Source organism: Parabacteroides faecis (assembly GCF_014647375.1).
GTDB lineage: Bacteria > Bacteroidota > Bacteroidia > Bacteroidales > Tannerellaceae > Parabacteroides > Parabacteroides faecis.
On sequence record NZ_BMPB01000006.1, the window covers coordinates 173,014 to 403,699 of the forward strand.

A 230,686-nucleotide genomic window follows, 5' to 3' on the forward strand; every position below is an offset into this window, starting at 1 on the left:
ATGTTGTTTTCCGGAGTCACTTCCGGTGCTTTAGTTTCTTCCAATTTGCCAGTTTCTTCAGCCGGCAGATTAGTTTCATGAGTGTCCTTCATATTCAATCACATTTAAGAAAAGGATAAAAAACATTCCTATATCAAGTCACAAATTAAAGTATTTATTTTTGGATTACAGCATCTGAGGGCAATTTATTTATTAGAAAAGGTTAATAAATGCTCAAAAAGACCGAAATGAGTTACTTTAATCTTTATAAAATGTCGGAAGAGAGAGGTGAAAATGTTCCCAAACAAATAAACCGGACGCAGATAACGCTGAATTCGCAGATATACACAGATTTATTTTATTGATAATTAATAATGTCTGCGTTACTCTGCGAATTCAGCGTTATCTGCGTCCGGTAAATATTCGTTTAGACATACTGTCGTATGTTATCAGTTTTAACCTAAGAATGATATCAATACACCTGCCGCAACAGCCGAACCGATTACACCGGAGATGTTACTGGCCATACAATATTGAAGCACATGGTTTTTCGGATCGTATTTCAGGGCAATTTCGTTGGCTACACGCGAAGCCATCGGAACGGCACTTAATCCGGTTGCACCGATAAGCGGGTTGATCTTTTTCTTGGTGAATAAGTTGACCAGTTTCACAAAGAAAATACCTCCGGCGATAGACAAGGCAAACGCCAGGAAGCCACCGATCACGATACCGATCGTTGTCATATTCAGGAATGCCTCCGCTGTCATGGTTGCACCGACCGATAATCCGAGGAAGATCGTTGCCGCGTTCATGATGCTGTTTGATGCGGCATCGAACAGGCGGAATGTATTTGTTCCGATCTCTTTCACCAGGTTACCGAACATCAACATACCGATCAAAGGCACGGCACTCGGCACGAACAAGGCAACAACGGTCGTTACGACAATTGGGAAAATGATTTTCAGTACACGCAGATTCTTGATCTCTGTTGTGGACGGATATTTCTTTTCCTGTTCCTTCATGTTGATGCATAACTCTTTCTTGGAACATAGCGCTTTCACTACCAACGGTATGATTACTGGCACCAAAGCCATATAAGAGTAAGCTGCAATAGCGATCGGGCCTAATAGATGAGGAGCCAGCTTAATGGTCGTAAAGATCGCTGTAGGTCCGTCGGCACCACCGATAATACCCAGTGCAGCTGCTTCTTTAGGAGTGAATCCCATCAGGATAGCAACCAGTAATACAGTAAAAATACCCAGCTGTGCGGCCGCACCGAAAATAGACAGGCGAAGGTTACGGAGCATCGGACCGAAATCGGTCAGAGCACCCACACCCATAAAAATGATTGGCGGAAGAAACCCTGTTTTGATCAACATGTAATATATGAAGTTCATCAGTCCCAGTTCGTGCGCAATGTCGTGCAAAGGCATTTCCCAGATATTCTTCATTACTCCGTGTACGTTGATCAATCCGTTTTCATCTGCCTGGATCACACCCATTTCGCCTCCCGGAAAGTTGGCGAGCAACACTCCGAACGCAATAGGGACAAGCAGCAAAGGTTCATATTGTTTCTTGATACCCAAATAAAGCAATATGAATGCGATTGCATACATGATCAGGAACTGCGGTTCAGCAATAATGTTGCTGAACGCAGTCATTTCATACAGATTTTGAAATATCTCGTTCATTACTGTATCGTCATTAATACGTCATCTTCTGAAACCGTATCACCACCGGCATAATTGATGGAAGTGATCGTTCCGCTGAATTCGGAACGTACGGCATTGTATGTTTTCATTGCTTCCACATAGCAAAGAACATCGCCTTCTTTTACCACGTCACCCACTTTGAGCGGAGTTTCGGAAGCGTTCTTCACCAGGAAGAATTTACCTTCCAGCGGCGAAAGTATTTCGTTGCCTGCGCCAGCTGCCGGTGCGGGAGCTGCGGATGCGGCAGGTTGTGCAGCCTTTTCAGGGGCAGCCACCGGTGCGGCATTGGCAGAATCTCCGAAAGCTACGGTTACACGGTAAGGCTGTCCGTCGACGTCTACCGTCAATACTTGTGGCGTCGTAGGCAGGGCGGCAGCAGCGGCAACCGGTGCGGTCGGATGTTCCTTTTCCTGCTGGGCTTTTTTCTTCAGGGCAACATCCGCCAGGAATTCTACTTTCGCTTTTCCTGAACGGTAAGCCTCATACTGAGCCGGGTGCATGGCGTATTCGAACAGTTCTTCGTCGTCTTCACCTGTTTCCCATTGCTTTTCGTTCATCATCTTGCGGTATTTGTCGAGTGCGTCCGGGTAGTTATCCTGCGGATTACCGGTGAAGAACTCGCGTCCTTCGGCTTTTGCTTTCTCGATAATCTCCGGTGCAAGCGGACCAGGCAGTCTACCTGCTTTTCCGAGAATCATATCCCAGATATCGTCGGCGATCATGCTCCAGCGGGCTTTCCCTTTTTCCATCTGCATCACGTTCATCAACGCCAGGTTTTTCACGTACTGGCTGAACGGCGTTACCAATGGAGGATAACCTACACGCGGCCATACATAAGCCACTTCGTCGAACAGCTTGATAAGCAACTGGTCTTGCGACATCAACGGCTTGTTGTTCTTGATATTGCTCTTATTGATCGATTCCAGATTCTTTTCCAGGTCGGCCATCAGGCTACCCATCATACCGCCGGGAAGTCCCGGACCGATCAGCAGGGAGTTCATCAGACGGTTCTTCGGGCTGATATACAAGCCTAAGAAATCGTCCATAAATTCCTGGATCATACTGCGCACTTTCATATAGGCTTCCATATTGATCTCCGGCACTTTGTAACCGGCATCTTTCAGCATTGCCTGTACGGTCAGCAGGTCGGCATGTCCTGTACCCCATGAAAGCGGTTCCATACCTACGTCGATATAGTCGCAGCCGGCATTACAAACTTCCAGAATGGAAGCGACATTGAATCCGGGGCCTGCGTGACTATGATACTGGATAGGTATTTCAGGATGTTTGGCTTTGATATTGGCAACGATCTGTCCCAGCGAATAAGGACGACCGATACCGGCCATATCTTTGATACAGATCTCGTCTGCTCCCAGCTCGATCAGTTCCAGGGCCATCTTGGTGTAATATTCAACCGTATGGATGGGAGAGTGAGTGATGCAGAGTGAGCACTGGGAGATCATTCCGGCCTCTTTGGCATACTGGATGGAAGGGGCGATGTTGCGTACATCGTTCAGTCCGCAGAACGTACGGGTAATATCGGTTCCCTGTGCTTTTTTTACCTTGTAGAAAAGCTGGCGCACGTCAGCGGGCACCGGGCTCATACGAAGTCCGTTCAGGGCACGGTCTAACATATGTGTTTGAATACCTGCTTCATGGAATGGCTTCGTCCATTCGCGTACGGCTTTATTAGGATTTTCTCCGAATAGTAAATTAACTTGCTCAAAACCTCCTCCGTTGGTTTCAACGCGGGCGAAACAGCCCATCTCAACGATAGCGGGGGCAACTCTTGTTAGTTGGTCTACTCTAGGGACATATTTACCGGCAGATTGCCACATGTCTCTGAAAACCAAACTGAATTTGATTTCTCTTTTCATGATATTTTGTGTATAGCTAGTATTATATTTTCTCGATCTTTGTAACCTTGCCCTGTCCGCCTGTAACCATGCTGACTGCTGCTACGATTGCTGCTGTGGTCTTGCCTGATACATTTCCTGCCTGTGCTGCGGCGGCTTGTGTTACCGTTTGCTTTTTTACGATGACTTCTTCAGGTGCGTATTTGTTAACCAGTGTGATTAATCCTTTACCTAAATAAATAACGATCAAAAGAATAGCAAATACTGTGGTCATTCCTACGACCATTAATAATAGTCCAGTTTCTATGTTTTCCATATTTATATTTGTGTGCAATAAAAGTATCTAATATCTCTGAGAGAAGTAACTAAAACAATCTCCGCCAAGTTATAAATTGCATGCAAATATAATAAAATATCGTTAGTATGTCTTTTTTTGTGATATAAAAAATAGTAAAAGAATGAAATGTTTTGCGTTAGATAAGTTTTGTATTGTTAGGTTATTGTGTTTTTTTGTGATAAAAAGCAGGTTTTGTCATTTCGCTTATCTTGTATTCGTGTTCGATACCGGGGCATGACAGATGTCTGATGTTTTTACAAAGGTATCAAACTGACAAAATGCTATATTATGTGTCTTATAGGAGGATTATTCGGGGGAGGAATAGACTGTTTGTTTTTTATGCAGTTGTAGAGAAGATAGTCGTGTTTGAAATGCTGTTATTTCGATCGAATTGATATTATTTAGTCGTGTTTGTGAATGTAATGGCTTTTCTTTTGTTGTTGTTGGATGTGTTTTATGTAGTTTATGATATTTAATGTCTGTCTGGTTTCAGGATAGTTCCAGATGTGTGGAAGTGTTTTAAAACATGCGGATAGGCTTTTTTGTCATTCTTGAAGTAATATATTTCTCTTTAAATTAACACAAATTGATTTTAGCCGCAGCAAAATTTTTCTGTAATAAAAATAGAATTCGTTTTCAATAAAATTTAATCTCGTTTAAAACGAATTTTATCCCGTCTATAGGGGAGTGAAAAGGCATTTTTAGTTGGAAGATGTGTTAATAAATATGAAAATCATTTTTCTGTAAAGTGAATGATGCTGAATGTATGTGTCATTCATATCCCTGCTTTTTAGTCAATATGCTTGTGAATTTGGTCTTATATTAGTAAAATGATATTTCATGGGTAAAAGACAGGTGTGCCGATCTGTTGACTACAGCAAAGTTACAATAGATTATAATCTGAGGATCAGAATATTGTTTAATTACTATATTTTCATTGCAGAACTTAAATAATCCGGTATTTTTGTAAGATGAACTTAGCTCTATATATATTATGAATTTCTGCATCAAACAAATGATCGTACCCGCAGCCCTGTGTTGTACTGTAGGTTCTTTATACGCTCAATCCAAAGAGCGTCCGAATGTCTTGTTTATTATGGCGGATGATCTTCGTCCGGAATTGGGATGTTATGGCGTAAAAGCAATTAAAACTCCCCATATCGATCGTTTGGCAGAATCGTCTTTATTGTTTCAGAATGCCTATTGTAATGTTCCGGTGAGTGGTGCTTCGCGTGCCAGTCTGTTGACAGGAGTATTGCCTTATTATCCGGATAGATTCATCGGGTTTGATGCGTGGGCTTCACGTGACTGCCCTTCGGCGGTCCCTATTTCCAAATGGTTTACCGATCATGGTTATTATACGGTCTCCAACGGCAAAATATTTCATAATATAGAAGATCATGACGATAGCTGGAGTGAATATCCCTGGAGGGTTAATCCCGATGGATATGGCTCGGACTGGGCGGAGTATAATAAGTGGGAATTGTGGATGAATAAAGAATCAGGTAATTTTATCAACCCGAAAACAATGCGCGGTCCGTTCTGTGAATCAGCGGATGTGCCTGATACGGCTTATGACGATGGAAAAGGAGCTGTCAGGACAATGGAAGATTTGCGGCGTCTGAAAAAGATGAACAAACCGTTTTTTCTGGCCTGTGGATTCTGGCGTCCTCACCTGCCTTTCAATGCTCCGAAGAAATATTGGGATATGTATGAGCGCGACCGGATCCCTTTAGCGGATAATCCTTATCGACCTGACAATCTTCCGAAAGAGGTGACGCAATCGGGAGAACTGTTTTCTTATGCCCGTGTGAATGACCTGCAGGAGGAGGTTTTTCAAAGGGAGGCAAAACATGGATATTACGCTTGTGTCAGTTATATAGATGCCCAGATAGGAATGATATTGGAAGAGTTGAAAAAACTGGAACTGGATAAAAATACAATCGTTGTTCTGTTAGGCGATCATGGCTGGGCTTTGGGTGAACATACATTCTGGGGAAAACATACCCTGTTTGATCGGGCTACTCATGTCCCACTGATAGTCAAAGTTCCCGGAATGGAGACAGGAAAGACCGAATCTATGGTCAGTTTTGTCGATTTGTATCCTACGCTTTGCGATCTTTGCGGACTTCCTCAGCCGGAGGGACAGTTGCAGGGAAAGAGCTTCGTGCCTGTTCTGAAGGACCGGAAGACTAAGATACAGGATGAGGTTTTTATTCAATGGCAAGGCGGCGATAACCTGGTGAATAACCGCTATAGCTATACTGAATGGGTGAAAAAGGAAAAGACCTCACGTATGCTGTTTGATCATCGGGAGGATAAAGATGAAAATCATAATATTGCGGGCCAGTCGCGTTTTCAATCGTTGATGGATGGATTTTCAGCTATCATCAAAAAAATAAAGGCAAGTTTGTGAAAGGAAACGGGTTTGTTCTTAGTTGGTGTTAGATGCTAAAATAATTGTATATTTGCCCTCTCGAACATAAATATATAGCCATGGGAAATTTCTTTACATCTTTATTCTCTTCTTCAAAAAATGAGGATAGTGCAGAAGGGAAAGCAAAAAACGATCAGAAAAATTTTGACATATTAAAATATGACGGTATCCGTGCCCAAAAGATCGGACAAGTCGCTTATGCCATCAAATGTTTTACGGAAGCCCTGAATATTCAGGAGGATTTTGAAACAATGAATTACCTGGTGTCGGCTTACTCGATGGCTAACCAGACGGAAAAGGCATTGGAAACATTGAACCGGATGATAGAAATCGAATCGGATCATGTGCAGACCTTACTGACAAGAGTGAGTGTGCTCTTTATGCTGGATAAAGATGCAGAAGTGATCGCAGACTGCCTGCGGGTGATCGAACTGGAAGAATCCAATCATCTTGCCTGGTTCCTGATGGCTAAAGCCAAGAGAACGACCGGCGACCAGCTCGGAGCTATCGCCGACCTGACGAAAGCGATCGCTTTGAAAGATGATTTTACAGATGCATATTTACTTCGTGCGGAAGTTTTACTCGCTTTGAAGCAGGGAAAAGAGGCTTTGCCCGATATCGAAAAGGCCATCTCTTTGGCTCCCGAAGAGGAAACAACTTATTTGGTAAGAGGAAAAATACATGAATCGTTAGGGAATCTGGACGCTGCCGCTGACGATTATCAACAGGCTTTGGACTTGAATCCGTTCAATGAAGATGCCTGTATCCTGAAAGGAACGCTCCTGATCACAAAAGAATTGCTGGACGAAGCCATTGCTTTCTTTGACGAGGCGATCGAGATCCGTCCCGACTTTGCTAAGGCATATGCCGAACGGGGACGGGCGAAGAACCTGAAAGGTGATAAAGAAGGTGCTTTTGAAGACCTGAAAAAGTCCATCGAACTGAATCCGGAAGGTGAGGAAGCGAAGAAATTTGAAGGGCAGCATGCTAATTTTGAGAACAAAACATATATGCCATTTTAATGTTGGATAAACAGTAGGTGAATATTTGACACAGAATCCGGGCTGGAATTAAAAGAAAAAACTTTCAACTCTTTGTTTATTAAAAAAAAGCCTCTATCTTTGCAGCCCGAATTGATATGTAAGATAATAATAAATAAATATATAGAAAGATGAAAAGAACATTCCAACCTTCCAACAGAAAAAGAAAGAACAAGCATGGCTTCCGTTCTAGAATGGCTACTGCTAATGGCCGCAGAGTATTAGCATCTCGTCGTGCTAAAGGAAGAGCTAAATTAACTGTATCTGACGAATATAACGGATAATCTCCGTTAGAAGAAATTAGTATAAGAAAGTAGAGGTTTTTGCTAAAAAGCCTTTACTTTCTTTGTTTTAACGGCTTTGTTTTCTATTTTTGATCCCGCCTACAAAAACAAACAGAAATGAATAACTTTTTTGTTAAACTGATAAAGAATCCGTACGTCCTGAATCTCTTGCTGGCAGTGGTCGTTGCCTGTGCACTGATCTATGGTACGTTGGTATGGCTCGATAAGTATACGCGGCATAATGAAGCGGTTGTCGTACCGGATGTAAAAGGGCTGAAGATAGAAGAAGCGGCTGAATTCTTCAAAAATAACAACTTACGTTATAATGTGATCGACTCAGTGTTCTCCAAGGATGTAGATCCGGGGGCAATTGTCGAACTGGTGCCGTCGGCAGGTTCGAAGGTGAAAGAGGGACGTATCGTATTTATAACGGTGAATGCATTGACCTCGCAGATGGCGACGATTCCGGAAGTGGAAGACTTGTCGTTCCGCCAGGCGTATGCGCTATTAAAAGCCCGTGGATTTGAAAAAGTAGAGATTGAGTATGTCCCGGGTGATTTCAAAGATCTGGCTGTCTCTGTCGATTTACGCGGACGGACTCTGGCGAAAGGGGAGCATGTCCCGCTCACGGCGCCTTTGGTGCTGAAAGTGAGCAGTGGGGATGCAGAGCTTCCTACCGACTCTTTGTCTAATATGCCCGTTGAATCATTGGATAGTGAAGAAGAAAACTGGTTTTAACTATGGATGAATTTTTCGACGAAATGGATGATGAACAGGTTGATGACCTGTTAGAACAGAACGAGGATGGTACTCCCCGGCTGTATGAACATTTCCGCTTCGTTGCCGATCGCGGACAGTCCTTGTTGCGGGTAGATAAATTCCTGGTAGACCGGATGATGGGTGCGACCCGTAACCGGATACAGTTGGCTGCCGATGCCGGTTGTATCATGGCGAACGGAAAACCTGTAAAAAGTAATTACCGGGTGAAGCCGGAGGATGTGGTGACGATCATGATGTCCCGCCCCCGTCGTGACCTGGCTATTATTCCTGAAAATATTCCTATAAAGATCATTTATGAAGACGATGATTTGCTGGTTGTGGATAAACCGGCAGGTCTGGTCGTGCATCCGGGTCACGGTAATTATACCGGAACACTGGTGAATGCACTGGCATGGTATCTGAAAGATGATCCTACCTACGATCCGAATGATCCGGCATTGGGCTTGGTCCACCGTATCGACAAAGATACTTCCGGGCTGTTGGTCGTAGCTAAAAAGCCGGAAGCGAAAGCCCATCTGAGCCTTCAGTTTTTCAATAAAACGACCAAACGCGAGTATCGTGCTTTGGTTTGGGGAATCGTGAAGGAGGATGAAGGGCGTATCGAAGGTAATATCGGACGCGATCCGCGTGACCGGATGCAGATGACGGTTTTCCCGGAGGGTGACCAGGGCAAAACGGCTGTTACCCATTACTCCGTACTGGAGCGTCTGGGCTATGTCACTTTGGTGAAATGCCGTCTGGAGACCGGACGTACGCATCAGATCCGTGTACACATGAAATATATAGGCCATACGCTTTTTAACGATGAACGGTATGGCGGAAACGATGTTCTGAAAGGAACGACTTTTACAAGATATAAACAGTTTGTACAGAACTGTTTTGCCATTTGTCCCCGGCAGGCATTACATGCCAAAACGCTGGGTTTTGTCCATCCAACGACCGGCGAGGAAATGTTTTTTGATTCCGAAATACCAGCCGACATGACACAGTTGATAGATAAATGGCGGGTGTATGCAACTACTAAAGAGATATAAAAATGAAAAAGAACATTGCTATTGTAGCCGGAGGTGACTCCTCTGAAATTGTTGTTTCATTAAAAAGTGCAGAAGGAATCTACTCTTTTATTGATAAAGACAAATATAATTTATATATTGCCATCGTAAAGAAAGGCGAATGGGCGGTAAAACTTCCTGGAGGGGAATATACACCAATAGACAAAAATGATTTTAGTTTCTGTGAAGCAGGTGAGGTAAAGCATTTTGACTTTGCTTATATCACTATTCACGGTACTCCGGGTGAAGACGGACGATTACAAGGTTATTTCGATATGATAGGTATGCCTTATTCTTCATGTGGTCAGTTGGTGAGCGCTCTTACTTTTAATAAATTTGTTTGTAATAATTATTTGCGCAGTTTCGGTATCAGCATATCTGATTCTATCCGTTTGTTTAAAGGGCAGACGGTGACGGAAGAAGAAGCTGTCAGCCGTTTGGGATTGCCGATTTTTGTGAAGCCCAACGACGGGGGAAGCAGTTTCGGTGTGACCAAAGTGAAAGAAGCTTCGCAGTTGCAACCGGCTATTGCCAAGGCTTTTGCCGAAGGTGACGAGGTCCTGCTGGAAAGCTTTATTTCCGGAACAGAAGTGACTTGTGGTTGTTATAAGGTAGGTGGCGGTTCGGGTATCGCCCGGAAAGAGGTGATCTTTCCGCTTACCGAAGTAGTTACGAAGAATGAGTTTTTTGATTTCGATGCGAAGTATAACGGAGAGTCTGATGAGATTACTCCGGCCCGTATCTCTCCCGAACTGACGGAGAAGGTACAACGCGAAGCATCGAAAATTTATGATATACTGGGCGCCAAAGGACTTATCCGGGTTGATTTTATTATTGAAGCAGACGGTGAACCGAAAATGCTCGAGGTAAATACAACACCAGGTATGACAGCTACCAGCTTTATCCCGCAGCAGGTTCGGGCTGCCGGATTGGATATCAAAGATGTCATGACTGACATTATTGAGAACGAACTACAAAAGGCAGGTAAATAAAATTAGAAGATATGGATACAGAAGTTTCCTATAATTTTGACGACATTCGTCCGCTGAACAACGATGAGGTAAAGGATGCGATAGAAGCACTGGTTGCCAACGAGGATTTCGAGCGGGCTTTTCGGTATATCAAGCCGGATTTGAACTGGAATGAATTTTCTGAAACGATGCGCTCGTTTAAGACAAAAGAAGATTTTAAATCGAAACTGGCTTACGAGGCAGTGATGATGGTGGCAAACAAGACGACTTTCTCGCTGACGATCTCCGGACGTAGCCGCCTTCCGAAAGACAAACAACCTTGTACATTTATTTCCAACCACCGCGACATTGTATTGGATGCTTCCTTCCTGAATGTCATGTTGTATGATGTGGGCTACGGTATGACACAGGTTGCGATAGGTGATAACCTGATGATCCGTCCATGGATCGAGACATTAGTTCGTCTGAACAACAGCTTCATCGTAAAACGTGGGGTTTCTGTGCGTCAGATGTTGGATGTGAGCCGTACATTATCTGCTTATATCCGTCACACGATCAATGAAACAAAGGAATCTATCTGGATCGCACAGCGTGAAGGACGTGCTAAAGATTCGAATGACCGTACACAGGGTAGTGTGCTGAAGATGTTGAATATGAGCGGAGATAAGGATATCGTATCCAATTTGATGGAACTGAATATCTTCCCGGTTGCTATCTCATACGAATATGATCCGTGCGATTTCCTGAAAGCGAAAGAGTTCCAGATGAAACGCGATGATCCTGAATTTGTGAAGAGTCAGCGCGATGACCTGCTAAGTATGGAAACAGGTATCCTGAATAACAAGGGGCGTGTTCATTTCACGCTGACCCAGCCGATCAACGACCAGTTAGCTGCTTTGGACAAGGATATGGAAAAGAACGAGTTGGTGGCTGCCATCGCTTCTATTATCGATAAGGAAATCTATAAACATTACCGTTTCTATCCGTGTAATTATGTTGCTTATGATATGTTGACAGGAACGAAACGTTTCAGCGGTAATTACGGTCCGAGAGATAAGAAACATTTTGAAGAATATTTGCAGGGGCAGTTAGATAAGATTGTCTTACCTAACAAAGACGAGGCTTTCCTGCGTACCAAGATGTTGGAAATGTATACCAATCCTTTGAAGAACCACCTGGCAAATCAGGAGTAAGATATTAGTTTCTTAAACGAAAAGGGTAGTCTCGCATGCTGTTGAGACTACCCTTTTTTTGTGCAGGTTATCTATCTGTTTTCTTTGGCATATTTAGACGGACTCATGCCGAATTGTTTGATAAAGGCTGACCAGAAATAAGATTGAGAACTGAAACCTACCGCTTCCGAAATCTCATAAATCTTCATATTTCCTTGCAGCAGAAGTTCTGCGGCTTTCTTCAGACGGCTGATCTTGATCAGGTCGTTCGGGGTGAGGTCAGAGATGGCACGTATCTTACGGTATAGTGTCGGACGGCTCAGGTGCATCAGGTCGGCGATCATGTTCACGTCCAGATCGGAATTTCCGATATTTTCGTTGATGATCTCGTTCAGTTTTTCAAGGAAATTCTCATCGGCCTTTGTGTAGGCCATCGATTTCATATTGGCGATCGGAGAGTTGAAGTAGAACTTCCGGATATTATCCCGGTTCGATATCAGGTTCGATATTTGAACCATCAGCAAGCTGGTGGAGAATGGTTTGTCTATATAGGCATCGGCTCCGAGTTCCAGTCCTTCCAGGCGTGATTGCATGGTATTCTTTGCCGTTAGCAGGATGACAGGGATATGGCTGAATTCGATGTCACTCTTTACATGTTGTAATAAGGTGAAGCCATCCATGACGGGCATCATAACGTCGCTTATAATCAGTTGTACGCTTTGCTCTTTGAGTAAATCCAGTGCTTCCGAGCCGTTGGCTGCCAGCAGGACATTATAGTTTTCATTTACTTCGTCAGCAATAAAGGCACTCATTTCTTTGTTATCTTCGACGATCAGGATGGTTGGACGGCCTTCTTCCCTGATATAGGATATTTTGGGTACGGAGGTTTGTTGCTGAGGCTCTTCTTCCGTTGTTTTCACTGCTCCGGTTTGCTTGACAGGTAAGGTTATGCGGAACATTGTCTGGTTGTTTGAAAAGTCGATCAGTGCCAGTGTTCCATGATGCATTTCCGCCAATGAACGTGCCAGCGGAAGCCCGAGTCCGGTTCCCGGTTTATCCTCATTCCCTTTGATACGGTAGAAAGGCTCGAATATTTTATTCCTCATTTCCGTTGGTACCGGTACTCCGTCATTGATAAAATCGATCATGAATGTTTCGTAGTCGGTAGACAGGTGCAGGCGTACCACGATACTTTTTGCTGCATATTTGACGGCATTCGAAAACAGGTTACTCATGATCTTGGTGAGTGCCTCGCGGTCGACAAAAACATATAATTCCTGTACGGATAGATCCAGGTTCAGCAACAGGTTGTTTTCGGTCGCCATATCCTGAAAACGTTTGGCCGTTTCGGATAAGAGAGAAACGACTTCCGTGCGGACAAAATTAAGACGGTATCCTTCTATTTCTGTTTTCCTGAAATCCAATAACTGGTTTACCAGGGATAACAGGCGGGAGACATTCTTATCCATCAGTAGCAGTGAGTTATTCTCTTTTTCTCCGATCTTGTCCGATTTCAATAAACGCTCCAACGGGTTTTTGATCAGGGTTAGCGGGGTGCGTATTTCATGTGCGATATTAATGAAGAAGTCGATCTTTGCCTGATAAAGCTCTTTCTCCTTGTTGTTTTCGAATATTTGCATTTTGTACGTCATCTTTCTTCTTTCTTTTCTTCTCCAGTAAAAGATCAGATACACGATGATCATCATGATCAGGATGGCATAAATGACATAAGCCGTATTGGAAACCCACCAGGGAGGAAGAACATTGATATGCAGGCGGGTGATTTCGTGTCCCCAGCTATTGGATAGGTTGGCAGCCCTTACTTCAAAAGTATATTCACCGGGATGCAGGTCGGTGAAGTAGACGATGTTACGTTCACCCAATGCTATCCAGTCCCTGTCGAGATTCACCATCCGGTAAGCATATTGGATGGAACCGGGGGCGATGAAGTTGAGGGCGGAAAAGTTGATGTTGAAAGATGATTGGTCGTGATTTAGTGTGATATCCCGGACTTCGGAAACCGAAGAACTGTTAATGATTTTTCGTCCGCCCATCCCGTTCTGTATTTCCAGCGAACTGATACGGACGTCCATCTTTTCGGCTGCCGGACGTATATCGGTCGGCTTGAAATGGATAAAACCTTTTATGGAACCGAAATAGAGTGTACCGTCTTCATCCTTAAAAGCCGAGTTGTAGTTGAACTGGCGGGTGACTAAGCCGTGTGCCTCGGTATAGGTCATGATCTCTTCTGTCTGTGTGTTGAGGCAAACCAAACCATTTGCCGTGCTGATCCATAGACAGTTGTTGTCATCCGGTAAAATACGGAAAGCCACGTTGCTGGGCATACCGTTCTTAACTGTGTAATGAAGCGATTCTCCGGTCTGAAAATCATATTTGATAATACCTTCCACCGTTGCGAACCACATGTTCCCGGCTTTATCTTCGCAGGCATCGTTGACTGAATTATGGCGTTGGGTATTAAGCTTGTCATATTGGAGATACATGCCTGTGTTACTTGTTGTATTGAAATAATAGCTGCGGTTGAACATACCGAGCCATATTTTTCCGGAACGGTCTTCATACAGGCAGTTGACAGCGAACGGAGGAAACTGGGGGGCATAAACAAAGCGGTCGTTCAGATAGTCGTAGCGGAAGATGCCGTCTTCTGTCCCTACCAAAACTTCTCCTTCCCGTAAAACCTTGATACACCGTACTGTACTATTCTTTACTGTTTGTGCATCTTTCAACAGGTCATAGTGTTTGATGACTTTTCGTGTTCGTATATCCATCAGGTCGATGCCGTGTATCACATGTCCGATCCACAGATTATCTCCCGAAGCTGCCAATCCGCGGATATTGGTATGGGAAAGACTTTTTACACCGGGTATTGGCTGGTAATTGGTGAATGTGCCCGTTTTCTTTTCCAGGCAATTGATCCCGGCGTCTTCCGTACCTACCCATATATTTCCGTAAATATCTGTACAGATATCGCGTATCACTTCCCCTTTCAACGAATGAGTTTCGTTCCAGGGATAATATACATTGAAGGGGCGGAAAGGGGAGTAGTAGTTCACTCCGTTCTGGTGAAAACAGATCCAGACACCTTCTTCGCGGTCTTCAAACAGGGCGGAGACGAAATGGCTGGATAGTGCATACGGGTCCAGCGGGTCTTGCCGGATGCGTTTGCAGGTCCCGGCCTCCAGGTCATAGATGAACAGTCCTGAATCGGTCCCGATCCAAAGTTCTTTCTTGTCTTTTTCGAGGAAGCAGTTGATCAGGATCGTTAACTGGTTTTTCTCCTGGATATTCAGATCTTCGTAGGTTTTTGAAAGTACATTGAATATTTTTACATCGTCGTGTTCAAACGCGACATATATGGTCGGAGAAGAAGGTGAGGCATACAGCATGGATAATTTCCGGGAAGTGGTTTCCGGCGAATGGGTGAACAGGTCATGCGATTCGAGATTTCCGTCCTCCGGGTTCAGTTGTGAAATAAAACCTTCCGAATCACCCAGCCAGATGGAATTATCTGCCATGATACAGAAAGAGGTATAAATTTGTCCGTTATTACCGGCGAAAATCCGGAATTGCCCGTCAGAAACATTATACTGTATCAATGTTCCGTCCATCAGCAACCATAACTGGTTGTTTTTGTCGAACTGGAAGAGTTCAACCCCTTTGTTTTTAGTGAAAGGAACGTGCAGGAATGATTCTTTTGTTTCATTATATTGATATAATCCGGAAAGTGTGCCTACCCATAAGTTGCCGTCATGGTCGCAACCGAGATGCGTGATCCAGTTATTGCCGAGCGATTCCGCATCGTCAGGGTCGTTGCGGAATACTTTAAATGTATATCCGTCGAACCGGTTCAGTCCGTCGCGCGTACCGATCCATATATAGCCGCTTTTATCCTGCACGCAACAAGTCACCATGTTGTCGCTTAATCCGTTTTCCACCTGGTAATGACGGAATAGATAGTTGCTTTCTTCGGCAAAAAGGCAGAGAGAACAGAATAGGAAAAGTATAGATAAGATCAACTTCGGATGTCTCATAAATAAGTTTGTTGTTTGACACTGCAAGATATATAAAATTGTATTACCAGTTTTCATTTATCGTGTCATGGATTTTTAAAATTGTGTCAGACCAGGTGAGAATACCACAGAATGAGATAAATACGGGAATTAATGCAACCGGAACGAACAGATATATTTTGCATAAGGGAGTACTTTTGATCAACGATTTGAAAATGCTATAAGAAACCTTTTTGATTACTATCATGAATACACAACATTCTAATACAGGAATAGGAACGAAGATTCAGCTCTGTCTGATGATGTTTTTACAGTATATGTTAAGCGCAGTCTGGTGGGTGCCGCTGGCAGCTTATCTCTCACACACACTAAAGTTGGAGGTGTATCAGGTTTCCTTAGTATTAAGTGCAATGGCTATCGGAGCAATGGCCTCTTCGTTTATCGGAGCGATTGCCGACCGATATTTTGCCGCAGAAAAGATATTGGCAGTTTTGAATATATTAACGGGAGTTTTCTTGCTGCTGGCTGCTCAGCAGCAAGATTTTCCTCCTCTTATGTTCTTTGTCGTAATGGCGATGCTTTGTCACATGCCGACACAGAGTCTGACAAGTACGATCGCGATGAGCCACGCTCCTTCTGAACAGTTCCCGCGTATCCGTATGTTCGGTTCGGTAGGGTGGGTTGCTTCAGGAATATTCAGCCTGGTAGCTATTCATTTATTAGGAATGGAAGCGTTCGATGACACGAACTTACCGATGTACTGTGGTGCTGGTGTTTGTTTTATTGCCGCTTTTGCCAACCTGACGCTTCCGCATACTCCTCCGTCGGTGGCAAAGAGTTCAAAGATATCGGTAATGGATATTACGGGATTCTCCGCTTTCTCATTGATGAAAGATAAGAACTACCGGGTGTTTATGATCCTGACCTTCCTGTCGATCATTCCCTTTACACTTTATCATGTATATGGTTCCATGATTCTGGCGGACGAACAGGTGCGGAATATCACGGTGACGATGAACTTCGGACAGTTGGCCGAAATGCTCTTTCTGATCGTTACCACGACGATCCTGATCAAATCGGGTATCAAGAATACGCTGATCTTCGGTATGGCAGCCATGCTGGTCCGTTACGGAGCTTTTTTCTTCGGGGCTGAAACAGGGCAACAGTGGTTCTATTATATCGGTATTATCGTTCACGGTCTGATATTCGGTCTGTTCTATGTAGGCGGACAGGTCTATACGGATAATGTAGCGCCAAAGGATATGAAGGCACAGGCACAAGGTTTGCTTTTCTTCCTGGTATGGGGAATCGGTTTCCTGATCGGAACGTTATGGAACGGCTGGTTGATTGGAATGTTCCGTGATGGCGATAAATGTGACTGGCCGGTATTGTTCGCTATTTCATCGGCTTGTACACTGGTACTGTTGCTTTTGTTCATGTTCCTGTTCAAGCCGGTAAGCCTTAAAACATCAGATAAATAATACGCATTTAATTCTCAAGACTATATATATATCACGCCAAACATGAAAAAAAGGGGACGCGACGGTGTCCCTTTTTTATTTTAATAAGCTATTCTTCCTCCGGCAGGCTCTTTTTGCATCCTTTGTTTATCCGCTTTTCTCCTTCGTTTTAAGTAATTGTCTATTCAATTGTCTATCGCTATTTTAAGTATTCTCACACCTCTTTACATACCTTTACTTATCAGAATTTAATTATTTCGTTCAGTACTTGAAGAAGTCAGTCTCGACGACCGGGTATAGCAGCCGGAGTAAAACTGCTTGTCTGTTAAGATGCGATTATGAATATATCAGTTAAACTTAATAATGTGAATGCTTATGAACACTTTCAAACCAATTTTTGCAGCTTTGGTGTTATTCCTTTTTCAGGCAATCTTCCTGGCTTGCAGCGACGACAAAGAAGAGATAATTATTCCCCCGGAGAATAGCATACCCGGACAGGAATTTGGAATACGCCAGCTTACTGTGAAACTTCCGCGCCTGGGACGGCTCGAAATACTGTTCTCTAAAATTAACTGCCGTATTCATATAAAAGGAGTAGACGACCGGATTACTTATCCAGTCAACACCTTCCTCTCAGCTACGGCTGACTCCTTGATCATCGAAGCGGAAGACCCGATACTGAGCGAACTTCCCCACCAGATGTATCACTTGAACTATATTACTTTCCCGAAGAAAGACCTGGCCGTGAAAGCGGCTGAGGTGACTGCGGAGGCAGGCATACAGGATACCGTTTACCTGGGTGCCCGCCTGTCGGTCGAAGACCCGGACAATATCGTTTTCCGTTCGAGCTTCAACCTGGAGGCCGACCGTATAGGGGTGGGGAGTGCGGCAGACCCTATTGCTATTGCCTGCGGAAAAGACTTTTATGATATTATATGTAGCGAATTGAGTGTCGGCAATGATTTAGCAGACAAATGTTTCGAACTTACAGCGAATATCAATTTCCAAATGCCTGAAATAACCACCGATAAGGGGTGGCAACCTGCCGGAAGACATAATATCAACGGAAGTTCCACCTCCTTTAACGGCATGATAGACGGTAATGGGAATGCAATCGACTTGCTATCCAGCAGTTCTACGGAAGATTATGCAGGGCTCTTCTATAAATTAGGATCGCGAGCCCATGTGCATGATATCGAGTTTACCTCTGTTGCTTTAAATGGAAAAGACTATATAGGAGCGGTTGCTTGCTATTCGGAAGAAGGAGCACAGCTTGAAAATATAAGTTTGACCGGCTTTATAGATGGAGTTTCCAATATTGGCGGACTGGTAGGTTCGGGCGATGTCACGGTTACAAACTGTGTTTCCAGTCTTGCTGTAAAAGTAAAATCCGATAAATCAGCATCCAATATAGGCGGATTGATTGGGTTTACCACCTCTTCCGAGATTAAGAACTGTATCCTTACCGGACTGGTTACAGCTCCTAAGGGCAAGAATGTAGGAGGCATTACCGGAGCCGGAGGTTCGTTTACCAATTGCTACGTAGGTGGTTCTATTGAAGGTTATGACTATACAGGAGGGATCACCGGAATGGCTGGGGGCACCTTTGCCGGTTGCCGGGTCGGCGCAACGATGAGTTACAATTCATATGCCTTTCCCTGGGAAGTCTTTCTTTCTCAACCGTTGGTAACTCCTTTCTCAATCGGTATTATAGGTCGCAATTATGTGGGTGGTTTTGCCGGTGGCGGTTCCCTCACTCTGGAAGGAGAGAATATATTTATGCGTGAGTCGGGGACAACCGCTACCCTGACCGGAAACGACTATGTCGGCGGACTGGTCGGACACAGTAAATATCTGGAAGCCCGTGCTTCGGCCTCTTATACCTCTTACGCTCATATCAAAGCCCATGACTATAGTGGTGGGGTAGCCGGTCGTCTGGAAAATATGAATACCGATGCCATTTTCACCAACCGTGGATCCATTAATGCGACAGGCTACCACTGTGGCGGAATTGTGGGTTGGGGAACGGCTCTTGCATGTAAAGGTACCTGGACTAATGAAGCTACTATCGTAGGCGTGAGAGCGGTGGGAGGTATTATCGGTGATGTGGATAAAATGGATAGTCAATGCGAAATACATATGATCAATGACGGATCGGTGACAAGTACGAATTATTATCTCGGAGGTCTGGTCGGATACAGCAACAGTCAGCTTAACTTTGGTGAGAACAGCCGTGTCAGCCATGAAGGAGGTTCTATGAAAATCACAGGTGAATATTATGTAGGCGGTGTAATCGGAAGCCTTGAAATGGAAGTCGGTTCCAAGTCATACATCATAAACAAACAACCTGCCGTTCATGCAAATATATATGCTCGTTCGTATGTCGGTGGTATAAGTGGTTATATGAGGTTGCGAAATGCAACTGGAGTAACCGGAGTGATCAACGGCACTAATACGTGTAAGATTGTGATTACTTCTTCAAGTACAAGCGGTACTTGCGTAGGCGGAGCGATCGGTTTTATGCGTGCGGAAACCAATACGGATAACGTTGGGCAGATCAAACTCAGCGGGATTACCCAGTTGACCGGCAGTATTACTGCAGCCGGCGGAGCTGTCGGCGGCATTGTTGGACGGTTGGAAAACAATAAAAACAAGAGTGTCCTGATTGAGGATTGTAAGAACTTTGTCAACCTAACCTCTACGGCAACCAGCAATGTAGACGGTTTCGGTGGTATCGGCGGATTACGTGAAGAACTGGGATATGAGATCCGGATTTCTCGTTGTGCCAACTATGCCGATATATCCGGCAGGAATGTTTCCGCTGCAGGAGGCATCTTCGGTCAACAAGAAGAAAACGTCTATATCGATCAATGCTTCAATGTCGGTAAGGTCGATGCAAACAGTGCAGTGGGCGGTATCCTCGGCCGTGCCTTTGATGGAACGACTGTGGAAAACAGCTTCAATATGGGAGAAGTGCCCTGGGTATCGGGCAAGACGCTTCTGGCCGGTATCGTCGGACAGAAAGAAAACAAAAGTAAGAAAGACCTTCGGATCAAGAACTGCTATAATGTAGGCACCACTGGTTGGGGTATTATCGGCGGCGAAGACGACAAAAACGTGGATTGCCAGAACTGCTATTACCTCGACACCGCCTCCAACGGCGATATGAAAAAGAGCGGATCTGTATCGAAAAACGCCACTCAGATGCGTCAGAAGGGTACTTATTCCGGCTATTCTACCGACATCTGGACGTTCGGTACTGATGGGCTAGGGGCTCCTACGTTGAAGAATAATAAGATAGCTTCCGGTTATCCCAATCCATTATCCCAATAAATACATTTTATACATAGATATTATGAGAATACAGAAAAATCATACATTTTGTTTCAGCCGCTTTCTCCTGTTCCTTCTGGCAACATCTTTCCTGATGCTGACAGGCTGTAAGGATGACGAAAATCAAACACCTGTGCCCGGAGGGGAAGACTACGGGCAGGAGCGACGTATTGAACTGGTTGCCGATCTCAGCAGTCAGATTCCTACGGGTGAGATAAGTTTCCGCCTTATCTACAACAGGGATACCCCATTGGCTGTTAAGGCCATCCATTCGGTAGAGAATGGAAAATCAGTCTTCTATCTCGACTCTCGGCTCCGTGTTGGCCGCTATATTCTGGCTTCTATTATTCATAAGACGAGCGAAGAAATCTTCAGCGAAGCCAATGTTGGTTGTGCTCTCGATGTTTCAACCCGCTCCAATGCCGTTTCGCCTTCCACTTTCGATAAGCTGGCAGGTTATTTCGGTACCGGAACAGCCGATGATCCTTACCGCATCGCTTCGTCGACAGGTTTCGATGTCATGCGTAAGCTTATTGAAGACGGTAATAACTCGTTCGAAGGCAAATACTTCCTGCAAACAGCCGATATCAATATGGTCGGCTCCTACAATAAAGGTTTCCGTCCCATCGCCCACCAACAGGCTTTCCCGTTCAAAGGCTGTTATGACGGGGGAGGACATACTATTTCCTATTGTGCCATCCGTACCCTCGACTCGAAAGAGCAGAAGGTCGGGAGCGAGGTACATGCTTCGGGGTTGTTCGGCTATGCCTGCGGTGCTACTTTCCGCAATGTCACGATGGTAGACCCTGTCTCGATCGGTGCAAACTCGACAGGCAGCCTGGTCGGTGCCGTGCTGGGAACCTCGGGAGAAGTGGAAACTCCGACTTATCTGGATAATTGCCGCGTACGGAAAACGTCTTCTTCTGCCAGCGAAATATACGGTATCAGTTTCGTCGGTGGCCTGGTCGGTGGAGTCGATGCGCAAGCTGTATTGGTCATGCACCGCTGTGTGAACGAAAATCTGCCGGTAGGCAACCGTTCCGACGGCTCGTTTGTTGGTGGACTGGTAGGTGGAGGAACCATCAATGCCACCGCCATTATGGACAGTTGCGTGAACCAGTCGCCGGTCGTTGCAGCCGGTAGTCGTTGTACAGGCGGACTGATTGGCGGTATCGAAACCGCCAACATCACCAACTGCCTGAATAAAGGTAACGTCAGCGCCACCCACCGGTCGGCTCTCGGAACCGGAGGCATTGCCGGAGGGTTGGGCACTTCCACCCTTGCAGTCGTGCAAAACGAAGGCCGCATAAACGGTTACGAAGGAACAGGCGGAATCGTAGGCAGCACCGTAATCAGCAAAAGCGACGGCAGCTACAACGACCTTATCATCACCTCCGCGCACAATTACGGAGCCATTCTCGGAACCGACAACTCCGGCGGTATCGCCGGAGAAGCCCAAGCGATGATGACCGATTGCTATAACGAAGGTTCTGTCGAGGCAACAGGCGATTTTGCAGGTGGCTTGGCTGGGTATACGCCTACGGTCGTTATTAACAACAGTTACAACAACGGTGCGGTTGATGCCAACAAATTTGCCGGTGGATTACTGGCCCGTGCCGCCTATTACATTGTGACCAACAGCTCGAATCTCGGTCCCGTAACCGCCTCCCACGGGATGGCGGCAGGTATCCTGACACTGGGTGGTACGACCGGCATGATCAACTTCTGTACCAATTATGCCTCCGTGAGAGGTGCCGTGTACGTGGCAGGGATCATTGCCCATTCCGGCGAAACCAAGTCGTTTACCAAACGCGACTTTGCTTCCATCGTTGTTTCCACCGGAAAGGGAACTTTCAAGCTGATGAAGGCTCTACGAACCCCGCCTAAGAATGTATCCAGCCTGAAAGCCCTCTTCAAAGGCGGCAAGAAGGTCGTGAAGATCGCTTCTAATACCCTGGATCTGATCAGCGCCATCGCCACCCCACCCCTGATGCAGGACATAAGTATGTGGGACGATCTGTATAACCGTAAACTCGATGTGCGTAACGAAGAAATGATAGCTGGCATGCACGCCAAAGTCGCCGCTGCCCTGCCTACTACCAGAGGACCTTTGGCAGGTTCGGAGGTACTCCCCGGACTGGTCTACGAAAACTCGAAAGCCTTCTCCCGGAGTTTGGAAGGCGAGGGTGACGACCTTTATGGTGATGCCGTGCACAGCCGCCTGGCGGATATCAGCGAACAGGTTGCCAAAATGGAACAGAATCGTGAAATCGCGATTGCTGCCGTCAACTGCGTCCTGGCGGTAGCGGGAGCAATCTTTACAGGCGGGGCGGCTACGGCAGCCATCGTCGTCTGTTCAACAGCCGTCACGACCGTCGGTATCCTGACCGACCGCATGGATAACTGCATCGAAATATCTCAATGCTGTAACTTTGGAGACATCAATGCCGGGGAAAACGGCTATGGTATCATTGCCTTCCAGGGCGACCATCTCCGACTTCACAACTGTTTCTCTGCCGGTGCAGCCTCCGGTTATGGTGTGGCGGACACGGCTCTCGACGGTTTGGACGATGTCAAACCGCGTCGTATCATTTCTATCGGGACTATGAACCAGGATCCTTTCAAAAGCGGTGCTGCTGTAGCAAACCAGGGGCTTTTCTTCCTGGTAGACAATAAAGGTTCCCACGGATCGCGGATCGGATACTGTTTCGCCGACGACCTGGCCCGTAAGTCGACTTACACGGATACCGAAAGTCCTTTCGACTTCGATAATACCAGGGCATGGAGTTTCCAAAGCCCCATCGTGCCGCTGCCGTACAATAATTTGTATTACAGTTTCAGGTAAAAAACTTCGTAGGGCTACAAAACTGTCACTTCAACCGTGGCAAATCCTTTGTAGCCCTACAATATTTAGTATCTCTCCAGGTACCTGCGGGGCAACTATATCATCCGTAGTGTGTTTCTTAACATATCCCTTTCCGTGACATACTGTCACTCAAATCACTACCTTTGGGACAATGGCTGTATGAAACACTTACGGTCTGACAAAACAATTAAATTTGAAATAGTATGAGACCGGAAGATTACATCACCCGTGAGGGGAAGTTTGGTGCACACAACTATCATCCCCTGCCTGTCGTTCTCGAAAAAGGAGCAGGCGTATTTGTGTGGGACGTGGAAGGCAAACGTTATTTTGATTTCCTGTCCGGTTATTCCGCCCTGAGCCAGGGGCATTGCCATCCTAAAATCATTAAAGCACTGACGGATCAGGCGCAGAAGCTGACACTGGTATCGCGCGCTTTCCATTCGGACGTATTGGGCGAGTATATGGAGTTTGCCTGTAAGTTCTTCGGCTACGATAAATTACTGCCTATGAATACCGGAGCCGAAGCGGTAGAGACAGCCTTGAAACTGGCGCGTCGCTGGGGGTATCGTATCAAAGGCATTGCACCGGAAAAGGCGAAGATTATCGTATGCAGCGAGAATTTCCACGGACGTACCATCACGATCATCTCCATGAGCACGGATCCCAGTTCGTATGCGGACTTCGGGCCTTATACACCCGGTTTCATCAAAGTACAATATAATAATGTAGGAGAGTTGGAAGAAGCCCTGAAAGACCCCGACGTGGTCGGCTTCCTGTTGGAACCTATCCAGGGGGAAGCAGGCGTGGTTGTTCCCGACGAAGGTTATCTCCGCACTTGTTACGACTTATGCCATGCCCATCATGTGCTGTTCATTGCCGACGAGATACAGACCGGTATCGGACGTACCGGTAAACTGCTTGCCTGCGATTATGAGAATATTCATCCCGATATACTGATCCTGGGGAAAGCCCTCTCCGGTGGTGTCACTCCTGTTTCCGCCGTATTGGCGAGCGACGAGATTATGTTGACGATCGCTCCGGGCGAACATGGTTCCACGTATGGAGGAAACCCGTTGGCTGCCGCTGTCGGAATAGCTGCCCTTGAAGTGGTACGCGATGAACATCTCTCGGAGAATGCTTATGAGATGGGTGAATTGTTCCGCAGCGAAATGCAGAAGATAGATAATCCGATGATCAGGCAGGTACGTGGAAAAGGATTGCTGAATGCCGTCGTTACCGAACCTCGCGGAGGAAAGGTGGCCTGGGATATCTGTCTGGCACTGAAAGAAAACGGTTTGATAGCCAAACCGACACATGATCATATCATTCGTTTCACACCACCGCTGGTCATTACCCATGAACAGATGATGGAAGCAATCGGTATAATAAAGGAAACTTTTGAACTGTTCTAGGGATCGTAGGTTCCGGTAGTGAAGCATATGGCACATATAGTCCGGCCTGTCTGCCATGCCAGTGACAGACTTTTGCCATCACTGTGGCAAAGTTTTGCCAATAGCATGGCAAGGTCTTGCCACAGTAAGGGCAATACATGGCACATAGGACTGCTATATATTGCGTAGTAAGTGACTGACCTTTGTCTATGCGGTGACATGCCGGGACAGTAACAAGAGAGACTGTCTCTTATAGGTTCATAATTAAAATAGTATAGTATGAAAATAAACGTAATAGGAGTTCCTTTGAATCTGGGTTGCGATCGGGAAGGCGTAGAGCGTGCCCCGAATCATCTGCGCGAACGGGGATTGATGAAGGTGATACGGCAGAACGGGCATCGTGCCTTCGACCTTGGGAATCTATATGTCCCTCCCGTTTCGGAAACGGATAAATTTGCCCGGGGCAAAAGCATGAAGTATCTGGACGCTATTGTCGAGGTGAATAATAATCTGGCGGAGCTGGTGTATGATACCTTGCGTGGCGGGGCGTTCCCGCTTGTTATCGGTGGCGATCATTCACTTGGGCTGGGAAGTGCTTCCGGTGTAGGGAAATCTTTTGATGATTTCGGGATTATCTGGCTCGATGCGCATGGCGATATCAACACAAATGAAACATCTCCCAGCGGGAATATCCACGGAATGCCGTTGAGTGCCCTGATGGGGATGGGAAGTGAAGAACTTGTCAATATCTATGCCCCCGGAAATAAAGTGAATCCGCAAAATGTCTTTCTGGTAGGAACCCGCAGCCTGGATGAAGGCGAACAGGTACTGATCGAACGGGAGCGTCTGAGTGTTTACACCATGGATACGATCCATCTGAAGGGAATCGGTTTTGTGGCCGAAGATATTAAGCGGAAGCTGAAGGAAAGAAAAATACGTAATGTTCATTTCAGTATCGATGTGGACAGTATCGATCCGCGGTTTGCTCCGGGAACAGGAACACGGGTGAGTGAAGGACTTTTGCCGGATGAGTTTAAAGACTTTGTCGATCATATCCTTTCAACGAATCTGGTGAAGTCGATGGACCTGGTGGAACTCAATCCCGAATTAGATACGAATGACCTGACAACCAATCTCTGCCTGGATATTATCGATTATATAACAGCAAGGATTTAGAGTGGCATCCGAGATCCAGGAAACAAGAAGGGGGATATCATCACGACATCCCCCTTTCTTTTCTGTGTCTATCTGTAATACTTATTCTTGTCCTCCGCCTAATGCGTGATAGAGGTTAATAACACCTTGTATCTCATCGAAACGGTCGGCTACCTGCGAGAGTTCCGCCTGCAACAGGCCTTGCTGGGCAGTCAGTACCTCCAGGTAAGTGGTGTTTCCGTGTTGCATCAGTAACCGGGTACTTTTTACGGCCTTTTGTAAAGCCGTAATCTGCTGGCCAGCCAGTTGGATACGTCCGCGTGCCGTCTGCCATTGTGTCAAGGCGTTGTTTACTTCGCTTCCGGCATTCAATAGGCTCTGCTGGAAAGCCAGGGAGGCCTCTTCCTGTTGTGCCTTGGCTATTTTCAACTGGGCGATGTTGGCACCTTTGTTGAATAACGGTTGTGTCAGCGAGCCTATCGCTTGCAACAGCCAGCCGCCCGGGTTAGTGATGATCCCCGTTCCGTTATTAGTCCATCCGGCAACACCGCTGAGGGTGATGTTCGGATAGAAAGCACTGCGTGCTCCGTTTGTTGCATAGAATGCCTGTGCCAACGAATATTCTGCCTGCCGTACATCCGGACGGTTGCTTAACAGGGAGAGCGGAACGCCGGCGGATAGTGTCTGGGGAAATTCCTGTCGATCCAGTTCTCCCCGTTCCATCCGGTGAGGCACTTCTCCGAGCAGGTTGGAGAGGCTGTTTTCCATCTCGTTGATCTGCTGGCGTAAGGTCAGGAGGGAGGCTTCCACACTCAGGCTGTTCGCTTCCGACTGGGAAACGGCGGCTTCATCTGCCAGACCTGCTTTTTTTAATGCACGCATTGCCTGTATGTTCTCTTTCCAAAGAAAGGCCGTCCGTTCACTGATGACAAGTTGTTTGTCGAGCAATAATAAAGTGTAATAGGAATTGGCTACAGTGGCTATTAGCTGTGTCCGGACGGCCTGTTTGTATGATTTAGTCTGTTCGAGAGCTGCCTGTGCACTTCTTTTTGCATTGGTGAGTCTCCCGAATATATCGATTTCCCAACTGGCAGCTACCGCCAACTGATAACTTTTGGCGGCTTTCGAACCGTCGAAGCTGCTGATCGTTCCCTGCGGATTCAGATTCAGTGCCGGAAGGTAAGCCAGACGCGAAGTCATCAGGGCTGCTTCGGCTTCCTGTACCCGCAAATGGGCGGTGCGCATGTCGGTGTTATTCTCCAGTCCTTTTTCGATCAACGTCTGCAATTGCGGGTCTGTGAAGAGTTCCCGCCAGTCGAGACTGCCGATGCTGGTCGTATCCGTAGCCATCGCCTCGTCCCTGAACAGGTTGTCAGGAACGGAGGTCTCCGGTTTGTAGGATGTATAGATGCCGCACCCACTCAGTAACGAGAGGGTGGCGACGGATAATAGAATGATATTATTTTTCATCTGCTTGATTTCCTTTCTTTTTACTTTCGAGATAGTCTTTCCGCTCGGCGGTTACTTCTACCACTTCTTCCTGGATCTGCCAGTCGTGAGTCGGCTCGAACTGTATCGGGCGCACTTTTTCCTGCAGATACTGGAATACGATGAACAGGGAAGGCACGACGAACAGCAGTGCCAGTGTTCCGATCAACATACCGCCTACGGCACCTGTACCCAATGAGCTGTTACCGTTTGCACCGACACCTGTCGCTACTACCAACGGAAGCAGACCGAAGATCATGGTCAACGCCGTCATCAGGATCGGACGCAGACGTACTTTGGCGGCAGACAGTGCGGCAGATGTCAGGCTCATACCGGCGGCACGCCGTTCGGCTGCATATTCAGTCAATAGGATAGCTGTTTTAGCCAACAGACCGATCAGCATGATCAACCCGGTTTGCAGATAAATGTTGTTTTCCAGCCCCATGATCTTGGCGAACAGGAAGCTACCCATCAGACCGAACGGTACGGAAAGGATCACGGCAAACGGGATCAGGAAGCTTTCGTAAAGCGCACTCAGGATCAGGTAGATCATCAGGATACAGATGACGAAGATCACGGCTGTCGTATTGCTTTCCTGGTTCTCTTCGCGGGTGATACCGGCAAAGTCGTAACCATACCCTTTCGGCAGGCTGGTTGCCGCTACTTCTTTTACGGCATTGATAGCATCACCGGAACTATATCCTGGCGCTGGCATCGCATTAACCCCGATCGAGTTGTACATATTGAAACGGCTCAACGATTCGGCACCGTATACCTTTGTCAGGTTTACAAACTGGCTTAACGGAGCCATTTCGCCGTTTGCCATACGTACAAAAGTATTATCCAGTGAAGATTCATCCAGACGATAATCAGGAGAAGCCTGTATCATCACCTTATACACTTTCGAGAAGCGGTTGAAGTTCGATACATATTGTCCTCCGTAATAACCTGACAAAGTGCTCAGCACGGCATCCGGAGTGATACCGGCACGCTTACATTTAGCTGCATCTACCGTCACTTCCCACTGCGGGTAGTTGATAGAGAAGGTTGAATAGGCGGCTGCAATTTCCGGACGTTCGCGCAAGGCCCCCAGATATTGTTGTGTCGTATTGAAGAAATCAGTCAGATCGCCTCCCTTTTTATCCTGCATATACATTTCCAGTGCATTCCCCATACCGTAACCGGGGATCATACCTGGCGACATGGCGAAGATGTTTGCATCCTTGATGTCGGCAGTCCGTCCGTACACCTGGTTGATAACCGATTGTACGTGGTCTTCCTTATCTGTACGTTCATCCCACGGTTTCAGTTTGATGATGAACATACCGAATGAGTTTCCTTGTCCGGAGATCAGTCCGTAACCGGATACTTTGTTATAATCCTTGATCTGCGGTAGGTCTTTGATACGGTTCTCGATATTGGTCATCACGTCGTTGGTCGTTGCCAGTGAGTTACCGGCGGCCGTTGTTACGTTGACGAACAATACACCCTGGTCTTCATCCGGCACCAGACTGGTCTTCGTCGTTTTCATCAGGAAGAACAACAGGACAACCGAGCAAGCCAACATCGACCACATCAGCCATTTGCGTTTGATAAAGAAGAGTACACCCTTCTTGTATTTGGCAATTAGAGCATCGAAAGCAGTATTGAACGCTTTACGGAAGCGGGAGGCAAAGTTATTCTTTTGCGTACCGTCTTCATTGATATACGGTTTCAGTATCAGTGCGCATAATGCCGGACTCAGAGTCAATGCATTGATCGCTGAGATACCTACGGCAACTGCCATTGTCAGACCGAACTGTGTATAGAATGTACCTGAAGTTCCGCTCATGAACGATACCGGAATAAACACGGCCATAAACACCAGTGAAGAAGAGATAATGGCGGCACTGATCCCGTTCATGGCATCCATACTTGCCATGTACGAAGATTTATACCCGACGTCGAACCGGGCCTGTACCGCCTCGACGACGACGATGGCGTCATCGACCACCGTACCGATCACGAGAACGAGTGCAAACAAAGTAATCAGGTTGATACTGAATCCGGCAATCGACATGAATGCGAATGTACCGATCAACGACACGATGATACCTACCAGCGGGATCAGGGTTGAACGGATATCCTGCAGGAATATGTATACCACCAGGATAACCAGTAAGATCGCTTCGATTAATGTCTTTATCACCTCGTGGATGGAGGCGAACAGGAAGTCGTTCGAGCTCATCATCTGTACGATCTCAACTCCTTTCGGCAGGTCTTTACGTGCTTCGTCGAGGAAAGCGTCGATTTGCTGGTTTACCTCGGTCGCGTTGGAGCCGGCTGTCTGGAATACCATACAGGAAACGCCGACATGACCGGTCAGTTCACCGATGTAAGAGTAGTTTTCACGTCCCAGTTCTATTTCTGCTATATCTTTCAGTTTCAGTACTTCACCGTCTTCGGTCGAACGGATCACGATATCCCCGAATTCTTCCGGCTGTATTAAACGGCCTTTGTACTTCATCGTATATTGGTAGGTCTCTGTAGAGTTCTCACCGAATGCACCGGTTGCCGATTCTATATTCTGTTCGGCCAGTACGGCGGTCACATCCGAAGGGATCAGGTTATATTGCGCCATCACATCCGGTTTCATCCAGACACGCATACTGTAATCTCCCCCCATTACCATCAGTTCGCCGACACCTGAGATACGGAGGATTTCCGGCTTCAGGTTAATGCTCAGGTAGTTGGCAAGAAAGCCTTCGTCGTATGAATCGTCAGGACTGTAAATCGAGAAGATCTGCAACATACTGGTCTGACGTTTGGTAGTAGTGACCCCCACTTGGGTTACTTCTGCGGGTAACTGACCGGTGGCTTTGGACACACGGTTCTGTACGTTTACGGTTGCCATATCCGGATCGGTACCTTGTTTGAAGTAGACCATGATGGATACAGTTCCTGCATTGGTTGCCGTAGATGTCATGTAGGTCATGTCTTCTACACCGTTGATGGCCTCTTCCAGCGGGGCGATCACACTCTTTTGAAGGGTTTCTGCACTGGCACCGAAGTAGGTTGTACTCACCATAACGGTAGGCGGGGCAATATCGGGATATTGTTCGACGGGCAGACTGGTCAACCCGATGATACCCATAAATACTATCACGATAGAGATAACGGCTGATAGTACCGGGCGTTCTATAAAGGTTCTTAATTTCATATTCCGTTCTTCCTATTATTGTTTAACCTGGATCGGAGTTCCTTCGCGCAGCAAACCTACACCTTCGGCGACTATCACGTCACCGGCTTTCAGACCTTCGTTCACGATATATTCCTGGCCTCCGTTTACACGGGTGATATTGACCTGAGCCGATGTAGCTTTGCCATCTATGACTTTATAAACGTATACTTTATCCTGTATTTCGAATGTGGCTGTTTGCGGGATCACGATACTGCCCGATTTCTCTGTTGACAGGATAATGTTTCCGGAACTGCCGCTGTAAAGGATCTCTTCTTCGTTCGGGAATACGGCACGCAGGCTTACAGTACCTGTGTTGCGATCGATAACTCCACTGATCGTTTCGACTTTCCCTTTTGCCGGATAAACGGATTTATCATTCAGTTGCAATTCGACTTCCGGCATCATCTCCAAAGCCTTCTGTTTGGAACCGTATTGGCGGGTGAGGGCCAACAGTTGATTTTCCGTCAGGGAAAAGTAGACATACATGTTCGAATTATCTGAAACAGTTGTCAACGGTTTAGGCGAATTGGCGCTGACCAACGCTCCGACACGGTAGGGTAGTGTTCCGACAACTCCGTTGGACGGACTTTTTACCTCTGTATATGAAAGGTTGTTGCGGGCACTCAGTTCCTGTGCTTTCATCTGCGATAACTGTGCTTTGGCACTTAACCATGAGTTTTCAGCAGTTTGCAGGTCGAAAGCTGATACTACATTTTGTGCATGCAGTTCTTTTTTACTGTCGAACGTCAGCTTTGCCGTGTTCAGCGCAGCTTGTGCAGCTTCCACATTGGCAATTGCTGTTTGCAGGGCTGCCTGATAAGGGACCTGGTCGATGATGAACAACAACTGTCCTTTTCTGACAGCTTGTCCTTCTTCCACACATAACTGTGTGATAAATCCTGAGACCTGAGGATAGATGTCGATATCCTGTCGTCCGCGTATCGTGGCGGAATAAAGACTGCTCAGGGTTTTGTCGGTTGTGGACACTTTCAGTACTTTGTACTCATTGTTCACCTGCATAGCCGGTTGTTCCTTACAAGAGCTGGCTATAAGGCAAAGAAGCCCTACCCCGATGCCGCTCAGGCATCGGGCAAATAAATTTTTCTTCATTTTTTCGTAATTGTTTATTTAAAATCCCGGCAGCGGATTCTTCCAAAATCAAAACATCAATAGGGTGATATTCGAATGAGAATAGTTTGCTACTCTTTGATATTTACTGCCTTAACTAATAACCGGTGCAAATGTCCGACTTTTTAACAAAACAACGATGGTCGAAAAATGAATATATTTGTTCCAAATTTGAACAGCAGCGGGGAAGCTGCCTACTACCTTTTTTTCTTGGGGTCATTTAGCTTTTTAGCATCTTTCTTCAGACGTTTCTCTACCTTTTTTATATCTTCTCCGGCAGGAAATTGTTCGGGAAATATGCCTCTGCTAACCAACATATCTCTTACGGCCAGGTTGTTATCCACATGCTCGTTTTCGATGGAGGTTTGTCCGTATAAATCGTTCTGCTGCACATTGACGGAGGTCATTTCTGCTGCAAAGTCCTTGGCTTTTATACTGATTGTAGGCAGAAAATCTGCAAGAGGGCGGCTGTCGGGTACTCCTAATTTGCGTTTGAGTAGTTTGGTATCGATACGAAACAACGCTTTATCCCCTTTGGAACGTATGGTAGCAAAGCCTTTGCTGTCTATGCCTCTTTCGTATAAAACGCCGGAAAGTAGCTTTTCTGTTTCGGCTAGTTTGGTGCGTGCATTGATGCGTTCATAGTCTAATAGGCGTTGTTCTATAAGCTCTGCACGTCTGGTCTGTACGGCAAAATAGTTTTGTGCAAAAGCTATTTCAGGCTTCCGGGGATCGCCATTTTGTGCAATTAAGTAGCATGCGTAGCGGGTGAGTAGAGTGTTATCTACTTCTCTTTCAGCACCTTTGGCTAGGCTGATCATTTTGCGGACGTCCGCAAAATGATAGGTTATATCTTCGCCTGCATTTTTACATGCTATTCTGGCTTTTTCTATGGCTGGTAGGAAGTTACGCCATTGGGAATATCCCAATAAGGGATATAATTCTCTAGCACTCCAACACTCTACTCCATTGTAATCACAAACAATACTCTCAAATTGAGTAAATAACTCTTTAATTTCTTCTGTTTTCATAGTCTCCGTTTTTATTAAATTGTTACAAATATAAAAATAGATATTGAACAAAGCATGCATTTCTATATAATTATTTCTTATCAGTTGATTAATATGCTGTGCGATCATTTTGCTGACGTCCGCAAAATGATTGTATAAAACCAACCCGGAGTCGCTTTCGGATATATTTTCTATCTTTGCATCCTTATAAAATAGATATGGAAGAATCCTTTTTGCGGCTAAGTATTGCGGACTTGCTTCGTTTTAAAATGAATCTGAAGTCCTATCAGGATAAATTGGTTATTGTGAGAATGGATGGTAACAATCACAGGAATCCCGGATTCAAAGAAGATGTTTCTATTCGCCTGGATGCCTTTTCCATCTTTCTGGTTCGGCAAGGAGACATAGAGATTACTATAGATGATTTTACCTATCATTTATCTGATAATCTGTTGTTGAATATAATGGATATGCACTCGGTAAAGAATTTTCGTTTTTCTTCCGATTTCAGGGGCTACCATCTGATCATCGAACGCAATCTGTTTTCCGAGATTATGTTGAACAGCCGACGTATGCCTGCTGCTTATATCGCTTCCCTGCATACTCGTCCTATCCAACATCTGGACGAAGAGGAAGGGCTTTTGCTGGAGAATTGCCTCTGCCGTATCGAGCGGAATATCGACCGTACGGAACATGCGTGGCAACGCGATATTATCCTGAACGAACTACGCGGCTTTTTATTGGAGATGAACAACATTGTCTATCAGGCAAACCGTCATAAAGTGAATCCGAATCCACCGGCAAAAGATGTATTGCTTTTCCTGTTTATCCAGTTACTGAACAAACATTGCCGGACAGAACATTCCGTTTCTTTCTATGCGGGCGAATTGTGCATTACCCCCGAGTACCTGTCGCGTATAATGAAAAGTTTCAGTGGAAGGACTGTCAACCAATGGATCAGTGAAGCATTGATGCGCGAAGCCGAGATTCTTCTGCGGAATCCGGATTTATCCATTCAACAGATCGCCGACATGCTGAATTTTTCCGATCAATCATCCTTTGGGAAATTCTTTAAAAAGCACAGAGGAGTTTCACCGGTTGCTTTTAAACGGCAGTATACCGAGGAGAAATAACTATTCTTACTCCGGGACGTAGATGATCTCCCCGTTTTCCAACTCGTAGGCAATCCCGACTTTACGTCCTTTCTTCCCTTCCGATTCCTGGTTTTCGGAAGGTGTATATCGCTGGATTGTTTCTCCTTTTTTTGTGATGATCTCCATATTTTCCTTCCCGGGATTCTTTACCAGTGAAAAGTCTTCCTTAGAGAAAAGTTCGGTCATATTGAAGCGAGTTACAAGTGCCACCATCAATGCGACAGCGAAAACCATTGCCACATCAAACAGATTGGCAACCACTCCCATCGGGTCAGAATCCCCGTCTGAATGAAGCAACTTATTTCGCTGTCCCATGGTGCAGGTTTTTATAGATATATTCCAAATCATTGATGTCGCGTGCATACCAACGTTGCTTGACTTGCAAAGTGACGACCCCTATTGCGGCGATTACCATACCCACTACCGTCGTGGCGAATGCTACCTGCATATTATACGCCATTGAAGCAATATCACCCGTTGAAAGACCTACCAGTGCCGGCCCCATCGGGATCAATGTCCCCATCAGACCCAGCATCGGTCCCAGTTTAATAAAATTGCGCGAGCGTCCCAATTCCTTTTCTGCTTCCACTTCATAATTAGCCAGCAATCGTTCGCAATAAGCAGTATTCTCTTTGTGGCTGTATAGCTTCTGCATGCAGCGTAATAAAGGAATGTTTTTATTTTCAGGCAGTTTTTTGTAAAGTTCATCTGCATTGGCAGGTGTCATTTCCTCGAGCATATCGTTTATCTGTTGCTGCAGGCGCGTCTTTTGCCAGAACTCCCCGAAGAAACCGCCCGCCATCAGGATGGCTCGCAGGAAGAAAAGTAATAACAGTACGACTACCGGTATCAGCAGTCCGTTGGATATCCAGAATAAAGCATTTGAAATAGATGTCATATCCGTGTTTTTTTTATCATTTTCCATATAAATCCGATCAGTGCCCCTGTTACAAATATACCCAGTGTGACGAGGGTAGCATATATGTTGACGTTGGAGACACTCTCATAACTTGTTTTCCCGTTCTCCGTGGCAATGATCCCCGTCAGAATAATGAACAGGTTTGTGACGAACAACAGTTCCAGGCGGAGACTGCGATCCCCCAGGTACTTTTTGAGGAACCATCCGGCACCAACCACTCCGATGCCGCTGATTGCCGCAAAGCTCCATGCCATTCTGTGGAAACTTATCCCAGGGAAAGCAAAGATCGTTTGCGTAAGTGTATAGGCCAGTACCAACATGATCAGTAATCCCGGATAGTATTTCAGTATCCGTGTCAGGTTGCGTTTGAAGAAAGTATCATGCCGCCGGAAACCAGCAAAACAATCGAAGCAAAAAGCGATCATGACCGTCGATTCAATTGTGATCATGACGGCAGCATCTTGCATACGTGCCGGCGAAGCAAGGAAATCCGCAATCTGCGTTTTCGACTGTTCCGTAGCCCAGGGCCAGATTGCCAGGATAAAGAGACTGCATGCCACACCAGCCGCCAGTATACCGTAGAAAGATTCATAAAACCCGATCTTCAACAGAAAATTGAGAGCGATGAATCCGAGTAATATGCCTACTACATACTCCATTTTTTATTTTTTTCTCCGTTTCAGGACAAATACCAGCAGGAAGAACAGTGTAACGACAGAAACACCGATCAATATTCCATCCAACGTCTGGCTTTCTTTTTGCGGAACCTGATTCAACTGATCCTTTTTCAATACCACCTGCTGTCCAGTTTCCACCAGTGCTTCTTTTATTTCTGTGATATTCTGCCGGTACTCGCGTGCCTGTTGGTCAGGAATCCGGGATGCGATAAATTCTTTTAACTTGTCATTGTCGCAAACGAATCCGGTGCAGGCCGGTTTGAACTCTTTCACCAGGCTCGTATGCAACTCGGCTATCTGCTGTAACTGTTCGTCCGTAGCCTTCCAGTAGCCTTTACGAGCTGTTTCCAGCATGACGGCAGTCATCTCCTGTAGAGCGGCCGGGCTTGCGTTCTTAAAGAACTTATGAATGCCCAATTGTTGTTCGTCGAGTATGTACATTTTATACAGATCGTCCCAAAGTTCATGGTCGATGGTAGAAGGTTTCATTACATTCCACCCGTACGTATTACGGAATGTTTTTGAAAAATTCTCGGCAGTCGTTTCTCCCCCCTTCATCTTTTCCTTGATATATTCCGGATTGAGCAGGGTGGTACGGCTTTCTACTCCGATCGCTTCCCGCAGGTTTTGCATGCGCACGTTATGGCGGTTACGATAGTCGGACAGGTAAGCTTCCGGATCTTTTCCGGTGACATTTCGGACGGATAGGTTTAAACCACCCATAAATTCATACATGTGATCGAGGCTAAGTGCTCCCCATGTATTACTTTGGCGGGGCTGCATTACGATATCGGTATGTTGCAGGGCGACTTCGAACAGGTCTTTTACTACTGCTCCCCATTTATCCGGGTCACCGTAGATAGCTCCCATATTATTCAGATATGTGTCTGCAATCTGTGATTCTTCTTCCCAGGCATCCCCTTTTTCTACCAGACCGGTGATGCCGGTACCGTAGCCGCCGTTCACAGCCCCGAAGATACGCATGGTGGAGAGTTCTCGTGCTTCTCTGGGTGATATTCCTTTTTCTACCAGCAGTTTTTCCGATTCGACGGCACCTTCCGCCACATAATTTCCGTATGAGTCGCCTTCCGATCCGGCGGCCATACCAACCGCTTTGCTCAACATGGCCAGGCGGGAGGCGGCGAGGTCGCGGAGTTGTCCGGATGTCTGTACAACGATGTCGATACGCGGGCGCTTTAACTCTTCGGATGGGATCAACCGGATGTCGGTGACACGGCCCATGCCGTCACGTACCGGCTCGACTCCGAGCATGTAAAGGGCTTGGGCGAAAGTCGCGCCCTCGGTTTCTATAAATTCACCGGCCCAGAAAGTATAGCTGACCTTACGCGGCCAGTCCTCATGTTTCTTGAAATAAGTTTTCAGTGTCGTTTCTGCCAATAGCTTGCCATTATCCCAGGCACGTGTGCTCGGCGTCGCTTCGGCATTGATGGAAAACATATTCCGTCCGGTTGGCAGCGTATTGGGGGAAAGAATTACATCGCCGCCGGGACTGGGAGCAATATATCCGCCGTCCAGTGCATGCAGTATGCTCTGTAGTTCCGATTCGGGAGACGCTTCGAGCAATTGTTTGTAGTTGATTACATTTTTCAATGTACGTTCAATTTCCAATACGGCAAAAGAAAAGTCTTTTTCCTCTTGGGGTACTTCCGGCAAGACTGCCTGTTTTCCCTCTTTTTTTGCTTTCTTGCGTGCTTCGATCCGTTTCTTTACCCAATCCGGCATTTTACCTACTTTCGGCATTCCGGCAGGCATTTTCATCCCTCCGTTATCATCGGAATTATCTTTTCCAGAACTACCGTTATCTTCTCCTGCCGCCATTGCCATCATTTCGCTCATGGATAGCTGGCGGGGATTGACTGCCATATCCGTGGCGCGTGCTTTCATCAGGTCGGCACGGCTCAGACCCGCAAACTCCAGCATCAGCCGGTCCGGGTTTTGTTCGCGGGAGGCAAGCAGTTGTTTTAATCTGGCCTTGACCGGAGCCAGATAATGACGGGAGATATAAGTATTGTTCTCCAATTGTTTCCGGGTGATTTTATTATTCAATGCGTCTAAACGTGCAAGGCTGTATGCGAGCGGATCGGCCGACATGGCGATGACTGTCGATTCGATATCTTCCTTGCCGTATGGCTGTCCGAGCGTATAAAGGCGTCCGGTCATTTTTTCGTTGGAGATCTCTTCTGCGAAGTTTTCGATTCGCTCGATCTCTTCCGCTGTATAAGGTTTACCTGCTATGCTATCAAGTTGCAGGTCCCTTTGCAGTCCGAGTTTCAGAACGGCAGCTTTTATCCGTAATCCTATTTCCGGTTGTTTGTTTTCAGGGGCTTGGTACCAATCATCGATATCTTTGAACAAGCCGGAGAAACGATCCCGTGTGCGGCTTTCCATGAAAGGAGGTGTTAAGTGGGATAACATGGCGGCATGCGTACGGCGTTTAGCGATGATCGCTTCGCCCACATTGGCAATACTGTAATAATAGAAATGGGGGAGGCTGCCTATCAGGCAATCCGGCCAATCCCTATTGGATAACCCGGCTTGTTTACCCGGGGTGAATTCCAGGCTGCCGTGCGTGCCGAAATGGATGAGGGCGTCGGCCTTGAATTCATTCTGAACCCATAGATAAGGGGCGAGATAGGCATGTGGCGGGGCAACGCTGGCTCCGTGTACGATATGGAACTCATCGTTACCTTCAGCGGCATGCGGTTGAGGGAACAGGACTACATTTCCGAATTGCAGGCGGGCAATGGCCAGTGATTCTTCTCCGTCATGCGTTGCACTCAGATAGTCTCCCGGGGCTTCCCCGTATTTGTCGACTACTTCCTTGTATTTTTCCGGGACGAGCGTATGGGCGGCCCATTTTTCATAAGTGCTTTTGCTTACCCATAGCGGATTACCGTTTTTCATGAAATCATCCTGTGCCCCTTTGGCATAGGCTCCGAGTACAGCCCCCTGTTTCTTCAATAGTTGGCTGAAACCTTCAAAAGTATCGGGCAGTCCGTTTACCGTATATCCTTCCTGTTTCAGTCGTTTCAGCAGTTCATAAAGGGAAGGGGCCACTTCTAGTCCGGCTGCGACGAGCGATGCCTGGCCAGCCGCTTTGAAGTAGCAGATAGCCACCCGTTTATCTTTGTTCGGTTTCTTGCGCAGTTGCAGATAGTTCTTTACGTTTTGGGTGAAATTGTCCAGGCGTTCACTTTCCGCATCGAACATAAAATAGCCGTTCTCGTGCTGGTTCTGCGTGGAGATTACCAGCGGATCGATACCTCCGTCTATTTCCGGGAGTACGATACGGGCTGTCAGGTAACCGCCGGTTACCCCTTTGTTCTTATCATCGCTCAGCCATTCATCGCGGCTTAGCATGATAGAGAGCGGACAGAAAAGCGGAATATTGTTTTCTGTCAGCCATTGAACGGTTTTATCGCCTCCCAATCGTCCCATCGGCAGATAAATGACGGCATCCGGATGAACACTTTCCATCAATTGCTGCCGTTTGGCGGCTGATGCGATCGGGTACACATTGAAACCGGCATCTGTCAGGCGGGTGATCAGACTGTCGATATAGCTTCGGTTGCCTTCCAAGGGAGAGGTCATACCTGAAACAAAGGCAATGCGAGGGGCATCTTCCTTGTATATTTTCTTTTCACGCAGGTGGTTGGTCAGTTCGTCGGCAGTCCGGTAAAATACGCCGTCTTCCAGATGGAAGAAAATGTCGGATGGGATCAGTATCGGTTCGTCGGCTTTTGTTTGGAATAGTTTCCGGCTGTCGAAGGTGCTACGGATATAATGCAACATATTCCGGTAGTTCATACGGCTCCGGTTATTATAATAAATATCGAGTTGTTCCTGTTGCAGGCTGTCGACATTGTGATTGCTGATGGAGCCGGATGAAAAGACAAAGGTATATACAGCGGTTCCTTTTTTCCCGGCAGCATCGATATTTTCCGTCTGTTCTTCCGTCAGTCGCAAACCCGGACCGAACAGCAGGATCGCATCGTAGCCTTTGAGCGACGACGCATCTTCAGCCTTGACCTCTTTCACTTTTATCAAGCGGCTGTCGCTTGCCATTGCAATGTTGGAAACCTGGTAAGACGGGAAGTTTACCAATGCAATTTTAGTGGGGGATAACAGCAGGCTATAAAAAGCATACAAGCCGAGTACCAGCAAAAGTGCCAGCCCGGCTTTCCATCCCGCGGATTTGTGTTGACGGAGGAATTGAATAACAGACATATTATAAAAGAATAAGCAAAGGGAAGGGAGACTGGAAAGAGTGAATGTGTGTCTGATGTATCTCCCTTCCTTCGCATTGATTAACTAATTGTTATTTAAACGGATATACGTATTCGAAAGTAATGTGACCTGATTTGTCTTCATCATTCATAAATGTTTTCATGATCAATTTAGCATATTGGCCGTCTGCTGTGCGAATAATAAAAACGTTTTTGTTGTAACTCCATGTGCTAGTCATATAGTTATAGAATGCCCATCCTGTATTTTCTCCAACTTTAAACGCATCATTTCCTGTTGTTTCGTAATATGTAGGAGGCATACCACCAGAAGCCATTACTTTCATTTTACTATCAGTAATAAATCCTGTAGTTGGTATAGATGTGACTTTGCTAAAGTCAGTTTCCTTTGTATCAAGTGCAGCACCTTGTCCTTTGCCCGATTCTCCTCCATTTGTCCGGATGTTATAGCGTAAAAATGCTATATCCCAACTTGAATCGGTAGCATAGTTTTCTTGGTCTACTTTTATGATTTCACCTTTTTCAAAAGAAAAATAAGTCCATTCTGTAAAACTTTGGGCTTCAAATTTTACTTCTTTAGCTTTTGCTTCCGGCTCTGGTTTGTCTTTATTATCATCATCGCTACAAGCTGTAAAACTGATAGAAGACAGGATAATAGCTACGGCCAACGCCCCCTGCTTTAGGTAAGAACCCGATTGGAAAAAACTTTTTGTTGTCATAATAAAAAATTAATTTGTTGATTAAACGTATTACTTGAAAATCAGAATTTAAATAAGATAGAGCCAAACACACGAATTCCCGGATCGTAGGTTGTATAATGAGCCGGATCTTTATAGTTGAACATATTCTGTACACCCGCAGTTGTTACTAACGCCATATGGTTCAGTTTCCAAGGAGTGTATTGTGCTGTTAGTTTCCAGAGACTATATGCCGGTTGAGGATCAGTCGTGATGGTTTGGATGATTTCTCCGGTTTGTTCATCTTTTGTGACTTCTTCCTTATCGTTTATTTTCTTTGAACACCAATGGCCGGCAACAGATACAGAAGCCTCTTTTTTGCAAACGTTGAAACGATAAGAAGCGTTGCAGCTAATGGCGTGACGTGTATTGCCTTTAAGTTGTAATTCAGTATTCATATCTTTGGCATCAGTATAAGCATAACTACCATGCAGGTAAATTTGCCGGATGGGGTAATAGTCTACTGTGACTTCTGCACCACGTATACGGGCATCATCAACATTGCTATAGCGTAATTCGGTGGAAGTTATGCCATTTTCATCTGTAATATTGACGTAGGCTGATTGTATCTTGTTTTTAATGCTATTTTGATATATTTCAGCGCTAATATTTAGATTGGAATGTGTATATTCGGCTGAAAATGAGAAGTAATTGGACTTTTCTGCTTTTAGATCAGGATTACCTATATTGTGTGATACGCTACCCATCATAAAATCAGAATAAAGTTCCGTTGCGTCAGGAGCTTTAAACCCTTTACTATAACCTCCACGGAATTTCCAGTTTCCAGGATTGAACATTAGATTTACTTTAGGAGTATAAGCATCTCCAAAAGCAGAATGGTGGGTATAACGGAAACCTCCTATAACATTCAATAGAGGTAGAACTTGCCAGTCTGCTTGTACGAATCCGTTTATGTCATGTACTTTACGGGTTTTTATTTCTGTCCCGTATTGCATATCATTATAGTCTTTATTCCAGTTAAATTCCCCTCCAAATACCATTTGAAGGTTGTTAAGTGGAGTATATATATCTGTCAAACGTAGTGTTTGTACATTAGATGATGCATTTTTAGATATGGAGTCTAATTTTTCATATACTGTTTTACGGGTATAAAAGTCCCCATAATATACAAGTTTTAATTGATTATATTCTCCTAATTCTTGTTCCAGTGAGGCTCGGAATGTTTTATTAAGACTTTTATAATGTGTATTTTTAGTACTTAACGGAGGATTTTTAACATCATTCAGATAAAAAGTTCCAGACGCATTTATTTTTGTTTGTTTATGTGTCCATCCTAATTTTTCTTCAAATGTCATGTTTGACGATGGTTGTTTTGTGAAGGCTTCTGGTGTTTCAGGTGTCAGATCGTACCCATCAGTAGAGTTTCTGTTGAACAGAGTTTGTGATGTGAAGTCTTTATATGCAGTACCAAAGCTACCATCAAGCAATAGTTCATTGAAGCGAGAGTAACGGGCTTTAACCCAACCTTCTGCTAGGCGTTCTGGTGTTTTCGTTATGATATTAACAATCATACCGATTGCGCTTGAACCGTATAAAGCAGAAGCAGCTCCCTTTATTATTTCTATTTGTTTGATATTGGAGGTACTAAGACGTTCAAAGTCTATAGGACCTCCGGGTGTATTAGATAGACGTTCTCCGTCAACAAGGATCAGAACATATTTGTTTTCAAGTCCTTGAATACGAATATTATCTCCTCTCGGATCGCTATTGAATTGTAAACCAGGGATAGTAAACTCCAACGCATCCATGATGTTCTCAAAGTCGTTGCGTTGCAATTGTGCGGCAGGAATTAGTCGGGTAAGGACTGGTGTGTTAGAGATCGTTTTCTCTGTCCGTGTTCCGGTTACAACCACTTCATTCAGATCGAATATCCCGGCATTCATCTGGATATCCATTTCTTTTTGCGCTCCGTTGGCATTGAACTTGATGGTTTGTTCCATGTAGCCGGTCGAACGGACCAACAGGTTGTAACTTTTACCTTCGATCAATTCTATGCGGAAACGGCCGCCTGCGTCGCAGGCAGTACCGATTAATGTTCCGGGAACATTAATCGTAGCCATAGGTATACCTTCTCCTGTTTCGGAATCGATAATTCTACCGGTTAATACACAAATTCCGGTTTGTACCTGTTCTTTTTCCGGTGTATTGACAGTCTGACTCTCTGCAAAGCTGGTTGCAGGTGTAAACACGCACACCGAAAGTAAAGACATAGCAATACCTTTCAGTCTCATATAAGTAAGCATATAAAATGGAAGAATTTTGTATAGAAATTCTGCCTTGTTAATCTTCTGCCCTTTATCCCGAGAGCATCAATAAATTGATCAGGCAGGTTTTCTGACTTTCCCGGCTTTGCAAGGCCTTCCCGACGGTATAGTTGATAGTTGACATGTGACAGTTGACAGATAAAATGCGGACAGAAAAACTGTCAATTGTCAACTTTCCACTGTCAACTGAATCGTCAGTGGCATGGAGTTGCAAGCATTTCCGGCAAGTGCCGGAACGGGATTACAGCAACGGGCATTGTTCCGGATTTGCACCGGATTCCCTCTCATCACCAGCAGAATGCTTCGTGATTCACCTTAATCCGATGCAAAAGTAGTAAAGTATTTTTGAATATAAATACTATTTATTTATTAAAAAATCTTTTTGGTATTGTTTTGAAGTACAGGATAACTATTCTAAAATATTGTTTGCATGCAGGATGATTTGATCCAAGAATGTCAAAATGTTATTTTAGTAGATGTGTGGAACGATTGTGCCGGAAAGGTGATGGGATGGATGAGTTTTATAGGATTCTCAGAAGGTTTTAGTTTGTCAAAGAGAATGGGGTATTGCGGAATATGATATCGCGTAGAGAATATTTACTGGATTATTGTGTCTGTTTGTTTCTTGAAATAGATATTCCTGTTGTTTGTGCTATTTCATCTCTTGCCTGCTTTTTAGGTGTTCTGGAAGTGATAAACTGCTAAAAAACATCTAAATCAAGCCTGAAAAGGTATCGACTCCTCTTTTGTATAACTTATTTTAACGCTTTTTCCGTCTTAAATGGATCGTCACTTCATTTAAAACAAAAAAAAATTCGTTTTAAACGAAGTGGCAATTTCTTTAAAATAAGTTTTAGGAAATGATTTGTGGAGATATATGTTAATTATTGTAACTTAAAATCTCCTGGAAGTGTTATTTAGGAAAGCTCTGCTGTTATTCATTTTATTAAATATAAAACATATTAATATTAGAAAGATGAATTTTAGATCATTTTGTTATAATCTGTTTTCTGTAAATAGAATAACCTATCGCTAAATGATAAACGGATTGTAATTATAGAAAACTACTTTTTTCTCTTTCAGCGATTTCTTTACATCGATCAATCTCTGGTTGCTGCTGCCACGGAACAAAAGACTTTCGTCGTGCAGAGACTGTTTGAATTTTCCGTCTACCAATACGTCGATATATTGAAGCAGTTCGGCCTGTTTGGGGTTTTGTAATAATCTCTCAAATTGATAACCCGTATAGCACCAGATATTTTTCCGGCTCTTTTCTTTGATGGCACGTGCCAGCTTGGTAAAGCCTTCCGGTTGGAACATCGGATCGCCACCGCTGAAAGTAACGTCGGCGAAGTCGTCTGCCAGGACTTTTTCCAAAATCTCTTCCGTCGGGGTTGGCTTGCCTTTCTTTATATCCCATGATTCCGGATTGTGGCAGCCCGGGCATTGGTTCGGGCATCCGGCAGCGTAGATAGCAGTCCGGAATCCCGGACCGTCTACAGTTGTATCCTCTATTATGTCAATAATCGAAAGCATGGTTTAATGAATGTTCAATCATTTTTTAGTTATGTATAATACGATCATTTAGTTCCGCTAATTTGGCATTATTCCAGCGGTCGGTTGTCCCTACCAGGTAACCGGTGATGCGCTGTAACTTATCTAGGTGCTTGCTGCCGCACTTCGGACATTCTTCCATGTGAGCATCTGCATTTTCATAGCCGCATTCCAGGCAACGGTTACGGTTATGGTTTACCGAGCCGTATCCGATATTATATTTGTCCATCATGTCGACCACTTTCATGATCACTTCCGGGTTGTGGGTTGCATCGCCGTCTATTTCGACATAGAAGATATGACCGCCACCTGTTAATGCGTGGTAAGGAGCTTCTACTTCTGCTTTATGACGGGCACTGCATTTGTAATATACTGGGACATGGTTGGAGTTGGTATAATACTCACGGTCGGTTATGCCGGGTAATATACCGAATTTCTTGCGGTCGCGTGCCGTGAATTTGCCGGAAAGACCTTCGGCCGGAGTTGCCAGCACACTGTAATTATGCTGATATCGTTCCGAGAACTGATTTACGCGGTCGCGCATATAAGTGATAATTTTCAGACCTAGCTCCTGTGAAGCCGCGTCTTCGCCATGATGTTTACCGGTCAGGGCAACCAGACATTCAGCCAGTCCGATGAATCCGATACCCAGTGTTCCTTGGTTGATAACCGGAGCGATCGTATCTGTCGGTTTTAACTTCTCGCTACCCAGCCAAAGTGAAGTCATCAGCAACGGGAACTGTTTGGCATAAGCTGTTTTCTGGAATTCCATACGCTCATGCAACTGGCGTGCAGTAATTTCCAGCATTTCGTCCAGCTTGGCAAAGAAGCGTGCGGTGCGGAGTTCTTTATCTTCGATATCCATACATTCGATAGCCAGGCGTACGATGTTAATAGTCGAGAAAGAAATGTTTCCGCGTCCGATAGAAGTCTTCGGTCCAAAGCGATTCTCGAATACGCGGGTACGGCATCCCATTGTTGCTACCTCATACATATAACGTTGTGGGTCGTCCGCTTTCCAGTCTTCATGCTGGTTGAATGTAGCATCCAGGTTCAGGAAGTTCGGGAAGAAACGGCGGGCAGTCACTTTGCATGCCAGTTCGTACAAGTCATAGTTGCGGTCTTCCGGCAGATAGCTGACGCCACGTTTCTTTTTCCATATCTGGATCGGGAAGATAGCCGTTTCGCCGTTGCCGACACCACGATAAGTACTTTTCAATATCTCACGAATGATGCAACGCCCTTCGGCTGAAGTATCCGTACCGTAGTTGATAGAGCTGAACACCACCTGGTTGCCACCGCGTGAATGAATGGTGTTCATATTGTGAATGAAAGCTTCCATCGACTGATGGACACGGCTGACAGTTTTATTAATAGCATGCTGTATGATCCGTTTGTCACCGCTCAGGCCATCCAGCGGACGCGTTACATAGTCGTCCAGTTCTTTATTATACAGATGTGAGTAATCCACGCCGTTCAGGTCTTCCAGGTTCTTGATCTCTTCAATAAAGCTGTTGCGTACGTAAGGAGCCAGATAGAAGTCAAAAGCAGGAATAGCCTGTCCGCCGTGCATTTCGTTCTGAGCTGTTTCCAGGGAGATGCAGCCTAAGATACTAGCTGTCTCGATGCGTTTTGCCGGGCGTGATTCGCCATGTCCGGCAGAGAATCCATATTTAAGGATGCGGTCCAGCGGATGCTGAACGCATGTCAGGCTCTTGGTCGGGTAATAATCTTTATCATGAATGTGCAGGTAGTTGTTTGCAACGGCTTCTTTTACCTCTTCACTCAACAGGTAATCGTCGACGAACGGTTTGGTGGTTTCACTGGAGAATTTCATCATCATACCTGCAGGAGTATCTGCATTCATATTGGCATTTTCGCGCGTGATATCGTTCGATTTAATGTTGATAATCTCCAGGAACATATCGCGTGTTTTAGCTTTACGGGCAACACTGCGCTGGTTACGGTAAGCGATATATTTCTGTGCAACGTCCTTACGGCTACTGTTCATTAGTTCCAGTTCGACTGCATCCTGTATCGCTTCGACTGTCATTTGCGGTTCTCCTTTGAATGAAATATGATCCGTAATCTGGCGGATCAGCTGCAAATCCTCCCCATTTTCTGTATGCAGCATGGCTTTTCGTATCGCTGTTACTATCTTCTCCTCATTAAATCCGACGATACGTCCATCCCGTTTGATAACTGTTTGTATCATGATAAAATTGATAATATATTTATGTTGTTTTTACTCCAACAAAGGTATGCTTAAACTATATATGGTGTTCTTTTTGGAAAACTTTTAACGAGTTAAATTATGTCAATCTTCTGATTATTAGATATGAAATAAAGAAAAGTGGAAAACTTTTAGATTTTTTATGTTGAAAATGTTTCCCAAAAAGGATAGTCAAGTGTGAGTTCTCTTCTAACCATTGCATTATCAGCCTCTTATGTGTCCCGATAAAAAATATGCACAATCTGGAGTAAAATGTGTAATATTTTCTCTACATTTGCCGCCGAATCGGTTCTGTATTATCTGGTCGGGTGATACAGATTAAAAGGGAATCGGGTGTAAATCCCGGACAGTCCCGCTGCTGTGAAGCTCCGTTCAACATTCTGAAAACAACTAATGCCACTGACGATTCAGTTGACAGTGGAAAGTTGACAGTAGACAGTTTTTCTGTCCGTATTTATCTGTCAACTGTCACATGTCAACTATCAACTTTCCGTCGGGAAGGCTTCAGGATGGGAGTCAGTCAGAAGACCTGCCATTCATTAAAGGCTCATGTCCTCGTGGGTTAGGATACGGGTTCGAAAAGATTGTTTATTTCAAAAATTATCAGATTATGGAGAAAGATTGTCCGCGTTGTGGGGTCTCCTTTGTATGCCGGGTAGACGATATCTCTGCCTGTCATTGTGCACCTGTGAAATTGGATGAGCTCCAGCTTGCTTATGTAAAGATGCATTATCCGGGATGCTTATGCAATTCCTGTTTGAATGAGATAAAGAAATATTTCTATGCCTGCGAGGTGAATCCCCGCTATAAACATTTAAAGCATTGATATGATACGGAAAATATTGATCGCAAATCGTGGTGAGATCGCGGTGCGTGTGATGCGCTCCTGCCGGGAGATGGGAATACAGTCTGTGGCTGTATTTTCGGAAGCCGACCGGGCTGCCCGGCACGTGCTTTATGCCGATGAAGCTTGCCTGATAGGCCCTGCGGCCTCCAAAGAGAGTTATCTGGATATTGAAAAAATTATTCAGGCAGCCAAACTTCATAAGGCAGATGCTATTCACCCCGGTTATGGCTTTCTTTCGGAGAATGCCGCTTTTGCCCGGAGATGTAAGGAAGAAAGGATCATTTTTATCGGCCCGGCTCCTGAAACGATGGAAGCGATGGGAGATAAGATCTCTGCCCGCAAACGTATGATCGAAGCCGGCGTACCGGTAGTTCCCGGAACACAGCAGCCGTTGCAGAGTGCGGAAGAGGCAGTTCGGGTTTGTAAGGAGATCGGTTTTCCTGTGATGCTGAAAGCATCGATGGGCGGCGGTGGAAAAGGGATGCGGCTTATTTATAAAGAGGAAGAGGTGGTGGAAGCCTATAATTCCGCCCGTTCGGAATCTCTTTCTTCTTTTGGAGACGATACTGTTTATCTGGAGAAGTTTGTGGAAGAGCCTCATCATATCGAATTTCAGATTCTGGGCGATAATCACGGGAACGTGATCCATCTCTGCGAACGTGAATGTTCGGTACAACGGCGTAACCAGAAGATCGTAGAAGAAAGCCCGTCACCGTTTATTACGGCTGAATTGCGGAAAGATATGGGAGAGAAAGCTGTAGCTGCGGCAAAGGCCGTTCATTATTCCGGTGCAGGTACCATCGAATTTCTGGTGGACAAACATCGGAATTTTTATTTCCTGGAAATGAATACCCGCCTGCAGGTGGAGCATCCTATCACGGAAGAAGTATTGGGTGTCGACCTTGTAAAAGAACAGATCCGGGTGGCTAACGATGAGCCGCTCCATATCCGTCAGGAAGAGATAGCCCAGCGTGGCCATGCTATCGAATGCCGTATCTGTGCGGAAGATACCGAAGCCGGATTTATGCCGTCTCCCGGTGTGATCAGGCAACTGACGGAACCGAACGGTATCGGTGTCCGTGTGGACAGTTATGTGTACGAAGGATATGAGATACCGGTTTATTACGACCCGATGATCGGCAAACTGATCGTATGGGCGACCAACCGCCAGTATGCAATCGAACGTATGCGGCGTGTACTGCACGAATACAAGATCACCGGATTGAAAACCAATATCAGCTATCTGCGCCGGATCATGGATACGACTGATTTTGTACAGGGGAAATATGATACTTCTTTTATTGCGAAAAATGCGGAACAATTACAGCATCCGGTAAGTGAGAGTGGTACGGAAACCGAGAATGTGGCTATGATCGCTGCCTATATCGATTATCTGATCAACCTGGAGGAAAACAAGTCGGGGTTGGCGTCGGATAACCGTCCTATCAGCCGCTGGCGTGAGTTCGGTCTTCAGAAAGGCGTCTTGCGCATTTAATAATTGGCTCATTAGCATATTAGAAAATTATTCATTATGGAAATACATATAGGAAAAAGAGTGGCGGATGTATCGCTGGTCAGCAAGGAAGGGAATAAGGTGCAGTTGACGATAGACGGTGTCCCTTATGAAGTCGATATTATGATGGCCGAGAACGGTGCCTGCTCTATTTTGCACAACGGTAATTCGTATAATGCCGAACTGATCCGGGGAGAAGGAGGCAAAAGTTATACGGTGAATACACATTTCCTGTCTTATGCCGTCGATATTGTCGATACACAGATGAAATATCTGCGTATGCGTAAGAGCAGCGAAGAACGGCAGGATAACAAGATCGTTTCTCCTATGCCCGGAAAAGTCGTGAAGGTACTGGTGGAGAAAGGCGACCGTCTGGAAGCCGGAGATATCGTCGTCGTGATAGAGGCGATGAAGATGCAGAGTAATTATAAGGTAAGTTCAGCTTGTACGGTACGTGAAGTATTGGTCAAAGAAGGAGATTCGGTAGCAAGCAACCAGGTTCTTCTGTCGCTGGACGTAATAACAGATAAAGAAGAATAAAATGGGAAAGGAACAGTTGTATAAGACCTTTGAAGAACTGGATAAGACAGCTTCGCAGGGAGGTGGTATTACCCGTATCGAAAAGCAGCATGAATCCGGCCGGATGACAGCCCGCGAACGGATCGATATGTTGCTGGATAAAGGGACGTTCAACGAATTGGATAAATTTGTGGTTCACCGCTGTACGAATTTCGGCATGGATAAGAATAAAATCCCCGGCGACGGGATCGTATCTGGCTACGGTAAAGTAGACGGACGGCAAGTCTTTGTCTATGCCTACGACTTTACGACCTACGGAGGTACGTTGAGCGCGACGAATGCCGCCAAGATAGTGAAAGTTCAGCAACTGGCACTAAAAAGCGGTTCACCGGTCATTGCCCTGAACGATTCGGGAGGAGCCCGTATCCAGGAAGGTGTGAACAGCCTGGCCGGATATGCTTCTATTTTTTATCAGAATACGATGGCCTCGGGTGTCGTTCCTCAGATCTCGGCTATTCTGGGACCTTGTGCCGGTGGGGCCTGTTATTCTCCGGCATTGACTGATTTTATCTTTATGGTAAAGGATAAAAGCCACATGTTCATTACCGGACCGGATGTAGTCAAGGCGGTCACTCATGAGGAAGTGGGGAAGGAAGAACTGGGCGGTGCCTATACGCATAGCAGTAAGAGCGGTGTCACCCATTTTATGTGCGATACGGAAGAGGAAACATTGATGAGCATTCGTGAATTGTTGAGTTTCCTTCCTTCAAATAATATGGAGGATGCACCGGTCGTTTCCTGTTCCGACGATGTCCGGCGTGAAGATGAAGCTTTGCAGCAGGTGATCCCGGATGATCCGAATGTGCCTTACGATATCAAAGATATTATAGAACCAGTTGTCGATAATCATTATTTCTTCGAGGTAATGCCTCATTTTGCAAAGAATATCGTAGTCGGTTTCGCCCGCTTGGGCGGACGTTCGGTAGGTATCGTTGCCAATCAACCGGCATTTCTGGCGGGTGTGTTGGATATCGATGCTTCCGATAAGGCGGCACGCTTTATCCGCTTCTGTGATTGTTTCAACATCCCGTTGATCACATTTGAAGATGTTCCGGGATTTTTGCCCGGTTGCCAGCAGGAACATGACGGTATTATCCGCCACGGCGCCAAGATCGTGTATGCTTATGCGGAAGCGACCGTTCCCAAGATCACGCTGATTACCCGGAAAGCCTATGGCGGTGCTTATATCGTGATGTCGAGCAAACCGACCGGAGCCGATATAAACCTGGCCTATCCGATGGCTGAAATCGCCGTGATGGGAGCTGAAGGTGCTGTGAATATCCTGTACCGGAAAGCAACCGGCGAAGAAAAAGAACAGGCAATGAAAGAGTATACCGAGCAATTCTCCAATCCTTACCGGGCAGCCGAACAAGGATTTATCGATGAGATTATCATGCCGAGGCAAACTCGCTTCAAACTGATACAGGCGCTGGAGATGGCGAAGAACAAGAGCCAGAGCAATCCGCCGAAGAAACATGGCAATATGCCATTATAACGATTTGATTTTGTTGTTAGAATTTATGAATGGCAATCCCTGTCGACCGTGAGGCTGGCAGGGATTTTTTTATTGTAAAAAACTTATGATTAAATAGTTGTTATATCTTTTTATTTTGTAGTTTTGCCGTCGAATTGGTTCCGTATCGTCTGGTCGGATGATGTGGATTAAAAGGGAATCGGGTGTAAATCCCGGACAGTCCCGCTGCTGTGAAGCTCCGTTCAACATTCTGAAAACAACTAATGCCACTGACGATTCAGTTGACAGTGGAGAGTTGACAGTTGACAGTTTTTCTGTCAGTATTTTATCTGTCAACTGTTATCTGTCAACTGTCAACTATTGCGTCGGGAAGGCTTCAGGATGGGAGTCAGTCAGAAGACCTGCCGTTCATTAAAGGCTGTTTTTCTCGTGGGTTAGAAAAGTAGTTCGAAAAGAATATTTATCGTTTAAGGAGGTAACATTTATGGAGAAGCTTTGTGCGCGTTGTGGCGCGAAGTTATCAGGTTGTGACGGCTTTTCGCCGGAGGATCAGCATGTATTTACCGGTCTGGATCAATGCCAGCTGGTTTTTATCAGGGTCTATTATAAGGATTGCCTGTGCCCTTCATGTGTTCAGCATGTAAAGGATAATTTTTATGCTTTTGATATTTCATCTGCATATCTGAAAAATAAATAATTATGGAGTGGATAAGTGAACTGCTGTGGGGAGAGGGAATAGGGCATTCTATTCTTTTGTTATCGCTGGTGATCGCTGTGGGAATCCAGTTAGGCAAGATCAAAGTATTCGGTATCTCATTGGGTATAACCCTGGTGTTGTTTGTCGGTATCTTACTGGGACATTTCGGTTTTACCATTAATCCAGCCGTGATCCATTTCTTCAAGGAGTTCGGGTTGATCCTGTTCGTTTATTCTGTCGGTATGCAGGTCGGTCCCGGTTTTTTCTCTTCGTTCAAAAAGGGGGGATGACATTGAACGGGTTGGCTTGTGGAATTGTTTTCCTCGGCGTTGTAACGGCATTGGTCATTCATTTCATAACGGATATTCCCATGCCGACAATGGTCGGTATTTTGTCGGGAGCGGTAACAAATACGCCCGGTTTGGGTGCGGCCCAACAGGCTTTTACCGATATGACGGGTACATCGAATGAAACGATCGCACTGGGATATGCTGTCGCTTATCCGCTGGGGGTTGTCGGTATTATCCTTTCCATGTTGTTTGTCCGCTACATTTTTCATATCAGTTTTGAGAAAGAGACAGAACAACTGGAAGCGGAGAACGATGTGCATAACAGTGAAGCGACTCCCATATCGCTTGTCGTGAAGAATCCCGCACTTTTCGGACGGAAGGTGATGGAACTCGGCGCTTTTCTCGAACACCGGCAATATGTGATATCCCGTATCTGGCGGAAGAAGAGCAATAAAGTCGAGATCGTGACCGGCAATACGATTCTGGATGAGGATGATAAGATATTTGTGATCACAACAGAGCATGACGCAGAGACTATAAAAACTTTTGTCGGTCCCGAAATAGAAATGGACCGTAAACAGTGGATCCCTGCTGAAAGTGCTTTTGTGAGCCGTCGTATTCTGGTTACCAAACCGGAATTGACCGGTTCCCGTCTGGGTGATTTGCAGTTACGGCGTTTGCACGGTATCAATGTGACGCGTGTAAACCGTGCCGGAGTCGAACTGGTGGCTACCCAAGGGCTGCAATTGCAGGTGGGCGACCGCGTAACGGTGGTCGGTAGTGAACTGGCTGTCGATAAGGTGAGTACGATATTGGGTAATTCGATGAAGCGTTTGAATGAGCCTAACCTGATCCCTATTTTTATCGGCATCGCTTTGGGTATTATTCTGGGTAGTATCCCATTCACTGTCCCGGGAATCCCGCAACCGATCAAACTAGGTCTGGCGGGTGGTCCGCTGGTGGTTTCTATTCTATTGAGCCGCTTCGGATATCGTTACAAGTTGGTTACTTATACGACCCAGAGTGCCAACCTGATGCTGAGGGAGATCGGTATAACCATGTTCCTTGCTTGTGTCGGTTTGAGTGCCGGAGACGGATTCGTGGATACGATTGTCAATAAAGGGGGATTTGCCTGGATCGGTTACGGTTTTATTATAACGATGTTACCGCTGTTGATTATCGGTTTTGCCGGCAGGTATTTCTTCAAACTGAATTATTTTACGCTGATGGGATTGCTGGCCGGTAGTACGACCGACCCTCCTGCGTTGGCTTATGCGAATGCAACGGCAGGCAACGACGCTCCTGCAGTCGGATATGCGACGGTTTATCCGTTGACCATGTTCCTGCGCGTACTGACTGCCCAATTAATGATATTATTCTTCTGCTAAATTTAATAGATTTGGTTGTTAGAAAATTGTTCAATAATAATTTTAAAGCCGGAAGCCCCGCCGAAGTGATTCGCCGGGGCTTCAATCATTATAAGTAGAAGATTATTGACCACTCCCGCCCATAATATCCAGCAATTCGTTTGTGATTGCCTGCTGGCGGGTTTTATTGTATTGCAATGTCAGTTCCTGGATCAGGTCGTTGGCATTGTCGTTGGCCGTCTGCATGGCGAGCATGCGGGCGGCATGTTCAGCCGTGACGGTGTCGAGCAAAGTCGTGTAGATATGCAGGTGGAGAACTTTAGGCAACAGCAAAGCCAGTAGTTGCTCTGCCGACGGTTCCAGGATATAATTCAGCGATTCCTTTGCCGGGTCTGTCTCCGGTAAGGTGACCGGCAGGAACGTTTTTTCAGTCAGCACCTGCTCTGCCATATTCTTGAAATGATGGTAAAGCAGTTCTACCCGGTCTGCTTGCCCGGTAGTATATAAGTCCATCAATGCCGTAGCCAGCCGTGCCGCATCTTCGTAAACCGGTTTATCACCGATTGTCAGGAAGCTGTCGTCTGTTTGGTAACCTGCTTTATGCAGCTCGTCCGCTATTTTCTTTCCGACCGGATAAATGTGTACGGCGATACCGTCCGCCTCATATTGGTGGAGTCGGGCAGACAGCTCCTTCCATACGTTGGCGTTGAAAACACCGCATAATCCGGTATTGGATGAAAAAGCGACAATAGCGACCTGTTTCACCTTACGCACTGCTGTATAAGGTGAATTCAAATCATTCTCGGCAGACAAGGTCCCGCTCAGTATGGCGCTCAGCTTGTTCTCGTATACGAGCAAATGTTCGATAATCGTCTGCGTATGATGCAGCTTGGCAGAAGAAACCATCTTCATGGCTGAAGTGATCTTCTGCGTATTCCGGATCGACGCAAGGCGAACTTTTATTTCTTTCAGTGATGACATAGTTTTTGAGTTGACAGTTGATAGTTGACAGTTGACAGTTGGTGGTTGATAGTTGACAATTAACTGTCAATTGTCACTTGTCAACTGTCAACTGTTTTGCCGTTTCTTCCAGGATATTACGAACTTCATCGTTTATCACACCGGATTTCAATACATCCAGTACGTCTTTCTGATGATTGGTGATCAACGTCTGAAGGAATGCCTTCTCAAATTCGTGTACTTTATTCAACGGAACTTCCTTCAACAAGCCTTGTGTACCGCAGTACAGAATTGCAATTTGCTGTTCCACGGGCATCGGGTTGTATTGGGGCTGTATCAGCAGTTGTGTATTCTTTTGTCCTTTATCGATCGTGAAGGCCGTAACCGCATCCATCTCGCCGCCGAATTTAGTGAACGATTCCAGTTCGCGGAACTGTGCCTGGTCGATCTTCAGTGTTCCGGCCACCTTCTTCATCGCTTTCAACTGGGCGTTACCACCTACACGGGAAACGGAAATACCCACATTGATAGCCGGGCGGTTACCCTGGTTGAACAGGTCTGTTTCGAGGAATATCTGTCCGTCGGTGATAGAGATCACGTTCGTCGGGATATAGGCGGAAACGTCGCCGGCCTGTGTCTCGATGATCGGTAGGGCAGTCAGGGAGCCGCCACCTTTCACAAGATCTTTCATGCTTTCCGGCAGGTCATTCATTTCGCTTGCGACTTCCTGCTGGTTGATGATCTTGGCTGCACGTTCCAGCAAACGGGAGTGCAGATAGAAAATATCACCCGGATAGGCTTCACGTCCGGAAGGACGGCGAAGAATCAGAGATACTTCACGGTAAGCTACTGCCTGTTTGGACAAGTCGTCGTAAACGACCAGTGCATGGCGTCCGCTGTCGCGGAAGAACTCGCCGATAGCCGCTCCGGCGAAAGGAGCGAAGTACTGCATGGCAGCCGGGTCGGAAGCCGTAGCGCTGACCACGATCGTGTAGTCCATCGCTCCTTTTTCCTGTAATGTATTGACCAGGGAAGCCACGGTCGAACCTTTCTGTCCGATTGCAACGTATATACAATAAACGGGTTTCCCGACTTCGTAATTACTGCGCTGGTTGATGATCGCGTCGATGGCGATAGAGGTCTTTCCCGTCTGGCGGTCGCCGATGATCAACTCACGTTGTCCGCGTCCGATAGGGATCATGGCATCGACTGCCTTGATTCCGGTCTGCAACGGTTCGTTTACCGGCTGGCGGAAAATCACGCCCGGTGCTTTCCGTTCCAGAGGCATCTGGTATTTTTTACCGGTAATCTCCCCTTTTCCGTCGATCGGGTTTCCCAGCGGGTCGATTACACGTCCGATCATATTTTCGTTCACGTTGATGGATGCGATACGGCGAGTACGTTTTACGGTATCGCCTTCTTTCACCTGATCGGTCGGGCCGAGCAGTACGGCACCCACATTGTCTTCTTCCAGGTTCATGACGATAGCCTCCATACCGTTGTCGAACTGTAGCAATTCGTTGGCCTCGGCATTATCCAGTCCGTAGATACGCGCCACACCGTCGCTCACCTGGAGTACGGTACCTACCTCCTCCAGCTGGATACTGGTTTGAATACCTTCCAGCTGCTGGCGTAATATGGCGGAAACTTCACTTACTTTTATCTGGTCTGTCATACGTTTTACTTTTTAATTTTTTTCGATTAGCTGATTCCTGATCTCCCGGAGTTGCCGGGCATAGCTGGCATCTATCCGGTAGTTACCGATGCGTAGCACGAAACCTCCGATCAGTTCCGGTCTCGTCACTCCCATGAACTCGATGGTATTGCCGGTTTCCTTTTTCAGCCGTTCCTTCAAATGTTCCTGCGTAGCTTCGTCTACCGGAACGGGAGTTTTGAATAATACTCGGGTAATCTTTTTATCCTTCCGGTACATATGGATATAAATGTATGCCATAAGCGGTAGCAAGCTCTCTCTTTTGCGCTGAAGTACCAGGCGGATAAAGCGGATAAACAGCTCGCAGACTTCCAGTCCGGCAGCCGTTTTGAGCAACTTCACTTTTTCCTCTTCCGGAAAGATCGGGTTATCCAGTACGGCTTTCAGTCCCGGCTCCTGCTCGAAACTGACGGCCAGCATCTTCATATCATCATATACCCGGGTTTCTTGCTGCTTGTCTTTTGCCAGTGAAAAGAGTGCTTTGACGTACCGGGAAGAGATTGTACCTACATCCATATATTATGATTTACTAAACGAAACATTGTCGAGCAGTCCGTTGATGATCTTTTCCTGTTCATCCGTGCGGCTGATCTCCTCTTTCATTACTTTCTCTGCAATGGCAACGGACAGGTCGGCTATCTCGGTGCGGACTTCGCGGATCGCTTTGTCTTTTTCCTCCCGGATGCGCCGGGTAGCCTCTTCCAGTTGCATATGCGCTTCAGCCGAAGCCTTTTGCCGGGCTTCGCTGATAATCTGTTCTTTTTCGACCAGGGCTTCTTTCAGAATCGTATTCTGCTGCTCTCTTGCCTGGGCAAGAATCTTTTCTCCTTCGGCCTGGATGCCGGCAAGCTGTTCGTTTGCCTGGCGAGCCGATTCAAGGGAACGATCAATGTATTCTTTCCGTTGTTCCACGGCCTTGATAATGACCGGAAAGCCATACTTGGAAAGAATGACAAAGACGATTCCGAAAGAAAGGATCATCCAGAATAAAAGCCCTGCGTCTGGTGTGAGCAATGACATAGTTCGCTTTTATTTTATTGGAACAATCCTAAGAAACATACTACGATCGCAAACAGGGCGACACCTTCCACCAACGCACCCATGATAAGCATGGATGTACGGATATCACCGGCTGCCGACGGCTGGCGGCTGATTCCTTCAACTGCTCCTTTTCCAATCAGTCCGATACCGATACCTGCGCCGATAGCGGCTAATCCTGCACCTACGGTTGCTCCAAGTTTTGCGATGCCCATACCGGCTGTTGCTGCTTGTAATAAAATTGCTGATAACATAGTTTCAATCTTTTAAATGAATTAGTAACCTTGTTTTTAATAATATGTTTGTTTATTCCCGTACCTTGGCCAGTCCGATATAGTTGGCGGACAGTAAGGTGAATATATAGGCTTGCAAGCATGCCACCAACAGTTCGAGGCAGTTCATGAACACGGTGAACAATACGGAAACGACTGTCATCGTGCCGTTGATAGCTGTCCCCATCGAGGCGGTGATAAATATCAGGCAAGTCAGTGCCAGAATGATCGTATGCCCTGCCATGATATTGGCAAACAGACGGATCATCAGGGCAAACGGCTTTGTGAATACGCCGAAAAATTCCACGAAGGGCATGATCGGCAAAGGCAGTTTCAGGAAGATAGGGGCATTCGGCCAGAATATCTCTTTCCAGTACGCCTTGGTAGCAAACAAGTTTACTGCCAGGAAGGTACAAACTGCCAGTACGGCGGTGATCGTAATATTACCTGTGATGTTGGCACCTCCGGGGAATACCGGAATGATACCGATCAGGTTATTGATCAGGATAAAGAAGAACACCGTCAGCAGGTATGAGGAGAAAGGCTTGTATTCCTTACCGATCCCTTCCTTCACCACTCCTTCGTGGATGAACATGACCGCCATTTCCATCAATCCCGTAAATCCGCCCGGAGCTTCATTCGGATGCTTCTTATACCATCGGGCTGTCCTGAGGATGATGAAAAGCAGTATCCCGCAACTGAGCAACAGGCCGCAGACATTTTTGGTCAGCGACAGGTCCAGCGGTTTGACTTCTTCTCCTTTGCTGTTTTTCTCCACTACCTTCCCCGCATGATCGCCTTCTTCTGCAATATAGTAGTTGTGATGCACATTCCCATGATGCAGATGCGAGGAGAGGAACAGGTCCCATCCGCGCTCTTCACTTTTCAGCAGGATGGGAAGGGGTATGGATATTTCCTTTCCGTTCCATTCCGTGATATGCCAGGTATAAGCGTCTTTGATGTGAGAAAAAACGATATCCTGCACATCCACCTCACCCGGTTTGCTTTCAGCGGCAGCACTTGCCGGAAAGTAGATCCACGCCAGTAACAAGAAGGTAAACCATAACAGGCTATTGTTTTTTATTCTGCTCATCTTTTTCTTTCTTTTCACTTTTCATTCTCTTTTTCTCAAACAGATACAATGTATATGTTTCCAGCACAAGATAAATGAAATAGAACAACATCATCGTAAAGCCAAAGGCTTTCAGGTTTTGTCCGACCAATCTGGCATATAACCAGAGGAAAACCAAAGCGAGCGTGAACTTGCATAGCCGGACTACCATATAAGTAACCACCGTGACATCTCCGTGTTTCCGTTTTACATGATCCAGAAAAAAGATCATCAACATACTGCTTAACCAATAGAATACCGGTATTGACGGATACCACTCATAATAGTGCGAAGGCCAGATGGTGTATAACAGCCCCCCCAGAGAGACGCCGATAACTACATTAATAAAGGTAGTCAAGCCCATTAGCTTCATTCTTAATCTACCGCTCATGATCGTATTTTTTTATTCGATGCATACGGACAGGATATCGTCTTTTATCTCGACGAATCCGCTCTGTATTTTTATTTCCTGTTGTTCTTCTTTCCCATTTGCCTGGTACCGGATCGCCCCTGCTTCGAGGGCAGCTATCATCGGAGCGTGATGAGGCAGCACGTCGAACGAGCCTGCTGTACCCGGAAAGGATACATAATTCGTTTCTCCTTTGAATAAAATGCCGTCGGGGGATATGATTTCCAGTTCCATGCTTTATTAATTTGCTTGTTCTGCCAGTTTCTTTCCTTTTTCAATCACATCTTCAATCGTTCCTACATTCAGGAAGGCCTGTTCAGGGATATCGTCTGTCTCTCCGTCCATGATCATATTGAATCCGCGGATCGTATCTTCGATAGAGACCATTACACCCGGTACGCCGGTGAACTGTTCTGCCACGGCGAAAGGCTGCGACAGGAAGCGTTGTACGCGGCGGGCGCGGTTAACCGTCTGGCGGTCCTCGTCCGAAAGTTCCTCCATACCCAGGATTGAGATGATGTCCTGCAATTCCTTGTTACGCTGGAGGATCTGTTTTACACGCTGGGCTGTTTCGTAATGTTCCTTGCCGACAACCAGCGGGTCGAGGATACGGGAAGTCGATTCCAACGGGTCGACAGCCGGATAGATACCGAGCTCCGTGATCTTACGGCTCAACACGGTGGTTGCATCCAGGTGTGTAAAGGTGGTTGCCGGAGCCGGGTCTGTCAAGTCGTCGGCGGGCACATACACAGCTTGTACGGATGTGATGGAACCTTTCTTTGTCGAAGTGATGCGTTCCTGCATAGCACCCATTTCTGTAGCCAGGGTCGGTTGATAACCTACGGCAGACGGCATACGTCCCAACAGGGCGGATACTTCCGAACCGGCTTGCGTGAAACGGAAGATATTATCGATAAAGAACAGGATATCGCGTGTCTCGCCCTCCGGAGCCAGGTCGCGGAACGATTCGGCTATTGTTAAACCGGATAGGGCCACCGAAGAACGTGCTCCCGGGGGTTCGTTCATCTGCCCGAAAACCAGGGTAGCCTGCGATTTCGCCAGTTCTTCATGGTCTATCTTCGACAGGTCCCAATGACCGGCTTCCATACTTTCTTTAAATTCCTTACCATAACGGATCACGTTCGACTGGATCATCTCCCGCAGCAGGTCGTTACCTTCACGGGTACGTTCACCTACACCGGCGAAAACAGAGAATCCGTTGTTCTTTTTGGCAATGTTATTGATCAGTTCCATGATAAGAACTGTCTTACCTACGCCGGCACCACCGAAAAGTCCGATTTTACCACCCTTGGAATAAGGTTCCAGCAGATCGATCACTTTAATACCTGTGTAAAGGACGTCCTTACTGGTTGTTAAATCCTCAAACTTCGGTGGTTCACGATGGATGGGAAGAGCTCCTTTACGATCCAGTTCTTCCATCCCGTCGATCGAATCACCGGTCACATTCATCAAACGCCCTTTTACCTGGTCGCCAACAGGCATGGTAATGGGCGAACCGCATGATACGGCTTTCATTCCTCGCTGCAGTCCGTCCGTCGTGTCCATAGCCACTGTACGGACTGTGTTTTCCCCAATATGCTGCTGTACTTCAACAATCAGCACTTTTCCATTGGGGCGGGTTATCTCCATTGCATCGTGGATGCGTGGTAACACGATTTTCTCTTCTTTTTCATTATCGAAGTGAATATCCACTACCGGACCGATAACCTGCGAAACATAACCTTTTGTTTCTCCCATACAATTCTTTTTCTCCTCGTCTAATTATTTTTCAACGCTGCAATATTACGAAAACAACCCGCCGGAAACCCGAAGATATTACTTTTTTGGCTTTTTTGCACTTAGTTAAACTTTAAACTAATTTGTGTTGTGTTTTGAAATGAACCAACCATTTTGAAATATGGAACAATTCGGAGTGGTAAAGGCCCTTCCTATTTGTCAATAATGGGTTATTTTAGGGCTGAATGCAAAGTGAAGGGGAAATCGTTGTAGTGTTTCCCTTTGTTAAAAAAACAGTTTATTATAATCGTTTCTATATTAATATATGTAAGAGGCTACCTCAAAATTGTATGGGGTAGCCTCTTATTTTTTATATTAGGAATAATAAATTTTTACCATTCAAGGAATTTTCCACGTTGCCGGCGTTTCTCCAATTCTTCTTGTAGATGTCGCTGCCGGTCCTTGGCTATATATTGACGGGCAAAGATATTAGGAACAGCAACACCTAGCGATATACAGAGAATGATAAGAGCGGAATTGATACCGTTGAAGAAAGCGTTCGTTACCTCACCGATCACTCCGTGCAGATTGATAAATGCCAATAAAGAGCGGTACATCAGGACACCCGGGATCATGGGGATAACTGACGGGATCGTTAATACGTGATTAGGCACATGAAACCAGTGGACTGCTTTCACTGCGAGTACGCTGACAACGAAACTACCCATAAACGAACCGATCACAGGGCCGTAACCCAGTTCGAAGTTTACAAAGTTGCGGGTACATACGGCAATGATACCTCCAACGGCAACAACCCATAACAGACGGCGCTGGATATTGAATATCATAGAGAATCCGATAGCGGCAATAGCTGCAGCGATCGCATACACATAATACGGATCATGCGGAACCATACTTAACTCACTGAACTTATGGTCGATCGCAACGTCGTTCATGACAAGTATGCGCAATGCGAATGCAATACCGAACGTCATCGCGACTACCATCATAGCCGTGTTGGCAGCACGTGTCATCCCGACGAGCAGATGGTTATCGAGCATATCGTCCACGAAGTTGATCAAAGGGACTCCCGGTACAATGAACAGGGCACAGGCGAGTAGCGGATGATAAGGCGTCTCGGACAATCCCGAGAAGGAAGAAAGATACGCAGTGCAGGTCGCGGCAAAAGCGGCGAGTGCTATACTCATATATACATTTAATCCGGCTTCTATGCATCGGGCACGTACCCTGAAACCGATAAATGCGCAAATGGAAGCAAACAGAAAGGCGATCCAGTCGGAACCGAACAATTTACAGAAGCCGCCACAGGCGAATCCAGCACCGATAGCTACGATATAAGGTGTATAATTCCGGGGCTTTTTGGCTATCTTTTCCAATTCCTCTTCATATTTGTCCAATGAATAGTCCTCTTCGATAGCACACCATGAAAGATCGCTGATCTGCGAGATCGCAGTCATGTTGATACCATGTTTCTCACATTTCTGGAATTTGGAAAACGAGTTTCTTTCATCACTTACATTGACCATGATCATGGTCCACCGGATATCGATGTGTAATTTCTCTTCCGGAATACCCATAAATGCTGCTACTCGTTTCATGTTCCGTTCAATACGGTTGGTATCGGCAGCACTTTCCATCAATAATTTGCCTGTACGCAGCAAAAGGTCCAGTTTACGTCGTAATAACAATACTTCCTTGTCTGTCATCTTTTTGTTTAATTCTAAAATGTTACATCCTTATCCTAACCCACGAGGATATGAGTCCAAACGAACGGCAGGTCTTCTGACTGACTCCTATCCTAAAAGCCTTCCCGACGGAATAGTTGACAGTTGACATGTGACAGTTGACAGATAAAATACGGACAGAAAAACTGTCATTTGTCAACTTTCCACTGTCAACTGAATCGTCAGTGGCAAAAGTAGTATTAGGCTGTTAACGGAGCTTCACAGCAGCGGGACTGTCCAGGATTTACACCCGGTTCCCTTTTAATCCGTATTCCCGAACGGGAGCTACGAAACCAATTCGGGCGCAAAGGTACTGATTTTTTCATTACATTCATCTGTTCCCTTTTATTTGTGTATTCAGATTCGTAATATTTGAAAGTGACCGGTCTGGTAGTTGAGATTACCGATATATTTCGTACTTTTGCCATCGGATTATGGTGTAACGGTTTAGTTTTCGCTATCCGTTAGTAAAAGGGAATCCGGTGCAAGTCCGGAACTGTACCCGTAGCTGTAAGTTCTGTAACCCCGGCAATCTTGTTGCCACTGGGAATTTATGATTCCTGGGAAGGCGGCCGGTCATGGGAGAACAAGTCAGAAAACCTGCCATTATTTTATATGCGATACCTCGGGTATAGGTGTTGATAGACCTGGATATATGCGAATATTATATGTTAAAATGATTGTATGCCTGGCAGGCATATTTTTGTGCGTACCTACTATGTACGCACAGACAATTGATACGACAGCTTATCACCAGCTTTCCGGTGTTGAGGTGGTGGAAAAGGCACGTCCTTCCACAACCCGTGAAGCAACTCCCCTGCAAATAATGGACCGTTCCGGAATTGAACGCCTGGGAATACAGGATCTTTCGGAAGCAGTGAAGCGTTTCTCCGGTGCAACAGTGAAGGATTACGGTGGGATAGGGGGATTGAAGACGGTTTCCGTGCGTAGCCTGGGTGCACAGCATACGGCTGTCAGCTACGATGGAGTAACGATCACGGATGCCCAGAGCGGACAGGTGGATATCAGCCGCTTTTCACTGGACAATGTGGAGATGGTTTCACTTTCGATCGGGCAGACTGACGATATTTTCCAGACAGCGCGGATGTATGCATCGGCTGGGGCGTTGAGTGTGAAATCATTGCGTCCGGATTTCTTGACAAACCCGTTTCATTTGAAAGCTCAGGTAAAGACCGGTTCTTTCGGTATGGTAAATCCTTATATACTCTATGAACAAAAGCTCGGGCAGAAATGGGGGGCTTCTTTGAACGGAGATTATTTGAGGGCGGACGGAAATTATCCTTTTACATTGACGAACGTGTCGCAAGTAGAAAAACTGAAGCGGCACAACAGTGATATCGAGTCCTGGCGTGCGGAATTAAACCTTTGGGGAGATCTGGGACGCGGAGGAAGTTTGTCTGTCAAAGGATATTATTTTGATTCCGAGCGAGGATTACCTGGTTCAGTCGTTTTATACAATGATTATGCCGGTCAACGGTTATGGGATAAGAATGCTTTTGTTCAGGCTCATTATAAGAATCAGTTAAGCAGGAAATTCGCTTTACAGGCTCAGGCCAAATTTAATTATGCATGGAATCGCTTCAAAGATGTGAATAATAAATATGAAAATGGAGTACAGATCGACAATTACACGCAGCGGGAATATTATGCTTCGGTATCCGGATTGTATACATTGTCTGATCGTCTTTCTTTTTCGCTTATAGAAGATTTTTTTGTAAATACATTGGATAATACCTTGCCTAAATGCCCGTTTCCTACCCGTAATACCTCTTTAACTTATTTGGCAGGGCAGTATAAAGATAATCGGTTGACGGTGACAGCAAGTGTTTTAGGTACTTATATGACGGAGAATGTAGAATCCGGCGATCGTCCGGCTGACCGTAAACGGTTATCTCCGGCTGTAAGCGCATCCTGGCGTATTCTGCCGGAAGAAAATCTGCGTGTCCGCGTTTCCTATAAAGATATATTCCGTGTTCCTACTTTCAACGATCTGTATTATCTGCGGATGGGAAATACAAATCTGAAACCGGAAAAGGCGACGCAATACAATTTAGGGCTGACCTGGAGCGGTGATTTTTCTGTCTTTCGTTTCCTGAGTCTTTCAGCCGATGGGTATTATAACCAGGTAGATGATAAGATTGTAGCTATGCCTACTATGTTTGTCTGGAAGATGATGAACATGGGGAAAGTCTCTATTGGGGGAACAGATGTCAATTTCCTGGCTGAGATTCCATTGTTTGAAAAGATAGAGGCACAGATACAGGCTAATTATACATTCCAGAAAGCAATAGATGTAACAAAGGAAACGGCAAAGAATTATCGTCACCAGATTCCCTATACCCCTAAACACTCGGGTATGATCGCTTTGTCTTTACAAACTCCCTGGGTGAATGCCGGTTATTCGGCTACAATGGTGGGTGACAGGTATGCTTTGCCTCAAAATATTGAAGATAACCGAATTGACAGATATACTGAACATACGATCTCACTGAACCGTGAGCTTCAAGTCAGGAATTGTAAGTTTCGTTTGCAGGGAGAGATTGTGAACCTGACAAATAAAATGTACGATGTCATACAATATTATCCCATGCCAGGACGGTCATGGAGAATTACTCTGAGTATAAATTATTAATACTAAAAACAAGAAGAAAGATGAAAACAAGAAATTATCTTTTTCTGTCTGCACTATGTGCATTGATGTCTTTTTCTTTCGTCGCCTGTGATGACGACGATGATAACAAACAAGACGAAGGAGTCCCTACCGGTGTTGTAACCGATGTGAAATTTACTGATACCGATAAAAATGCCTCGAAGATTGGAGGAACGCTTAGTTGGACTGCTCCGACTTCTGTGGAGGATATTACAAAGTATGTACTTTATCTTTCTTCTGATGGAAATGGTAAAGATACGAAACTGGGAGAAACGGCAGTTGGAACAAACAGTTTCACGGTTCCCGATGATACGGATTTCGCTTCTTATATCCTTGTAATCGCGGCTAATGCCAAAGGCGAGTCGAATGCTATTGCCAAAGTACAAGTGACTGATTTCACAGAAGAACCCGTACCTGTTTTACCGGGAGTCTATTTCATGAACTCAGGAAAATGGCAATCTAATAATGCTACGTTAGATTATTATGATCCTAATACAAAAGAACTGAAAACAAAAGTATTTGCTTCTGTCAACGGTCGTGGATTAGGTGATACAGCCAATGATATTATGGTTTATGGCTCTAAAATGTACATAGCCGTAAGTGAGTCTAATACAATTGAGATTACAGATGCTACTGCTAAGTCATTGAAAACAATTTCACCGAAAGATGATAGCGGACAACCTCAGTCTCCCCGTTATCTGGCTGCTTATGAAGGAAAAGTATATGTAACGCTGTTTGACGGTCATTTGGCAGAGATTGATACAACTTCAATGGAGATCACAAAGAAAACGAAAGTAGGTCCTAATCCTTATCAGGTTCGCGAGGTAGGTGGAAAATTGTATGTTGCTAACTCTGGTGGATATAATCCTGTAAAGGACTCTACTTTATCGGTTGTCGACCCGGTTTCTTTCACCGAAGAAAAAAAGATCGTTGTAGGTTTAAACCCTATGTATATGAATGCTGACAGTGACGGGGAACTTTATGTGGTATGTGGTGGTAATTTTGCAGATGTGAAGGCTTCCCTTCGACGTGTTGATTTGAAGGCTGGAACATCAACTTCTCTTTATACAAACGATAATATTATGATGGGAATGGCTGCTGATAAACTATATGTCATCCAATCTGAAAATGATGCAAACTGGTTGCCTATCAATACACAGTTCGTTTCTTATGATGCGAAGAGCGATACGGAAACTTCAAAGAATTTTATTACCGACGGAACAGTTGTGGATGGTGCTTATAGCCTGAATGTAAATCCGGCTACCGGCGATATTTATATTGGTACTTCCGATTATGTAAGTACCGGAGATATGTTTATCTTCTCGGCTGAGGGTAAAAAGATCAATCAATTGGCAGTCTCCGGTCTTAACCCAATGGGAGTAGGCTTTCTTAAATAAGAAAAGAAGGTAAAGGTATAATGAAGCTTTATAAAGTTTTAATAGGTTTGATGCTTTGTTTCACATTCGGTTGTAATGTGAAACAAAGTTCATCTGACCGTCAATCCCTCTCTTCCGACACCATCCGGTATGCTCAGGGATTTACGATTCAATATTTCGATGACTATGCCTCTGTCGAGGTCCGTGATCCGTGGGATAGCACCCGTATTTTGCAACGGTATCTTCTGGTAGACCGTGAGCAATCGGTACCGGACAACTTGCCGAAAGGAACCGTTGTGCGTACCCCTATCCGGAATATAGTTGTCTATACGTCTGTCCATGCTGCCATTATCGACCAACTGGGAGAGGTGGATAAGATAATAGGTGTTTGTGAACCCCGTTATATGGATACTCCTGCTATTCAGGATGGTTTACGTGCCGGGAAAATAGCCGATCTGGGGGAGGCTACAGCGCCGAATATCGAAAAAATCATCGATATAGGGGCGGAGATCATTATCGCTTCCCCTTTTCAGAATGCAGGATATGGACCTGCCGAGAAACTGGGTATTCCTATCATTGAGGCTGCCGATTATATGGAGTCGTTGCCTTTAGGACGTACCGAATGGATACGTTTCTATGGATTGCTATTCGGTAAGGAAGCGATGGCCGATTCAATCTTCCGGGAAACGGAAGACCGGTATCTGAAGTTGAAGGAGCTGGTAAAGACAGTCACTAATCGCCCGACCGTTATCTCAGAGAAGAAATTCGGCTCTTCCTGGTACATGCCGGCGGGAGACAGCTACATAGCCCATCTGTATACCGATGCCGGTGCCGATTATACCTTTAAAGATCTTCCCGGAGCAGGCAGTACACCTCTGTCTTTCGAAACTGTGCTCGATAAAGCCATCCATGCCGATATATGGCTGATCAAATATAATCAGGCAAATGATATGACATACAAAGACCTGCGTACCGAGTATACTCCCTACGAGAACTTTGATGCCTTTAAGAATCGTCGGATCTATACCTGTAATACAGGTGTTGTTCCTTACTATGAGGAGTTCCCGATCCATCCGGACTATCTGTTGAAAGATCTGGTGTGGGTATTCCATCCCGAACTATTGCCCGGTTATACGCCGCGTTATTATCGGAAGATGGAATAACACAATTCTTCCTAAAAGTTTTTCGGATTTATTTGTTATTTGCAATAATAACTTGTAATATCCTGTTTCTTAGAATATAACGCCATTGCAAATACCTCTTTTGTTTGCAATGGCGTTTGTTATATACACAAAGTTTTCAAAAAGTATCTGCCATCTGTCACTTGATGGTGTAATATTCATGTTATCAAGTAATAAAGTGTTGCAGATGCTTCTTTTTATCTGCAACCTTATCTGTCATCTGTCACCTACATCATTGTGGAAAACTATGTGTAAGTAGGTAGGCAACTGCCTGTTAATATGGGAGATACTAGCAGAAAAGACCCGACCTATTAAAACTACCCCGTACAGGGTAGCCTGATAGAGTGTACAGATTGGCTTTGTGTGATGTACAGGGTAATTTACCCGGGTGTACAAGGTGGGAATAATATCTTAGATCTTAGCATTTAGTTCCTCCCGTCTTAATACATAAAAGCTGCTAGAGGGGCTTCTACTATCTCCTTGTTGGTATTACAATTTCTTACTTTTAGAAATAATTGAACTATCCGAGCAGGCGATCAGTCATACATAAAACATGCTTAGTTACAGGTTCATTTGCCGTTGGTTTTAACCAACGGATTAGTAAATGCTCTCTCTCTTTGGACTTTAGTCCCATTTAAGCAGTCTCTCTATTGAAGAGAAATGTGGCTGAAGCCAAAAAAGAGAGAAAACTTGTAAACCGTCAGTTAAAACTGACGGCAAATAGACCTGTAATAGCTAAGTCACTTTGATTATGGGATAGCTCAATTCTGATAATAATTGAATCTATTGCCAGCAAAATAACAAAATCCCCGGCCTCAAGGACTGAGCCGGGGATTTTCTGTAGTTTGGCATTTGAATTATAGGGAGTTGTTATTTTTGGTCCGTTACGCGTAACCATTCAGCATTCCGTAGAAATACATCGGTTTTAACATGTAAACTTTCAGTAACCAGGCCGCCCATTGTTCTTTTGATGTGTCCAGCATGCTGAACGGGAACGAGGTCTCCGGTTTTTTATCGTAATTGAACTCGCACAAAAGTACGTGTCCATAGTCTGTTACGATCGGGCAGGCAGCGTATCCGTCATATTTCTCAACGGGTTCTTTGCCTTCCATCAGCGAGATCAGGTTTTTAGCAGCTACCGGTACTTGTTTACGTACAGCGGCAGATGTCTTACTGGTCGGTATACCCGCCACATCTCCTAAGGAAACGATGTTCGGATATGTCTTGTGCACCAGTGTCGTTTTATCAACCATCACCCAGGCATCGGCAGCCAATTTGCCTTCTGTCCATCCCAGTCCGGCTTCGCGAACAAAATCCGGAGCCGACATAGGCGGTGTGAAGTGCAGGAAATCGTAATCTTCTATGAAAGGAGTGATCACTTTTTCTTCTCCGACTGTTTCCACCTTTTCAAAATGTACTTGTTTGGCTGACGTATCAACTCCTTTTACACGCACGTTGAGATTGATGGGAATATTACGTTCCTTATAAATCTCCAGTAAGCGGGGAGTATAAAAAGGAATATCATACAGCTCTTTCGCTGCCGTGAAGTAATCCAGTTTCATGTTATCCCGTGTACCCCGTTTGCGGTTGTAATCGTCTGTCAGCAAACAAATCTTTTTCGGTGCTCCTCCGCATTTATGCTTCGTGTAAGTATCTGTATAGATACCACGTCCGCCTGTCTTGGAGAATTCCTGAAACGCTTTCCAGGTTTTTTGTGCACCTTCGAAATCATATATACTATGAGCGTTGCCCACTCCTAAAGTATCGTGTGTAATACCTTCGACTTTTTCCCAGTTCGTTTGTACTCCCGGAGTCAATACCAAAAAGTCGTATGGTACTTTTCCGTTATTTTTAGTTGTTACCTGGTTCATCACCGGATCGACCGCAGCAACAGAATCTTTGATCCATTTTACTCCGCTGGGAATACAATCCTCTTGTTTCTTCCATACATCGTCCGGTTGATAAACCCCAGAGGCGATTAAAGTGAAACCCGGTTGGTAGAACTGTCGATCGCTCGGGTCGATTAATGTAATATCCGGACTATCCAGCCAGTGCATCAAACGTGCTGCCATGCTGATTCCGGCAGCCCCTCCGCCGATAACGACGATTTTTCCTTTCGCATTACTTGAGAATGCATGAACTTGTTGTGTACCCGCAGCAGTTATAACGCCTGCTGCTGTTAATATTTTGAGAAAATGACGACGACTGATACCGTGCCTTTCCAACTCTTCCAGCTGCTCTTCCACATCGTGTTTCATCATGTCTATAGAAATTAAGATTTAAATGCACTGGCAAAGGAAATACATTTGGAAATATTTTGGCGAAAAAGTACTACTACACTACTTGCGCAAATGTTTGGAGTAAGGGGAATGACTACATCAACGCTTTCTCATAGCTACTACAAGGTTACTTAGTAGTCTGTAATTTAGTTGTTTAGGTAAATACTAAATATAGAATAATATTTTTAGTAATTCATAAGGAAGTCTATCAGATTGGTGTCTCCGTCCAGTGACAGACGCTTTCTTAACCGGTAGCGTCGCAATTCTATCGCACGTACGGATACATTTAGCAGGGATGCGATTTCTTTTGTAGATAAATTCATACGAAGCAAACAGCAGATACGCAGGTCTCCGGTCGTTATATCATCATATTGCTGGCGTAAGCGGTCGATGAAATTACGATGTGCACTGTTGAAATGTGTCTCAAATAAAACCCAGTCCGCCTGATCGTTCAGTGACTCTTCCATCAGGCTTTTCATTCGGGCATAAAGTTTGTTGGGATAACGGTCGCCCAATATCTCTTTCTGGTGCTCCAGCTCATCCAACAGCTTTTGTACAGCCTGGTTTCGTTTTACCAAAGCGGAAGTCTGTAAAGACAGTTCATTGTTCTTATTCTGTAATTGGGCTTCCAGCATCTTGCTTTTCATCTCCTGTATTTTCTGCTCTTCTGCCTGCCGTTTGGCATCCAGCTTGCTCTTTTCTTCCCTTTGCAGGTTTTTCAGGTGATAACTGAGCGTATATTTAGCGATCAGGGCTGTGGCAATGATGTAGATCAGCCATGCCCAGATCGTATTATACCAGGGAGGACGTACTGTGATCGGAATAGCGATCTCCGGGTACGGACCTTTTACCACGTATTTACGTATCTTAAGCTGATATTTGCCTTCCGGAAGTTGCAGGAAAGAAATCTCTCCCCCCTTTTGCCAGGGTGACCAGGTGGAAGAAACACCTTCTATCATATAGCTGATCTGGTGGTTCGGGGTAAAAATCGTACTGCCTACATACACAGTCAGCTCCTGAAAGTTATGTGGAAGCGTGATTTTCTCGGAGTTTACAGGCAGGTTATGATCGCCGTTTTTATCGATATACTTTATTTCCGATATCTTTAAAGGAGTCGAAGAACCGAGGCTGCCCTCTATCAGTTCGCGTATATTCACCAGCAAGACGCCTTGCATGGCAGAGATCAGATGAAGCGAATCGTTTAAAGGATATATCTTACGATCCCTGTTAACCAGGTTCATATTATAGTTGCTGAGCAACAGGCGGCATTTTAAAGTTCCTTTGCCCCCGTCATTGTGGAATAGAGCCGCTTCGTTCTTTGTGCACAGCCAATACAGGTTGTCGCCGATCGGATAGATCTCTTCCGCATGGGCAAATTCGCCCAATGATTCGGGATCATTGAATACATTCTTGACTTGTAGCGAATCGAAAGCTCTGTTTTGCGGGAGGTTATGGAATGTTTCTTTCTTTATATCGACCGGTTCGAAATTGTCTCCGGCTTCCAGTGTCCTTTTGAAATATCCTACGTTGGTCTGTATATACAGTGTGTCGTTGAACAGTGTCGCATTCTTTAACTTTCCTATCTGACTCCGTTTCCCCAGTTGGATCAGTGGAGATGAGAACGATATTTGCGAGATCCCGTTGTCGAAAGCGATCCATATCTGTTCCGCATCCTGGATGCAGATAGCCCGTATGATATTGTCGGGCAGTGACTGGTCATGGGTGGACAGATGGCGCAGGATCGTCCCCTCCGGGCTTGTGATATACAATCCGTTATTAGTCGTTCCGATAAAATACAGATCGCCGATCGTCGTGAAGACGGAAGGCTGGGCATGCAGTATCTCGTCGGGAAGAACGAACGGGATAGAGGCGGGAGGTTCTTTGAATTTGACTTCGGCAGGTATTTTAGTCAGTTTATGATAGCGCATCACTCCCAGATGATCGCGTGTCCATCCTCCGAAAGAATTTTCGCTGATGGTATAGATCGTGTCGTTCAGGAAGGTGACGCCGTTTATGATGGCATTGTCCGGTGTCTTATAATGTTTCCAGGTGTTTCCGTCGAATGTAAGCAAGCCAGAGTTATTCGCTACATAAAGTACGCCGTCAGACGCGACCGATAAGCCCCAGTTCTGGCAACTGGCTTTATAATCATCTACAGTAAAGTTTTTAACGAAAAGATTAGGGACGGCTACCGATGCATGCGCGACGAAGAATGTCAGCATGAATGTCAGGAACAATAACGGTAGTCTGTACATAGGCACGAATTAAAATTAAACATGTAGAGACAAGGTAAAACCCTGTCTCTACAGTATTGTTGCCACAAATATAATAAAATATTTGCTTATTTGTAATCCTGCCAGTCTTTGATCTGGATATCTTTTACATCCATTGTGCAGAATGCTTCGATAAATGCACTAGCCAGACGAGCGTTGGTGATCAATGGGATATTATGATCGATCGCTGCACGGCGGATCTTGTAACCGTTGGTCAGCTCGCGTTTGCTATGATCTTTCGGGATGTTGACAACCAGTTCGAATACATGGTTGCTGAACATATCCATGATATTCAGGTCGCCCTGTTCATCCGGCCAGCATACGGCTGTCGCTTCAATTCCGTTTTCATTCAGGAATTTAGCGGTTCCGGCTGTACCGTAGATCTTATAACCCTTGTCATTCAGTAAACGGCAGGGCTCCAGCAAATCGACTTTGCTTTTGGCTGCACCTGAAGAAACCAGGACATTCTTTTTCGGAATATTATTACCTACAGCGATCATGGCAGAAAGCAAAGCTTCGTTGAAATCGTCGCCGATACAACCTACTTCACCGGTAGAGCTCATATCCACACCCAGTACAGGGTCAGCTTTGTGCAGACGGGCGAATGAGAACTGAGACGCTTTTACACCGATCCAGTCGATGTCGAAAGCACTCTTATCCGGTTTTGTATAAGGAGCATCCAGCATGATGCGTGTTGCCGTTTCGATGAAGTTACGTTTCAGCACTTTTGAAACGAACGGGAAGCTACGTGAAGCACGCAGGTTACATTCGATAACTTTCACGTCGTTGTTCTTTGCCAGGAACTGGATATTGAACGGTCCGCTGATGTTCAACTCTTTAGCGATCATCTTGCTGACCTTCTTGATACGGCGTGCCGTTTCGAAGTAAATTTTCTGAGCCGGGAATACCAGTGTAGCGTCACCGGAGTGAACTCCGGCAAACTCGATATGTTCGGAGATTGCATATTCTACCACTTCACCGTTCATGGCTACTGCGTCAAACTCGATTTCTTTTGCTCCCTGCAGGAATTCGGATACGACAACCGGGTATTCTTTAGATACCTTAGCAGCCAGGTTCAGGAACTCAATCATCTGCTCCTTGTTGTGGCAAACGTTCATCGCAGCACCGGAAAGTACATAAGATGGACGGATCAGGATCGGGAAGCCCACCTTTTCGATGAAAGCATCGATTTCTTCCATACTGGTCAACTCTGCCCAAGCTGGCTGGTCGATGCCTAGTGTATCCAACATGGCTGAGAACTTATGGCGGTTTTCAGCGCGGTCGATTGACAGCGGAGAAGTACCCAGTACCGGTACATTCTGACGATACAGCTTCATTGCCAGGTTGTTCGGAATCTGTCCACCTACGGATACCACTACGCCTTTCGGCAATTCCAGGTCGATCACGTCGAGTACACGTTCGAAAGAAAGTTCATCGAAGTACAGACGGTCGCACATATCGTAGTCGGTAGAAACCGTTTCCGGGTTGTAGTTGATCATGATCGATTTGTAACCCAGCTTACGAGCAGTCTGTGCCGCATTTACCGAACACCAGTCGAACTCAACCGAAGAACCGATGCGGTAAGCACCCGATCCCAGGATCACCACGCTCTTGTCGTTCTTGTAGTAAGGGATATCATGTTCGCTACCGTCGTATGTCATATACAGGTAGTTAGTCAGTTCCGGATGTTCGGAAGCGATTGTGTTGATACGTTTTACGCTCGGCAGGATACCCATTTTCTTACGCAGGTTACGTACACGGATATTTTCTTTCTCCATATTGCCTTCCGGATCTTCTACATAACGTGCAATCTGGAAGTCGGAGAAGCCCAGGCGTTTGGCTTCTTTCAGAACATCTTCGGGCAGATCTTCGATCTTATTATATTGAGATAATACTTTCGTATAGTCTACGATATTCTTCAGTTTTTCGAGGAACCACGGAGTGATCTTTGACAGTTCGTGGATGCGTTCTACCGTATAGCCTTCTTCAAGTGCTTTTGCGACAGCGAAGATACGCAGGTCGGTCGGGTTAGCCAATGCATCGTCCAGGTTGTCGAATTCCACGTCGTTGTTTCCAACGAAACCGTGCATACCCTGTCCGATCATACGCAGACCTTTCTGCATGATCTCTTCGAAGCTCTTACCGATCGACATGATCTCGCCGACAGATTTCATGCTTGAACCGATCAGGCGGCTTACACCGACAAATTTAGTCAAGTCCCAACGCGGGATCTTCACGATCATATAGTCAACTTCCGGAGCTTTATAGGCTGAGTTCGGAGTTCCCATTTCACCGATTTCATCCAGGCTGTAACCCAGTGCCAGTTTGGCTGCCACAAAAGCCAGAGGATAACCGCTAGCTTTGGATGCCAGTGCGGAAGAACGGCTCAGACGGGCATTTACTTCGATCACGCGGTAATCGCAAGTATCAGAATTGAATGCATATTGGATGTTACATTCGCCTACGATACCCAGGTGGCGGATTGTCTTGGTCGACAATTCTTTCAGCAGGTCCAGTTCTTTGTCTGTCAATGAACAGGTAGGAGCAACCACGATACTTTCACCGGTATGTACGCCCAGCGGGTCTACATTTTCCATGCTTACAACGGTGAAGCAATGGTCGTTTTTATCGCGGATTACCTCGAATTCAATTTCTTTCCAGCCTTTCAGCGATTCTTCCACCAGGATCTGTGTAGAGTAAGCGAAAGCGCTTTCTGCCAGAGTACGCAGTTCTGCTTCGTCTTTGCAGATACCGCTACCCATACCGCCCAGTGCATAAGCGGAACGGATCATTACCGGGAAACCGATCTTGTAGGCCGCTTTTACTGCATCGTCCATCGTTTCCACAGCCTGGCTTACCGGAGTTTTTACGTCGATTTCATTTAATTTCTTTACAAACAGGTCGCGGTCTTCTGTGTACATGATCGCTTCAACAGAAGTACCCAGTACCTTTACGCCATATTTGGCAAGTGTGCCGCTGGTGTATAACTGAGTTCCGCAGTTCAGGGCAGTCTGGCCACCAAAAGCCAGCAGGATTCCGTCCGGTTGTTCTTTTTTGATCACTTCTTCAACAAAATACGGTGTGATAGGCAGGAAATAAACCTTGTCTGCTACCCCTTCTGATGTTTGAATAGTTGCAATGTTCGGATTCAGCAATACGGTACTGATACCTTCTTCTTTCAGTGCCTTTAATGCTTGTGAACCGGAGTAGTCAAACTCGCCGGCCTGTCCGATCTTCAGGGCACCCGAGCCCAGAACAATCACCTTTTTGATTCCAATCTTCGACATAGTAATTGGGTTGTTTTGTTTATTAATTTGATTTTATAGAATATTATACCTTTAATAATCGCCGTTTCGGGACACAAAAAAAATGCGTTAGTAAAAATAACCAACGCATCCTATATAAACAAATTATAATCCCGTAAATTAAAGAAATGAGCTTCAATGTCCGGCGTTGAACCGGAGATAAACATCGGATTACACTTTTGTACCTTATTTGTCATGAAACTCTTCCTCACAAAATTTCGGCAAAGATAGGGGTTATAATTTTAATGTGCAATAAAAATGAAGGGAATCGTGGCTTTAAAATGACTGCTCCCGAAGAAGCTGATAGACTTCCTCTTTCATTTGTATGGTTGTTTTACTGTTCACTACCGGTTTTTTCGTCAATACGGAGTGGGCCGCCAGCCGTAATTTCTCCGGATGATAGTAATTGGTTTCTGCATACAACTTAGTCAATCTGTAATAAGTCTCGATTTGTTCCGGGAGGATATGCAGGCATTGCAACAGATACTTCTCCGCCTGTTTGTACAGGCCGAGTTGCTGGTGGCTTTCTGCCAGGATATAATAGAATTCAGGATTGGCACTCAACCGGATTGCCCGGCGGCTCCAAACGATGGCATCCGAATATTGTCTGCACTGCAGAAAACACCTGGCCCCTTCCTGCAGGAATTCTATCTTATGCGAAAGATGTGGATAGAGACACATATATCCTTGTGCGGCTACTTTTTGCTCGTCTTTTTGTCCCAGTGTCCGTAAAGTTTTCCACTCTTTGTATGGCTCATAGTAACTTCGCTGTCCGAAGAACAGGATACAGGCGACTAATGCGGCAAAAGCTCCGATATGCGGACAGTTTTTCGGTGAAGACTTTTGTATGCTCTCCGGTCGTGTGACGCACATCGCCGAGAAAAAGATGAGTAATATCCAGAACGACGGTAATTGTAACGGATAAGAATACATGGAGAAGAGCGATAAAGCAAGGATCGCACCGGTAGCCCCGACTTGTTTGTTCTTTAATCCGTAATAAAGGCAGAACCCTATCCACAGGGCAAAAAGAAGCAACCCGGCGACTCCGAATTCAAGCCCCATCTGTAGATAGTCGTTATAGGCGAATTTGGGACAGCCGGCTGCTGCGAGTTCTGTATCCGATGCTTTTCCCGATGCAAAATAATCAGCTTGTGTCTGGGCAAATAATGCCGGGAAGCCTCCCATGCCAGTCCCTGTAACGGGTTGGTTCAGGATCGCCTTGGTGGTTACGTTCCACATCAGCATCCGGTTGGCGGATTGGTCGGGATGAAAGATCCCACCCAGAGTAGGGAGTAATGAAATGATCAGAAACAGGATGACACAGCTGAAGATCACGCTCTTGTTATGCCTGATCACTCTCTTTTTCAATAATTCCCATCCCGATTTTCTAAGGAAGAAAACCCAGCAGCAGGAAGCTCCGGCTGCCAGCCATGCCGGTCGGCTCATTCCCCCCGGAAGGGCTATCATAATAATCGCTATGGCAAAGACCGCCAGATAGAAAACCATGGTTCTGGCCTCCCACCAGGCCATCTTGTCACAATTGCGGAATCGTAGAGCCAGGTTCAGGCAAACAGGTAAAATGATCGCCAGATATCCGGAGAAAGGAGTCGGGTTGAAAAGAAGTCCGTCCGCCCTGAGAAGCGGATGAGCCGTAGAAGGAGAGCCGTATAAATGTCCCATTCCCCAGATCGCTTCAAATATGCCTGTACATATAAGTATAGACATAAAAAAAAGCCTTAGTTCGGAATGAGTTTGCAGAACGGCCCGTAACATAAACCATAGAGTGCCTATTTGACCGGCAAAAAGGAGTCTTTCGGGTTGAGGGTCAAGTTCACGGTCATACGTGAACAGGATAAGTACAATAAACAGTAATAAAAGCCCATCGGGTAATGAAAAAGTAAAGTTACTTTTTTTCACTGTGGCTTCCATAAATAAAACACTGAATGCTAGTAATAAAATAGAGAAATGAAACCAGAATATTTTTCCGGTGATGGTTCCTTCAGCGATTTCAGGATTGGCCGCAAACACGATGCACAAAAGTAACGCTCCGCTCGTAGAGAGGGATAATAGTCGTAGATACTTAAATAAAACTTTCATCTTTAATTTATTTTAGGGTGATATCGGACTCCACTTCTGTAAAATTTTAGAAGATGTTAATTAAAATGCATCAAGCTCTGACGTCCTCTTTTTTATTACTCATCAGCTCCTGCATAAAACATTTAAGACATAAGAAGGGTTTGGATAATTAACAAATCGTCCAAGATTATCACAAAATTAGGAAAGAAAAACAGTTATTAGTGGTTAATTCTTTACAAGATGATCATTTCTTTAACGTGAAAATAGGCAGGTATATAAAGATACCCAGGATAGACATGGTCAGTCCTCCGATCGTACCGGCAGCCAGTGGGAACCAGAACGCTTCTTTATCCGGACCTAGCATGAACGGGATGAATCCCAGTATAGTAGAGATTACAGTAAGGAAGATCGGTGTTATTTTGGCATTCCATGCTTTCAGGTATAATCGCCAGAGAGGCATTCTCGGTTTGGCTTCGCGTAACTGGTTGAATTCGTTCAGTATGTAGATACTGGCGTTTACCGTAATACCGCATAACAAGACGAACGAGGCAAATCCTCCCTGGTCGAAATTCAGTTTGAACCAGTAGAACGTCAGGAACACGCCGATATAAGATATCGGGATTACGAAGATAACCGCCAACGGCTGTTTCAGTGAGTTGAACAGGATACTGGTAGTAAAGAAAATGATGATAATGATCAACAACAACAGCAGGTATTGTTTATTATCTTTTGTATTCCAGCTCCAATAATAACTATCCGCTTTGGCGGTATAGCCCATCGGAAGTGAAGCATTGAACTCTTTCAGTACACGGTCCCGTATTTTGTTTCCCTGGTTGGAAGCACCGATGTACTCATACTGAAGGCACAGGCGATATTGTTGGTTCACTTTGGCTACTTTCTGCGGCATCTGTCCTTTCTCGACGGTAGCCAGCTCTGACAGTTTATAAGGTTTACCCTTGATGCTTTGGGGAACATACTGCATGCTCCAGACGTCATAGTCTGTGGCCTGGCGTGAACTGAGTTTCAATTTCTCCGTTTCATTATCGACAACGATCGTGCCGCTGTAAATATCTTTACCGAACACCGGATTAATAGAGGCGAACAGTTCGATTGGCAGAATATTCTCCTGTGCCATCCGTGCCTTGTTCAGATTGAAATAGAACTCCTGGTAATCGTCTTTCCACCACGAAAATTCTGAATTGATAAGTACTTCTTTAATGCGCCGGAAGGTGAGAAGCTGTCCTTTCAACTGTTCTGCCCATTCGTACAATTCATCATAGTTATATCCGTACATCTCGATACGGAAGGAGCCGGCACTCTCCCGTACGTCATTATTGAATCCCTGATCCTGAAGACCATATACCCCCCAGCTACCGCCTCCCAGTTCCAAAGCCTTGCTGATGATCTTGCTTTTAAGCGTATACGGGAAACCGCTCCGTTCCGCCGCTTTGGTGAAATAGATACGTATTCCGGCTTGTCGTGCACTGTATATATTCGTCTGGAACTGGCGAATATCTTTGAATGTACTCAGGTAGGCTTCCATGCGTCCCATCAACTGGTTCATCTGTTCCAGCGTGGTACCGTTCGGCATTGATGCAGTGACGGAAAGTACTGTTTCGTCATTGCGGGTAAAATAACTGCCGTCGTACACTTTCTGTACGAACAGACGCAATGTTCCTCCCAGCGCTTTGTCGATGACCGGTTTCACTTTCTCTTTATAAGTTTCACCGGAAACGATTTTGTTATATTTCTCTATGAGTAATGAGTCTGTTGCCGTATATGTCTTTTCTTTATCGTCCATCTCGATTTTCTCAGGTAAGAGAAATACAGGTAATCCGAAAACCAGAACCAATACAACACATGCCGTCTTTTTCCACCGGCAGAGGAAACTGATCTGTGCCCGGTAATACCGGTTGAAATAGACCGGGAATCGTCTGAGCGCTCTGTTTCCCCATTTTCTGATCCGGGCAAAACGGACTGTTTTGGGTTCAGCCGATAAAGCTGCTTTTCGTTTTGCATTTTTCTTTTGTCCTAATCCCAGCTTCTCGATCAGGGCAGGAACAAAGAACAGGGCGATAGCCAGTGATACCGCCAGGTTGATGATCACCACGGCTGCAAAATCCTGCAGGTTCAACCGTATCTTTTCATCGAGGAAGAAAATGATGACAAGGGCACCGATAGTCGTCAATGTAGCCGTCAGGATGGAAAGGAAAGCCTTCCGGTTGTGGCGGTTACGTATATGGTCGGTCATTACGATCGTATTGTCTATCACCAGACTTAACGAGATCGTGACACCGGCCAATGAGTAAAGCTGCATTTCAAGTCCTGCCAGATAAAAGAAAATAACGGCAATACAAAGATTCACGCTCAGGCTGACAACGATCAGGAACAGGTAACGTACATTCCGGGTGATCAGCAGAACGAACAGTAACAGGATCAGGATAGTAAGTCCGGTACGTATATAGATCTTATTCAATTCATTCTGGATGAATTCGGTCGCATCGTAGCTGGTATGTATCTCATATCCCTGCGGTAATAACTGGCGGATATGTTCCATTTCCTTTTTTACCTGTTTGGCAAGTTCCAGCTGGTTAGCCGTTTCTTCTGCCCGGATAGAAAGATAGATCGAGTTCAGCCCGTTGATACGGTAATAACTTTGGGGGGCTTCTTCCTGCCGGGTCACTTTCAGCAGTTGGTCCAGGCGGATCAGTTTTCCCTCTTTACTGGTCACGGTGATGTGGGAAGCGTCGAAACCGTTCTGCACATTATCCGGTATCAGGGCAAGGCGTATCCATTCCTCCTGTTCATTCGTATTCATATTTCCTGTCCCCAGGAACTCTTTATTATAGTACTGGCCGATGGCTGTCTGTATATCCGTGGTCGTGATGCCGAGCGAAACGAGTTGCCGGCTGTCGTATTCCAGACGCCATTCCATAGGCGTAGCCCCCCGCACGTCGATTCGGTAGATGCCGGAGATACCAGCCAGATGCGGCTTGATCTGATCTTCGGCGAACCGCTGGATAAAGATAGGTGTGGCTGCCGCGTTCAGTGTATAAGTCATGAAAGGACCTGATTCCTTGTCATCCGGTCGGCTCATTTCCAGTATCGGATAACTTAATCCGTCGGGCAGGCTCGGCCATGTCTGGCGGACGATCGTCGATGCCTCGAAGCGGGCGGCGTCGATGTTCGTATGCTTATCCAGTTCCAGTGTCACATACCCGAAACCGTTACCGGAGGTTGAGTTGATCTCCTTGATCCCTTTGATACGTGCCAGCATCGCTTCCAGCCGCGACGTCACTTCCATCTCGATCACACGAGCCGAGTTACCGGGCATGCTGTAGCTGATAGTCAGCCTGGGCAATGTGCGTGAGGGAGACAACTTGATCGGCAGGAGAGGAATGAAAGCCAGTCCTGTCAACGCCACACAAAGAAAGGTGACGATGATCGTAAAGGATGATATTTTAGGAGATGCACTCATTGAGTCTGTTACTTATAGTCCGTGCGTGAAATCGAATTCCCGGGCAAGCGATATGCCTGTTTCGAAATCATGTAATGTCAGTTTACGTATTTTGAAATAGCTTAGCCAGTAATTTTGCAAAGCGGAGATGTAATTACGCTGTGCCTCCTGCTGGCGGTTCAATGATAAAGTCAGGCTGCTGATATCTGCCTTTCCGATCATAAACCGTTGCTTGGTTTCGGCATAAGCCATAACTGCCAGGTCCAGCGCCTCTTCCGCGCTACTGATCAGGTTCTGCTGGATATTGAAATCGCCGACCGTCATGATCACATCTTCCTCCACGCTCAGTTCCTCCTGGCGGGCGGATATTTGTGTCACGTTCAGGTTGTTTTTGGCGATATTGTGCTTACCCTTCCGTACGCCCCAGTCTACGAGGGGGATGGAAACGGATACGGATACAACATCCTGTTGCAATGGATTACGATAGGCTTCTTTCATTTTATCAGCTACCTGGTTAAAACCAATGCTGGCATTGATAGAGGCATTGAACATAGCTTCTTTTTTTGTCTTGTCCACCTGCTGTTCCGCTTCCAGTATCTGCTGTTTCATGTCGAGAAATTTCGGGTTGTTCTCCCGGGCGAGTGTCAATGCTTCGTCAACGGAGATCTGCATGTCTTTCGGACGTCCCGGAAGGCGTAACCGTATTTCTGTATTTTTATCGAAGTTGAGGAATGAGGCCAGGCTGAACATGGCTCTTTTCAAGGCTATATCTGCATTTTGTAATGTATTACGCGCGTTAACGGCATCCAGTTTCAGTGTCAGCAATTCGGCTTTGTTGATAGCTGCGATCTTATGCCGCTCCTGTCCTGTCCGATATAGAGTATCTGTTGAAGCTACATTCTCTTTTGCCAGATCATATTCTGCTTGTGCCATAGCTAATGCAAAAAAGTAAGAGGTGGCTTGTTCACTGATATTTTCGATATTGTATAACAATTCTTTTTTAGCCTTCTCGTATTTGAGGGGTTCGATCTTCCGTTCCCACCGGAAAGGATTGTAACCCAGTAGACTTTGGCTGTAACCAATCCGAATAGGGACAGTGGTATATTGATTATAAGTGTTTTCACCAAAATTTCGCATATATCCCAGTTCCGAGTCCAGATAAAAAGTACCACCCAGAAGGTCGAAGTTCTGTTTTACCTGAAGGTTTCCATTGGCGTAGAATGATTGTTGCGTACGATATTCTTCTGTGTTTTTATCATAATTATATCGTTTCGTAATATCCCGGTAATACTGCGCCGGTGTCAGGTTCAGTGTCAGACTCGGCAGTCTCCCTGCCTTGAAAGTCCTGTACTGCCAGTAACCTGCCAAAAACATATTCTTTGTCCTGAATGCCTCCAGCGAACTATCCGCCGCCAGCGAAATTGTCCGTTCGAGCGACAACGTGAGTGGCTGGGCACACAGGTAACCCGATGTGAGTAATAGAAACAATAATAAGAGCTTACATATCTTCATAACGGCATTATATAGAATTCGTTAAACTTCTGTTTGTTTTTCAGTAATTACTTCGTTTACATCATGTTTCCGGTAAATGAACCAGTAAACCAACGGGATGATGAACAAACTGACGGCTGTACCGATGAACATGGCCGAGATCATGGCGATGGAAAGCGGCTTTTGGAGTTCGCTACCCATATCGAACGAAAACAGCAACGGTACCATACCGAATATGGTTGTCAGGGATGTCATGATGATAGGACGCAGACGGCGACGGCCGGCTTCATGAATCGCTTCCATCAATGGTACGCCCTCCTTCCGTAACTCATTGATCGCATCCAGTTTCAGGATAGAGTCATTGATAATGATACCGCAGGTTACCACAATACCGATGGCGCTCATCAGGTTCATCGTATGTCCGCAGATCCAAAGCACCAGCAAAGAAGCTGCTACGTCGATCGGGATCTCGATCAGTACGATCAATGGTTGCAGGAAACTTTCGAACTGTGCAGCCAGGATAAAATACATCAACAAGATAGATATCAGTAAGATCACCACCAATTCGCTTAACATCTGTTGATTGGAGAAGAAACTACCGGAGAAATCGATTTCCCATTTCTGTCCGCCCAGCTTTTTCACTTCCTCCATCAACGGTTCCGCTTTCTTTACATCGTAGAAACTGAACGGGATATATTCGCCGTTCTTTCCGGCGGTGATCGTCTTCAGGTCTTCCCCTTGTGTCACTCGTACCAGCGATTGCAACGGGATATACTGAGTCTTTCCGTTTTTGTCTGCCTGCGTCTGTACCAGCGTTTGTTGTAGAACGTCATTCACCGTTTTCCCGTCACCGGCAAGAGCGATGGGAAGATACTGCTGATAGGAGCGGAGGGTAGCTACTTCATTCTCTTTGAAAGCCGTTTTCAATAAACGGTATACCTCGTTATAGTCTACTTTATAAAGTAGTAACTTCTGTCTGTCGATGGATATATTCAACTGGTTATCGAAAGCGACACCGACCGGAGCAATACCGGTGGATGTTTTCATCTGCGATTCCAGCTTGTGTAAAGACTGAGCTTCCGGAGCCTCTGCCTTGTTACGGGCATAAAATTCGGCTACGATATCGGCCTCACCTGTCACAAACAACTTTTCGAACACCGTTATCGGAGGTGAGAAAGAGAATACCGCTTCCGGATAGTTTTTGTTCAGCCATTCGGTGACCTTTCCCTGTAAAGGGACTATGGCAGAAGCATTTTCCGTCTTGAAATATAATTCGGCTTCCGATGCGGATAGCTCCCTGTCGCGGTTCAGCAGGAATTGTTGCTGTCCGACGTATGAAGTATATTCCTGTACTTCCCCGGTGACTTGTTCGAATAATTTATCCACCCGTTCCCGGTTTTCGTCGATATGGATGTTTTCATTCCATTCGATATGGGCGATCAGTTCGTTTTGATCGATCTCTGGCATCCTGCTTTTAGGTACTTCGTAGAACAACAGAACACATAACGGAAGAGTGACCAGAATAAACACGATATTCGATTTTTTGTGGCGGAACACGAAATCGACTCCCGCATCATAAAAACGATCCAGCGTATGTTCTTTGATCAGATTGTTTATCCGCAGGTTAATTCCCGTGTGCTTGATATCCGGAATGCTGTAGACTAATTTGTAAAGAACGGGAAGTAACATGATTCCCGTAAAATAGGAAACCATCAGTCCGACCGTCACGGCAAACGCCTGGTCGTAGAAGATAGCTCCGGCAATACCGCTCATAAATACCAACGGAACAAATACGGCAATGGTCGTCAAGGTTGAACTCAGCATCGGCGTGATTACTTCGGAAGTCCCTTTGGAACAAGCCTCTTCCAGTGTGTACCCTTTCGATCTGTATTGCATAATATTTTCCGTCACAATGATCGAACTGTCGATCATCATACCCAATGCCAGGATCAATCCGGAAAGGGAGATGATGTTCAGCGACATCTTGAACATATAAAAGAACAGAAAGCTGATGATAAGGCTGACTATCATACTCAGGCCGATTACTGCCGGGCTCTTGATGTCCCCGAGGAACAGGATCGCCACGATACAGATAAAAATGAAACCGAGCGACAGGTTCTGTTTTAGGTTGGAAATAGTATAATCCAGCAATTCGGTCTGGTTGCGGCTGATGCTGAAATCGATATCCGGATAAACCGTTGCGAAATATTCCGTCACTTCCTGCAATGCCTCCTTCATATTGTCCATATTCTCGTCCGTCTGCTTGATAACGGCCAGTGTGACCGCCCGTTTCCCATTCGAGATGGAGGCGCCTGTCTCCATCTCCGGTACTACGGCTATTTTTGCCAGTTCCTTCAACTGGAAAATACGGTCGTTTTTGCGGATATAGATATTCTGCACATCTTCCGGTGTGCGGAGTAATGTAGAGAATTTGATATTGTATTCATAATATCCGTCCCGTACGGTCATGCTACCCGGCTCGATATTGTTCGAATTGAGTGCTGATTCCAGGTCGTTCAATGTAATACCTGCCATTTCCAGCATCTTGATATCCGGTACGATCTGTAACTGCCGTTTCAGCATTCCTGTAATATCCACCATCGCCACCTCCGGCAATTGTTCGATGCGTCGTTTGATTACCGTTTCGGCAAACTGGCAAAGATCGAGGAAGGCTGCTTCGCTGTCACCCGTTTTCAGTGTCAGGTTCAGGCAAAAGACAGGAATATCGGTAGCGCTCGCCTTGATCACCCGCGGACGCTCCACTTCACGTGGCAGGTAGTTCATAGCAGCATCGATCTTTTCGTTCACTTCGATGAATGCCAGGTCGGTATTGGTCCCGAAATCGAAACTCAGTCGGATGATACCGGCACCGTCGCGTGTCTCGCTGTGAATATCGCGTAAGGCAGACACCTGCATCAGTTGCTGCCGGATCGGTTTGACAACCGTATTTTCCAGTTCGCGGGCCGATGTATTCTGTCCGGATACCTGTATGGTGATCTCCGGTATTGCAATATCCGGCAACAACGATACCGGGATGGTAAAGTAAGTCACCAACCCCACGATAAAACAGGCCGTGAAAGCCATCAGTACCGCGATAGGACGTTGTAGTAAGAATTTAACCATAACTTTTATAGTTGACAGTTGACAAGTGACAGTTGACAGGTGGAGACACCGGTGGATGTCGCTTGTGTTCTATGTTTTATATTTGTTTATTCATCGGGACTATTTATTGTGTTAAGCTAACTGTCAACTGTCACTTGTCAACTGTCAACTTCTCGATGATGGTTACCGGAGCCTCATGTGCCAGGTTAATATTACCGCTTGTAATAACGATATCATCCTCTTTCAAGCCGTCTGCGATCGTATAACTGTCTGCATTTTCCAGGCCGGTATGCACATAAGTCCAGTATGCTTTTGTCTTTGTGCTGTCCAGCACGAACACCACCTGTTTTCCCGAACGCAACACCACCGATTCTTTCGGAACGACCAGTTGTTTACCCAGTGAGCGGTGGATGCTGACACGCACGTTCATGCCTTCGAATAGTTTACCCTTGTCCGTAACTGCAGCTTTCACCTGTACCATACCGTTTTCATCCACCAATGGATTTATTTCGGTGATTCGTCCTTCCGCTTTGGTATCGTTCAGGGCAAAAGGAGTGACTTCGACCCGGTCGCCGTTCTTTATCAGAGGCAATTCATTTTCCAGAACGGTAAACGCCGCCTCCAGACTGCCCGGATCGATGATCGTGCAGAATACGTCGGATGTAGAAGCGGTATTATATTGTTTGGCAAACAGGTTGGCTACAATGCCGTCGAAAGGAGCCGTCAGCACAGCGTTCCGTTCTTCATATTCGGCGAGCTGATGTTGAATCAGTGCCTGGTCGTAACCACTCTTTACCCGGACAAGTTGCATGGTTGCAGGGGGAACCTTTGCCGAGTCTGCCAGTGAGTATCCCTGGCCGATCAGTACGTCCTGCAGTTCCAGTTTGGCACGTTCCAATGCATCTTTAGCCGTAGCCATTTTGTTTTTCAGCCGGAAAGTGGATAATTCGGCGAGCTTTTGCCCTTTACTCACCCGGTCGCCGTTCTTCACATAGATCTCTGCAATCGGTTCAGCCGATTCGAACCGCAGGTCTACATGGCGGCGTGCCGACAATTTGCCGTTACTGATCAGTTCGTGGTTGAAGTCACTAGCCTTTAATGTCATCACGGTTACCTCGTTGGTTTCGTCCGGTAAAACCGTTTCGACAGTTTCTTCTCCTGCGCTGTTGTCTTTTTTCTCACCGGAGCAGGCTATCATTCCGGAGAGAATCAGTATTGCCAGCAAATTGTAGTATTTCATATTCATATAAGCTATGATTCAGTTTTCAATTTCCAAATATACAAATTTATTGTTACGATGTTATCGTAATTCGTGTATAAATAAATTAATTACGATTTTCCCGTATGTTTTTGAGCATCTTTTTAACTTCCGTTCTCATTTCGCGGATAGCTGTGCTCTCCACTTTCGGCTCTTTTGTCAGTACGGCGTCAGCCGCTTTGATAAACTTATCTTCCTGAAAGAAAGTCGTTTCCGAGTATAGTTTAGTCAACAGATAATAGGGATAGATCCGTTCCGGCAGTATTTCTATTGCATGTAGCAATAAATTTTCTGCTTTCTGATAATTTCCCAGCTCCTGTTCATTTTTTGCCACCATATAATGTATCATCGGATCACCACTCAGTTTCATCGCCCGTTCCAACAAATGGTTCGCCTCTGCAAACCGCTCCGTCTTACTCAAGCATTGCGCTGCTTCAAACAGTAGTTCCGGCTTATGTCCCATCAGCGGCACCAATTCTTCATACCCGTCCGCCGCCGCTTCATAAGCTTTGCTATTATATAACATCTTCAATGTATTCCATTTCTTATACCCCTGGTAATAGCCTTTCTGCTGCCAGAAAATCCATCCGCAACATACCGCCATCCCCCCGATTACAGCGACAGAAAGTATCTTCTTCCCCTCTCGAGAGGGGGTAGGGGGTGTGTCAATGGAGATAGTTGTATTAGCAATCCCCATCAACACCACCAACACCACCCAGAACTCCGGTAGCTGCAACGGATAAGACGCCAGGCTGAACACCATCAACGCCAATATCCCTCCTGCCGCTCCTGCCTGCCTGTTTTTCACCCCCCGGAACAAGGAATAGCCTAACAACAATACAAAAACCATTAAACCCACCAACCCTTGTTCCAAACCAATTTGTAAGAATTCATTAAATCCGTATTCCGGACAGCCTGCGACCATCATCTCTGTTTCCGAGGCTTTCCCGGAGGCAAAATACTGCGCCTGTGTTTCTGCATAAGCAGCCGGAAAACCTCCCAGTCCGGTTCCGGTCCAGGGTTGTTCCATTATAGCTTGTTCAGTTATTTTCCATAAAAGTAGCCGGCCATTGGCAGAATCTTTCTTTAGAAGAAAAATACCCGTCAATGCACCGGCTACAGAAATTAGTACCAAAACAGATGATACTATAGTTAAGGTTTTAAATTCATAAATGTATGTTTTTGTTTTTTTCCATCCGATCCGTTGTTCCCAGTACACCCATGCACATGACAGGGCGGCAGCGATCCAGGCTGTCCGGCTCATTCCGGCAGGCAATACTACGATGATTGCCAGCAAGGTACCCCATGCCAGATAATACAGATACATTTTTGTTTGCCGTAGGATCATCCACAGGCAAACCGGCAAAACAAGTGCGAGGTATCCGGAATAAGGTCCCGGATTATAAAAATCCCCGGTCAGCCTGAACAGGGAATGGTTAGAGCCTTCAAAACCATGCAACTGCCGCATCCCCAAAACAGCTTCGACCAATCCGGTTACAACGATCGTTGTCAGAAAAAACAATCGAAGTTGAGGCCATCCGGTAAATATAAATCGCAACAGAAACCACAGTACGACCAGTTGTCCTCCGAACAACATTTTCTCTGGTTCCGGATTCAGTTGCCAGTTATAAGTGAGCGCAACGATAGTTGCCAAAACAAGCACTAATCCGTCTGCCATTGAAAAAGCAAACTGTTTCGCCGGTCTTGTCAGCACGGCAGCCAGCAGGCTGCATGTCGCCAGAAATAACATCGACAGATGAAACCAGTGTACTTTCCCCGTGACTACCCCGTTTACCAGGCTGATATCCGTGGCAAAAACGGTGCACAGCAGAAAAAATCCGCTGATAGCGAGCAGTGAATAACTTATATACTGTCTGTATTTCATAGATCGACTGTTTTACTGGTTTCCACATATCATTAATATACTCTCATACTATCATTTTCCAGAAAGAATGCACGTTGATTATACATATGTATGGGTATATACAACCACAATAATGCGTTTCCCGGAATATTGTTATAAGATAATGTCGTGTCGGTCTCTGATACATACTCGATAGGGGTAAATTTTTTGTGTTGTGTATCCCAGTAAGATAATGTATGCTGTTCCTTGTATCCTTCCGGACGTTTGTGTATTGTATAAGAACTTTTATTTTGTATATCAGGGATGAATTTATGTATTTCCCCTTCTGTACTGACATAAAATGGAGCCGTAATGAAACGTAGGGAGTTTCCGTCCGGAACATCTGCCACCATGAATATATTATCTCCGACAACATCATTAAAATAACAGATCGAATCTTTTCTGTATCCGAGAGCAATATCAGTCCATTTATTATAATTGAAATTACATAAGTAAACCTGATTACTACGTTTGTTTTCTTTTATATCCATATCGATAGTAACCTTTATGGTGGTCGGCTTATCAAGATATTCAGTTGTAACATCTTGTATCAATGGATTTTTGAAAGAAACAGCATAGCCATCGTCATTTTTTCCATAATCTTCTGTTAAATTCGGCTCAAACTGTAGCCGATATACTTTGGCAGGTCTTAGAGTACGTGTTTTAGAAAATAATCGGGCATGAACTCCCGGTGCCAAATTTTCTCCAAAGCTAAGAAAGTGTCCGTTATCCAGCACGGCACACCAACAATGCCCACGGTCCATTTTTACCCAAGTTGTCTGATCTATGATAACGGGGATGCCGGCGGATCGCATAGCATATGCTATGAAATTACATAAACCTTCACAGGTCCCAATACCGGAGCGATATGTTTCACTGATAGTTGGGTATAAGCTGAGTCCCGTATCTTCATATCTGACCATCTTCTCTATTTCATTGCGTAGCACTATACAAGCTTCCAGGGGAGTTTTTACATCCGCAGAATCCAATAAGGGGAGAAAACGTTCCATAAACTCTTTCCTTAGATTTGAGACTTCTTCGTATTGTGCTCGGTAAGGAAGAATATATCTGCAAAAGTCTGTAAATGAAACGTTTTTTGCCCAAGGTTTTTTCCAGACGGCAAAGGCCAGTTCTATATTGTCTATTAGGAAACTACTGTTAAGTTTCGATATATCGTATTTGTAATGTGTTTCTATTCTGTATCCTCTGTTAGTCAATGAATCACAATGTCTTTTGACAGATTGGAACCCGTCAAAAAGAGTGATGTCTGGTCGATACTTTTCTTTTCTGGGAGAAGTATAGTATTGTTCCAGTGTAAAATGATAGGGCATATTCTCGATTAAGAAACGAGCTGCAGCTAGTTTTGTAGAATCCTTTTTATAATGGTCGAGTACTTTTTCAAGTTCCTGCCGGTTTTCTTTAGCACGCTCAAGAGCTTGCTCCAGTTTTTTATCATTCTGTGAATTGCAAGCCATTAGGAAGATAGCTAATAATATGTTTATTCTTGATATGAATATACTTTTCATGGCCTTAGATTTAATGAATGACTTTTAAAAAACGTTCCCACCTGAATTTGTTTGTATACGGATCGATTGATTTCCAAATAATCCAGGCTTTTCCAACAATATATTCTTCGGGCAGTAATCCCCAATAACGTGAATCCTGCGAATTTAATCCATTATCACCTGCCATAAAATAATAATTTTTCTGAAAACGATACTTGTTGATTGGGGTCCCGTTAAGAAAAGCTGTCGAGTCCTTGTATTGGAGGCTTCCTTGTTGTTCCCATTCGACCAGCTTCTTATATAACCGGCAGTTTGTCCGATTCAATATGATGGAATCGCCTTTTGCCGGTATATAGAGTGGTCCGAAATTTTTGATATTCCAGCCTATAATACTGTCGAACGGAAAACAATGAAATATACCATCTTCAAACTGTTCTGTTGTAGCGATTTTATTTTGTGATTCAGGATACCCTAAATCAGTTTCTATTCCTTCTATATGATAGAATCCGTTTTGGATGGATAAAGTATCACCCGGTAATCCAACACATCGTTTGATGTAATATTTTAGGATGTGCATTTCAATTTTATCCCAACTGTTAGGGTGTGGAAAGTTAAATACGAGAATATCATTTCGTTGAATCTTTTTGATCCCTGGAATGCGGTAAATATCTGTTTGCTCATTTCGCATGGAAGCAAACAGGTTGAATATACGTGGACCAATAGTAGGTTTCCAAACTAATATATTGTCACCGATCGCCAATTCTGTTTCCATAGAATTACTGGGAATTTTAAAGTAGGTAAACACAAATACCTGCAGAACAAACCAAAAAGTAACAATTATACATAACCAAAAGAGTATATTGATTGCTTTATTGATCAAGTTATGTATGCATGCTCGTATTTTCATTTGATTAATAATGTTTTTTGAATACGAAAATATCATGGGCTGTCTTCAACATGCAAGACAGCCCTTTTTCTAAATTTTTATTCGTATCTCTATTCAGAATCATTTTTAGATACGTTATTCTTTGAAACTTAATAAACTTGTTAGCCTACCTTATGAGTTTGATAAAATGCATTGCATAGTTTATAATGCATTTCCATCTTTATCACAGGTACAAGAAACATTCGTATTTGCTGAATAATAGCAATGTCCGGAAAATTTATACCAGCATTTTCCACCGCCTTCACTACATTTATTCGAACACGAAGTAGTAGTTCCTTCATTATCAGCTAATGCTTCTACATTTGCTAAAGCTAAATTAGATAACTTAATTTCATTGTTGTTTTGCTTGAAATTCCAGCTGGCTGAAATAGTCATAGCAGAAATAAGAACTGTCAGAAACATTTTTTTTTTCATATCTCAATAATTTATAAATATTTATTCCGTTAATTTTTTATTTATCATTATCCATTATCCTTAGATCATTTTAGTGAACTTTTACAAGAATAGTTATAATTGATCGTATTAATTAAAAGTTGTTTTATATAGCATTACCTTTTAATTTAATTTCAATTGGTGACTCTTTTGTGTTACAATGTATTATCACATTTCGCTCAAAATATTCAGGACGTTCTGCCGTGAACGTTATTTTTAAATTTATAATTTCACCAGAAGGTACAGTTTTTAGATCATATTCAGGAACTGTACATCCACATGATGAAGCAATATCTAAAATTGTTAAATTATTCTTACCTGTATTTTTGATGTGAATTGTTCTTTCTTGAGGTTTATTCCAATTGAATTTACCAAAATCAATATTTAAATTATCAACTTCGATTTCTGTTTTATCTATTTGAATATTTCCTTTGTTTAATATTTTATTAATATACAATTCTTTTATTTTGGGGTTTGATACAGGATTGCCTAATAATATAACTTTGTTCTCCCTGTCAAGTAAAAATGTATGAAAGGCAATGTCTGATGGAAATTTATTTAGCTTATTCAGTTCATCATTTTTATCAAAATACAAAGGGTAGTTGAATTTATTTATTTTAGCTTGTACTTTGATCTCTCTAATTTCTTTTGGATGTAATATGAATAAAAATTTTACATGATTATTTGTCAGGGAATCTACTTGTTTCATAAATATTTTCCATTCATTTAATTGAAGTTTACAACTTGAACATCCTATTGAGTCTATATAAATTAATATTTTATAATTAGAGAGTGAAGAATCGACTGATAATTCTTTATTCGATGATATAAAATCTATATAATTTGTGGGGAAAATAATTTCTTTTTCATTCCACTCGTTTATTAAATTTGTGATTTCTTTTTTATTATTAGACACATTACATGAGAAAAATAAAAATAAAATCCCTATATATAATATTTTCATAATTATATTATTTAAAGTAAAGTTTGAATAGGCATAGATTGCTGTCATCTTTTAGTTTGTTGTATTTTTTCAAATCCTCATTGGAAATAATTTCTTTGCAGGATTGGATTTCTTCTGGTGAAATTACACTTATCATATAAGTATCTGTTAAAATGCTTACATCTTTTACTTTTACACCTCCTTTAAGTGTGTCAAAAACATAACTTTTGCCATCTTTTTTGCGATAAAAAATATTTCTCCATTTGTCTATTGGCCAGCTTTTTAGTATGGTGTAATAATAATTTTTATTTTGAAAATTTCGAAAGAAATAATATGGTATTTCCATAGTATCTGTTAGTTTTGAGAAATTATTTAGATCTTTTTTTACGTCTTTTATATACGGCTTTAAATTTAAATTGTTATGGCCGAAATCCCATTTATATTCTAATTCTATTGTATCTGTGTTGAAGCGATATACTTCGTTTGAAAATTGTGTTGAAAAATAATAATTATTATCGTAATTATAAAAAACTTCAATGCACATATTACTCATAAAAGTATCATCATTATCTTTCCAAAATCCACCTACAACTTGTTTGTTTATTAGATTATAAAATGTGACTTTATATTCTAAAGGATTTCCAAGGAGTGTCCAGTATGCTATAATATCATTCTCTAATTTGATCATATCATGCCCTCCACCACTAGGAAGTTGATATTTATCTACAAAATTACCTTCAATGTCATAAACATGTATAAACCCCATAGGGCTTAACATATAGATCTTATTTTGGTTTATTATAGTTTCACTGATTAAATTATATTCCTCTGGTCCATCCCCTGTTTTGTCTATTTTGTATAAAAATTTACCACTTTTATCGAAACAAAATAAAACGGAAATACGATCGTCTAATATATAAAACCTATTATTGTATTCAATAATTTGATGTATTGAAGTTATAAGACTTTCATCTGTTGTCTCTAGTGGTATAATTTCTACTTTACTAAATAAATGTGATGGATCTAATTCATTTTCTTTCAATTCGACAGATAAAACCTTACCTTGATAAGTGTTGTCTTTCTTATTGCATGAAAAAAATAATAAGCAAATCACCCCAATTACAATATATGTTGTTGTTTTTGTCATTTTACTATCCATTTTAATAATTGTGCCAAAAATATGTAACCTTCAAAAATTATTTTACCATATATAATTTAACTTGGAATGATATTTTTGACACAATTTTAGTTATTAAACTTTAGCAAGTGCAATATATGTCTGTTGATACAGAGCGTTGACAAGTACCTCCAAATCTATACCAACATTTTCCAATACCGTCTGTACAACTTTTCGAACAAGTAATTACAACACCTTCATTATCAGCTAAAGCCTCTAAATTGGCTAGAGTTAAATCTGAAAGTGTGACTTCATTTTTGCTCTGGTTGAAATTCCAGCTGGCTGCAAGAGCCATAGCAGTGATAAGAACTGCTCCAAAGATCTTTTTCTTCATGATCTTAGTATCTTATTAAATTAAAATTCTATTTATTTTCTATCTTTGCCTACTCTATTTGGATCAGATAGTCGAATGAAATAATTCATTCTGTTTTGTCGATTATATTACCACGATACACCTCCTTTTTGGGGTCTTCGGGAGTTTGCTTGTACATTCTTGTCGGGATGCAGCAAACTCCCTTTCGTTCGATCACCGAACATTCCCCTTTATTCAGACCTTGACGGGTTGGTTGTTAATACTATTGTACTTAATTGTTACGACTTCATCGAAGAAGCCAGTATCCTTCGGTGTCATCTTGATTCCCACCCGAAGGGTTTCTCTGGATTTCGCGAATCGTTTGTTATAGGTAGCTGCCGTGCGGCCACAAGTGGTACTTACGTCCACGGTCACGCGGGGACTATCCCCTGTATTTTTAACCTTTATGGTTGTTTCTTTCGTTTCCGATTTGTCGAATGTGCCGAAGTCAATATCTGTCTGATTGATTTCTGTGGTCGTTTTGGGTATGTTTTTGTTGGGATTGTCTTTGTCCGTAATTTGTTTCAGGTATAGGTCTATCACAGCCATGTTATGTACCGGATTTCCTAATATTGCTACTCTATTCTTTTTATCCAGTAAGAATGTCTGGAAAGTCATATCTGCCGGAAACTTGTTCAACTTGTTTAATCTGTTGTCCATGTCAATGCAGACAGGACGGTCAAAGCCATCACGTTTTAACAGATAACGTATTTCTTTATAATCTTTCGAATGGAAGAAGAAAAGGAAAGGTACTTTTTCTAGTACTACAGAATCGGTATATTCGATCTGTTCTTTCCATTTATGTAGTTGTAGCTTACAACTGGTACAACCTGTTGAATCGACATATACTAATACTTTATATTCGGACTGCGGAATCCGGAAATCCGTGGTGTCTGTCAGATAACGGGTGAAAATAAGGTTGTCAGGCAATTTGCTCTCTTTTACCTGCCATTCATTTACCAATTGCTCAATATGCTTTTCTTTCTCTTTCTGTTCGTTTTTGCAGGAAAAGAAGATAGGTAATAATACTAGTATGATTAGATTTAAAGCTTTCATTACTATTCTCTAAATTTTGAACTCTATGATTGGATCATCACTTTTTACTTCGGTTGCAACAATCGTATTTGTTTCTTCGTTTATATCAATACCATATATAGCTCGATCGAGAGTATATTTCTGTACAGGGTTTCCTTGAAGATCGAACACATAGATAAACCTACCTCCGTCTTCCGGTTGTTCTCCACGCTGATAAGCTGCTAACTTATCTTTAAACTTAATGCCTTGAAATACTGTATATATATATTTATTGGTTACTTTGATATCACTAAATCCCATAATGCCATTCGGAACGCCAGATCCGTCTTTACCTGTTTTAAACTCGGGTTCTCCGGCCGGACCATACAATACCTTGTGTGTACTGTCTTTAAGATTATAGATTTCAAGTGATTCTCCTAATTGGGTAGCCATAGCCAATACACCATTCTCCGGATTGTAATCCATAAAACTTCTCCAGGCCTGTGCTAATGCAGGACGAGATGTTTCTTCATTGGCTGTTTCGCTCGGGATTGTACCATTGCTTTTTATAGGTTTACCGCTACCGTCAACCTCCCAAAAACGATGTTCTCCTAGATAGTCAGGAATCAAAAAACCTGATTCCATCGTATGAAAATCCAATGAACGGACTAATTTCTTGTCTAATTTAATCTCCTCTACCAATTCTGCAGAACTGGTAGAAGGAGATATTTTCCAACGTGTAATTTGCATCTTGTTGGGATCGAGTGCCCATAGGGAATCTAGGGAGTTGAATTGAATGTTTGCTGCTGATAACATCTCCTTCGGTGCTTCTCCACGTCTGCCAAAAGAAGCAATGTGTTTCCACCCCGGATAGGTAAACGCGTGTAAATAGTGATCTATATTGTGCAGATCCATTACAACGGCAACACTATCCCTGACCGTTACCCGGAATGGGTAACGGAACAGGATAGTATCCAGGTTGATTACCTGTGCGCTGAGTGCCTTGGTTTTGGTAAAGTCCGAGTATCTCGAAAAGTGCGAATCCGGAGAACTCGTACAGGCACTCAGGCAGCTAATACCTATTAATATATAATAAAGGAGATGTTTCATTGTTTATTCAAGACTTAAGCCTGTAATTCTCATTTCTACCCAATCTCCGTCACAGTCTACAGAACCATCACCGTAGCAATTAACTCTGTCTCCATGTTCACCATAAGCCAACGCTTCTATATTATCTAATACTAGAGCTGGCAATTCATTTTTTTGATTAGACCAGAAATAAAAGCCTGCGATCAGGCAAACCATAAATCCGACTAATTTTAATTTGTTCTTCATATCTGTTTACATAATTTGTTACAACAAAAATAAAGAGGCTTTTTTAGAGAAGCTCCTAGATTTTACCTAGATTATGCTTATATAGGTGTTTTTTTATTCATTTTACCTCTTTTTGAATAGTTCTTTTCTATTTTTGTGTTTAAAATAGGATATAGAAATGAAGAGTAATTTGTCGAATTGGTTAATTGGGGGGGTACTAGCTTTACTTATAACTATAGGTGGAGGTTATTGGTATTCTTTTAGTTTACGTAGTAAAGTGACAGAAATTTGGAAGCAGACATTATGGGAAGACTGTACAAATAGGATGAGAGAAATCAAAGTAAAGAAGAAGCATATATTTTCTCCTGCTACTTCACCAAACATCGAAATAGCAACAGAGGGGCAGACTTTACTTTTAAAAAAGGATAGTACTGAATCTTTAACTGCTGATGAAGGTGATTTTCTTGCTGACCAATATTACTTGTCATTTAAGAATCCTGTAAAAATCGAAAAGTTGGATAGTCTTTTCCGAATAAAGTTGAAAGAAAATGGATATGAGTTTAAAACAGCGGTATCTCTTTATAATAATGATTCTGATAAAAAGACGTTTTACGGTATAAATGATGTGAGCCTTCTACCTAATTATTTGAAATTGACATATAAAGTGGATATTCAAAATGTTATCGTTTTGGAAGGATATGTAAGGGGGGACTGGTTAGAAAACCTGCTGTGGGGTAAGAGTTATTATGTCATACTCTTTATAATTGCTTGTTTAGCATCGATAATATTAGTGATGAAGAAGAGAAACAGCAAACGACCAAACTCTTTGATTCAACCAATAGTGCTACAGGATACCCGGAATGAACGGTACTTGGATATTACTCAGGTTTTGCCGGATGAATCGGTTTGGCAGGAGGTTGAGCTAGTAACAGAGCCTGTGAAGGAGTGGGAGGAACCTCTTTCCAAACCTGCAGCCAATGTTATTTATTTGGATGAAAAGAAACATGTCTTGATTTATTCTGGAATGACTATACTTCTTGCTCCAAAAGTGTTTGGCTTGTTCAATCAGTTGTCGAAAGGAAGAGATTATTTTCAATCTTATGAATATCTTTATCAGACTCTTTGGACTGAAAAGAATAATGTTGATAAAAAGCATTTAGAACAGTTGGTAATCCGTTTGCGGAAAGACTTGAAGGATATTCCGGATTTAAGTATCGATGCCATACGGGGGAGTGGGTATCAACTTAAATGGAAAAATGATACGAAACTGACTATTGAGCAGATAGAGTACAATATAGGTACATCTGAATAGCTCTCTTCAAGGCTTTGGAGTAGGCAATCAGCGTGTAGAACTTACCTCCCAAACAGGGTATGTCTGTTTCTTGTGTACGATTCAATTGCATTTTGTTTGCCGTAGGATCATCCACAGAAAAGTTCCAATAGTCTTGCCTAAAACATTCCAAACACCTATTCATTCGATAGTTATCAAACGAAAGGAACTCAATTGTCAAATGAAAAGAGCATATATGTGTTCTATTCGTTTGATATATATCAAACGCAAAAATGAATGAGTAAAAAAGTTCATTTCCACCCGTCGGGAATGGAATAATCCATTGTCTTTATTTGTGCATGAAATCACAAGGCTGAATAAAATACAAAATAGAAGTGTTTCTCTCATTGGATTCGAATTATATGTTCAATAGGATTGATAGGCTGTTTTAATATTAATAATTAAATCCGAACTGCCACAATGGGATTACATTCATGTAGCCTTGTTCTATATTGTCTTTTATTATAAAACCATTTTCTATGCCTTGCAGCTGCTTTTGTTTTTTATTCTTTCCTCCTATTTCAAAAGTGTAACTTGCTATTTGAAAGTCAGAAACAGCCGAGGTAATAACATCTTGTTCTACACGCATTTGATTCAGGAAGAATGTCTCTCTGATGTTCCCTGTTTCTGATGTTTCTTGTCCTAAACAATACATTAAGGTAGGGTTGTCTAAATAGACTTTATCCACTTTGCCAAGTCCTCTGATACCACCGGTGTCATCACGTAATTGTGAGATTAGTCCGGCTTCTTCGAGATAAAGAAAATAATCGGATAAATTGTTGCGACTTACTCCTAACATGGCTGCAATACTACTCATATTGGGTTTGAATGGTACGCTTCGGGCTATGATTGTGAGCAGTTGCTTTAATTTTCGTGCTGTAGACACGCTCATTTCAGAATATTGCGGAATATCGACTTCCAATGTTTTATTTATTATTTGTTGCAAACGTATATAGAACTGATCTTCCTGGGAGAATGGATAATAACCTTCTTCCAGATAGGATTGGAAATAGGCATAAGGACGGAATTTATCAGGAAGCTCTATGCGGTGTTGCATGATATCAACCAATGGATAGACTGGTATCTCTATATGATGAAACATATTCAGGTATTCACGAAACGAAAGTCCTTGCATGGAATAGACAATAGCCCGTCGGCTCAGGTCTGCTGAGCCCTTGTTAATGTCGAGAATGGAAGAACCTGTAAAAAATATTTTCAGATCAGCATGATAGTCATACATCAGTTTTAACTCACGGGCCCAATCTTTGTATTTATGAATCTCGTCAATAATAAGGTGAGTTCCTCCTCGCTTCACAAATTCATCTGCTAACTCTACCAAGTGGTGGGCTGAAAAATATAAGTCATCGGCATTGACGAATAATGTTGTATTCCTATTCAGCTTCTCCTTGGCATATTGCAACATCAATGTTGTTTTTCCTACGCCACGTGGCCCAACCAATCCTAACAGACGATTGTTCCAATTAATACGGTCGAACATATATCGATGGAATGTGGTAGGTATGGAACGTAACATTGCATCGAAACTCATTTGTAACTTATCCATGAATCTTTAGTTTATTTCTGCAAATATAATGAATTGCACTATGGAAAGTGCAATTGTATGGAGAATTCGCACTTTTTGTAGTGCGAATACATTGGATTGAACGGATGTTGAGCTTCTGCAGCTCATATGCACTATAAAAAACTCTGTATATTATAATTCTTACGTCAATGTCAAAATGTCACTACCCTACCGGCTAAATAGGATTAATATACCGGGTAAATGAAAATACCCTGGCGACTAATATTTTTTAACGTATCAGAATGGTTTTCATATAGCATTATTGCTGTCAATCGGTCAAATCCAGATAACCGAATTGTATATCATCATCCATACACAGGATGAGCCGGTTGTTTTCAGAGTCATAGCAGAAACGGAATAATTTGTAACCGGTTTCCAGTGTTTTTAGATAATTACCTTTCAGGTCGAAGATCAAAAGTTTTGTGGGAAAATAAGCATCCGTCCGATGGTCGCCTCCGGAATAAGCAGCAACGATTTTATCTCCACAGAATTCTGCATCCCAATAACCGCTGATTTGTGACTTGTCACTGGTCCACTGTGGACCGTAGATATTACATTTTAGATTTCCATCGAGATCACAGATGGTCATCAGGTCATGGTAGGAATAGTATTCCACGTATCTATTATGTTTTGCAGATACAGTAACATTTGAACGTTTCGTTTTTATATCTAGATGTTCATAGGGCATTAATTTTATATCCCCGGTGATCATATTCCATTTTGCCACATAAGGTTTAAAGTCGTTTGTTCCTATTGGCTGTATTACCCGACCTATACATAATGTATCGTTTATGTATTTGTATTTGTCTGGGAACAAAGCTATTTCCATCTCCATTTTAACACTTGGTATGTAGTCCGGATTTTTTAGAACACTATCCAGATCGTAACTGAATATTTTTTGTTTACCATGATCTGTCACATAAAATTTGCGACGTGATTCATCGATGCCAACATGCCCGATATTGGATATTTCACCTGGCCCTTGTCCTTTATAAGCTGTACTGGCAAGATAACGGAAATTATTTTTATTAAACAGATGTATTTGCTGGTCAGGCGATGTATAATCGCATATGATCAGATATTGATCAATTAAATAAGATTGCGAATTTCGTCCGATGAGAACAGTTTCGATCTCAATCTCTTTTATTTTGTCATGGACATTTACTATGTTATCCCGGCTTTTCTGGTATTTTTCAGTATCAGAGCCTTGCGTGCAACCATAGGATATAATGATTAGTAAGAAGATATAAATTTTGTCTGTGTAGTTCATGGCTATCTTATTGATTGTTAGTTCTCATATTGCTCAGTTAGTTCCATTCTTCTGAAACTTAATACATTTTCATTAAACTCCGGATTTTGGAAATTGTTGTCTGAAATATATAATCCGTCTTCAAGCACGAAGAACATGACCGGGATGTAGGTGTTTTCCGGGAATAATGTTTCTCCGATTACTTGGAAATCTTTATCCAGGATCATAATGGAGAATTTTTTTCCGGTTTTCATCAGATCTGCAATATTATCCTGTTTGTTGAGTTCGCATGCCGGTTGAAAGAAGCGATAGTAGACTTTCCGGTATTTATCGTAAATGATGTTTCCGTATGAAGCATTTTCTATAGATTCTTTTTGGGTGGCCTGGATATCTAACGGATAGTTGTTTTTAGGTAGACCGTTTATATATTGGCTTTTGCAAGGATATTTTTTGAATGTTTGGTTGTCGTGGGTGACATAAATGGAGTTGCTGATGAAAAAGGAATAGACGAAATTTGTCCCGTCGTAATCTCTGCTACAGGTGAAAATACCGTTTTCGTTTTCAGTTTCCCATAATCTGGGATAAGTCAAAGGTAATTTTTCCGTCTGTTTTGTTTGCATGTTGACTTTTATACAAAGAGGGTATCTTTCCAGGGCATCTCCATCGTATGGTTTATCAGAATACATAAGAGCCTGGTATAGATAAATGCAGGAATCCTGCACAATCATCGGAGCATAGACCTTTGATGTTGGTGGGTGGCAAAGGGCTATTTGAGTGTCAGTGATCAGGTTGTATTTATCCAGGATTTTCCCATTTCTGTTTATTCTGGATATTTTGAATTGATCGAATATCAGAATATTATCGAGATCTATTACCGTATGCCCGATGAAACGTCCGATTGCTTCAGGACCTTCCTGAGCAATTTTAATTTTATGGGATAATTTACAGGAGTCGAGCCTGTAGAAGTTCAGTTCGTTCGTTTGTTCATTTTCGTAACTTAAATAAGGGATACCTTCCGGGCTCATGTAAGAAAACATCGACATACTATAGCAATTCGTATTATCATCTATCGGGATCACGATGCGCCCTTTGCCTGGTTGCAGGGAGTATATCTTCTTGTCCTTACTGTTTTGACTTCCTGAACAGGAGGAAAGCAGGAGTAATAAGCAGAATAGCAATGGATATTTTAGTATATTTCTCATATGAATCCAGATTATGAATAATGTATCTTTTTGATATATAATTATTGTCTTTATTTGAGTTTTAATAAACATATGATCGGATTATCGTCTTCACTGATCTTTTTACTGATGGATTTATTCTTTTAGCTTATAAAACACCAAAATAGGATTATTAAATTCATCCATGTTTTTGAAATGTCCTATGTTTAATTTGTTTATGTATTCCAGTGATATACGATCAAGTTCTATTTGCATCCAACTTGCATCTATAGGAAAAACAAGTTGATCCTGATAAACTTCATAAGCTCCCCAGAAGCGTAGTTCGTCTTTTTTCAAAAGAGGATTTGCTGCGCTTAGCAAATAACATTTTTGCGCATTTTTGTTAAAGAGAGCGCTATATGATTTGTTATTACAAGAAAATGATAGATGTAACCATTTTTCCGTTTCGTGGAAATCTTCACAGTTTAGTACGTATTGGCTGAAATCGGTATATGTTTCAGGTCTGTCTTTATGCCTGTTGACCAATAGTTTTTCGGTGTATGCATTTTTTCCGAAATTAAAAAAGTAGCGAGGGATAATTTCTCCTTTATTGTCTATTTGATAAATGTTGTATTCTTTTAAATAAGGATCGATGATAATGGTGTCTTTGTAGCTAATGAATCTATTGTGGACTGTCCCTGTTCCGTGTTCTATAGGGAAATAACCTTTGATGATGTTGAGCTTGTCGTCCACATGATACATCATGTATCTGGTTTGTCCGGTATTATAATTATTGGGGCCGGATGTTCCACCCCAGAAATAATATCCACCTAATGGAGAATGACAAAAATGTTCTGCGTTACAATAGGTTGTATTATTTAGCAGGTCAAAATGTTTACTATCCAGGTGTTTTCCGGTGAGAGAGTAAGTTTGTATTTTTTTGAAATCCAGAAGTTCTATGTTATTTTTGTTTATTATGAAATCATTTATTTCCAGGAATTCCTGGGGGCCTTCCCCTTTGGCTCCGATTTGATATTTGAATTTACCATCCATTCCAAATACCAGTAACTGTTGTCTGTTATTGTTGATATAGATGAGTGAGTCAACTATCTTAACTGTAAAGATGTGGGATATCAGACATTCGTCTTTTGTTTCCAAAGGGATGAAAGTAACTGTCGAGAAAACCGAGTCGAGGTGTGATATATGAGTTAAATCCTCAGGGATGTTAATAATAGGTACATTATTATTTGTCTGTCCGTATCCTTTTTCTGTTTTTTTTCCGCAGGAAAGGACAATGCATAGAACTCCTAAAAAGATAATACAGTTGAAAAATTGTTTTTTCATATACATCCCGTTTTTAAAAGTTTGAAGTTGTAAATATAGAGATAATTACGAATGGATCGTAATGAATGGACGGGAATTCTGTTTTTTTAATATAAAGAGGTTTTAATTCAAAATTGAAAAGGTGTATCGGGGCTGAATTGCTATGTCAGCAGATTGTCAGGAAGATGTCAGACTTTATTTTTGGTGGGATACGGGGATAACTGCATCTTTGTTTGCAAAATTTGAATGTTATGAAAAGGAGGTTTATTGGAGTAGCAATTTTGCTGACGGTTATATTTATAATTTGTGTGTTAGTTTATGGAACTAACGGAATAAGGGGCTGCTCGAAAGAAAAAGGATTTTCGGAAGTAAAGTCATTATCTGTTAATGTTGAAAAAGTAGTCGATCCGGATTTTAAACAGGTTTTCAGCTCTATTGAACTTCTCCCTTTGGAATTGAATGATTTATCGATGGTAGGGCATATTTATGGAAAGAAACTATATGTCCCGGGAAAATATTATGTAATTGTTGATAGGGATCATGTGATTAAAGTCTTCGATATGGGAGGACGGTTTGTTTCGAGTTCCGAGAAATGTGTAGGGAAAGGTCCTTCTGAATATTTGATTTTACAGGATATCTCCTACAATGATGAAGAAGATACTTTTGCAGTTCTCGATCCCTTCGGATTTATAACGATTTATACTTCTTCCTTTAAATTTGTTTCTAAAAATAAGATTTCCCTCCAGACAACAGATCGTCCGCGTAATCTTTTCATATTGGATGGACGCTTGTGTATCTTGTCGGATAGTTCGGAAAGAGGTCGCTATTATGTCTATGATTATTCTACAGATCAACTGGTCAGAGAGATAGAATACCCTGGGTTGATTTATCCATTAAGCTCCGTGCAGGTTCCTTTTTACTATATGGAGGATCATTTGTATTTTACTCCTCCGGAAATTAATGATTATGTGTTTGAGATAGATAGGAAATCATATACTCCGATACCATTGTTTCATCTCGATGCAGGACGGCGCAGCCTTACAACGGACGATGTGAAGGGTATTAAGTTCGGAACAGAAGAGGGGAGTCTGTTTATTATGAAGGAATGTAAAAAATATAGTCCTGTATCCAGGTTTTTCAATATGGATTATATCGTTTCTACTTATATCAACAACAATAATTTTTATTTCAATCTCTGTAATATATCTTCCGGAAAGAATGTCACAGTTTCTTATCAGTATGGGAACTTTCCTGTTTTTCCGAATTTCTTTGCTTTGGATAAGGATAATACGTTGATTACGATCCTTTATCCTTATGAGTTGGAGAATTATATGGACAGTTCCCTTGTGACTGACAAGGGACTATTCCATACAATGAGTGAGGAAGATAATCCTTGTATTGTGAAATATAAGTTGAACTGATCATGACAGATCTCGTTATTGAATGATATTCCCTTCTATCTTGACATCCTTGCACTCACGTGTTTTTATAAGGTCCTCTGTAGTAGATGCTTTAGGCGTGATGAACAGATTGTCTGTTATTTTTAAGCCGTCGACCGATTTGGCTGAAACTGCATCTGCTCCTGTCAACTGGAACCGGTTGTTCGTAATGGCGATATTACGATGTACATATCCCTCATTACGATCGTTTTCGGGAGCGATCAGGATGACCGGACCACCGCATTCGATAAAGTTATTGTTGAGGATGGTGACGTCGCGAGCCATACCCGATTCGAACCAGCTCCGGGCATCATCAGCGATCAGGATACCGCTCATTTGCATACGGAAGAAGGTGTTATTCTCTATCAGTACTTTACGGCGGGTTGAAACGAGGATTCCACGGGTCGGGATACGGGCAAAGTAATTATCGCGAATAAGAACTTCCGGCGTGTAAGTGACATTTTCAACAACCAGTTCTTTTATCTCCCGGATATTTTGCGGAATATTCCTGTCGAGTGTAAGGAGGATTTCTCGCTCGTTCTTCATTTCTGCCTTTTTTACTTTGGCCGGGGCAAGGCTCATTAATGAATGAGGATCGATGAATTCGATCTCATTTCCCGGCAGAAATGACTGGAAGCCGTATGTCTGGTGATGCATGTATTTTACGGCTATCTGGTTGGAAGCCGGATAACCGGTCACGGCCAAATGTGTTCCGTGTATATTGATAGGATCATCGTGTGCGCCGAGGAAACGGGAATTTTCGATAGTTATTTTTCCTTTACATCCCGACATCTGTACGAAATCGGCAAAACCGGCGCAGGTACGTCCGCTTCCGGCTTCCGGTTCGAAAGTCAGGTTACGATAGGTGATATTTTCAGTCATTTGTCCGACGATTCCGAAGTTTCCCAGGAATGCCAGATGTACACCGTCCAGTGTGATATTTTTACTGTATTGGATCAGTCCGCAAGCCTGGTCGCGGATACCGTCGCGCATTTGGAATACCGTGCCCGGCTTGGCCTGCGGAGGATTGTCATATATGAAACGAAGCAGGTTCGGCTCTAGTTCGATGGCCTTACGAAGGTCGGGTAGCGGTGACCAGCTGCGCCAGGTGATGTCTTTTTCTTTGTCATAACTTTGGGCTATTCCGTCGGATAGAGTCCAATTGTCGCCGACAAAGGCAAAATGACCGTCTTTGACTGTGTAACGCGATTGCGGATGGATGCGTACTGTCATAAAGTTGCTGCCTACTTCCGTTACGGTCAGTTCCGGGACTGTCGGGTCGGAGGCTGTTACCGTGAAATTGCGGAGAGTAATATTTTCGCATTGGTCGATAACGAAGCTGGTCATCTCCCCATGTGTGACAAAGCGGGCACCCTGACCGTCTATCGTGACATTTTTCAACCCTTTCAGCCATAAACCGATATGTTTGGTCTGATCGGGATTCTCCTTTTCTGAAGCAGTGTTGGAGATATGATAGACTATCTGTGAAGAACTTTCACGGTGGAGGTTGTAATCTGCATTTTGCAGCTTGATAACGACGGCTTTCCCGTTGTAGTTCCGGGCTTGTTCGATAGCGGTCTGGAGCTTTTTCGTCATGTCTCCGTTTTCCGGTGCGACCCGGATCACCTGCTGGGCATTTACCGTAATGCCGATAAGAAGGCAAAGTGTAATAAAAATAGTTTTTTTCATGGTATGATTGATGAATTAAGAATGATAAACAGGCACAAATGTAAAGCGACTGTACCGAATTACCAAATAAAAGATATTGGATGATCGATTTTATCCTTATTTGAAATAGTATTTTACCAGACAGAAATTCGCATCTTCCGGTAAATCTTTTACTTTGTTGAACTCTTCGGTCGGGAGACTGTTGTGAAACGTTCCGATCTCTTCCGGAGATACGACACTGATCATATATTCATCAGTGAATATACTTGTTTTCTTGATCTTTACTCCTCCCTCCAGGGTGTCGAATACAAACGATTTTCCATCTTTTTTGCGATAGAAAACATTACACCATTTATCTATATTCCAGGTATTCAGGACTGTGTAATAATAGTCTTTATTTTGAAACTGCCGGAAAAAGCTGTAGGGTATTTCATGTGATTCTGTCAGTTGTGGAAATACATTAGGATCTTCTTTTACCCTTTCCTTGAAAGGTTTAAGGTTGATATTGGCAGGGCCGAAATCCCATTTATAGGCTAATTCCACGGTATCTTTTGTGAATCGGTATACTTCGTTGGCAAATTGAGTGGAAAAGTAATTTTCATTATTGTATTTGTAGAAGACATCGATACACATATTGGTCATAAAGTTATCGTCTGTTGTTTTCCAGAAGCCGCCGGTGACTTCCTCTTTATCCATGTCATAGAATGTGACCGTGTTTTCTTCCGGATTCCCCAGCAGGGTCCAATAAGCGAACAGACCTTTGTCGATTTCTATCATATCCGTCTCTCCTCCGGCCGGGAGTAAATTCCTTTTTATAAACTGTCCGTCCGTAGTATAGGTGTGTATGGCGCCCATCGGACTTAATAGATGGATGAGGTTTTCTTCCGGTTTGACGATGGCTTCATAGATCAGGTTATATTCTCCGGGACCGTTGCCTTTCTTATCTATCTTGGACAGGTATTTGCCTTGTTTATCAAAACAGAAAAGTATGCCCGCATCCTTGTCATCGTCAAGAATATAATATTTGTTGTCAGTCTCGATAATTCGTCCGATCGCTTTGATCAGGCATTGATCGTTTGTTTCCAAAGGGATCACTTCTATCTTTTTGAACAGGGTAGAGGCTGCTAATTTTTGAGGAGAGAGTTCCACCTGTAAAATTTTTTGTTCCGTTTTGCTGTTTTGTTTGTTACAAGAGAGTAGTAACATACAGAGTAGTGATATGAAAAAGTATTTGTTCATGACAGTAATTGATTTCATTGAGTAGGCTGCAATGTAGCCAAATATTTCTATTTTTGTGTTTAAACACCGTAATAAATTATGGAACAGCAGAAAACAGGCCTTTTACAGGCGATAAAAAATAAGATCAACGCATTTCTTCACGATAAAGAGTTGAAAGAAAAGCTGTATGTTATCATTTTTGAATCGGATACACCCAAAGGAAAACTATTCGATGTCTTTCTGATCGGTTTTATCATAATGAGTGTCCTTGTCGTGATCTTAGAGAGTGTAGTGACCTTTTCCGATCATTTCAGGTTGGCGCTTCAGATCCTGGAATATGTGTTTACCGGTTTTTTTACTTTCGAGTATCTGGTACGTATTTATTGTTCGCCAAAGCCTAAGAAGTATATTTTCAGTTTCTTCGGTATTGTCGATTTGCTGGCTACATTGCCGTTATACCTGGGGGGTCTTTTTACCGGTGCACGTTATTTGCTTATTATCCGGACATTCCGTTTGATCCGTGTATTTCGTGTATTCAAATTGTTTAATTTTCTGGAAGAGGGAAATCTTTTATTGGTTTCCCTGCGGTTGAGTAGTCGTAAAATATTTGTTTTTTTCTTTTTTGTCTTGATACTCGTGACTTCGATCGGAACGATCATGTATATGGTGGAAGGGACGCAGCCGGATACCCAGTTCAGCAATATACCTAATTGTATCTATTGGGCGATCGTGACCATGACGACGGTCGGTTATGGAGATATAACTCCGGTTACGCCTGTCGGCCGTTTTATCTCTGCCTGTGTGATGCTGATCGGTTACACGATCATTGCTGTTCCTACCGGAATTGTTTCTGCCACAATGATAAAAGAACATAAAAGACGGAGTGAATTGAGATGTCCTCATTGTTTTCGTGCAGGTCATGAAGATGATGCCGGGTACTGTAGATTTTGTGGAGGAAAGCTGGACGATACGAAGTAAAATTATCGAACCTATCTTTATTTTAACTATAGATTTTCACGAAACTTTCTATATTTGCCGGAAGAAAAGGGGAGGTATTATGAAAATTTCTATGAAAACACTACTGATCACGGTCGTGGCGGCTTTGATCATTTCTTTTGTATTTGTTATTTGCGGGTATTATTTGTTGGGTTCAGGAAGTTATCCTGTACTCTCTGCCGTTGTTTTGGGCATAGCATGGCTTCTAGCCCTTTGGTTATTGTTTTCTACTGTGTTCAGTAAAAAAAGGAAACGCGGACTGTTCTTGTTGATTTAATCTTTTGAATTACTGTTTATGTCTTTTAATGTGTCCTTTATAACGTACCATATAACACAGATGATCATGACCAGCATTATGGCACTTCCACCTACACTGATTATTGTTTTTATGTATTGATCCATCTTTTAATTTGATTAGGGTTTGTCAATTTTGTGATCAGTTGCTAAAGATAAGAATAAGATTTTCAATAATTCGGCTTTTATCAAAAAACTATTGATATTTGTCTAATTATTAGACGCTTTATCTTATACAGTTTTTGTTCCGGAATTAACAGTATCTTGTTTTTCGAAAAAGGCTACAAAATAACAGGCGTTGTTAAAAAATGTCTATATTTGCGATTCTATGGAGATTAATCGGGAAGCTGAATATATGGAAAAACTAGGACAAGGGGATCATAAATCGTTTGATGCCCTGTTCGTATTGTACCATCCGAGGGTGAAGAATTTCCTGTTGGGGTTTATCAAGGACGAGGAGGAGGCTTGCGATATGGCACAGGATATTTTCTTTAAAGTCTGGACAAACCGTGAAAGTATCTCTAAGGTCGCTTCTCTGAAAGCTTATCTTTACCGGATGGCACGGAATATGGTTTATGACTATTTTGAGCATAATCTGGTGAAAGAATCCTACGAACAAAAACTACAATCATCTTCGAATGACTATTCAGACCTGATTGAAGAAGATTTTTATGCCCGGGAGTTGTCTATCCTGATCGATATTGCCATCGAACAAATGCCGGAACAACGGCGGCGTATTTTTAAGATGAGCCGGAAAGACGGCCTGTCGAATGAAGAAATTTCCCAAAAGCTGGAAATAAATAAACGGACAGTTGAAAACCATATAACACAAGCACTGGCCGACCTCCGTGAAATACTAAAAAATACCTCTTTATTACTTTTTTGAAAAAAAATCACTTTTAGGCCGTGTGTGCTTTGTCACTCTCCCGTCTTAAATATAAACGGGGAATGAAATGGCGAATAAAACGATACATACATTAATCTCAAAATTCTTCGGAAATGATCTTCCGGAAGCTGTTCGATGTGCTTTCGGCAAATGGTTCGTTGGCGGAACCCATCAGCAGGAGAAAGAAGAGGCTATGCTGGAACTTTGGGAACAGGTTCCGGCTGAGGCGGACGGACGGACGATACAGGAGCTTAATAAATTGCATGACCGTATACAAATAAATTCCAGGCCGGCGGTAAGACAATCTATTTATCGGCGAATGGTCAGGGTCGCTGCAATTCTATTGTTACCGTTGATCGGTGCAGCCAGTGCTTATCTGATAATGCAGCATGAACCGAATGTCCTTGAACCCGCATGGACGGAATGTTTCGTCCCGAATGGCGAGAGAAAGCAGATTACTTTGTCCGACGGCTCTGAGGTTTGGTTGAATTCCGGTTCGTTACTGGTTTATTCGGCAAAATTTGAAGGTAGCCAACGTTCGGTTTATCTGAATGGAGAGGCTAGCTTTAGAGTGGCTAAAGATCTGGAGAAGCCATTTATTGTAAAAACAGGTCATATGGAAGTGGAGGCCTTGGGGACCGTATTCAATGTGGAAGCTTATTCGGATTCGGAACTGACCATTGCTACATTGGAAGAAGGCAAGGTTAGGGTAGATACGGATATGGAAAAGGGCGAACCTATTATTTTGCGTCCGGATGAGCAGGTTGTGTATAACAACCAACTGAAGACAATTTCAAAAGTTATCGTTGATGCAGGCAAGGTTTTGCAATGGAAACATGGATATCTGACTTTCCAGGGGGCTTCTTTCGATTATATCGTGAAGACAATCGAAAGAAGGTTTGATGTAACGATCAATTATGAAACAGGGAAATTTGCCGGACGAAGTTTTACGATGAAATTCAGACCGGATGAAGGGTTGAACCAGGTTCTGGATATCCTGAAAGAAATGGTGAACGGATTGAATTACAGGATTAAAGACAATATAATATACATCAACTAAAAAAACAGGAGGATACTTTTATGAAAAAAAGAACCCGGGAAGACGACGCCAATCAGAACTCCCCGGATTTGAAATCGTAGTGAACACCAATTAATAAATCACTTGAAACAAGTGATAAATAATATAGTATTCAACTTTAAAATCTAATTTTACAAAGATATGGAAATATACCTGAAAACACAACGGAATAAACTAAATAGTTTGTTCCGGGTATCTATAATGCTTTTTCTTTTCTTTTTCTTACAACATTCCGTAACATGGGGACAGATCATTACTTTTTCGGGGAATAATCTGACTGTCAAGAAAGCATTTGCTGAAATAGAGCAACAAACGGATATGTCGGTCGACTATGATGAGTCGGTACTGAATATTCATAAGAAAGTAAATGTATCTACCGATAATAAAAGTTTGGATGAAATATTAAATCTGATCTTAAAGGGAACGGGTTGCTCTTATGTGATTAAAAATAATCATATTGTTATTTCAGCGGAGGCGAAAGAACAGGATAAAAATCCCGGTAACATATTGGTTATAACAGGTACGGTAACCGATGAACACGGTGGACCGATCATTGGAGCGAATGTGATGGAAAAAGGCACTACTAATGGTTGCATTTCTGACATAGATGGCAACTATTCTTTAAATGTGAAGAGTAATTCGGTTCTTCAGATCTCTTACATTGGCTATATCACCAAAGAAATAGCTGTGAATAATCAGAAAGTTGTCAATGTACGGTTGATCGAAGATACACAAAATCTGGACGAGGTGGTTGTTGTCGGTTACGGTGTACAGAAGAAGGTAAATCTGACCGGTGCCGTTTCTGTGGTGAAAGGGGAGGAGATGACCAAACGTCCTGTAACGAATGCCACTTCAATGTTGCAGGGACAGGTTCCTGGTTTACGTGTCGTGAATGGTTCGGGACAGTCCGGAAATAATAAGGTCAGCTTACGTGTGCGTGGTCAGGGTACCTATTCTGATGCGGGTTCTGACCCGTTGGTCTTGATCAATGGTGTTCCCGGAGATCTCTCAGCACTCGATCCTAATGCGATAGAAAGTATATCCGTATTAAAGGATGCCGCTTCTGCTGCGGTATACGGTGCACGTGCGGCAAATGGTGTCGTGCTGGTGACAACAAAAACAGGCATAAATAAAAAGACATCAATCAGCTATTCGGGAAATTTTGCCGTTTATTCTCCAACGCGCATGTTGAAAGTCGTAACCAACTCGGTCGATTATATGAATTTATGGAATGAGGCGAAGACAAACTCCGGGATATCTTCCGGTCTGTATCCTCAGGATATTATCGACCAATATAAAAATGCCCGGCCGGGCGATCCGGAATATCCTAATTATGATTGGCTGGGAGAACATATTCACAGTGCATTCTCTCATAATCATAACGTTGCCGTTTCCGGAGGTTCTGAAAAGATGTCTTACAATGTCTCTATGTATTATGCCGATGAGAATGGAACGATGGATGGACATGGATATAAGAAGTATAATTTTACCGCCGATCTGCAGAGCCAGATAACCAAATGGATGAAGTTCGGTTCCTATGTAGGCTTCATGCGTGGAGACAGAAAACGTCCTTATGAGGGAGGTGTGGACGGTAGTTTTACTTCTATTTTTGCACAGGCTCCGACTTATGGGCCTCAACGCACTGACGGTTTATGGGTTTATAAGGCCTATCCATGGGAGAGCAACAATAAGAATGTGATCGCTTTGGTGGGAAACGATGCATTGCGTAAAAATACGAGTTATGACGTGAATGCCCAGGTATGGCTGACGATCGACATAGCCAAAGGGTTATCATGGCATACCAAAGGTGCTGTTCGTATGATCGCCGAACGGGAAAAAGAGTGGCGTCCGTTGGTTAATCTTTACAATTATCACACAGGGGAATATATGAATGAATTGGATGTCGGTGCCAAAGGATTGAACTCGAATGACTATCATACGTTCTATACTTATTTGTATTCTTATCTGAAATATGATGTTTCCACGAAAGATAAGAATCATAACTTTGGTATTCAGTTGGGATATTCACAGGAAACGAATGATTATGACTGGCTGAAGGGATATAGAAAAGACTTTCCATTCCCGTTGACCGAGATCGATGCCGGATCGAAAGAATTGCAGGAGGCGGAAGGAAATCTGGAACAATGGTCGTTAATGGGGATTTTCGGACGTTTTAATTACAATTACAGGGAACGTTACCTGTTTGAAGCTAATTTCCGGTATGACGGTTCTTCCCGTATCAATCCGGATGACAGATGGGGGATATTCCCTTCTTTCTCTGCTGGTTGGAGATTGACGGAAGAACAGTTTATGCAGGAACTTCACTGGTCATGGCTGAATAGTATGAAAATAAGAGCTTCCTGGGGACAGTTGGGGAATCAGAATATTGGCGTGTATCCTTATCAGGCCGTAATGGAAAATGAAGGGAATTACACATTCGATAATTCATCTTTATCCACCGGTTATGCACAGACAAAATATGCGAACCGAAATATTACATGGGAAACGACGACTGTTACCGATATAGGTTTGGAGGCTACGGTATTCAACGGATTGAATGTTACATTTGACTGGTATAAGAAAAGTACGAAAGATATTCTCCGTAATGCCCAAGTGACAGGTTCTCTGGGATTGGAAGCTCCTGTTATCAACAACGGCGAGATGGAAAACAAAGGATTTGAAGTGAACGTTCAATATATGAACAATATAAAAGGCGGTTTTTTCAAAGGATTGACATATAATGCGGGTTTCTATTTCGACCGTAACAGGAACAAGGTTACCCAGTTCGGTTCGGAGGAGATTTCCGGGCATTACCTGCGCAAAGAGGGGTTGCCTTATAACTCTTATTATATGCTGGATTGTATTGGGGTCTTCCGGGATGAAGAAGATGTAAAGAATTCTCCGAAACAGTTCAATGACAATACGTTGCCTGGTGACCTGAAATATCGTGACGTAAATAATGACGGTGTGATCGATAATGACGATCGTACGGTGATAGACGGGCGGTTCCCTAAATTTGAATATGCTGTGAATTTGTCGGCCAATTGGAAAGGGTTTGATGTCTCTGTTTTGATGCAAGGTGTTGAAGGAAAGAAACATTATGTGACAGATTGGGGATTACAGCCGTTCCGACAGGGAAGTGCGCCGACAATCGATTATGTGAAATATCGCTGGACCGAAGATAATCCTGATAATGCGAAATATCCCAGAATGTATTTTGATAATTTCGGTGGTAGTAAGAATACAAGAAAGAATTCATATTTCCTGAAAAATGCCTCTTACCTGCGTTTGAAGAATATCACGATCGGTTATACGATCCCTGCTGAGTTGACGAGGAAATTATTGGTAGAACGGATACGTGTATTCTTCTCCGGTGACAACCTGGCGACAATCACAAATTATCCTGAATTAGATCCTGAAAGAGAAGATGACGGCCGCTTTGTCGCTTATCCTCAGAATAAGATTTGTTCATTTGGTATTAACGTCCAATTTTAATTCGATATGGTTATGAAAAAAGCTAAATATTATTTGCTTCTGATATTGACAGTAGTAATGAGCGGATGTGATGATTTCCTTGAAAAGAATCCGCCGTCTAAACCTTCGGAAAATACTTTCTGGAAACAGAAAAGCGATTTGGATATGGCCTTGACTGCCTGTTATGGCACGATGACTAAGTTTGATCATGGTTATTTCTCATTCGGTATGCCGCAGTGGGATAGCTTTGTCGACAACTGTCGCAGTGTGGAAGAAGGGATTACATTTGATGTTTTCCAGGGAAATATAGACCCGTCGACAGCCGGTATCATTCAGGATGTTTATAAAGGCGCGTATGTCGGAATAACCCGTATGAATCTGTTCCTTTATCAGTTGGACAAGTATGAGAATACGGATTTGTCGGAGTATGACAGGCATTTTAGTAAAGGACAGGTTCTCTTTCTGAGAGCATTTTACTATTCATTTTTATATAGATGTTATGGTGACGTGCCATTGATCGTGGAACCGCTGGATCTGGAAACACAGTATCAGCCGAAGGTGGAAGCGGCAAAGATCCTGGAACAGATTTATACGGATTTGAATGATGCGGTCGACTTATTGCCTGATAATACCTATCTGGAGTTACCCGGCAGAGTGACAAAAGGTGCTGCGCTTGCTTTGAAAACCAGAATGATGCTTTATGATGCCTATAATAAAGACGGTAAGGCAGATATAGAGAAGATGAGAAATGTACTGACAGTGGCAGAACAGATAAAAGGTTATAGGTTGTGTGATGACTTCGAAAGTATTTTTCAGGGAACCGCACAGGAGACGAATCCGGAAATCATTTTCTCGACCAAGTATCTGGCTCCTAATAACTGGCATAAAAGTGATCTGTGGTTTGGCGCGTGGCTACGTTGTGCACCTCTGACCCATTTCGTTGAAGAGTTTGAATTTAAAGATGGTACGCCTTTCTCTAAAGAAAACAGCTTGTATAACCCGGAAAATCCGGTAGAAAACCGTGACCCCCGACTGGATATGTCTGCTTTTTACCAGCAATTGAAAATAGGTGATGTGGAACAGCCTGTTACCGGTGATTTACCGACTAAATATGGTTTGAAGAAGTTCGTAACCCGTGACAAAACACAATATCCGATCGGATATAATACACGCAGTGACCAGGACTGGGTACATTTCAGATATGCAGAAATTTTACTGGCTATTGCCGAAGCGGAAAATGAGGTAAATGGCCCTACTCAGAAAGTCTATAATGCCATCAATGACATTCGTGCGCGCAAAGGAATTGAAATGCCTCCGTTGCCTGCAGGTTTGAGTCAGGTACAGATGCGGGAAAAGATTCGTCATGAACGACGTATCGAGCTGGCTTTTGAAGGGCATCGTTATTTTGATTTGAAACGTTGGCGTATTATTGGAGAAATAATGAATAACTTTGACGAGCCGACACTGCCGTTATATAAGTCTGTATTTGAGGATCGTTTCTACCTATGGCCGATACCGCAAAGCGAAATCGACAAGAATAATGGTGTATTGGTTCAGAACCCGAATTACAAATAACATAAAGATATGGATAAGTTAATCAGAAATCGTGGATTACTTCTGTCATTGGGAAGTATGGCTGTTTTGAGCGGTTGTGCCCAACAGCCGCAGGAACAGAAAAAGCCGAATATTGTATTCATCTTTGCGGATGATATGGGGTATGGAGATGTTTCTGCGCTGAATGAAAATTCAAAGATACAAACAACGAATATTGACCACATAGCAAGTGAAGGGGTTACTTTCACAGATGCCCATTCCAGTTCGTCAGTCAGTACGCCCTCACGGTATAGTTTGCTGACCGGACGGTACAACTGGCGTTCAGACCTTAAATCGGGTGTTTTAATGGGATATAATAAGGCATTGATTTCCCCCGACCGCAGGACAATCGCTTCCGTATTAAGGGATCAGGGATATCAGACGGCATGTATCGGTAAATGGCATTTGGGTTGGGACTGGAATAACATCGAGGCTGGAAAGGATAGCGTGGATTTCAGTAAACCGATAACTAATGGTCCGACAACCAGAGGTTTCGATTACTTTTATGGTATCATTGCCTCTTTGGATATGGCTCCCTATGTGTACGTGGAAAATGATATGCCGACAGCTTTGCCGGACAGGGAAACTGTAAATGATGGTATGAAATATTGGCGTAAAGGTCCGACCGCGTCGGATTTCGACCATGAACAGACATTGCCTAATTTTATTAACCGGGCAGTGGATTACATTCATGACAAATCGAAAGAAGACAAACCTTTCTATCTGTATCTTCCGTTACCGGCACCTCATACACCGATCCTTCCTATTAAGGAGTATCAGGGTAAATCCGGTCTGAATCCTTATGGCGATTTTGTCCTGATGGTGGACGATATGGTTGGAAAAGTGATGAAGGCCTTAAAAGAGGCAGGTGTTGAAGATAATACGATAATCGTTTTCAGTACCGATAACGGGTGTAGTCCGCAGGCTAAATTCGATGAACTTCAGGCCAAAGGGCACTATCCCAGTTATATTTACCGCGGGCATAAAGCGGACTTGTTTGACGGTGGTCACCGTATCCCGTGTGTGGTTCGCTGGCCGGCCCGGGTGAAACCGCATGTAGTGGACCAGACGGTGTGTCTGACTGACTTTTTTGCTACATTTGCTGCGGTTGCCGATTATCAACTGAGAGATTCGGAGGGAGAGGACAGTTACAATATTCTTCCTTTGCTGTTGAATGAAAAAGAAGGTGAGGTAATTCGTGAAGCCACTGTCCATCATTCTATAAACGGTGATTTCACGATTCGCAAAGGAGAATGGAAACTGTTATTATCTCCAGGTTCCGGCGGTTGGAGTTTCCCGAAACCGGGCACGGATGATGAAGTGATCAAGACGTTACCGTCGGTGCAACTTTATAATATGCAGTCCGATCCGGCAGAAAAGAACAATGTATATGCCGAACATCCTGAAGTCGTTAAAGAGTTGAAAGACCTGATGATCAAATATGTCAAAGAGGGACGTAGTACTCCGGGCACTCCGCAGAAGAACGACGGACCGGAGGTCTGGAAGCAGTTGAGTTGGATGGAATAATTCATAAATAACCAGCGATTGGTTTATATCCCGGGTAGCATTTTTGTTACCCGGGATTTTTTGTATCCCTTTCTCCTTTCCGCAAACGTTTGCGTAGATTTTCCCTTAAATCTTTTTCTTACAACTGTTAATACTGTATTTTTGAACCATTAAACGAAATGAATAGAGAACACTTATTAATTTCAAATCAGTAATAAGCCATGAAAAAGTCTATTTTTATTTTATTGGGAGCAGCGCTCCTTTCCGTCCCGATATACGGGCAGGATAGTGGGATACCTTTCCAGAACACCATCAGGATCGAACAGGGCGACAGCCATGAAGTGATTATCGAGAAAGCAGCACATGTCGTGCCGACTCCGAACCAGTTGGATGCTTTACGGAATGAGTTCATCGCTTTTATCCATTTCGGACCGAATACGTTTACCCGGATGGAGTGGGGGAACGGAATGGAAGACCCGAAAGTGTTCGACCTGAAAGAGTTGGATACGGATCAGTGGTGCGAAGCAATGAAAGCGGCCGGGATGAAGATGGTAATCATAACCGTGAAACACCATGACGGGTTTGTTTTGTGGCAAAGCCGCTATACGAAACACGGCATTATGTCGTCCGGCTTTGAAGGCGGTAAGGGGGATATCCTGAAAGAATTGTCCGCATCCTGTCAGAAATATGGGTTGAAACTGGGTATTTATCTTTCTCCTGCCGACCTGTACCAGATCGAAAGTCCGGACGGATTATACGGCAATCTGAGTAAATATACTAAACGGACGATCCCTCGGGAAGTTCCCGGCAGACCGTTTGCCAACAAGAAAAAGTTTGAATTTGTGGTGGACGATTATAACGAGTATTTCCTGAACCAGTTGTTCGAGGTGCTGACAGAATACGGACCGATACACGAAGTTTGGTTCGACGGTGCCCATCCGAAACGGAAAGGCGGTCAGACATACAACTATCATGCCTGGAAAGAACTGATCCAGGCGCTGGCTCCGAACGCCGTCATTTTCGGCCGTGAAGGAGTGCGCTGGTGTGGAAACGAAGCCGGAGGAACGCGCCCGACGGAATGGAATGTCATTCCTTATCAGGCAAATCCGGATACGATGAGTAATTTTGCTGATATGACAGACCCTGTATTGGGGGATCGGGAGAAGTTATATCAGGGGAAATTCCTGCATTACCAACAGGCTGAAACCAATACGTCCATCCGTGAAGGCTGGTTCTACCGCGATGATACACACCAGAAAGTCCGAAGTGCCGATGACGTATTCGATATTTATGAACGGGCTGTCGGAGGAAACTCCACTTTCTTGTTGAATATTCCTCCTAACCGTGACGGTAAATTCTCTCCAGCGGATGTCAATGCTTTGGTAGAGACAGGAAAACGTATCCGGGAAACTTATGGTACCGATCTGTTCGACGGTGCACAGGGACCGAAACAGTTGCTTGATGGTAAAGAGGATACTTATCTGTTGCTGGACGGTGCCAACAAAGAATTTGTGATCACGACTCCTTCAGCTGTTACGATCAACCGTATCATGCTTCAGGAAGCAGTAGCAACTCATAGCGAACGGGTTGAGAAATTTGCGATAGATGCCTGGATCGGCGGAGCCTGGAAGGAAATTGCCGTATCTACCAATATCGGTTATAAACGTATCCTCCGTTTCCCGGAAGTGACGACCGACAAGCTTCGTTTCCGTCTGCTGGAATCACGCCTGATACCGGCTGTAAGTCATATTTCCGCCCATTACTATACATCCCGCCCTCCCCAGTTGAGTTTTAAACAGGATGTGAACGGACTGGTAACGATAGAACCTAAATTGCAGGACTTCGGTTGGAATCCTCACGGACAGAATGCGGCAGGTAACCTGAATGTCGGATATACCATTTATTATACGACGGATGGAACAGAACCGGGTGAAACTTCTGCAGAGTATAAAGAGCCGATCAAAACGGATCGCGGCGAACTGAAAGCAGTAGCTGTCCTGAAAGGAGAAAGGGGTGCAGTACACAGCGAACGCCTGGGACTTGCCAAGAAAGACTGGAAGCTGATCGGAGCAAGCAGTGAAACCAAGCGCCGTCCGGCTACAGCGGCTTTCGATGCTAAACCGGGAACTTACTGGCAATCGGAAGAGGGAACGTTGCCTCTTTATATCGCTATCGACCTCGGTTCCGTGCAAACATTGAACGGTTTTGCCTATACACCGCAAACCCGCAATTCCGAAGGCATGATGGCTAAAGGTGTCATCAAGGTAAGTGAGGACGGAAAGAACTGGAAAGAGGTGGAAAACTTTGAGTTCGGCAACCTGATCAACGATCCGAGCAAACGCTACCATTATTTCAAGAAGCCGGTATCCACCCGTTATGTCCGCGTGGAAGCAACGGAAATAGCGGCAGGCGGTAAAGAGGTTTCTATGGCAGAATTAGATCTGCTTTAATTGAAATTTGATTAAAAAGCTTTTGATGTCTCCGGAAAACAATTACTTTTGTTGCCCGGAGACATTTTTGTAACTAACATCTAATTATCATGAATATACGTGTTCTATCTTCTCTTCTCCTCTTTTTTTGTTGTTTGGCGTGTGCGGAAACACAAAAGAAAGAGTCGCTCGTCTTATGGTATAATGATCCCTCGGAAAGTTGGAATGACGCTCTCCCGATCGGGAATGGTCGTGCCGGTGCAATGGTGTTTGGCGGTGTAGATAAGGAACAGTTGCAACTGAATGAGAATACGCTTTACAGCGGTGAACCTTCAACGACGTTTAAGGATATCAGGATCACACCGGAAATGTTCGACAGGGTTGTCGGACTGATGAAAACCGGGAAATATGACCAGGCTTCCGACCTGGTCTGCAAACACTGGCTGGGACGCCTGCACCAGTATTACCAGCCTTTCGGCGATCTGTTTATCGAGAATAACAAGCCGGGTGAAGTCTCCGGTTACAGGCGGGAACTGAATATTTCCGATGCTGTTACCCGTACAGTCTTTGAACAGAACGGAGTACAGTATGAACGTGAGATTTTTGCATCCCATCCGGACGACGTTATCATCCTTCACATGAAGAGCAGTGCTCCCGATGGCCTGGACCTTTCCCTGAATTTCTCCTCTCCCCATCCCACGGCCAAACAGTCGGAAAGCGCTGACCGTCTGGTTTTGCACGGACAGGCACCAGGTTATGTGGAGCGCCGTACTTTTGAACAAATGGAAGCATGGGGTGACCAGTACAAACATCCGGAATTGTATGATGAGAAGGGAAACCGCAAATTCGATAAACGTGTGCTTTATGGTGACGAAATCGATAATAAAGGTATGTTTTTTGAAGCCCAGCTGAAACCTGTCCTGCCCAAAGGTGGTGATTATGAAATAACCGATAATGGTGTACATGTCTATAATACCGACGAAGTCTATTTTGTTTTAAGTATGGCAACCAGCTTCAACGGTTTCGACAAGAGTCCCAGCCGGGAAGGCGTAGATCCTTCTGCAAAGGCTGCCGGTATGTTGGAAAAGGCGCTGGCTTACGATTACAAACAATTGAAACAACGTCACATTGCAGACTACCGGAGTATGTTCGACCGTGTGGACCTGCAGCTCATTTCTACTCCCGAACAGAAGGCAATGCCGACTGACCAGCGTATCCAACAATTTGAAAACGATCCCGATCCGGATTTGGCAGCCTTACTGTTTCAGTTCGGGCGTTACCTGATGATCAGCGGTTCGCGTCCGGGCGGACAGCCGCTGAACCTGCAGGGTATATGGAATAAAGACGTTGTACCGGCCTGGAACAGCGGATATACGATCAATATAAATACGGAAATGAACTATTGGCCGGCTGAACTCACAAATCTGTCGGAGTGCCATGAGCCGCTTTTCCGTCTGATCGACGAATTGGCTGTCTCAGGCGCCGAGACGGCCCGTAATATGTACAACCGTCGTGGTTGGGTTGGCCATCATAACACCTCCATCTGGCGTGAATCGGTTCCGAACGATAACGTGCCGACTGCCTCTTTCTGGCCGATGGTACAAGGTTGGTTATGCAGTCATTTATGGGAACATTATCAGTTTACTCAGGATAAAGAATTTTTGAAGAACCGTGCTTACCCGTTGATGAAAGGGGCTGCCGAGTTCTTTTCCGACTGGTTGGTCGAAGATGGTAACGGCCATCTGGTTACTCCTGTCGGCGTATCTCCTGAAAACCGTTTCATCATGGATAACGGAAAACAGGGAGCGATGAGCATGGGACCGACAATGGATATGTCTATCGTCCGGGAAACATTTACCCACACCCTGGAGGTTGCCGAAATGTTTGGGCTGGACGAACCGCTCCGGACAGAACTGAAAGAAAAGTTACCCTGCCTGCTTCCTTTCCGGATCGGCGAACGTGGCCAGTTGCAGGAATGGATGTACGATTTCAAGGAATGGGAACCGAAACATCGTCATTTCTCCCATCTGTATGGCTTGTATCCCGGTGACCAGATTACCGCTGATGCTACTCCCGACCTGTTCGATGCCGCTAAACAAACACTGATCCTGCGCGGCGATGAAGCTACCGGTTGGTCGATGGGCTGGAAGATCAATTGCTGGGCACGTTTACTGGATGGCAACCATGCTTACAAGATCGTCTCTAATCTCTTTAACCCTGTCGGTTTCGGTAACGGACGCAAGGGGGGCGGACTGTTCAAGAATATGCTGGATGCACATCCGCCTTTCCAGATCGACGGGAACTTCGGTTATACGGCTGGTGTTGTCGAAATGCTGCTGCAGAGTCATGCCGGGTTCGTGCAATTGTTGCCGGCCCTTCCGGACGTATGGAATGAAGGAAGCGTATCGGGCCTGAAGGCTCGTGGTAATTTTGAAGTAGCCATGAACTGGAAACAAGGTAATTTGTCGGAAGCGACGATCCTTTCCGGAAGCGGTAACGAGTGCAGGTTGAGGACATCCCTTCCTGTTACGGTTAAACAGGGTAGTAAAGAGGTGGCGACTTCTTCCCCGATCACTTCCAACGGGAAAGAATACCATGAAGTAGTCTTTGCGACTGTTGCCGGGAATAGCTACCGGGTGAATCCGGTAACTCCCTGAGGTAGTCAGTATGACCTGGAAGATAGTTCTAGTTACCTGCCGATGAAATTTGTTGCCGACACTGTCGACAATATTGTTGACGCTGTCGAAAGCTTTGCCGACACTGTCGTTTATTTTGCCGACAGTGTCGGCAACAGTTTACATCAGCAGGTAATCATGGAAATATCCTATCGGATAAGAACTTACACTTAGATGATCACAAATATAAAGGACGTAATATAAATATAGAACTCTTATGAACAAAAAATTAACCTTATTAAGTACAGCTATGCTGTCGGTAACGAGTTTGCTGGCCGCAGACAAAAATCCGAACGTTATCCTGATATTGGCTGACGATATGCGTGGCTCTGCCATGAATTTCCTGGGTGTAGAAGATGTACATACCCCGAATCTGGATAAACTGGCTGCCGAAAGTACGGTCTTTTCCAATGCCCATATCATGGGGGGAACTTCCGGTGCCGTCAGTATGCCGAGCCGTGCTATGCTGATGACAGGGAAATATCTGTATACCCTGGAAAAACAGGGAGCGACTGTTCCCGACGATCATATACTGATCGGGGAAGCCTTGCAACAGGCAGGATATAATTCTTTCCATACCGGTAAATGGCATAACGGATACCAGGCTATGAACCGTTGCTTCAACGATGCAAAAGGTATCTATTTCGGAGGAATGTATGACCACTGGAATGTCCCCCTTTACGATTACAATGCAGACGGTAATTATGGCAAGAAACGTCCGGTCGTTAAAAACTGGGGGAAGAGTAACGAAGTGACGTATGAAGTCGGAGAATATATGTATTCAGGTAAACATTCCGTAGATATTTTTACGGAAGATGCCGTCGAATATATCGAAAAGCAAAAAGGAGCCGGCAAACCGTTCTTCCTTTCTGTTGCCTATATGTCCCCTCACGATCCGCGTACGATGCCGGATGAATATATGCGTCAGTACGACCGGGATAATATCCAGTTGCCGCCGAACTATATGGATAAGCACCCGTTCGACAACGGCGAACTGGTGATCCGCGATGAAGTGCTGGCTGCCATTCCCCGTGTACCGGATGAAATTAAAAAACACATTACGGAATATTATGCAATGATAACGCATGTAGACCGTCGTGTGGGCGATATCGTCAAAGCATTGAAAGAGACCGGAGAATATGAAAATACGATCATTGTCTTTGCCGGCGATAACGGATTGGCCGTCGGACAGCATGGTCTGATGGGGAAACAGAACGTTTATGAGCATAGCGTGCGTGTCCCTCTGATGATCAAGGGCACGGGGAATAATACCCAGGGAAAGATCAGCGATAAACTTTGCTATTTGATCGATGTCTTCCCGACCGTGTGCGATATGGTCGGTGCGGATATACCTTCCTCCGTAGACGGGGTTAGCCTTGTCCCTGCTATCAAAGAAGACAAGCCGGTACGGGATTACTTGTATTACAGTTACATGGATAACCAGCGTGCCGTATCCGACGGTGAATGGAAGTTGTGCGAGTATAATGTAAAAGGCGTGCGTACCACCCAGTTGTTCGATCTGAAGAACGACCCCTGGGAGATGACTAATCTGGCGGGAGAGAAGAAATACGGTAAGATCATCAAGAAGCTGCGTAAGCAAATGTCTTTGGAGCAGGTAGAAACGAAAGACAATTCGGCTTTCTGGAACGGATTTGTATTCTAAAATTACTATCTTTGCGGCTGTTTGAATAAAATAAAGAATTTAGAAATGGAAACAGTAGTAAGTGGCATCAGGCCAACAGGTAATTTGCATCTGGGGAATTACTTCGGAGCAGTAAAGAGTTTTCTGCAAATGCAGAATGAGTATAATTGCTTTTTCTTTATTGCAGACTGGCACTCCTTGACTACGCATCCGCGTCCGGCAAACATCCGCGAAAGTGCAAAGACGATCCTGGCTGAGTATCTGGCTTGCGGTATCGATCCGGAGAAGGCTACCATCTATATACAGAGCGACGTTCGCGAAGTGGCGGAACTGTATCTCTACCTCAATATGAATGCCGGTATCGGTGAATTGATGCGTACGACTTCGTTCAAGGATAAAGCGCGTCAACAACTGCATATCGACCGTGTGAATACCGAAGAAGGCGATGTCGAAAGAGAGATCTTTAACGAAGGGAACAAACATAGTGTAAATGCAGGTTTGTTGACTTATCCGACTTTGATGGCTGCCGATATCATTATCCACAAAGCTTTGAAGGTGCCGGTAGGAAAAGACCAGGAACAGAATATGGAGATGGCGCGCCGTTTCGCCCGCCGTTTCAATTCAACCTATGAAGTTGAGTTCTTCCCTGAACCTGCTTCTTTCCACCTGACAGAGAAGGCTGTGAAAGTGCCGGGTCTGGACGGTTCCGGTAAGATGGGTAAGAGCGAAGGCAATGCGATCTACCTGATCGACGACGAGAAAGCGATCAAGAAAAAGGTAATGAAAGCGGTAACCGATGCAGGTCCTACGGAACCGAACAGCGTGAAACCCGAGCCGATCGCTAATTTGTTTGCCATGATGGATATCGTATCAACAAAAGATACATACGACTTCTTCAACGAAAAGTACAATAACTGTGAAATCCGCTACGGCGATATGAAGAAGCAGTTAGCCGAAGATATCAATAATTTCTGTGCCCCGATCCGTGAACGTATTCTTGACATCCGTGCCAACGAAGAGTATATGGAAAAGGTTGCCCGCATGGGAGCAGAGAAAGCGAGCGCGAGCGCTGCCAGGACATTAGCGGAAGTTCGTGAGATCATCGGTTTCCGTCCGTATTGATAATAAGCTGATTATGAATGGAAAAGGCATGCAAAAGTTATACTTTTTGCGTGCCTTTTTATTATAATATATTTTTGAATACTACGTGCCATATAGAAGTTGTTTTGTCTGTTCTACATCAGCAATAAAGAATGGGTTTGAAAGTGAACGACGAGTGACCAGGTCTATTTTCCTTCGAAATAATTCTGACAGCTTATTGTGCAAGAGGAAGTAGTTGTCTGTATATTCCTCAATGGAAATATCAGGTTCAAACTCGATCAACAGATCTATATCGCTGTTTTCTGTGAATCTGGGAGTATTTACTGAGCCGAAGGCATAAAGACTCTTAACCTTATAGCGTAGACAAAGTTCCTTTAATGTTTCCAGTTTATTATGTAAGATGTGATTCATATTACCTCCTGTCTTTTTGTTCTTACAACAAAGATAGTAATCTTGTACATTCATATCAAGTTTGGTATTACATTAACTATCCTTTAGCTCATTATTTCTTAAATATGTGATAAAGAAGTTGAAATTTTACCTGATTATCAGGAAAACTGTTTTACTTTGCAGGGAATAGTTACAGATAACAAACGTATGGCAGCCATTTCCAGCGGAGAGTTTGAACGATATTTCAGGGAGTTATATAAACCCCTGTGTTTGTTTGCGCTCCGTTTTACCGAACGCTTAGATGATGCGGAGGATATTGTACAGCAAGCCTTTGCCGATGTATGGGATAAGAATATCAATGATGTGTTGATTGAGAATCTTAAATCTTATATGTATCAGGCTGTGCGTAATCGTTCCCTGTCGTTGGTCACGCAACCGGTCGATGTGCAAACCACCGATCAGTTCCCGGATATGGAAGACTCTTCCGAGGAAGAGCAGATCTACAATGCCGAACGTGATTCCCGCCTGTGGACGGCTATCGACGGTTTACCACCCGAACGCAAAAAAATCTTTTTACTTTCCAAACGCGACGGACTGAAATATCAGGAGATCGCCGAAGAACTGAACATCTCGATAAAGACCGTTGAGAATCAGATGGGTAAAGCATTGAAATCTTTGCGGGAGACAGCTGTGCGTATCTATAACTTTCTGTTTGGTCTGGCGTGACCAAATAAAAAATGAAACCGGAATAGGGGTTTTTCCCACTATCTCTGTCTTAGAGACAAAAGGTATTACAAATTTTGTTTCACTAAGAAAGAGAGTAATGATGATGAAGAAGATTATTTCTTGCGTGATGTTGATGATGATGTTGATGTGTGTGACAGAGGTTAGTGCACAGTGGTCTGTAACTCCTGAGGCCGGAATGAATGTGACGAAGTATAAGAATTCGCCTGCCGCGGTTGGCTTTAAAGCTGGTGCGGCTGTGAGTTATACTTTTGGTTCAGGATTGTTTTCACTTCAATCCGGCCTGTATTACGTACAGCGGGGAACAGGGAAATCGTTTTTCGGAACGGCTTATGGTAAAGGTGTAGATAAAGACGGAAAGGAGCAGGACCGCTATCTTTATTTCGCTCCGGAGTATTTGGGTTACGGAGGCTCCGGCGATTGGGGATCTTACGGAGGCTATTTCGGCTACGGCACTTATCAGAATGGTATCAGTGGATTTTTTCCGCAGGATATGCGGATAGAAGGTATCCGTTTGTCGGAAAGCAGTTGCCGTAGGGATTATCTGCAATTACCGGTTCTGGCCCGTTTTAACTGGAAGATTGGTAAGGATGTAAAGTTGCATGTGGCTGCCGGCCCTTATTTGGCGTATGGAATTTCAGGAAAGAAGAAATATACGTGGAGAGAAATCTCAGAAAAGGGATATTTATCGAATGCTGATTCTTGGAGTCCGTTTGGGAAAAACAGTAGTTATGAACGTTTCGACTGGGGCTTTATGCTTAATGCCGGTATTGAAGTAAAGCGCTTTACGCTCAACGCTTCTTATGATATGGGCCTGGGCAAAGAGTATAAATACGATGATATGGGTTTAAAATATCATACCGTAAGTTTTACAGTAGGATATAGATTTTAGATAATAAATAAATATGAACAACGAGCAGGAAAATAAATTGGAACAACGCATCCGTTTCGTAGCGAAACACTACGAGGAAGGACGTTTGGATACTGATAAGGCCTGGCAGCAGTTTGCCGCCAAGCATCAGGTACGCCGTACGGTCTCTTTCCGTCGCTACTGGATGGCAGCAGCTTCGGTATTGTTACTGCTCATTGGTTTCGGAACTTATTATATAACAGATCGTAATTCCCCCGAATGGGTAGCAATAACGACTATCCCGGGACAGATCAAGGATGTTTACCTACCTGACAGTACGCTGATATCGATGGCTGGAAGTTCTTCCATCCGATATGATGCGAAATCTTACGGAAAGGAACGGCGTGTGGTGGAGATGAAAGGAAAAGCCTTTTTCAAGGTGACGCGGAATGAAACACGCCCCTTTTCTGTTTATACTGAGCGGACGGAAGTCACCGTGCTGGGTACCAGTTTTCAAATAAACGAGCAACCGGACGGGACGGATGTGAATGTGATGACCGGTAAGGTTAGCTTCGGCGCTACCGGAAATGAAACGGACAAAGTGATATTAACTGCCGGCATGTCGGCTTCATACTCTATGGAAAGTAAAGGAATCACTCTACTTGAAGAAGAAGATCTTAACACCCTGTCGTGGAAAACCCGGCAGTTACGCTTCAATGATACCCCGCTTGAAAAGGTGATCGGCGATCTGAACGAATATTATCAGGTAAAAGTAATCAATAAAGCAGAAAATCCGAATCTGAAGCTGACGGCCACTTTCAATGATCTTCCGCTGGAAGATGTTTTATTGGTTATCAATCAGACGCTCGATACCCGCCTGGCTCCTGAATCCAATAAATAAGTAACCTATGGAACGTATATGGATATTGTTGACAGGGATTCTTATGCTTTTCTCTCAGGCAAAAGCCGGGGAAAGGCCCTTTGTCGTCAATCTCCCGGTTGAACCGACACCAACGGTTACGATGGATAAGCGGCAGGTCCCTTTACTGGAGATTCTTCAGGAACTGGAAAAGCAGACAGGTGTCTTTTTCTCTTATGAATCTTCGCTGTTGGATGAATTCCCCAAGATATCATTTAAGGCACAGGACGAATCTCTTTCCTATTGTCTGAAAAGGTTATTTTTCGCTTTGCCGGTAACATTCCGGCAGACAGGGCAGATCGTGATCCTGAAACGGAAGCCGCGGTTGTACACGATCAGTGGTTTTGTCCGTGATTCGGTGTCGTATGAGAGTTTGATCAATGCTACGGTCTTCGAACGTATGTCCAAAAGCGGGACAGCAACAAATAATTACGGTTTCTACAGTATCACGCTCCCTCCCGGAAAGGTGACCCTACGGGCCTCTTTTGTCGGGTTCGAGGTCAAGGAGATAACATTCGAACTGACTGGTGATACGTTGATCGATATACCTTTACACTCGGCAAAGGCATTGGGCGAGGTGGTCGTGGAGGGACTGAATCCCCGATCGGAAGTATTGAGTACGCGAACCGGGGTGGTGGATGTCCCGGCGCAACGCATCAAGTCGATGCCGGCATTGCTGGGGGAGACAGATGTGGTGAAAACCCTGCAACGACTACCCGGCGTTGCAGTAGGGACTGAAGGGATGACCGGACTGTATGTCCGGGGAGGTGATGCAGACGGAAACCTTTTTTTGCTGGATGGCAATCCGGTGTACCATACGAATCACTTGCTCGGTTTCTTCTCTGCCTTCAATCCCGATGCAGTTAAAAATGCCACATTTTATAAAGGAAGCTTTCCTGCCGAATACGGGGGAAGGCTTTCGTCGGTAGTAGACGTAAGGACCAATGATGGAGACCGCTATGAATATCACGGTAATTTGTCGATCGGTCTGTTGGCGTTGCGCGGAAACCTGGAAGGCCCTATCGTAAAAGGAAAATCCTCATTCAATGTATCTGTGAGGCGTACCTGGATGGAACTGATCACATGGCCTTTATTGAAGGCGATCAATGACGGGGAGGAGAATAAGATCAAAGGCGGTTACCATTTCTTCGATATGAATGCGAAAGTGAACCATTCCTTCTGCGACCGGACGCGTGGCTATATGAGTTTTTATATGGGAAGCGACAGCTATCTGAACGGCGAGGAAAAAGATGAGGAAGAGCGTGTTGGGAAAGACTTTCAGTGGCGTTGGGGAAATCTGATCGGTTCGGTCGGTATCAACCATATATTCAGTAATAAACTGTTTGCCACGTTTACGGCGGGTTATACACGTTACCGTTCGCATATACGGCAGGATAAGGAAGGATATACTTTGTCTGCCAACAGGACAGACCGGCAGTTGTTCAATCAGGAAAGCCATTACCGGTCGGCGATGGAAGATCTTAGCCTGCGTGCGTCTTTCGATTATCGGTTACATGAGAAACATCGTCTGAAATTCGGAGGAGATTATCTTTTCCATAACTTTCGTCCTGAGCAAAATACAATGAAAAGCTGGTATAAAGATTCCGTTAAATCGCAGGAGACCAATACCGTTTATGCCAATTCGCTGATCCATGGGCATGAAGTATCTTTGTTTGCTGAAGAGGAGATGCATGTGATCGAGCGTCTGACCGCCAATGTCGGTTTGCGGGCAACTGTTTTTCATGTGCAGGGGGAAACTTATTTTTCCATGCAACCCCGTTTGTCGGTCCGTTATCTGCTAGCCCGTCGTTTGTCTGCAAAGTTGTCTTATTCGAAAATGAACCAGTATATTCATTTGCTCTCCAATTCGTATATCAGCCAGCCGACGGATATCTGGGTACCCGTTACCCGCAATATCAATCCGATGAATGCCCATCAATATACAGCCGGCCTCTATTATACGTTGCACAGGCAATACAATTTTTCCGTAGAAGGATATTATAAACGGATGAATAACCTGATCGATTATAAAGATCGTATTCAGGTCGGTACGGATTATTCCAATTGGGAAGAACGGGTAGGTGTCGGATATGGCCGTGCATATGGCGTGGAGTTTATGGCACAGAAAAAGGCGGGCCGTCTTTCCGGGTGGATCGGTTATACGCTGTCGTGGTCCGACCGCCGTTTCCCGGACGAGAGTGTGAATAAAGGGCGTCGCTTCCCCTCCAAATATGACAATCGTCATAAAATCGATCTTGTGGCAACTTATAAGTTATCCCGTAAGGTAGAGCTGACAGCTGCGTGGATGTTTGCTTCCGGTAATCACATCACTATTCTGGATCAGCTTTATCATGGAGGAACCGGGCAGACGGATAATGGATATATGCAGGACGGATATCCGGTTATAGGAGATGATAACATAGGCTATGCAGCCAGTTCACGCAACAATTATCAGTTATCTCCCTATCATCGTCTGGATCTGGGGGTAAATTTCTATCGCTATAAAAAGAAAGGACGGTTGGGTGTTTGGAATTTAAGTCTTTGTAATGCTTACGGGCATCCGAATCCGTTTTCAGTCCGGACAAAATATTATACGAATTATGATACGGGGAAAAAGGAAGTTTTTTTGGAACAATCCATTCTTTTCCTATTTTTACCGTCTGTTTCCTACACGTATAAATTTTAAACGTTATGAAAAAGGAATTGTTTACCCTGTTACCGCTGTTATCGCTTCTATTCTGCATTGCCTGCACGCGTGATGTGGAACTGAAGATCGAGACGGTTTCTCCGGTATTGGTGTTGAACGCTTCCATAACACCGGACCGGGAAGTGGCAGCTTTTTTGTCGAAAAGTTGGTTTCTGATGGACAGTGTTCCGGAATATAATTTACCGGAAACGGGAGTGAAGATTGATGTGTATGTGAATGATACTTTCCGGGGAACGATGTCACGTTCGGATAATCCGGCGGATAGCAGCGAATATAAAGGGCAGTTCAAACTACCGGGGTGTTATGTACAGACAGGTGATAAGGTGCGGCTTGAAGCCGATGCTCCGGGATTCGACCCGGTAAGAGGCGAAACACTCATCCCTTCACAAACCGAAATAGCATTACTTGATACAGCCCGTATGATAACGTCGGGTTCGCTTCTTTTTCGGATCTATCTGACATTTGAGGATAAGCCTTTCGACCGGAATTATTATCGTCTGGTGGTAGAACGCCTGATTGAATACCGTAAGGGTGACCAGGTGAAATGGGTAAGCTCATTCTGTGATAGTAGGGGCGAATCACATCAGCTCTCCGGTGATCAGTTTGAAGTGCCGTCTCCCTGGGGGATATTTTCATTGTCTTATGATGATCCGGTTTTCCAACCGGGGATTCCTTCTTCGGGAATTAATGACGGAACGTATTGCCGTGGTGTATTTTCTGATGATATGTTTAATGGGAAAGAATATACGGTGACGAGTTCATTTTATCCGGTAAACTCCTTGGAGACAGATTCGGTAACTGCCATCGTACATTATGATGTCCATCTGTTATCTATTTCGGAGTCTTACTACAATTATCTGAAGGTGATTCGGAATTTTTCAATATCATTAGGCGACGCCTATGTGGATGGTTTGTTGGAACCATCTGAAACCTATTCGAACGTGATTGATGGATTCGGGATTGTGACAGGATACCGTATTTCCACCCGCCGTATAACAATGCCTTTTGGCAGTTTTTCGTACGAGTGGAGTAACAGTTATTATCCATTTGAATAGATTATATTTTTGAGCTATGCAACTTTTTATAGATCTCGATACGGGCTTCTCTCTCTGCCTGTGTCAGACTGGCCGGCAATTCAATAGTTGTTCGCGGACCTACTGAAACGAGTATTACTTCGCCAACACTTTTTTTATACTCTTTCAGTGAATTCTCAATTAATTGATTGGCCTGATTCCTGTCCGACCGCATGTTGATTTCCCTTTTCATACTTTTATATATTTAATTTTAAGTGATACTGCTCTCAGAGTCATTATTTTGGGGGGCGTTATTCTCGGATTCGCTTTCCAGACGGATATTTATTGCATTCATTCCCTTCAGGCCACGTTCCAGGTCGAATGTTACAATATCATTTTCTTCGATCTTCGAAAGCAAATTGTTTACATGGAAAAAGTATCTTTCGCCTCTCACCTGTTCTTTAATAAAACCGAACCCTTTTGATGTGTTGAAGAAATCGACTTTGCCTTTTAAGACAACCGGTTCCTCTTTTTCCTTTTTAGGTACCGAGATCAGTATTTCTTCCTGGTTAACCTCTTCTTTTTTGATATTCTCTGCCGGTGGGGTTGAAGTAATTACTCCATTCTCATCAACATAGGCGATCATATCCTCAAAACTGCTTGTCTTGCCGGATAGTTTCTTTTCTTCTTTCTTTTTTTGCTTTTCTGCTCGTTTAGCGAGTCTTTTTTTTTCATTTTCACGTTTATCAACTGTCATTGATCTTGCCATATAACTTTTGTTTTATAGGATAAATACTAAATGGAGTGAGGTGTATAATTAAAGGAGAGACCTGCTTAAAATAAATAAGAAGAACTGTGCAATAATGATTTATATCTCTAACTCTTTTACAAAGATACGAAAAAAAGGGGGATATTCCTGTCTGTTTAATTATTTTTGTCAGTCTTGGTAGGGGTATTTCTCAAAATTCCGTCTAAAGAATATAAATCAATAGAAGATAGATGGAAAAAGTATTCCAGGGAAGGCTGTTTGCCCCTGTAGCCTTGGCAGCAATGATGATGATTTTAATTTTGTCCGGCCTTCAGGCACAGACAAACAGAGTGGATGAAATACGAAAAGTGACGTTGAACAGACAGAAAGTTTCTGTGCGAGAGGTCCTGGATGAGATACAGCAACAGGTTGGGGTGAGCTTTTCTTACGAATCTTCGTTGTTGGACGGATTTCCGAAAGTTACGTTCCGTGCGAACGATGAAACACTGGAAGATTGTTTGGGACGTTTGTTCGTGCATCTTCCGATAGCATACAGTATGACGGGAAAAATAGTCGTTCTGAAGTATAAACCCAGACAGGTACAAGTCACTGTCAGTGGCTTTGTACGCGACAAGCGGTCTGCCGAATCTCTGATCGGAGCTTCGGTTTATGAGGTGAACAGCCGCGCCGGTACAGCATCCAATAATTTCGGTTTTTTCAGTCTGACGTTGCCTGCCGGAAAAATGAAGATACAAGCTTCCTATATTGGTTATGGTACCCAGGTATATGATTTGAAAGAATTGAACCGGGATACGATTTTGGCAATCGATCTGACGCCAACTGCATCCTTGCAGGAAGTGGTCGTGACCGGTACTTCGGGCAGTAAGCAATCGGTACTTAGCACGCAGATGGGCGCTTTGGAGATTAATCGGAAAACGATAAATGAAATGCCTGTCATGTTCGGTGAGGCGGATATAATCAAAACTCTCCAACTGACTCCTGGTGTCATGGCCGGGACGGAAGGAACCGCCGGTATGTATGTGCGTGGCGGGAATGTGGATGAAAACTTGTTTCTTATCGACGGTAATCCTGTGTATCAGATCAATCATATCGGTGGACTTTTCTCTGCTTTCAATGGGGAGGCGATCAGTGGAATAGACTTTTTTAAGGCTGGTTTTCCCGCACGTTACGGTGGGCGTTTGTCTTCGGTAGCTGATGTACATACCAGGGAAGGGAATATGCGCGAATACCATGGAAGTGCAACGATCGGGTTAATCTCCGGTAATCTGAATTTAGAAGGACCGATTATAAAAGATCGTACCTCTTTCAATATCGCATTACGCCGTACATGGCTTGATGTATTGACGGCACCGGCTATCGGTATCACTAACCGTATTATAAAGAAAGATGGTTCGAAAGTACGTGGCCGTTATGCTTTTCACGATCTGAATCTGAAGATAAATCACAGTTTTAATGACCGTAGCCGTCTATACCTGAGTGTTTATAACGGTAATGATGTCCTGAAAGGGGGAGGTTCGGAGTTTTCAACTCCGGATGAGGAAGATTACTATAAAGACGATACGGATATCAATCTTCGCTGGGGGAACCTGATGGCAACAGCCGGATGGACGTATGTTTTCAATAACCAGCTATTTGGTAAAGTTTCGGGAGTTTTTACCCGTTATCATTCCAAATTAAAACATTTGGAAAACAAGCTGAGCGGCGATGAGGAGAGCGAAGACTATTACAATACATTCAATGAAACCTCTACCCAAACGGGAATTATGGATGTGGGGTTACGTACCTCCTTCGATTATCTGCCGTTGGCATCTCATCATGTCCGGTTCGGAGGTGATTACCTGTTACACCGTTTTCGCCCGGAGTATAACCGGGCCGCTTCTTCCGAGACAAATGTTTCCGATACAACGAACATCGGGAAAGTGTTAGCCGATGATTTGTTTTGGGCACATGAAGCCGGAATCTTTGCAGAAGACGACTGGTGCCTTTCGCCAGCCGTCAAGTTAAATGCCGGTCTGCGTATCAGTTTATTTAATGTACAGAGCAAAACTTATATTGACTGGGAGCCTCGTGCTTCACTTCGCTGGCTGATAAAGAATAACTTAAGTTTTAAAGCCTCTTACGCCTGGATGACTCAGTATGTTCATCTGATAAGTAACAGTTTTATCAGCCTGCCTACCGATGCCTGGATGCCGGTAACAAGTAAGCTGAAACCGTTGGAAAGTGATCAGATGTCGGCGGGATTCTATTATGCATTGAATAAAGAATATAACTTTTCCTTGGAAGGTTATTACAAACGGATGAATAACCTGCTGGAATATCGTGACGGACAGAGTTTTGCTCCTTCGTACGTGAATTGGGAAAAGAAAATGACGATCGGTAAAGGACGTTCTTACGGTACCGAGTTTATGGTGAGCAAGGAAACCGGACGGCTGACCGGCTGGATCGGATATACACTTTCCTGGTCTGATCGTAAATTTCCTGAATTGAACAGGGGGGAACGTTATCCGGCCCGGTATGATAACCGCCATAAACTGAATATTGTAGGCGTTTACAAACTGTCTCACAAAGTGGAATTGTCGGCTGCATGGACATATGCCTCGGGTAATCATGCCACGCTTTCTTTAGAGAATTATGACCAGGCGGCACCTCCGGAGTTAGACCTGCCTTCCGATAATAATTACGATCCGGGTTCTCACGATTATGTTACTGACTGGGGAAATATAGATTATTACGACATCCGCAATAATTACCAACTGCCTGCTTATCATCGCCTGGATCTGGCAATAAAAATCTTTCGTCCGAAGAAAAGCGGAAGATTGGGGATTTGGACGGTGAGTATCTATAATGTTTATTCCCGTATGAATCCATTTATGATCTATAAGTCGGAAAGAAAAGTTCCTGATCCGGACAGTTCCTGGGGCAAATCAGTCCCCGCATTCAAACAGCTAGGAATTATCCCGGTTGTTCCTTCTATCTCTTATACTTATAAATTCTAATTATTAATGAGATCTTTTATGAAATACTGTATTCTGTTTATCTTGTTATCGACACTATTCCCTTCTTGTGTTAAGTATGTCGACCTGGAACATTTGCGTCCGGAATCCAAGCTGGTCCTGAACAGCGTGGTGCAGACCGGTTATCCTCTCACTGCCACGGTTACACGTACCTGGTTTTATACAGATAATAATCCGAACGTGACTATTAAAGATGCAAAGGTCAGCCTGTATGTAAACGGACAGTATCTTGAAGATATGCTATGGTATGGGGGGATAAGTGAATATAATTCAATCGGTTATTATTTTTCGGATTATGTTCCTTCCGAGGGTGATAAGGTGCGTCTTGAGGTTAGGAAAGAGGGGTTTAAGGAGGTGTCGGCTGAATGCGAATTACCGGTTAAACCTGAACTCCTGAAAGTCGAAATCGTATCGGAAAGGTCGAATGACGACTTATATGGTTCCAGTTATAATTACCGGACTATTTGTAAGACAACATTCAAAGATGATCCGGAAGAGGGCGATTGCTATTTGGTGCGTGTTGCACGTGGTTCGCCTGAAAGAGAGTATGATTTTGAAAAAGAGGAGTGGGGGTATCCCGGAACATATAGTTGGAGAGAAATTTCAGTAGATTATGTTTATGAACCTGTTTTCAAGGATAAAATAACGATATTAGATGAATTGTTCGGTAATGCGGATTGGCTGTCCGGATACAACGGACGACCTTTTTCCGATGAATTGATCAATGGTATGGAGTATTCATTGAAGTTAGGTATCGGCCATAGCGATTATCCCTCTTCCCAGTCTCCGGATAAAGATTCGGACAATACTCCTCCTTCTTATATGAAAGTTTATTTATATACCCTTTCGAAACCTTATTATCAATATCTGATGGCATTGGCGGAGTTGGATGATCATTCTGTGAATAACGATCTGATGGATGCCGGATTAGCCGAACCTGTGCGTGTTACCAGTAACATTATAGGCGGAAGCGGAATATTGGGTGCTGCCAGTGTGGATACTATTACTGTGGAAATTCCATACGGATTGTGATCTTTCACTTTCCTGCAGGAGAATAAATGTAAAATATGTTTCTTCATTTTATTATTTTTGTCTGGCCCGATAGGGGTATTTAAAAAAAATATGTCTAGTAAATAGATATCAACAAATAACAAGATGGAGAAAGTATACCCTGCAAAGCAGTTTGCCCGTGTTACCTTGGTAGTAATGATGATGATTTTTAGTTTGTCCGGCCTTCAGGCACAGACAAGCAGAGTGGATGAAACACGGAAGGTTACGTTGAATATGCAAAAAGCATCTGTCCGGGAGATCCTGGATGAGATACAGAAACAGACCGGAGTAACCTTTTCCTACGAATCATCTTTGTTGAGTGGACTTCCGAAAACTACGTTCCGTGCGGATGATGAAGCACTGGAGGATTGTCTGACACGTTTGTTTGTCAATCTCCCGGTTGTGTACAAGATGACAGGAAAGATAGTTGTTCTGAAGCGTAAACCCAAGCAGGTAACGGTCAGTGGTTTTGTGCGCGACAAACGGTCCGCCGAATCCCTGATCGGGGCCTCGGTTTATGAAGCTCATAGCCGTGTGGGAACGGCATCCAATAATTTCGGTTTTTTCAGTCTGACACTGCCGGGAGGGGATATTACGGTCCGTGCCTCTTATATCGGTTATACCAGTCGGCTGTATAATTTTACTGATCTTGACCGTGATACGGTATTGACAATAGAGTTGGATCCTTCAGCATTCTTGCAAGAGGTGGTTGTGACCGGGCAAAGTACCAGTAAACAATCTGTATTAAGTACCCAGATGGGGGCGTTGGAAATTAATCAGCAGACAATTCGCTCTACGCCTGTAATGTTCGGAGAGGCGGATATTATCAAGACATTGCAGTTGACACCGGGTGTGTCGTCCGGAACAGAAGGTACGGCAGGCATGTATGTTCGTGGCGGTAATGTGGATGAGAATTTATTCCTGATCGATGGTAATCCTGTGTATCAAATCAATCATATCGGCGGAATTTTTTCGGCTTTCAATCCGGAGGCTATCAGTGGAATGGATTTTTTCAAATCCGGTTTTCCTTCACGTTATGGAGGTCGGCTTTCCTCGGTGGTAGATGTGCACATGAAAGAAGGGAATATGAAAGAGTATCATGGGAGCGCTACGCTAGGTCTGATATCCGGTAATTTGAATTTCGAAGGACCAATAGTAAAAGACCGTACCTCTTTTAATATATCTCTGCGTCGTACCTGGCTTGATGTACTGTCGGCTCCGGCTCTTGCCATAGCTAACAAGATTACGAAGAAAGATGGAACCCGTACCCGTGCACGTTATGCCTTTCATGACCTAAATCTGAAATTGAATCATATATTTAACGATCGTAGTCGTCTGTATTTCAGTTTGTATAATGGAAATGACGTACTAAAAGGAGGATCAACCGATTTCCCTTCTAAACATGAAGCGGACAATGATTATAATTATGATACGGATGTTTCTTTACGTTGGGGAAATATTATGGCAACTACTGGCTGGACCTATGTATTCAATAACCGTTTGTTTGGAAAATTTTCTGGTGTCTTTACCCGCTATCATTCCAAATTGAGGAGTACAGAACATGATATCGAAGGTCAAGAAGGAGAGAGTGACTATTATGAAAGATTCAGTGAAAGCTCTACGAATACCGGTATTATGGATCTGGGGGTACGTACTTCGTTCGACTATCTTCCGGTTTCTTCGCATCATATCCGTTTCGGTGGAGATTATTTGGTGCATCGTTTCCGGCCGGAATATAACCATTCTTCAGCTTTTGATAAAAGCCAGGATTTTATATCAGAAATCAATAAGGAATATGCCAACGATCTGTTGTGGGGACATGAGGCCGGTGTGTTTGCTGAAGATGACTGGAGTTTATCTCCTTCCGTTCGTGTCAATGCAGGGTTGCGTTTAAGTTTGTTCAATGTGCAGGGAAAGACTTATACCGGACTTGAACCTCGTGTATCTTTTCGCTGGTTACTGGATGAAAATTTAAGTTTCAAAGCCTCTTATTCACGCATGAATCAGTATGTACACCTGATTAGCAACAGTTTTATCAGTTTGCCTACCGATGCGTGGATGCCGGTGACACGTAAGTTGAAGCCGTTGCTCAGTGATCAGGTCTCTGCCGGTTTTTATTATGATCTTAATAAGACTTATAGTTTCTCTGTTGAAGGATATTATAAGACAATGGAAAACTTACTGGAATATCGTGATGGTCATACATTTACCCCATCTTATTTGAATTGGGAAAATAAACTGACTGCAGGAGAAGGGCGTTCTTATGGTGCCGAGTTTATGGTACGCAAAGAATCCGGGCGCACAACGGGATGGATCGGTTATGGCCTTTCCTGGGCCGACCGCCAGTTCGATGAGCTGAATCTGGGTAAACGTTTCCCGGCTCGTTTTGATAACCGACATAAACTGAATATTGTAGTAATGCATAAGATATCCCCGAAAGTAGAGATATCCGCTGCCTGGTCGTATGCTTCGGGTAATCATGTAACCTTGTCTCTTGAGAATTATTTGGAAAACGGTTCTCCGAATTATGTACATGGTGATGGGTATGAATTGCCTTATAGTGGTTCGTGGGGAATAGATTATTACGAAGGGCGTAATAATTACCAGTTACCGGCTTACCATCGCCTTGATCTGGGAATTAAGATCTATCGTCCCAAGAAAAAAGGGCGTATGGGTATTTGGACGGTCAGTATCTATAATGTGTATTCGCGTATGAATCCGTTTATGATCCATAAAACAGATAAAGAAGTGCGTGATCCGAACAGTGATTACGGATATAAATTTGTGCCTGTATTTAAGACTGTCGGTATTATGCCTATTATCCCATCAATTTCTTATACATATAAATTCTGATAGTTATGAAAGCTGATATGAAATATATTCTTTTTTTTAGTATTCTTTTGCTGATAACTTCCTGTATGAAAGAAGTGGATCTGGAATATTTACGTCCTGATTCTAAATTAGTATTGAATAGTGTTGCTTCCGTAGGGGAACCGTTGAAAGCTTCTTTATCGCGAACCTGGTTTTATACGGAGGATTACCCTAATGTTACTATAGGAGATGCAAAAGTGGAACTGTATGTGAATGATCGTTTACTTGGCGAAATGAGCTGGAATGTAGAAGAGATCGACTATTATGCTATTGGTAATTATGTTTCATCTTACATTCCGGTGCCGGGTGATAAAGTGCGGATTGAAGCGAAAAGAGAGGGTTTTAAACAGGTCATGGGGGAGGATATAGTTCCGGATAAACCTGCTTTACTTAATCTGTATGCAGAAAGTCACGAGGAAAATTCTTATGGCTATTCGTATACTAAGCGGCGTTTTAAAGTAACGTTCCGGGATAAGCCGTCTGAACAAAACTGTTATCTTATTTCTTTTGCGTATGGCTCTCCCCATTATGAATATGATTATGACGATTGGGAAAAACCTCCTGTTTTTTCTGGTATTTATTCTTGGCGTCCCGAACCGATTGATTATACTTCTGATCCGGTATTTAGTAATAAAGTTTCTGCTTTGGATAAAGTGTTAGGGAATGACTGGCTTTCAGGATATAATGGTCGCCCCTTTTCGGATGAGTTGTTCGATGGGAAGGAATATACAATGACTTTGGATGGTAATTTTTCTTATGGTTATAATCCTGGTTTCACTCAACCGGAGAACAGGCTTCCCGACTCGGCACGGGTTTATCTATATGCCATATCCGAACCTTATTATAAATATTTGTTAGCTTTGGCTAATTTATCAGATGACTCTTTTAATAATAATCTGGCCGATATTGGACTGGCTGAGCCAGTCCGTGTATTTAATAATATCGAAGGCGGTCTCGGAATATTGGGGACAGCTTGTGTGGACAGCCTTACGGTTGCCATTCAGGAATTAAACTGATTCGATGATGATCGAATATCCCTAATCTCCTGATTTATTCCTTGAAAGAGAATCTAAAGAGTCTTTTATTTTGTTGATCCGGTGAATGTCATAACGCATTTAGCCGGTATATTGACAATATACTGACCTTTTTTATCTATTGAATAGTTTTGTGGAGACCAACGATTGTTTTTATCGGTCAGATAACTGATCAGAGTACCTGAGTCTCCCGTCTCTGTTGGCTTTATCCCGGTACGAATGGACCGGGATGAATTGTTGACAGCTACGATAGTATAATTTTTCTCGTTTTTATAAGCTGAAACCAGTAAGCTGTCTGTTGGATTACTGATTTGTGTGCCGATACGCAGACTCCCAGTTGCGATGTAACGGGTGTAATTACCGAAGGTTTCATATCGTTTGGTAAGCGAATAGCCTACACGATCACTGTTCAAAACGATCAAACTTTCATTGTTGCTTGTCGGCATGGCTCCAGCCCACCAAACGAAAGCATTGGCATTAGCTTCTGTCAGAAAAGCGTGGTAGGTGCTTGCCCATTTCAAACCGTCATTGATCGTTGTATCCAAAGGATTTATGTCGCTGATCTCTGTGACCCAGACAGGTATATTGTTTTTTTCAGCCAGTTCGAGCGGAACGATCGGCGTCAGCAAGCTGTCTTTCGGTGCAGGATATGAATCCGGCAGCGTATAGCCATGTCCGGCTGCGATCAGGTTGAAATCTTTGATCTCAGGATATTTTTCCAGTATTGTATTAGTAAAATAGAGGGAGGAAGCAAAATCAGCTTGTGGACTGACGGCAGACCACAACGGGTTTTCTCCGAAAATGATCCGTGCCGGTATTTGCATACGTCTGAAAGTCGGTCCCAGATATCGGGTAATGAATTCTCCCATTTTCTCGGGTGTCCAGAGGCTGGAATTCCAGGGAGCAGCATAACCCGGTTCGTTGGAAGGAGAGAGAGCATAGGGCTCGAGTCCGACAGATGTGTATGCTTTGTAGAATGAAGCCAGGTAATCGGCGTATTCCTGATAGCATTCTGGTTTTAATTCCCCTTGCGACACTTTGCCGTTTGTTTTCATATAAGCCGGTGCACTCCAGGCGGAAAAGAAAAGTTTATCTACATGATATTTGTTTTTAGCCAGTAAGGTCAGCCATAGTTGTCCACGGCGCAGACGGTCGTCAGACTTGCCTTCGAAGAACGGATCATCCAGATCTATCTCCAGATCATCTGTCAGATTAAAGTCTTTATCATTTTTGTTTTCCCAGTAATGAGGAAATATTTCTCCCCGGAGAATATTCAGGCGTAAACCGTTCGGACCAAACATCTCATCCATGACTTTTTCCCTGTTTTTGTGGGAGTATAATTCATCCGCCCATCCGGCCTGTGCTACACCGAAACCGTCGATCGGTTGTTTAATGTCGTTCCATAAAAGTTGTATGGAAATTTCCGGTTGTTTACTTGCTTCTTTATCCCCGATACAACCGGAGATTATGAGTGTGAGAAAAGAGAAGCTCAGGAACAGATATCTATGTATTTTCATATTATAAACATGATTGTGTAAAACGAACGTTTTTATTCTCTTTTGTATTGTTTGTTCCTATCAATCAATTTATTGATTTTAGCAACGGATGCAGCAGACCTGAGTCCGTCTTCCGGGGTGTTCATACAGTAATCTACCAGTATCTCTACGGTAGAAACTGCGACATGCATACGTGTGTCGCTGGATGCGTAGTAAATGAAAACCTTACCGTCCTCGTCTGCAATCCACCCGTTAGAAAACAACACGTTAGATACATCTCCGACTCGTTCGTCCCCTATAGGTGCCAGGAAATAGCCTCCGGGCTGTGCAATCACTTTTGTTGGGTCTTCCAGAGCCGTCATGTACAGATAAAGTACATAACGTAATCCTGCAGCACATGCCCTGACTCCGTGAGCCAAATGCAACCAGCCTTTCGGTGTCTTGATAGGATGCGGACCTTCCCCGTTCTTAACCTCTTTGATTGTATGGTAGTAGCGTTTATCTATAATTAGTTCGGAGGAAACTACGGCATTTGTCATATCTTCAATTAAAGTCCAACCTATACCTCCACCACTGCCGGTATCGATGAATCCGTCCTGAGGCCGGGTATATAATGCATATTTCCCGTTAACAAACTCTGGATGTAAAACAACGTTGCGCTGCTGGCTTTTTGTTATCAGGTCCGGAAGTCTTTCCCACCTGATCAGGTCTTTTGTCCGAACAATACCTGCTTTAGCTACAGCAGAGGATAAATCGCCGGGTTTAGCTTCGGGATCGTGCCGTTCACTACAAAAAATACCGTATACCCATCCGTCTTCATGGGTTGTCAGGCGCATATCATATACATTTGTTTCATCCGGATCGATATCCGGTAAATTGACCGGTCGTTCCCAGAAGCGAAAATTATCTATACCATTCGGACTTTCGGCAATGGCAAAAAATGATTTCCGATCACAGCCTTCCACACGAACTATTAACAGGTATTTGCCGTTCCATTTAATCGCCCCTGAATTCATGGTTGCATTGACACCAATACGCTCCAGGCAATACGGATTGGTGTCCGGATTCATATCGTATCTCCATTCTAATGGAATGTGATTGGCTGTTATGACCGGATAAATATAACGGGTTATTATTCCATTATCTTCAACTATCGGTTGATTGGGGCGTTCCAGCAGATTCTTGTGTTTGTTACACAAAACATCAAGTCTATTTTGAAAGTTAATTTCCATGAATTGCATAATTTCGTTTGACTGTTGCTATTTGATGCAAAGGTAGGGAGTTGATGAAGGAGAAAACAAGTAGTTTTTTTGCGACATATAATGAATCTATATCAATTTTACAGGAAGATATGGCCTTTTTTAGAATCGTATGCAGAAATAAGACGGTAATATTTCATCAGAAAGATAAGCAGGGGTAAATGCGAAATCAAAATATTATTAGTTTGTGATAAATTTGTATTGTATTTTATAACGCATGTCAGTGGTATTCTAATGAACGACAATGCCTCCCTACCCGATATATATTCCAGGTGAGGAGGCATTATTATGTTAACTAATTTATGATTCTGATTATTTGACTAGCTGAAACGTTGCCAATACGGCTTTATGGTCGGTAGGCCAGATCCCTGCCGGGGTAATGATCGGATCGGCAGTTTCTTCCGTGACACGTTCTCCGCGGAGGATATCCCCTTTAGGGCCAATGATGGTAACATCTGTCAGGCTTAGTCCGTTGAATGGAGAATACATGATGAAGTCGATGCGATCGCGATCGTCAGCTTCCGGTGACCAGACCAATTTTTTCAATGCAATATCCGGGCAGTCTGCCGGGCAGGTAAATCCGGGGTGAGTGACCGGATCGGGGTATTTTTCGCGATAAGAATCTTTGTAACCTGCTTTTTCAAGTATAACGGATACATCCCAGGGTACAATGAGACCGTAGTGATCGCGCATATCTTTTGTCGCTTCCGTCCAATCCAGATGTGAAGGCTCATTAAAGTCGCCTCCCAGAATAACAATACGTCCGGCTGCTTTATCTTTTTCGGCTTCATTAACAAAGCGTATAATAGCGTCATCTCTTACGGATGCGCGGTTCAGGATCAGCAAAGAGTCGAGATTGTTAACTCGTTCTATTTTCTCCCAGTTATTACCGTCGTATCCACGGGCATCATAATAAGCACAATTGCGATAATCCAGATGTGCTGTGTAAATGGCAAATTCCTGCCCGCCCTTCTTTGTAACCAGACGATAAATGCTACCTCTATCATCATTCAAAGGATAAACAGTAGTGCTGTCGCTGATCGGATAGCGGCTTAATAAACCAGAGTCTTCCGTATAAAAGGAATAATAAGTCTGTCCTCGTTTTTTCAGAGCTTCGACGATTCTGTCACAAAAGCGGGTATCGTGATAGTTGCGTACTTCACTCAGTGTTACAAAATCCGCATCGCTGCGAATAATTTCATCGGCTACTGCATCAAATCCATTCTTTACTACGGTTCCTTCCTGCCAGATGTTGAATTGCAGGACTTTGAATGTATCAGTTTTCTGACAGGCAGAGAAACTGATGATAATTAACAACAAGAGTGCTGTAAATAACCCTTTTTTCATGATGGTTGTGTTTTTTATGAGATTTTTTAGTCCCGCGAAATTAGCCAATTTTTCAAGGCGGAACTAAACAATCACCTTCTTTTTTCTATAGTTTTCTCTGAATTCTGTCGGTGGCATTCCTTTTTTCTTCTTGAATATGCGGTTAAAATTCGACAGGTTATTGAAACCGCATGCATATCCGATCTCTGCGACTGATTGGGTGGAATCGATGAGGGCGCGGATGGCAAATCCTAAACGTATATCCGTCAGGAAATCGACAAAACTTTTAGATGTACGTTGCTTGATATATCGGCAGAAGGAGGGTTCACTCATGTTGATCAGGTCGGCAACATCTGAGAGGCGTACCTGTTTATTGTAATTTGCATTCAGATAATCTATGACTTTCCTTATACGTAAATCTTCTTCATGGGTTCTTTCCTGACGGATGAAAGAGTGGCTGGCCAGTTCCCGGAAATCTTCGGAGAGAGACAGTTCATGTAAAATCATCATCAGTTTCATGACCGAATAGAAGCCATCTGTCTCGCAGGTGATCGTTTTTAGCAACGGACGGACTTTCTCTATTGCCTGTACGCCGAAGGCAACCCCTTTCTGTGCACGTTTGAAAAGTGTTTTTATACTTTGAAACTGGTTTCTTTCCAGTAGTTCTTCAGGGAAGGATGAACGGTGAAATTGTATGGTTACCTCATGGATAGCCTGTGACTTGCATTCATGGTTAACCCAGGCATGTTCCAAAGTCGGATTCGTTACTAAAACCAGTTCATCGTCTCCGATCGTTTCAACTGAATCACCGACTATACGTTGGGCTCCTTTTGCATGTTCAATGAAATTCAATTCATATTCAGGGTGTACATGAATGGGAAAATTGAATGTTGATTTAAGGCGCTCTATTACGATGAAGCAGTCTTTTGAAGATAATGGCGATACTTCTTTAAACAATGCGGTTCCAATCATACTTTTTATATTTCTGTACGCAAATATAGTCAAAGTTTTTATTTAGTTAATGTTACAGATGTTTTACAAGAGTCTTTTGTTATCTTTGCAACAGATAATCAGACACAAAACAGAATATGGACGGTAAGAGAGTATTTGTTACCGGTGGTGCTAAGGGTATTGGTGCTGCCATTGTAACCGCATTTTGCAATGTGGGAGCGCGCGTCGCTTTTTGTGATACAGATGAGAAGGCAGCTTTGCGTCTTTGCGATTTATTGCCTACTTTTGTCCAGTTTTTTCAGACTGATGCCAGTGATCCGGAAGCTCTTCAAAAAGTTTTCAACAAACTTATCAACATGTGGGGAGATGTGGATGTGATTGTTAATAATGTGGGTATCAGTGAATTTACGCCACTGGTTGATACAAGTATTGAACAGTTCGACAAGATCCTTTCAACAAACCTTCGTCCGGTGTTTATAACTTCAAGGGCATTGGCTATTCATCGGAACAATGAAGAAGGAAAACAACGTTACGGACGGATCATCAATATTGCTTCCAGCCGTTATCTGCAGAGTGAACCCGGGTCGGAGGGATATGCCGCTTCCAAAGGAGGTATTGTATCATTGACACATGCACTTGCACTTTCTTTCAGCGATTATAATATTACGGTAAACTGTATCAGCCCCGGCTGGATACAGAATGAGAACTATCAACTATTGAAACGTTCAGATCATAAACAGCATCCTTCAGGACGCGTGGGGCAGCCTTCGGACATTGCCAATGCCTGTCTTTTCCTTGCTGCTCCCGAAAATGACTTCATCAACGGACAAAATATTGTTGTTGACGGCGGAATGACTAAAAAAATGATTTATAATGAATAACATGCCATCGGCATATTTGCCAGTTATTTAGTTGAAACCGATCCTTATATTCTTGTTGTTGAATGCCGGATAGACTAAGAACTGGCGATCCATCCGTCTGTTCCAGGGATTATACTCGTAGTTGATCCCTACACCAACGCGGAACCCTTCTGCTACTTTAACTTCAAAGGCACCTCCTACACTGGTGTGATTATAATATGGGTTCAACAGCATATGCGGATTTGTACGTTCTCCTTTCTGATAAAACGCATATTGTCCCCAGCCTCTCAATGTCAACCAATCGGAGGCTTCAAAGCTGACAGAAGCATTGACCCCTCCCATGAAATCGGGGCTATAATTGAATGGGGTAAAATACCGTCCTGCAAAAGCTCCTCCTGTAAGTGTCCATCGATCCTGCTGCCATACGAGGGATGAACTTACCCTTGTAAGTCCGCCTACACCGGGCCAGGTGAACTGTTCTCCGACAGTCAGCAAACCGGTTGTTTCACTGATCGGAGTAAAATCGAATTCCTGAAAATCGAGTGCCATAGGAGATATGCGACGTATCATTGGCGTAAATACATTAAAAAACGGACGATAAGCTTGTGACAGAACCTGCATATCCATCGGCCGTTCGTCATGGATTTGCGGAAAGTCTGGGGTAAACTCTCTGAGTTTCTTTTCAAACTCGGTTAGTTTGGATGGGGTATACGTTTTGTAAGATAACTCCGGTATATTGAAATCAAGCGCTTTGAACTTGGGTACGGCCGTAAGTTTCCCTTCACGATTCAGAACAAAATCAAATACAGACTGCGCATGACTATATGATACACACGCCAATAGTGCTATTATTATAAAATATCCCCGCTTCATACACAACATCATTTTATTGACGCTAAGATAGATTATTTGCTTAAAATAAGCTATTTATTCTTCTTGTTTTTACTTAAATAACATATATTTGTCTTATATCTACTATCAGGTGGACTGTTTCTTTTACAAATAAAAAAAATATTTTCAATTTTCTCTATCAGCCTGCAACATTGAAAGGACCTTTTTCATCATACAGATAGAGAGTAATATTACCTATGGACGAACAGCTGTTAATTGCCGGATGCAAACGTGGGGAGTCATGGGCTCGTAAAGAGATATACGAGCTGTATGCTCCTGCCATGATGAGTGTGTGTATGCGGTATGTAAATAACAGGGAAACTGCTCGTGATTTGTTGCAGGATGGATTTATCAAGATATTCACGAAAATAGGAAGTTATACGGGGAGCGGTGCGTTTCCCGGTTGGGTTCGCAGGGTATTTGTTACTACAGCTCTTGAATATCTGAGAAAAAACGATGCGATCCGGTTAAGCGTTAATTTTGATGATTGCGGGGAATTGGCGGATGAAGTGGATGTATCGGCATTAGAACGTTTATCTGCCGATGATCTGCATGCCTGTATTGCCCGTTTGCCGAATGGCTACCGGACGGTATTCAACCTCTATGCGATAGAGGGATATTCTCATAGTGAGATAGCAGAAATGCTACATATCAGTGAAGTAACCTCGCGAACACAGTTTGTTCGGGCGCGGAAGGTGTTACAAAAAAGTGTTCAATCATTAATCAAGCATGAAAATGCGCAGTGATACGGATCATAGAGAACAATTGGATGATTTCAGCGAATTCATGAAACGGAAACTGGAGAACCACCGGTTACCCGTCGATGATCTTTGCTGGGAAGGGATCGAGCCTCGTATGAGACCCCGCGGACAGAAATGGCTGTGGTGGGCCGGAAGTTCTGTGGCTGCAGCTGTCATTGCATTATTATTTTTATTTGCACCTTTTCGGACAGAAGAGATACCCGACGGAAGTCAAGAATTACCGGTGGCTGTTACTGATGATAATAGAGAGAATGTATATGAGGAGAGTCCGGAAGATGTTCGGGAGGAAACAACTTCATTTGTGGGACAACCTGTTCCAAAGGAAAAACTGATTGCTGCTGTTGTTTCTGACGAATCTTCCACTGTTCTGATTGCTGAAAAAGAAATACCGGAAATAGCCGATAGTGTAGAGATACAGGATGAAACTGTTCAGTTAGCCGATGAAGGGAAGAAGGTATCTTCACCTGACCTGTATAGTTATGAGTCAAAAAAACAGACGTATTCTTCAGCTGGCAAGAATAGAAAGGCAGAAGGAAAGTGGTCTGTAAATGCGGGATTCGGAACAGGTGGTCATGTGTCATTAGGGTTAGGATACGATTATGCCGTAGAGGCACCCAATGACCATTTTAATCCAAGTTATCCCGGGACGATTCCGCCTCCGGTTAAACCTCCCTTTTTCGGAAATTCAACTGTTTTGTCATCCGATGAATATACGAGTGTAGATGCAGCCTTGCCTTTGTCTTTCGGCCTGACTGTGCGTAGAGATTTCAATCGTTATATCGGGTTGGAAACCGGATTGGTCTATACCTATCTGGCATCGAATCTGGATAAGTGGGATAACATTCACTACAAGTCGCGGTTAGAGCTTCATTATTTGGGTATTCCGGTAAATCTGGTAGTATCCCTTTGGCAAAATTCTCGGTGGAAAATCTATTTATCCGGTGGTTTTATGGTTGAAAAAGGATTAAGAGCCAAACAGACAGAAACCCGGTATTGGCAGACAGATGTGAAGACTCTGGTAGACAAGGGGGGGATAAACGGCTTGCAATGGTCATTGAATGCGTCTGCCGGTGTTTCCTATCGTTTTTACAAGGATTGGAATATTTATTTCGAACCGCGTATTTCACATTATTTTGATAATAACCAACCGGTAAGCATCCGCACGGAACATTCTGTACTCGTCGGATTGGGGGCCGGTATCCGTTTTGATTTTTAATTAAGAGAGTTAGCATATTAATCCACTAAATTTATTGAAGATGAAAAAACTAATGAGTCTGTTCTGTCTGTCGTTGATCTGTTTGTTTTGCGGATGTAATGATGATATGAAGGTAAAAGAGACAGTTACCTATACGGTGAATAAACCTGTGTATATGTCAGCCAATGCGTTCCGTTCTTCTGTGAAGGTGAATGCGTTGCCGGAAGAAATTACGCAGCAGGGAAAGATTTGTTTCTATGAAGGTTATCTGTATATGTCAGAACCCGGAAAAGGAATCCATATTATCGATAACAGAAATCCTTCGTCACCAGCTTTGGTCGGTTTTATAGAATTGATGGGAAATGCCGATTTGGCTATCCGTAACAATCTGTTATATGCGGATTCGTATGTCGACCTGGTGTGGTTCGATATCACTAATCCGGCTTTACCGGTGTTGAAGAGTCGGTTGGAAAATGTTTTTCCACAGAGTTTCCCACCGATTGAGGACGGTATAATAGATTCCGAAGTTTTTTCCGAAGCAGGAAAAGCCAAAGGTATCGTTATAGGCTGGACACAGGAAGAAGTAACGGAAACCTATGAGTATTATAAAGATGAAATCTACTATAATGATATGGCGACAAATTCCGGTAACAGTAGCGGTGGTTCTTCCACGGGAGTGAATGGTTCTATGTCCCGCTTTGGTCTTTATAAGGATTATCTGTATGTCGTTTTGAATAATCAGATGGATATTTTCGATCTTTCCGGTGAAGAACCGGTTGTTGCAACTGAAACTATTCCTGTCGGATGGAATGTCGAAACGATTTTCAGTTATAAGGAATATATGTTCATGGGAACGCCCACTGGTATGCTGATCTATTCGGTAAAAGACCCGATAAAGCCGGAGTATCAGTCGGCAATGGTTCATGTGTACGGTTGTGATCCCGTAGTTGTGGAAGATGATATTGCTTATGTGACTGTCCATTCCGGTAATAATTGCGGGCAAAACTTTAACGAACTGATCATTTTAGATGTCAGTGATGTAAAAAGTCCGCAACCGATCGTAGCTTATACCATGACAAAGCCTAAAGGACTGGGTATCGATAACGGGACTCTTTTCCTTTGTGACGACGGCCTGAAGATTTATAACGCATCAGATCCGCAAACATTGATGGCCAACCGTCTAGCTCATTATTCCGGCATGGAAGGATATGATGTGATTCCACATGGGAATGTCTTGATGATGATGGCTGAAGACGGTATTTATCAGTATGACTATTCTGATCTGAAAGAGATCAGGTTGTTGAGTAAGCTGGCGGTGAAGAAATGATATAGGAATATATAAATGGGAAGAGATGGCGATTATTTGAGTCATCTCTTTTTTTGTTTTAAATAGATTGATTGTTTGTTTTCTAAATGCTTTATTTATAGGTTACTACTGGTCGTACAGATATTAGCTTTTAATTTTATTTTCAAAAAGTTTATTTTTACCCTACCCATTTTTATTCTTTTGATTGTAATATGAAAAAAGAATAGAAATGGAATCTGATAAGATATATAAAATCATATTGACAGTCCTGGCAGGCGAAGAAACTCAGGAAGAACACGAACAACTTTCTGCATGGTTGAATGAGTCTGAAGAAAATAGGCGGGAATATAGTCAAATCGAGCGACTTTACCAGCTTTCTTCATCTTCGTCTTCAAAAAAAGTCTCTTCATATTATGATGTAGAGCAGGCGTGGAAGTTTGTTAAAGGCCAAACAATAGATAAAAGAAAATCTTTTATATTCAGAAAATGGATTTCGTATGCAGCTATGTTGACTCTTTTGTTAACGGCAGGAATGTTCTATCTATATAAACAGCAATTATATTCTCTTTCCAGCCAGGTGAATTTGGAACAACTGAAAGAACCAATTCTTCTATTGGACAATGGAGAAACAATCTCTTTGGATAAGGATACTTTTTCAATAGAAAACGAACATACAATTATTCACAAAAAAGCGAAAGTTCTTTCTTATGTCCCTCAAGAGAAGGAAGAACAAAATATAAAGACAGATAGGAAGAATCGTTTAGTGATACCTAAAGGCAAAACTTACGAATTGAAACTCTCCGATGGAACCCATGTGTGGTTAAATTCCGAATCGGAATTAATTTATCCGACCAATTTTACAGGTAATACTCGTGAAGTGATATTGAGGGGAGAGGCCTTTTTTGATGTTGCAAAAGATGCATCCAAACCTTTTATTGTAGAAAATAATCAAATGAAGATAAAAGTATTGGGTACATCGTTTAATGTATCTGGTTATGTGTCGGAAAGGTTACAAAATGTCACTTTGGTAAACGGTTCCGTACAAGTTCAGATAGATAACGATTCTGCCTTTCGGATTTCTCCATCGGAACAATTTTCATATGATAAAGAAAAACAAACTACAAGTATACAAGTTGTTAATACAGATTTATATACAGCGTGGACTGAAGGAAAGTATATTTTTAAGGATACGAGACTTGAAGATATTTTATCCAAGTTGCAGCGATGGTATGATTTTGAGATAATTTACCTGCAGGAAGAGTTGAAGAATAGGCGTTTTTCAATAGTGATTAATCGTGAAGACAACCTGAAAGATGTATTGGAGGTTATAAGCTTCACTTCGAATGTAAAACTTGTGCAAGAAAACAACATAATTAAAGTGAAATATTTAGAGAAAGGAGGAGAATGAAATAAGATAATTATGAAAAACACGAAAGAGGTAGTATCTGATACATACTACCTCCATACAACAAATTAAAAACAATAGTATAATAATTTCTAACTTGTAAATCACAAATTTATGGAAAAAACAGGTATAGGTCTTTTATCTAATACCCAAAAACTCTTAAAAAGGTCGATTTTTATAGTTTCGTTATGTGGTACCCTTACTGGGGGAGCACTGGACTTATATGCTTCAGAGTCAGTATTTGAACAAAACTATAGTCTGACACTTTCTTATAACAATGCATCCCTGGAACAGGTTTTGGATGCAATTTCAAAGCAAACAGGCATTAAAATAGCTTATAGTAATGATGTCATTGTAGAGAAACAGCAGATAACCGTCAATATTAAAACGACGGATATACGGGAAGCTTTGCGTGTAGTGCTTGGAGATGGATACACGTTTAAACAGATAGATGATTATATTGCAATTGCAAAAACGACTAAGGCGGAATCGACCGTTACAAACAGTGTTGCTGACGATCGTGAATGGACTATCCAGGGGCAGGTTGTAGAAAATATAGAACCACCGGTTCCATTAGCAGGAGTGAATGTCATGATCAAAGGGACAACCATAGGTACGGTGACTGATGTCAATGGATATTTCAGTATCAAAGCCAAGCGAGGTGATATATTGGTATTCAAATATATTGGTTTTAAAGATTTTGAACATGTTGTTTCTCGTGCCATAAGTAACTTAACGGTATCTATGAGTTCGGATTCTGAAGAAATTGATGAAATCATCGTAACTGGTTTCTCGTCGGAAAAGAGAATGAACTCTGTTTCTGCTGTATCTACATTGGATGTTACGAAGAATATGGCAACTAAACCTATCACTTCTTTGTCACAATCTTTACAGGGAGGTATCACCGGTTTGAATGTATCGCAAAGTTCCGGTCTACCGGGTGCCGATGCTGCTGTTATCAAGATTCGTGGTATCTCCTCTTTGTTGACCAACAACGACCCGTTGGTATTGGTGGATGGTATTCCGATGGATATGAACCAGCTGGATCCGAATACGATTGAAAGCGTTACCATATTGAAAGATGCTGCCGCGTCTGCTATTTATGGAGCTCGTGCTGCTAATGGTGTGATTGTTGTAAAAACCAAACGTGGTATGCCAGGGAAGGTAAGCGTATCTTATAATGGGTATGTTGGTGTTCAACAAGCTACTTATCTTCCAGAAATGGTCGATGCTGCGACTTATATGGAAATGTCGAATGTAGCTAACCAAAATATTGGTGGAGATCCGACTTATTCGCAGGAAGCAATTAATGCAACCCGCAACCAAATAGATCCGATCAAGTATCCGAATACGGACTGGATGGACTTTATTTTTAACAATGGGTTAATCCATAGTCATTCAGTAGGTCTTTCTGGTGGTAGTAACCTAGCGCGTTTCGCTTTAACTGTAAATTATTTGAATAACGAAGGATTAGTTGAAAAATCCAAGTTTGACCGTTTGAATATCCGTGCCAATACGACTGTCAACCTGATGGATAATTTGTCTGTGGATATGGACTTCAATTCATATCGTACGAACAAATATGAGCCGATGTATAGGGATGGAGCTTATACGTCAGAAATTATTCGGTATTCTTATACAACTCCACCAACAACCATGGGTAGATATCCGATGAAAGAAGGTAACGATATCGTTTACTATGGTAATCGTCCGGAACAACGTAACCCAGCTGCTATGTTGGATCGTGGTGGCGAATACAAAGCGTTGGAAGATAATATCAGTATTAACTTGGCTCCTCGTTGGGAAGTGCTTCCTAAGTTAATTTTACGAGGACAGTATTCTTATCGTATCAGTAGTACGGCAAATAATAGAAAAAGACGTGCTTACAATTTCTTTGATTACGAAACGGATGGATTTTTGCAGACCTGGAGTGCTATTAATGAGGCAGGTAAAGATCGAACCAGTTATTATTACATTGGCGGTACGGCTGAATATACGTTAGAAAAGGACAAACACCGTTTGTTTGCGATTGGAGGTTACAACCAAGAGCTGACCAATAAAGGTGACTGGGATCAATGGTCAATGGTATCTATGTTTCTGAAAGCCAATTATACATTCAACGACCGTTATCTGATTGAAGGTACTGTACGTCGTGATGGTTCTTCACGTTTTGGTAAAGGCCACAAATTTGGAGTATTCCCTTCTGTCGGTTTGGGATGGAATTTGCATGAAGAAAACTTTATAAAGAATAATCTGAAGTTTGTGAATAATTTCAAGGTCAGAGGGTCATTTGGTACATTGGGTAATGAAAATATTGATAAGCTATATAAATATCAAAACCTGATTGATGCGGGTAATGGTAATGAAACGGTATTCGGTAATCCGAACCTGACTTGGGAAACGATTCAGATGTTCAATGTGGGTGCGGACATCCGTTTGTTCAAAGATTTGGATATTACGATTGACTATTATAACAAACTGACCAAAGACTTGATTCTTGAACCTCCTATCTCTTTCATTGGTGGAACTCAAAAAGTTTTCTTGAACTCCGGCCAATTGAGAAATAGAGGTTGGGAAATTGACTTGAATTATGGTAAGCAGTTGACTAAAGATTTCGGATTTAATATTCATGGTGGTTTAAGCCACAACGAGAATGAAATCGAAGAATTGTTTGGCGGACCGTATTATAATGATAATAATACTACTATTCATCAAGAAGGATATGCTTTGAATAGTTATCTGGTTTATCCAACTGCCGGTTTGTTACAAGAAAGCGATTTTACGAAAAATGCAGATGGTAAGTGGATTCCTAAAGAAGGAGTTGTTATTTGGGACGGTCAGCAGCCTGGTGATATCCATTACATAGACCAAAATAAGGATGGAGAGATTACAGCTGACGACCGTGTGATTCGTGGAGACGAACAACCGTCGTTGAACTACTTTGCCAATATTTCATTAGATTGGAAAAAATGGAGTTTGGAAGTTCTGTTCCAAGGGGTAACTGGGGTAGATGCTTACTATTCGGCTCCTTATTCATTCGGTCTGGATATAACGGGAGATGGTTTGGTTCCATTGGCAGCACAAAAAGACTATTGGACACCGACCAATACCGATGCACGTTATCCGCGTTTGGCTCCGAATGCAACGTATGGAAATAACGGACATCAGTCTGATTTCTGGTTCTTTGATGCCGGTTATTGCCGTGTAAAATATATCCAGCTAGGATATACATTCGATCAACTCGGATTGAAGAAATTGGGTATTTCCAGTGTTCGTTTGTATGTAAATGCGCAGAATCCGTTTACATTTACTAAGAGTGACCTGGTAGATCCGGAAAGTAGAGGTCAGTTGGCTTCTTATCCGTTGGTGAAGACCTACTCTTTTGGTGTTAATTTGAATTTCTAAGCTAGATTGTATCATGGAATTAAAAAATATTTTCAGTAAAAAGGTTTTGACCTTACTTTCTGCATCCATGTTGTTTTGCGGATGCGAAGATTTCTTGACACGCGACCATCCGACTGCAATTACCGATGACGATTTTTGGGGTACGGTTAATGAGTGTAATGCAGCATTTGGACAATGTAAATATTGGCCACGAGGTACCTATCATTACGATGCTCCCTACTTCTCATTGGTTCACTTGGAAGGGGCTACCGACAATATGTATTGGTCGGGTAACTTCAAGGGTGAAATTGCCAACTTGGGAAATGGTTCGGCTACTACCACTACGGGTGGGTATATGAATGATTTGTGGACACAATACTATTTGCGTATTCGTCGTTGCAACCGTTTCTTGGAACATGTGGACGCCGCCTATTTTGTAGATGAAAAAGAACGGGAGAGAATGATTGCCGATGTCCGTGTTTGGCGTGTTTGGTATCATATCCAGTTGTTGATGTATTATGGAATGAATGATGGTATTCCAATTCAGGATAAAGTGTTGAATGGTGATGAAATTTATAAAGGCCGCAATACGATTGATGAATGTTTAGACTTTATCAATAACGAATTGGATGCGGTGATTGCTATTCAGGATCCGGAGGGGAAAGTTTTCCCGTTTGTGTGGGATAGAGACCGTCGCGATCGTATGTGTAAAGCATACGCATTGGTGTTGAAAATGGATGTGAATTTGCAGTTTAAACGCTATGATGTAGCCAAGGCGGCCGCTAAGGCGATTATTGATAATCCGGATAATAATTTTTCTTTGTATTACAGCGAAGAAACGGATGATGATCCGGGCAAGCACTATCGTGATATGTTTCGTTATAAAGGTCAGGATAATAAAGAACGTATCATGTATATAAGCAGTGGTTGTTCGGAAGCTTGGTTCCGTAATGCTCCGCAGAGCTTGAGCGGACAGGGGGCTGCCAGTGTTTTGAGGTCGTTAGTAGATGAATATGAAACAGCAGATGGTGTCGCTTTGAAAGACCTGCCTGCTGCTGAACGGGAAAAATTGGAAAAGAACCCATTAGAGGTAACACGCGATCCGCGTCTGAAAGCAACAGTAGTGGTACCAGGTGATAATACCTCTTTCCAAAATTACGTATATGAGCCGTTCAAAGATGGTGGTGCTGACCAAGTAGGTAAAGTGGGGGCTTCTCGTACCGGTTACTGGGTTAAGAAGTTCTTGGACGAACAAGACAGAGCCAGCGGTAGCGGTAGCTTGTATTTCCCGTTGTATCGTTATGCTGAAGTATTATTGAGCTATGTAGAGTGTTTGGTAGAAACAGGTGATTGGCAGAATCCGGATGTTGAAAAATACATCAACATGATTCGTAACCGCGCTGGTATGCCGAATATGAACAAAGCAGTTTATAATACTCAAGAAAAAGTACGTGAACTGTATCGTCGCGAACGTCGTGTAGAACTTGCATTTGAAGGAAAACGCTACTTCGATATTCGTCGTTGGAGCATTGGTAATGAAACCATGAATGGACCGGCTTTGGGTGCTTGGAATCCGACAACCAATGCGTATGTTCAGGTAGAAAACCGTGCTTGCACATTCCCGAAATACAATGCATGGCCTATCCCTCAAGCAGAGGAAACGGCTAATCCGAATATTGAACAGCCGACAGGGTGGTAAATAAATTTCAAGGTAGTGTATCAAAATTCCGTTTGTGGAGTTTTGATACACTCCTATCAATTCTAATAATTTAAACTTAAAAAAACATGAAAGCTATGAAATTAATACTCCCAGTCTTATCCTATTTCCTGCTCTTTATGGCGCAGACTGTCAATGCACAATATTATGGCTATGAAGACGATTTGGAAATCGTTTTAACTCATAATAATATTGAATTCCCTTCACACATTAGTACATTGGATTATTGTGAGATAAAATTGCGAAATAAAAAAGGTCCAGGGTATTTTTTGCCTAAACCGGATCAATGGTATGGTGATTTTCATACCATGCAAGAGGATCCTGTTCATTCTATAATCAAAGGTCACTTCCTGAAGGCAGGAACATGTACGATTAATGCCCGGATCGGTGGTTCAGTGGTGATCTCAAAAAGTTTTGAAATATCTGATCCGTATCTGACAAGTAATAGTACAATTTTACCTTATGGAAAGGAAGAAACGGTTGAAATAGTCAATTTCCCACGAGACAAAGTGTCTATAACTTGGCTTGTGTCTGATGGTTTGGAGATCGTGTCAGGGCAAGGAACCGAAAAATTAGTATTTACAACTAAAAAGAATACTTCCTCCTATGAGTACATTGTTGCTAATGTACAATCGGAAGTTTGGATATTAAGTTTAAGAAATAATGTAAGTATAGTAGGAATACCTCAGGCTGACGAAATTCAAGTATCCCGAACCTCTTCCAATATGTTTATTCTGGATGTCGATCAAGAAGTGATGCATTCTTCTCCACTGAAATATGAATTGTATGACCAAGCAAGAGGCTCTTTAATGCGAAAAGGCATGGTTGAATTAAAAGACGGAGTTTTAAACTTTAATAATCTCCCTAAAGGTATATATGTGTTGAAGTTATATTTGGATGAGAAAAATATTAAAACTCGAAAAATACTTATCAATTGAAAAGATGGTTTGCTAGTAATTACTTAGTTAAAACCCGGCATAGCATTGTTACTGTGCCTTAGATTATAATACCATAAGTGCATTCACAAAATTCTGGAAGGTATGGTTGAATTTGAACCTGCTAACCCAAGACATAGAGAACGATTATACGACAGAAGTATCACCGTAGGGAAAACATCACGCAACGAAGACATCGCGAAACGGATTGTAGAGGAAGGATCGGAAATAAAGTATGATACTTTATTATCCATTATCAACCAGATGATCGTATAATCCGCGAAATGTTACAAAACGGCACTAGCGTATTGACCGGAGTTTGCTAGTATACTCCGAGCGTAACGGGGCTATGGAATAGTTCTACAGAGAAGTTTAATTCCGAGAAACATGAGATTTCAGTCAGCATGAGCCCTTCAGCCGAGTTGCGAAAAGCTCTTTCACATTATTGAAAGCTCCGCGTGTGATTGAATATGAGCATACTTTACGTATAGGCAATGGTGGAGGTAGCGATCGTCCGGAAATCGAATAAAACGGTTACGGGAAAAATTTGACTTGGTGGCTGAAGAGGGGAATCCTTTTTGTTGATTCATTATTTAAATTGAAATAAGAAGTTTATGAATAAAGGTGTTTATCAATGCGTTTTGTTAGTTCTGTTTTTTAGTGGTATGGTGGCTTGCTCAGATCGCTCGAAACAAACAGTGCCTTTTGAGTGTATGCTGGAAGGAGAAGTGAAAGGGTGGTCGGAGTGTAGTAGCTTGGCATTGATAGAAGCGGAGAAAAGGGAGGAGGCTGTTCCGGTGGTGTCGATACCGGTTGTCGGAGGAAAATTCGAATATACATTTCGCGACAGTGTCAATCGTCTGTATCAATTGTACGGTAAGTTTGATGAGGGTAACCGCCGCCGACGTGTTGAGTTTATTTCAGAGAAAGGGAAACTATTTGTAGAATTGTCGCGGGATGAGGAAGAACTGATTTCACAAATCCGTACGGATTTACCTTTTAACAAGGAGCTGCAATTGGTTGCTGATAGTTCCATAGCGGTAAAATTGTTTACCAAACGCAAACAAATGAAAGCAGATGGATTGTACTACCTCTCGGAAGAATATAAGGAGTTGTCGGAAGCTGCCAAGCAGTTGGAAGGGGAGATTTTTTTCAGCCAGAATCCGGAGAGGGAACGATTGTTTGAGTATGTCCGTACGCATCCGACATTTACCGGATTCTGCCTTTATAAATGGTTGTTGTTGAAGAATGTCGGACCGTTTTTATCTTTCCCGTCTGATCCGAACATACCGGTTTTAAAAGAAATCTATGAAACGGTGTATAAGGAGAAATATACCGATCATCCTTATCAGAAAGAGATAAAAGATATGTTGGGTAGTTTGGATGTGAAGGAAGGAGCTTCTTTTGTTGATTTTGTCGCTCCTGATTTAAATGGGAATCAGTATCGCTTGTCGGATTTGATAAAAGGAAAGTATGCACTGTTAGACTTGTGGGCTTCCTGGTGCGGACCCTGCCGTTCCTATTCCAAAGATATGAAACCCGTATATGAAAGGTATAAAAATCGGGGATTCACGGTTGTAGGCGTGGCTCGGGAGGTGAATGATACGGAGGCCATGCGAAGGGCGATTGAGAAAGATGGATACCCTTGGATCAATCTGTTTGATTTGAATGATCAGGTCGGAGTTTGGACAAAATATGGTGTGTTGAGTGCCGGCAGGCGTTTGTTGATCAATCCGACGGGTAAAATCCTGGCTTTGGACCCGCAATCCGAAGAGGTAGAAAAGTTGTTGGAAAAATATTTAAACAAAACATTATAAAGGATTTGTATGAAGAAGAAAGTTTTAAGCTGTTTGATTTTGTGTTGTGGACTTCTTTGTTCTGGTTTTTTACAAGCAAAAAAGTCGTTTTTACTTGAAGGTGCATATATTGTTACAAGCGATTCATCGACAAACACAGTTCGTTTGGCAGCTGTGGAATTGCAGTATTTTATTTGGAAGACGACTGGTTTTAAGCCGGAGATTACTTCGCGGATTCCTGTCGGTTCAAAAGGAATCTTTGTTGGTCGTAGCCGGTATACCGAGGCTATGCAATTGGCGGACAAGCCGTTTGGCGAACAGGAATATCTGATTGATGTGACTCCGGAACGTATTGTGTTGATGGGACAAGATGAGGATTTTCAGTCGGAAGCAGAACGGAATAAAGGACGCGACAATAATGGTATTAGTCCGGAAAAGGATAGGCCAGTGTTGGATTATGGTCTTGTGACAGGTGATGATTCAGTAAATGGATTGATGGTTCCCCTACCTTCTATTTATGATGCACAGGGTACTTGTTATGCTGTATATGATTTTATTGAACGCTTTTTAGGTGTTCGTTTTTTCGGACCAAGTCCGGAAAATGTTTTTATACCAGAGGCTCGAAAGATTAAAGTCGCTTGTCAACAGATACGACGTGCTCCGGCTATCAAGTATCGTCATGGGACCTACACATTTGAATGGCCGATCGTTAAAGAGCAGTATATGGGAGCCACCGGTGATATGCAGCAGCTGTTTATCCGCCGCCTACGTATGGGAGGACGTAAATGGGCTGCCAATCATGCCTTTACCGGCTATCAAGATCGTTTTCTGCGAAAGAATCCGAAAAGACCGGAATTGTTTGAATCTTATCATCCGGAATATTTTGCCAAGGGAAGGAACGGAGGAGCTTCGGAACGGCAGTTTTGCTATACCAATCCGGGGTTTATCCGGCAGGTAGCCGAAGATGCTGTTCGGTATTTTAGAGAGGGTAAGACCTTTGCCGAACAGATTGCCTTAGGTGACTATTTTGCTATTGTCCCGCTGGATAATGCGAATTGGTGTACTTGCGAGGAATGTCAGATGCAGCTTGCTCTAGACAAAGCGAATATCATTGGTTCGCATTTCAATTGTGGCACGGCCACCCATTATATATGGAATTTCATAAACAACGTGGCCAAGGAAGTGAAGAAAGAGAAGATTATGGGCGACAAAAAGCTCACTGCGTTGGCCTATCATGTGTATGCCTATTTGCCGAAAGATATTCAACTGGAAGATAATATTGCAGTAGTTCCTTGCCTACATCCTAGAAACTATTGGGTCCCGGGGATGGAAAGAAATGAAATGAAATTTTATAAGGCTTGGATTGAAGAGAGTAAGAAATCTGGACGTGATGTATTTTTATGGAATTATCTCTGCTTCCCGACAGAAAGAGGGATCATCAGTAATTTTAATGTGTTCCCTGGTTTCAATATTCATAAATCAGGTGAACAGATCCGGATGTATGCAGCCGATCGGGTGAAAGGGGTTTTCTTCTGCGGAACAGGCGAACAGTTGGATTTTTACATTACCATGCGCTTGATGGATGATCCGGCATTGGATATTGATCTGTTAATGGACGAGTTCTTTGACAACTATTTTGGCCAAGCTTCCAAATCCATGAAGGCGTTTTATACGAAGATCGAATCGGTCTATAGTGATCCGAAGAACTATCCGGAAAACATTCAAACGGAAGAGGCCCAATTTCATCAAACGGAAGAGATTGCCTGGAGATATTTGGGAACACCAGACGTGATGGACGATTTGCGCCTAACAATCGAGAAGGCTCAAAAGTCGGCTAAAAGTGACCTTGAAAAACGTCGTGTCGAAAGCTGGGTGAATGGTGTCTGGAAGTATATGTTGAAAGGATATAGCAGTTTTAATCAAAAATAATAATTTGTCATGAAGACACATTGGATGTTATTAGCTGTATTGTTTTTACTCTCTTGTTCGGACGATAATGGTCTGGACAAAAAGGAGCCGGGAACGGATGAGCCGGAAATAGATGTGGTAGAACCTGAATTATACCGGGCAAACCGTATGTTGATCAAACATGGATTGCAGTTGCAGTGTTGGGTGGCTACCGATAATTATGAATTGGGAGGGAAGGCCGGACAGCCAGCCTATAACCTGTCGATCCCGGATTGGAAGTTGACGGGATTCACCGGGCCTACTTTTTATGGACCACCTTTGATCAATACATCTTATTTTGAAGAGTTTCCTGATAGCCAATGGGCGATGGCGAAAGCTCCTCATGCCGACCAACTGAAAAAAGAGCCGACAGATTATGAAAAGAAAAATGGATTTTTGTCGGAAGATCAATTGAAATACCTGGATAATTTGACTACGATCTGCTTTGGGGATGAAGAAGCGTATAAGTTTGAAAATGTGAAAATCCTGAAAGCTTGGTATGATGTTGCCCGAAGACTGTATCCGGATGCATTACTTCATAATAATCAATATGCTGGTCAATGGAGTAGAGCGGATATGTGTACGTATATTCAGGTAGCTAAACCGGACTTGATCACGTATGATTGGTATTATTTCCATACGTGGGATTCGGATAATTATATTGGGGCAAGAGATATGGCTGCCCATCTGTATGAGTACCGCGATTTGGCTTTGGGAGGATGGAATGGTGATAAAAAGGATTATCTGGCATTCGGACAGTATACACAAGGTTTTGTTAATGAAGGAACTTATAAGTTAACAGAGTCGCAATTGCGTTTATATTATTACATGACATGGACTTTTGGTGGAAAATGGTTGAATTGGTTCCGTTTTTTACAAGGAGATGGCTATGGAGGACAAACAGCGCCGACCGATTGGTCTTTATTGTTGGAAAACGGTATGCCCGGACAACCGACCAGGTACATGGATTGGGTGAATCAATGTAATCGGGAAAGTCTGTATATTGGTGATTATCTGGTTCGTTTGAAAACGACTGATATCCGTTATGTGGCAGGTACAGACAAATATACAGAAGGAGCTCCGGCTTATGTGTCGGCATTAAATCCTTCTTCTTATTTAAAAAAGGTATCTGGAAGGATTGTTGTTGAACCGGAAGCTGGTGGCGATGTATATGTGGGTTTTTTCGATGTTATTCCTGAAGAGGAACAAGGAGATCCGAACTTCTTTGCAAATAAAGGAAATGCATTCTTTATGTTAACTAATGGGTATGCATCTAAAGTGAAGGAAAATGCAGATGCTTTAACTCAAAAAATTAATTTTGGCATCGATCTTCCAGAGGCCAATGCAACACAGTGCTTTTGGATTAACCCTCAAACAGGAAAAAGGGAAAAGCTGAAGGCTATCGGTAAAGAGGATAATATTACTTATTTCGAGGTTGAATTATGGGGTGGTAGTGGCGCTTTGTTTATGCTTGCTCCCTGATTTTATAATTGTAAATGGATGAGGAATAGAATCCACTTCAAGTCTTTCAACTCTTCCCGCATGATCCGGAATGCTTCTCCAAGGTGGTATTTGACAGTGTTTACTGATATATTAGATATTTCTGATATTTCTTTATACCTTAATCCTGTCACACATTTGAGCAAGAATACTTTACGGCACTTTTCGGGTAACTTTTGTAAGGCTTGTTGTACTTCTTTTTGATAGATAAAATCCTCTTCTTCATTGAGTTGGTCTTTCCATTCTTCAGAGAGAGTTGTTATGAAATCATCTTTAATGATTTCCGATTTGTAGTAATTGATACAACTGTTTTTTATTGAACGGTAAGCATATGGTAAAAAAGTTTCTTGGGTTACGTTCAGGTGTTTTTTCTCCCAAATAGAGATGAAAAACACCTGAACGATATCTTCCCTCACTTGGCTATCTATAATGTATTTACCTGCGTAATTGCATAATAGCAAGTAATGTTCCCGGAATAATTTTTCGAATGCTTGTCCGTCTGTTATTAACATAACCAGTTCTTAATATCTAGTAAGCAAGTATTAATTATAGTATTATCGATCATCTCTATTTTGTAGTATTAATTCTCAGTGGAAATATCAATACTTCTTGGTTTGCATAATAGTCCTATAAGAACTAGTGCAATTTTTTATTTGTATATTTCTGATTATTAACCAACTCGTGAGATAGTCAATTTTGTAGGAAATAAAGAATGCCTTATACTTTATAGAATAATTAACAGAGCGGTAAAAATGTTATAGAATAATTCCCTGAATTTAACTTATTGTTTCAAAAATAGATTATATTTGCATTTGCAGGTGCAATAGTTCTTATAGGACTAAGATATTTTGTTTTTTAATCTTTCTCTTTTTTTTATCCATAAGTTTCTGTATTTTAAATAGATTACTAATTATATTGTGGGTTTACGTTACTGTACTGTATACTTCTTAAGCGTTGCTTGTTTTTAACATTCACAAATGTCGTGAATAACTTACCTGAAAATAAACTATCTGTAGGTGAATATGTTATTTTAATAGAGACATTAAAATACATAAAACAATGAAATTTTTTATCGACACGGCGAACCTGGATCAGATTCGGGAAGCGAATGATTTAGGTGTATTGGATGGTGTTACGACCAATCCGTCCCTGATGGCTAAAGAGGGGATAAAAGGAGTAGAAAATCAGCGGGCACATTATTTGAAGATCTGCGAGATCGTGGATGGAGATGTAAGTGCTGAGGTGATATCGACCAATTATGAGGGAATGATAAAAGAAGGGGAGGAACTGGCTGCCCTGAATCCGCATATCGTGGTGAAAGTCCCTTGTATAGAAGCGGGGATCAAAGCGATCAAACATTTTTCCGATGAGGGAATCCGTACTAATTGTACGCTGGTCTTTTCGCGTGGTCAGGCTCTTTTGGCTGCAAAAGCAGGAGCCACCTACGTTTCACCATTTGTAGGACGTTTGGATGATATTTCGAGCGACGGGATTGAATTGGTAAGAAAAATCGTAGAGATGTATACTTATTATGGGTATGAGACCGAAGTACTTGCCGCTTCCATTCGCAGTACACAGCATATTATCCAGTGCATTGAAGCCGGAGCCGATGTAGCGACTTGTCCGCTGTCTGCAATAAAAGGTTTGTTGAAACACCCGCTTACCGATAGCGGACTGGCAACCTTCCTGGCCGATTATAAAAAGGTGAACGGATAGGCCGCTAATGACAAATAATATTTTCTTTATTTTATAGGGGGCAGAAAAAAGTTTGTCACTGTTAACATTTGAAAACATATAGGGCCTGTCTGGTATATCACCGGGATGATATTGGAATGCGCCCCCGGTGGTAATGAAATGTCACCGGGATGGCATAATACAAAGGCTATAGCTTTCGGGTTTAGAAGCTATAGCTTTTGTCTTTAAAGTAAGTAGCTTTGGGGCTTAGTTGTTATTCACTTCTTAATACTTCAACCGGGTTGCCGGATGCAGCTTTGTAACTGTGCCAGCTGATAGTCAACAAGGTGATGAACAGCACGAAAATACCACTCAATAGAAAATGAAAGACCGATATGTCGGTATGATATACAAAATTTTCCAGCCATTGGTTGAGAAAAAGCCAGGTAATGGGAACAGCTATAACGAAAGCTATTCCGATCCAGCCGACGAATTGTTTGTTTAACAACAACATGATCTTTAGAGTGCTGGCTCCATTTACTTTTCGTATACCTATTTCTTTCGTACGTTGTTCCGTTGCGTATAGAGCCATTCCGAACAGGCCGAAACAAGTCAGGAAGATACTGATCAGCGAGTACATGATCATTAATTCGGCCAGCTCGGTGGTCCTGCTATTACGCTGCATAAACTCCTTATAGACATCCTGGTAAGTGAAATATTTACCCGGATTCATCCTTTCCCATACTTCTTTAACGGCAGCGATTGTTTGCTGACGTTCTTTGCCCACTTTGATTTCTGCAAAAGCATATCGTTTATCATCATCCTGGCCAATGTAAATGATACTGGGGAAAACATCTTCTTCAAGTGAATTGGCAAACATGTTCTCGGCAATACCTGAAACGACCACTTTTGGATTGTTGCTGTCCTTTTCATATTCTTTGCTGTCTTTGTCGTATTTACTTAGTTGCTGACCGACCGGGTTTTCTCCCGGTGGAATCAGTAGATCTGCATATTTTCGGGTGATATAGGCCGGATTTTGGAATTGTTCGAGTGCCTTATCCGGTTCAACTCCCTGTATGATGTCGATTTTTAATGTTCTCAGGAAATCACGTCCTCCCATGTATTGCGCTTTCATATAATGGCTTTCACTTCCATCCTGGTTTTTGATATCCACGGGAGTTATCCCCATGTTTAGTAAAGGACCACCTGTAAGTGTAACATTTTCTACGCCGGGTATTTTTCTTATTTCACGTGCGAAAGCCGGTAAGTAGGAATTGTCTGCTCCCCAATTGCCCACCTCGATTAATCCGTGATATCCTTCCGCTCTGTTTTGTATAAAATGAAGTTGGCTGTTTACTGTAAGTGTTGCGATGATCAGTCCGATAGAGACTGTATATTGGGCGATCGAAAGAGCCGTTACGATCCTTCTTTTCTTGTTCCCTGTGAAAAATTCGCGGTAGCCGGAGGCCGATAGTTTGGATATTTTCCGGCTGATATAAACAGAAGGAATGATCGATAACAGGAGTATGAACAGTGTGATAATCGGTAATGCCTGTCTGTTAAAGAAAAAAGAAGTCTCTATCTTTCCGGAAGTGATCGAATTGAATATCGGGATCAGATCGTGTGTTATCAGCAAAGATAACAGGAAGGCTACAATGACGGTCAGGAATGTATCGATAAATAGCTGGTGGTTTATATCGGTTTTTGTTGCCCCCATCAGTTTTTCTGTATGGATCATCCGCACTTGTTGCAACAGGCGGGAGAAGTTGAGGTTGATATAATTGAAACAGGCGATCAGCAGGATAAGAATGGCGGAGATCAGCCCGACGTAAAGTAATGTCTTTTGACGACTGTTCATGAAGAAGTAACTTTCCTGTGTGTATTTCTTGAAATAACTCTCTTGTAGAGTGTACATACGGTATTTTCCGTCGGGAACAAAAGTTTGTATGCCGTCTTTATGGATTTGTTCGGCAAACTTTTTCGTATCGATCGGGTGGTTGGTCATAAACAAACATAATCCTCCGGGGATTGGCCCGTCATTTCCGATTACGGCATCGAAGTCGATATAAGATTGTTCACGCGATCTCAGCACAGCGGCAATCTGATAGGTGGTTTCATTCTTTCCCTCTTCAATCGTACCATCCTCCAGTACACGGGTCGTTACATTGTTTTCACCGGTTATGATCGTTTGGCCGATCGGATTCTCTTTGCCGAAATACTTTTGGGCGCATTTTTCCGATAAGGCGATCTTATTCGGTTGTGTCAGCACTTCGTTCAAATCTCCATACAATACTTTATAAGGGAAGAAATGGGGAAACGAGGCTTCTGTTGTCATTATTATGATGGGGTCGAAACGGGTATTGTTTACTTTTATGTAATCCATTCCGATATTATTGAGGCATACATGATCTATAATCTCCGGGTATTTCTCTTTAATTTCGGCCGCAATGCCACCGGCAGTGAAACAAACCCTTTCACCCGGTTGGATCGGCGAATCCTGGTCCATCATATAAATGGTCTCCCGGTGAGGATTGTCCGCCTCCAGGTTATACTCATGGATAACAAAAATAGCCAGCAAGTTCGTGCAGGCAATGCCGATTGCCAGGCTGATGATCGATATGATTGAAAATGTCTTGTTCCGCCACCAGCTTCGCAGGACGAGTTTGAATGCGATTGCTTTCATTTTGTAATTCATAATAGGGTTATTCACTTCTTAATACTTTTACCGGATTGGCAGAGGCTGCTTTGTAACTGTGCCAGCTGACGGTGAGTAGGGTGATGAGCAGGACAAAAAGCCCGCTTATCAGATAGATGCCGATGTTCATATCTGTGTGGTAGACGAAATTTTCCAACCAGCGGTTGAGTAGCAGCCAGGTAATAGGGATAGCAATGATAAAGGAAATGCCTATCCAGGTAATGAACTGGCGGTTAAGTAGTAACATAATTTGTGGGCTGGTTGCTCCGTTCACTTTTCGGATGCCTATTTCTTTGGTGCGTTGTTCGGTTGCATAGAGCGCCATACCGAACAGGCCGCAGCAAGTCAGAAAGATGCTGATCAGTGAATACATGAACAGTAGCTGGGAGAGTTCGGTTGTTTTCTTATTCCGTTGCAGGAATTTTTGGTAAACATCCTGATATGTGAAATATTTGCCCGGATTTACTTTATTCCATGCTTCCCGTACGGCGGAGATACTCTTTTCTTTGTTATCGCTGAGGCGTATATAGATGTAATTGAACGAATTTTGGGGACTGTTGTTGATCCGGATGGTAAAAGGATAAACTTCGTCTTCCAGTGTGTGCGTGTATAGGTTATCGACGATACCGGCAACTGTCGTGACGGGTGCATTTGCCGGATCATTACCTGTATTCCCTTCGTCGAACTCTCTGTCAAGGGTATTGATCGGTTTACCAATCGGATTCTCTCCTTTTCCGACCAGTATTTCTGAATATTTCTCATTGATATATATCGGACGGGCATATTTTTCGACGGCTTGTTCGGGAGGAAGGCCCTTCAGAAGTTTCAGTTGTAAGGCGTCCAGAAAGTCGGGTTCACCAAAATAGTCGATTTGTGCCGTATATTTTTCACTGCCGTCTTCATTTTTCAGAACGATTTGCGTTATCCAGCTGTCCAGGATGGAACTTCCGGCAAGAGATACGTGTTTTATCTCCGGGTGTTTTTTAAGTTCACGGGCAAAAGGACGGATATAAGAACCGTTTTCCTGCCAGTCGCCCATTTCAATCAGGTTTTTATAATTATCTCCTCCTTTGCGGATGAAATGAAGTTGGTCGTTTACTGTCAGCGTGGCAATGATCAGGCCGATAGAAATAACATATTGAGCGATGGATAGTGATGTAACTATCTTCCTTTTTTTATTTCCTGTGAAAAACTCGCGGTAACCGGAGCCGGAAAGTCCGGATATCTTTCGGCCCATATATGCTGCCGGGATGATCGATAACAGCAGGATAAAACAACAGATGACGGGCAATGATTGTCCGTTGAAAAAGAAAGAGGTATGTAATTGTCCGTTTACGATTGAGTTAAACAGGGGAAGCAGGTCATGGGTGATTAGCAACGAACAGAGAAAGGCTATGATTACCGTTAGGAAGGTGTCCAGAAACAGTTGTTGGTTGATTTCTTTTCTGCTGGCTCCCATCAGTTTCTGTGTATGAATCATTCGTACCTGTTGAAGGAGACGTGAGAAGTTGAGGTTTATGTAGTTGAAACAGGCTATTAACAGAATCAGGATAGCGGAGATTAATCCCACATAAAGTAATGTCGGCTGACGGAAATTCAGATAATTCGATTTCTGTTGTTCGGTAGTGTAGAAGTAGCTATCTTGTAAAGTATCCAGATAATAGTTTCCGAGGTCTCCTTGTAAAGTTGGAATTTTGTCTTTCTTTAATTGTGCTTCAAATACTTTCCGGTCGATCGGCCTGTTCATCAGTAACAGGCTGGTACCTCCATAGAAGGAGTCTGAAATTGCCGTTACTGCCTCCAGGTTTAAAAAGGATTGTTCCCTGTCGGCTATAATGGCGGCAACCTGGTAAGCGTGTTCGTTGTTGGTACTGCCTTTTGTACTCAGCTCTTCATCAGGAAGGCTGAAATGTATTATTTTGCCGATCGGATTGATTTTTCCGAAAAGTTTTCGGGCAGTTTGTTCGGTAAGGGCCAGTTTGCCAGGTTGGGTTAAAGCCTCTTTCAGATCTCCCTGAAGTACTTTATAAGGGAAAAATTCAGGTAAAGACGGGTCTGCAGAGACAAGGCGGATTGGTGCATGTTTCACATTATCGATGGAAATATATTTGACAGAATTTCCACTTATTCGGAGATAGCTTTCGACTTCACTGTATTTTTCTTTCAACGTTACCGGGATATCAGCTCCTGCATATATTGTCTTTTCTCCGGTCTTCATCGGCCAGTCCTGGCTAAGTATCCAGATACGTTCTTTGTTCGGATTTCCGTTTTCTATTCCGTATTCATGAATTGTAAAGATGGCCAGCAGGTTGGTGCAGGCAATACCGATCGCCAGGCTGACGATGGAGATTATAGAGAATGTCTTGTTTCGCCACCAGCTACGGAATACAAGTTTTAATGCGACTGTTTTCATGTGGTAAAATATTTCCCGTAAAACTATTCCCTTTTCGCTTGCAAGACAAAAAATAGATGGAAATAATCCCGAAGCCACGGAGAAACGTCTAATAATTGGACAGTAATATATTTCGCGTGGAGTCGGTATAAAGTTTGAGATTATCCTTTTATCTTTGCTTCTGTTATGAGAAACGGGAAGATTATAGTTGTCGACGATAATGAGGCAGTGCTTAAAACATTGCGGACGATCCTTTCGCGTGAGTTTAAGACGGTGGTCTGTGCTTCGGTGCCGACTTTGCTACCCGCCTTGCTCCGGGAAGACGATGTGGATGTCGTTCTGTTGGATATGAATTTCGGGACCGGAAAGCAGAGTGGAGGAGAAGGACTTTTCTGGCTGGACCGTATCCGTGAACGTCCGAATCCGCCGGAAGTGGTGCTCATCACGGCTTTTGGGGATATCGAACTGGCTGTGGCTTCACTGAAAAGAGGGGCGGCGGACTTTATTGTGAAGCCCTGGGATAATGATAAATTATTGTCTACTGTTATAACTGCCTGGAATGCTCGTTCCGGGAGAAAACAAAATTCCTTTCGGAAGGAATCCGAATTTCTTTCGGAAGAAACAGATTCTGTCGTTACTTTGCTGGTCAACTCCCTTCTCCGGAAATATGCGACGGCATATGGAAAACCTTTTCCCGGTATTACCCCTGATGCATTGCGTAAATTATCGGATATAATACTTAGCGGCGATCTAACCCTCTTACAGCAAACGATAGAACGTGCCGTGCTTCTTTCAAATTCACCGTCGCTGGACAGCAGTGATTTTTATCTGGAAGATCCCTCTGCCCCGGCATCCCATCCGGTGACTTTGGAGGAGATGGAGAAGCAGTTTATCAGTGAAGTGCTTGCCGATAAAAAAGGAAATCTGACTCTTTGCGCACAGCAACTGAATATAAGCAGGCAGACGCTTTATAATAAAATGAAGAAATATGATCTTTCCTATTGATCAGATAGTTCTTTTATTACTTGACTACGATCATCACATATTGATTTTCCTTTATCCGGGTATTATCGAGTAACTCCAGCAGTTTCTGTTGTGCCGGAGAGCCCGTTCGTTTTACATTCATGCGCATTTCCGTCAGGGTACGGATCATATAAAGATAATTATCCGTTTGTCCGTCCGGCCAAAAGGTAAGTCCGCCGTCCAGGTCGTTGATGAAGCCTTGCTCTCGGCGTGGAAGTACAAATGTTTTACCTTCCTCTTTCAGGTAAACGGCCTGGTAACTCAGTGTCGGTTTATATTCATATTCGTATCCCAGCCAGCTTACAAGTTTTGGCCCCTTTTTCTGGTATATGCCCATAAATAATCCTTTGGGATTTTCATATAATGTACGTAACCACATTTTCCCGTCTTTCACTTCCTGTCCTTCTTCATAATCGGAAAGAACTCCGGATTTCCCGAAATGGATATTGTAGAGCGGAACGACCGTTTGCGGATCGCGTAACTGATATACCGTATCGCAGAAGGGGATCATAAATGTCATTTGATCCTGTGCTTCATTCCACCAGGAGGTCTGGAAGAACGGGATATTGTCCGTCTCTTTCCTGGAGAGTGCCGATTGTTCTTTCAGCATGAACTTGCAGAGAGTTTCTCCTTCCAGATTAAAGGTCAGCAAACTATTCGGAATACCTGTTGAGTCTTCATAATGACTTAGCATATATCCGGAAGAAGAGAATCCCAGAAGTTTATCGTTTTGCAGGTTGATCGGGTATTTTTTTTCTACTATTTCCGGAAAAACATATCTGTTGATTGTCAGCATAGTATCCAACGGTGGGAGTTCGGCGATCTGCGGATAATAAGGATCGTCGGTTCCCCTGTTATTTTGATCTTTACCACTCAAGGCACAATACATGCGGGTAGTCTTTTTGTCATAGAACAGGTTGTGCCCGTTCATTTCATTGTTCCATTTGTAGGCCAGTGCTTTGAATCCGTAACGTTTACTCGGTTTCCCTATTTTCCGGTAATAGAGCCGCGGATTGTTGAATGTCAGAAAAGCGTTACTATCCGGTATGGATATGGCCTGTGTAATTGTATAATTTGCGTCTCCGACAATATGATACTCTATTTCTGATGCGATCTGGCTGAGTTTCAATGGCTCTTTGTCACCCTCGATCGTCTTTTCCAGGTCGATGGAGATTGGAGTTGCCGTATAATCCACCTTCCCTTCGTATTTGGGCGGAGTGACCGGACGGATATTCTTTTCTTCTTTTCCTTTACAGCTGCCCAGGATACTGAGACATACGGTACAGATAGCGATCAGAGCAGAAAGCGTTTTCATGATATGCGTTGTTTTAATAGATTGCATCAAAAATAAGGATAATTTGTTTAATTGTACTTATTCGGTACGGTTTTATCGTTTATTTACGAAAAAATAGTAATATTATTGCTTTTCAGCAATTTAATTGCTTTATTTGTATATACTAATCTAAATACCAAATCAATATGAATGCAAGTTCGAAACTTTTGGGTGGGTTGTTGATCGTTTTGACAACCGTTTCTTGTATTACAGGAAATAAACGTGACAGCGGGCGTAAAAACCTTTTGAAAGATTGTCCGGTTGTGGCCGAATATGTTCAAGTGGGTGACGATAAGGTTTTATCATGCGACCAAAAACTTCTGGCAGATACGATCCGGCTCCCTCTCAGTTTCTTTGCTGAAGATCTGGAAATTATCAAACTGGATGGGCGGGATACGGCATTGGTTACCCAGTGCGGAGTCAGTCTTTCTGATAATTATATTTTGATACATAGCGGATATCCGCCTACGGCATTTAAACTTTTCGATCGGGAAGGTAATTATTTGACGGATATAGGATCTGTAGGACAGGGGCCCGGTGAGTATAAATCTGTGTACGATGCCCAGATCGATGAAAAAAACAATCGTGTTTATCTGATGCCCTGGCAGACAAACCAACTTTTAGTCTACGATCTGCAGGGAAATGTATTGGATCCGGTGCCGTTGGGCATTCGTTGTCCTAAAGCAAATTTCAAAGTAGATCCGGATAGGGGGACAGTTACTGTAGCTGTATTGCCGTTCCCGAATACGCCGGCTGTTGTCTGGACACAGGACCTGTCGGGCAAGCATCTGGCGGAGGTTGCTCCCGGACATCTGGAAGTTCCGTGGACATTCAATAATGAGGTGATGTGTAATTTTAATATTCCCGGTGTATTTGATTTCGGTATTTTGTGCATCGAACCGACCCGTCCTGATTCATTATATCGGTATGACATTGAAAATAACCGGATATATCCTACCTTCACATTCAAGCATGTTGCCACCGATCCTATTCCCTGGCACGGTTATAATGAGTGGCCGGATCATTTTACCGGACAATATTCAGGTCCCCCTGTCGTTCAACAGTTTGAATCCGGAACAGTTGCGACGCCAGGAGAAATGGTTCACTATATAGTCGACAAGAGCACTTGCAAAGGTGCTTATTTTAAGATGTATAACGATTATTTCGGTGATCAGGAGATCGATTGGCCTAGTTCGACTTTTTTTAACGGACATTTTGTTCGTAACCTTGAACCCGGGAATTTATTAAGCGATATCGAAAATTTGTTGAAAAAAGAGACTCTTTCCGGTGAGATGAAGAAAAAACTGACGGACCTGCAACATTCGATAAGCGAGAATGATAATAATTATTTGATGATAGCACGGCTTAAAAAATAAGATATAAGTAAAAGCTGTATTAGGGAACGCATTCTGTGTCGTTTGCGTTCCCTAATACAGCTTTTGTGAAATTATTTAATTACGATCATGACGTTCTGATTGTCCGGCAGATCACTGAGGAACTTCTTTAATGATTCCTGTTTAGGGGAACCAGTCAGCTTGATTCGTTGTTTCAGGTCTTTTGCCGGGCGGATCATATACATATATTCGTCTGTTTGCCCATCAGGCCAGAAAGGCAAGCCACCATCCAGATCGTTTGTCATTCCTGTGGCTTTCAGAGGCAATGCTCTGGTCTGACGTTTGTTCTTCAGATAAACCATCAGATAGTCTTCAGAAGGGAAATCCCGGTTTTCTTTGTTTTTATTATCCAACCAGCCGGATTTGCTACTTTTTCCTTCCCGATGGACTTTCAGGAATACACCTTTCGGATTTTCTTTCAGATCATCCACCCATGCTTTGTTTCGTTTATCTCCTTTATTGAATACATAGGTGGCTGACGCTTTGTATTTTCCTAAATGGATATTATAGACAGGAACAATTGTCTGATGATCTGACAGGCGATAGACTGTGTCGCAATAAGTAGCGGAAAACGTTGGTTTATTATCATATAAATAGGATGTATTGTAAAGTGTAAAATTATAAAAGTTATCATCCTTTATTATTCCGAAAGAATCGATTCCAGCATAAAAGTTACAAATGGTATCATTTTTCAGATTGAATGTGGTTACCCCGTGATCGAATCCGGTTCCCGGGTAATTGAACCGTCGGAGATACATCTCCGATGTGAATATTTCCGCCCAGTTTTTCAGGACATAACGGTTAGGTAATGAATCTGCATATAGATAATGTGTTCTGGCTAACACGCTGTCCAGAGGTGGTAATTCAACAATGAACTTGTCTGAATATCCGGTTTCAGGATCTAGTTTCTTTAATAACACGTACAGTTTCGTTGTTGCTTTGTCATAAAACAGGTTATTTCCTGAGATATAATCTTTCCAATCGCCGTATTTTGTTTTCAGTCCTACACGTTTCCGCTTTTGTCCTTGCCTGTAAAGATACAGTTTCGGTTGGTTCAGGGCAATGAAACCTCCGTCAACGGCAACCACATCGGTGACCGGATATTTATCATCTCCCACCTGAAAGTACTCGATAGTTGAAGCGACTTCGCTTAATCGCACATCAGAGGATGTCGAGATGGCTGATTCGACATCTATCATCTCTACTGGTTTTGTCCGGTCATACCTGGCTGTATATTGAGGCCCGGTCGGCTGACGCGAAATCTCTTCTGTAGGTGAATAGTTTTTATCTTCACCCTTTTGCTTACAACCGGATAGAAGGATCAGGAAAGCAAAAAACAGACTGTATGATATATCTTTCATTTATATCAATGTTTTAATTTCGCTAATATGACGATATTATTATCGTTCTCATGGAGCGATTGTGCCAATGTTGTCAGTTCCTGTCTTTTTTCTTCTGATAATCCGTCGGATTTTAGTGTTTCTTCCAACATGTTTTTCAGATTTGCCGGTTCCATGTTTTTGTAAAAATAGCCATTACAGAAAGAATAGAGTGCTCCTCCGATTTCAGATCCTCCTAGAAAGTCGTTATACAAACGGAAGAATGCTCCTTTTCCGGTTTTTTTATCCACAATATAATAGGCAGGAGGCGAAGAAGTGAAAGTATTGGCCGATTCTCTCACCGGGTAAGATGCATCACCCATGAAATGATTGGGAAGTTCGACGTAGCCGTGCCAGGGTATAGGATCTTCATAGAAGTTCAATGTGAAGCAGGGACGTAGACGGTTGTTCCGGAAATCATAATGGTAAAGACTGTCCACACGTGTAGGCATAATACAAAGGATATTTACATCAAAAGTACCTGCTATATTATTATTAGTGATTACTTCATTGCTGAAATCCTGTGGAGTCTGGAGATGTCCGGATTCTATAAAGTTAATTCTATTCCCCTGGAAATCCTGTGTCCAGGCTATAGCCGGTATTCCTTGAAAGGGTAGTAAGACTACAGCGACAGTAGAATCCTGAGGATTCACCTGAAATGTCCCTTTGGGTACTCTCAGGCAAAGGGGAATAGGAGGTAACGGGTTACCTTCCAGGTCATAGACCAATATTTGGGCGCTTTGCCAGGGTAAGATATAAATGCGGTTGTTCTTTTCATCCAGACTGGCATCATATACATTCAGGTATTCATTGGGACCTTGGCCATAGGCTCCGATCGTAGTAAGGAATTTACCTTTCCGGTCGAAGAGTTTGAATGGGTTTTGTTTGTTATTCCAGATAAGTATATAATTATCGGAAGCAAGTAAACGGCTGTCGCTTACCAATGCTTCATCCCGATTGTCCAGATGAATGATCTCTGCTTCTTCTGTTAGGAAACTGAGCGGCAAACGTATGGAATCTGTTAATAGCTTCTGATCGCATGCAAGGACCTGATCGTCCCCGACTTGTACAAAGGTTCCGACAACTGGTGAATTTTCCAGTCCGTTACTGAATGACATGTTATTGCTGTTTTGACAGGATCCGGCCAATAACAGGCAGAGTGAACCGATAATAAGATTTCCAAACTTCTCCATAATAATATTGCTTTGAATAATGTTGGAAGCAAATATATCCTTTAATATTGATAAAAGAGGAGAAAGTGAATTGACATTTTTAAAACAAACATTCGTTGTATGTGGCTGAAGTGTAATTGTTTACTATTTTATCGTAGATAAAAAGCGTTGACATTTTCTGTTTCATGTCATTAAAATGTATTCAAAATCTCATCCAGTGTCAGGTTCTCGTCTTCCATTCCGAATTTTTCCCGTTTCATTCGTGCTTTTTTCTGGCTGATGGCGGAGGGAGTGATATAATAGATGGAGGCCAGGTCTTTTGTACTGATACCGCTTTTCAGTAAGCAACAGAAAGCAATATCCTTCGTTCTGAGTAGCGGATAAGTTTCTTTCAGACGTTCGGCAAATCCCGACCATATTTCATTGACGGTTTGGATCAGTTCTTCTATTTCTTCTGTTGTCAATTTCGATTTACTCTCTTCCGTACTCTCTTTGGTTCTACCGGTCAGAGAAGGGATTTTCTGGGAAGCGGAGAGACGGCGGAACAGTTGTTCGCGTAAAGCCGTGGCCCTTTCTCGCAGAGATATCAATTCCCGTTCTTTTTCAAGCTGGGCTACCTGGTTTTTCAATTCCTGTTCCTTGAGTTGTTGTTCACTGATTATTTTCTTTTTGCGTAAACGGCTGTAAATAATATACCAGATGGTGCAAGCCGTGATCAGTGCCAGACATAAGGACAGGAGGTAAATGTCCTGTTGTTTCTTTTTGAGTTTCAGTTCATTGTTCTCGTTTTTCAATAATTCCTCCTGGTACCTTTGTTTCATTATTTCAGAATGAACTTCACCGGAGATATTATTGAAGCTTTGCCTGTAATTTCTCCAGGCATAGTATATCTGTTCGGCTTTATTTCCCTGCTCATATAAATGGGCTTGCAACTGATAGGCCCGGGTGGCTATGTAAGGGTTGGTGCTCTGTATCGCATTTTTCAGATATATTCCGGCTGAGTCAATTTCTCCGGCAGCTATATATATTTGTGCTTGTGCGAGCATATGGTACGGATAGCTTGTACGTCTGTAACCAAAATCTATGGCGGACTTCAGGGCGGTAGTGGCACTTTCTATATCTCCTTTTTCTTTTTCTATATCACTTATTTTTTCGTAGAAAAAGGCTGTCTGTTCTGTCGAACCGGCCTCTACGGATTTTAGGATCGCTTTCTGGTAATAAATGATTGCGCTGTCCGGTTGTCCGGTATACCGGTAAGCCTGTCCTATGTCTGCTAAGACAGCTGCTTTCCCTGGTATTGAAATGAAAGCCGTGTCTTGCAAGGATTGTAAATGCTGCTGCAATGCCTGCTCCGGTTTCCCATTACTCAGAAGAGAAATGCCGCTATATTCGTATAGTCTGGTGCGCAGTGTTGCATCGGGAGCAAATGGGATGCCGCGGACAAAGAAAAAATCGGCGCGCACATAATTATCCGCATTCATATTGATGAGTCCAGCCCAAAAACATGCTTTAGAGGTATTGACAGAATCATTGTTGGCGATGAATATATCGATCGCCTCCGATATCAGAGAATCTGTCCGGATCCTGGTTCCTTTCTGTATTTCAGCGACTGTGTGATACAGATTATATTTTGCCTTAGGATAGTTCGCGAGTTTGTCGGGATTGTTGATTTTGCGCAATAATATCAATGTGCTGTCCGGTTTATTGTTCAGATGACTTTCTGCTTGCTCTAACCAATAGTTTGTTTCTCTGCCTGTACAGGCAGAGAAGGATAGTATAATAATGAACAGCAAAAAGTCATTTTTCATGATATGTATCGGGTTATATACAAAAACTTGTATTATTTAGTATCCTAATTTGAACTCCTGATCGACAGCCGGAATACCTTCGCTCATCCATTGAGGCATCGGCTGGTTATTCAGGTAATGCTGGAAGAACTGGAACATACGTTTTTGAAAATCGATACGGTTTGCCAATCGCATCGGCCAATGGATTTCACCGGTGTAATTAAGTAACCAAACCGGCTTCTGCAGGCGTTTAAGAGCTACAAAATATTCGATTCCCTGATACCAGGGCACATGACCGTCGTTATCGTTGTGCATGATCAGGATAGGCGTCTCCACTTTATCCATGGTGAATAATGGTGAGTTCTCCATATATTGCAGCGGAGAATCCCATAAAGTGCCGCCGATACGGCTCTGTCCGTGCTCATATTGGAAAGAACGGTTCAATCCGGATCCCCAACGTATTCCTCCGTATGCACTGAACATATTCACTACCGGCGCACCGGATTCGATGGCTGCAAATAAATTGGTGCGGGTGGCCAGATAGGCAACCTGGTATCCTCCCCAGCTATGTCCCTGTGCACCGATTCCTTTCTCATTTACATACCCTTTGGCGATCAATGATGTGATTCCCGGCATTACACAGTTGAAGCAACTTTCTCCGGGATAACCGTCAACGTAGCGTACATCCGGATTAAAGATAATATATCCGTTGCTGGTATAGAAATGATAATCGATGGTGGAACGATGAGGTTCCGGCATATGGTAAGCGTAGAGTGTTTCCGAATTACGTTCGTAGAAATTAACGATGACCGGATATTTCTTTGCCGGGTCGAAATCTGCCGGTTTATAGACTACCCCTTCCAGAGGAACACCATCCAGAGAAATCCAGGACACAAGTTCTGCCGTACCCCAGTTCAATTTATCTTGCTGGTCTCCTCCATGTGTCAGTTGGATGGATTTTTTGAAGCTCAGATCGGATAGCCGTATGTCCGGATATTGTTCAAATGTTTCTGATGTATAGATTACAGCATCTGCATTTTTAGCTTTGACCGGAGTTTTCAGCATAAAGTTTCCGGCCAGTAATGTCTTGGGTACGGCAGGAGTAGAAAGAGATGCATTGTAATATCCCGAACCTTTTGTTTTCTCGTTGAAAGCCAGTAATAACTGCGACTTTTTGGTATCAATGAATTTATCTTCTTTATCCAATTGTATCAGACGGTAAGAAAGTTGCTCCTTCCGTCCGTTGATTGTGAGGTTGACAGGAGTGACCTCAGCCATAGGATCGAATTTCCATATATCATAACGGTCATATAGTAAGATATTACGATCGTCTGCCGTCCATCCGGCAAGGCCGTGCGGAGACGGAAAATCCGGAACATCGTTATCCTCGTCCCATGCCGCAAATGTCGCAGGAGTGGTCAGGCGGTATTCTTTTCCGTTTCCTATGGAATAGGTATACCAGGAACTGTCTTGAACGCAGTACCAGTAGGCGTAAGAACCTTTCGGGGAAAGGCGCATATTGGTGTTTGCTGCTTCCTTTATCTGTTTGCGGTCTCCTGTTTCCATATTTATTGTATAGATGTCGTAACGGCTTCTGCCTTCCCACATTTGTTCCGTAGCGTATGGTAAATTGGTTGATAGCAAGGCGATCGGGGCATTTCCTTCATCGGCTGTCAGCAGATTCGGGATATTTTTGTCTGCGAGCTGGAATGACTTATTACTGTTGATATTATATACAGCAGTATACGTCTTTTTCAAGTCTTTTTGTTTGTTATATACCTGCTGGGTGTATTGAATATCTTCGTCCCATTTCCATATCTGTACGTCCGGACGGTTTTCGTCCAGTTTTGTAGTGTCTTTTTGTAGTGGGGCAGGAGCTGTTCCGAAGAAAATACGTTCGGAGTTTTCTGAAAAACGCAGGTCGCCGTTTCCGCTGATTACCCAACCGGCAGGGAGAAAGTTGTCTTTTTTTTCTGCGATCGGGCGTGCAGGTGCGTTGTTTTCAGCCAGATAAAGTGAGTATAATGTATTTGTGGAATCTTTGTCCGGGCAATGAAGAAAAGCTATTTTATTTCCTGTATCATTGAATGTTACTTTTGAGATAACACCTTTCCCCTCGAAAATCAGAGAACTACCCTTGTCAGGATTGTAGGTACATAATGTCGAATCGGTCGAATAATATAGAATATTACTTTTCCTGGCGAAACCGAATTCTTTTACATCTGAAAACGACATCTCTTTACTTCCGTCCAGTGCACGGACATGTAATACCGTATCCGATTTACTGTTTCGTCTATAAGCGATCCAGTCTGCACTTTCGGATAGTTTGTATGATTTCAGCGAGTCGATCGTCTCCTTTTTTTCCCGGAGATTGAAAATGACCAGTTCGTCCGAAGGCATATCTTCTTCTTTCGTCTTTTTTAGTTTCAGTGCTTCTACTTTTTCGAGTTCCGGCTTTTTGGTAACCAGCAGATAGCCGGAAGAGGCAGAAAACTCGGCATGGCCCGCAGGAAGAAAAGAGGCTGTCATCTCTCCTTTGGCATTATAAACGAAGAGGCTGGCATCTCCCCGCCAGGGTTCCATTTTACAGGCAACCCATTTCCCGTCGCGGGATATTGTCTGTTCCGTGATGCGTTTCCAGTTAACCATTTCGTCGAAGGTCATTGCTCTTTTCGCTTCTTGTGCGGAAACACTGCAATAAGCGCTCAGACAAATTAAAAGAACCAGTTGTTTAAGATATCCCATATTATCAATAAGTGTGTAATGTTTATGAATGCAATATTACGATTTTTTGATTTTATCACAAAAAAAAGCGAAGACCTTTGCTGTGTCTTCGCCTTTATAAAGTGCTATATCCTGAAAATTTTACTTATCCAGTTCTTTGTCGATCATTTCTTTCATCTTGTCCACTCCCATAAAACCGACCTGGAAATGGACCGGTGTACCGTCTTTTGCCACTACCATATAAGATGGGACACCCTGGATACCGAATTTCTTTCCCCAATATTCCCATTGTTCCCCGGTAACACGGTAATGTTCGCCTTTGATATCCGGGATCATTTGCTCCCAGGCTCCCTTCGGTGAATTTTCGGCGGCAAGATAGAGGAATACGACATCTTTTCCTTCATAATCCTTTTTCACCGGTTCCGTTTGCTTCATTGCCATCCGGCAAGGGCCGCACCAGGTTGCCCAGAAATCGACAAAGACAACTTTTCCACGGTAAGGAGTCGTGATCGCATTGAATAATTCCTCAGCCGGAATATCAGCCGTATTCACACGATCCACTACATAGCCCGATTTTTTCTTGTTTTCTTCGATCGTCAGCTTGAGCCTATTGTTCATATCGGTCAGGATATTTTTGATTACCGGTGATATCTTATCGGCTTCGGCCAACTGGTCGTCGGTAAGAGGTTGGAACTCCTGGATCGGGAGAGCCAGCTTTTGTGCTGCTATAAGGTCGAACAGGAATCCTTCGTTCGTTCCCATCAGTTTGGCTATGTCAGCTGTATTGTCAGGAAGTTCTTTGATATCTTTCGGCAGTGGTTTACCTGATAAATTGGCATATTGGAGACTACGAATAATATAAGTTAAATCCGAACAATAGAGTGCGACCGGTGAATTGGGGATAAATTCAGGAATGAAATCGTAATAAGCAGCGGTGATCTCCGGTTGTACAAATCCGGTAGCAGCCGAATCCCGTGGGATATTGTTAATCTGCCGATAGGCATATTCAAGGATATAAGTACCCATTAACTGTTGGGCTGTTTCCATATCGGCATTCATTAACAGGATTTTACGGTAAGCGTCGCTGATTTCCGGATATTTATCCAGTTCCTTTATTCCCTTTTCCCTGCGGTTCAGCCAATATTGTTTATACTGATCGATATTCATCGCAGCCACATCTTTAAACATTTGTTCATAATCAGCCTGCGAATTAATGCCTACCGGCAGTGCGCGGAGCGGTCCGTTGCATATCTCATTATTCAATGCGGCCAAACCGCCGCTAAAGTAATATTTTTCACCGAGTGACGGTTTATCTTTTTGCAGTTTCGATTGTGCCCGGCATATTTCCGGAAAATTGATTTCGACAGTGGTCGTTTCTCCCGGTTTCAGATAAACCTGTGCCTGCATGAAATTAGCTGATATACCGACAATAGAGATGTGATTGAGAGGAAGTTCCAGTTTGAAATTCCCTTGCGCGTCCACTTTGATCGAATTTTCATCTGTATTGCCGGTGATCGGATTGAAAGTCCAGGTAGAACCTGCCAGTTTCATTTCCGGACGGTATCCGGCAATATGTCCTTTCAGAGTGGCAATACCGGCTTTTAATTCAGGTGTTTCCAATACCGGTGTTTCTTTCGGATTCTTTTTCCCGGCCAGTGAGGAAGAGGCCGGTTTGCCATCCAGATGGATTCCCCAGATGCTGAAACCACCTTCTACATCTCCTTCAGAGAAATCGACTGTCTTTGTATTTTCCGGTAGCGGCGGGAAAATCATCTGGAAAGAGTAAGTACCCGATTCAGGCATCCATATTTCTTTATCCAGTTCCATTCCGACTCCCGACAGTATTTCATATTTTTTACCGTCTGCCTGCAGATAACTACCCGTAGCAATTTTGATCCAATTGTGAGGACGATAGAAAGCGTCGATGTATACGATAGTTGCCGTATCGTTCAATACCACTTTCTGCACTTCAAGGGATGTGGAACTCCATGCGTCGAAAGCGGGCAGTTCTATTACGCGTTCTTTTGCCTGTACGATCGTACAGCAAAAAAGAACAATGAAAGATAAGAATAACTGTTTCATGGATGATTGGTTTAGAGTATCAGATTACAGTTTCCGTCACAACCTGTCCGTCGAACAGATTGATGATGCGTGAGGCATATCCGGCATCATGCTGGCTATGGGTTACCATAACGATGGTCGTGCCCTCTTTATTTAATTCGTTGAGCAGGTTCATCACTTCCTGTCCGTTCTTACTATCCAGATTACCTGTCGGCTCATCGGCAAGTATCAGTTTCGGATTGGCAACGACGGCACGGGCGATGGCGACACGTTGTTGCTGACCTCCGGATAATTGCTGCGGAAAATGCTTTTCGCGGTGGACGATCGCCATACGTTCCATTGCCTCTTTCACTTTCTGCTTGCGTTCTGCGGCTGAAACTCCCATGTAAAGCAGGGGCAGTTCTATATTTTCATATACATTCAGTTCGTCTATCAGGTTAAAACTCTGGAATACGAAACCGATGATCCCTTTACGCAGTTTGGTACGTTGAGCTTCCGTGAATTTAGACACTTCCGTTCCATTGAGGTAATACTCACCGGCGCTTGGATTGTCCAGTAATCCCAGGATGTTCAGTAGTGTAGACTTACCGCAACCGGAAGGTCCCATAATTGCTACAAACTCTCCTTCTTTCACTTCTATATTCACCTTGTTCAAGGCCCATGTTTCCACTTCTTCTGTGCGGAAGATTTTTTCTAATGCTACTGTCTTAATCATGAGTATAAGAATTTTAATTTGCTATATAGAGAACAAAAGCTATGCCAATTTTGTAAATAGCTGATATGTATGGGTATATGGTCTTTGGGGCGCTCGTTGCTTGTGCATATCCGCACGAATCTGGTTCGAAAACGCACGGAAAAGGAATTGGATAAGTTTTGATAGCTGGAAATATCAAAATGTAAATATAAATGAATGTTTTGTGTAATTTCTGATACGTTAAAAAATATTAGTCGCGGGGGTATTTTCATTTACCCACTATACTAATCCGATTTACCCGCTATATTATTATCATTTTGATAGTTTGAAAAGGATAGATCCGTATAGCTCTTACCCGTTGTTTGAATGGGGGGAACGATTACTCTTTGAGACGGGGGGGTTATAAAATATCCTCATATAAACTATATAACCTTTTCCGGAGGAACAATATCGCATATCGTTTTCTGGAAATTAGCGTATTGACCGGTATTCCGGTCGATTCCGCTATTTCTTTGAACGGGATACCTTCCAGTTCTGTCAGTTCAAAGACAGTCCTTTGCTCACCCGGTAATTCGAGCAGGGCATTTTCCAGTTCCTCCCAGACGGTGGAACGGATGAAATCCATTTCCGGCGATTGGTCTTCATCGGGCATTAACTCGGAAAGTTCTTTCAGGAAAGTACCGTCATCCTCGTTATTGGAAAGATACGGCATTTCTTCCTCCCGATGCTTCCGGCTTCGGTCGATGATCTGGTTGCGGGCAACCGAATATAACCAGGCGGCGATCTGTTCAATCGGGTTATCCTCCTGGTCACTTTTCATGAACTGGTAAAATACGTTTTGCAGGATATCTTCACTATCTTCTTTGGATGAAACACGTTTGGCTATGAATCCTTTCAGTTGTGCCTGATATTTCCGGAAGATATCCGCAATCCGTATGTCCCGTTCTGAATTGGCTGATGTATTTGTAGATATCTCTTTCATTCGGGTGTATTACCGGAGGCCGGTTCCTGCATATCAAATCTACCGTTACGAAAATCAGCCATGTGCTTGCGTATATGTTCCCGACGTTCTTCCCATGACATATTCTTCATTCGTTCTTTAAACCGGGCATCCCTTTCCTGATTACCGAAAAAAAAGCCTTCCGGTTGGCGTCCGAATTGACCGAATTTTCCGATACCACCGAATAGAAGGCGGGTAAGTACCATAAAACCGGCAGCCTGCCAGTAAGTGATGGCCGCCCAACCGATAACGGAAGGAACCAGCAGATTCCATAAAAACATGACAGCCAGTGTCGCTAAAGCAAATATACCTACAAAGAACAGGAAAGCGAATCCTCCTTTGAATATTCTTGAATTTCTCATTGTGATATAAATTATATTGTTTATTACTCTGTTATTAATTCGATGGCGTGCGTTTGGCATACTTTTACACAGTTCCCGCAACCAACGCAATTTTCCGGATTGCTCACTGTGGCATAACTGCAACTACCGTTATTCACCATCTTCAAAACATCTCTACGGCATCTTTTTGCACAATATCCGCATCCACTACACTCATACGCAAAGACTTGTAAAGATATGACTTCTTTTCTTTTTCTTCCGAACATTTTCTGTTTCCATTTTAATAATTAAAAATCTGTTTAGTAAGACATGCCTTCTGTTCTTGTAGACGATTGACACGAAGGAATATTTTAAATAGAACTATTTTTTTGAATTATATCTTGCATTAGTCTGTATATTTGTGCGTTCAAAAGTAAAAAGTGATGAGCAATGTAAATAATGCACCTGTGTACTGGTTTATTTTTTTCAACGACCAGTTACTGTTGAAGAAAGAAGGTGAAACCTATACAATCCCTTGTAGTATCGATCCTCCTGTCCCGGTAGAGAATGTATTGGAAGTCTGTTCGTTCCGGGATGTACCCTGTCGGACAGCTGCTGTCGGAATACCGTTGGAAGAAACCGCTGGTTTCGTACCGATGGGATTACGGGCATCGTACGATTATCTCGATGGAACGTTGCATACTATAGCCGGTAAGGCTTACGAATTGATTTATTGGGACTTGCACAGCCGTTTCTGTCCTGCCTGCGGGACACGAACAGTTCTGCAGACTGCTATATCCAAACAATGCCCTGCCTGTAAATATGAGATATATCCGGTTGTTTCTCCGGCTATATTGGTCCTGATCCGTAAAGAAGATTCGATATTGCTGGTTCATGCCCGGAATTTTAAGGGATCTTTTCATGGGCTGGTTGCCGGTTTCCTGGAAACGGGAGAGACCTTGGAAGAATGTGTAAAACGGGAAGTAATGGAAGAAACAGGGTTGGAGATCGCCAATATCTCTTATTTTGGAAATCAACCGTGGCCATATCCCAGTAACCTGATGGTCGGGTTTATTGCCGATTATGTCAGTGGAACGATCCGTTTGCAGGATGAAGAACTGAGCGAAGGCGCTTTCTTCACAAAAGAAAATCTGCCGGAACTTCCCCGGAAGCTCAGTTTGGCGCGTAAGATGATCGACTGGTGGCTGGAACAGAATAAATAATGTTACATAATGGCACAATATGAATAGTGAAATTGAGCGTTATTCATATTCATATTGTGCCGTGAAATCAGCCAGGGAACTGTATGAGACAAGTTCTTTCGACTCTGAACGGATAAGGTTATAATTGCTATCGTATGTGTTGATAACTTTTCTGATTGCTTCTCCTGTTGAGGAAAAGGTGACCGACCGGGTATTCAGTCCGTCGATAAAAGAATATTGTATATAATTGATCAATTGATTATTGGCCGCATAATAGCGTTCCAGAATCAATTTGCCGACCTTGTCATAGGTATATGTCGTATAACTTTCCAAAGCTCCGGAAGTACCGTAATGTTCTTTCCGGTCCAGCATATTATTCTTGTATTTATAGACATCGTATTCAGATTGCGAAATAACCGGATAATAAGTGATACTCTTTTCCATTTTTCCCTCTTTTGAATAGATGTAGACTTGTGTCTGCAGGTTGATAAATCCTGCCGGTACATTTTTATTTGCTGTAAAATTGGAAGTAAGTATCAACCGGTCTTCCTGGTCGTATTGATAAATATTATATTCAGTTGTATCGGTCACTGTCGTCCCGTTATACATACAGCCGGAAATCCGGGATAATTGTCCTTCGTTGTTGTACTCATAAATTTTGCCGGAATAAACGGAATCGAACGAACCGGGTACGATCCGCTTCAGACGTGCGTTATTAAGAGATAACCTTTGAGGAACTTCATCATTGACAAATGTTACTTCCGGGTTATCGTTTACCGGCAACTTATCCAGATCTGAAGAATCACAACTGACCATCCCGTTCGTAAATAACAGGATGCAGACGAATATTGTCCATATATGTTCAGTTCTTTTCTTCATGAGGGACGCTACGATATTATTTTATTGATTATCCAGTGTATCTACCCATATATTCAGACATAGCTGTGGATATAGGTAAAAACTTTCTTCCAGTGTTCCTACAGATTTCATTTGCTCTGAGATCTGATCCATGATCGCAGGCTGTGAAGCCATAAGAATATCATGGATGATATAAGAGAAAAAATCTATTTCTTTTTTCAGGAATTTATCCATCAACAAATAAGATACGTTGGGAGAGGAAGAAAGCATGAATTCTTTAAAATCCTGATATTCCGGTGTCTCCATACAAGTATATGGATTACTTGCATAAGATAACTCATCACATTTCTCTATGAACCGGTCGAATTTCTCATTAAATATTTTTCTGTCGGATTTAGTGGTCGATTTCATACCCTGGTTGATCCTGAGACGCAAATCAGGTGTTATCTTATATACATCCGGCTCCTGGAAGCTCTCACTTTCGCAGGAGGTGAAGAATATTAAGGCGATCGAGGCAAGCAAAAGTGCCAATATCTGTAATTTAGTCATAAATGTCCGCTATTTTTTTATTTTATTTCTTAATCGAAAGACGCAATATTTCAATGAAATGCTGCATCTGATCCGATTAATTATTAATGGTCTTTATAATAAAACGGACGAGATCTTAAAATACTGCATAGCAGATGAAAAAAATTATAATTTAATACTGCCGATAACAGTTTGTTCGGTTTCGGCAAAAAGTTCGGCAAAGGGTTTGGCTTTCACAGGAATAGGATCGTGGATGATAAGTTCGATATGATTACCGAGTCCTAAAGGGAAAGATCCCCATTTGGTCATCTTCCATGCGTTGTTGATGGTGACCGGTACCACGTAGGCAGACGGTGCATACTTACAGAGAATTTTCAATCCGTTTTCGGCAAAAGGGCGCGGCCTTCCTGTTTTGCTTCGTGTCCCTTCCGGGAAAATTACTGCCGAGCGTTTGTTGGTTTCAATATATTCAGCCATGACGCGGATAGCTGTCAATGCTTGTTTCGGATCTTTCCGGTCGATAAGTACAGAACCGCCATGATTAAGGTTGTATGAAATACTGGGGATACCTTTACCCAGCTCGATTTTGCTGATAAACTTGGGATGTACTTTGCGCATAAACCAGCAGATGGAGGTAATATCGTACAAGCTCTGATGGTTCGAGGCAATTATCAGCGGGGTGTCGATTGGGAGCTTCTCCAATCCGCTCACTTTGTATCTTGTTCCCAGTACGTACGTATTGGCAACCAGGAAAAAACTCAAAACATCTACACTTTTTTTATGTGCTTTGTAACCGAACAGATTGAAGCATATCCACTGCACTACATGAAAGAATGCCAGTGTAGTCCCAAACAACAAATAGTAGATGGCTGAAAGCGGATACGAAATGATTTTCTCCATTTTATCCTTTAAATTGTGTATTTATAAATTCGACCTTATGTTTATTAATAAGGAAACAAAAGTATAAAAAATTATTCTACTACTGTAGTTACGGATAATTATTGTAATATTTCTGAGTCTGCCAGCGTTGTGCATTTTTTCTTTTGTGGCGTGCACTAGGCATGAATACCTGTTGTAACAGATTATCGAAAGAGATGCCGGATGGCTTTTGGGCTTCGGCACGGATATTCGATGAAACCTGGAAAGAACCTAGCATTCTAACTCTGGGTAATGGCTTATTCATCCCGTATAACCTGAATACAGAAGGAGGAAGGTCTTTCAATGCTACTTTACGGTTGGGATTATGGTCTTCGCTATCTTTGGGACGGACGAACTCGGTAAAATCTTTTTGGATGGATTGTGCGGGAGACTGTTCCGGCGCCATGATCATCTTGGAAGCCGGTTCTTCCGTATTGATCAGTGTGCCTGATTGGATCGCTTTCAATGCTTCGGGATTAAGTTCCAGTTTCTCTTTGCCTGAGAGAATCTTCTGAAGCCATACCGAATCCTTTTCTGTCCATTGGGCATATAGATAATCCGTATTGCTCAGGCAGATCAAAAATAATATAATTACTTGTTTACTCATCTAAAATATCAACTTCCCGTACATAATCTATATATTGAAATGTACGGGAAGTCGAAATACTGCACCGTGTTTAGGTTTATTTTGTTTCGATCACTTCTTTTACCTTTGCTTTCAGTCCGTCGCCACGCAGGTCGCGTGCTATGATCGTGCCATCGGGACCGAACAGGATGATATGAGGTATGCCGTTGATTCCGTATAGTTTAGTCGGCTTTTCACCTGCATTCAGTATCTGTGGCCAGGTTATTTTTAACTCTTCTATAGCTTTCTTCGTGTTTTCAGGGCTATCCCATACGGCAACGCCTAAAACTTCCAGTCCTTTATTTTTGTATTGGTTATACACTTCTGCCAAAACGGGTGTTTCTGCCCGACATGGACCGCACCAGCTTGCCCAGAAATCGACCAGCGTGTATTTCCCTTTGCCGACATAGTCGGATAAAGATACTTTGTTACCGTCTTCCGTCTCGATCGTGAAGTCAGTAAAAGGTTTGCCCTCAGCGGTCTTTTCCAATGCGTCGAAGCGTTGTAACCTTTCCTGCATGCTGGGGGTGTTACGAACCGGTTCGCTCAATAAGGATAGTTTTGCTTTTATCTGATCGGTCGAAAGGTAGCCATCCATATAGTTCAGTGCCATTCCTCCGATCGGGTTATTCAGGTTTCTGTCGAAGAATCCGTCGAGCATGGCCAGATAAGCCGGTTTCCATTCATTCTGGAAAAAGTCTTTCTGCAGTTTCATACGTTCTTCTTTATCTTCTGTTTGTTTCATGAATTCCTGCCGTTTGGAATCGATCAGGTCCGACATGCTGTCCTGTGCTGCGAAAAAACGTGCTATCTCATCGTTCAAAGGACTTCCTGACGGGGACACCGGCTTACTCAGATCGAGATTGATCGTTCCGTTCTCAAGAATGAAATTGACATAATATTCACGGCTGGCATCGATACGGCAGTAAGCGGCTGTATCCATCTTGCCGGTAAAAGTGAAAGTGGTTCCTGTAACAACCGTACTGTCTATGTTGAGATTGTTATTGTCACGGTTATAGATATAGATCATTTTCCCGTCCAGCGAATTATCGGGAATAGTACCGTTTATGGTATAAGTCGTGGCTGGCTTTTCCGAACAGGCCGTGAAAAGCAATAGTCCGGTTAACATTGTGAATAAAAAGTTTGTCTTCATATATGTTGATAATTATAATATATACATATTTCCGGTTAAATGAATATACGAAAGTATGAAAGTTTCTTTCATTTCCGGCATAATTCCTTCACTAGAATTAAAATATTAATTCTTTTTGGGAAGTGCCGGTGTCTGCGTAACTTACTCTGCTTTTACTGACTCTGCCGGATTTGCTTGTGCTGCTTCTTTTACCTGGCGGAAGATGGATAACAGGACAATCATACAGGTGATGAAAAATACGGCAATGAAAGGCCATATAGTCAGAGTGATATGATTGGCATAGGTTTCCAGCCAGCGTTTCATCAGGATATATCCTAATGGGAGGGCAAAGAAGTTGCTGATAATAACTAATATCAGATATCCCTTGAAGAACAGTTGCAGGATATGAGAGAAGGTGGCACCGTTTACTTTACGGATGGCGATCTCTTTTTTACGCTGCTGGGCTGATAAGCTGACCAGCGAATAGATTCCGAAGGTGGAAATCAGGATACAGACGACTGCGATGATACTGAATACGCTGAAGATCACTTTTTCGGGGCGATTGAATTTGTCTACCAGATCGGATAGTTTTATACACATATTCTGGCTGGTTACTCCATGAGTATTTAGTTTTTGTGTTACTTTTGAGATATGCTCCAATACTTCTTTTTTATGTTCCGGGATGTAGCGGATATAGAAATACTGAGCAGGAATATAGTCCGTTACATCTTTGTCCGTATGTAATCGGAAGAAGGTTCTCCCGACCGGATATTGCATAGGGGAATAAATATAATCTTCAATGATTCCGCATACCTTCCGGTTAGTAACGCCTTCTCTATTGTACATTGACCGTTGCAATAAATCGTTATAACCTAAATCTTTGAAACCTGTTTCATTGACAATGTAATCGTTCGGATTACTGTCATCGATCCAGCTCCCTTGTTTTAAAGTCAGTTCAAAGAATGAAAAGAACTCTTTGCTGACAAGCATTACGCGATCTTCCCTTTTGGGATCCGGATCGGCAGGGTCGAATGCAAAATGGGTAACGTAGGCACCGTACCAATCCCCTTGTTCTGTAAATATATTGGCATTCGTAGCGGTATAGCAAACATCGGTTATATACGGATGATTTTGCAATTCAGGCATTAATACTCTAATATCTTGTTCATAAGCATTTTCACCTCCCATATCGACCTGGATTACGTTTTCATAATTTAATCCCTTGCTCTTGGTCAATATAAAATTCAACTGTTGGAAAAGGATAAGTGAGGTAATGAAAAATAACGAGCCGATGAATATCTGACCGACAATTAATCCTCGCTTAAAGAATATAGGATTTGTTTTCATATTGCATAAGATATTCCGTATGGGAAGAAGGGTCAATAACCAGAAAACAAACATGCTTGCTATGAGTGATATGATAGCATTGAAGAATAAAGCAGACTTGTCGATGTGCCGCGATACACCTTCATAAATTCCGTAATGATTCCATGCCGTATAACTTTCATAATAAGGAAAGATAACCTCTATCAGGCAAAAAGCTAACAGGTAAGCAATAGCCATCGGGAGGAATAGCTCGGTCCAACCTTTTAATAGCATATCTTTAGGAGATGCACCGATACATAGATAAGTTTTGTTTTTCGTTTGTTTGCGTTGTTGTTGACCGATAAATAGAACTAACAGGTTCATTAATGCACTCAGGAAAGCCATGAAGCCTGCTAAAGCCAGAATATGGATATTGCGTATTCTGTTTTCCAGTTCCGGATGGCAATATAAATGAACTTCCGGAAGTGTTCGTAAGTTGATCTTCCATTGGTCGATATTTTCTGTTCCCCATGGGTCTTCCGCATGACTTTTGTATGTAGCGAGTTTTTCTTTGATCTTACTGACATTTGCGCCTTTCAATAAACGGACATATGTAGTGTTCCGCTTAACATGACGTAAGGGTTGTACTTCGTCGATCAGCAAAAACTGGAATAGCAGGTCTGAATTATCCGGATAGTTTTTGATGACTCCCGCAACGACCGGGCGGGTTTGCTCACTCAGTTCGAACACTTTACCGACACAGTCGGTTGTTCCGAAAAACTTCTGTGCCATACTCTCGGTGAGGATAACAGCCGTACCGTCCGGATAAGTTCCTTTATAGGTTCCGGCGATGAAATCGGCTCTGAAAAAGTCGAAGAAGGAGTGATCGCAGACCAGACCATATACCCTCAGAGTACTGTTGTTATTCTTTATGCTATAATGGAGATTGCTGAAAGTACATACTTTTTCGATCTCCGGCACTAACTTCTTTATCTCTGCCAGGTCGTTGACATGTAACTGGTCCAGGTCGGCATCGGCACCCGTTGCTTTTTTCACCAGTCCGGTAGTAGTCAGGCAATAAATCCGGTCTCCGTCCGGATGGAAGTTATCGAAATGGGTCTCCCACCACAGCCAGTATCCGCCCAGGACGAAGGCGGTGAAGCCTATTGCCAGTCCGATGATGCTGACAATCGATTGGGTTTTATATTTGACTAATTCCCGAAAAGTAACTTTAAAGTAGTGCCGTGTTTTGTTTTGCATGATTTTATTCGCTTTTTATGACTTCTGCCGGGTTCGTTTCAGACGCTTTGAGAGTCTGGTAAAGTACGGTAGATATGATCAGGATAATTGTTAATAACAGAATGGTGATGTACATCCATAAATGGATGCTGATCCGGTAAGGATATTGTTCCAGCCAGCCGTGCATGAACAACCATGCCAAAGGAAGAGCTACCAGCTTGGCAATGAGTGCGATCGACAGGTATTCCCGGACGAACATGCTAATAATAGCTCGTGAGGTAGCTCCCATTACTTTGCGGACGGCCACCTCTTTCCGTCGTTGGGCTATATTACCCGAGGATATGGAATAAAGTCCAAAGATGGATATGAGCGTGCAGAGTATTGCCAGTAAAGAGAATAGTTGCAGGCTTGCATCTTCCGACCGGCTTAATTCTTTCAGTACTTCGTTAACTGTTGTAATTTCCGGTTGCTGGTCGTGGGGGAATGCATGTTTTTTATAAGCATTCCGGATCGCTTTGATGGCATTTTCTTCATTCCCCGGATTTACTTTAGCATAGTAAAAGTAGCTCTTCCATTGGGAAGGATTTAATATAATGATAACGGGAAGAATCGGATTTCTCAGGCTGGTAGACTGGAAATCTTTTACTAAACCGACAATTTCTACGTCTTGCTGTTGATTGTTCCAAAAGCTGAGTTTTTTACCGATCGGATCTGTATATCCCATGATACGTGCTGCTTCTTCGTTAATAAGTGCTTTAGAACTCATAAGACGTCTTGTTCCTTTTACAAGATCAGTATCTTCCAGCTCCCGACCTTTTAATAAAGGTATTTGGAAAGTGGACAGAAAGTTTTTACTGACTTCCAGTATATGGAAATTAACTTTAGTATTCGGGCCTTTCCCTTCCCACTCTACTTCCGTTAATGAAAAAGGCTCATGCATGATAGAGAAAAACGATGCTATCACCAGTTCTTTAACAATAGGAAGGGAGACAATTTCATGTGCAGTACCATCCCTGTCATCATTCAGCATGGTAATCTGTATCAAGCCTTCTTTTTCGAACCCGAGATTCTTGTTTTTCATCAAAGAGGTTTGTTTGAGCAGGATGAAAGCGCACATCAGAAAAAATACGCAGATACCCAGTTGGGTTGTCATTGCTATTTTGCGGAACCAACTTTTCCGATGAGGCGCAACCCCTCCGGATACTAACAGTTGGGAGGTTCGGATAAACCGCAGAGACAGCGGGAGGGAGATCAAAATAGTTATTATCCAACTGAACAGTGAGATTTTTATCATATCCGCATATAAATCCTTATTTCCGATTGCTGTATGAAAAACATGTCTGAACAAAGGTGATGTGACCTCCATTAAACTCCATGCCAGTAAAGTCGCAATGAATATCATCAATGAATATTCCAATAATAAGAGGCAGATCAAATCTTTTTTTCCTGCTCCGATTGCACTGCGCAGCTTCATTTCCCGAATTCGTATATAAGTCCGGTTGATCTGTAGATTGATAAAGTTGAAAAATACACAGAGTAGCAATAGAAATCCGGTTATTGCAAAAGTCCGTATATAAGTAAGGTTAAAAGATAGTTCGGTACCGAACGTATGCCGTACGTCTGTGATAGGAATCAACTTCAAAAAGATAGTTTCATTGTATTTATGGGTAGAGGTGTAGTCTGTTATCTTTTTTTCGAATGCGTCGATATGCGTGTTTTTATCTAGTAACAGATATATTTTAGTATTTAGATACATCCATTGATTTGCTTCCGGTATTTCTTGTTCTGCCTTTCGTGCATGCCGGTCCAGTTCGAAAGCTTCTCCGGCAAACATGGAGTTGTCGGGTGTATCTTCCAGTACAGAAACAATTCTGAGACTTTTCTCATAACCGCTACTTAATACTTTATTGAATGCTTCTTCCGGAGTACCAAACAGCTTAACTGCAAAAGAACGGGTTATCGCAATATCGTTTAATGATTGCAGGATATTATCTTGCCTTCCGCAAATTACTTTTTGCGGGAAGAAAGAGAAGAAATTTTCGTCGATAAAGACTTCGTCGGGATTAGGCACACGCTTTTCATTGTAGGAAAAATCAGATGCGTACTTCCCGTATATTTGAGTAGTCTCTATTACTTCCGGGAAATCCTGTTTTAACCTTCTTGCCAGTATAAGAGGTAACTGCTCTGTTTTCTTTCCGGTCTGTTTGTCTACCCCATAGAGCATGTATATCTGTTTGGATCGGGGATAAAAACCGTCGTATGAAGTTTCATATTTCAGCCAGTTGATCCCATATGCAAAACATACCAATCCGATTGCCAATCCGGTAATACTGATGACGGTCTGCAATTTGTATTTGAAAAAATTACGTATGGCTATAATGATATAGTGTTTCAACATGGCTGATGACTGTTTTTAGTAGTTTATTTTGTTATTCGCTTTTTATGACTTCTGCCGGATTTGTTTCTGATGCTTTTAATGTCTGATAGAGAACGGTACAGATAATCAAAGCACTTGTTACTAATAATACGATACCATACATCCAGAAACCGATATTGATGCGATAAGGATATTGCTCCAGCCATCCGTGCATAAACAGCCAGGCTAGTGGGAGGGCAATGACGTTGGCAATGACTACGATTGTCAGATACTCTTTGAAGAACATGCTGATAATTGTTTTTGACGAGGCACCCATCACTTTGCGCACGGCTACTTCTTTTCTGCGTTGTGCAATATTACTGGATGAAACGGAATAGATTCCGAAGATAGAGATCAAAGTACAGAGTATCGCCAATAAAGAGAATAGCTGTAGGCTGGCATCTTCCGACTGATTCAACTGGTTGAAAACATCTGTCATTGTCTGTATTTGGGGAACTGTATCTCCTTCTTTTTTGTATTTTTCGAAAACTGTCCGTATGGCTTTAATGGCAGCTTGTTCATTTTGGGGTTTTACACGGGCGTAATAGTAGTAACTATTCCATTTACTTCCGTCGAGTGTGATAATCATCGGGAGTACCGGGTTACGCAGACTGGCCGCCTGGAAGTTTTTGACGACGCCTACTATTTCCATCTCTTTTTGTCCCCTTTTTCCGTCGTGGTAAATGACGCCGTTCCAGATACTGATCTTTTTTCCGATCGGGTTGTCCATTCCCATGATCCGGGCTGCTTCTTCATTGATGACGGCAGTGTTGCCCGGCGTGGTCCAGTCTTCCGGATCCGAATTACCTTCGTCTATAAAATTACCTTTTAATAAGGTGATTTTGAATGCATCCAAAAATTTGCTTCCTACTTTGATTACCTGGAAATTCGGATTGAAATCGTCCGGCTTTCCTTCCCAATGCACTTCATTCTGTGTATAAGGTTCGTGGGTGATAGAAAAGATGCTGCATTCAACAAATTCATCGATTATCGAAAGAGTAGCCAGTTCGTGGGTGATTCCGGAACGGTCACGATAATTCATTGTGATATGAATCAGCCCCTCTTTCTGGAATCCCAGATCCTTATGCTTCATTAATGAGATTTGCCGAAGCATGATGAAGGTACTCATCAGGAAGAATACACAGATTCCGAGCTGAATGGTCATGCTGACTTTTCGGAACGAACCTTTCCGGTTGGCAGAAATACCTCCGGACAACATAAGTGAAGATGTTCGTATGAAACGCAGTAATAGTGGAAATGAGACAAAGAGTAATACCCCCCAGCTGACTAAAGTTGTAACAATAAGGCTTATATAGAAATCATGGTTGGCAATCTTCGTATCGAAGGTTTTACAGAACAGTGAAGAACTGAGTTCCAGCAGACAAAAGGCCAGAACAAAGGCTATACCTGTCTGTAATGTGAGTTCGGTCAATAGTTGTATAATCAGTTCCCGTTTACCGGCACCTATCGAATTTCGGAGTCTTATTTCTTTCATACGCTGATAGATACGGTTCAGGAGAAGATTGACGAAATTGAAGAATACGCACAACAACAACAGGATGGTCGTTATGGCAAAAGTGCGGATGTAGGACAGGTTAAACGATAACTCGCTTCCGAACGTGTGTCGCATATCTGTTAACGGAATCATCTTTATCGCAAGTGTATTCAGATAGTTGTTTTTCTCCAGATAAGTTTGTAGCTTCTTTCTGAATACATCCGCACTGGCTTGATCTTCCAACAGCAGATAAATTTCATTTTCAAATAGACTCCATTGTCTGTCTTCCGATATTCTGTCTGTCATTTCAGTGGTAAACTTATCCAATTCGAAGACATTCTGTTTAAATGCGGAATTAGCAGGTGCATCTTCTACTACCGCCACGATGGTAAGTGTTTCCCGGTATCCGTTTTTCATCACTTTTCCGATCGCATCTTCCGGACTTTTGAAATATTTGAGGGCGAAAGAGCGGGTTATGACTATTTCATCCAGCGAATGCAACAGATTCGTTTGCCGACCGCTAAGAACTTTCCTGGGGAAAAGGGTAAAGAAATTGTTGTCGATAAATATTTCTTTCGGATCTTCCAATGTCTGGTCGTTATATTTGAAGGTGGAACCGAAATTCCCGTATACCAGTGCAGTCTCTTTTATCTCCGGAAAATCTTGTTTGAGTTTACGGGCCAGAACGAGTGGCAATTTTCTCTCTTTTTTCCCGGTTTGTTTGTTGATGCCGTAGAGCGTGTACATTTGTTTGGACTTCGGATAAAAACCGTCGTAGGAAGTTTCGTATTCCAACCATTTCATTCCGTAGGTGAAACAGACGAGTCCAACTGCCAGTCCGATAACGCTGATAAGGGTCTGTAATTTGTATTTGACAAAATTACGTGAAGCGATAGTGATATAATGTCGTATCATGGTTTAGAATTAAATTTTGTTCTTTAAATTATATTTGATAACATCCCGACCTCCTTCTCCGTTGGGAGATAAAGCTAACAAGTATTCGCCGGACTTCTCTGTGGCAATCTTTCGCAAATTACGGTCTGCCTGCAAGACCGCTTTTTGTTTCCCTTCCCAGTCGAATACATAGATGACCGAATTGCCGGTAAAGTTTGTCGATCCGTCGAACAGACAGAATACATATTTGTCTGAACTACAGATATCGATAAAGCATTTTTTACTCTGTTCGGCATCCAGATATTTATTGGTTATGTCAGGAACCGGTATTGTATAATAATCGGCAAAAGAGACCGAAGCTGTCATATCACAATTCAGATCATAGAAATTGATACCGTCGATAAAACGTAAGGCTGCGACGATTACTCCTTTTTCTTCGTTGATAACCAGGTCGCTGGCGTATGCTTTTCTCAGGACATCGTCAGGCATCGGAACCGTGATCCGGGGATAACCCGGAACAGCATATTGCCCTGTTATTTTATTGGAAGAGAAGAAAACCTGCGGTTTACCCGGATTGAATGAAACGGCATATAGTTCTTTGGACGTGATGCAACAGTTTGTACAGATATTCCCGGAAATGAAGTTTGTCATAGATATAAGCTCTGCAGAGACAGTAGGAGAAGTCTGTGTCTGGTCCAGATCTATGCGTTTCAATTGATGTGAATCATTGTCCCAGATGGAGATCCTGTTCTTGTTGTTGGCATAGTCATATTTGGTAAAAGACGGATAAGCAATAGAGAACGTATCTTTCTCTCTCGGTTCGATCTGATAAAGTGAGAAATCATTTTTATTTCTCACTTGCAGGAGTGTGTCGCTGTAATAGTCCAGAAATGCATAGTAATCGTTGGTAATCGCTATATCGTAGTAGTTATGTATCCCATTTCCGGCAAAAACAACCTCGCCGGACAGTTCGCCAGTGATCTCCGTACCGGCTTTATATGTTTTTATGCCTCCTTGGCTTTTCTGTTTGTTACAGGATACCAATAGGGAAAGACAGGCGAGTAAATATAAGAACTGTTTCATATCTGTATTATTTTATTGTTATTCGGAACGGATAATGTCTGCCGGATTTGTGCGGGATGCTTTCTGTATTTGCCAGATCAGAGTGAGGAATGAAATACCTCCGGTCAAAAGGATCGCAATGGCAAAAATCCACCAGGCGATATTGGCTTTGTAGGCAAAATCGACCATGTACAAAGTGATGGCCAGCCAGGATAAAGGCAAACCGACCAGACAGGCTATTCCATATAATTGACTGTATTTGATAAATAACATTTGCCATATAGCTTTAGTCGTCGCTCCGTTTATTTTCCGAATCGATATCTCATGAAACCGTTGTTGTATATCGAACAGGGATAGACTGAACAAGCCCATAGCAGAAATCAATATGGCTATAATCGCGAAAAGAGAGGCGACACTGACCAATTGCTTATCCTCCTTGTAAATTGACAACACTTCATCTTTCAAAAATGTATAAGGGAGTTCATTACCACATGACTCGTTGTATATTTTTCGAAGAAAGTCGATTGCTTCCTGTTTTTTATCAGGAACGATACTGACTAATAGACCGGATGAAAAACCTTCTTTATAATAAAAGAAAATCATCGGTTCATAGCCTTTGGACAAATGTTGTGTACAAATGTCTTTAATAACTCCGATAACCTGATACCTGGGAGCCGGTTGCTCTTTCGTTTGCGGACTGTAAACAAGCAGGCGGTCCAGAATGACTGGTGTTTCATCGATATCTGTAATACCCAGTTCTCTTTTTGCCGATTCATTGATAACAATCGAAAGATCCATATTATTATCGATGGAGTCATTCCATAGCCGTCCTTCAATTGCTTCTATCCCCAGAATACGGAAGGAATTTTGATTGCTTACCTGGGTTCCTATACTTGTCCATTCTTTTCCCGGAATATGTGCCCAGCAATTTTGTCCTAAACGACTGAGTGGCCCGGGAGAATAACTATGCAGCTTGATGAGCGATGGGGTATTTTTCAGGTTTCTGTCCAGTTGCCGAACGATCAGATTGTATTTATTCCACATGCTCATATCGCTTCCCCGTGGTCCTTCTATGGGTGAAATTTTGATAATGTTATCTGTTTCATATCCAAGATCGGTATTCAGCATAAAGTTTAACTGACGGATAGAATAGATAGATACGATGGTTAAAGCCAGTGTGATAATATATTGTAAACAAAGGAATACTTTTCTGGATATAGTAGATTCTCCGCCTCTCCCGATCTTTTTCAAAGAAGTGACCGGCGAAGAATAATTATATTGGAAGAAGGGATATAGGGCTGTGATAAAAGGCAACAGGAACAGAATCCCGACAGAAAGGCTGGCGTCAAATAAGAAATGCGAAGGAATCCGGATCATTAGAAAAGTATTGACCAGCAACGTCCCTGTCTCTATGAATGCCCATGCCAGAAATAAAGCAACGAGAGTCATACATAAGTTTTCAGCATACAATTGAACGGCTACTTGCCGGGTATTTGCTCCGAATACTTTTTTCATACCGAATTCACGTGCCCGTTTCTGGATCAACACCGTGTAGACATTGATAAAATTGAATAATCCTACCAGCATGATCAATACGGCAATAGCTATCAGGATAAGTACGTGTGTATAATTCCCTACCAACCGTTTATCCAGGTATGTGACTACCTGTTGATCGAAATATAGCTTCTGTAAAGGGTAAAAGCAGATGCGCAGGCGGTTGGTGAAATTGGACATTTTACGGAATGCTTCGTATTCCTTGTTGACGGAGGCTGCAGAATGCCCCTTATGTAATTTGACAAGGGAATGGGGCATTGAATATTTTCTGTAGTTGGCCGATTCATTCGATATCAGCAGGTCGAAAGGCATGGAAAATCGGGTGTCCGGTTTACCCATAACGGCAACGACGGTTACCATCTCTCCCATTGAGGTGGTGATTTGTTGACCGATCGGATCTTCTTTCCCGAAAATTAATCGGGATAGGTCTTCCGAGATTATTGCGTCTTGCGGATTCTCTAATAATTTATTCCGGGACGTTTTTAGTATGGGAATCGGTACTATTTTCAGATAATTCGTGTCTGCGGCTAAAGAGGCAACATTGTACAGTTTATTATCGACTGTAATCTGATCTTCGTCACTTTGGAATAGTGTAGATACAATTTCCACAGCCGGATCTTCCAATGGGTTTGGGGTATATCCATATTCAGGTAACAGACCGTAGAGTCTTTTCTGGTGAGATACTTCATCTTCCATCACTGTATAGCAAACCCTGTCTATTTCGGGAATAAAATGATCGGTCGTCATTTCTCCGTAGACATACCGGAATATCAATATACAACAGGCCAGGCTGAGTGCCAGTCCCAGTATATTGATTGCCGTATAAAGCCGGAATCGGAGGAGGGTTCGTATTGCTAACAGGATGATTTTCATTTTTATTTATTCTGATTTAACAACTTCTGCCGGATTTTGATTGGCTGCTTTCCAGATTCGCAAACCGGTACATGTGATAATGAGTAAGGCTAGTGCCAGCCATATGGTCGGATAAATCCAGAAATCGATACTTGTCTGGAGTACATAGCCTTCTATCCAGGGTTTCATGATGAGGTAACCGACAGGGAATGCAATGACGGATGCGATCACTAACAAGAACATATATTTCAATAGGAACGTTTTCACGATATGACTGGTTTCCGCGCCGTTCACTTTGCGTATGGCTATTTCTTTCCTGCGTTTTTCACAGTCGAGGGTGACGAGTGAGAAAACACCGAACAGAGAGATCAATACACAAACCAGGGTGACGAAATCCAACATCATCAGCAATGCGTTTTCCGATTTGAGGAACTTCTCATATTCTTCTTCCATAGATATTATGTTATAATGGATTATGTTAGGATTCATCTGTTTGATCAGTTGCTCGATCCGTTTCTTACAAGAGTTCCAGTCGCAATTCTGATATTGGAAGATGATATCGGAGGATACGCTTGATCCGTCTTCCAGGGTAAACATCATCGGTTTGGCCGGAATGGTAGGCGGAGCAATATAGAAGTCTTTGACGATGCCTGTGATTACTTTTTTCTGAAAACCCTTACCGATAGGATCATTCATATTCATCTGTAAGGCTGCTGTCTCATTTATTATCATACTTTTATCATCTGAAGGGAATGTCCCTTTCAGCAACTGCAGACCGTAAAACTTAAAGTAGTCTTCGTTGCAGTCTATAATTTCTAAAGTGACAGTAGAGGTCGAATCTGTTTTTCCTTCCCATTCATTGATTGTTTGGTAAGCGCGGGCATTACGCGGAAGTAGTCCGGGTAAGTTCGCCGGAACGATCGTTGCAATATAGGGATTTTTAGCCAGTTCGTCCTTAAGACCGTCAATTGGCGGATAAACCTGGATTGTTCCGCGATTTGCACGTTCGATTCCCAGATCCGTATGATTCAAATAATGTATCTGTTTCATCAGAATAGTGGAGCAGAAGATAAAACCGATACTGATAATCAGTTGCAGTACCATACTGACTTTCTGAAAAGAGTTTTGCCCTTTTCCGTTTGATGAACCTTTTAGGGCTGCATTCAGACTTTTCTTTCGGGAGTAGTAGATCGGATATAATGACAAAATGAATGAAAAGGCTGCTACAATGCCGGAATAACTGAGTGCTTCCAGGTAAATACTTGTCTTATCCGATTTAATATCCGACAACTCTTTAAAAGTCGGGATTACCAGTTCCAGTAGGATCAGTCCGAAAAATATTGCAAAAACCAGGGTGATCAAATACTCGGTAGAAAATAACATCAGTAATTCACGATTGGACGAACCGTTTACTTTGCGTAGAGCTATTTCTCTGTCACGCATGCGAATACGGGTGATAAACAGGGTTAGATAGTTGAATAGCGAACAGAGAATGACTAATCCGCCAGCCAGGGCGAAAAGCCGGATATGTTCATATTTAACTGTTACTCCCTGATTTGGACGGTCATACCGCATGGCTGTAATAGGGGTCGCTACACTATTTTTTACTACGATCGAGTTCTCCGTTTCATAGGTATGTTCATATAACTTTTGGATAAATTTCTGTGCATCGACCCCTTTTTTCAGTTTTATAAAAGTCTGGCACATACTGGCATACCATTGCGTCCGGTTATCTCCCGGCGAAAAATTGCCGACAATTTCGTATGGAATGTTAGAATGACGGCTCCAGGATTGGATAATAGCACATATCTTTTTTTTCTCTCCATATAGTTCCAGTTCCTGACCAAGTGGATTTTCCGTCCCGAAAAGCTGTTGTGCGAGTCTTTCGGTAATGGCTATTTCATTGCTGTTTTCTGTAAGGAAGTTATGATTCCCGTTTGTTATTTTTAGTTTGAACATATGCATGGCTGCCGAGTCAATGTCCATTTTAAAAGACCGATATTCCGTACCTTTATATCTGACAGTCGTTCCCCATGCTTGCATATTGCAGGCATCTTCTATTTCGGGAAAAGTCGCTTTCAGATAACCGGCCAGCGGATAAGGAGTAATTTCGGATAGGCCGTTATTGGTGGTCTTTGATTCAGGTCTTACCAGATAGATCCTGTCGGCACCGTCATGGAAGGTATCGTAAGTCTGCTCGTAACGTATCCACAAGGTAGACAGGGCAAAACAGGTAAAACCGATAGCCAGCCCGATGATGCTGATAACGGATTGCGATTTGTATTTTATCAGGTTGCGTATCGCCAGTTTGATATAATGTCGTAGCATATTCATAATATTTCTGTTTATTCGGATTTAATAACTTCTGCCGGGTTGATCCGGGCTATTCTCCAAAGCTGCCATATTATCGTGAAGGCAACGATTACTGCCATAAGCAGGAATATCAGGATAAAAGGTAGAATACCGATGGAGATTCTCTCAGCATAACTTTCCAACCACGATTTTAGTAACAATATCAATATGGGAAAAGCAATGCATGCAGAAACAAACAATTGCAACAGGTTGCTTTTGCAAAACATATGAACAATTGTAGCAGGTGTCGCTCCATTGATCTTACGGATGGCTACTTCCTTTTTCCTTCTGTCGGTAGATAAAGTAACCGATGCGTATATTCCCAGTAGGCTGATGATAATAGATATTATGGAAAATATGGTTGTCAGTTTGAATATATTCTGTTCTCTACTCACATAAAAACCGGAATCATCTTTCATGGAGAAAATATAAGTAGGAGTGGCTTGATTGACATATTTGGATAGTTCGGCTTTCATGATCTCCGGAAATTCCTTCCTATATTCAGGCTTGATTTTTACTAAGCAGCTCATGTTAAGACTGTTCTCAGGGAATGGCATATAAATACAGGGAAGAACCGGGCGGGTATTCATTTCATACCGATTATTTATAAAATCTGAAACGATTCCGACCACCTGAAAGTTACTCATTTCCGTACCCCAATATCTCACATTTATTTGCATGCCGATAGGATTTCGATTGAATAACCGTGCAAAAGATTCGTTGACAACTGCTTTGTCTGTTTCTTCTGAGCTATATAGACGTCCGTCCCGTAATTTTTGGTTGACAAGTTCAAAGAAAGATGGATCGGTATAGATATGGCCCATGGTACTTTTCGCTTCCTCATCACTGATCCCTTCCCACGAAAACCTTCCTTCTCTCAACTGCCAGGCTCCGGAAAATCCCATTCCGTTACGACAAACGATTTCGACTTTTGGGTCTTGCCGTAATTTTTGTAGTATTTCCGGACGGTGGGGAGTTAGCTTATCTCCGTTGAGGGATACGTCGAATGTTGAGGTTTTGTCGGTTTCACTCAGTCCGTTCGTCAGCCGGTATTCAATCAGATCGCTTTGTTGTTTGACAAACCAGGTCGTTCCCAGGAACAGGAAGCAGATAACGAGTTGTATGGATATGAATATATTCCGTAAAACACTATGGCGGCGTATGATCTGATTACTGAACAGACTTTGTATAAGGGATATCTTACCCAGATTATGAATAACGATCAGACACAGAAGCGCAATACCACCTAAACCGATAATGCTGTATTGGGTAAGAAGTTGTACTACGTAACTATTGTCTATTGAAAAATCAGGATTAAGACTGTTAATATGTGGAATGACCAGTTCTGCAATAGCGAAGCTACAAGTACAGGCTATCAGAAAGGCGATGGAAGCTTCAATGAATAGCAGATAGAATATGGAACACTTTGTCGCTCCGTTCACTTGGCGGATGCCGCATTCCTTGATCCTGTTCATCATCCGTCCGATGATGAACAGTACATAATTAAAGAGAGCTGTCAGTAGTACCAGCAGTCCGATAATAAAGAAAATAGTTCCTGAGTCAGAAAAGAAATTTCTATTGTAGAGCGTATTACGCTTCGTCAGCGGTTTTAACTGAACAATAGATTCTGCAATTTCATTTTTATTTTTAGGATATTTCAACGTGCTTTTTTTAAGCTTTTCGTTTAGCTTGTCGATATTTATACCCGGTTTGATTTTTACGAATGAATTGAACCCGTCGTAATAGGTATAACTATCGGGAGAACAGATTGCTTCATTTGTTGTATTCAGTTCGATACCGCTGTATCTTTCCAGATCACTTTGCTTTGGAAAGTTTTCGATCACTCCCCGGATGGTAAATACTTTTTGGGTATCGTCAAAATCATTAATATCGGTGAAGGTTTTACCAATAACATCCGTTGTTCCGAATAATCTATTGGCGGTCTTCTCTGTAACTAGGATAGCATCGGGTGTCTGATCTATTTCATTGGGGTTTCCATTGATTAGCCGTATATTGAAAAAGTCCAGAAAATGATGGTCGGCAAAGACAAACAACTCTTTGAAATAATTGGCTGTACCATCCGTCTTTCTGATTTCGCATAACTTCTCCGTGTAGGGTTGTAATTGGCTGTAAGCGGTAGCCGATTCTATTTCAGGATACTCCTTTGCGAGCATAGCGGAGGCAAAAGGTGAATAACTTGTCTGGGTACCTTTCTCTGTTTCTGTAAAAACGATGCATATTCTTTCTACCTCTTTGATGCTGTGATTCCAGTTTAAGTCAACTCTTAACGTATAGGAACAGATGGCGAAACAGCAGACACCAACCGCTAACCCGATGATACTGATTAGCGATTGCGTCTTATATTTCAGTAGGTTACGTATGCCCAGTTTGATATGGTGTTGTATCATATTCATATATGTAGGTTGTATTATTCAAATTTAATAACTTCTGCCGGATTTTTACTTGCAGCCTTCCATATTCGCCAATATATGCAAGTGACTGTGATCATGACAAGAGATATAAATAATATCAGGTAGATCCAGAAGGGGATTGTTGTTTGTATAACGTAGTTTTCCAACCATGCTTTCATGATCAGGTAACTGACAGGTAACGCGATGGCTGCTGCTACACAAAGTAATAATAAGTATTCTTTGAAGAACATGCGGACGATTATTCCGACTGACGCTCCGTTCACTTTACGGATAGCAATCTCTTTCCGGCGTTGTTCGCAGTTAAGAGTGACCAGCGAGAAAATGCCGAAAACGGAGATAAGGATACAGACAATGGATACAAAGTCGAGTAACTTGATCAGGGCATTTTCCGATTGCAGGAACTTATTGAACTCTTCTTCTGTATTATTTAATCTGTAGAAAGTGAATTCCGGGTGTTTCTCTTTGATCAACGCCTCGATCCGCCGTTTGCATTCTTGCCATTGCCCTTTACGGAAAATGAAAAGGAGATTGCCGCCGGAGTTAATAGACCAGAATAGTTCTTGTACTGTAAATACCACCGGTTTCACGGGGATAGTAGGCGAATCTTTACAGAAATCGCGTATTACACCGATGATCTGTGCCCGGGTAGAGTCACTTTTGAGGAAAGATTTTCCGATCGGATCTGCCCAGCCAAACAGACGGGCGGCCGTTTCGTTGATCATCACTTTCTCTTTCCGGTCGTCATCCCTTAACATAGTGCCTTTCAGTAGCTTCAGATTATAATAATTACATATTCCTTCACCGCTGGCAATCGTCTCCAAAAGTACTTCATCGGCAGATGCAGGCTTATCATCCCATTCTTTCACCGGCATATAGCTTGCTCCGTTTTGGGGAATGAAAGAGTTGTGATTACCTGAAAGAACTTCGGTTATCATGGGGATTTGCTTAAGTTCTTCCCGCAGGCTGGCTTCGGACGATTTGGCACTGAATGTGATGGAGGCTCTTCCTACCCGTTCCACTATACGGTCGGTATGTGATAAGTAATGTATCTGTTTGATCATCACAAGCGTGCAGAAGATGAATCCGATACTGATAATAAACTGTAAGACCAGGAAGAATTTCTGGAAATAATTCTTCCCTTTCCCTTTTTCCGTTCCTTTTATTGCTGCATTCAGCGATTGGTGGCGGAAATAATGGATAGGAAACAGAGAAATAAGGAACGACAGTAATGCTACGAAAAGGGAATAGCCGATAGCTTCCAGGTAGATTCCGTTTGTCGTTGTTTTTATTTCGGATAATTCCCGGAAAGTGGGTAGTATCAGTTCTATCAGTAACATCCCGATAAATATAGCAGTCAATAGCGTTAATACATATTCTATAGAAAATAACTCCATCAGATGTTTATCGGAAGAACCGCATACTTTGCGTAAGGCTATTTCCTTTCCGCGCATCCGTATCCGGCTGACGAACAGAGTCAGGTAATTGAACAGCGAACAAAGGATGACCAGACCGCCCGACAAGGCAAACAACAGGATGTGATTGAATTTGATGGTCGCTTCCCGGATGGGATGGTCGTATCGCATCTGTATAATCGGGGTCAGTACGAAATGTTCCAGTTTGGCGTTATCTTTTTCAATAGTATGCTCATATATCTTTTTACGGAAAGTCTTGATGTCCGCCTCTTTCCTTAGCTTGATAAAAGTCGTCCATCCGCAGGCGTACCAGACCGGGATCGTATAATTGGCTCTTACTATTTCAAAAGGCATGTTTGTATGAGGCTCCCAGGCTTTGACCACTGCACAAATGGGACTTTCCTGGCCGTATATGCTTAGTTCTTTCCCTATCGGGTTCTCTTTTCCGAATAGTTTTCCGGCGAGTTCTTCTGTGATGGCTATTTCTTTACTGCCGTTGACAAGGAAATTGGTATTTCCACTAACCAACCGGATCGGGAATATTTTCATGGAGGCGGAATCCATCTGGATCTCATAAGATTGGTAAGTGATCCCTTTGTATTTGAATTCCATTTTACTGTCCGACACGTTACAGGCTTGTTCTATTTCGGGAAATGTTTCCTGCAGATAGGCTGCCAGTGGGGAAGGGGTGACTGTGGCCAAACCCTCGTTACTGTTTTTGTCTTCGTTACGGACCAGGAAAATGCGTTCCGCTTCCTCGTGAAAGTTCTCGTAGGTCATTTCGTGCCTGATCCACAGGGTTGCCAGTGCAAAACAGGTAAAACCCATCGCCAGGCCGATAATGCTGACGATCGATTGGGTTTTATATTTTAAAAGATTGCGTATTGCAATCAGTAAGTAGTGTTTTAACATGGGCGCACTGTTATAATTGCATTTGAAAACACAAAAGACGTGCCAAAGGGATAAGTGGTTAGTAATACGTGTGTTATGCTTTGTTTGGATCTGACGGTGGTGTGTGTATCCGCACGAATTGCGTTCGTTTACGCACGGTAGGGGAATTTTGCTATAAAAAAAGTGAAGCTACTTGGTTATATTTTATAGTTTTGTGGTCTGTAACTCTATAAAATATGCAGATACCTACGTTTCGATACCTGTTTTTAGCTGTATTTGGCTTGCTTACTTCTTTAAGTATGCAGGCACAGTTTCTTGATTACGGTTCTGATCCGGCACGCTTCAAATGGAACATCGTTAAATTGCCTCATTATAATCTGGTCTATCCGCAGGGAAACGATTCGATGGCTTATAAATATGCACTCTATCTGGAGAATGCTTATCCGCATTTGCAGAAAACGATAGGTATCGGCATGCAGAAAAAGTTTCCGGTGATCCTTCATCCGGCTAATATGTCGTCCAACGGCTTGGTATCGTGGGCACCGCGCCGTATGGAGCTGATTACAACACCTTCCTCTAAACTCGACGGGGTAAGCTGGGATAAACACCTCGTGCTGCATGAGTCACGCCATGTCCTTCAGACCAGCAAGGTTATGCGGGGCTGGTTTAAACCGTTATATTATGTGATAGGCGAACAGGCTGCCGGTGTGGCTGCTTTTTTCATGCCGAGCTGGTTTCTGGAGGGCGACGCTGTCGGAACGGAGACTTCCATGTCGAACGGCGGGAGAGGGCGGTTGCCGGAATTCAGTATGCCTTACCGTGCCCAAATGCTGGGAGAAGGTAAGAATTATTCGTTCGATAAATGGTACTTGGGTTCTTATAAGGATTATACCGGCGATTATTATGCGTTGGGGTATAATCTGACTTCTTTTGCCCGTCACCGTTTCGGATCGGATATCTGGGATAAGACTACCACCCGTTATGTGAACCGTTTCTTTGCGATCCCGATGTTCAGCAACGCTTTCAAACATAATGCAGGAATCAGTATCGACGGACTGTATAATGAAACATTCGACTTTTTGCGTAAAGAGTGGGAAAAGATGGATACGGCGGCTGTTACGCCTGCTTTCCTTTCTCCGGCATCCGGGATGTACACCTCTTACCGTTATCCGCAGGCCGTGAACGATTCGACGGTCATTGCCGTTAAATCGGGAATACAGGATATCAATTCGCTGGTATCGGTAACGAACGGGAAAGAGAAGCGGCTATGTTATCTCGGTACGATCAATAGCCGTCTGAACCTGGCGGGCAATCGGTTATACTGGACGGAGGTCGTTCCCGGACTCCGCTGGACACATGAAAACTATTCCGTTATCAAACAGTATGACCTGGAGACCGGGCGGCTGACGACACTCACTCCCCGCCAACGTTATCTGGCTCCGGCTATCGATAAGGATAATCGTACAGCGGCTGTTTCCCGTTTTACGGTAAGCGGTGAAAACCAGTTGGTGCTGGTCGATCTGGCAACAGGGAAGGAACAACGTTATTTTACAGTGCCTGATAATGCCTTTTTGAAAGAACTGACTTTTGGTGATGATGGAAAGATAACCGCTGTGGCAGTTACCGATACCGGGATAAGCTTGTTACAACTGGATACGCAAACCGGTGCATGGAGCGAGTTGCTGGCAACTACCTCTGTGAATATCACAGCTCCGTTCTGGAGTGACGGTAAGCTGTATTTTGAATCGGGGGCAAACGGAACCAATAATATCTATTCCCTGAACTTGCCGGATACAACCGTCTACCGGTTGACATCTGCCCGCTTTGGGGCGTTCGATCCTGCTTTTTTCCCCGGCAAAGACAAACTTCTCTATTCGGATTATCAGGCAGAGGGATACCGTATCGGTTCGTTGCCGGTCGATAGCCTGAAAGCTGAAAAGGCTGATCTGGGAGAGCCTTTTCATTCCCCGCTGGTCGCTTCGTTGGCGCAGCAGGAACAGTTCAATCTCGATTCTGCAGAACTGACCCCCATCGAATTTGCTCCCCGCCCTTACCGGAAGGGATTACATACGTTCAAACTTCACAGCTGGGCTCCTTTCTATTATGATGTGGCAGAGGCTATGAATACAGGTGCCGACGATTTGAGTACGATCGTGAAACCCGGTGTTATGGTCTTGTCACAAAATACGTTGAATACAGCCATTATGCAGGCGGGATGGTATTATCGAAAAGGCGAACATCACGGTAAGTTGTCATTTACTTACAAAGGCTGGTTCCCGGTTATCGATATAGCCGCCGACTATGGCGGAAAGGCATTCGATGTAACCTGGATGACCAACGACAAAGGAAAAGAGGTTGCGCAGGCCAAAACAGTGAAGCGGACGTTGCTGGAAGCCGAAGCACGTGTCTATCTTCCTTTCAATTTGACCCGCAACCATTATATACGTGGAATACAACCGGCTGTTGCATACTATTTTACAAACGACAAGTACCAGCAATACGAAAGCCGTACATATAGCAATTTCCAATATATCCTGCCGGAAGTGTTGTTTTACAGTTACCGCAAGAAAGCATTGCGTGATATTCTTCCCCGGTGGGGATATCAGTTGCGTCTGCAATACCTGCAATCTCCTTTTAACAAAGAGAATTACGGAAGCCTGTATGCAGGGCGCCTTACTACTTACTGGCCCGGTATCCTGCGTAACCACGGGTTGATGCTACGGGTAGGATATCAATATCAGAGTGTGGACAATAAAACGTTGTATTTGCCGAAGCACCTGATCGAAAAGCCTCGTGGATATGATTTTATGTATCAGACCCGGCAGCAGATTGCCTTTAAAGCGGATTATGCTTTTTCTATCTTTTCTCCGGACCTTAGTCTGGGACAACTGGCTTATATCCGGCGTTTGCGTGCCAATCTGTTTTACGACCTCAACCGTAACCAGGCAGCGAAAGGGCGTGACTGGACGACACAGAGTTCTTTCGGTACTGACCTGATATTCGACTGGAATGTTTTTCGGATGAGCTTCCCGTTAACTACCGGTGTACGCTTGATACAACCGATCGATTACGGTAAATTCCAGGCCGAGGCGTTGTTCTCCATTACATTTTAGGAAAGAATCGTTCACTCTTCACCTTTATGTATATAAGTTGTTGCTTATTAGTTGTTTATCTTGTGGTAAATCGAGTGAATGGTTTGACTAAAAGGTGAATGGTTTATCCGAACCCTTCACCCAGCCTCCTGCCGAGGCTTTATAGAGTGAAATTGTTTACACCAGAAGAAGAAGGATACTTTGTTAATCGGTTTCGCGGTCATACATAGAAAATATTTGAGCCAATGTGGCAATATGCCCATGTGCCAATTTAGAAAGATTTGAACTATTCAGCTATAAACCATCAGTCATCAATAGGGCTGGTATAGTTACAGGTCCATTTGCCGTCGGTTTTAACCGACGGATAAGTAAATACTCTATCTTTTTGGACTTTAGTCCCATTTAAAGAGTCTCTCTATGTAAAGAGAAATGTGGCTGAAGCCAATAAAGAGAAGCAACTTGTAAACCGTCAGTTAAAACTGACGGCAAATAAACCTGTAATGGCTAAGTCACTTTGATAAAGGGATAGCTCATTATTGATAAATTCCGAACCTTTCCCTTAATCCTACTATCATTCATATAATTGGGAACTAATCGGAAAGTAATATATAGCTAATGGTAAACATGCTATCAGGTCGTTTTTTGACCGCCATCGTTAAGCTTGTCGACGTGGGTGGTTAAGCTTAATGACGGTGGTCGAAAAGCTTGCCGGGCATGGTCGTTAAGCTATTGGGTTATCATTTTTGTGTTAATATACTATTGTCGGCGGGTTAATGGGTTATATGATAATGGATAGTAGTTCAGGGTGAAGGGTTTGTAGTAACCATTCATCCTTTTGCTTAACCGTTCACCTGAGTGTCGTATTGTAATTGTCATTATATTAGTTATATACGATAGAATGGTGAACGGTGAATGCTTTTATGTCTGAATTGCATAGATATGCTTGTCTGTTTTCCGGATTTATTCTGTTTTAATTGCTTTCGCAGGGTTTGTCCGTGCTGCTTTTCGTATCTGCCAGATCAGGGTGATCAGCGATATGCTTGCGGTCAGCAGGAAAGCAACAGCAAAAATCCACCAGGATAACGGTGCTTTATTGGCAAAGTTCTCCATATATTTCGTGATAGCCAGCCAGGAAAGAGGCGTAGCGATGATGAAAGATAATCCCAGCAGCCTGTAATATTTTCGCAACAGCAAATTGGTGATGACTCCCACTGTCGCTCCGTTTACTTTACGGATTGCTATTTCCTTGTAGCGCTGCTGAATATCGAAAAGCGAAAGGCTGAATAAGCCCATAGAAGATATCAGGATGGAAATTAAGGTGAAAACAGTATAAATCCGGGCTACCAACCGGTCTTTTTCGTACATGGCACTGATCTCATCTTCGACGAAGGTATATTCAAATTCACCCCCGATGGTCTTATCATGCAATCCTTTCAGAAGTTGTATCGCTTCCTGGCGGCGTCCGGGTACAATGGAAGCCATTAGTTTCCCCGGCCAGAACAATTCGTCCTGTACGTCTTTGAGGGTGATGACAATCGGTTGGTTGCGCTGGGAGAGGTGTACTACCTGAAATTCGGGAGTAAAACCTTTTACCAGAAACGACTCGGTACCATTATACGAATCTCTCTCCAGTTCCGTAGGGGCTTGCCCATTCTGACTGAATAACTTTCTGGCGGTTTCATTCATCAGTACTTCTTTTTCACTTTGGGGAAACTTATCTGCTGAAACCGGTATTTCATATACATCAAAGAAACTTTTGTATAGCTTCACTTGAAGGACTTCCTGCCATTCTCCTCCCGGAATACGCATATTTATCCTGTTAAACTGATCGTCCGGCAATTCATACGGGCTTTCTCCGTAAGAGAATGTCTGGAATAGGGGAGATACTTTGAGTGCTTCCTGCACAGTAAAAGAAATATCATCAGATCGTTTCTGGTCTTCTTCTCCATAGGTCATTTTGGAAGAAGGACGTATGAACCAGGCTTTTATGATGTCCTGCGTCCGATATCCCAGGTCTGCATTCAGCATAAAATGTAATTGCTTCATAAAGAACAGGGAAGAAATGATCAGGCAACAGGTAATCACATACTGAACGACAAGAAAAAGAGAACGGGTACCCATTTTGTTTTTTCCGGGAGTAATTCCCTGAAGCGAACGGATCGTTTGCCGGTAGCTGTAATTGAAAAACGGGTACAGCGTGATGATCAACGGCAATCCGAGCAAGAGGATAAGGGTTAGGACTGTGTTGAAGGATGAACCGACAGTAGCGATGATGCCCAGTTGATTGATTTGTATCGGTTGGGTGATCTCGATGATCATCCAACTAAGAAAAAGAGCGATAGCTGTCAGTACCAGATTCTCTGCATATAGCTGGATAAACAGTTGTACAGGTCTTGCCCCGAATACTTTTTTCATTCCCAGTTCACGGCCTCGTTTAATGATAACGACCGAGCTGATATGAATAAAGTTGAACAAGCCGATAAATAATAACAGTATGGCGACAAACGACAGTATTTTCAGGCTGTCGGCATTTCCTTGCCGGAAAGTGTCCTGTCCTTTGTCAATGGCTTTATCCATATACAGTTTGTCGAGCGGTATGACCTGGAAAAAGAAACTTTTACTACCCGCCTTATGAAAGTCCGTTTTGAGTTTCTCGTTGATCTGTCTGGCATCGACACCGGGAAAAGCCAGGGCGACACTGAAATAATTAACCGGCGGCCAACGCCATTGTAGTTCTTTGGATATCAGCAGGTCGAAAGCTAGCGAACTTTGTGTATGTGGCTCTCCGATAATACCTTTGATAGTCAGAATATTTCCGTTATAGTCAAAGTTCTTGCCGATCGGACTTTCTTCACCGAATAATTTCTGTGCGAACCGTTTTGTGATGACGGCTTCTTTAGGGTCAGTCAATAGCCGGGAACGGCTTCCTTCTATGACCGGGAAGTCGAGTATCTGAAGGAAGAAGGTATCTGTTGCCAGGACATGTGCTTTGAATCTTTTTTCATCGACTTTGATCTCTGCATTACCGAGGGAGACAAAGGAGGTCCTTTGCTCTATTTCCGGAATGTCCAGCGGATTGACGTAGTCTCTTTTCATGAGTACGTTGTCTGTTGTGCATAAGAGTGTTTTTTGTTCTCCCTCCCCCCAGTGGCGTACACTCAGATACATCCGTTCATGATTTTTATTGAAATGATCGGTCGTCGCTTCGCTATATACATATCGGCTGATAATGATAACACAGGCCAGGCTCAATGCCAGACCGAGTACATTGATAACAGTGTATAAACGGAAACGCATCAGTGAGCGTATGGCTAGTAGGATGATCTTCATGAGGATGTATTATATAATTAGTTTATTCGGATTTGATAGCTTCGGCCGGATTGGTCCGTGCCGCTTTCCGTATCTGCCAGATCAGTGTTGCCAAAGATATGCCGGCTGTAATCAGTAGGGCGACGGCGAAGATCCACCAGGAGACAGATGCCTTGTGTGCGAAGTCTTCCAGATAGCGGTTGATGGCTAGCCAGGAGATTGGTGCGGCTATCAAGAAGGCGATTCCCAATAGTTTGTAATATTTCTGCAAGAGCATTCGCATGACGATGGCGGTAGTGGCCCCGTTTACTTTGCGGATGGCTATTTCGCGGAAACGTTGCTGTACGTCGAATAACGAGAGACTGAATAGACCCAGGGAAGAGATCAGGATTGCGATTACGGCAAAGATGGAATAGATCTGTGTAAGGTGAAGATCTTCCAGATATAGTTCCCTGTGCTTGTCTTCGATAAAGCTATATTCGAAATTACCGCCGATCAGTTCGTCGTGCATACTTTTCAGAAATTGTATGGCTTCCTGCCTTTTCCCGGGAGCGATCGAAGCGAGTAAAGGTTCTCCGTACCAACTGGCACTTGGGGTCAGTATGATCGGATAATTTTTATTCGACAGATGGATGGGATTGAAATCTTTGAAAACACCTAATATACGATACGGTGGGTTCTGACTCATATCTCCTCCCAAATTGTACCATAATCGCTTCTCGGGTTGTAAGACTGTGCTTTCGATATCTTTTATACCTAATAGCTTCTTACCGGATTCGCTGATATACAATTCGTATCCTCTGTTCGATGGTTCTTCGTTGCTGATTGGTTCCCCTTCTATGATTTGGAGATTGAATAGTTTCATCCAGGCGGGCGTATTACTCATCACCCAGAATTCCTCGTATTTGCCGTCGGGCAGTTTGAATTTGGTGGTATACCCTTTATTCTTTGTGTTTTTTATCGGTTGATCTCCATACGTCCAATGTTCGAATAACGGAGATGTATCCATTTTCTGTTGGACAATCTGTTTGATATCTTGTCTTCTTTTATCTTCTTTAGCCCATTCCTCCGGCGTGAGATCCTTTCCCATATAATGGAATTTCATGAATTGGGTCTCGATAATATCTTCTGTCCGTATTCCGATATCAGCATTTAGCATGAACCGTAATTGTTTGGTAAAGAACAGTGAACAGGTGACAAGGGCAAAAGTAATGATATATTGGGTTGTCAGGAATAATTTGCGTGAGACAATAGAACCTCCGGCCTGGTTGACGGAGCGAAGAGATTTGATTGGGGCTGAATAGTTGTAACGGATATAGGGAATCAATGCCGTGACACATGGAAGGATCAGCAGAATGCAACCCGAAAGGAGAAGGTCGAACTCTCGGTTGGATACCGGGGTGATATTCAATTGCGTTCGTACTAACGGGTCGGTTATCTCGACGATCATCCATCCTGCTAACAGGGCAATTCCGGTCATCAGGATATTTTCCATATATAACTGTGCATAGATCATTTTACTTCCGGCTCCGAATACTTTCTTCATGCCGAACTCTCTTCCCCTCCGTAAAATAACAACCGAGTAGATATTAATGAAATTGAAGAGTCCGATAAGCAAAATCATCAATGCAACTATCGACAGGATCCATACATGAGTAAAGTTACCGGTTCTGAAGAAGTAGTTTTCGATATTACCGTTGAAATAGACTTTTGATAGCGGGTAAAGCTGGAAGCGGAGGCTGAATCGCCATAATTCCATGTGCATGAATTTGTTGTACTGTGCATTGACCTGCTGATAATCGGTGTTCGGATGAAGCCGTACCAGATGAATGCCGATATGATCCCAGAAGGAGGATAACCGGTCGGAGACTATAATGTCAAAGTCTATACTACTGGCAGTTACCGGTTCCCCGATGATACCGACGATCGTGACAACTTTACCGCTGAAGAGTTGCAATTGTTTACCGAGTACCGGTTCTTCTGCAAATATTTTCCGGGCAAACTGCCGGGTGATAATGGCTTCATTCGGTTTTGTCAGCGTCGTTGTGCCGCTGATCAGCGGATATGTTAGTATTTTGAAGATATTACTGTCGGCTACAAGGGTTTTGCATCCGTATCCTTTGTCGTTATATAAGCAATCGGTATTGTCATATAATATCATTCGGCTTGCATATTCTACAGCGGGATGCTCCAACAAATTGATAAATGAGGCTTCGTTGTTCGGATTTCCTATATCGGAATATCTGAGGATACCCGGATTTTGATCGTCTTCATAAACCGTTACATAGATCCTGTCGAGTTCCGGAAGAAAGTGATCGGTGGATAATTCACTGTGTACATACCGGCCGATAGTAATTACACAGGCCATACTAAGGGCTAGCCCTAAAATATTTATAATGGTATAGAGCCGAAAATGACTAAGTGCTCGTATGGCAAGTAGAAGTATTTTCATGGTATCTGTTTTCTGCTTTTATTTCAGAATCAATTCTTCCGCGTCGCCAAAAGTACTATATCCGGTGACAATAACCTTGTCGCCTGCTTGTAATCCGCCGGTAATCTCATACTGCTGCGGATTCTGGCGGCCGATGCTGATGCTTACTTTACGCGCTTTTGTTCCTGCCTCGTTCAGTTTATATATCCATTGTCCGCCGGTAGTCTGGAAGAAATCTCCGCGGGGGATGACCAAGGCTTCTTCCGGTTGTCCCAGTTCGACCTGTACACGGAAGCTTTTTCCGATACGGACATTGTCGGGAGATTCTTCGGTGAAGACAAGGTCGACATCGAAGTTACGGTCTTTTACTTCCGGTACTACTTTGGTGATACGCAACGGATATTTCTTTCCCTGCCAGGTGATCGTGGCGGGGAGGCCGGTGGTGATACGGTCGATATAATATTCACTGAGTGAGGTATGTATTTTGAACTGGTCGAGTACCTTGATCTCGGCGATGGCCTCTGTACTCTGTACCTGCTGGCCCGGAGTCACTTTGACGAAACTCAGCTGTCCTGCCAACGGAGCACGGACGATCAGGTTCTCCATACGTTCCTGAGCGCGGTCGAATTTCTTTCGTTCCCGTTCCAGGTCGTTCTTCATCAGTTCGCGGCGGAGGATGGTTGCTGCACTGTCGTGGCGCAAACCTTCCAGTTGCAGAGCCGTACTTTGTGTTTTATATTCGAATTCATCCCGCTGTACTTCCAACTGTGCTTTGCTTTTTACACCCATACGGAACTCCTCTTCATCGAGGGCGAAACTCTTTTTCAGTCGGTTGAGTTCGTAGGTCGTTTGTAGCGTCTGCTTCTGCAGGTCCAGGCTTTTCTGTTCCATTTCGATCTCTTTTTCCTGGTAGGAGATCAGCTGCTTTTCCCATTCGTCCCGCTGGTCGTCGATAGTACGTACCAGGTCCGGATTATTCAGGGTCAGGATGGTGTCTCCTTTTTCCATCATAGTCCCTTCTTCTGCCACGATCCGTTCGACGCTTCCGGCTTCCCGGGCATTTATCTTAATGGTCAGGATCGGTTGAACGACGCCCTCCACATCTACGTATTCGAGGAATTTATCCGCTTGTGCTTCACCGATAATAAGGTTGTCGGCCTCTGTACGTAGTTTTCGTCCTCCGGATGCAACGATGGAAACATACACTAGGAGGATTATAAAAGCTACACCTCCGGCAATATGCCAGCGGTAACGGTAATATACGGGTTTCTTTTCAATAGGTCTGTCCATTATTTTATTTCATTAATTGTTCGTAATCGAATGTCAGTTCACGGCTTTTCTCGAAGTCGTAGCCGGTCATGCTGCGCAGGCCGTAATACAAGCTCCAGTAATTATATAAAGCCGTGATATATTCTCTTCGTGCCCGATCTTTTTCGCTGATGGAAGCGTTGAGATCGAGGATAGTGGATTTGCCCAGGAGGTAAAGTTTCTGTGCCACATCGTTCCTGCGTTGGGCGGTCAGGTCGGTCTTTTGGGCGATCGTCACTTTATCTGCCTGCAGGTTGAACTGTTTGACCATTTTGATGACGTTCAGTTCGAAATCATTGCGCGATTGTTCTACTTCGGTATATACTTTGTCGCGATTGCTGAGGGCCACTTTAACCTTTCCTTTGCCTACGCCCCAGTCCAGGATCGGGATTCGTATACCCAAACTGACCAGCTGCTGGTCCAAAGGATTCCGGTAAGCCTCTTTCAGTTTCTCATTCGTCTGTGTCAGTCCGAATTGCATGTACAGGTCGGCTTTGAAGCCGCGCGAAGCTTTTGCCTGTGCAACGGCACTTTCACTTTCAAGCCGACGGCGCTGCAGATATTCCGGCTCCGGATTGTTTTCATAAGCCAGTTCCAGAGCTTGTTTTACATCCACATTGAAATGCGGTATTTCTTCATTTACATCGGCAACCAGTTCGGAGGCATTATTGATCCCCAGGTAACTGCGTAGAGACTGGATACAGTCGTCCACTTCGATACGGGCGTTCATCATATTTGTTTGCTCGGTCAGCAGGTTAAGCTCCAGTTGCAGCATCTCGTTTTCTGTGATCGTCCCGATATTATACCGTCCTTTAGCATATTGGAACAGTGTATCGGCATTTGCGTAATTATATTGTGCTATTTCCCAGTTCGTCTGTGCAGTCGCCAGTTGGAAAAACTGTTGGGTAGCCTGTGCGGCTACCAGTTCCAGTGTTTCTACCAAATTCTTTTGTGATTCGACATAGCGGATAGGTTCGATTTTTCTATCCCATTTGAACTGGTTGTATCCGAACAGGTTTTGCTCATATCCGACAACTACCGGTGTACTGTTATACGAGCTGGTCTTTTCCGAAAACAGATCCAGTCTTTGTAAGGCCGTTTTTACAAAGAGGCTACCTCCTGTGAACGGTATATTCTGATTGATCGTTAAACCGGCATCTATCATCAATTGGTTACGATGAACGAAACTCTCTCCTCCGTCGGGTAATGTAACCGAACTGATCGACCGGTTCAGCGAAGGATTGGAGGTGAAAGTAAGACTCGGCAGCATGTTTGCCCGGAAAGAACGCCAGTTCCAGTAAGATGCCCGGAAAGAATGACGAGCGGCAATAGCCTGGGGCGATTGCTCCTGTGCGATGCGTACAGTCTCTGACAAAGTCAGATGTAACGTGTCCTGCGAGTAGGCCGGAAATAGGACCGTCGTGGCAAGGATTATGGATAATATGTAACTTTTTATCTGTTTCATATTCTATAAGAAACAAATAGTATGCCATATTTGTAACCTGTTGATTGATAGTTCTAAAAGAAACGATGCGATTGCTTTTGTAGTGCGTGTACGCACGAAAAACGTTCGTATTCGCACGCACATACAATAGCTTTTATACTTATCTTTACAACCAAATCAGAAACAGGAATGAAACAAGGGAAAATATTAATCATCGATGACAATGAAGATGTGCTTTTTGCATTGAATCTGCTGTTGGAGCCTTATGTCGAACAGATCCGTGTCACTACGCAACCGGAACGGATCGAGCATTTTATGGAAAGCTATGTGCCCGATGTGATTTTACTGGATATGAATTTCCGGCGGGATGCCATCAGCGGGCAGGAAGGTTTCTTCTGGCTTGAAAAGATAAAGAAGACAGACCCGGATGCTGTCGTTCTTTTTATTACGGCTTATGCCGATACGGAAAAAGCCGTACGTGCCATTAAAGCCGGGGCGACGGATTTTATACCTAAACCCTGGGAGAAAGAGAAGTTGCTGGCTACCTTGTCTGCCGCTCTGAAACTTCGGGAAAGCCGTACCGAGGTTCGGTCGCTGAAACGTCAGGTAGCAGCTCTTGAGAGTTCGGAGGATGACGGGTTTGAGATTATCGGTGAAAGTAATGCCATGCAGGAGATCTTTACGACGATCGAGAAGTTGCGTGATACGGATGCAAATATCCTGATTCTGGGTGAAAACGGTACGGGTAAGGATCTTGTGGCACGTGCCTTATATCATCATTCGCCACGTAACGGACAGGTTTTCGTAGGGATCGATCTGGGGAGTATCCCTGAACAACTTTTCGAGAGTGAACTGTTCGGATATGAGAAAGGAGCTTTTACCGATGCCCGTCGTGATAAACCGGGACGTATGGAGGTGGCTACCGGCGGTACACTTTTCCTGGATGAGATCGGTAACCTGAGTCTGCCTATGCAAGCTAAATTGCTGACAGCGATAGAGAAACAACAAATCACCCGTTTAGGAGCGACACGTCCGATAACCATTGATGTCCGCCTGATCTCGGCTACCAATATAAATATTCATGAGATGGTGGGAAAGGGTACTTTCCGTCAGGATTTACTCTATCGTATCAATACGATAGAACTACATATTCCTCCTTTACGGGAACGCGGTAATGACATTCAGTTGCTGGCAGATTATTTTCTTGCCCGTTATGCCCGTAAATACAAGAAAGATATCAAAGGTCTCTCACGTGATGCACGGAGTAAGCTGCAGAATTACAACTGGCCGGGGAACGTCCGCGAATTACAACATGCGATTGAACGGGCAGTGATCCTATCTGATGGCATGATGCTGAAACCGGAGAATTTCATGCTTCAGCCTACTGCATCGAATAAGATTGCAGAGCTGGAAGAGCTCAACCTGAGCATTCTGGAGAAGGAAGCGATCGAACGTGCTTTGCGGCGTGCCGAAGGGAATGTGACCCGTGCTGCCGAACTATTGGGAATTACCCGTTTTGCCCTTTACCGGAAACTGGATAAGCTGGGCCTATGAAACGGTATATTATCCTGATAAAGATCGTTTTGATTGTATTGCTCTCGCTGGCTATTGCATTCCTCATATTGAAAAGCCTTTATTTTACATCTGTTATGATGGGGGCCATCCTGGTCGTACTGGCTTTCTCTTTGTATCTGGACCAGCGGAAGACGATCCGCCGGATGGAGCATCTGATTGCGAATATCCATTACGGGGATCTGAACCTCTCTTTTCCGGTACCTTCTTCCGGAGGTGCTGAAGCCCAGTTGACCCGTTCGATGAATGAGGCCTTGAATGCATTCCGTTCCCGGCTTTATAACTCAGTAGTGGCGGAAGCTGAGACGGATGCCTGGCAGAAATTGATCCGTGTCCTTACGCACGAGATCATGAATTCGATCGCCCCGATTATCTCCCTGTCGGAAACGGTTACGGAACGTGCTGCTTCGAATGGGATGAATGAACGTGATTATGCCGTGATGCTGCAGGCGATACAGACCATTCATCGTCGTAGCAAAGGGTTGCTCGACTTTGTGGAAAATTACCGTAAGCTGACGCGTATTCCGACTCCGACCATGCAGATATTTCCGGTATCGACTTTGTTCAGTGATTTACAAAAACTGGTCCCGGCAGCGGGTATACATGTCGTTTACTCCATTCATCCGGCAGAACTGAGACTGTATGCCGACCGGAGCATGATCGAACAAGTCCTTATCAACCTGCTGAAAAATGCTATAGAAGCCTGTTGTGACAGTGAGTTCCCTGAAATTCATATAGATGCTTTCAGACGGGACGGGATGCCGGTCGTAACTGTATCTGATAACGGCAGCGGTATCGTGCCTGAAGCATTGGATAAAGTGTTTGTCCCTTTCTTTACAACCAAACAGAGAGGATCGGGGATTGGATTGAGCGTCTGCCGGCAAATTCTGAACCGGCATGGCGGTAATATAACCGTTGCATCGGAAATAGAAAAAGGAACCACATTTACCATGCAATTCCCCGGTACACGTGTAATTTAGTTGTTATAAGAGTTCTGTTATTTTCTTTTTCAGGTCGTTGGGCTTGATCGGTTTGGCAACGTAATCGTTAAATCCGCTCTGTTTGACGCGTTGTTCATCTTCGGCAAAAGCAAAGGCTGTTACGGCAATAATGGGTATGACCGTATTGTCTTTACGTATTTCTTTTGTTGCCTGGTAACCATCCATAAGCGGCATTTTGAGGTCCATCAGGATCATATCCGGATGGTATTTCTTATAGAGGTCTACTGCTTCCTGACCGTTCCAGGCATGTACCAGATTATATTCTTTGAGTATTGCTTTTATATATGTATAGTTGCTTTCATTATCTTCCGCTATCAGTAAAGTGGATTTTTTACTGTCATTACCCGTAGAGGTACTGCTTTGTATTTCTATTTTTATCGGCTCGATAGGAGCAATATGTGATTCTTCGATCACGGTGTCAGGCAGGGTGAACCAGAAAGTCGATCCTTGCCCCAGTTCCGATTCTACGCCGATCTCTCCCCCCAACTTCTGTATGATCATCTGGCAGATGGATAACCCGAGTCCGGTTCCCTGTGCGAAATTATCTAACTTGACAAAACGTTGGAAGACGCTGTCTTTGACGGTCTTGTCGATGCCACAGCCTGTATCGGAAACAAAAAATACTAATTGACTTCCTTTGTGTTTGTATCCGAAACGTATGCCCCCTTCTTTAGTAAATTTGATCGCATTGTTGATAAAGTTGGTTATTACCTGCGACAGACGGTTTTTATCCGTCCTGATAATACAATGGGACATTTTCTCTACGAACGAAACCTGAACACCCTCTGCTGCTTTGAGGCGTGATGTTTGTTCTATATCACATAACAGTTGGTTGATATCGACATCCGAGTAAACAAATTCGAGCGTATTGGCCTCTATCTTTGCCAGGTCGAGAATATCGTTTATCAATTGTAGCAGGAGTTCGTTGTTGTTGTTGATGATATTGATGTATTCTTCCCGTTCTTCCAACTCATCAGTCATGGCCAGCAGTCCGGAGAAGCCGACGATAGCATTAAGCGGCGTACGTATTTCATGGCTCATATTCGCAAGGAATGCCGATTTCAGGTGATCGGATTCTTCCGCTTTCTCTTTTGCCAGTCTTAACTCGTTTTCTGCCAGTTTCTGTTTGGTGACATTCTCTTTTTTGAATACGACACCCAGTAAATTATCCTTTGCATCCAGTATCGGGTTAGCAAATACGTGTGTATATTCGCCCGGAGCACATTGTTTGACTAACTCGAAAGGTTTCCGGCTTTCCATAGCGGAGATCAGAGCGCATTCGTCACAATACGGCTTTTGTCCGTTCTTGACCAGGCAACAGTTTTTAGGACCGTATTGAGGTCTGCACGGCATTTTGATCTGGTTCTCCCATTTGACCGAGTAATCCGGTTTTATGAAACGGATAGAAGATTGTATGTTATTCATGATGATAACATTATCCTTCTGTATATCCAGCAACTCGTCTTTCAACCGGTTGGTCCTGAACAGGAAAAACAGGATCATGACCAGGAAAAGCAGTAATACGCATGCTACAATCAACAAAAGTTCGAATCTGTATTTTACGAACAGGTTTCCGTCTATATTAATCAGTATGGAGTCGGCAGGCAACTTGCTTCTTTCGATGTTGAATTCTTTTAGTTTTTTGGCATCGAAGGTGTAGGTGTTAGGTATATTTACCGTCTTCATATCCTTTAGCTGTACTTTTTTAGTCTGGATATCAATAACCTGCTTGGCAAGATCTTTTCCGACAGGGCGGTATTTGGGGATATATCCTCCTATGGCCCAGTGGCTAAGTCCGATCGAAGTCAAAGTAAAAGCCGGAATCCCGGGGTTGCCTGACATCATGGTGTAGGTGGCATTCCCTACATAGTAACCGTCGTTTACGTCTACGCGCCACGTCCCTAATAAAATGACAGTCTCTTTAGGTAGCTTTTTTATTTGTTCGACAATCGTATAAATATTGTTCTTTCGTCCGTCCAGCAGGATCAGGTTTTGGTCAGGAAACTCTTTCAGCTCTTTTTTTACCAGAGCCTGCAAGGCGATGCCGCCGTAGCTGTTGTCTGTTATCAATGCAAAATGTTTTGTTGCAGGATAAAGATCGAGAGCGAGTTCAATGTTCTTTTTTATATCATAATTATAGGTAAATCCCGATAAATGGTATCCGTTGTTTGTGTAACTCTGAATATCGATGCTTTCCGGATCCCATTCGGTCAGTCTGGTACTTGAGTCCGGTAGGATAACAGCATTGCTGCTGACCATTCCACATACAATAGGAACCTCCTTCAAAATAGGTTCATCCTGCGACAGATAAGAGGACCATCCTTCCTGACCTAAAATAATAATAACCTGAGGTGTGCTTTCGTTACTGTATTTTTTCAGCAAAGTTTCCATTTTTCCTTTCCATAAAGGAGCTTCCGGTAAACTCTTACAGTTCATGTTCTCGATAATGACCGGTGCTGTACCGCCCAGATGCTTGTATTCCTCCATGAATTCGGAAATGTTCTGCGTTGTATTACGGGTATCCGGATTATAAGAACTGATAATGAGGATTGGATGAGTGTCATCTTCGGCATAGCCTGGAACAGTCAATAATAAACATACAAGTATGAATAGTATTCGTATGTGGTATGTAATATTTATATTTTTCAGAATCGTTTTAAACATTGATACCTTTTCTGTTACAGTCTGTATTCCCGGCTACAAAAATAAGCATTATTTGTAATCTATGCAGAACTATGGCAAATAAAAACGCAAGAAAATCAAGGGTATTATATTTCTATCATAATGCCGATGCTGGGCAATAAGGTTCCTGTCATACGTTCTACCGGTTTCAGTTCATATCGTTGTTCTTCTTTAGGTGCTTCGGGGTTCACGATCTTTCCGGTTTTTATGTAGACATCCTGTTCTTTATATTTCGAATTAAGCACATTCTGCAGGTCTATATAAAGTCCGAGCATGACTTTCTTAAGGTAAAACGTTTTGTCCACGCGCAGATCCAGCTGGGTGAAAGGTTTCAGGCGTTCGCTGTTGAAGCGGCTGTAGTCGTAATAGAGGCTGCCGCTGGCATCCCAGGCTTCCACATAACTACTCTTTTCCACATCATAAGGTGTGTAAGGGGCACCGCCGACTACCCGGAACTTGGCACCTATATCCCAATTCCGGGGGAGTGAGTAGGTTCCGCTGAAAGTGAAAAGATGTTTGTTATCCCAGGCAGAAGGCAGGTATTTGCCTGTCTTTCTGCCATCTTTGAACTCACTTCTTACGTATGTGTAGGAAGCTATAAAAGTAAGTCCTTTATAATTATACCAGCGTCCCATCAGCTCCATGCCATACGCATGTCCGGTGGCGGTGGAAGTAACGGCTTCATTTCCCAGTACACCATAGTCTGTTCCTTTGGATGCCAACGGAATACTGTCGATGGCTGACATCGGATAATGGTTATACTGTTTGTAAAATCCTTCTGCCGTGAATTTCAGATAAGAAGCAGGACGGTATTCCAATCCTAAGCCAGCCTGATCGCTGCGGATATATTGCAGGTCGTTGGATTTGTTGATGTAATTACCGTTGTTATCCTTGAATCCCATAACGGTATAAGGAGGTAGTTCATAGTAGCGTCCGGCATTCGCATTCAGATATATGTCTCCGGCAATCCGGTAAGACAATGAGAGGCGTGGAGATAGCTGGTCTAGCATATTATTCATTTTGGATGAATAATTATTGGCATCCGTACGAAGTCCGAGGGAGGTAGTAAAGCGTTCATTGTCGCTCTCATAGATCGCTGTGGCATATAATCCCCATTTCCATACACCCAGATCGGTCTGATAGGTTATTTCTTTGGGTACCGTGGTAAATTGTTTTTGAAAAGTATGGTTGGTATATTCCGAATAATCGATATTTCCACCTACTTGTAGCTGTATATAGGGAAGACGGAAAATATTTTCGCTGCGAAATTTATTCTCAATCTCGTCCGAGCGATAATTCAATGTAAGGTTATCCGGTGTACTTTCATCGTTGTCACGGTATTTGATGTTCTTGTTATTCATCTGGCTACGGCTTACGATCAGCGAATAAATATTTTTTCCTGTATAATGTTTGTAGACGGCTCCCAGCGTGTATGTTTTTTGTTTGACAACGGGCAGATAGGCGAGGATATATTGGTTTTTCTCACTCATATCTTCCATGCCGGTGTTCAGTTTCATATCGTCGATGGCACCTAACCCAAGAAATGTCAGTTCGTTTTTCTTGTTGAAAGAATGTTTGATCTTGAACTGTGCATCCGTGAAGGTCGGCAGAAAAGGAAGTCCGATCATATCGAACAGGAATTGCAGATAGGAACGTCTGACGGATACCTGGTAGGTCGTTTTATCTCCTATAGGACCATTGACCGACAGGCCGACATCGGAGGCTCCGAGCACACCACGCAGGGAAAACTTTTCTTTATTACCGTCCTGTAGTTTGAAGTCCAGTACCGAACTCAGTGCATTTCCTCTGGCTGCCGGGAAAGCTGCTGAATAGAAATTGACTTCACGTATGAAATCGGGATTGATAATTCCGACCGGTCCTCCCGAAGCACCTTGTGTAGAGAAATGGTTAATATTGGGAATTTCTACTCCATCCAGGAAAAAACGGTTTTCGGACGGTCCGCCGCCTCTTACCATCAGGTCGTTCCTGAATGCGGCTGTGGAAGCTACGCCGGGAAAAGATTGTACGACACGTGAGATGTCCCGGTTCCCGCCCGCGCTCTTTTCAATCTCTTTAAATCCGATGACACGCAGACCGAGCGGACTTTCAGCCGTTTTACGAAAAGGGGAGGCAACGACACTGACTTCCTGCAAATTTTCACTGGCAGGATCCAGTTCGATGGGGAAAAAGATATCTTTATTGGCAACACGGAATTCTGCTGTTACCGCAGGTTTGTATCCGAGAAACGAAGCCTGCAGGCGATAGCTGCCGGGGGCGACTCCCGTTATTTCAAAATTACCGATAGAGTCGGTAGCCGTTCCCTGTGTCGTATTCCATATAATAACGGTTGCATAGGGGATGGGTTCCCCGCTTGCCGCTTCTTTTACCATTCCCTTGATGGAATAAGTCTTCTGTGCCTGTGCTATCTGAGTACAGGTAAGGAATAGAAAAAAGACAACAAGCTTCTTTATCATCTTTGTTTTTATTTTAGGTCCACAAAGATAAATAAAATGACGTGATAAACTGAGGTAATCTTTGTAAACTCAGCTTTACAGGTCTTTTTTCATTATCAACCGATTCTCTTCTTTCAGACGCAGATATGAAACTTCATTCATGATGCTTCGGATTAGAAAAATACCCAGTCCGCCGATTCCCCGCTCTTCTATGGGCAGTTTGATATCCGTATCGGGTACCTGAGTCGGGTCGAACGATTGTCCTCTATCTGTTAGCAAAAAGATCAATTGCTGAGGACTGACCGTTACTTTCAGTAGTATTTCATGATGTTCGCCTTCGGGATAGGCATACATGATGACATTTACTACTGCCTCTTCCAATGCCAGGTTGATATTCATGATCGTTTCAGAAGATAAATTGAGGTCATTACCTAACTCTTCTATAAATTCCTGTATCCGGGAAATTTCTTCCAGATCGTTAACTATTCTGATTTCTCTACTGCTTGTCATAATCAATTCCTTTCCTGTTTTTGATTGTTCGGTTCATAATGTATTACCAGTATTGTCAGGTCGTCGCTTTGTTCCGCCAGTTGTACGTGGTGGGCAACTGAACAGATAACGGAGCTCACAATGGCATGTATATCCTGTTGGGAATTGGCAGATAATGTTTTTATCATATTAGCTTCTCCGTACAATTCCTTTTTGGCATTTTCTGCCTCTGTTATTCCGTCTGTGTAAAAGAATATTTTAGTACCTTTTTCAAGATAAAAGATCTCGTTTGTATATTCATGGTCAATCATGATACCGACAATCAGATGTGTCCGGGCTTCTATTAACGAAACCTTTCCCTCTGGGGAAACTTGTACAGGTAAGGTATGTCCCGCGTTACATATCTTTAACTCTCCGCTATGAAGGTCCAGGACGCCGACAATGAGCGTAATGAACATATTGGTTTCGTTATTTTCTGAAATAGCGTTATTCATACCCGATACGATTGTTGCCGGTGAGTCTGTATGGCGTGAAAACGAGCGGAACATACTGCGCGCAATAGCCATAAATAAGGAGGCGGGAACTCCTTTTCCCGATACATCGCCTATGATAAAATAAAGCTTGTCGTTCTCGATGAAATAGTCATACAGGTCACCTCCGACTTCCCGGGCCGGCTGGAGTATCGCGTATAAGTCTACATCCTGGCGGCTGGGGAAAGGCGGGAATGTTTTAGGGATCATTCCCATCTGGATTTCCCGGGCTATGGACAGTTCGCTTTCAATACGTTCTTTTGTCGCCGTAGTTTCATGGAGTTTTATCACATAATCGAATAGCGATTGTTGCATATAAGCAAGTGAATCGTGTAACATTTTTATTTCGTCATATGATTTAACCTCTGGCAGTTTCACATTGAAACGGCCGGTGGCTATAACTCTTGCCGATTCGGAAAAGGCTGCGAGCGGTTTTACGAGCCGGCGGATAATGATATGAATGACGAAGAACAGAACAAGCATTCCGGTCAGTAAGCCGAATAGTATCTGCCCGGAGATGGTATCCAGGTCTTTTAAAATTATACTGGGTGGACAGACATTGGCTACTGACCATCCTATGTGAGGTATGGATGAATAGAAAATATAAGCGGGATTACCATTCAGTTTAATTTGCGCTGTATGGGTCTGTCCGGCCAACATTTCTTGTCCGACATTTTCCAAGCCCGTATTATTCGAGGTAAACGCATCGGTCAGGATCGTTTCATTCATTATTTTCTCATGGTCAGGATAAGTCAGATAACTGCCGTTGCGGCTGATCAGGAATGTGAAACTGGATGAATACGGTTTCAACTGATCTATCATGGTCGTGAACCGGGATAATGATATGTTAGCTGTAAAGATAGCATACACTTTTCCTTCCTTGTCTAATAAAGGGAGCGAATAGGTACTCATTATAAAGTTGCCGCCTCCCTGGTCATAATAAGGCTCGCTCCAGTAATCCTGCTTTAGCAACTTAGGGATCAGGTACCAATCCATACAAGGATAATCATAACTTTGACTGCCCAGTAGCGAATATTCCGTTTTTTTGTTTATAACCGACACGTAGGGCATGAAATATTTCCCTTTTGTTTTGTAATAGTAGGGTTCGAATGCGATGCCACTACTTTCTATGAGGTCGTTATTCTCTGCTACGGCGGCTATGATGCGGTATAATGAGTCCGGATCGTTCAGGCTTTCTTCTATCGTCCAGACTGATTGATACATCGTTGTTTCTACGGTCTGTAACAGATTATTGATCTCGATAGCCGTATTGTATAATTGCCCATGCGTAGATTTGATCGCATAATCGGTGACCTTCTCACGACTGTATGAATAGAACAGCACTATGATGACGGCAAATACTACCAGTGCGAATGAGAGTACATAGACACTCATGCGGGTGGCAAAAGACTTGAATTGAAATATTTGTCTAAAGGGGTGCATGGTAGATTATTTTACGAAATCTGTATAAAGTATCTTTTTCTTTTCCTGTTCATCCAGCAGGATATCTGTTGCCTTTTTAAAGCCTTCCGGGCTTAGGCGGAAGGTCCGTTTGTCGGTACTTTTATTTGTTTGCAAACGGAGTACTTCTTCCAGCATTTTTCGTTGATGATAACGGTTGGTCCCGATATTGTTCTCGCGAATGATCTGCATCAGTATATCGAGTGTTTCTTCTTTGTGCTCGTTGGCCCATTGCCATCCGCGGATGCTGGCACGTACCAGTTTTCGGATCATTTCGGGGTGGGATTCATAAAAAGGTTGAGTAACATAAAGTCCGTCTTCGGGTAAATCATATCCGAAGTCAGTAAAATGTAACGAATAGAAAGAATCTGTTTTCAATCCGCATTCGAAAAGTTGAATATATTCATTGTAACTTCCTACAAGACAAATATCCACAGCTCCGGTCAGGAAAAGGTTAACACCTCCGTTGAAGCGTATCCATTTTCCGTCGAGTTCATAATGGGCGGCAAAGCGATCCAGCAGGTCTTGACTTAAGTGGTTCCAGACAGCTATTTCCTGATGGCGTAACGAGCTTATATCTTTCAGAGGATGTCGGCTTACCAGTATCAGGCTGTTTTCTTGTGAGGTTTGCATGATATTGACGAGGGGAGCACCGGCTGCCCTTGCGGTTAAAGCGAACGACAGGTTCATGACGGCCGCCTGTGATTTTCCACTTTGCAGGACTGAAAAAGAACTTTCTGAAAGGGCTGTATGTACAATACGGATATCAATACCTTCTTCTTTGTAAAACCCCATTTTATCGGCGACATAGTAGCCGGCGAACTGGGCCTGCGCTGTCCACTTGGGAGTGATGGTGATAGTTTGCCCTGATAGTGTACCATATGCGGAGATCAGGATAAGCAGAATACAATATATATGTCGTTTTCGTTTCATAGCAGAAGTACTAACGAATGTTGAACAAAGATGAGCAACCGGTCATGTCGAATATTTTGCGTATTTCGGGTTGCATATTTTTCATGATCAGTTGTCCGT

157 protein-coding genes, 1 pseudogene and 5 riboswitches (2 of these 163 running past the window's edge) are annotated in these 230,686 nt (G+C 43.3%); of the genes and pseudogenes, 63 read left to right on the forward strand and 95 right to left on the reverse strand.

Annotated elements, in window-relative coordinates; translation table 11 throughout:
• The 4 genes from IEY67_RS09865 to IEY67_RS09880 form a co-directional block, all read right to left on the reverse strand.
• Positions 1 to 92, reverse strand: the start of a protein-coding gene (locus tag IEY67_RS09865) for a DUF349 domain-containing protein (RefSeq protein WP_183668287.1). The gene continues 1,807 nt to the left of window position 1, outside the view; only the first 92 of its 1,899 coding nucleotides appear in the window; it begins with the start codon at positions 90 to 92; the stop codon falls past the left edge of the window.
• 342 nt (positions 93 to 434) lie between these two features.
• On the reverse strand, positions 435 to 1,670 hold the full coding sequence (locus tag IEY67_RS09870; protein WP_183668289.1) for a sodium ion-translocating decarboxylase subunit beta: 1,236 nt from the start codon (positions 1,668 to 1,670) through the stop codon (positions 435 to 437).
• Positions 1,670 to 3,568, reverse strand: a complete 1,899-nt coding sequence (locus tag IEY67_RS09875) for a biotin/lipoyl-containing protein (protein ID WP_183668291.1) — start codon at positions 3,566 to 3,568, stop codon at positions 1,670 to 1,672. The genes IEY67_RS09870 and IEY67_RS09875 overlap by 1 nt, the downstream gene beginning before the upstream one ends.
• 22 nt (positions 3,569 to 3,590) lie before the next feature.
• Positions 3,591 to 3,863 (reverse strand): OadG family protein, encoded by a 273-nt coding sequence (locus IEY67_RS09880; RefSeq protein WP_122354344.1) that lies wholly within the window; start codon positions 3,861 to 3,863, stop codon positions 3,591 to 3,593.
• Positions 3,864 to 4,878: 1,015 nt separating this feature from the next.
• On the opposite strand from IEY67_RS09880, the gene IEY67_RS09885 reads away from it, so the two are divergent.
• The 7 genes from IEY67_RS09885 to IEY67_RS09915 all read left to right on the forward strand — a co-directional run bounded on the left by IEY67_RS09885 (position 4,879) and on the right by IEY67_RS09915 (position 11,641).
• Complete coding sequence (locus IEY67_RS09885; protein ID WP_373292247.1) at positions 4,879 to 6,300, forward strand: sulfatase; 1,422 nt, start codon at positions 4,879 to 4,881, stop codon at positions 6,298 to 6,300.
• Positions 6,301 to 6,380: 80 nt separating this feature from the next.
• Positions 6,381 to 7,343: a tetratricopeptide repeat protein gene (locus tag IEY67_RS09890; RefSeq protein ID WP_183668293.1), complete on the forward strand. Its 963-nt coding sequence runs from the start codon at positions 6,381 to 6,383 to the stop codon at positions 7,341 to 7,343.
• A 149-nt stretch (positions 7,344 to 7,492) separates the two neighbouring features.
• Positions 7,493 to 7,645, forward strand: coding sequence for a 50S ribosomal protein L34 (rpmH, locus tag IEY67_RS09895; RefSeq protein ID WP_005633099.1), 153 nt, complete (start codon positions 7,493 to 7,495; stop codon positions 7,643 to 7,645).
• Between the two features lie 117 nt (positions 7,646 to 7,762).
• Positions 7,763 to 8,383, forward strand: coding sequence for a PASTA domain-containing protein (locus IEY67_RS09900; RefSeq protein ID WP_122354341.1), 621 nt, complete (start codon positions 7,763 to 7,765; stop codon positions 8,381 to 8,383).
• Positions 8,384 to 8,385: 2 nt separating this feature from the next.
• The gene (locus IEY67_RS09905) at positions 8,386 to 9,459 is read left to right on the forward strand and encodes an RluA family pseudouridine synthase (protein WP_122354340.1); all 1,074 of its coding nucleotides are present in this window, start codon (positions 8,386 to 8,388) and stop codon (positions 9,457 to 9,459) included.
• A gap of 2 nt (positions 9,460 to 9,461) precedes the next feature.
• A complete protein-coding gene (locus IEY67_RS09910; protein WP_122354339.1) occupies positions 9,462 to 10,469 on the forward strand; it encodes a D-alanine--D-alanine ligase in 1,008 nt (335 codons plus the stop codon).
• A gap of 11 nt (positions 10,470 to 10,480) precedes the next feature.
• On the forward strand, positions 10,481 to 11,641 hold the full coding sequence (locus IEY67_RS09915) for a 1-acyl-sn-glycerol-3-phosphate acyltransferase (protein WP_122354338.1): 1,161 nt from the start codon (positions 10,481 to 10,483) through the stop codon (positions 11,639 to 11,641).
• Positions 11,642 to 11,712: 71 nt separating this feature from the next.
• Here the strand turns inward: IEY67_RS09915 and IEY67_RS09920 are convergent, their stop codons facing one another.
• Positions 11,713 to 15,672, reverse strand: coding sequence for a hybrid sensor histidine kinase/response regulator transcription factor (locus tag IEY67_RS09920; RefSeq protein WP_183668295.1), 3,960 nt, complete (start codon positions 15,670 to 15,672; stop codon positions 11,713 to 11,715).
• Positions 15,673 to 15,896: 224 nt separating this feature from the next.
• Between IEY67_RS09920 and IEY67_RS09925 the strand changes: the two genes are divergently transcribed.
• From IEY67_RS09925 to rocF, 5 genes are all read left to right on the forward strand, one after another.
• Entirely contained in the window at positions 15,897 to 17,132 is a 1,236-nt protein-coding gene (locus IEY67_RS09925) for an MFS transporter (protein WP_122354336.1), read from the forward strand.
• Positions 17,133 to 17,486: 354 nt separating this feature from the next.
• Positions 17,487 to 20,444 carry a M26 family metallopeptidase gene (locus IEY67_RS09930; RefSeq protein ID WP_183668296.1) on the forward strand — a complete coding sequence of 986 codons (2,958 nt, stop codon included), beginning with the start codon at positions 17,487 to 17,489 and terminating at the stop codon, positions 20,442 to 20,444.
• A 22-nt stretch (positions 20,445 to 20,466) separates the two neighbouring features.
• Positions 20,467 to 23,289, forward strand: coding sequence for a hypothetical protein (locus tag IEY67_RS09935; protein ID WP_183668298.1), 2,823 nt, complete (start codon positions 20,467 to 20,469; stop codon positions 23,287 to 23,289).
• Between the two features lie 224 nt (positions 23,290 to 23,513).
• A complete protein-coding gene (rocD, locus tag IEY67_RS09940) occupies positions 23,514 to 24,722 on the forward strand; it encodes an ornithine--oxo-acid transaminase (RefSeq protein ID WP_183668300.1) in 1,209 nt (402 codons plus the stop codon).
• A 258-nt stretch (positions 24,723 to 24,980) separates the two neighbouring features.
• The gene (rocF, locus tag IEY67_RS09945; RefSeq protein WP_183668302.1) at positions 24,981 to 25,877 is read left to right on the forward strand and encodes an arginase; all 897 of its coding nucleotides are present in this window, start codon (positions 24,981 to 24,983) and stop codon (positions 25,875 to 25,877) included.
• Positions 25,878 to 25,958: 81 nt separating this feature from the next.
• Here the strand turns inward: rocF and IEY67_RS09950 are convergent, their stop codons facing one another.
• From IEY67_RS09950 to dinD, 4 genes are all read right to left on the reverse strand, one after another.
• Entirely contained in the window at positions 25,959 to 27,326 is a 1,368-nt protein-coding gene (locus tag IEY67_RS09950) for a TolC family protein (protein WP_183668305.1), read from the reverse strand.
• Positions 27,316 to 30,543 (reverse strand): efflux RND transporter permease subunit, encoded by a 3,228-nt coding sequence (locus IEY67_RS09955; protein WP_183668307.1) that lies wholly within the window; start codon positions 30,541 to 30,543, stop codon positions 27,316 to 27,318. Before IEY67_RS09955 ends, IEY67_RS09950 begins: the two co-directional genes overlap by 11 nt.
• Positions 30,544 to 30,558: 15 nt before the next feature.
• A complete protein-coding gene (locus IEY67_RS09960) occupies positions 30,559 to 31,674 on the reverse strand; it encodes an efflux RND transporter periplasmic adaptor subunit (protein WP_183668309.1) in 1,116 nt (371 codons plus the stop codon).
• A gap of 215 nt (positions 31,675 to 31,889) precedes the next feature.
• Positions 31,890 to 32,723, reverse strand: coding sequence for a DNA damage-inducible protein D (dinD, locus tag IEY67_RS09965; protein WP_183668310.1), 834 nt, complete (start codon positions 32,721 to 32,723; stop codon positions 31,890 to 31,892).
• A 197-nt stretch (positions 32,724 to 32,920) separates the two neighbouring features.
• Here dinD and IEY67_RS09970 point away from each other — a divergent pair, with 197 nt between their 5' ends.
• Entirely contained in the window at positions 32,921 to 33,835 is a 915-nt protein-coding gene (locus tag IEY67_RS09970) for a helix-turn-helix domain-containing protein (protein ID WP_183668312.1), read from the forward strand.
• A gap of 6 nt (positions 33,836 to 33,841) precedes the next feature.
• On the opposite strand, the gene IEY67_RS09975 is transcribed toward IEY67_RS09970, so the two are convergent.
• From IEY67_RS09975 to IEY67_RS10010, 8 genes are all read right to left on the reverse strand, one after another.
• Complete coding sequence (locus tag IEY67_RS09975; RefSeq protein WP_122354327.1) at positions 33,842 to 34,171, reverse strand: DUF2149 domain-containing protein; 330 nt, start codon at positions 34,169 to 34,171, stop codon at positions 33,842 to 33,844.
• Positions 34,155 to 34,754 (reverse strand): MotA/TolQ/ExbB proton channel family protein, encoded by a 600-nt coding sequence (locus tag IEY67_RS09980; RefSeq protein ID WP_122373939.1) that lies wholly within the window; start codon positions 34,752 to 34,754, stop codon positions 34,155 to 34,157. The genes IEY67_RS09975 and IEY67_RS09980 overlap by 17 nt, the downstream gene beginning before the upstream one ends.
• Positions 34,751 to 35,434 (reverse strand): hypothetical protein, encoded by a 684-nt coding sequence (locus IEY67_RS09985; RefSeq protein ID WP_183668314.1) that lies wholly within the window; start codon positions 35,432 to 35,434, stop codon positions 34,751 to 34,753. Before IEY67_RS09985 ends, IEY67_RS09980 begins: the two co-directional genes overlap by 4 nt.
• Positions 35,435 to 35,437: 3 nt before the next feature.
• Positions 35,438 to 39,700: a cobaltochelatase subunit CobN gene (locus IEY67_RS09990; protein WP_122373809.1), complete on the reverse strand. Its 4,263-nt coding sequence runs from the start codon at positions 39,698 to 39,700 to the stop codon at positions 35,438 to 35,440.
• A gap of 91 nt (positions 39,701 to 39,791) precedes the next feature.
• Positions 39,792 to 40,436, reverse strand: coding sequence for an HmuY family protein (locus IEY67_RS09995; RefSeq protein WP_122373808.1), 645 nt, complete (start codon positions 40,434 to 40,436; stop codon positions 39,792 to 39,794).
• A gap of 41 nt (positions 40,437 to 40,477) precedes the next feature.
• The gene (locus IEY67_RS10000) at positions 40,478 to 42,706 is read right to left on the reverse strand and encodes a TonB-dependent receptor (RefSeq protein ID WP_158607052.1); all 2,229 of its coding nucleotides are present in this window, start codon (positions 42,704 to 42,706) and stop codon (positions 40,478 to 40,480) included.
• Positions 42,707 to 42,782: 76 nt separating this feature from the next.
• A riboswitch (cobalamin riboswitch) is annotated at positions 42,783 to 43,073 on the reverse strand.
• A gap of 698 nt (positions 43,074 to 43,771) precedes the next feature.
• A complete protein-coding gene (nrdG, locus tag IEY67_RS10005; RefSeq protein ID WP_122354322.1) occupies positions 43,772 to 44,275 on the reverse strand; it encodes an anaerobic ribonucleoside-triphosphate reductase activating protein in 504 nt (167 codons plus the stop codon).
• Positions 44,276 to 44,300: 25 nt separating this feature from the next.
• On the reverse strand, positions 44,301 to 46,508 hold the full coding sequence (locus IEY67_RS10010; RefSeq protein ID WP_122354321.1) for an anaerobic ribonucleoside triphosphate reductase: 2,208 nt from the start codon (positions 46,506 to 46,508) through the stop codon (positions 44,301 to 44,303).
• Between the two features lie 286 nt (positions 46,509 to 46,794).
• Positions 46,795 to 47,077, forward strand: a riboswitch (cobalamin riboswitch).
• Positions 47,078 to 47,136: 59 nt separating this feature from the next.
• Between IEY67_RS10010 and IEY67_RS10015 the strand changes: the two genes are divergently transcribed.
• The 6 genes and pseudogenes from IEY67_RS10015 (at position 47,137) to IEY67_RS10040 (ending at position 53,314) form a co-directional block, all read left to right on the forward strand.
• On the forward strand, positions 47,137 to 47,352 hold the full coding sequence (locus IEY67_RS10015; RefSeq protein WP_122354320.1) for a cysteine-rich CWC family protein: 216 nt from the start codon (positions 47,137 to 47,139) through the stop codon (positions 47,350 to 47,352).
• Position 47,353: 1 nt separating this feature from the next.
• Entirely contained in the window at positions 47,354 to 48,868 is a 1,515-nt protein-coding gene (gene accC, locus IEY67_RS10020) for an acetyl-CoA carboxylase biotin carboxylase subunit (protein WP_183668316.1), read from the forward strand.
• Positions 48,869 to 48,904: 36 nt separating this feature from the next.
• A complete protein-coding gene (locus IEY67_RS10025; RefSeq protein WP_122363681.1) occupies positions 48,905 to 49,426 on the forward strand; it encodes an acyl-CoA carboxylase biotin carboxyl carrier protein subunit in 522 nt (173 codons plus the stop codon).
• A 1-nt stretch (position 49,427) separates the two neighbouring features.
• Positions 49,428 to 50,960: an acyl-CoA carboxylase subunit beta gene (locus tag IEY67_RS10030; protein ID WP_183668318.1), complete on the forward strand. Its 1,533-nt coding sequence runs from the start codon at positions 49,428 to 49,430 to the stop codon at positions 50,958 to 50,960.
• 118 nt (positions 50,961 to 51,078) lie between these two features.
• Positions 51,079 to 51,362, forward strand: a riboswitch (cobalamin riboswitch).
• 61 nt (positions 51,363 to 51,423) lie between these two features.
• Positions 51,424 to 51,636, forward strand: coding sequence for a hypothetical protein (locus IEY67_RS10035; RefSeq protein ID WP_183668320.1), 213 nt, complete (start codon positions 51,424 to 51,426; stop codon positions 51,634 to 51,636).
• A gap of 2 nt (positions 51,637 to 51,638) precedes the next feature.
• Positions 51,639 to 53,314, forward strand: a pseudogene (locus tag IEY67_RS10040) (putative transporter).
• Positions 53,315 to 53,416: 102 nt separating this feature from the next.
• Here the strand turns inward: IEY67_RS10040 and IEY67_RS10045 are convergent.
• From IEY67_RS10045 to IEY67_RS10090, 10 genes are all read right to left on the reverse strand, one after another.
• On the reverse strand, positions 53,417 to 54,274 hold the full coding sequence (locus IEY67_RS10045; protein ID WP_122373802.1) for a F0F1 ATP synthase subunit gamma: 858 nt from the start codon (positions 54,272 to 54,274) through the stop codon (positions 53,417 to 53,419).
• Between the two features lie 73 nt (positions 54,275 to 54,347).
• Positions 54,348 to 55,928 carry a F0F1 ATP synthase subunit alpha gene (atpA, locus tag IEY67_RS10050; protein ID WP_183668322.1) on the reverse strand — a complete coding sequence of 527 codons (1,581 nt, stop codon included), beginning with the start codon at positions 55,926 to 55,928 and terminating at the stop codon, positions 54,348 to 54,350.
• Positions 55,929 to 55,940: 12 nt separating this feature from the next.
• The gene (locus IEY67_RS10055; RefSeq protein WP_122354312.1) at positions 55,941 to 56,483 is read right to left on the reverse strand and encodes a F0F1 ATP synthase subunit delta; all 543 of its coding nucleotides are present in this window, start codon (positions 56,481 to 56,483) and stop codon (positions 55,941 to 55,943) included.
• Between the two features lie 3 nt (positions 56,484 to 56,486).
• The gene (gene atpF / locus IEY67_RS10060; RefSeq protein ID WP_122354311.1) at positions 56,487 to 56,987 is read right to left on the reverse strand and encodes a F0F1 ATP synthase subunit B; all 501 of its coding nucleotides are present in this window, start codon (positions 56,985 to 56,987) and stop codon (positions 56,487 to 56,489) included.
• A 14-nt stretch (positions 56,988 to 57,001) separates the two neighbouring features.
• Complete coding sequence (atpE, locus tag IEY67_RS10065) at positions 57,002 to 57,259, reverse strand: ATP synthase F0 subunit C (RefSeq protein ID WP_122354310.1); 258 nt, start codon at positions 57,257 to 57,259, stop codon at positions 57,002 to 57,004.
• Between the two features lie 52 nt (positions 57,260 to 57,311).
• On the reverse strand, positions 57,312 to 58,370 hold the full coding sequence (gene atpB, locus IEY67_RS10070; protein ID WP_183668324.1) for a F0F1 ATP synthase subunit A: 1,059 nt from the start codon (positions 58,368 to 58,370) through the stop codon (positions 57,312 to 57,314).
• On the reverse strand, positions 58,348 to 58,779 hold the full coding sequence (locus IEY67_RS10075) for a hypothetical protein (RefSeq protein WP_122354308.1): 432 nt from the start codon (positions 58,777 to 58,779) through the stop codon (positions 58,348 to 58,350). Before IEY67_RS10075 ends, atpB begins: the two co-directional genes overlap by 23 nt.
• A 12-nt stretch (positions 58,780 to 58,791) precedes the next feature.
• Entirely contained in the window at positions 58,792 to 59,031 is a 240-nt protein-coding gene (locus IEY67_RS10080) for a F0F1 ATP synthase subunit delta/epsilon (protein WP_183668326.1), read from the reverse strand.
• A 6-nt stretch (positions 59,032 to 59,037) separates the two neighbouring features.
• Positions 59,038 to 60,555 (reverse strand): F0F1 ATP synthase subunit beta, encoded by a 1,518-nt coding sequence (gene atpD / locus IEY67_RS10085; protein ID WP_122354306.1) that lies wholly within the window; start codon positions 60,553 to 60,555, stop codon positions 59,038 to 59,040.
• A 371-nt stretch (positions 60,556 to 60,926) separates the two neighbouring features.
• The gene (locus IEY67_RS10090) at positions 60,927 to 62,261 is read right to left on the reverse strand and encodes a threonine/serine exporter family protein (protein ID WP_183668328.1); all 1,335 of its coding nucleotides are present in this window, start codon (positions 62,259 to 62,261) and stop codon (positions 60,927 to 60,929) included.
• Between the two features lie 49 nt (positions 62,262 to 62,310).
• Positions 62,311 to 62,593, reverse strand: a riboswitch (cobalamin riboswitch).
• Positions 62,594 to 62,697: 104 nt separating this feature from the next.
• Positions 62,698 to 62,901: riboswitch (cobalamin riboswitch) on the forward strand.
• Positions 62,902 to 62,934: 33 nt separating this feature from the next.
• Here IEY67_RS10090 and IEY67_RS10095 point away from each other — a divergent pair.
• The 3 genes from IEY67_RS10095 to IEY67_RS10105 are packed head-to-tail and all read left to right on the forward strand — an operon-like array spanning position 62,935 to position 67,489.
• On the forward strand, positions 62,935 to 64,932 hold the full coding sequence (locus IEY67_RS10095) for a TonB-dependent receptor plug domain-containing protein (protein WP_183668330.1): 1,998 nt from the start codon (positions 62,935 to 62,937) through the stop codon (positions 64,930 to 64,932).
• 20 nt (positions 64,933 to 64,952) lie between these two features.
• Positions 64,953 to 66,347, forward strand: a complete 1,395-nt coding sequence (locus tag IEY67_RS10100; protein WP_183668332.1) for a DUF5074 domain-containing protein — start codon at positions 64,953 to 64,955, stop codon at positions 66,345 to 66,347.
• A gap of 20 nt (positions 66,348 to 66,367) precedes the next feature.
• Positions 66,368 to 67,489: an ABC transporter substrate-binding protein gene (locus tag IEY67_RS10105; RefSeq protein ID WP_183668334.1), complete on the forward strand. Its 1,122-nt coding sequence runs from the start codon at positions 66,368 to 66,370 to the stop codon at positions 67,487 to 67,489.
• 902 nt (positions 67,490 to 68,391) lie between these two features.
• Here IEY67_RS10105 and IEY67_RS10110 read toward each other — a convergent pair.
• The 18 genes from IEY67_RS10110 to IEY67_RS10195 form a co-directional block, all read right to left on the reverse strand.
• Complete coding sequence (locus tag IEY67_RS10110; protein ID WP_183668336.1) at positions 68,392 to 69,768, reverse strand: NAD(P)/FAD-dependent oxidoreductase; 1,377 nt, start codon at positions 69,766 to 69,768, stop codon at positions 68,392 to 68,394.
• Between the two features lie 203 nt (positions 69,769 to 69,971).
• Entirely contained in the window at positions 69,972 to 72,041 is a 2,070-nt protein-coding gene (locus tag IEY67_RS10115; protein ID WP_183668338.1) for a ligand-binding sensor domain-containing protein, read from the reverse strand.
• Between the two features lie 86 nt (positions 72,042 to 72,127).
• Positions 72,128 to 75,346 carry a carbamoyl-phosphate synthase (glutamine-hydrolyzing) large subunit gene (carB, locus tag IEY67_RS10120; protein ID WP_183668340.1) on the reverse strand — a complete coding sequence of 1,073 codons (3,219 nt, stop codon included), beginning with the start codon at positions 75,344 to 75,346 and terminating at the stop codon, positions 72,128 to 72,130.
• Positions 75,347 to 75,640: 294 nt separating this feature from the next.
• Positions 75,641 to 77,461, reverse strand: coding sequence for an O-antigen ligase family protein (locus IEY67_RS10125; RefSeq protein ID WP_183668342.1), 1,821 nt, complete (start codon positions 77,459 to 77,461; stop codon positions 75,641 to 75,643).
• Between the two features lie 223 nt (positions 77,462 to 77,684).
• Positions 77,685 to 80,918, reverse strand: coding sequence for an efflux RND transporter permease subunit (locus IEY67_RS10130; protein WP_183668344.1), 3,234 nt, complete (start codon positions 80,916 to 80,918; stop codon positions 77,685 to 77,687).
• A 12-nt stretch (positions 80,919 to 80,930) separates the two neighbouring features.
• A complete protein-coding gene (locus IEY67_RS10135; protein WP_183668346.1) occupies positions 80,931 to 82,409 on the reverse strand; it encodes a TolC family protein in 1,479 nt (492 codons plus the stop codon).
• 21 nt (positions 82,410 to 82,430) lie between these two features.
• Positions 82,431 to 85,511, reverse strand: a complete 3,081-nt coding sequence (locus tag IEY67_RS10140) for an efflux RND transporter permease subunit (RefSeq protein ID WP_183668348.1) — start codon at positions 85,509 to 85,511, stop codon at positions 82,431 to 82,433.
• 130 nt (positions 85,512 to 85,641) lie between these two features.
• On the reverse strand, positions 85,642 to 86,730 hold the full coding sequence (locus IEY67_RS10145) for an efflux RND transporter periplasmic adaptor subunit (protein ID WP_122354401.1): 1,089 nt from the start codon (positions 86,728 to 86,730) through the stop codon (positions 85,642 to 85,644).
• A gap of 85 nt (positions 86,731 to 86,815) precedes the next feature.
• Positions 86,816 to 88,633 (reverse strand): O-antigen ligase family protein, encoded by a 1,818-nt coding sequence (locus tag IEY67_RS10150; RefSeq protein WP_183668350.1) that lies wholly within the window; start codon positions 88,631 to 88,633, stop codon positions 86,816 to 86,818.
• A gap of 32 nt (positions 88,634 to 88,665) precedes the next feature.
• Complete coding sequence (locus IEY67_RS10155) at positions 88,666 to 90,177, reverse strand: GAS domain-containing protein (RefSeq protein ID WP_183668352.1); 1,512 nt, start codon at positions 90,175 to 90,177, stop codon at positions 88,666 to 88,668.
• A gap of 10 nt (positions 90,178 to 90,187) precedes the next feature.
• Positions 90,188 to 91,063, reverse strand: coding sequence for a signal peptidase I (gene lepB / locus IEY67_RS10160; RefSeq protein WP_183668354.1), 876 nt, complete (start codon positions 91,061 to 91,063; stop codon positions 90,188 to 90,190).
• Between the two features lie 180 nt (positions 91,064 to 91,243).
• Positions 91,244 to 91,516 carry an NVEALA domain-containing protein gene (locus tag IEY67_RS10165; RefSeq protein WP_183668356.1) on the reverse strand — a complete coding sequence of 91 codons (273 nt, stop codon included), beginning with the start codon at positions 91,514 to 91,516 and terminating at the stop codon, positions 91,244 to 91,246.
• A 124-nt stretch (positions 91,517 to 91,640) separates the two neighbouring features.
• Entirely contained in the window at positions 91,641 to 92,498 is an 858-nt protein-coding gene (locus tag IEY67_RS10170; protein ID WP_183668358.1) for a DUF1573 domain-containing protein, read from the reverse strand.
• Positions 92,499 to 92,505: 7 nt separating this feature from the next.
• The gene (locus IEY67_RS10175; RefSeq protein WP_183668360.1) at positions 92,506 to 93,624 is read right to left on the reverse strand and encodes a DUF4934 domain-containing protein; all 1,119 of its coding nucleotides are present in this window, start codon (positions 93,622 to 93,624) and stop codon (positions 92,506 to 92,508) included.
• 112 nt (positions 93,625 to 93,736) lie between these two features.
• The gene (locus IEY67_RS10180) at positions 93,737 to 93,988 is read right to left on the reverse strand and encodes an NVEALA domain-containing protein (RefSeq protein WP_183668362.1); all 252 of its coding nucleotides are present in this window, start codon (positions 93,986 to 93,988) and stop codon (positions 93,737 to 93,739) included.
• Between the two features lie 213 nt (positions 93,989 to 94,201).
• A complete protein-coding gene (locus IEY67_RS10185) occupies positions 94,202 to 95,062 on the reverse strand; it encodes a DUF1573 domain-containing protein (RefSeq protein WP_183668363.1) in 861 nt (286 codons plus the stop codon).
• Between the two features lie 9 nt (positions 95,063 to 95,071).
• On the reverse strand, positions 95,072 to 96,130 hold the full coding sequence (locus tag IEY67_RS10190) for a BF3164 family lipoprotein (RefSeq protein ID WP_183668365.1): 1,059 nt from the start codon (positions 96,128 to 96,130) through the stop codon (positions 95,072 to 95,074).
• A 3-nt stretch (positions 96,131 to 96,133) separates the two neighbouring features.
• Positions 96,134 to 96,355, reverse strand: coding sequence for an NVEALA domain-containing protein (locus IEY67_RS10195; protein WP_183668368.1), 222 nt, complete (start codon positions 96,353 to 96,355; stop codon positions 96,134 to 96,136).
• A gap of 157 nt (positions 96,356 to 96,512) precedes the next feature.
• Here IEY67_RS10195 and IEY67_RS10200 point away from each other — a divergent pair, with 157 nt between their 5' ends.
• The gene (locus IEY67_RS10200) at positions 96,513 to 97,646 is read left to right on the forward strand and encodes a winged helix-turn-helix domain-containing protein (protein WP_183668370.1); all 1,134 of its coding nucleotides are present in this window, start codon (positions 96,513 to 96,515) and stop codon (positions 97,644 to 97,646) included.
• A 412-nt stretch (positions 97,647 to 98,058) separates the two neighbouring features.
• On the opposite strand, the gene IEY67_RS10205 is transcribed toward IEY67_RS10200, so the two are convergent.
• From IEY67_RS10205 to IEY67_RS10220, 4 genes are all read right to left on the reverse strand, one after another.
• Positions 98,059 to 99,228, reverse strand: a complete 1,170-nt coding sequence (locus tag IEY67_RS10205) for an ATP-binding protein (protein ID WP_183668371.1) — start codon at positions 99,226 to 99,228, stop codon at positions 98,059 to 98,061.
• A gap of 286 nt (positions 99,229 to 99,514) precedes the next feature.
• Positions 99,515 to 100,516 (reverse strand): 6-bladed beta-propeller, encoded by a 1,002-nt coding sequence (locus IEY67_RS10210; RefSeq protein WP_183668373.1) that lies wholly within the window; start codon positions 100,514 to 100,516, stop codon positions 99,515 to 99,517.
• A gap of 17 nt (positions 100,517 to 100,533) precedes the next feature.
• The gene (locus IEY67_RS10215) at positions 100,534 to 101,697 is read right to left on the reverse strand and encodes a DUF4221 family protein (RefSeq protein WP_183668375.1); all 1,164 of its coding nucleotides are present in this window, start codon (positions 101,695 to 101,697) and stop codon (positions 100,534 to 100,536) included.
• 114 nt (positions 101,698 to 101,811) lie between these two features.
• Positions 101,812 to 102,999 carry a 6-bladed beta-propeller gene (locus IEY67_RS10220; RefSeq protein ID WP_183668377.1) on the reverse strand — a complete coding sequence of 396 codons (1,188 nt, stop codon included), beginning with the start codon at positions 102,997 to 102,999 and terminating at the stop codon, positions 101,812 to 101,814.
• A 230-nt stretch (positions 103,000 to 103,229) separates the two neighbouring features.
• Between IEY67_RS10220 and IEY67_RS10225 the strand changes: the two genes are divergently transcribed.
• A complete protein-coding gene (locus tag IEY67_RS10225; protein ID WP_183668379.1) occupies positions 103,230 to 104,399 on the forward strand; it encodes a DUF4934 domain-containing protein in 1,170 nt (389 codons plus the stop codon).
• 15 nt (positions 104,400 to 104,414) lie between these two features.
• Here IEY67_RS10225 and IEY67_RS10230 read toward each other — a convergent pair whose 3' ends face one another.
• The gene (locus IEY67_RS10230) at positions 104,415 to 106,106 is read right to left on the reverse strand and encodes a right-handed parallel beta-helix repeat-containing protein (RefSeq protein WP_183668381.1); all 1,692 of its coding nucleotides are present in this window, start codon (positions 106,104 to 106,106) and stop codon (positions 104,415 to 104,417) included.
• Between the two features lie 96 nt (positions 106,107 to 106,202).
• Positions 106,203 to 107,324, reverse strand: coding sequence for a DUF4934 domain-containing protein (locus tag IEY67_RS10235; protein WP_183668383.1), 1,122 nt, complete (start codon positions 107,322 to 107,324; stop codon positions 106,203 to 106,205).
• A gap of 78 nt (positions 107,325 to 107,402) precedes the next feature.
• On the opposite strand from IEY67_RS10235, the gene IEY67_RS10240 reads away from it, so the two are divergent.
• From IEY67_RS10240 to trpS, 11 genes are all read left to right on the forward strand, one after another.
• The gene (locus IEY67_RS10240; protein WP_183668385.1) at positions 107,403 to 108,281 is read left to right on the forward strand and encodes an ion transporter; all 879 of its coding nucleotides are present in this window, start codon (positions 107,403 to 107,405) and stop codon (positions 108,279 to 108,281) included.
• Between the two features lie 91 nt (positions 108,282 to 108,372).
• Positions 108,373 to 108,576 carry a hypothetical protein gene (locus IEY67_RS10245; RefSeq protein WP_122356958.1) on the forward strand — a complete coding sequence of 68 codons (204 nt, stop codon included), beginning with the start codon at positions 108,373 to 108,375 and terminating at the stop codon, positions 108,574 to 108,576.
• A 345-nt stretch (positions 108,577 to 108,921) separates the two neighbouring features.
• Positions 108,922 to 109,479, forward strand: a complete 558-nt coding sequence (locus IEY67_RS10250; RefSeq protein WP_183668388.1) for an RNA polymerase sigma-70 factor — start codon at positions 108,922 to 108,924, stop codon at positions 109,477 to 109,479.
• Positions 109,480 to 109,546: 67 nt separating this feature from the next.
• Positions 109,547 to 110,539, forward strand: a complete 993-nt coding sequence (locus tag IEY67_RS10255; RefSeq protein WP_183668390.1) for a FecR family protein — start codon at positions 109,547 to 109,549, stop codon at positions 110,537 to 110,539.
• Between the two features lie 159 nt (positions 110,540 to 110,698).
• Positions 110,699 to 114,052: a TonB-dependent receptor gene (locus IEY67_RS10260; RefSeq protein ID WP_183668392.1), complete on the forward strand. Its 3,354-nt coding sequence runs from the start codon at positions 110,699 to 110,701 to the stop codon at positions 114,050 to 114,052.
• 12 nt (positions 114,053 to 114,064) lie between these two features.
• On the forward strand, positions 114,065 to 115,606 hold the full coding sequence (locus IEY67_RS10265; protein WP_183668394.1) for a RagB/SusD family nutrient uptake outer membrane protein: 1,542 nt from the start codon (positions 114,065 to 114,067) through the stop codon (positions 115,604 to 115,606).
• A 9-nt stretch (positions 115,607 to 115,615) separates the two neighbouring features.
• Positions 115,616 to 117,151 (forward strand): sulfatase family protein, encoded by a 1,536-nt coding sequence (locus IEY67_RS10270; protein WP_183668396.1) that lies wholly within the window; start codon positions 115,616 to 115,618, stop codon positions 117,149 to 117,151.
• Positions 117,152 to 117,351: 200 nt separating this feature from the next.
• Positions 117,352 to 119,580, forward strand: a complete 2,229-nt coding sequence (locus IEY67_RS10275) for an alpha-L-fucosidase (RefSeq protein ID WP_183668398.1) — start codon at positions 117,352 to 117,354, stop codon at positions 119,578 to 119,580.
• 89 nt (positions 119,581 to 119,669) lie between these two features.
• Complete coding sequence (locus IEY67_RS10280; protein ID WP_183668400.1) at positions 119,670 to 122,216, forward strand: glycoside hydrolase family 95 protein; 2,547 nt, start codon at positions 119,670 to 119,672, stop codon at positions 122,214 to 122,216.
• A 235-nt stretch (positions 122,217 to 122,451) separates the two neighbouring features.
• Positions 122,452 to 123,897 (forward strand): sulfatase family protein, encoded by a 1,446-nt coding sequence (locus tag IEY67_RS10285; protein WP_183668402.1) that lies wholly within the window; start codon positions 122,452 to 122,454, stop codon positions 123,895 to 123,897.
• Positions 123,898 to 123,942: 45 nt separating this feature from the next.
• Positions 123,943 to 124,998 carry a tryptophan--tRNA ligase gene (trpS, locus tag IEY67_RS10290; RefSeq protein WP_122356940.1) on the forward strand — a complete coding sequence of 352 codons (1,056 nt, stop codon included), beginning with the start codon at positions 123,943 to 123,945 and terminating at the stop codon, positions 124,996 to 124,998.
• An 81-nt stretch (positions 124,999 to 125,079) separates the two neighbouring features.
• On the opposite strand, the gene IEY67_RS10295 is transcribed toward trpS, so the two are convergent.
• The gene (locus IEY67_RS10295) at positions 125,080 to 125,388 is read right to left on the reverse strand and encodes a nucleotidyltransferase family protein (protein WP_122373769.1); all 309 of its coding nucleotides are present in this window, start codon (positions 125,386 to 125,388) and stop codon (positions 125,080 to 125,082) included.
• A gap of 186 nt (positions 125,389 to 125,574) precedes the next feature.
• Here IEY67_RS10295 and IEY67_RS10300 point away from each other — a divergent pair, with 186 nt between their 5' ends.
• The 5 genes from IEY67_RS10300 (at position 125,575) to IEY67_RS10320 (ending at position 131,642) form a co-directional block, all read left to right on the forward strand.
• The gene (locus tag IEY67_RS10300) at positions 125,575 to 126,093 is read left to right on the forward strand and encodes an RNA polymerase sigma-70 factor (protein WP_122356942.1); all 519 of its coding nucleotides are present in this window, start codon (positions 125,575 to 125,577) and stop codon (positions 126,091 to 126,093) included.
• A gap of 103 nt (positions 126,094 to 126,196) precedes the next feature.
• Positions 126,197 to 127,003, forward strand: a complete 807-nt coding sequence (locus IEY67_RS10305) for a porin family protein (protein ID WP_229801020.1) — start codon at positions 126,197 to 126,199, stop codon at positions 127,001 to 127,003.
• Between the two features lie 13 nt (positions 127,004 to 127,016).
• On the forward strand, positions 127,017 to 127,862 hold the full coding sequence (locus tag IEY67_RS10310) for a FecR family protein (protein ID WP_183668406.1): 846 nt from the start codon (positions 127,017 to 127,019) through the stop codon (positions 127,860 to 127,862).
• A gap of 7 nt (positions 127,863 to 127,869) precedes the next feature.
• Complete coding sequence (locus IEY67_RS10315; RefSeq protein ID WP_183668408.1) at positions 127,870 to 130,566, forward strand: TonB-dependent receptor; 2,697 nt, start codon at positions 127,870 to 127,872, stop codon at positions 130,564 to 130,566.
• A 5-nt stretch (positions 130,567 to 130,571) separates the two neighbouring features.
• Positions 130,572 to 131,642 (forward strand): DUF4249 domain-containing protein, encoded by a 1,071-nt coding sequence (locus IEY67_RS10320; RefSeq protein ID WP_183668410.1) that lies wholly within the window; start codon positions 130,572 to 130,574, stop codon positions 131,640 to 131,642.
• A gap of 1 nt (position 131,643) precedes the next feature.
• Here the strand turns inward: IEY67_RS10320 and IEY67_RS10325 are convergent, their stop codons facing one another.
• Both IEY67_RS10325 and IEY67_RS10330 read right to left on the reverse strand, forming a co-directional pair.
• Positions 131,644 to 131,853: a hypothetical protein gene (locus IEY67_RS10325; RefSeq protein ID WP_122356952.1), complete on the reverse strand. Its 210-nt coding sequence runs from the start codon at positions 131,851 to 131,853 to the stop codon at positions 131,644 to 131,646.
• Between the two features lie 18 nt (positions 131,854 to 131,871).
• A complete protein-coding gene (locus IEY67_RS10330; protein ID WP_183668412.1) occupies positions 131,872 to 132,369 on the reverse strand; it encodes a cold-shock protein in 498 nt (165 codons plus the stop codon).
• Between the two features lie 230 nt (positions 132,370 to 132,599).
• On the opposite strand from IEY67_RS10330, the gene IEY67_RS10335 reads away from it, so the two are divergent.
• The 4 genes from IEY67_RS10335 (at position 132,600) to IEY67_RS10350 (ending at position 140,320) form a co-directional block, all read left to right on the forward strand.
• Positions 132,600 to 135,365 carry a TonB-dependent receptor gene (locus tag IEY67_RS10335; protein WP_183668415.1) on the forward strand — a complete coding sequence of 922 codons (2,766 nt, stop codon included), beginning with the start codon at positions 132,600 to 132,602 and terminating at the stop codon, positions 135,363 to 135,365.
• Between the two features lie 18 nt (positions 135,366 to 135,383).
• The gene (locus tag IEY67_RS10340) at positions 135,384 to 136,415 is read left to right on the forward strand and encodes a DUF4249 domain-containing protein (protein ID WP_183668417.1); all 1,032 of its coding nucleotides are present in this window, start codon (positions 135,384 to 135,386) and stop codon (positions 136,413 to 136,415) included.
• Positions 136,416 to 136,538: 123 nt separating this feature from the next.
• Positions 136,539 to 139,286, forward strand: coding sequence for a TonB-dependent receptor (locus IEY67_RS10345; protein WP_183668419.1), 2,748 nt, complete (start codon positions 136,539 to 136,541; stop codon positions 139,284 to 139,286).
• Positions 139,287 to 139,351: 65 nt separating this feature from the next.
• On the forward strand, positions 139,352 to 140,320 hold the full coding sequence (locus IEY67_RS10350) for a DUF4249 domain-containing protein (RefSeq protein WP_229801021.1): 969 nt from the start codon (positions 139,352 to 139,354) through the stop codon (positions 140,318 to 140,320).
• A gap of 65 nt (positions 140,321 to 140,385) precedes the next feature.
• Here IEY67_RS10350 and IEY67_RS10355 read toward each other — a convergent pair whose 3' ends face one another.
• The 4 genes from IEY67_RS10355 to IEY67_RS10370 all read right to left on the reverse strand — a co-directional run bounded on the left by IEY67_RS10355 (position 140,386) and on the right by IEY67_RS10370 (position 145,391).
• Positions 140,386 to 141,855 carry a glycoside hydrolase gene (locus tag IEY67_RS10355; protein ID WP_183668423.1) on the reverse strand — a complete coding sequence of 490 codons (1,470 nt, stop codon included), beginning with the start codon at positions 141,853 to 141,855 and terminating at the stop codon, positions 140,386 to 140,388.
• A 32-nt stretch (positions 141,856 to 141,887) separates the two neighbouring features.
• Positions 141,888 to 143,066, reverse strand: coding sequence for a glycoside hydrolase family 130 protein (locus tag IEY67_RS10360; protein WP_183668425.1), 1,179 nt, complete (start codon positions 143,064 to 143,066; stop codon positions 141,888 to 141,890).
• A 339-nt stretch (positions 143,067 to 143,405) separates the two neighbouring features.
• Entirely contained in the window at positions 143,406 to 144,440 is a 1,035-nt protein-coding gene (locus IEY67_RS10365) for an endonuclease/exonuclease/phosphatase family protein (protein WP_122355534.1), read from the reverse strand.
• A gap of 63 nt (positions 144,441 to 144,503) precedes the next feature.
• Positions 144,504 to 145,391: an AraC family transcriptional regulator gene (locus IEY67_RS10370; RefSeq protein WP_183668427.1), complete on the reverse strand. Its 888-nt coding sequence runs from the start codon at positions 145,389 to 145,391 to the stop codon at positions 144,504 to 144,506.
• Between the two features lie 116 nt (positions 145,392 to 145,507).
• Between IEY67_RS10370 and IEY67_RS10375 the strand changes: the two genes are divergently transcribed.
• On the forward strand, positions 145,508 to 146,251 hold the full coding sequence (locus IEY67_RS10375; protein ID WP_122355530.1) for an SDR family NAD(P)-dependent oxidoreductase: 744 nt from the start codon (positions 145,508 to 145,510) through the stop codon (positions 146,249 to 146,251).
• Between the two features lie 27 nt (positions 146,252 to 146,278).
• On the opposite strand, the gene IEY67_RS10380 is transcribed toward IEY67_RS10375, so the two are convergent.
• Complete coding sequence (locus IEY67_RS10380) at positions 146,279 to 147,103, reverse strand: hypothetical protein (protein WP_122355528.1); 825 nt, start codon at positions 147,101 to 147,103, stop codon at positions 146,279 to 146,281.
• 215 nt (positions 147,104 to 147,318) lie between these two features.
• Here IEY67_RS10380 and IEY67_RS10385 point away from each other — a divergent pair, with 215 nt between their 5' ends.
• The 11 genes from IEY67_RS10385 (at position 147,319) to IEY67_RS10435 (ending at position 163,049) form a co-directional block, all read left to right on the forward strand.
• Entirely contained in the window at positions 147,319 to 147,867 is a 549-nt protein-coding gene (locus IEY67_RS10385) for an RNA polymerase sigma factor (protein ID WP_183668428.1), read from the forward strand.
• Complete coding sequence (locus IEY67_RS10390) at positions 147,851 to 149,098, forward strand: porin family protein (RefSeq protein ID WP_229801022.1); 1,248 nt, start codon at positions 147,851 to 147,853, stop codon at positions 149,096 to 149,098. Before IEY67_RS10385 ends, IEY67_RS10390 begins: the two co-directional genes overlap by 17 nt.
• A 40-nt stretch (positions 149,099 to 149,138) precedes the next feature.
• Positions 149,139 to 150,404, forward strand: a complete 1,266-nt coding sequence (locus IEY67_RS10395; protein WP_183668430.1) for an LVIVD repeat-containing protein — start codon at positions 149,139 to 149,141, stop codon at positions 150,402 to 150,404.
• Positions 150,405 to 150,612: 208 nt separating this feature from the next.
• On the forward strand, positions 150,613 to 151,791 hold the full coding sequence (locus IEY67_RS10400; RefSeq protein WP_183668432.1) for a FecR family protein: 1,179 nt from the start codon (positions 150,613 to 150,615) through the stop codon (positions 151,789 to 151,791).
• A 111-nt stretch (positions 151,792 to 151,902) separates the two neighbouring features.
• Positions 151,903 to 155,193: a TonB-dependent receptor gene (locus IEY67_RS10405; protein WP_122373757.1), complete on the forward strand. Its 3,291-nt coding sequence runs from the start codon at positions 151,903 to 151,905 to the stop codon at positions 155,191 to 155,193.
• Between the two features lie 13 nt (positions 155,194 to 155,206).
• Positions 155,207 to 156,871 (forward strand): RagB/SusD family nutrient uptake outer membrane protein, encoded by a 1,665-nt coding sequence (locus tag IEY67_RS10410; RefSeq protein ID WP_122373756.1) that lies wholly within the window; start codon positions 155,207 to 155,209, stop codon positions 156,869 to 156,871.
• A gap of 86 nt (positions 156,872 to 156,957) precedes the next feature.
• A complete protein-coding gene (locus tag IEY67_RS10415; protein WP_122373755.1) occupies positions 156,958 to 157,827 on the forward strand; it encodes a hypothetical protein in 870 nt (289 codons plus the stop codon).
• 102 nt (positions 157,828 to 157,929) lie between these two features.
• A complete protein-coding gene (locus IEY67_RS25140; protein WP_229801023.1) occupies positions 157,930 to 158,100 on the forward strand; it encodes a hypothetical protein in 171 nt (56 codons plus the stop codon).
• Positions 158,101 to 158,438: 338 nt separating this feature from the next.
• On the forward strand, positions 158,439 to 159,641 hold the full coding sequence (locus IEY67_RS10425) for a peroxiredoxin family protein (protein ID WP_183668434.1): 1,203 nt from the start codon (positions 158,439 to 158,441) through the stop codon (positions 159,639 to 159,641).
• A gap of 9 nt (positions 159,642 to 159,650) precedes the next feature.
• The gene (locus IEY67_RS10430) at positions 159,651 to 161,549 is read left to right on the forward strand and encodes a DUF4838 domain-containing protein (RefSeq protein ID WP_183668436.1); all 1,899 of its coding nucleotides are present in this window, start codon (positions 159,651 to 159,653) and stop codon (positions 161,547 to 161,549) included.
• A gap of 9 nt (positions 161,550 to 161,558) precedes the next feature.
• Positions 161,559 to 163,049 (forward strand): hypothetical protein, encoded by a 1,491-nt coding sequence (locus IEY67_RS10435; protein ID WP_183668438.1) that lies wholly within the window; start codon positions 161,559 to 161,561, stop codon positions 163,047 to 163,049.
• A 2-nt stretch (positions 163,050 to 163,051) separates the two neighbouring features.
• Here IEY67_RS10435 and IEY67_RS10440 read toward each other — a convergent pair whose 3' ends face one another.
• Positions 163,052 to 163,579 (reverse strand): RNA polymerase sigma-70 factor, encoded by a 528-nt coding sequence (locus IEY67_RS10440; RefSeq protein WP_122373751.1) that lies wholly within the window; start codon positions 163,577 to 163,579, stop codon positions 163,052 to 163,054.
• A 547-nt stretch (positions 163,580 to 164,126) separates the two neighbouring features.
• Between IEY67_RS10440 and fsa the strand changes: the two genes are divergently transcribed.
• Positions 164,127 to 164,783: a fructose-6-phosphate aldolase gene (gene fsa / locus IEY67_RS10445; protein ID WP_183668440.1), complete on the forward strand. Its 657-nt coding sequence runs from the start codon at positions 164,127 to 164,129 to the stop codon at positions 164,781 to 164,783.
• A gap of 232 nt (positions 164,784 to 165,015) precedes the next feature.
• On the opposite strand, the gene IEY67_RS10450 is transcribed toward fsa, so the two are convergent.
• Together IEY67_RS10450 and IEY67_RS10455 are read right to left on the reverse strand one after the other, a co-directional pair.
• On the reverse strand, positions 165,016 to 167,436 hold the full coding sequence (locus tag IEY67_RS10450; protein WP_183668442.1) for an ABC transporter permease: 2,421 nt from the start codon (positions 167,434 to 167,436) through the stop codon (positions 165,016 to 165,018).
• A gap of 7 nt (positions 167,437 to 167,443) precedes the next feature.
• The gene (locus IEY67_RS10455; protein ID WP_183668444.1) at positions 167,444 to 169,849 is read right to left on the reverse strand and encodes an ABC transporter permease; all 2,406 of its coding nucleotides are present in this window, start codon (positions 169,847 to 169,849) and stop codon (positions 167,444 to 167,446) included.
• A gap of 165 nt (positions 169,850 to 170,014) precedes the next feature.
• On the opposite strand from IEY67_RS10455, the gene IEY67_RS10460 reads away from it, so the two are divergent.
• Positions 170,015 to 170,833: a response regulator gene (locus IEY67_RS10460; RefSeq protein WP_183668446.1), complete on the forward strand. Its 819-nt coding sequence runs from the start codon at positions 170,015 to 170,017 to the stop codon at positions 170,831 to 170,833.
• A 16-nt stretch (positions 170,834 to 170,849) separates the two neighbouring features.
• Here IEY67_RS10460 and IEY67_RS10465 read toward each other — a convergent pair whose 3' ends face one another.
• Entirely contained in the window at positions 170,850 to 172,166 is a 1,317-nt protein-coding gene (locus IEY67_RS10465) for a DUF4933 domain-containing protein (RefSeq protein WP_183668448.1), read from the reverse strand.
• A 164-nt stretch (positions 172,167 to 172,330) separates the two neighbouring features.
• Here IEY67_RS10465 and IEY67_RS10470 point away from each other — a divergent pair, with 164 nt between their 5' ends.
• Positions 172,331 to 173,560 carry a DUF4934 domain-containing protein gene (locus tag IEY67_RS10470; RefSeq protein WP_183668450.1) on the forward strand — a complete coding sequence of 410 codons (1,230 nt, stop codon included), beginning with the start codon at positions 172,331 to 172,333 and terminating at the stop codon, positions 173,558 to 173,560.
• Between the two features lie 71 nt (positions 173,561 to 173,631).
• Here the strand turns inward: IEY67_RS10470 and IEY67_RS10475 are convergent, their stop codons facing one another.
• The 9 genes from IEY67_RS10475 to IEY67_RS25310 form a co-directional block, all read right to left on the reverse strand.
• Positions 173,632 to 174,939, reverse strand: a complete 1,308-nt coding sequence (locus IEY67_RS10475) for a DUF4933 domain-containing protein (RefSeq protein WP_183668452.1) — start codon at positions 174,937 to 174,939, stop codon at positions 173,632 to 173,634.
• Positions 174,940 to 174,944: 5 nt separating this feature from the next.
• Positions 174,945 to 176,150, reverse strand: a complete 1,206-nt coding sequence (locus IEY67_RS10480) for a DUF4934 domain-containing protein (protein ID WP_183668454.1) — start codon at positions 176,148 to 176,150, stop codon at positions 174,945 to 174,947.
• Between the two features lie 170 nt (positions 176,151 to 176,320).
• Complete coding sequence (locus tag IEY67_RS10485) at positions 176,321 to 177,937, reverse strand: tetratricopeptide repeat protein (RefSeq protein ID WP_122373745.1); 1,617 nt, start codon at positions 177,935 to 177,937, stop codon at positions 176,321 to 176,323.
• A 36-nt stretch (positions 177,938 to 177,973) separates the two neighbouring features.
• Complete coding sequence (locus tag IEY67_RS10490; protein ID WP_183668456.1) at positions 177,974 to 180,661, reverse strand: S9 family peptidase; 2,688 nt, start codon at positions 180,659 to 180,661, stop codon at positions 177,974 to 177,976.
• 120 nt (positions 180,662 to 180,781) lie between these two features.
• Positions 180,782 to 182,722 (reverse strand): TlpA family protein disulfide reductase, encoded by a 1,941-nt coding sequence (locus IEY67_RS10495; RefSeq protein ID WP_122373743.1) that lies wholly within the window; start codon positions 182,720 to 182,722, stop codon positions 180,782 to 180,784.
• Between the two features lie 19 nt (positions 182,723 to 182,741).
• On the reverse strand, positions 182,742 to 183,416 hold the full coding sequence (locus IEY67_RS10500) for an ABC transporter ATP-binding protein (protein ID WP_122355492.1): 675 nt from the start codon (positions 183,414 to 183,416) through the stop codon (positions 182,742 to 182,744).
• 379 nt (positions 183,417 to 183,795) lie between these two features.
• Positions 183,796 to 184,377, reverse strand: coding sequence for an RNA polymerase sigma factor (locus IEY67_RS10505; RefSeq protein ID WP_122355490.1), 582 nt, complete (start codon positions 184,375 to 184,377; stop codon positions 183,796 to 183,798).
• Positions 184,374 to 184,757 (reverse strand): hypothetical protein, encoded by a 384-nt coding sequence (locus IEY67_RS10510; RefSeq protein ID WP_122373742.1) that lies wholly within the window; start codon positions 184,755 to 184,757, stop codon positions 184,374 to 184,376. The genes IEY67_RS10505 and IEY67_RS10510 overlap by 4 nt, the downstream gene beginning before the upstream one ends.
• Before the next feature lie 23 nt (positions 184,758 to 184,780).
• Positions 184,781 to 185,002, reverse strand: coding sequence for a 4Fe-4S binding protein (locus tag IEY67_RS25310; protein WP_122355486.1), 222 nt, complete (start codon positions 185,000 to 185,002; stop codon positions 184,781 to 184,783).
• A gap of 156 nt (positions 185,003 to 185,158) precedes the next feature.
• On the opposite strand from IEY67_RS25310, the gene nudC reads away from it, so the two are divergent.
• The gene (gene nudC, locus IEY67_RS10520) at positions 185,159 to 185,938 is read left to right on the forward strand and encodes an NAD(+) diphosphatase (protein WP_183668459.1); all 780 of its coding nucleotides are present in this window, start codon (positions 185,159 to 185,161) and stop codon (positions 185,936 to 185,938) included.
• A gap of 39 nt (positions 185,939 to 185,977) precedes the next feature.
• On the opposite strand, the gene IEY67_RS10525 is transcribed toward nudC, so the two are convergent.
• The 13 genes from IEY67_RS10525 to IEY67_RS10585 form a co-directional block, all read right to left on the reverse strand.
• Positions 185,978 to 186,796 carry a hypothetical protein gene (locus IEY67_RS10525; protein ID WP_183668461.1) on the reverse strand — a complete coding sequence of 273 codons (819 nt, stop codon included), beginning with the start codon at positions 186,794 to 186,796 and terminating at the stop codon, positions 185,978 to 185,980.
• Between the two features lie 21 nt (positions 186,797 to 186,817).
• Entirely contained in the window at positions 186,818 to 187,324 is a 507-nt protein-coding gene (locus IEY67_RS10530; RefSeq protein ID WP_122355480.1) for a hypothetical protein, read from the reverse strand.
• A gap of 144 nt (positions 187,325 to 187,468) precedes the next feature.
• Positions 187,469 to 188,203 (reverse strand): lysophospholipid acyltransferase family protein, encoded by a 735-nt coding sequence (locus IEY67_RS10535; RefSeq protein WP_183668463.1) that lies wholly within the window; start codon positions 188,201 to 188,203, stop codon positions 187,469 to 187,471.
• A gap of 88 nt (positions 188,204 to 188,291) precedes the next feature.
• On the reverse strand, positions 188,292 to 188,828 hold the full coding sequence (locus IEY67_RS10540; RefSeq protein ID WP_122373738.1) for a DUF4858 domain-containing protein: 537 nt from the start codon (positions 188,826 to 188,828) through the stop codon (positions 188,292 to 188,294).
• A gap of 76 nt (positions 188,829 to 188,904) precedes the next feature.
• Complete coding sequence (locus tag IEY67_RS10545) at positions 188,905 to 189,999, reverse strand: TlpA disulfide reductase family protein (RefSeq protein WP_122373737.1); 1,095 nt, start codon at positions 189,997 to 189,999, stop codon at positions 188,905 to 188,907.
• A 141-nt stretch (positions 190,000 to 190,140) separates the two neighbouring features.
• Positions 190,141 to 192,543, reverse strand: coding sequence for an ABC transporter permease (locus IEY67_RS10550; RefSeq protein ID WP_183668465.1), 2,403 nt, complete (start codon positions 192,541 to 192,543; stop codon positions 190,141 to 190,143).
• A gap of 4 nt (positions 192,544 to 192,547) precedes the next feature.
• Positions 192,548 to 194,920: an ABC transporter permease gene (locus IEY67_RS10555; RefSeq protein WP_183668467.1), complete on the reverse strand. Its 2,373-nt coding sequence runs from the start codon at positions 194,918 to 194,920 to the stop codon at positions 192,548 to 192,550.
• Between the two features lie 31 nt (positions 194,921 to 194,951).
• Positions 194,952 to 197,348 carry an ABC transporter permease gene (locus IEY67_RS10560; RefSeq protein WP_183668469.1) on the reverse strand — a complete coding sequence of 799 codons (2,397 nt, stop codon included), beginning with the start codon at positions 197,346 to 197,348 and terminating at the stop codon, positions 194,952 to 194,954.
• Between the two features lie 9 nt (positions 197,349 to 197,357).
• Positions 197,358 to 198,410 carry a TolB-like 6-bladed beta-propeller domain-containing protein gene (locus tag IEY67_RS10565; RefSeq protein ID WP_183668471.1) on the reverse strand — a complete coding sequence of 351 codons (1,053 nt, stop codon included), beginning with the start codon at positions 198,408 to 198,410 and terminating at the stop codon, positions 197,358 to 197,360.
• Between the two features lie 18 nt (positions 198,411 to 198,428).
• Complete coding sequence (locus IEY67_RS10570) at positions 198,429 to 200,816, reverse strand: ABC transporter permease (protein ID WP_183668473.1); 2,388 nt, start codon at positions 200,814 to 200,816, stop codon at positions 198,429 to 198,431.
• A gap of 6 nt (positions 200,817 to 200,822) precedes the next feature.
• On the reverse strand, positions 200,823 to 203,129 hold the full coding sequence (locus tag IEY67_RS10575) for an ABC transporter permease (RefSeq protein ID WP_183668475.1): 2,307 nt from the start codon (positions 203,127 to 203,129) through the stop codon (positions 200,823 to 200,825).
• Between the two features lie 11 nt (positions 203,130 to 203,140).
• Entirely contained in the window at positions 203,141 to 205,561 is a 2,421-nt protein-coding gene (locus IEY67_RS10580; RefSeq protein WP_183668477.1) for an ABC transporter permease, read from the reverse strand.
• Between the two features lie 14 nt (positions 205,562 to 205,575).
• Positions 205,576 to 207,903 carry an ABC transporter permease gene (locus IEY67_RS10585; RefSeq protein ID WP_183668479.1) on the reverse strand — a complete coding sequence of 776 codons (2,328 nt, stop codon included), beginning with the start codon at positions 207,901 to 207,903 and terminating at the stop codon, positions 205,576 to 205,578.
• Between the two features lie 215 nt (positions 207,904 to 208,118).
• Here IEY67_RS10585 and IEY67_RS10590 point away from each other — a divergent pair, with 215 nt between their 5' ends.
• Positions 208,119 to 210,995: a TolB family protein gene (locus IEY67_RS10590; RefSeq protein ID WP_221267753.1), complete on the forward strand. Its 2,877-nt coding sequence runs from the start codon at positions 208,119 to 208,121 to the stop codon at positions 210,993 to 210,995.
• 939 nt (positions 210,996 to 211,934) lie between these two features.
• Here IEY67_RS10590 and IEY67_RS10595 read toward each other — a convergent pair.
• The 4 genes from IEY67_RS10595 to IEY67_RS10610 are packed head-to-tail and all read right to left on the reverse strand — an operon-like array spanning position 211,935 to position 219,487.
• A complete protein-coding gene (locus IEY67_RS10595) occupies positions 211,935 to 214,304 on the reverse strand; it encodes an ABC transporter permease (protein WP_221267754.1) in 2,370 nt (789 codons plus the stop codon).
• Between the two features lie 22 nt (positions 214,305 to 214,326).
• Complete coding sequence (locus IEY67_RS10600; protein WP_183668481.1) at positions 214,327 to 216,735, reverse strand: ABC transporter permease; 2,409 nt, start codon at positions 216,733 to 216,735, stop codon at positions 214,327 to 214,329.
• Positions 216,736 to 216,753: 18 nt separating this feature from the next.
• The gene (locus IEY67_RS10605; protein WP_122355452.1) at positions 216,754 to 218,004 is read right to left on the reverse strand and encodes an efflux RND transporter periplasmic adaptor subunit; all 1,251 of its coding nucleotides are present in this window, start codon (positions 218,002 to 218,004) and stop codon (positions 216,754 to 216,756) included.
• Between the two features lie 4 nt (positions 218,005 to 218,008).
• Positions 218,009 to 219,487, reverse strand: coding sequence for a TolC family protein (locus IEY67_RS10610; protein WP_183668483.1), 1,479 nt, complete (start codon positions 219,485 to 219,487; stop codon positions 218,009 to 218,011).
• A 168-nt stretch (positions 219,488 to 219,655) separates the two neighbouring features.
• Here IEY67_RS10610 and IEY67_RS10615 point away from each other — a divergent pair, with 168 nt between their 5' ends.
• Complete coding sequence (locus tag IEY67_RS10615) at positions 219,656 to 221,020, forward strand: sigma-54-dependent transcriptional regulator (RefSeq protein ID WP_122355548.1); 1,365 nt, start codon at positions 219,656 to 219,658, stop codon at positions 221,018 to 221,020.
• Complete coding sequence (locus IEY67_RS10620; RefSeq protein WP_183668485.1) at positions 221,017 to 222,018, forward strand: sensor histidine kinase; 1,002 nt, start codon at positions 221,017 to 221,019, stop codon at positions 222,016 to 222,018. Before IEY67_RS10615 ends, IEY67_RS10620 begins: the two co-directional genes overlap by 4 nt.
• 3 nt (positions 222,019 to 222,021) lie before the next feature.
• On the opposite strand, the gene IEY67_RS10625 is transcribed toward IEY67_RS10620, so the two are convergent.
• The 6 genes from IEY67_RS10625 to IEY67_RS10650 form a co-directional block, all read right to left on the reverse strand.
• Positions 222,022 to 224,703, reverse strand: a complete 2,682-nt coding sequence (locus IEY67_RS10625; protein WP_183668487.1) for a response regulator — start codon at positions 224,701 to 224,703, stop codon at positions 222,022 to 222,024.
• A 104-nt stretch (positions 224,704 to 224,807) separates the two neighbouring features.
• Positions 224,808 to 227,195: a TonB-dependent receptor gene (locus IEY67_RS10630; RefSeq protein WP_183668489.1), complete on the reverse strand. Its 2,388-nt coding sequence runs from the start codon at positions 227,193 to 227,195 to the stop codon at positions 224,808 to 224,810.
• A 75-nt stretch (positions 227,196 to 227,270) separates the two neighbouring features.
• On the reverse strand, positions 227,271 to 227,684 hold the full coding sequence (locus IEY67_RS10635; RefSeq protein WP_122355442.1) for an ATP-binding protein: 414 nt from the start codon (positions 227,682 to 227,684) through the stop codon (positions 227,271 to 227,273).
• Between the two features lie 2 nt (positions 227,685 to 227,686).
• Entirely contained in the window at positions 227,687 to 229,636 is a 1,950-nt protein-coding gene (locus IEY67_RS10640) for a SpoIIE family protein phosphatase (protein ID WP_122355440.1), read from the reverse strand.
• Between the two features lie 6 nt (positions 229,637 to 229,642).
• Positions 229,643 to 230,587 carry an ABC transporter substrate-binding protein gene (locus IEY67_RS10645; protein WP_122373720.1) on the reverse strand — a complete coding sequence of 315 codons (945 nt, stop codon included), beginning with the start codon at positions 230,585 to 230,587 and terminating at the stop codon, positions 229,643 to 229,645.
• A 10-nt stretch (positions 230,588 to 230,597) separates the two neighbouring features.
• A protein-coding gene (locus IEY67_RS10650; protein WP_183668491.1) for an anti-sigma factor antagonist crosses the window boundary here: on the reverse strand, positions 230,598 to 230,686 show its final stretch. Its footprint extends 646 nt past the window's final position; only the last 89 of its 735 coding nucleotides appear in the window; the start codon falls outside the window, past its right edge; the stop codon is at positions 230,598 to 230,600.

Excerpts from the sequence above, each read along its gene's own strand:
- IEY67_RS09870 (WP_183668289.1), bottom strand. The coding sequence starts at position 1,670 with ATGAACGAGATATTTCAAAATCTGTATGAAATGACTGCGTTCAGCAAC.
- IEY67_RS09875 (WP_183668291.1), bottom strand. The coding sequence starts at position 3,568 with ATGAAAAGAGAAATCAAATTCAGTTTGGTTTTCAGAGACATGTGGCAA.
- IEY67_RS09880 (WP_122354344.1), bottom strand. The coding sequence starts at position 3,863 with ATGGAAAACATAGAAACTGGACTATTATTAATGGTCGTAGGAATGACC.
- IEY67_RS09885 (WP_373292247.1), top strand. The coding sequence starts at position 4,879 with ATGAATTTCTGCATCAAACAAATGATCGTACCCGCAGCCCTGTGTTGT.
- IEY67_RS09890 (WP_183668293.1), top strand. The coding sequence starts at position 6,381 with ATGGGAAATTTCTTTACATCTTTATTCTCTTCTTCAAAAAATGAGGAT.
- rpmH (WP_005633099.1), top strand. The coding sequence starts at position 7,493 with ATGAAAAGAACATTCCAACCTTCCAACAGAAAAAGAAAGAACAAGCAT.
- IEY67_RS09900 (WP_122354341.1), top strand. The coding sequence starts at position 7,763 with ATGAATAACTTTTTTGTTAAACTGATAAAGAATCCGTACGTCCTGAAT.
- IEY67_RS09905 (WP_122354340.1), top strand. The coding sequence starts at position 8,386 with ATGGATGAATTTTTCGACGAAATGGATGATGAACAGGTTGATGACCTG.
- IEY67_RS09910 (WP_122354339.1), top strand. The coding sequence starts at position 9,462 with ATGAAAAAGAACATTGCTATTGTAGCCGGAGGTGACTCCTCTGAAATT.
- IEY67_RS09915 (WP_122354338.1), top strand. The coding sequence starts at position 10,481 with ATGGATACAGAAGTTTCCTATAATTTTGACGACATTCGTCCGCTGAAC.
- IEY67_RS09920 (WP_183668295.1), bottom strand. The coding sequence starts at position 15,672 with ATGAGACATCCGAAGTTGATCTTATCTATACTTTTCCTATTCTGTTCT.
- IEY67_RS09925 (WP_122354336.1), top strand. The coding sequence starts at position 15,897 with ATGAATACACAACATTCTAATACAGGAATAGGAACGAAGATTCAGCTC.
- IEY67_RS09930 (WP_183668296.1), top strand. The coding sequence starts at position 17,487 with ATGAACACTTTCAAACCAATTTTTGCAGCTTTGGTGTTATTCCTTTTT.
- IEY67_RS09935 (WP_183668298.1), top strand. The coding sequence starts at position 20,467 with ATGAGAATACAGAAAAATCATACATTTTGTTTCAGCCGCTTTCTCCTG.
- rocD (WP_183668300.1), top strand. The coding sequence starts at position 23,514 with ATGAGACCGGAAGATTACATCACCCGTGAGGGGAAGTTTGGTGCACAC.
- rocF (WP_183668302.1), top strand. The coding sequence starts at position 24,981 with ATGAAAATAAACGTAATAGGAGTTCCTTTGAATCTGGGTTGCGATCGG.
- IEY67_RS09950 (WP_183668305.1), bottom strand. The coding sequence starts at position 27,326 with ATGAAAAATAATATCATTCTATTATCCGTCGCCACCCTCTCGTTACTG.
- IEY67_RS09955 (WP_183668307.1), bottom strand. The coding sequence starts at position 30,543 with ATGAAATTAAGAACCTTTATAGAACGCCCGGTACTATCAGCCGTTATC.
- IEY67_RS09960 (WP_183668309.1), bottom strand. The coding sequence starts at position 31,674 with ATGAAGAAAAATTTATTTGCCCGATGCCTGAGCGGCATCGGGGTAGGG.
- dinD (WP_183668310.1), bottom strand. The coding sequence starts at position 32,723 with ATGAAAACAGAAGAAATTAAAGAGTTATTTACTCAATTTGAGAGTATT.
- IEY67_RS09970 (WP_183668312.1), top strand. The coding sequence starts at position 32,921 with ATGGAAGAATCCTTTTTGCGGCTAAGTATTGCGGACTTGCTTCGTTTT.
- IEY67_RS09975 (WP_122354327.1), bottom strand. The coding sequence starts at position 34,171 with ATGGGACAGCGAAATAAGTTGCTTCATTCAGACGGGGATTCTGACCCG.
- IEY67_RS09980 (WP_122373939.1), bottom strand. The coding sequence starts at position 34,754 with ATGACATCTATTTCAAATGCTTTATTCTGGATATCCAACGGACTGCTG.
- IEY67_RS09985 (WP_183668314.1), bottom strand. The coding sequence starts at position 35,434 with ATGGAGTATGTAGTAGGCATATTACTCGGATTCATCGCTCTCAATTTT.
- IEY67_RS09990 (WP_122373809.1), bottom strand. The coding sequence starts at position 39,700 with ATGTCTGTTATTCAATTCCTCCGTCAACACAAATCCGCGGGATGGAAA.
- IEY67_RS09995 (WP_122373808.1), bottom strand. The coding sequence starts at position 40,436 with ATGACAACAAAAAGTTTTTTCCAATCGGGTTCTTACCTAAAGCAGGGG.
- IEY67_RS10000 (WP_158607052.1), bottom strand. The coding sequence starts at position 42,706 with ATGAGACTGAAAGGTATTGCTATGTCTTTACTTTCGGTGTGCGTGTTT.
- nrdG (WP_122354322.1), bottom strand. The coding sequence starts at position 44,275 with ATGCTTTCGATTATTGACATAATAGAGGATACAACTGTAGACGGTCCG.
- IEY67_RS10010 (WP_122354321.1), bottom strand. The coding sequence starts at position 46,508 with ATGATACAAACAGTTATCAAACGGGATGGACGTATCGTCGGATTTAAT.
- IEY67_RS10015 (WP_122354320.1), top strand. The coding sequence starts at position 47,137 with ATGGAGAAAGATTGTCCGCGTTGTGGGGTCTCCTTTGTATGCCGGGTA.
- accC (WP_183668316.1), top strand. The coding sequence starts at position 47,354 with ATGATACGGAAAATATTGATCGCAAATCGTGGTGAGATCGCGGTGCGT.
- IEY67_RS10025 (WP_122363681.1), top strand. The coding sequence starts at position 48,905 with ATGGAAATACATATAGGAAAAAGAGTGGCGGATGTATCGCTGGTCAGC.
- IEY67_RS10030 (WP_183668318.1), top strand. The coding sequence starts at position 49,428 with ATGGGAAAGGAACAGTTGTATAAGACCTTTGAAGAACTGGATAAGACA.
- IEY67_RS10035 (WP_183668320.1), top strand. The coding sequence starts at position 51,424 with ATGGAGAAGCTTTGTGCGCGTTGTGGCGCGAAGTTATCAGGTTGTGAC.
- IEY67_RS10045 (WP_122373802.1), bottom strand. The coding sequence starts at position 54,274 with ATGTCATCACTGAAAGAAATAAAAGTTCGCCTTGCGTCGATCCGGAAT.
- atpA (WP_183668322.1), bottom strand. The coding sequence starts at position 55,928 with ATGACAGACCAGATAAAAGTAAGTGAAGTTTCCGCCATATTACGCCAG.
- IEY67_RS10055 (WP_122354312.1), bottom strand. The coding sequence starts at position 56,483 with ATGGATGTAGGTACAATCTCTTCCCGGTACGTCAAAGCACTCTTTTCA.
- atpF (WP_122354311.1), bottom strand. The coding sequence starts at position 56,987 with ATGTCATTGCTCACACCAGACGCAGGGCTTTTATTCTGGATGATCCTT.
- atpE (WP_122354310.1), bottom strand. The coding sequence starts at position 57,259 with ATGTTATCAGCAATTTTATTACAAGCAGCAACAGCCGGTATGGGCATC.
- atpB (WP_183668324.1), bottom strand. The coding sequence starts at position 58,370 with ATGAGCAGAATAAAAAACAATAGCCTGTTATGGTTTACCTTCTTGTTA.
- IEY67_RS10075 (WP_122354308.1), bottom strand. The coding sequence starts at position 58,779 with ATGAGCGGTAGATTAAGAATGAAGCTAATGGGCTTGACTACCTTTATT.
- IEY67_RS10080 (WP_183668326.1), bottom strand. The coding sequence starts at position 59,031 with ATGGAACTGGAAATCATATCCCCCGACGGCATTTTATTCAAAGGAGAA.
- atpD (WP_122354306.1), bottom strand. The coding sequence starts at position 60,555 with ATGGGAGAAACAAAAGGTTATGTTTCGCAGGTTATCGGTCCGGTAGTG.
- IEY67_RS10090 (WP_183668328.1), bottom strand. The coding sequence starts at position 62,261 with ATGACAGACAAGGAAGTATTGTTATTACGACGTAAACTGGACCTTTTG.
- IEY67_RS10095 (WP_183668330.1), top strand. The coding sequence starts at position 62,935 with ATGCGAATATTATATGTTAAAATGATTGTATGCCTGGCAGGCATATTT.
- IEY67_RS10100 (WP_183668332.1), top strand. The coding sequence starts at position 64,953 with ATGAAAACAAGAAATTATCTTTTTCTGTCTGCACTATGTGCATTGATG.
- IEY67_RS10105 (WP_183668334.1), top strand. The coding sequence starts at position 66,368 with ATGAAGCTTTATAAAGTTTTAATAGGTTTGATGCTTTGTTTCACATTC.
- IEY67_RS10110 (WP_183668336.1), bottom strand. The coding sequence starts at position 69,768 with ATGATGAAACACGATGTGGAAGAGCAGCTGGAAGAGTTGGAAAGGCAC.
- IEY67_RS10115 (WP_183668338.1), bottom strand. The coding sequence starts at position 72,041 with ATGTACAGACTACCGTTATTGTTCCTGACATTCATGCTGACATTCTTC.
- carB (WP_183668340.1), bottom strand. The coding sequence starts at position 75,346 with ATGTCGAAGATTGGAATCAAAAAGGTGATTGTTCTGGGCTCGGGTGCC.
- IEY67_RS10125 (WP_183668342.1), bottom strand. The coding sequence starts at position 77,461 with ATGAAAGTTTTATTTAAGTATCTACGACTATTATCCCTCTCTACGAGC.
- IEY67_RS10130 (WP_183668344.1), bottom strand. The coding sequence starts at position 80,918 with ATGAGTGCATCTCCTAAAATATCATCCTTTACGATCATCGTCACCTTT.
- IEY67_RS10135 (WP_183668346.1), bottom strand. The coding sequence starts at position 82,409 with ATGAAGATATGTAAGCTCTTATTATTGTTTCTATTACTCACATCGGGT.
- IEY67_RS10140 (WP_183668348.1), bottom strand. The coding sequence starts at position 85,511 with ATGGTTAAATTCTTACTACAACGTCCTATCGCGGTACTGATGGCTTTC.
- IEY67_RS10145 (WP_122354401.1), bottom strand. The coding sequence starts at position 86,730 with ATGAAATACTACAATTTGCTGGCAATACTGATTCTCTCCGGAATGATA.
- IEY67_RS10150 (WP_183668350.1), bottom strand. The coding sequence starts at position 88,633 with ATGAAATACAGACAGTATATAAGTTATTCACTGCTCGCTATCAGCGGA.
- IEY67_RS10155 (WP_183668352.1), bottom strand. The coding sequence starts at position 90,177 with ATGAAAAGTATATTCATATCAAGAATAAACATATTATTAGCTATCTTC.
- lepB (WP_183668354.1), bottom strand. The coding sequence starts at position 91,063 with ATGAAAATACGAGCATGCATACATAACTTGATCAATAAAGCAATCAAT.
- IEY67_RS10165 (WP_183668356.1), bottom strand. The coding sequence starts at position 91,516 with ATGAAAAAAAAAATGTTTCTGACAGTTCTTATTTCTGCTATGACTATT.
- IEY67_RS10170 (WP_183668358.1), bottom strand. The coding sequence starts at position 92,498 with ATGAAAATATTATATATAGGGATTTTATTTTTATTTTTCTCATGTAAT.
- IEY67_RS10175 (WP_183668360.1), bottom strand. The coding sequence starts at position 93,624 with ATGACAAAAACAACAACATATATTGTAATTGGGGTGATTTGCTTATTA.
- IEY67_RS10180 (WP_183668362.1), bottom strand. The coding sequence starts at position 93,988 with ATGAAGAAAAAGATCTTTGGAGCAGTTCTTATCACTGCTATGGCTCTT.
- IEY67_RS10185 (WP_183668363.1), bottom strand. The coding sequence starts at position 95,062 with ATGAAAGCTTTAAATCTAATCATACTAGTATTATTACCTATCTTCTTT.
- IEY67_RS10190 (WP_183668365.1), bottom strand. The coding sequence starts at position 96,130 with ATGAAACATCTCCTTTATTATATATTAATAGGTATTAGCTGCCTGAGT.
- IEY67_RS10195 (WP_183668368.1), bottom strand. The coding sequence starts at position 96,355 with ATGAAGAACAAATTAAAATTAGTCGGATTTATGGTTTGCCTGATCGCA.
- IEY67_RS10200 (WP_183668370.1), top strand. The coding sequence starts at position 96,513 with ATGAAGAGTAATTTGTCGAATTGGTTAATTGGGGGGGTACTAGCTTTA.
- IEY67_RS10205 (WP_183668371.1), bottom strand. The coding sequence starts at position 99,228 with ATGGATAAGTTACAAATGAGTTTCGATGCAATGTTACGTTCCATACCT.
- IEY67_RS10210 (WP_183668373.1), bottom strand. The coding sequence starts at position 100,516 with ATGAACTACACAGACAAAATTTATATCTTCTTACTAATCATTATATCC.
- IEY67_RS10215 (WP_183668375.1), bottom strand. The coding sequence starts at position 101,697 with ATGAGAAATATACTAAAATATCCATTGCTATTCTGCTTATTACTCCTG.
- IEY67_RS10220 (WP_183668377.1), bottom strand. The coding sequence starts at position 102,999 with ATGAAAAAACAATTTTTCAACTGTATTATCTTTTTAGGAGTTCTATGC.
- IEY67_RS10225 (WP_183668379.1), top strand. The coding sequence starts at position 103,230 with ATGAAAAGGAGGTTTATTGGAGTAGCAATTTTGCTGACGGTTATATTT.
- IEY67_RS10230 (WP_183668381.1), bottom strand. The coding sequence starts at position 106,106 with ATGAAAAAAACTATTTTTATTACACTTTGCCTTCTTATCGGCATTACG.
- IEY67_RS10235 (WP_183668383.1), bottom strand. The coding sequence starts at position 107,324 with ATGAACAAATACTTTTTCATATCACTACTCTGTATGTTACTACTCTCT.
- IEY67_RS10240 (WP_183668385.1), top strand. The coding sequence starts at position 107,403 with ATGGAACAGCAGAAAACAGGCCTTTTACAGGCGATAAAAAATAAGATC.
- IEY67_RS10245 (WP_122356958.1), top strand. The coding sequence starts at position 108,373 with ATGAAAACACTACTGATCACGGTCGTGGCGGCTTTGATCATTTCTTTT.
- IEY67_RS10250 (WP_183668388.1), top strand. The coding sequence starts at position 108,922 with ATGGAGATTAATCGGGAAGCTGAATATATGGAAAAACTAGGACAAGGG.
- IEY67_RS10255 (WP_183668390.1), top strand. The coding sequence starts at position 109,547 with ATGGCGAATAAAACGATACATACATTAATCTCAAAATTCTTCGGAAAT.
- IEY67_RS10260 (WP_183668392.1), top strand. The coding sequence starts at position 110,699 with ATGGAAATATACCTGAAAACACAACGGAATAAACTAAATAGTTTGTTC.
- IEY67_RS10265 (WP_183668394.1), top strand. The coding sequence starts at position 114,065 with ATGAAAAAAGCTAAATATTATTTGCTTCTGATATTGACAGTAGTAATG.
- IEY67_RS10270 (WP_183668396.1), top strand. The coding sequence starts at position 115,616 with ATGGATAAGTTAATCAGAAATCGTGGATTACTTCTGTCATTGGGAAGT.
- IEY67_RS10275 (WP_183668398.1), top strand. The coding sequence starts at position 117,352 with ATGAAAAAGTCTATTTTTATTTTATTGGGAGCAGCGCTCCTTTCCGTC.
- IEY67_RS10280 (WP_183668400.1), top strand. The coding sequence starts at position 119,670 with ATGAATATACGTGTTCTATCTTCTCTTCTCCTCTTTTTTTGTTGTTTG.
- IEY67_RS10285 (WP_183668402.1), top strand. The coding sequence starts at position 122,452 with ATGAACAAAAAATTAACCTTATTAAGTACAGCTATGCTGTCGGTAACG.
- trpS (WP_122356940.1), top strand. The coding sequence starts at position 123,943 with ATGGAAACAGTAGTAAGTGGCATCAGGCCAACAGGTAATTTGCATCTG.
- IEY67_RS10295 (WP_122373769.1), bottom strand. The coding sequence starts at position 125,388 with ATGAATCACATCTTACATAATAAACTGGAAACATTAAAGGAACTTTGT.
- IEY67_RS10300 (WP_122356942.1), top strand. The coding sequence starts at position 125,575 with ATGGCAGCCATTTCCAGCGGAGAGTTTGAACGATATTTCAGGGAGTTA.
- IEY67_RS10305 (WP_229801020.1), top strand. The coding sequence starts at position 126,197 with ATGAAGAAGATTATTTCTTGCGTGATGTTGATGATGATGTTGATGTGT.
- IEY67_RS10310 (WP_183668406.1), top strand. The coding sequence starts at position 127,017 with ATGAACAACGAGCAGGAAAATAAATTGGAACAACGCATCCGTTTCGTA.
- IEY67_RS10315 (WP_183668408.1), top strand. The coding sequence starts at position 127,870 with ATGGAACGTATATGGATATTGTTGACAGGGATTCTTATGCTTTTCTCT.
- IEY67_RS10320 (WP_183668410.1), top strand. The coding sequence starts at position 130,572 with ATGAAAAAGGAATTGTTTACCCTGTTACCGCTGTTATCGCTTCTATTC.
- IEY67_RS10325 (WP_122356952.1), bottom strand. The coding sequence starts at position 131,853 with ATGAAAAGGGAAATCAACATGCGGTCGGACAGGAATCAGGCCAATCAA.
- IEY67_RS10330 (WP_183668412.1), bottom strand. The coding sequence starts at position 132,369 with ATGGCAAGATCAATGACAGTTGATAAACGTGAAAATGAAAAAAAAAGA.
- IEY67_RS10335 (WP_183668415.1), top strand. The coding sequence starts at position 132,600 with ATGGAAAAAGTATTCCAGGGAAGGCTGTTTGCCCCTGTAGCCTTGGCA.
- IEY67_RS10340 (WP_183668417.1), top strand. The coding sequence starts at position 135,384 with ATGAAATACTGTATTCTGTTTATCTTGTTATCGACACTATTCCCTTCT.
- IEY67_RS10345 (WP_183668419.1), top strand. The coding sequence starts at position 136,539 with ATGGAGAAAGTATACCCTGCAAAGCAGTTTGCCCGTGTTACCTTGGTA.
- IEY67_RS10350 (WP_229801021.1), top strand. The coding sequence starts at position 139,352 with ATGAAAGAAGTGGATCTGGAATATTTACGTCCTGATTCTAAATTAGTA.
- IEY67_RS10355 (WP_183668423.1), bottom strand. The coding sequence starts at position 141,855 with ATGAAAATACATAGATATCTGTTCCTGAGCTTCTCTTTTCTCACACTC.
- IEY67_RS10360 (WP_183668425.1), bottom strand. The coding sequence starts at position 143,066 with ATGGAAATTAACTTTCAAAATAGACTTGATGTTTTGTGTAACAAACAC.
- IEY67_RS10365 (WP_122355534.1), bottom strand. The coding sequence starts at position 144,440 with ATGAAAAAAGGGTTATTTACAGCACTCTTGTTGTTAATTATCATCAGT.
- IEY67_RS10370 (WP_183668427.1), bottom strand. The coding sequence starts at position 145,391 with ATGATTGGAACCGCATTGTTTAAAGAAGTATCGCCATTATCTTCAAAA.
- IEY67_RS10375 (WP_122355530.1), top strand. The coding sequence starts at position 145,508 with ATGGACGGTAAGAGAGTATTTGTTACCGGTGGTGCTAAGGGTATTGGT.
- IEY67_RS10380 (WP_122355528.1), bottom strand. The coding sequence starts at position 147,103 with ATGAAGCGGGGATATTTTATAATAATAGCACTATTGGCGTGTGTATCA.
- IEY67_RS10385 (WP_183668428.1), top strand. The coding sequence starts at position 147,319 with ATGGACGAACAGCTGTTAATTGCCGGATGCAAACGTGGGGAGTCATGG.
- IEY67_RS10390 (WP_229801022.1), top strand. The coding sequence starts at position 147,851 with ATGAAAATGCGCAGTGATACGGATCATAGAGAACAATTGGATGATTTC.
- IEY67_RS10395 (WP_183668430.1), top strand. The coding sequence starts at position 149,139 with ATGAAAAAACTAATGAGTCTGTTCTGTCTGTCGTTGATCTGTTTGTTT.
- IEY67_RS10400 (WP_183668432.1), top strand. The coding sequence starts at position 150,613 with ATGGAATCTGATAAGATATATAAAATCATATTGACAGTCCTGGCAGGC.
- IEY67_RS10405 (WP_122373757.1), top strand. The coding sequence starts at position 151,903 with ATGGAAAAAACAGGTATAGGTCTTTTATCTAATACCCAAAAACTCTTA.
- IEY67_RS10410 (WP_122373756.1), top strand. The coding sequence starts at position 155,207 with ATGGAATTAAAAAATATTTTCAGTAAAAAGGTTTTGACCTTACTTTCT.
- IEY67_RS10415 (WP_122373755.1), top strand. The coding sequence starts at position 156,958 with ATGAAAGCTATGAAATTAATACTCCCAGTCTTATCCTATTTCCTGCTC.
- IEY67_RS25140 (WP_229801023.1), top strand. The coding sequence starts at position 157,930 with ATGGTTGAATTTGAACCTGCTAACCCAAGACATAGAGAACGATTATAC.
- IEY67_RS10425 (WP_183668434.1), top strand. The coding sequence starts at position 158,439 with ATGAATAAAGGTGTTTATCAATGCGTTTTGTTAGTTCTGTTTTTTAGT.
- IEY67_RS10430 (WP_183668436.1), top strand. The coding sequence starts at position 159,651 with ATGAAGAAGAAAGTTTTAAGCTGTTTGATTTTGTGTTGTGGACTTCTT.
- IEY67_RS10435 (WP_183668438.1), top strand. The coding sequence starts at position 161,559 with ATGAAGACACATTGGATGTTATTAGCTGTATTGTTTTTACTCTCTTGT.
- IEY67_RS10440 (WP_122373751.1), bottom strand. The coding sequence starts at position 163,579 with ATGTTAATAACAGACGGACAAGCATTCGAAAAATTATTCCGGGAACAT.
- fsa (WP_183668440.1), top strand. The coding sequence starts at position 164,127 with ATGAAATTTTTTATCGACACGGCGAACCTGGATCAGATTCGGGAAGCG.
- IEY67_RS10450 (WP_183668442.1), bottom strand. The coding sequence starts at position 167,436 with ATGAATTACAAAATGAAAGCAATCGCATTCAAACTCGTCCTGCGAAGC.
- IEY67_RS10455 (WP_183668444.1), bottom strand. The coding sequence starts at position 169,849 with ATGAAAACAGTCGCATTAAAACTTGTATTCCGTAGCTGGTGGCGAAAC.
- IEY67_RS10460 (WP_183668446.1), top strand. The coding sequence starts at position 170,015 with ATGAGAAACGGGAAGATTATAGTTGTCGACGATAATGAGGCAGTGCTT.
- IEY67_RS10465 (WP_183668448.1), bottom strand. The coding sequence starts at position 172,166 with ATGAAAACGCTTTCTGCTCTGATCGCTATCTGTACCGTATGTCTCAGT.
- IEY67_RS10470 (WP_183668450.1), top strand. The coding sequence starts at position 172,331 with ATGAATGCAAGTTCGAAACTTTTGGGTGGGTTGTTGATCGTTTTGACA.
- IEY67_RS10475 (WP_183668452.1), bottom strand. The coding sequence starts at position 174,939 with ATGAAAGATATATCATACAGTCTGTTTTTTGCTTTCCTGATCCTTCTA.
- IEY67_RS10480 (WP_183668454.1), bottom strand. The coding sequence starts at position 176,150 with ATGGAGAAGTTTGGAAATCTTATTATCGGTTCACTCTGCCTGTTATTG.
- IEY67_RS10485 (WP_122373745.1), bottom strand. The coding sequence starts at position 177,937 with ATGAAAAATGACTTTTTGCTGTTCATTATTATACTATCCTTCTCTGCC.
- IEY67_RS10490 (WP_183668456.1), bottom strand. The coding sequence starts at position 180,661 with ATGGGATATCTTAAACAACTGGTTCTTTTAATTTGTCTGAGCGCTTAT.
- IEY67_RS10495 (WP_122373743.1), bottom strand. The coding sequence starts at position 182,722 with ATGAAACAGTTATTCTTATCTTTCATTGTTCTTTTTTGCTGTACGATC.
- IEY67_RS10500 (WP_122355492.1), bottom strand. The coding sequence starts at position 183,416 with ATGATTAAGACAGTAGCATTAGAAAAAATCTTCCGCACAGAAGAAGTG.
- IEY67_RS10505 (WP_122355490.1), bottom strand. The coding sequence starts at position 184,377 with ATGAAAGAGATATCTACAAATACATCAGCCAATTCAGAACGGGACATA.
- IEY67_RS10510 (WP_122373742.1), bottom strand. The coding sequence starts at position 184,757 with ATGAGAAATTCAAGAATATTCAAAGGAGGATTCGCTTTCCTGTTCTTT.
- IEY67_RS25310 (WP_122355486.1), bottom strand. The coding sequence starts at position 185,002 with ATGTTCGGAAGAAAAAGAAAAGAAGTCATATCTTTACAAGTCTTTGCG.
- nudC (WP_183668459.1), top strand. The coding sequence starts at position 185,159 with ATGAGCAATGTAAATAATGCACCTGTGTACTGGTTTATTTTTTTCAAC.
- IEY67_RS10525 (WP_183668461.1), bottom strand. The coding sequence starts at position 186,796 with ATGAAGAAAAGAACTGAACATATATGGACAATATTCGTCTGCATCCTG.
- IEY67_RS10530 (WP_122355480.1), bottom strand. The coding sequence starts at position 187,324 with ATGACTAAATTACAGATATTGGCACTTTTGCTTGCCTCGATCGCCTTA.
- IEY67_RS10535 (WP_183668463.1), bottom strand. The coding sequence starts at position 188,203 with ATGGAGAAAATCATTTCGTATCCGCTTTCAGCCATCTACTATTTGTTG.
- IEY67_RS10540 (WP_122373738.1), bottom strand. The coding sequence starts at position 188,828 with ATGAGTAAACAAGTAATTATATTATTTTTGATCTGCCTGAGCAATACG.
- IEY67_RS10545 (WP_122373737.1), bottom strand. The coding sequence starts at position 189,999 with ATGAAGACAAACTTTTTATTCACAATGTTAACCGGACTATTGCTTTTC.
- IEY67_RS10550 (WP_183668465.1), bottom strand. The coding sequence starts at position 192,543 with ATGCAAAACAAAACACGGCACTACTTTAAAGTTACTTTTCGGGAATTA.
- IEY67_RS10555 (WP_183668467.1), bottom strand. The coding sequence starts at position 194,920 with ATGTTGAAACACTATATCATTATAGCCATACGTAATTTTTTCAAATAC.
- IEY67_RS10560 (WP_183668469.1), bottom strand. The coding sequence starts at position 197,348 with ATGATACGACATTATATCACTATCGCTTCACGTAATTTTGTCAAATAC.
- IEY67_RS10565 (WP_183668471.1), bottom strand. The coding sequence starts at position 198,410 with ATGAAACAGTTCTTATATTTACTCGCCTGTCTTTCCCTATTGGTATCC.
- IEY67_RS10570 (WP_183668473.1), bottom strand. The coding sequence starts at position 200,816 with ATGAAAATCATCCTGTTAGCAATACGAACCCTCCTCCGATTCCGGCTT.
- IEY67_RS10575 (WP_183668475.1), bottom strand. The coding sequence starts at position 203,129 with ATGAATATGCTACGACATTATATCAAACTGGCGATACGCAACCTGATA.
- IEY67_RS10580 (WP_183668477.1), bottom strand. The coding sequence starts at position 205,561 with ATGAATATGATACAACACCATATCAAACTGGGCATACGTAACCTACTG.
- IEY67_RS10585 (WP_183668479.1), bottom strand. The coding sequence starts at position 207,903 with ATGTTAAAACACTACTTACTGATTGCAATACGCAATCTTTTAAAATAT.
- IEY67_RS10590 (WP_221267753.1), top strand. The coding sequence starts at position 208,119 with ATGCAGATACCTACGTTTCGATACCTGTTTTTAGCTGTATTTGGCTTG.
- IEY67_RS10595 (WP_221267754.1), bottom strand. The coding sequence starts at position 214,304 with ATGAAGATCATCCTACTAGCCATACGCTCACTGATGCGTTTCCGTTTA.
- IEY67_RS10600 (WP_183668481.1), bottom strand. The coding sequence starts at position 216,735 with ATGAAAATACTTCTACTTGCCATACGAGCACTTAGTCATTTTCGGCTC.
- IEY67_RS10605 (WP_122355452.1), bottom strand. The coding sequence starts at position 218,004 with ATGGACAGACCTATTGAAAAGAAACCCGTATATTACCGTTACCGCTGG.
- IEY67_RS10610 (WP_183668483.1), bottom strand. The coding sequence starts at position 219,487 with ATGAAACAGATAAAAAGTTACATATTATCCATAATCCTTGCCACGACG.
- IEY67_RS10615 (WP_122355548.1), top strand. The coding sequence starts at position 219,656 with ATGAAACAAGGGAAAATATTAATCATCGATGACAATGAAGATGTGCTT.
- IEY67_RS10620 (WP_183668485.1), top strand. The coding sequence starts at position 221,017 with ATGAAACGGTATATTATCCTGATAAAGATCGTTTTGATTGTATTGCTC.
- IEY67_RS10625 (WP_183668487.1), bottom strand. The coding sequence starts at position 224,703 with ATGTTTAAAACGATTCTGAAAAATATAAATATTACATACCACATACGA.
- IEY67_RS10630 (WP_183668489.1), bottom strand. The coding sequence starts at position 227,195 with ATGATAAAGAAGCTTGTTGTCTTTTTTCTATTCCTTACCTGTACTCAG.
- IEY67_RS10635 (WP_122355442.1), bottom strand. The coding sequence starts at position 227,684 with ATGACAAGCAGTAGAGAAATCAGAATAGTTAACGATCTGGAAGAAATT.
- IEY67_RS10640 (WP_122355440.1), bottom strand. The coding sequence starts at position 229,636 with ATGCACCCCTTTAGACAAATATTTCAATTCAAGTCTTTTGCCACCCGC.
- IEY67_RS10645 (WP_122373720.1), bottom strand. The coding sequence starts at position 230,587 with ATGAAACGAAAACGACATATATATTGTATTCTGCTTATCCTGATCTCC.